The 230,686-nt window shown below is 61.8% G+C and carries 165 protein-coding genes, 2 tRNA genes and 1 pseudogene (1 of these 168 cut by a window edge); 93 read left to right on the forward strand and 75 right to left on the reverse strand.

Features of this window, described 5'->3' with window-relative positions; all coding sequences use genetic code 11:
* Positions 1-239 precede the first annotated feature (239 nt).
* Together BUS42_RS33565 and BUS42_RS33575 are read left to right on the forward strand one after the other, a co-directional pair.
* Entirely contained in the window at positions 240-815 is a 576-nt protein-coding gene (locus tag BUS42_RS33565; protein WP_074314403.1) for a hypothetical protein, read from the forward strand.
* A 767-nt stretch (positions 816-1,582) separates the two neighbouring features.
* Entirely contained in the window at positions 1,583-3,187 is a 1,605-nt protein-coding gene (locus tag BUS42_RS33575) for a glycosyltransferase family 39 protein (protein WP_074314407.1), read from the forward strand.
* A gap of 563 nt (positions 3,188-3,750) precedes the next feature.
* Here BUS42_RS33575 and BUS42_RS33580 read toward each other — a convergent pair.
* A complete protein-coding gene (locus BUS42_RS33580) occupies positions 3,751-7,026 on the reverse strand; it encodes an AsmA family protein (protein ID WP_074314409.1) in 3,276 nt (1,091 codons plus the stop codon).
* Between the two features lie 420 nt (positions 7,027-7,446).
* On the opposite strand from BUS42_RS33580, the gene msrB reads away from it, so the two are divergent.
* The gene (gene msrB / locus BUS42_RS33585) at positions 7,447-8,040 is read left to right on the forward strand and encodes a peptide-methionine (R)-S-oxide reductase MsrB (protein WP_074314411.1); all 594 of its coding nucleotides are present in this window, start codon (positions 7,447-7,449) and stop codon (positions 8,038-8,040) included.
* A gap of 150 nt (positions 8,041-8,190) precedes the next feature.
* Here the strand turns inward: msrB and BUS42_RS33590 are convergent, their stop codons facing one another.
* Entirely contained in the window at positions 8,191-9,579 is a 1,389-nt protein-coding gene (locus BUS42_RS33590) for a sigma-54-dependent transcriptional regulator (RefSeq protein WP_074314413.1), read from the reverse strand.
* Positions 9,580-9,583: 4 nt separating this feature from the next.
* Positions 9,584-11,020, reverse strand: a complete 1,437-nt coding sequence (locus tag BUS42_RS33595; RefSeq protein ID WP_074315647.1) for a sensor histidine kinase — start codon at positions 11,018-11,020, stop codon at positions 9,584-9,586.
* Positions 11,021-11,339: 319 nt separating this feature from the next.
* On the opposite strand from BUS42_RS33595, the gene BUS42_RS33600 reads away from it, so the two are divergent.
* Positions 11,340-12,224 carry a hypothetical protein gene (locus BUS42_RS33600; RefSeq protein ID WP_074314415.1) on the forward strand — a complete coding sequence of 295 codons (885 nt, stop codon included), beginning with the start codon at positions 11,340-11,342 and terminating at the stop codon, positions 12,222-12,224.
* Positions 12,225-12,364: 140 nt separating this feature from the next.
* Here BUS42_RS33600 and BUS42_RS33605 read toward each other — a convergent pair whose 3' ends face one another.
* On the reverse strand, positions 12,365-13,135 hold the full coding sequence (locus BUS42_RS33605; RefSeq protein WP_074314417.1) for an HAD-IIA family hydrolase: 771 nt from the start codon (positions 13,133-13,135) through the stop codon (positions 12,365-12,367).
* Positions 13,136-13,352: 217 nt separating this feature from the next.
* Positions 13,353-14,660 carry a coiled-coil domain-containing protein gene (locus BUS42_RS33610; RefSeq protein ID WP_143206599.1) on the reverse strand — a complete coding sequence of 436 codons (1,308 nt, stop codon included), beginning with the start codon at positions 14,658-14,660 and terminating at the stop codon, positions 13,353-13,355.
* Between the two features lie 460 nt (positions 14,661-15,120).
* Between BUS42_RS33610 and BUS42_RS33620 the strand changes: the two genes are divergently transcribed.
* The 5 genes from BUS42_RS33620 to BUS42_RS33640 all read left to right on the forward strand — a co-directional run bounded on the left by BUS42_RS33620 (position 15,121) and on the right by BUS42_RS33640 (position 22,610).
* A complete protein-coding gene (locus BUS42_RS33620) occupies positions 15,121-16,821 on the forward strand; it encodes a M2 family metallopeptidase (RefSeq protein WP_074314423.1) in 1,701 nt (566 codons plus the stop codon).
* 42 nt (positions 16,822-16,863) lie between these two features.
* A complete protein-coding gene (locus BUS42_RS33625; RefSeq protein ID WP_254054029.1) occupies positions 16,864-18,711 on the forward strand; it encodes a hypothetical protein in 1,848 nt (615 codons plus the stop codon).
* The gene (locus BUS42_RS33630; RefSeq protein WP_074314427.1) at positions 18,708-20,420 is read left to right on the forward strand and encodes a GTPase; all 1,713 of its coding nucleotides are present in this window, start codon (positions 18,708-18,710) and stop codon (positions 20,418-20,420) included. Before BUS42_RS33625 ends, BUS42_RS33630 begins: the two co-directional genes overlap by 4 nt.
* A gap of 109 nt (positions 20,421-20,529) precedes the next feature.
* Positions 20,530-21,474 carry a hypothetical protein gene (locus tag BUS42_RS33635; RefSeq protein WP_254053968.1) on the forward strand — a complete coding sequence of 315 codons (945 nt, stop codon included), beginning with the start codon at positions 20,530-20,532 and terminating at the stop codon, positions 21,472-21,474.
* 23 nt (positions 21,475-21,497) lie between these two features.
* Positions 21,498-22,610: a zinc ribbon domain-containing protein gene (locus BUS42_RS33640; RefSeq protein WP_074314429.1), complete on the forward strand. Its 1,113-nt coding sequence runs from the start codon at positions 21,498-21,500 to the stop codon at positions 22,608-22,610.
* A 105-nt stretch (positions 22,611-22,715) separates the two neighbouring features.
* Here BUS42_RS33640 and htpG read toward each other — a convergent pair whose 3' ends face one another.
* A complete protein-coding gene (gene htpG, locus BUS42_RS33645; protein ID WP_074314431.1) occupies positions 22,716-24,590 on the reverse strand; it encodes a molecular chaperone HtpG in 1,875 nt (624 codons plus the stop codon).
* Positions 24,591-24,893: 303 nt separating this feature from the next.
* On the opposite strand from htpG, the gene nth (BUS42_RS33650) reads away from it, so the two are divergent.
* Positions 24,894-25,559, forward strand: coding sequence for an endonuclease III domain-containing protein (nth, locus tag BUS42_RS33650; protein WP_074314433.1), 666 nt, complete (start codon positions 24,894-24,896; stop codon positions 25,557-25,559).
* Between the two features lie 645 nt (positions 25,560-26,204).
* Positions 26,205-26,861 carry a hypothetical protein gene (locus BUS42_RS43235; protein WP_143206600.1) on the forward strand — a complete coding sequence of 219 codons (657 nt, stop codon included), beginning with the start codon at positions 26,205-26,207 and terminating at the stop codon, positions 26,859-26,861.
* 52 nt (positions 26,862-26,913) lie between these two features.
* Here BUS42_RS43235 and BUS42_RS33660 read toward each other — a convergent pair whose 3' ends face one another.
* The 7 genes from BUS42_RS33660 to larC form a co-directional block, all read right to left on the reverse strand.
* Positions 26,914-27,780: a hypothetical protein gene (locus BUS42_RS33660; RefSeq protein WP_254053969.1), complete on the reverse strand. Its 867-nt coding sequence runs from the start codon at positions 27,778-27,780 to the stop codon at positions 26,914-26,916.
* A gap of 90 nt (positions 27,781-27,870) precedes the next feature.
* Complete coding sequence (locus BUS42_RS33665; RefSeq protein WP_074314439.1) at positions 27,871-28,098, reverse strand: hypothetical protein; 228 nt, start codon at positions 28,096-28,098, stop codon at positions 27,871-27,873.
* Positions 28,099-28,266: 168 nt separating this feature from the next.
* Positions 28,267-29,760: an aldehyde dehydrogenase family protein gene (locus tag BUS42_RS33670; RefSeq protein ID WP_074314441.1), complete on the reverse strand. Its 1,494-nt coding sequence runs from the start codon at positions 29,758-29,760 to the stop codon at positions 28,267-28,269.
* 193 nt (positions 29,761-29,953) lie between these two features.
* The gene (locus BUS42_RS33675) at positions 29,954-31,183 is read right to left on the reverse strand and encodes a glycosyltransferase family 2 protein (protein WP_074314443.1); all 1,230 of its coding nucleotides are present in this window, start codon (positions 31,181-31,183) and stop codon (positions 29,954-29,956) included.
* A complete protein-coding gene (locus BUS42_RS33680) occupies positions 31,180-31,656 on the reverse strand; it encodes a hypothetical protein (protein ID WP_074314445.1) in 477 nt (158 codons plus the stop codon). The genes BUS42_RS33675 and BUS42_RS33680 overlap by 4 nt, the downstream gene beginning before the upstream one ends.
* Positions 31,653-32,189, reverse strand: a complete 537-nt coding sequence (locus tag BUS42_RS33685) for a hypothetical protein (protein ID WP_143206601.1) — start codon at positions 32,187-32,189, stop codon at positions 31,653-31,655. Before BUS42_RS33685 ends, BUS42_RS33680 begins: the two co-directional genes overlap by 4 nt.
* Positions 32,190-32,313: 124 nt before the next feature.
* On the reverse strand, positions 32,314-33,510 hold the full coding sequence (gene larC, locus BUS42_RS33690) for a nickel pincer cofactor biosynthesis protein LarC (protein ID WP_074315652.1): 1,197 nt from the start codon (positions 33,508-33,510) through the stop codon (positions 32,314-32,316).
* 238 nt (positions 33,511-33,748) lie between these two features.
* On the opposite strand from larC, the gene BUS42_RS33695 reads away from it, so the two are divergent.
* The 7 genes from BUS42_RS33695 (at position 33,749) to BUS42_RS33725 (ending at position 43,029) form a co-directional block, all read left to right on the forward strand.
* The gene (locus BUS42_RS33695) at positions 33,749-34,642 is read left to right on the forward strand and encodes a M48 family metalloprotease (RefSeq protein WP_074314449.1); all 894 of its coding nucleotides are present in this window, start codon (positions 33,749-33,751) and stop codon (positions 34,640-34,642) included.
* Positions 34,643-34,794: 152 nt separating this feature from the next.
* Complete coding sequence (hemH, locus tag BUS42_RS33700; RefSeq protein WP_074314451.1) at positions 34,795-35,733, forward strand: ferrochelatase; 939 nt, start codon at positions 34,795-34,797, stop codon at positions 35,731-35,733.
* A gap of 74 nt (positions 35,734-35,807) precedes the next feature.
* Complete coding sequence (hemG, locus tag BUS42_RS33705) at positions 35,808-37,277, forward strand: protoporphyrinogen oxidase (protein ID WP_074314453.1); 1,470 nt, start codon at positions 35,808-35,810, stop codon at positions 37,275-37,277.
* Positions 37,278-37,296: 19 nt separating this feature from the next.
* Positions 37,297-38,007 (forward strand): 5,6-dimethylbenzimidazole synthase, encoded by a 711-nt coding sequence (gene bluB, locus BUS42_RS33710; RefSeq protein WP_074314455.1) that lies wholly within the window; start codon positions 37,297-37,299, stop codon positions 38,005-38,007.
* Positions 38,008-38,296: 289 nt separating this feature from the next.
* The gene (acs, locus tag BUS42_RS33715; protein WP_074314457.1) at positions 38,297-40,258 is read left to right on the forward strand and encodes an acetate--CoA ligase; all 1,962 of its coding nucleotides are present in this window, start codon (positions 38,297-38,299) and stop codon (positions 40,256-40,258) included.
* Positions 40,259-40,626: 368 nt separating this feature from the next.
* Positions 40,627-41,559 carry an LssY C-terminal domain-containing protein gene (locus BUS42_RS33720; RefSeq protein ID WP_074314459.1) on the forward strand — a complete coding sequence of 311 codons (933 nt, stop codon included), beginning with the start codon at positions 40,627-40,629 and terminating at the stop codon, positions 41,557-41,559.
* Positions 41,560-41,613: 54 nt separating this feature from the next.
* The gene (locus BUS42_RS33725; RefSeq protein WP_074315654.1) at positions 41,614-43,029 is read left to right on the forward strand and encodes a 3-keto-disaccharide hydrolase; all 1,416 of its coding nucleotides are present in this window, start codon (positions 41,614-41,616) and stop codon (positions 43,027-43,029) included.
* Between the two features lie 150 nt (positions 43,030-43,179).
* On the opposite strand, the gene BUS42_RS33730 is transcribed toward BUS42_RS33725, so the two are convergent.
* From BUS42_RS33730 to rpmF, 3 genes are all read right to left on the reverse strand, one after another.
* Positions 43,180-43,446 carry a hypothetical protein gene (locus BUS42_RS33730; protein WP_074314461.1) on the reverse strand — a complete coding sequence of 89 codons (267 nt, stop codon included), beginning with the start codon at positions 43,444-43,446 and terminating at the stop codon, positions 43,180-43,182.
* 248 nt (positions 43,447-43,694) lie between these two features.
* Positions 43,695-44,015 carry a 50S ribosomal protein L28 gene (rpmB, locus tag BUS42_RS33735; protein ID WP_074314463.1) on the reverse strand — a complete coding sequence of 107 codons (321 nt, stop codon included), beginning with the start codon at positions 44,013-44,015 and terminating at the stop codon, positions 43,695-43,697.
* 38 nt (positions 44,016-44,053) lie between these two features.
* Positions 44,054-44,254, reverse strand: a complete 201-nt coding sequence (rpmF, locus tag BUS42_RS45655; RefSeq protein WP_044147536.1) for a 50S ribosomal protein L32 — start codon at positions 44,252-44,254, stop codon at positions 44,054-44,056.
* 269 nt (positions 44,255-44,523) lie between these two features.
* Here rpmF and proC point away from each other — a divergent pair, with 269 nt between their 5' ends.
* The 6 genes from proC (at position 44,524) to BUS42_RS33770 (ending at position 51,837) form a co-directional block, all read left to right on the forward strand.
* On the forward strand, positions 44,524-45,372 hold the full coding sequence (gene proC / locus BUS42_RS33745) for a pyrroline-5-carboxylate reductase (protein ID WP_074314467.1): 849 nt from the start codon (positions 44,524-44,526) through the stop codon (positions 45,370-45,372).
* A 10-nt stretch (positions 45,373-45,382) separates the two neighbouring features.
* Complete coding sequence (locus BUS42_RS33750) at positions 45,383-46,039, forward strand: metallophosphoesterase family protein (RefSeq protein ID WP_074314469.1); 657 nt, start codon at positions 45,383-45,385, stop codon at positions 46,037-46,039.
* Between the two features lie 151 nt (positions 46,040-46,190).
* The gene (gene guaA, locus BUS42_RS33755) at positions 46,191-47,753 is read left to right on the forward strand and encodes a glutamine-hydrolyzing GMP synthase (protein ID WP_074315656.1); all 1,563 of its coding nucleotides are present in this window, start codon (positions 46,191-46,193) and stop codon (positions 47,751-47,753) included.
* A gap of 110 nt (positions 47,754-47,863) precedes the next feature.
* A complete protein-coding gene (locus BUS42_RS33760; protein WP_074315658.1) occupies positions 47,864-49,102 on the forward strand; it encodes a C45 family autoproteolytic acyltransferase/hydolase in 1,239 nt (412 codons plus the stop codon).
* A gap of 429 nt (positions 49,103-49,531) precedes the next feature.
* Complete coding sequence (locus BUS42_RS33765; RefSeq protein ID WP_074314471.1) at positions 49,532-49,990, forward strand: BlaI/MecI/CopY family transcriptional regulator; 459 nt, start codon at positions 49,532-49,534, stop codon at positions 49,988-49,990.
* Entirely contained in the window at positions 49,954-51,837 is a 1,884-nt protein-coding gene (locus BUS42_RS33770; RefSeq protein WP_074314474.1) for a M56 family metallopeptidase, read from the forward strand. The genes BUS42_RS33765 and BUS42_RS33770 overlap by 37 nt, the downstream gene beginning before the upstream one ends.
* A 44-nt stretch (positions 51,838-51,881) precedes the next feature.
* On the opposite strand, the gene BUS42_RS33775 is transcribed toward BUS42_RS33770, so the two are convergent.
* A complete protein-coding gene (locus tag BUS42_RS33775) occupies positions 51,882-53,525 on the reverse strand; it encodes an ABC1 kinase family protein (RefSeq protein ID WP_074315660.1) in 1,644 nt (547 codons plus the stop codon).
* On the opposite strand from BUS42_RS33775, the gene BUS42_RS45660 reads away from it, so the two are divergent.
* The gene (locus BUS42_RS45660; RefSeq protein WP_254053970.1) at positions 53,502-54,059 is read left to right on the forward strand and encodes a hypothetical protein; all 558 of its coding nucleotides are present in this window, start codon (positions 53,502-53,504) and stop codon (positions 54,057-54,059) included. The two genes, BUS42_RS33775 and BUS42_RS45660, sit on opposite strands and share 24 nt — an antisense overlap.
* A gap of 69 nt (positions 54,060-54,128) precedes the next feature.
* Here the strand turns inward: BUS42_RS45660 and BUS42_RS33785 are convergent, their stop codons facing one another.
* The 4 genes from BUS42_RS33785 to BUS42_RS33805 form a co-directional block, all read right to left on the reverse strand.
* Positions 54,129-57,755: an Ig-like domain-containing protein gene (locus BUS42_RS33785; RefSeq protein ID WP_143206602.1), complete on the reverse strand. Its 3,627-nt coding sequence runs from the start codon at positions 57,753-57,755 to the stop codon at positions 54,129-54,131.
* Positions 57,756-58,605: 850 nt separating this feature from the next.
* A complete protein-coding gene (locus tag BUS42_RS33795; protein ID WP_074314482.1) occupies positions 58,606-59,322 on the reverse strand; it encodes a DUF433 domain-containing protein in 717 nt (238 codons plus the stop codon).
* A 32-nt stretch (positions 59,323-59,354) separates the two neighbouring features.
* Entirely contained in the window at positions 59,355-61,319 is a 1,965-nt protein-coding gene (locus BUS42_RS33800) for a site-2 protease family protein (protein WP_074314484.1), read from the reverse strand.
* Positions 61,307-62,476 carry a 1-deoxy-D-xylulose-5-phosphate reductoisomerase gene (locus BUS42_RS33805; RefSeq protein ID WP_074314486.1) on the reverse strand — a complete coding sequence of 390 codons (1,170 nt, stop codon included), beginning with the start codon at positions 62,474-62,476 and terminating at the stop codon, positions 61,307-61,309. The genes BUS42_RS33800 and BUS42_RS33805 overlap by 13 nt, the downstream gene beginning before the upstream one ends.
* Before the next feature lie 388 nt (positions 62,477-62,864).
* On the opposite strand from BUS42_RS33805, the gene BUS42_RS33810 reads away from it, so the two are divergent.
* The 4 genes from BUS42_RS33810 (at position 62,865) to BUS42_RS33825 (ending at position 66,863) form a co-directional block, all read left to right on the forward strand.
* On the forward strand, positions 62,865-63,983 hold the full coding sequence (locus BUS42_RS33810) for a TlpA disulfide reductase family protein (protein ID WP_074315662.1): 1,119 nt from the start codon (positions 62,865-62,867) through the stop codon (positions 63,981-63,983).
* 205 nt (positions 63,984-64,188) lie between these two features.
* Entirely contained in the window at positions 64,189-64,728 is a 540-nt protein-coding gene (locus BUS42_RS33815) for a hypothetical protein (RefSeq protein WP_074314488.1), read from the forward strand.
* The gene (locus BUS42_RS33820) at positions 64,725-65,768 is read left to right on the forward strand and encodes an HTTM domain-containing protein (RefSeq protein WP_074314490.1); all 1,044 of its coding nucleotides are present in this window, start codon (positions 64,725-64,727) and stop codon (positions 65,766-65,768) included. The genes BUS42_RS33815 and BUS42_RS33820 overlap by 4 nt, the downstream gene beginning before the upstream one ends.
* A gap of 819 nt (positions 65,769-66,587) precedes the next feature.
* Positions 66,588-66,863: a hypothetical protein gene (locus BUS42_RS33825; RefSeq protein ID WP_074315664.1), complete on the forward strand. Its 276-nt coding sequence runs from the start codon at positions 66,588-66,590 to the stop codon at positions 66,861-66,863.
* A gap of 631 nt (positions 66,864-67,494) precedes the next feature.
* On the opposite strand, the gene BUS42_RS43240 is transcribed toward BUS42_RS33825, so the two are convergent.
* The 3 genes from BUS42_RS43240 to BUS42_RS33840 form a co-directional block, all read right to left on the reverse strand.
* Entirely contained in the window at positions 67,495-68,013 is a 519-nt protein-coding gene (locus BUS42_RS43240; RefSeq protein ID WP_143206603.1) for a hypothetical protein, read from the reverse strand.
* Between the two features lie 427 nt (positions 68,014-68,440).
* Positions 68,441-68,770, reverse strand: a complete 330-nt coding sequence (locus tag BUS42_RS33835) for a hypothetical protein (protein WP_143206604.1) — start codon at positions 68,768-68,770, stop codon at positions 68,441-68,443.
* Positions 68,771-68,865: 95 nt separating this feature from the next.
* On the reverse strand, positions 68,866-69,345 hold the full coding sequence (locus BUS42_RS33840; protein ID WP_254054030.1) for a CAP domain-containing protein: 480 nt from the start codon (positions 69,343-69,345) through the stop codon (positions 68,866-68,868).
* Between the two features lie 210 nt (positions 69,346-69,555).
* On the opposite strand from BUS42_RS33840, the gene BUS42_RS33845 reads away from it, so the two are divergent.
* Both BUS42_RS33845 and BUS42_RS33850 read left to right on the forward strand, forming a co-directional pair.
* Positions 69,556-70,404 (forward strand): exonuclease domain-containing protein, encoded by an 849-nt coding sequence (locus BUS42_RS33845; RefSeq protein WP_074314498.1) that lies wholly within the window; start codon positions 69,556-69,558, stop codon positions 70,402-70,404.
* A gap of 2 nt (positions 70,405-70,406) precedes the next feature.
* Positions 70,407-71,093 carry a (5-formylfuran-3-yl)methyl phosphate synthase gene (locus BUS42_RS33850; RefSeq protein ID WP_074314500.1) on the forward strand — a complete coding sequence of 229 codons (687 nt, stop codon included), beginning with the start codon at positions 70,407-70,409 and terminating at the stop codon, positions 71,091-71,093.
* Positions 71,094-71,095: 2 nt separating this feature from the next.
* Here the strand turns inward: BUS42_RS33850 and BUS42_RS33855 are convergent, their stop codons facing one another.
* The 3 genes from BUS42_RS33855 to BUS42_RS33865 all read right to left on the reverse strand — a co-directional run bounded on the left by BUS42_RS33855 (position 71,096) and on the right by BUS42_RS33865 (position 76,066).
* Positions 71,096-72,628: an L-piperidine-6-carboxylate dehydrogenase gene (locus BUS42_RS33855; protein WP_074315666.1), complete on the reverse strand. Its 1,533-nt coding sequence runs from the start codon at positions 72,626-72,628 to the stop codon at positions 71,096-71,098.
* Positions 72,629-73,017: 389 nt separating this feature from the next.
* Positions 73,018-74,013: a class I SAM-dependent methyltransferase gene (locus BUS42_RS33860; protein WP_074314502.1), complete on the reverse strand. Its 996-nt coding sequence runs from the start codon at positions 74,011-74,013 to the stop codon at positions 73,018-73,020.
* A 211-nt stretch (positions 74,014-74,224) separates the two neighbouring features.
* Positions 74,225-76,066 carry a gluzincin family metallopeptidase gene (locus BUS42_RS33865; protein ID WP_254053971.1) on the reverse strand — a complete coding sequence of 614 codons (1,842 nt, stop codon included), beginning with the start codon at positions 76,064-76,066 and terminating at the stop codon, positions 74,225-74,227.
* 588 nt (positions 76,067-76,654) lie between these two features.
* On the opposite strand from BUS42_RS33865, the gene BUS42_RS33870 reads away from it, so the two are divergent.
* The 5 genes from BUS42_RS33870 (at position 76,655) to BUS42_RS33900 (ending at position 95,507) form a co-directional block, all read left to right on the forward strand.
* Complete coding sequence (locus BUS42_RS33870) at positions 76,655-77,782, forward strand: c-type cytochrome (protein WP_254053972.1); 1,128 nt, start codon at positions 76,655-76,657, stop codon at positions 77,780-77,782.
* Positions 77,783-78,721: 939 nt separating this feature from the next.
* Positions 78,722-79,384 (forward strand): HAD family hydrolase, encoded by a 663-nt coding sequence (locus tag BUS42_RS33875; protein ID WP_074314504.1) that lies wholly within the window; start codon positions 78,722-78,724, stop codon positions 79,382-79,384.
* A gap of 835 nt (positions 79,385-80,219) precedes the next feature.
* A complete protein-coding gene (locus BUS42_RS33890) occupies positions 80,220-91,340 on the forward strand; it encodes a S8 family serine peptidase (protein ID WP_074315672.1) in 11,121 nt (3,706 codons plus the stop codon).
* 188 nt (positions 91,341-91,528) lie between these two features.
* Positions 91,529-94,024, forward strand: a complete 2,496-nt coding sequence (locus BUS42_RS33895) for a DUF1549 and DUF1553 domain-containing protein (protein WP_074314508.1) — start codon at positions 91,529-91,531, stop codon at positions 94,022-94,024.
* 94 nt (positions 94,025-94,118) lie between these two features.
* Positions 94,119-95,507 (forward strand): DUF1501 domain-containing protein, encoded by a 1,389-nt coding sequence (locus tag BUS42_RS33900; protein WP_074314510.1) that lies wholly within the window; start codon positions 94,119-94,121, stop codon positions 95,505-95,507.
* Here the strand turns inward: BUS42_RS33900 and BUS42_RS33905 are convergent.
* Positions 95,492-95,755 (reverse strand): hypothetical protein, encoded by a 264-nt coding sequence (locus BUS42_RS33905; protein WP_254053973.1) that lies wholly within the window; start codon positions 95,753-95,755, stop codon positions 95,492-95,494. The genes BUS42_RS33900 and BUS42_RS33905 overlap by 16 nt on opposite strands.
* Positions 95,756-95,844: 89 nt before the next feature.
* Between BUS42_RS33905 and BUS42_RS33910 the strand changes: the two genes are divergently transcribed.
* The 7 genes from BUS42_RS33910 (at position 95,845) to tnpC (ending at position 104,266) form a co-directional block, all read left to right on the forward strand.
* Positions 95,845-96,153, forward strand: a complete 309-nt coding sequence (locus BUS42_RS33910; RefSeq protein ID WP_074314512.1) for a DUF971 domain-containing protein — start codon at positions 95,845-95,847, stop codon at positions 96,151-96,153.
* 55 nt (positions 96,154-96,208) lie between these two features.
* Positions 96,209-97,237: a glycosyltransferase family 2 protein gene (locus BUS42_RS33915; protein WP_074315674.1), complete on the forward strand. Its 1,029-nt coding sequence runs from the start codon at positions 96,209-96,211 to the stop codon at positions 97,235-97,237.
* Between the two features lie 216 nt (positions 97,238-97,453).
* Positions 97,454-99,388 carry a YgiQ family radical SAM protein gene (locus BUS42_RS33920; RefSeq protein ID WP_254053974.1) on the forward strand — a complete coding sequence of 645 codons (1,935 nt, stop codon included), beginning with the start codon at positions 97,454-97,456 and terminating at the stop codon, positions 99,386-99,388.
* A 198-nt stretch (positions 99,389-99,586) separates the two neighbouring features.
* Entirely contained in the window at positions 99,587-101,383 is a 1,797-nt protein-coding gene (locus tag BUS42_RS33925; RefSeq protein ID WP_159452328.1) for a hypothetical protein, read from the forward strand.
* Positions 101,384-101,834: 451 nt separating this feature from the next.
* Positions 101,835-102,173, forward strand: a complete 339-nt coding sequence (tnpA, locus tag BUS42_RS33930) for an IS66 family insertion sequence element accessory protein TnpA (protein WP_074306291.1) — start codon at positions 101,835-101,837, stop codon at positions 102,171-102,173.
* Complete coding sequence (gene tnpB, locus BUS42_RS33935; RefSeq protein WP_074306290.1) at positions 102,167-102,535, forward strand: IS66 family insertion sequence element accessory protein TnpB; 369 nt, start codon at positions 102,167-102,169, stop codon at positions 102,533-102,535. Before tnpA ends, tnpB begins: the two co-directional genes overlap by 7 nt.
* 72 nt (positions 102,536-102,607) lie before the next feature.
* Positions 102,608-104,266, forward strand: coding sequence for an IS66 family transposase (gene tnpC, locus BUS42_RS33940; RefSeq protein WP_074306289.1), 1,659 nt, complete (start codon positions 102,608-102,610; stop codon positions 104,264-104,266).
* A gap of 179 nt (positions 104,267-104,445) precedes the next feature.
* Here tnpC and BUS42_RS46770 read toward each other — a convergent pair.
* The 5 genes and pseudogenes from BUS42_RS46770 to nth (BUS42_RS46775) form a co-directional block, all read right to left on the reverse strand.
* Positions 104,446-104,910, reverse strand: a pseudogene (locus BUS42_RS46770) (hypothetical protein); the annotation flags it as partial.
* A 233-nt stretch (positions 104,911-105,143) separates the two neighbouring features.
* A complete protein-coding gene (locus tag BUS42_RS33950) occupies positions 105,144-106,229 on the reverse strand; it encodes an O-methyltransferase (protein ID WP_143206606.1) in 1,086 nt (361 codons plus the stop codon).
* Positions 106,226-107,716, reverse strand: a complete 1,491-nt coding sequence (locus tag BUS42_RS33955) for an ATP-binding protein (protein ID WP_083670960.1) — start codon at positions 107,714-107,716, stop codon at positions 106,226-106,228. Before BUS42_RS33955 ends, BUS42_RS33950 begins: the two co-directional genes overlap by 4 nt.
* 35 nt (positions 107,717-107,751) lie before the next feature.
* On the reverse strand, positions 107,752-108,882 hold the full coding sequence (locus BUS42_RS33960; protein ID WP_074314522.1) for a DNA cytosine methyltransferase: 1,131 nt from the start codon (positions 108,880-108,882) through the stop codon (positions 107,752-107,754).
* On the reverse strand, positions 108,879-109,589 hold the full coding sequence (gene nth, locus BUS42_RS46775; protein WP_074314534.1) for an endonuclease III domain-containing protein: 711 nt from the start codon (positions 109,587-109,589) through the stop codon (positions 108,879-108,881). Before nth (BUS42_RS46775) ends, BUS42_RS33960 begins: the two co-directional genes overlap by 4 nt.
* Positions 109,590-110,220: 631 nt before the next feature.
* On the opposite strand from nth (BUS42_RS46775), the gene BUS42_RS43940 reads away from it, so the two are divergent.
* Positions 110,221-110,484, forward strand: a complete 264-nt coding sequence (locus BUS42_RS43940) for an HNH endonuclease (protein WP_254054031.1) — start codon at positions 110,221-110,223, stop codon at positions 110,482-110,484.
* Positions 110,485-111,041: 557 nt separating this feature from the next.
* On the opposite strand, the gene BUS42_RS33980 is transcribed toward BUS42_RS43940, so the two are convergent.
* From BUS42_RS33980 to BUS42_RS34055, 16 genes are all read right to left on the reverse strand, one after another.
* Complete coding sequence (locus tag BUS42_RS33980; RefSeq protein ID WP_074315679.1) at positions 111,042-111,839, reverse strand: ankyrin repeat domain-containing protein; 798 nt, start codon at positions 111,837-111,839, stop codon at positions 111,042-111,044.
* A gap of 339 nt (positions 111,840-112,178) precedes the next feature.
* On the reverse strand, positions 112,179-113,747 hold the full coding sequence (locus tag BUS42_RS33985) for an NADH-quinone oxidoreductase subunit N (RefSeq protein WP_074314540.1): 1,569 nt from the start codon (positions 113,745-113,747) through the stop codon (positions 112,179-112,181).
* Complete coding sequence (locus BUS42_RS33990; RefSeq protein ID WP_074314542.1) at positions 113,747-115,420, reverse strand: complex I subunit 4 family protein; 1,674 nt, start codon at positions 115,418-115,420, stop codon at positions 113,747-113,749. The genes BUS42_RS33985 and BUS42_RS33990 overlap by 1 nt, the downstream gene beginning before the upstream one ends.
* Positions 115,421-115,461: 41 nt before the next feature.
* Entirely contained in the window at positions 115,462-117,504 is a 2,043-nt protein-coding gene (gene nuoL / locus BUS42_RS33995) for an NADH-quinone oxidoreductase subunit L (RefSeq protein ID WP_074314544.1), read from the reverse strand.
* A gap of 70 nt (positions 117,505-117,574) precedes the next feature.
* On the reverse strand, positions 117,575-118,048 hold the full coding sequence (gene nuoK, locus BUS42_RS34000) for an NADH-quinone oxidoreductase subunit NuoK (RefSeq protein ID WP_074314546.1): 474 nt from the start codon (positions 118,046-118,048) through the stop codon (positions 117,575-117,577).
* Between the two features lie 61 nt (positions 118,049-118,109).
* Positions 118,110-118,958 (reverse strand): NADH-quinone oxidoreductase subunit J family protein, encoded by an 849-nt coding sequence (locus BUS42_RS34005; protein ID WP_074314548.1) that lies wholly within the window; start codon positions 118,956-118,958, stop codon positions 118,110-118,112.
* A 33-nt stretch (positions 118,959-118,991) separates the two neighbouring features.
* The gene (locus tag BUS42_RS34010; protein ID WP_074314550.1) at positions 118,992-119,579 is read right to left on the reverse strand and encodes a NuoI/complex I 23 kDa subunit family protein; all 588 of its coding nucleotides are present in this window, start codon (positions 119,577-119,579) and stop codon (positions 118,992-118,994) included.
* A gap of 85 nt (positions 119,580-119,664) precedes the next feature.
* Positions 119,665-120,711, reverse strand: a complete 1,047-nt coding sequence (nuoH, locus tag BUS42_RS34015) for an NADH-quinone oxidoreductase subunit NuoH (protein ID WP_074314552.1) — start codon at positions 120,709-120,711, stop codon at positions 119,665-119,667.
* Between the two features lie 180 nt (positions 120,712-120,891).
* Complete coding sequence (locus BUS42_RS34020; RefSeq protein ID WP_074314554.1) at positions 120,892-122,664, reverse strand: NADH-quinone oxidoreductase subunit G; 1,773 nt, start codon at positions 122,662-122,664, stop codon at positions 120,892-120,894.
* Between the two features lie 109 nt (positions 122,665-122,773).
* Entirely contained in the window at positions 122,774-124,162 is a 1,389-nt protein-coding gene (gene nuoF / locus BUS42_RS34025; protein ID WP_074314556.1) for an NADH-quinone oxidoreductase subunit NuoF, read from the reverse strand.
* A gap of 61 nt (positions 124,163-124,223) precedes the next feature.
* Positions 124,224-124,742 (reverse strand): NADH-quinone oxidoreductase subunit NuoE family protein, encoded by a 519-nt coding sequence (locus BUS42_RS34030; RefSeq protein ID WP_074314558.1) that lies wholly within the window; start codon positions 124,740-124,742, stop codon positions 124,224-124,226.
* A gap of 64 nt (positions 124,743-124,806) precedes the next feature.
* Positions 124,807-126,027, reverse strand: coding sequence for an NADH dehydrogenase (quinone) subunit D (gene nuoD, locus BUS42_RS34035; RefSeq protein ID WP_074314560.1), 1,221 nt, complete (start codon positions 126,025-126,027; stop codon positions 124,807-124,809).
* Positions 126,028-126,110: 83 nt separating this feature from the next.
* Entirely contained in the window at positions 126,111-126,644 is a 534-nt protein-coding gene (locus BUS42_RS34040) for an NADH-quinone oxidoreductase subunit C (protein ID WP_074314562.1), read from the reverse strand.
* Between the two features lie 33 nt (positions 126,645-126,677).
* A complete protein-coding gene (locus BUS42_RS34045) occupies positions 126,678-127,316 on the reverse strand; it encodes an NADH-quinone oxidoreductase subunit B (RefSeq protein ID WP_410001730.1) in 639 nt (212 codons plus the stop codon).
* 62 nt (positions 127,317-127,378) lie between these two features.
* On the reverse strand, positions 127,379-127,768 hold the full coding sequence (locus tag BUS42_RS34050) for an NADH-quinone oxidoreductase subunit A (RefSeq protein ID WP_315850748.1): 390 nt from the start codon (positions 127,766-127,768) through the stop codon (positions 127,379-127,381).
* A gap of 322 nt (positions 127,769-128,090) precedes the next feature.
* Positions 128,091-128,888: a hypothetical protein gene (locus BUS42_RS34055; protein WP_074314567.1), complete on the reverse strand. Its 798-nt coding sequence runs from the start codon at positions 128,886-128,888 to the stop codon at positions 128,091-128,093.
* 562 nt (positions 128,889-129,450) lie between these two features.
* Here BUS42_RS34055 and BUS42_RS34060 point away from each other — a divergent pair.
* Positions 129,451-130,815, forward strand: a complete 1,365-nt coding sequence (locus BUS42_RS34060) for a hypothetical protein (protein ID WP_254053975.1) — start codon at positions 129,451-129,453, stop codon at positions 130,813-130,815.
* Between the two features lie 36 nt (positions 130,816-130,851).
* Here the strand turns inward: BUS42_RS34060 and proB are convergent, their stop codons facing one another.
* A complete protein-coding gene (proB, locus tag BUS42_RS34065) occupies positions 130,852-132,000 on the reverse strand; it encodes a glutamate 5-kinase (RefSeq protein WP_074314570.1) in 1,149 nt (382 codons plus the stop codon).
* A gap of 324 nt (positions 132,001-132,324) precedes the next feature.
* Between proB and BUS42_RS34070 the strand changes: the two genes are divergently transcribed.
* Entirely contained in the window at positions 132,325-133,932 is a 1,608-nt protein-coding gene (locus tag BUS42_RS34070; RefSeq protein ID WP_074314571.1) for an amidophosphoribosyltransferase, read from the forward strand.
* 77 nt (positions 133,933-134,009) lie between these two features.
* Here the strand turns inward: BUS42_RS34070 and trmB are convergent, their stop codons facing one another.
* The 3 genes from trmB to BUS42_RS34085 form a co-directional block, all read right to left on the reverse strand.
* The gene (trmB, locus tag BUS42_RS34075; RefSeq protein WP_074314573.1) at positions 134,010-134,621 is read right to left on the reverse strand and encodes a tRNA (guanosine(46)-N7)-methyltransferase TrmB; all 612 of its coding nucleotides are present in this window, start codon (positions 134,619-134,621) and stop codon (positions 134,010-134,012) included.
* Between the two features lie 142 nt (positions 134,622-134,763).
* Positions 134,764-135,474, reverse strand: a complete 711-nt coding sequence (locus BUS42_RS34080; RefSeq protein ID WP_216821110.1) for a tetratricopeptide repeat protein — start codon at positions 135,472-135,474, stop codon at positions 134,764-134,766.
* 170 nt (positions 135,475-135,644) lie between these two features.
* Entirely contained in the window at positions 135,645-136,166 is a 522-nt protein-coding gene (locus BUS42_RS34085; protein ID WP_074314575.1) for a 3-hydroxyacyl-ACP dehydratase FabZ family protein, read from the reverse strand.
* Positions 136,167-136,382: 216 nt separating this feature from the next.
* Here BUS42_RS34085 and BUS42_RS34090 point away from each other — a divergent pair, with 216 nt between their 5' ends.
* The 13 genes from BUS42_RS34090 (at position 136,383) to BUS42_RS34150 (ending at position 153,538) form a co-directional block, all read left to right on the forward strand.
* Positions 136,383-137,234, forward strand: a complete 852-nt coding sequence (locus BUS42_RS34090; protein ID WP_074314577.1) for a sugar phosphate isomerase/epimerase family protein — start codon at positions 136,383-136,385, stop codon at positions 137,232-137,234.
* Between the two features lie 242 nt (positions 137,235-137,476).
* Positions 137,477-139,342 carry a thiamine pyrophosphate-binding protein gene (locus BUS42_RS34095; protein WP_074314579.1) on the forward strand — a complete coding sequence of 622 codons (1,866 nt, stop codon included), beginning with the start codon at positions 137,477-137,479 and terminating at the stop codon, positions 139,340-139,342.
* A 389-nt stretch (positions 139,343-139,731) separates the two neighbouring features.
* Entirely contained in the window at positions 139,732-140,499 is a 768-nt protein-coding gene (locus BUS42_RS34100) for an ABC transporter permease (RefSeq protein ID WP_254053976.1), read from the forward strand.
* Positions 140,453-141,289, forward strand: a complete 837-nt coding sequence (locus tag BUS42_RS34105; protein WP_083671133.1) for an ABC transporter ATP-binding protein — start codon at positions 140,453-140,455, stop codon at positions 141,287-141,289. The genes BUS42_RS34100 and BUS42_RS34105 overlap by 47 nt, the downstream gene beginning before the upstream one ends.
* Positions 141,290-141,379: 90 nt before the next feature.
* On the forward strand, positions 141,380-143,299 hold the full coding sequence (locus tag BUS42_RS34110; RefSeq protein WP_074314586.1) for an esterase/lipase family protein: 1,920 nt from the start codon (positions 141,380-141,382) through the stop codon (positions 143,297-143,299).
* A 28-nt stretch (positions 143,300-143,327) separates the two neighbouring features.
* Positions 143,328-144,497: an FkbM family methyltransferase gene (locus BUS42_RS34115; protein WP_074314588.1), complete on the forward strand. Its 1,170-nt coding sequence runs from the start codon at positions 143,328-143,330 to the stop codon at positions 144,495-144,497.
* A 234-nt stretch (positions 144,498-144,731) separates the two neighbouring features.
* Complete coding sequence (locus BUS42_RS34120) at positions 144,732-145,601, forward strand: sulfotransferase domain-containing protein (protein ID WP_074314590.1); 870 nt, start codon at positions 144,732-144,734, stop codon at positions 145,599-145,601.
* Positions 145,602-145,715: 114 nt separating this feature from the next.
* Entirely contained in the window at positions 145,716-147,080 is a 1,365-nt protein-coding gene (locus BUS42_RS34125) for an MmgE/PrpD family protein (RefSeq protein ID WP_074314592.1), read from the forward strand.
* A gap of 280 nt (positions 147,081-147,360) precedes the next feature.
* The gene (locus BUS42_RS34130) at positions 147,361-148,512 is read left to right on the forward strand and encodes an FkbM family methyltransferase (RefSeq protein ID WP_074314594.1); all 1,152 of its coding nucleotides are present in this window, start codon (positions 147,361-147,363) and stop codon (positions 148,510-148,512) included.
* A gap of 154 nt (positions 148,513-148,666) precedes the next feature.
* Positions 148,667-150,082, forward strand: a complete 1,416-nt coding sequence (locus tag BUS42_RS34135; RefSeq protein WP_074314596.1) for an MBOAT family O-acyltransferase — start codon at positions 148,667-148,669, stop codon at positions 150,080-150,082.
* Positions 150,083-150,102: 20 nt separating this feature from the next.
* On the forward strand, positions 150,103-151,242 hold the full coding sequence (locus BUS42_RS34140) for a hypothetical protein (protein ID WP_074314598.1): 1,140 nt from the start codon (positions 150,103-150,105) through the stop codon (positions 151,240-151,242).
* Positions 151,239-152,387: an SGNH/GDSL hydrolase family protein gene (locus BUS42_RS34145; RefSeq protein ID WP_074314600.1), complete on the forward strand. Its 1,149-nt coding sequence runs from the start codon at positions 151,239-151,241 to the stop codon at positions 152,385-152,387. Before BUS42_RS34140 ends, BUS42_RS34145 begins: the two co-directional genes overlap by 4 nt.
* On the forward strand, positions 152,384-153,538 hold the full coding sequence (locus BUS42_RS34150; RefSeq protein WP_074314602.1) for a hypothetical protein: 1,155 nt from the start codon (positions 152,384-152,386) through the stop codon (positions 153,536-153,538). Before BUS42_RS34145 ends, BUS42_RS34150 begins: the two co-directional genes overlap by 4 nt.
* 633 nt (positions 153,539-154,171) lie before the next feature.
* Here BUS42_RS34150 and BUS42_RS34155 read toward each other — a convergent pair.
* Together BUS42_RS34155 and BUS42_RS34160 are read right to left on the reverse strand one after the other, a co-directional pair.
* Complete coding sequence (locus BUS42_RS34155) at positions 154,172-154,462, reverse strand: hypothetical protein (protein ID WP_074315681.1); 291 nt, start codon at positions 154,460-154,462, stop codon at positions 154,172-154,174.
* A gap of 62 nt (positions 154,463-154,524) precedes the next feature.
* The gene (locus BUS42_RS34160; RefSeq protein WP_074314604.1) at positions 154,525-157,035 is read right to left on the reverse strand and encodes a glycosyltransferase; all 2,511 of its coding nucleotides are present in this window, start codon (positions 157,033-157,035) and stop codon (positions 154,525-154,527) included.
* A gap of 230 nt (positions 157,036-157,265) precedes the next feature.
* On the opposite strand from BUS42_RS34160, the gene prpB reads away from it, so the two are divergent.
* The 3 genes from prpB to BUS42_RS34175 all read left to right on the forward strand — a co-directional run bounded on the left by prpB (position 157,266) and on the right by BUS42_RS34175 (position 161,371).
* A complete protein-coding gene (gene prpB, locus BUS42_RS34165; protein ID WP_074315682.1) occupies positions 157,266-158,147 on the forward strand; it encodes a methylisocitrate lyase in 882 nt (293 codons plus the stop codon).
* Between the two features lie 743 nt (positions 158,148-158,890).
* Positions 158,891-160,444 (forward strand): ribonuclease Y, encoded by a 1,554-nt coding sequence (gene rny, locus BUS42_RS34170; protein WP_074314606.1) that lies wholly within the window; start codon positions 158,891-158,893, stop codon positions 160,442-160,444.
* A gap of 108 nt (positions 160,445-160,552) precedes the next feature.
* Positions 160,553-161,371, forward strand: coding sequence for a TIGR00282 family metallophosphoesterase (locus tag BUS42_RS34175; RefSeq protein WP_074314608.1), 819 nt, complete (start codon positions 160,553-160,555; stop codon positions 161,369-161,371).
* A 22-nt stretch (positions 161,372-161,393) separates the two neighbouring features.
* Here the strand turns inward: BUS42_RS34175 and BUS42_RS34180 are convergent, their stop codons facing one another.
* The 3 genes from BUS42_RS34180 to BUS42_RS34190 form a co-directional block, all read right to left on the reverse strand.
* Complete coding sequence (locus BUS42_RS34180) at positions 161,394-162,392, reverse strand: phosphotransferase enzyme family protein (RefSeq protein WP_074314610.1); 999 nt, start codon at positions 162,390-162,392, stop codon at positions 161,394-161,396.
* 3 nt (positions 162,393-162,395) lie between these two features.
* On the reverse strand, positions 162,396-163,136 hold the full coding sequence (locus BUS42_RS34185; RefSeq protein WP_074315684.1) for a lysophospholipid acyltransferase family protein: 741 nt from the start codon (positions 163,134-163,136) through the stop codon (positions 162,396-162,398).
* A gap of 193 nt (positions 163,137-163,329) precedes the next feature.
* Positions 163,330-164,334 (reverse strand): PEP-CTERM sorting domain-containing protein, encoded by a 1,005-nt coding sequence (locus BUS42_RS34190; RefSeq protein ID WP_074314611.1) that lies wholly within the window; start codon positions 164,332-164,334, stop codon positions 163,330-163,332.
* A 685-nt stretch (positions 164,335-165,019) separates the two neighbouring features.
* On the opposite strand from BUS42_RS34190, the gene BUS42_RS34195 reads away from it, so the two are divergent.
* A complete protein-coding gene (locus BUS42_RS34195; RefSeq protein WP_074314613.1) occupies positions 165,020-165,373 on the forward strand; it encodes a hypothetical protein in 354 nt (117 codons plus the stop codon).
* Between the two features lie 118 nt (positions 165,374-165,491).
* Here the strand turns inward: BUS42_RS34195 and BUS42_RS34200 are convergent, their stop codons facing one another.
* Positions 165,492-166,358, reverse strand: coding sequence for a fumarylacetoacetate hydrolase family protein (locus tag BUS42_RS34200; protein WP_074314615.1), 867 nt, complete (start codon positions 166,356-166,358; stop codon positions 165,492-165,494).
* Between the two features lie 206 nt (positions 166,359-166,564).
* Here BUS42_RS34200 and BUS42_RS34205 point away from each other — a divergent pair, with 206 nt between their 5' ends.
* The 10 genes from BUS42_RS34205 (at position 166,565) to BUS42_RS34250 (ending at position 179,408) form a co-directional block, all read left to right on the forward strand.
* Positions 166,565-167,818: a beta-ketoacyl-[acyl-carrier-protein] synthase family protein gene (locus BUS42_RS34205; protein ID WP_074314617.1), complete on the forward strand. Its 1,254-nt coding sequence runs from the start codon at positions 166,565-166,567 to the stop codon at positions 167,816-167,818.
* Complete coding sequence (locus tag BUS42_RS34210; RefSeq protein WP_074315685.1) at positions 167,815-168,072, forward strand: acyl carrier protein; 258 nt, start codon at positions 167,815-167,817, stop codon at positions 168,070-168,072. The genes BUS42_RS34205 and BUS42_RS34210 overlap by 4 nt, the downstream gene beginning before the upstream one ends.
* Before the next feature lie 49 nt (positions 168,073-168,121).
* Entirely contained in the window at positions 168,122-169,051 is a 930-nt protein-coding gene (locus BUS42_RS34215) for a lysophospholipid acyltransferase family protein (protein WP_074314619.1), read from the forward strand.
* Positions 169,052-169,141: 90 nt separating this feature from the next.
* Positions 169,142-170,623 (forward strand): protein-tyrosine phosphatase family protein, encoded by a 1,482-nt coding sequence (locus BUS42_RS34220; protein WP_074314621.1) that lies wholly within the window; start codon positions 169,142-169,144, stop codon positions 170,621-170,623.
* Positions 170,620-171,906, forward strand: coding sequence for an aminotransferase-like domain-containing protein (locus tag BUS42_RS34225; protein ID WP_074314623.1), 1,287 nt, complete (start codon positions 170,620-170,622; stop codon positions 171,904-171,906). The genes BUS42_RS34220 and BUS42_RS34225 overlap by 4 nt, the downstream gene beginning before the upstream one ends.
* Positions 171,907-171,983: 77 nt before the next feature.
* On the forward strand, positions 171,984-173,195 hold the full coding sequence (locus BUS42_RS34230; protein ID WP_254053977.1) for an LptF/LptG family permease: 1,212 nt from the start codon (positions 171,984-171,986) through the stop codon (positions 173,193-173,195).
* A 50-nt stretch (positions 173,196-173,245) separates the two neighbouring features.
* The gene (locus BUS42_RS34235) at positions 173,246-174,412 is read left to right on the forward strand and encodes an LptF/LptG family permease (protein WP_074314627.1); all 1,167 of its coding nucleotides are present in this window, start codon (positions 173,246-173,248) and stop codon (positions 174,410-174,412) included.
* 203 nt (positions 174,413-174,615) lie between these two features.
* Positions 174,616-175,611: a DUF3500 domain-containing protein gene (locus tag BUS42_RS34240; RefSeq protein WP_074314629.1), complete on the forward strand. Its 996-nt coding sequence runs from the start codon at positions 174,616-174,618 to the stop codon at positions 175,609-175,611.
* Between the two features lie 361 nt (positions 175,612-175,972).
* Positions 175,973-177,889 carry a 30S ribosomal protein S1 gene (locus BUS42_RS34245; RefSeq protein WP_074314631.1) on the forward strand — a complete coding sequence of 639 codons (1,917 nt, stop codon included), beginning with the start codon at positions 175,973-175,975 and terminating at the stop codon, positions 177,887-177,889.
* Positions 177,890-178,571: 682 nt separating this feature from the next.
* Positions 178,572-179,408 (forward strand): sigma-70 family RNA polymerase sigma factor, encoded by an 837-nt coding sequence (locus tag BUS42_RS34250; RefSeq protein ID WP_074314633.1) that lies wholly within the window; start codon positions 178,572-178,574, stop codon positions 179,406-179,408.
* A gap of 28 nt (positions 179,409-179,436) precedes the next feature.
* Here the strand turns inward: BUS42_RS34250 and BUS42_RS34255 are convergent, their stop codons facing one another.
* Positions 179,437-180,186, reverse strand: a complete 750-nt coding sequence (locus BUS42_RS34255; RefSeq protein ID WP_074314635.1) for a PEP-CTERM sorting domain-containing protein — start codon at positions 180,184-180,186, stop codon at positions 179,437-179,439.
* A gap of 874 nt (positions 180,187-181,060) precedes the next feature.
* On the opposite strand from BUS42_RS34255, the gene BUS42_RS34265 reads away from it, so the two are divergent.
* From BUS42_RS34265 to BUS42_RS34295, 7 genes are all read left to right on the forward strand, one after another.
* Positions 181,061-181,912: an alpha/beta fold hydrolase gene (locus BUS42_RS34265; RefSeq protein ID WP_074314639.1), complete on the forward strand. Its 852-nt coding sequence runs from the start codon at positions 181,061-181,063 to the stop codon at positions 181,910-181,912.
* Positions 181,913-181,933: 21 nt separating this feature from the next.
* A complete protein-coding gene (polX, locus tag BUS42_RS34270; protein ID WP_074314641.1) occupies positions 181,934-183,664 on the forward strand; it encodes a DNA polymerase/3'-5' exonuclease PolX in 1,731 nt (576 codons plus the stop codon).
* Between the two features lie 268 nt (positions 183,665-183,932).
* Positions 183,933-184,403 (forward strand): DUF2203 domain-containing protein, encoded by a 471-nt coding sequence (locus BUS42_RS34275; RefSeq protein WP_074314643.1) that lies wholly within the window; start codon positions 183,933-183,935, stop codon positions 184,401-184,403.
* A gap of 204 nt (positions 184,404-184,607) precedes the next feature.
* The gene (gene cmk / locus BUS42_RS34280; protein ID WP_074314645.1) at positions 184,608-185,297 is read left to right on the forward strand and encodes a (d)CMP kinase; all 690 of its coding nucleotides are present in this window, start codon (positions 184,608-184,610) and stop codon (positions 185,295-185,297) included.
* The gene (locus tag BUS42_RS34285) at positions 185,294-186,031 is read left to right on the forward strand and encodes a lysophospholipid acyltransferase family protein (RefSeq protein ID WP_074314647.1); all 738 of its coding nucleotides are present in this window, start codon (positions 185,294-185,296) and stop codon (positions 186,029-186,031) included. Before cmk ends, BUS42_RS34285 begins: the two co-directional genes overlap by 4 nt.
* Before the next feature lie 159 nt (positions 186,032-186,190).
* Entirely contained in the window at positions 186,191-186,583 is a 393-nt protein-coding gene (locus tag BUS42_RS34290; RefSeq protein WP_074314649.1) for a hypothetical protein, read from the forward strand.
* 33 nt (positions 186,584-186,616) lie between these two features.
* Complete coding sequence (locus BUS42_RS34295; protein WP_074314651.1) at positions 186,617-187,567, forward strand: SDR family NAD(P)-dependent oxidoreductase; 951 nt, start codon at positions 186,617-186,619, stop codon at positions 187,565-187,567.
* Between the two features lie 47 nt (positions 187,568-187,614).
* Here the strand turns inward: BUS42_RS34295 and BUS42_RS34300 are convergent, their stop codons facing one another.
* Both BUS42_RS34300 and BUS42_RS34305 read right to left on the reverse strand, forming a co-directional pair.
* Positions 187,615-188,433, reverse strand: coding sequence for a zinc metalloprotease (locus BUS42_RS34300; protein WP_074314653.1), 819 nt, complete (start codon positions 188,431-188,433; stop codon positions 187,615-187,617).
* A 387-nt stretch (positions 188,434-188,820) separates the two neighbouring features.
* A complete protein-coding gene (locus tag BUS42_RS34305; RefSeq protein WP_074315687.1) occupies positions 188,821-190,539 on the reverse strand; it encodes a tetratricopeptide repeat protein in 1,719 nt (572 codons plus the stop codon).
* Between the two features lie 379 nt (positions 190,540-190,918).
* On the opposite strand from BUS42_RS34305, the gene BUS42_RS34310 reads away from it, so the two are divergent.
* The 3 genes from BUS42_RS34310 (at position 190,919) to BUS42_RS34320 (ending at position 199,164) form a co-directional block, all read left to right on the forward strand.
* A complete protein-coding gene (locus BUS42_RS34310) occupies positions 190,919-194,329 on the forward strand; it encodes a hypothetical protein (protein ID WP_254053979.1) in 3,411 nt (1,136 codons plus the stop codon).
* A gap of 301 nt (positions 194,330-194,630) precedes the next feature.
* A complete protein-coding gene (locus BUS42_RS34315; RefSeq protein WP_074314655.1) occupies positions 194,631-197,732 on the forward strand; it encodes a PSD1 and planctomycete cytochrome C domain-containing protein in 3,102 nt (1,033 codons plus the stop codon).
* A 4-nt stretch (positions 197,733-197,736) separates the two neighbouring features.
* Positions 197,737-199,164: a DUF1501 domain-containing protein gene (locus tag BUS42_RS34320; protein WP_074315690.1), complete on the forward strand. Its 1,428-nt coding sequence runs from the start codon at positions 197,737-197,739 to the stop codon at positions 199,162-199,164.
* 76 nt (positions 199,165-199,240) lie between these two features.
* Here the strand turns inward: BUS42_RS34320 and BUS42_RS34325 are convergent, their stop codons facing one another.
* Positions 199,241-200,344 carry an alpha/beta hydrolase family protein gene (locus BUS42_RS34325; RefSeq protein ID WP_074314657.1) on the reverse strand — a complete coding sequence of 368 codons (1,104 nt, stop codon included), beginning with the start codon at positions 200,342-200,344 and terminating at the stop codon, positions 199,241-199,243.
* 107 nt (positions 200,345-200,451) lie between these two features.
* Positions 200,452-202,350: a CocE/NonD family hydrolase gene (locus BUS42_RS34330; protein WP_074314659.1), complete on the reverse strand. Its 1,899-nt coding sequence runs from the start codon at positions 202,348-202,350 to the stop codon at positions 200,452-200,454.
* Positions 202,351-202,659: 309 nt separating this feature from the next.
* On the opposite strand from BUS42_RS34330, the gene BUS42_RS34335 reads away from it, so the two are divergent.
* A complete protein-coding gene (locus tag BUS42_RS34335; RefSeq protein WP_074314661.1) occupies positions 202,660-203,103 on the forward strand; it encodes an acyl-CoA thioesterase in 444 nt (147 codons plus the stop codon).
* Positions 203,104-203,247: 144 nt separating this feature from the next.
* Here BUS42_RS34335 and BUS42_RS34340 read toward each other — a convergent pair whose 3' ends face one another.
* The 3 genes from BUS42_RS34340 to BUS42_RS34350 form a co-directional block, all read right to left on the reverse strand.
* On the reverse strand, positions 203,248-204,492 hold the full coding sequence (locus BUS42_RS34340; protein WP_083670968.1) for an anion transporter: 1,245 nt from the start codon (positions 204,490-204,492) through the stop codon (positions 203,248-203,250).
* Positions 204,493-204,926: 434 nt separating this feature from the next.
* Positions 204,927-206,576: an FAD-dependent oxidoreductase gene (locus tag BUS42_RS34345; protein ID WP_074314667.1), complete on the reverse strand. Its 1,650-nt coding sequence runs from the start codon at positions 206,574-206,576 to the stop codon at positions 204,927-204,929.
* Between the two features lie 234 nt (positions 206,577-206,810).
* Positions 206,811-208,214: a sigma-54-dependent transcriptional regulator gene (locus BUS42_RS34350; protein WP_074314670.1), complete on the reverse strand. Its 1,404-nt coding sequence runs from the start codon at positions 208,212-208,214 to the stop codon at positions 206,811-206,813.
* A gap of 834 nt (positions 208,215-209,048) precedes the next feature.
* Here BUS42_RS34350 and BUS42_RS34355 point away from each other — a divergent pair.
* From BUS42_RS34355 to BUS42_RS34375, 5 genes are all read left to right on the forward strand, one after another.
* The gene (locus tag BUS42_RS34355) at positions 209,049-212,366 is read left to right on the forward strand and encodes a hybrid sensor histidine kinase/response regulator (RefSeq protein WP_143206607.1); all 3,318 of its coding nucleotides are present in this window, start codon (positions 209,049-209,051) and stop codon (positions 212,364-212,366) included.
* Positions 212,367-212,474: 108 nt separating this feature from the next.
* A tRNA-Leu gene (locus tag BUS42_RS34360) sits at positions 212,475-212,561 on the forward strand.
* Between the two features lie 175 nt (positions 212,562-212,736).
* Positions 212,737-212,823 (forward strand) — tRNA-Leu (locus tag BUS42_RS34365).
* Positions 212,824-213,089: 266 nt separating this feature from the next.
* Entirely contained in the window at positions 213,090-213,374 is a 285-nt protein-coding gene (locus tag BUS42_RS45665) for a transposase (RefSeq protein ID WP_074314676.1), read from the forward strand.
* 163 nt (positions 213,375-213,537) lie between these two features.
* Positions 213,538-214,251, forward strand: a complete 714-nt coding sequence (locus tag BUS42_RS34375; protein WP_074314679.1) for a DUF1349 domain-containing protein — start codon at positions 213,538-213,540, stop codon at positions 214,249-214,251.
* Between the two features lie 317 nt (positions 214,252-214,568).
* On the opposite strand, the gene BUS42_RS34380 is transcribed toward BUS42_RS34375, so the two are convergent.
* The 5 genes from BUS42_RS34380 to BUS42_RS34400 form a co-directional block, all read right to left on the reverse strand.
* On the reverse strand, positions 214,569-215,933 hold the full coding sequence (locus BUS42_RS34380) for a DUF1501 domain-containing protein (RefSeq protein ID WP_074315692.1): 1,365 nt from the start codon (positions 215,931-215,933) through the stop codon (positions 214,569-214,571).
* Between the two features lie 22 nt (positions 215,934-215,955).
* The gene (locus BUS42_RS34385) at positions 215,956-218,442 is read right to left on the reverse strand and encodes a PSD1 and planctomycete cytochrome C domain-containing protein (RefSeq protein ID WP_074314681.1); all 2,487 of its coding nucleotides are present in this window, start codon (positions 218,440-218,442) and stop codon (positions 215,956-215,958) included.
* 407 nt (positions 218,443-218,849) lie between these two features.
* Complete coding sequence (locus BUS42_RS34390; RefSeq protein WP_074314683.1) at positions 218,850-219,383, reverse strand: methylated-DNA--[protein]-cysteine S-methyltransferase; 534 nt, start codon at positions 219,381-219,383, stop codon at positions 218,850-218,852.
* A 191-nt stretch (positions 219,384-219,574) separates the two neighbouring features.
* Positions 219,575-220,396 carry a fatty acid desaturase gene (locus tag BUS42_RS34395; protein ID WP_216821111.1) on the reverse strand — a complete coding sequence of 274 codons (822 nt, stop codon included), beginning with the start codon at positions 220,394-220,396 and terminating at the stop codon, positions 219,575-219,577.
* Positions 220,374-221,921 carry a phytoene desaturase family protein gene (locus tag BUS42_RS34400; protein ID WP_083670971.1) on the reverse strand — a complete coding sequence of 516 codons (1,548 nt, stop codon included), beginning with the start codon at positions 221,919-221,921 and terminating at the stop codon, positions 220,374-220,376. The genes BUS42_RS34395 and BUS42_RS34400 overlap by 23 nt, the downstream gene beginning before the upstream one ends.
* Positions 221,922-222,412: 491 nt before the next feature.
* On the opposite strand from BUS42_RS34400, the gene BUS42_RS34405 reads away from it, so the two are divergent.
* Complete coding sequence (locus tag BUS42_RS34405) at positions 222,413-224,041, forward strand: right-handed parallel beta-helix repeat-containing protein (protein ID WP_254053981.1); 1,629 nt, start codon at positions 222,413-222,415, stop codon at positions 224,039-224,041.
* Positions 224,042-224,296: 255 nt separating this feature from the next.
* Positions 224,297-225,964: an N-acyl-D-amino-acid deacylase family protein gene (locus BUS42_RS34410; RefSeq protein ID WP_083670975.1), complete on the forward strand. Its 1,668-nt coding sequence runs from the start codon at positions 224,297-224,299 to the stop codon at positions 225,962-225,964.
* Positions 225,965-226,115: 151 nt separating this feature from the next.
* Here the strand turns inward: BUS42_RS34410 and BUS42_RS34415 are convergent, their stop codons facing one another.
* On the reverse strand, positions 226,116-226,760 hold the full coding sequence (locus BUS42_RS34415) for a hypothetical protein (RefSeq protein ID WP_143206608.1): 645 nt from the start codon (positions 226,758-226,760) through the stop codon (positions 226,116-226,118).
* Positions 226,761-227,105: 345 nt separating this feature from the next.
* Between BUS42_RS34415 and BUS42_RS34420 the strand changes: the two genes are divergently transcribed.
* Entirely contained in the window at positions 227,106-227,459 is a 354-nt protein-coding gene (locus tag BUS42_RS34420; RefSeq protein ID WP_074314689.1) for a hypothetical protein, read from the forward strand.
* Positions 227,460-227,728: 269 nt separating this feature from the next.
* Entirely contained in the window at positions 227,729-228,433 is a 705-nt protein-coding gene (locus tag BUS42_RS34425) for an RNA polymerase sigma factor (protein ID WP_074314691.1), read from the forward strand.
* A 362-nt stretch (positions 228,434-228,795) separates the two neighbouring features.
* Here the strand turns inward: BUS42_RS34425 and BUS42_RS34430 are convergent, their stop codons facing one another.
* Both BUS42_RS34430 and BUS42_RS34435 read right to left on the reverse strand, forming a co-directional pair.
* The gene (locus tag BUS42_RS34430) at positions 228,796-229,683 is read right to left on the reverse strand and encodes a hypothetical protein (RefSeq protein ID WP_074314693.1); all 888 of its coding nucleotides are present in this window, start codon (positions 229,681-229,683) and stop codon (positions 228,796-228,798) included.
* A 22-nt stretch (positions 229,684-229,705) separates the two neighbouring features.
* Positions 229,706-230,686, reverse strand: partial view of a PEP-CTERM sorting domain-containing protein gene (locus BUS42_RS34435; protein WP_143206609.1) — the 3' portion only. 132 nt of this gene lie beyond the right edge of the window; 981 of the gene's 1,113 nt are visible here — the last part of the coding sequence; its start codon lies off the right edge, out of view; its stop codon occupies positions 229,706-229,708.

A 230,686-nucleotide genomic window follows, 5' to 3' on the forward strand; every position in this document is an offset into this window, starting at 1 on the left:
TTTGACTCCGAGTGAAAACGCGCTGGCAATCGGCGAGAACTCTCCATTTCTCGCGCGAGTTTCGACTGCGTCCTTGCGTTACCCCAGGTGGGACCGCGACGCACGCAACGAACCGGTCCGGCCCTAAAACCGGCTTCCCGTCACGGATCCGTCGGTTCCAGTCCGCGGTTCAAATTCGTTTTGCAGACGCGAATCCCGCAAGCAAATCCTGAATACCACATTCCAGGAGACGACAACACATGAACATGCGAAATCAATTTCGTCCCGCTATGGACTCGTTGGAGGACCGGCTTGCGTTGAGTACCGCAATGGCAAGTGTCGCGCAGCCGAGCGGGCACAGTCCAACCGTCTTGCAGGGGGTCGAGCTCACGGCGAGTGCATCGCGGAGTTTGACGGCCAAGCTCACGCTTTCGGGAACCGCACGCGGTGAGTACACCTCTCACCAAAGTCAGCCCGATACGGGAACGACCTTCCAGGGGACCGCGAAGGGAAAGATCGCTCCGCTGGGGCATACCTCGATCATTGGCTCGTTCCTGGTTCCCGGCTTGATCCAGAATGGGAAGGTCGAGGGGACAGTCACCTTGAAGAGCCTGAGAGGTTCGGTGACGTTGAACATCACCGCTCCGGGCTCGACAATGATATCAAGCCTGTCTCATCATTTCACCTACCAGATCGTCAGTGGCACAGGGCAGTATCATAACGCTCAAGGGAGCGGGATCGTGGATGTTACACTGACACCGTCGACCTCACATTCGAGCTCTCCACATCACCAATTCGACACTGGCAAATTAAGTTTGATGTTCGCAAGTCATTAGGCGTTGACGCGACGCCATTGTCTCGGTTCACGGTCCCGACTTGTGCGTCATCGAGCCTTCCGTTCCCCCAACGCGAGTCGGAGGATCCGTCGTTCCCGCCGTCGGTCTCAGTTGCGACCGACGGCGGACGATTTCCTGACGAATCCACCCGCATGAGTTCCCCTCACCAGCCGATCGAGAGCACCTGCCCGCACCCGCGCGACTCCGACAGGCACGCCAGAGAAGGCGTCAGGCGTGCTCATTGGGAATTTTGCCCAACCCGCCGACCCGGTCTGGTGCGCGCGCGGGTTGTCGATTTTTTGAATCCTCCCGGCACCTGAGCTCGACCGAAGGGACGACTCGGGTCCTCGCCAGTGGGAACGATCGAACGCGACAGACCAGTTCGGTTCAATCCGGTGGCCGATTGGCAAATTTTGTGCGCGACCACTGACCGTCGACTCACGTTCACTCTTACGGAAGGCTGCGCAACGAGCTTTTTCCGCAATCGGGCACGCGTCCCCTTGGCGTACTCCGACATTTCCCGATTGCAGGTTTGCACAATGGAGACCTCTACCCATGACTGGTCAGGGAAGACCCGTTTCATCTCTCAGAGCCCCGGCGACTCTCCCCACGCCAAGTCAGCGCGCGCCTTCTGAGTGGGAATCGCTCACGTCTTCGACTGCGACGAGGTCCCCGCTTGATACGCTCAGGCGGACGCTCGGTGAGCTTCGGAATCGTTGGTGCGACCTTTGCGTCGAGGCCGGCTTGGCTCGACTGGAGGAGCCGAAATGACGAACCGAAGGGCACTCTGGACCATCATCGGCGTCTCGTCGGTCCTGCGGTTGGTCTGGGCCGCGAACCTGGGCAGTTATACGAACGAGGCGTATTACTACCTGTATGCGCAGAACCTGGCTTGGGGCTACTTCGACCACCCGCCGATGGTCGGTTTCGTCGCGGCGCTGGGGCTTGGGGTGACTCATGGACTGTCACCGGCCTTTGGCCTTCGGGTCGGATTCATCGCAATGTTTGCCGGCTCCACCTGGCTCATGGCGCGGCTCACGACGCGCTCGTTTGGCGAGCGGGCCGGGGTCATGGCCGCCTTGATTCTCAACGTGACGGTCTTCTACGGCATGGTCGTGGGGACCCTGGCGGGACCGGACGGCCCTCTGCTGTTTTTCTGGCTGCTCACGCTCGAGCGGTTGGGGGCCGCCCTGGAGGCTCCCGAGCAGGCCTCGCTCTGGGTGGGAGCGGGCTTTGCCTGGGGTGCCGCCATGTTGAGTAAATACTACGCGGCGCTGCTACCCGTCGGCTTCTTGCTTTACCTCGTGCTGAAGCCCTCGGCCCGACGCTGCCTGCGGATGCCGGGGCCCTACCTGGCCATTGTGGAGGGACTCGCCCTGTTCTCGCCCGTCATTGGGTGGAATGCCGAGCACGGGTGGGCATCGTTCGCGTTCCAGGGCAATCGCGCGGGTGGATTCCAAGGTTTCCAGCCGGAACTATTCCTTGAGGCGATCCTCGGACAGTGTCTCTACCTCACCCCCTGGATCTGGATCGGATTGGTGGCGATCCTCGCCCGGCTCATCATTCGCCGACCACGAGACTGGAGTGAGTCCGAGGCGTTTCTGATCTCCCAGGCTGTGCCGGCCCTGGCCATATTTATGGGAGTGGCGACCTTTCGGCGGATCATGCCGCACTGGCCGCTCATCGGCTTCGTGTCGCTGATGCCCTTGATGGGCAAAGGTTGGGCAGAACAACTGGCGGCGTCCCCGAGGCGCACTCGATGGAGACTCCGGTTCTGCGCCGCGGTCCCGTTGTTGGTCGGTACCCTGTTCGTGATCCATGCTCGATCAGGTCTCTTTCAAAACGAACGAGGCCAGCTTCTGGGATCGGTTTGGCCGGTGGCTGATCCCACGGTGGACACCATTCGTTGGGGGCAGATCGCCCGTGAGCTGAAGATCAGGGGACTCCTTGATGATCCCGTCACTTTTCTGTTCACGGATAGCTGGCGATTCAGCGCGGAATTGGCGATCGTCTCGGGCCGTGAGGTTGACGTGGCCTGCTACCATCGCGATGCCCGCAGCTTTCGTTTCTGGAGTCGGCCAAGAGACTGGGTGGGCCGCGACGGTATTTTCATCCAAGTCGAAGACAGCCAGGTGCAGGCGGAAACGTACGTCCCGTGGTTCACACGCGTGGAGCCGATCGCGACATTCCCGATCGTCCGCGCGGGTATTCCGGTGGAAACGGTGCGGCTCTACCGTTGCGTCCGTCAAACAGCACCCTTCCAATTCGGTTATACCGGCCCGGGACCGATGCCTCGACCAGGACGGATGCCCGCCCCGGAAGGCGAACCAACGCGGATGAGCCGCCACCTGCCCACCCCGAAACTTCGTTGAATTGCGTGGGGAGATTTGAACGACGCAAGGAACGTTTGACTTCGATTCCGACGAAACCGGCTCGACACCTTGCCTACAACGGCCCGACCCCAAGTTCTCAGCCTGTCGATTCCGCGAGTTCTCCACTTCTTCCACCTACCACGAGCGGGAACCCTCTCGCTTCCAGTCCTCTGAAAATGGTTGAGGTCTGACTTCGGACCCCAACCCTCCCAACGGAAAAGCCCCGTGTCCCGCTCGAAGAGAGAGGGCCACGGGGCATTTCATTGCGCGAGCCGAAGGGGCCAGATCAGAACCTCACTCCATCAGACGCTGTGTCGAACCACGGGACATAACGGAAAAGCCCCGTGACCCGCTCGAAAAGAGAGGGCCACGGGGCTTTTCACTGCGCGAGCCGAAGAGGCCAGATCAGAACCTCACTCCATTAGTTGCCGTGTCGAACCAGGGGACATAAAGCTTTGCTGCCGTGATGAGGCGTCGTTTTCAAGGCCGGTGGGAAGGAGGTTGCTGCGGCGGCCTCATGTTTTCTGTCAAGTCGCATGACTCAATACGTTAATGCCGTGCGATTAGCGAAGACGCGGGTTGCGCGGGGCGTTCGACCGGCCCGGCTTGACCAGATTGTTGAGCAGGTCGTTCGCTCCTCGTTTGAGGACCGATTTGCCCGCGTCTCTCAAACCGACTTGCATGCCCCTGCGGTCGATCGTCGGATGCGACAGCGTGCCACCGATGGGTAGGCCGACTTTCAAGCCCTCCAGCAATTCCTTCGCCTCGGCACTATTGCCAAGCATCCCTTGGGTAATGGGAACCTTCGCCCGCATCGCAATCGTCTGGTCGAAGCCAACCGAGCCTTCGAACTCGAGCTTGGCGTCACGGCCGACCGGGATGGAGAGCCCGCGTTGGTTGACGCGACCGTCCGCAATCGCCAGTTCGATCGGCTGGTCGAGACGGAGTCCCGTCGCCCCTTTTTGGCCGGTGAGCGTGATCAGCTCACCCGCGAACGGCCCCGGTGCGAAGTTCACATCCTGAAATTCGACGCGTCCGATCAGGGTCGAGTGGGTCGACTCGTCTCCATTGATCGGATAATCCGCCTTCGACACGCTGACTGACGCCTTGCCGTTCACCCTGGTCGCATCGTGGAGCATGGGCGCGACGTAGGCAAGCAAGCTGCGTGAAACCTCGTCGTTGATCTCCGCCCCTTTAATCTCCGAGCCCTGCGCGAGCCGGAACGTGACGGTCCCCGCCTTGTCGACGTCGAGCCTCGGTTTGAGGACGGTCGGCCCATTGTTGATCGTGGTCTCGATCGGGTCGATTGTCCCCACCCCCCCGCTCCAATGCAGCACGACCGGAGTGGGCGCGACTTTGAGACCGAACGCAATCGCCTCGAAGCGGTCGAAGCCAAGCTCCGCTTCCAATTCCTCGAGGATACTTCCCGACCCCTCGGCCGTGAGTGGTCCCCGAAGCTTGAACGGACGCACGACGCCGCGCACCTTGGCTTTCGGCTCGATCGCCTCCGCCACCAGGGGATCGAGGACCACCCAGTTCGGGTCGAGGGTGCCGGCGAAGTCGGCAAACCGCCGATCGCCCTTCGTGTTGAGACTACCCTTGGCGTGAATGCTCGCGTGGCGGATCGCCATCGCCATGTTCACGACTTCGATCTGGTCGAAGCTGGGGGAACTCTGCGTATGCATCGCGAGCACCGCCGGCGCCAGGATGCGGCGAGGGCTTCCCGCGGCACCGGCCATGGAGAGGTCAGGCGATTGGAACGTCGTCGAGGCCGTGATCGCTCCTTCGGGCGTGATATTGATCCCAGACTTCAGCGACAGGGCGCCGGCCAGGTCCATCGCCGTCCCCCCCGACCACCAGGCATAACCCCGGTCGATCCGAGCGAGATCCCCGGTCAGGCTTCCCTCCACGTGGAGCGCTCCCCCCCGGTTGAGCCCGATGATTTTCAGGCCCTCCGCGGCGATCGCGATCGGTTCCGGTTTCAGCCCGTCGGGGAGTGACTGCAGTTCGAGCGTCCCGGTCGTCGGGTCGAAGCGGCCCTTTACGGCGAGTCGGACCGGGTCGAGGGCGGCGGTGGGAGCCTGGTTCTGGGGGAGCGGCACCAAAGCGAACTTGAGTTCGTCGATCTGGAACGCCCCGTCGGTCGTTGCGGTCGAAAGCCTGGTCGACGCGGTCAGATCGTCCGTTTTGAGTGCGAACTGGGCCACGTTCCACGCCTGAGGAATGACGGATTCGGTCAGGGGGCCAGTGGCGCCGAGGTCGATCCGGAACGCATTCCGCGCGATCGGCTCGGCCGTCAAGCCCACCACCCGAAGGGCGAGGAATTCAGCGGCCAACCGACTCGTATAGCGCTGTTTCTCCGGGCGTCGGAAGTCGAACGCGATCCGTCCCTTGCCGGCGAGATCGAGCTTTCCGAAATCGATCAGGTCACGAAGCTGGTTCTTGAGCCCTTCGAGATCGACGGTGGCCGAGACCTTAACGCCGCTTTCGAGGTCGCCGGATCCGGCTGCATCAAGAAATGCCGTTTTGACGGTGAATTGTTCCACCTTGAGGTTGTCAGGGCGTTGGAGGATGTGCGCCGAGAGGCTTGCCGGATCGCGGATGGCGATCAGGCGGCCTTTGTCGTGCGCCTCCAAGTCGGAGACTCGGGCTTCGGCGACCAGTTTGCGACCTGGCCCTTGGCCCGCCTCGGCGATCTCCAGGTCGAGCCGTGCGGAGCCCCTTTCGACAGTCAGGCCGTCGCGGACGTGCAAGACATGCGGAAGTTGCCGCGCCAGGGCGGCAAGATCGAGATGGCCGTTGATCTTTGTAGAAACCGATTGCGATGCGTTCGCCAGCTTGGCGGTCGCTTTGATCGAACCGAGAGGACAGACCAGGTCGAGCTTGCGGACGTCCCAAGCTCCATCGGCCTCGGCGATTTCGTAGTTTCCGCGGAGCTGATCGAGTTGCAGGCGGTCGCCCAAAAGTGCCGCGCCCGTGGCCTCAAGAGCCAGCACCTCGCCACGGCCCGAGAAACTCCACTGATCGGCCTGCCGAACCGTTGAGTACGTCCCATCGAGCCGGCCCTTCATGGCCACGCCGCCCGAGTCGACATTCCAGGGCCAGCGCCGGGCGACGATCTTGGCCGTGAGCGCGGGAATGCCCGAGTTCGGAACGCGAGGATCGACCTCCCCGGTGATCTCAATCGTCGAATCGTCCTTCTCAGTGGGGTTCGCCAGCGCGATCCGCCAGGTCACGGGTCCCTTTACGGCGGGCATTTGGGCCGAAAAGTCGAATTGACGCGCGGTGATCGGCTCCGGAAGCTCGGGAGCCCGCACGCTGAGTGAGCCATTGACAAGCTTCACCGAAACCGAGTCCCAGGCTTGGCCTGGTTTCGCGGACTTCGGGGCCGGTTCCTTCGGGGCCGGTTTCGCGGGATCCCCCTTGAGGAGCGAGTCCAAGGCGTCGACCAGGTCGATTGAGCCGTCCGCCCGACGCTCAATGTCGATGGCGGCCCCGTCGAGGACGAGCTGTCCCCCCACGAGGTTGCCCGTGGCCAGACTGGGCAAGGTTCGGCTGAGGCTCAGGTGCGGGATCTTGACCAGCGCCTTCCCCCGTTTGTCGCGGAGCACGACGCCGTACATCTCCTGGTTTCCAAACCAGGAGAACCGCAGGGAACCGATTTCGAGCCGGCTCGGCGCGAGTGTTTGGTTCGCTGTCTTGACCACCATGACTCGGACGGGCGCGCTTGACGCCAGCCAAGTCAGACTGAGCAACGTCAGGGCTGGGATCAAAATCGCGGCAAGGAGAAACCTGCGGAGCCATTTTCGAGGCTTGCGAGGTGAATTGGTGAGCGACATCAGTCCTTGACTCCCCCGGAACCCTCCGTAGTCCGGAATTGAACACGCATCTTTATGAAACTCCGGATCGCCAAAAAGCTCAAGATCAACCCCGACTTGTCCACCGGCTCGACGCTTTCTTCCCAAAATTGAGGTAGGCTTGAACCAACGGAAATTCGGGCCGCAACCCCAGATCCTCGGGGGGACATGCGGTAATTTCGGTGGTTTGCGAAAACCAGGGAGAGCAGGACCTTTAGAAGCGTACTTGTCTCAACGAGTAGAATGAATGAAAATCAGGCGATCGGGTTTGATGGGCGAAGTTGCCGAGCGTTCGTGATCGAGAACCAGGTCGGGAAAGGATCGTGTCTGCGAGGCGCGATTGCGAGGGCGACCTTCGATCAGCTCTGAATCGTCACACCGGATTTCGGAGAGACACGGACCATGAGTCGACGCATTATTTCCACGCTTGCCTTATTATCGTGCGCGGTGCTGACCGCAATGCCGAGCACAGCGCAGGAACCGGCCCACAAGCCAAAGAAGAAGGTCGTCAAGTCGGACGAAGAATGGGCCAAGATCCTGACGCGCAGTCAGTTTCTGGTTTGCCGGCTGAAAGTGACCGAGCAGCCGTTCTCGGGTCGGTTGCTCAACAACCATGCCAAGGGAACGTATGATTGCGTGGCCTGTGGTGCCGAGCTGTTCAGCTCACGAACCAAATTCAATTCGGGGACGGGTTGGCCAAGCTTTTGGCGGCCGAATGAAGTGGACAGCGTTGTCACCGAGATTGACACCAGTGAGGGAACCCCTCGAATCGAGGTCCTCTGCGAGAGCTGTGGTTCGCACCTCGGTCATGTCTTCAATGACGGCCCCGCACCGACCGGCCTGCGCTACTGCATCAACTCCGTTGCCTTGAAATTTGTTCCGGATCGCAAGCCGGCGAAGAACGCGAAGTCGAAGTCCGAAGCAGAAACCGAATCGGAACCCGAGTCCGAGGCGGCGAAGCCGCAAGCCGATTCAGGCTCATCGGCATCGAAGTAAGTCTGACAGCCAGGCGACTCGTCTCGTCGGGCGACGCCGACCGTCCGATTTCCCCCCCGCCCCCCACTCCCTCCCCCTCGTGCTCTCGCGCTTCCACACGCGGCCTTCAACCCCTTCTGTGAGGGAGAGGCTGATTCGGGTCTCGTCCCTTTAGGGATGGAGGTCGTACTCACGAATTTTGTCGAACAGTTGGCGACGTGAGATTCCGAGACGCCCGGCCGCCTTGGTGCGATTGCCTTCGCAGGCGAGCAGGGCGCGTTGAATCGCGCGACGCTCGACTTCGGCGAGCAGGGCCCGCAACGGTAAGGACTCTTCCGTCTCGGAAGTCTCGACTGCCAAGCTCGTTCCAGGCTCGTCAACTTCGAGGTGCTCCGGGAGAATCGGGCGACCCCGCGCGGCGATCGCCGCTCGGGCCAGGTAGTTCTCCAGTTGCCGGACGTTGCCGGGCCAAGGGTTCGCGCGGATCTTCTCCGAGGCTTTGGGAGTCAAGCTGAGGCTGACCCAACCATACTTTCGTTCGAGCTGCCGCAAGATATGCTCAGCCAGCGGGGTGATGTCCTCAGGGCGCTCCCGCAAGGGGGGGATGGCGATCCGGATCACGTTCAAACGATAGAATAAGTCTTCACGAAATCGTCCTGCCGCCACGTCTTTGGGAAGGTCGCGGTGAGTTGCCGAGACGACTCGGGCGTCCGTCTTGAGGGTCTCCGTGCCTCCCACGCGTTCGAATTCGCGACGCTGGAGCACTCGAAGCAATTTGGCCTGAGCGGCCTGGGGAAGCTCGCCCACTTCGTCGAGGAAGATCGTTCCTCCCGCCGCACGCTCGAATCGGCCGGGACGCTGGCGATCGGCCCCGGTGAAGGCGCCTCGTTCATGGCCGAAGAGCTCGCTTTCGATGAGGCCGTCGGGCAAGGCCCCGCAATTGACCCGGACGAACGGACCCTCGCCACGACGCGAGTGGGTATGCAGGGCCGAGGCGACCAGCTCCTTGCCGGTGCCGCTCTCACCCACGATCAGCACCGGTTCATCGGTCGCCGCGGCGCGTCCGATCGCCTTGTAGACGTCGCGCATCGGTGGACTCTGTCCGACCATTTGCGGTTCGTCGTCGGGGCCTTCGCCGGTTTCGTCGACGTCGACTTCCGCGCGCAGGGAACGAACCTCGGCGGCCAGTGACCGCTGATGGAGCGCTCGCTTCAAGATCAGAAGGACCTCGTCGAGGTCGAACGGTTTGGAGAGATAGTCGTAGGCACCCTGGCGCATTGCCTCGATCGCCGCGGCCGATCCGCCAAAGGCGGTAACGACGATCACAGGGAGGTCGGAGAGGGCGGGACCGAGTTCGCGGAGCACGTCGAGGCCATCCCGGCCGGGCATTTTGAGGTCAAGGAGCACGGCGGTTGGGGGCTCGTTTCGAATCGAGGCGAGCGCCTCGAGACCGTCGGCCGCCTCGGACGTGCGGTAGCCCTCGGACTGAAGGAGCCGGACGAGGTTGCGACGGATGGTTCGATCATCATCGGCCACCAAGATCAGCGCCGGTTCGCTCATCGGATCAGTCTCCATGGCCGTTCTCTCTGAGAATTGGCAGCGTCAAACAGAAAAGAGCGCCCCGTTCCGGGTGGCCGACTTCGAATCGAAGGTCGCCGCGGTGCGCCAGGACGATCTCGCGTGCGATCGCGAGCCCCAGGCCGGTTCCGCCCGCCTTGGTGGTATAAAAAGGCTCGAACAAGTGAGCGAACACTTCGGGGGAAAGACCTGGGCCCGTATCGCCGACTCGCGCTTCGACGATCCCCGCGATGACGTCGGACCGGGTCGAGAGCCGAAGCGTCCCGCCGGTGGGCATGGCCTGAAGCGCGTTGGTCGAGAGGTTGCGGAAAACCTGCATGATCGCTGGGGGAGCCATCAGGATCGGTGGGAGCCCGGGGTCGAGGTCGAGCTCGACCGTCACCCCTTGCGCCTCGGCGCTGGCGGCGGACAACCGGGCCACCTCCGTGACGACTTCGTTGAGGTCGCTGGGCATCAAGTCCTGGGCATCGGCCCTGGAGAATTGAAGCAAGCGAGCCACAATCCCTTCGAGGCGATCCACCTCATCAACGAGCCCCTCGAATGACTCGGCGTCAGGCCCGATTCCGCGCTGCCAGAGCTGGACGGTCGAGCGGATCCCCGCCAGCGGATTGCGGACCTCATGCGCGACCCCTGCGAGCAGCTTGCCGAGCGCGGCCAGACGTTCCGAACGCCGGAGCTCCGTCTGCAGTTGCTCGCGTTCGGCCGCTTGGCGCCGAACGGTCCTCGCGAGTCCCGCCATCAGGACCAGTGACAGCGTGATCCCGCCAAGCGCCAGACCGGCCGCAAGCTGATAACCCCGGAGTGACCGGTTCAGAAACAAGGGATCTTCGAGCCGGATCATCGTCCAGGTTGCGGCGACGACCTGACCGCGCACGTCGACGGGGGCGGTTCGGATCGCGACCAGGCTCGGCTGGCTGACTTCGACCACGAACAGGCTCTGTTTCTTCCGGATGGCGGCGTCGATCTGGATCTCGATGAGCTCGGCCTCGGATCGCGGCGGTCCGGGACGTCGGCCGTGCGGCACCACCTCGTACTGTGGGGGCGGGGGCGGGGGCGGGGGTGGAGCGCTCGGAAACGCCGCGCCGAGGAATCGGTTGAAGTCGCGGACGTAGTAACCGCCTTCGACGCCGTCGAACGGGGCCAACGCCTCGGCGGCCTGAACCGAGAGATCGCGATCGAGCTCGTCCCAATCGGCTGGGTCGAGGTAGTCGGGCCAGCGTGGCGCTCGCACGAGGACTGAGGTGCCGCGTTTCGCCAGCTCCTCTCCGGCACGGTCGAGCACCCCTTTGGCGGAGCCGCGGCGCCGCTCGCGATCGATGACCGACGTGGACGTCACCCAGAGCGAGGTCAAGGCGGCCACAAAGAACGCGACGACCACGCCGATCTGCCACTTGAGCGGGATCCGTAATCTCTGATGCGTCATGATCCTCGCCTGGTTCCAAGTGATCGAGTCGCCCCATTCCCAAACCACGAAGCAATCGTCGGGCCAAACGTCGACTTTGAAGGAATGCCGGTGATTCATGAGAATCAGCGTCGATCTTATCGTTTGAGCACCCGTTCTTGGGCGGATTTCCCCCTCCGGAGCGGGGGGTTCCTGCCCATGACCGGCATCTTGCCCACCAAAAACCAAGGAAATCCCGGCTTTTTGGCTTTGGCATCAGTCGTGCTTTGAGGCTCCACAGACGCAGCGATTGTTGCTGTCGTGGAGAACGGATCAGGCTGGAGCCAAGGAGAAACAAGCCGTGATCAAGATCCTGACGATGGGTGCCAGCAGTTTGATTGGTATGGCGCTGCTTGCCGCGCAGCCTCCTCCGGACGAGGAGCGAGGCGGTCCCCCTCCTCCTCCCCCTCCCCCGCCTCCTCAAAAGAAAGCGGATGAGCCACCGGGTGGCGAGCTCAGACGGGCTTACGAGCTGCTCCGGCGGCTTCGGGCTGACGGCCGATCCTCGGGTCGACCCGAGGAACGTCTCAAGGACTGGACCGAGCGAGCCTCGAAGCTCTATCGCGATGGAGTCAAGGCCCAGAAGGAGGGTGACGAGCGGCGTGCCCATGAATACGGCGTTGCGGCTCATGATCTGGCCCGCGCTGTGGAGCACTCGAAGAACGCCTCGGTGTACGAAGAACGCGACAACGACCTACCACCCCCCCCCGAAGGGGGCCCCGGAGGCGACAACGATCGGGTGCGGGTTGACCTCTGGCATGCTCACGACCGGGTACGCGGCGGCCTCGACGCCCCCAAGGAAGAGACCGACAAGTTCTACATCGACGCGGCGCGTGACCTCTACAATGCCGCCCGCCGCGATGCCGAGGCCGGCCGTCTGGAACGAGCCGGCGAACTCGCCAAAGCGGCCACCGCGATCACCCACGTTTCCGAGCATCTCGCCCATGCGCTTCACGACGGCCCGCCCCCTCCCCGCGATGGCGATCGTCCGAAAGCGAAGGGCGAAGACTTTGAGCCGAAGCGGCGACCCCGCGATGGCGATCGCCCCAAGGCAAAACGCAAAGGCGCTGAGCCGAAACGCAAAGAGTACGAGGCCAAAACCAAAGAGTTCGGACCGAATGGCTCGCCCCGCGATGGCGATCGCCCGCGCGACGAGCGTCGTGAAGGACTGCCGCCTCCGCTGTAGTCGGTAGTCTGGCGTCAGAATGAATCTGCCTCAGGGGCGGGGCACCTCGGTGTCCCACCCCACCCCCCTTGCGTTCCCAGGCAAAAGCTCGGGAATTCTTAGTCCGGTCGACGAGCCTGTACCAACGGAACCAGGTGGGTTCAGATTAGCGATTCGACTGGGATTTCTCCAACGTTCTCAAAGATGTGGGTCGGTCGGAAGGGATACTGTTCCACCGTTTCCCGGGTGCTGACTCCCGAGAGGACGAGGATCGTCCTCATCCCGGCCTCGGTTCCGGCGAGAATGTCGGTATCCATGCGATCGCCCACCATGAACGAGTCCGCCGAGTGGGCGTCGAGCTTGCGGAGGGCGGTCCGCATCATCAACGGATTGGGCTTGCCGACGAAGTACGGCTTTCGACCCGTCACCAGTTCGATCGGTGCCACCAGGGCGCCGCAGGCTGGCTGAATGCCTTGTTCCGACGGACCGGTGAGGTCGAGGTTCGTCGCGACGAACCGAGCCCCCCCCGAAATCAGTCGACTCGCCCGCTCGATTTTCTCGAAGTCGTAGCTGCGGGTATCTCCGACCACAACATAGTCCGGATTGTGTTCGGTCAAGGTGTAGCCGACGCTGTAGAGGGCATGAGTCAAGCCCGCGCCTCCGATGACGTAGGCGGTCCCACCGGGTTTTTGGCGATGCAGGAAGTCCGCAGTCGCGAGCGCGGACGTATGAAAACTTGACTCATCGACGTCGATACCGATCTGGCCCAGTCGATGGCTGAGGTCGCGCGGAGTCCACTGACTGTTGTTGGTCAGGAAGAGGAATTTGTGACCTCCCCGCCTCAGCTTTTCGAGAAAGTCGAGGACCCCGGGGATCAGGCGGTGGCCGTGGTAGATGACCCCGTCCATGTCCACGATGTAGCTGGTCGGCATTTCCCGAGAGCACTCCGAAACGACCGAGGAGTCGCCAGGTTCCGTGGCCTCATTCTATCACGGACTCACCCCGAGGGCGATCGGGATGGGGGCGGCTCCCCGTATTCCACCTGCGTCGAGCTTCTGAGCCGCAGTTCACTCAGGCGAGCTCGCAGGCTCGCGTCCCGCCTTGAGGCTGCGTTTCACGGGTTCAATAAATTCAACTGACAAAATGTATCTATTGTTCAGGTGGTCGTCGGGCCGACTGGAGGCGATCGATGATCGATCGCAGTTCGCGTTCCCGGTTCCCCTGCGCCTCGTTTTCGTCGAACCGGCGATTCTTGAACGTCTCGAACTCACGACGCGTCTGCTGTAGGGTCTGAAAGAGATCATCCCGTTCGCGGCGGATCGAGGCGAGTTGCTCCGCGACTCTTTCCAGTCTGGCAAGTCCTTCTTCCCGATCACGATCCCGTCGGGACTTGAAGGCGGAGTGCTCGAAATCGAGGCGTTGGCGTTTTTCAGCCACCTCAACGAGTTGATCTTCCAGGGAGCGTTCCCGCTCGCCGACTAACGTTTGCAGCTCATTTCTCAGCCTTGAAACATTCTCATGTTCGGCTTCGATCCGCACCTCATCCCGGGCGTTCTCGGCGACGGCTTTGCCAAGCCCCTCGATTTCTGCGCGGGCCCGTGTGAGACCCGCTCCGAGAGTTTGGAGTTCCCCCTGGAGTCGATCGCGTTCGTCCTTCATCGTCGCGAGTTGGTGCCTCGCGAGCTCGAGTTCGCCGACCGACTGCTGACGGTCCCTCACCGCCAGGTCGCGTTCCTGAGTGGCACGGGCCAACTCCGCTTCATTCTCGAGACTCTGAGCCTGAAGCGATGTGTGGGCCGCGATCAACTCGCCGTTGAGTCGGGCGATGTCTTGAAGGCGAGATTGCTCGGTTGCCGCGGCGCGCATCTCGGCTTCCTCCTGAATTCGAGCGTGGAGTGCGACCGACGCTTCGTACTCGGCCTGTCGTTCCCGGGCCCGCTGCTGGAGCGCGTGGAGCTCATTCTCGAGTTGGAGGGTGTGCATGGCCGCTTCTCGGAGCGCGAACGCCTCGACGCGAAGTCGGCTGAGTTCCGATCGGTCCGCCTCGGAGGCGGCGAGTTCGTCCTGGATCAGCCGAAGATGCTCGAGCGCCCGTTGCAGTTGCGACTCGAGATCCTCCGCCCGCATCTGAAGCGACACCCGTTGATAGTTCGCCGTGACAAATCTTGAGGCGAGGCGCTCGTTCTCCGTTTTCAGGCGGAGTACCTCCTCACGAAGCTCGTTCTGCTCCCGCTCTTGATCCTGACTCGCCGTGGTGGGTGGCGCATTGGCAGGGCGGTGATTCTTGGACGGGGTCGAGTTCAACGAACTCACGAAAGCCGTTGACAACTCCGCGCGCGCCTCGGCGACGAAAAAGTAGCCGCAGTGGTTACAGACCACCTTCTGACCAAGGTACTCGACCCTGACTCGAAGCTCCCGCTGACAGTGGCTGCATGAAATAATCACATGTTCGGACATGGGGATTAAGAGTCCACTGCGAAGGGGAGCGTCGATCAGACTGAAGAAATCGATTCGCGGTGGCGAGGGACCTGTCTGCGAACCGATGGGGCGATCGACGTCATCACCGACCCGATCTCGATCTCGTGGGGAATCGATTGGCCGATCGAGATGCGCTCTGCGTTCTCACACCGCCGCGCACTCTGGCTGACGGTAACCGCCATGTCCGACGGGCGATTCGGTCACGAAGCCGGCCCCTTCGGTCGATCCGTCCCACAGAACTCGTATTTTCCGCCGGAACCGGAACACGGTCAATCCGAATTCGTTGAGGTTACGGGGAAAAAAGCGGCTGCAAGTCGTGATCCTGAGAATCAGACGAGCGATCGCTTCGGGCGACGAAGCGCCGATTGCATCTTGAAGGCGCCCGTGAGAAGATGTGCCCTCGAGAATTCCTCTCGAGGGCACGAGGAAGCCAAGCGACATGTTTCATCGATCCCGGTTCCTGACACTGACGGTACTCCTGATGGGACTCTCCAACATCCAGGCCGCCTCGGCTGCTCCCGAATCGGGTGGCGACGACGACGAGGCCCAGCGATTCGTCAGCGATCATGTGACCCGGATCCGACCCCTGGAGCAGGCTGCCGCCCTCGCCTGGTGGAACGCCAACGTTACAGGTAAGGATGAAGACTTCGCGGCCAAGGAAGCGGCTCAGAACCAGTTGGACGCCGCCCTTGCCGATCGGCCGCGGTTCAGCGCACTCAAGACGCTCAAAGAAGGGCGAATCGCCGACTCCGCCCTCAAACGCCAGATCGAGGTCCTCTATCTGAGCTACCTCGAGAAGCAGGTCGATCCCGCGTTGCTCCGGAAGATGACCGCGAAGGCGAACGCGATTGAGAAAGCGTTTAACGCCTATCGCGCCACGGTCGACCGCCGCGAGATGACCGATAGCGCGGTGCGCAAGGTCTTGAAGGAATCGGACGACCAGGCCCGACGCAAGGCCGTCTGGGAGGCGAGCAAAGCGGTAGGCGCAACCGTCGAGGCCGATTTGAAGGCACTCGTCGCGCTGCGTAACGAGGCGGCCCACTCGCTCGGCTTCAAAAACTACCATGCGATGCAATTGCATCTGAACGAGCAATCGCAGGAGCACGTTCTCACCTTGTTCGACGAGTTGGATGCACTCACCCGTGCGCCCTTCCACGCAGCGAAGGCGGAGATCGACACCAAGCTCGCCGCGAATTTCGGGTTGAACGTCGCCGACCTCCGTCCCTGGCACTATCACGATCCGTTCTTCCAGGAAACGCCCGCCGTCTTCAAGACCGACCTCGACGAGGCCTACGCCAAGGCCGACATTCTCGAACTCTGCCGGACGTTCTACGCCGGGATCGGATTGCCCATTGAGGACGTGATCAGTCGGAGCGACCTCTACGAGAAGCCGGGGAAAAGTCCTCACGCCTTCTGTATTGATATCGACCGCGAGGGGGATGTCCGGGTTCTCGCCAACATTGTGCCCAATGAATATTGGATGGGCACGATGCTTCATGAACTCGGTCATTCGGTCTACAGCAGTAAGAACATTCCTCGCGAGCTCCCCTACGTGCTGAGGACCGAGGCGCACATCTTGACCACCGAGGGGGTGGCCATGATGTTCGAGAAGTTTTCAAAAGATGCCGATTGGCTCCAGCAGATGGGAGTCAAGCTCGCCGACCCCCGCGGTTTCGACGAGGCGGGGGCCAGGATGCGCCAAAACAAGTTGCTCATCTTTTCACGTTGGTGCCAGGTGATGCTCAGGTTCGAGAAGGGACTCTACGAGAACCCCGACCAGGACTTGAACAGACTCTGGTGGGACCTGGTGGAGAAATATCAGGAAATACGCCGACCGGACGGTCGCAACGCGCCCGACTACGCGAGCAAGATCCACATCGTCAGCGCTCCAGCCTACTATCATAACTACATGATGGGTGAGTTGTTCGCGGCCCAGGTCCATCATACGATCGCCCGCGAGGTCTTGCAGGGTGTCGATCCGTCGAAGGCGAGCTATGTGGGCAACCCGGCGGTCGGCCGATTTCTCAAGGAACGCCTGTTCGGTCCGGGCCGCTCGTTGACCTGGGATGACCTGACGCGCCATGTGACTGGTCAAAGCCTGAATCCGAAGGCATTCGCCCTCGATTTCCAGAGCCATTGAACGGGTGGAGTCAGGGAGCGACACGTTCGAATGGGCGACGAGATGAGGGTGACCGATCCCATTGCCGCGTGTGACCGGCTGATCGCGGTATTCGAACGCGCCATTCCTTTGAGCTCAAAGGGCCGGTGGGCATCGGACGACGCGATCCGGGTGCCGATCCTCCCGTTCGCAATCGCGCAACTGCGGATGCGCGTTCGTCCCGCGTTTCAGCCGGATTGGATCGTCACCGACCCGGTCCACATCACGCTCTTTGGCGGGACCAACACCGGGAAATCCACCGTTGTCAACCTGATTGTCGGGCGCCCCGCCGCGGGCATGGGGGTTCGAGCACGCTGTAGCCAGCACCCCGAGGCCTATCGCCCCGCCGCGGTCGGTGATCGCTGGCTCGATGGCAACCCCACGCGTTTCCAGGGGTATCGGCGCTATCGGGACGAACACCCTCCCCGCCAGTCTGACGAGGAGTTGCATCGCGATGGGTATCGGCGGGCCCTCGCCCTCCTCGAGATCGACCGCCTCCCTGGTCTTCCCCTCGCTCCAATCGCCGCGCCGACCGCGATCGTTTGGGACGCGCCCGACTTTTCCACCGAACAGTCCAGCTCCTACCTCGGCACGATCCTTGACCTGCTGGCCCTTGCCGACCTCGTCGTCATGACCGTGACCGATGAGTGCTATGCCGACGATCGAGGTACGTCCCTCCTCAAAATGGTGGGCGACGCGGGCGTCAATACTCTGATCGTGGCCAATAAACTTCCCGAGAATCGAACACTCCTCGATGACGTGGGCCGGACGCTCGGAACCGCCGGAGGAAGCCAGGCTCCCGTCTTGCGACTGCCCGAAATCTCGGGCACTTCCACTCTCGACCGCCTGGAGCAACTGCTTCGTTGTGACGAGGCGGATCTGCTTCGTGATTCGGTTCAGCGAGAGGCCGCATTGGGCTCCGCTCTCAAGCAACGCTCGTTGTTGGGTTCGATTGCGTTTCTCGAACGGCACCTTGATGAATTCTTGGGACCGCTCACCCACGAAGTGAGTGCGTCGGCTAGTTGGCAAGCCACCGTCGCGCGGTTGTCCCGCGAGGCGATTCTCGAACCCTACCGGCGCGACTATCTCGATGGGATTCGCTACGGCGAGTTGAACCGCACGCTGCTCCATCTCATGGAACGGCTGCAAGTCCCCTTGATTGGCCCGATCCTGGATCTGACCGGCCGGGTGGTCCGCATTCCCTTGCGGCTTGCCGGTCGAGGGATCCGAAGCTTGCTCGGGCACGGGTCGGAGGAATCGAAGTCTCCCCCCGAGCAGGAAATTCTCCAGGACGCGATCCCGCATTGGCTCGCCGCGATCAAGGCTGAAGCTCAGGTACTCGCGCGATCGGACGGCCGTGAAGAGTGGACCGCGATCGTCCAGGAGTTGGAGAGCGTGCGTTTTCGGACCGCGCTGGTGGGCCCGTTCGAACGGGCGTTCGACGTTTACCGCGAACGCATGGAACGCCTGGTACGGCGACGCGCGGAGGACCTCTACGAGAGGCTCAGCGAGAACCCCAAGAAGTTGGCCACGATGCGAGGGGCCAACCTGATGGTGAGTGCAACCTCGGTCGCCCTGGTGATCAAGACCGCGGGCCTGGACTGGTCCGACGCCGTTCTGGGGCCGGTGGTTGCCGGAGTCTGGCAAAATCTGCTCGAGTGGGGGTTGGGGCGCTACCTGGAGACGCTGCGGACCGAATTGAAGGAGGCCCAGTTGCAGGCCATGCGCCAGCTCGTTGAAGTTCATCTCGAGCAGCCCGTTCGCAACCTCTTCCCCGGAGCGGTCAGCGCGGGCGAGCTCGACGCGGCGCGCGCTGACTTCGCATCGATCAAGGCCGAGGCGACTCGGATTGCGGAAGGGACCCGGTCGTGAACGATGACCTGACCAAACGGTCGATCACCCGCGCACTCGAGCGACTCTCGGAGCGGATCCAAACGCCCCGAGCGCTTGCCATCCGCCCGTACGAGAAGGCGCTCATCGAGTCGTTCATCGAGCGGGCGCGAGGCCAATGGCTCGGGCCTTCCGAGCCCGTTCTGACGGTGGCGCTCGCGGGGGGGACGGGGGCCGGCAAGAGCACGCTCATCAACGCCTTCGCCGGCACCGTGATCGCCGAGGCGAGCGCGATCCGCCCCACCACCCGGCAGCTTCAGGCGTACCACCATCAGGATGATTCGCTGGGCGCCCTGACCGAAGAACTGGCCAGCAAAGCGACGTTCGTCGCCCACGACCGTCCCGAGCTGCGTCACAAAATGCTGGTCGACACCCCCGACCTCGACAGCTTCATGGTCCAGCACCGCGCCACGACCAAGTCACTTCTCAAACGTTCCGGACTCGTCCTCTACGTTTTCAGTCCGGAACGCTACCTTGAGGAGCGGACCTGGTCGATCCTCCGAACCGAAACCGAATTCAGCGCCTCCGCGGCAATCCTCAACAAGGTCGATCGGATCGGGTCGCCCGAAGAGCTCGAGCAGATCACCGAAGACCTCCGGGCCCATTTCGCTGCGCTGGGACATGGGGATATCCGGATCTTTCGACTTTGTGCTCGGGCCCACGTGCCTGATCCCTCGGGCGTCCTCCCCAACCTCGCATCCGACGTCGATGATATGGTTGCGCTTCGCGCTTATCTTGAACGCGAACTTCACGGCAGCGAGATCGCTCGGCTCTTGCGGCGGCAACGCGAAGCCGTGATCTCCCACCTCCGCGCCGAGATCGACCGGATTGCTCCCCCCACCTTATCCTCAAAGCTAGAAGAAGTCGCCCGACTGGCGACGGCTCGCGCCAGTGAGGCAGGGACACGGCTCGCCGGCACGATTGCCGAACCGTTGGCGGCCGTCGAGGCGGAACTCGTCCCCCTCTTGATCATGCATCGGCACGAGCGGTTCTGGGGCCCGTTTCGTTTCTGGCTCGCCTTCTGCGACTTCATCAGTTTTGGTCTGACAAACCTGGTACGTCGTTCGATCGGCCGGCGCCAGACCGATCGACCGAGCCTGATCGAGTCCACGCTCGACCGGGCCGCTCGAGGCGCGGTGGAGGTCGTGCTTCGTTCTCAAGTTCGCGAAATCCAAGATTTACTTTATGCCAATAGTCTTCCCATTGAACGCTGGCGTGAACTGACAGCGAACGTCGATGGCACCGGACTCATCACGGAAATCTCCCAGGAGATCGAAGCCGGATTCGAGCTTGCCGCAGTCCGGCTCTCGGAACAAGGGCGCTCGATCATCGGGTTCGCGAGCAGCCTGGGTGGCCTCGTTCCCTCGGCCTTCGTCGTGATCGGACTCTTCGTCATGACCCGAGACCTCTTCTCGGGAACCTATGCCGGCCTGACGCTTCTCTGGCACTTGCTGGCGATGATGATCCTCTTCTTTCTTGCGCTCCAAGGTTTGGTCGCCGTTCTCCTGCCTGGTGGCACGCGCTGGTTTGGCCCGTCGCTTGGTCCACAGTCGGTCTCCCGGGTCATCTCACGCACCGTCGACCTCTGGGTTGATGCGTACCGGACCGACCTGTTGGCGGACATCGCCGACCTTCGCGAACCTCTGAACGTCCTTCAAACGGCCGTGAACGCTGAGGAGCAGTCGCTCTGAGATGTGTTGGTCCTAAACACGGCCACTCGCTGGCGGCGAGTTTCGGCATACGCCATAATGACATTCGTTCGAACGGTCAGACTTTCCAATCTCGTTCCGCGGCACCGCCATGATCGATCCGGCTCGGCGGACTTCTCGCTACCAGTCGCTTCGCACCTCCCGCCAGGTGCTGGGACGAATGGCCCCTCTGGTTCGTTACGGTCTCTGGGGGACCGGCGTCTCGGTTTTTCTCGACCAGGTCGGGCCGTTACTCTCCGATGGCCAGTTCACCTGGGGTGAGCGCCGGATCATGGGGCTGGTTGCCCTGCTCACGATCGGCGGATTCGGGTTGGGGGGCTGGGTCGCGGGCCGGCTCATGAAAGCCTCCGCGGAGTTGATCGACCTCCTGATCGATGCAGCGGACTCCGCCTGGCGGACGGCGGACCTGATCGAGCTCCGGATGATTCCGACGCTTGGCCGGATCGCCAACGCGCTCGAGAAGTCCGAACCTGCCCCCCAAGTCCATCCGAGCGAGTCAAGGCTAACGGCCATTCGCGGGGCGATCGCCGACTGCCGCTGGGAAGAGGCCGAGGGTTTGATCGAAGCGCTCGCCCGCGATCGTCAGGCTGCGTCCGAAGCGTCGGCCCTTGGCGACGAGCTGGGCCGAGCCCGCGATCGCGTGATCGAGACCCATCGCCAGGAGCTGGAGGCCGCACGCGTCGCCAATGACCCCGATCGTGTGATCGACGCGCGCGACGCCCTCACGTTGCACTTGCGAGGCGAGCGACTTGTGGAACTCGATCGTCAGTTGGTGCGTTGGCTGGTGACTCTGCTTCAGGGTTGGGTGCGGTCGGGACGTCGAGCGCAAGACGTCGCCCTGCTCGCCTCTCGGTTGGTCGACACCTTTGGCGACACGGCCGAAGCGGCCAGTCTCCGCGCATCCTTGGCAAATTTGCGGCGAAAAGCCGGCCTCTGTCCCCGTTGCGCTCGCCCATTCCAGGGGAGCGCGGAGTCTTGTCCGCGTTGCGTGGTGCAGCGGCCGACGGATGCACCGCTCTTTCCCGCCGGCGCTTGAAGCTCAGCTCCAAAGGATCCGACATGAGCATCCGCTTGATTTGCTCTGCCTGCCGCGCCACGTTTCTGACCGCCGACGATCGAGTCGGCCAGCGCGTCGCCTGCCCCAAGTGTGGGGCCAAGCAAATGGCGCCGACGACGGTCGTGGTGGAGCGAGCCGAGGCACCGGAGGCGTCGGTCTTCGTTCCCGCCGCCGACGCGCCGAGCCGTCGGCGGTTCCGTCCCGTCTGGTTGGTCTTGTTCCTCTTGCTCTCCACGCTCTCGATGGCCGTGGTCGTTGCCTGGCCGACGATTCAGGCCTGGTGGCACCCGGTTCCGCCTGACCCGATCGAGGTCGTGGCCTCGACCTTTCTTGGCTCGCTGACGGCCGAGCACCCGGAAGTGACTCAGCAAGTTTCGATTGTTGACGAGCCTCCCGCCATCCGGTCGTTCCGCGACGTGAGTCATGATCCCAGCCGCGATCGTCCCTTGAAGGGGTCGTTCCGACCGATCGCCCAGTTGCACGACCGACTCAACAAGACGTTTGAGTACAACGCGGAAATCGGCCGGTACCAGCCGCGCGACTTGCTCGGTCCAGCCGCCGAAACGCTCGACGCGCTTCATGCCGCCAAGGCCGAACAGGTCGAGACCGCCAAGAAGATCGCGAGCGGAAGCCCGGACGACCTCTTCGACGCCGCCGAGGCGATGGCCTCGACCTTTGACAAGTTGGCCGAGGGAGCGCTGGCCCCGAAAAAGTTGATTCCCACATATCAGCAACTCGTTGAGGACGCGAAGCCCCCCCTGCCCTTGAATGAGAAGGAGCTCGCCCTCGATTTCGGCGCAAACCGCGAGACCTGGGATCGTCTCTTGAAACGCCCTTTTCCGACCTTGAAAGCCGATGGGCCGTACATCCTCGACCGCGCTGAAGTCACGGCCATGGTCGCCGACCGGCTCGCCTCCTCCGGCGATCCTCCCACTCGGCTCTACCTCAAGCTGATGCGTTTCCGGTTGGAAGGGATCGACACCGGCTGGAAGGTGATCTCCGCCCGGCGCGAGGGTGATCCTGAGCCGGCGGAACCGGCCGCTCCCACGGAGCCGATTCATCGATCACCAGGTGAGTCGGTGAATGAGATCTCGAAAAGCAACCAAGGAAAGTAACAAAAAGCCGGTGGGCCGTGCCCACCCTACGAATCGGAAAATTCTCATCCGATGTCTTGTAGGGTGGGCACGGCCCACCACGGAACCGGCTCGGACCCGACCCGATCAGACGATGATCGACGACCGTTTCTGAGCGGCTTCCTCCATGAACGACTGTCCTCGGGCGACCATGCTCTCGGGTTCGGGAATGGTCCCCTCGAGGAGCATTGCGTTGGCCCAGAGTTGCAGGGCGCAGAGCTTGATGAAGTCGTCGTGCTCTCGGTTGGAGCTGAGGCTACCGAGCCGGCGGATCAAGGGGGCGGAGGGATTGATTTCAAGAATTCGGTTGGCAGGCATGAAATCTTGATTCGCCATTTTCATGAGCCGTTGCATCTGGCTGCTCATGCCGCCATCCGAATTGACCAGGCAGCAGGGGCTGTCGGTCAAGCGCTTCGATTCGCGGACTTCCTTGACCCGATCCCCGAGCGCGGCCTTGAAGAGCTCGAGTACCCGCGTCGTGCCGACCGGCGGTTCCTCGTCGACTTTCTTCTCGGCCTCGATCTCGGGCAATGCGACGTTTTCGGAATCGATCGATGTGAGTGACCGGCCGTCAAACGTCTGCATCGTCGACATGACGAATTCGTCGATCGGATCGCTCAGGTAGAGGACCTCGATTCCGCGCCTCCGGAAGATCTCGAGGTTGGGGCTGGTCTTGATCGACGCCAGGCTGGGGCCACCCAGGTAATAGATCGGCTTCTGGTCCGCTCCTGCCCGCTTGATGTAGTCGTCGAGCGAGGTCAGTTGGGCGCCGTCGGTATGCGACGACGGGAATCGGAGCAGCTTGGCGATTCGTTCGCGATTGGCAGGGTCGCTGGGGATCCCTTCGCGGAGGATCCCGCCGAACTGGCGGTGGAATTCCTCGAAGCCCCCGGCCGATTGGTCGGCCATCTGATTCAGCTTGTCGAGCACCCCTTTGACCAGCGTATTGCGGATCCGGCGAATCACCGTGTTGTCTTGCAGCGTCTCGCGCGAGACGTTCAGCGGCAGATCCTCGGAGTCGACGATCCCGTGGAGGAATCGCAAGTAGTCGGGAAGGAGTTCGCGACAATCGGACTGCACGAGGATTCGCTTGGCGCAGAGACTGACCCCGTGCTCCAGACGACCGAAGCCGAGCAGTTCGATGTTGCTCGGGGGGCAGTAAAGAATCGAACGGAACTGAAACGGCGAATCGGCCGCCAGGTGCAGGTGCCAGAGCGGCGACTCATTCGAGTGGTGCGTCAGGTGCTGGTAGAACTGAAGATACTGCTCCTCGCTGACCTGGCTCTTGGGCTCGACCCAGATCGGCTTCTGGTCGTTGATCACCTGGTCGCCAAGTCGGATCGGATGCGGCACGAAACTCGAGTACCGGCGCACGATCGAGCGGATTCTCGACTCCTCGACGAAGTCGCTGACATCGTCCTTGAGGTGGAGAATCACCTCGGTCCCGCGCTCGAGCGGCCCCGCGGCCGTGATCCGGAACGTCCCGGTCCCGTCCGACTCCCACTCCCAGCCTTCGCTCTCCTTGAAACTCCGAGTGCGGACCCGAACCCGGTCAGCGAGCATGAAGGCGGAATAGAAGCCGACCCCGAACTGCCCGATCAGCGAGAGGTCTCCCTTGTTCTGGCTGAGCGCATTTTTCAGGAATTCGAGCGAACCGCTATGGGCGATCGTGCCCAGGTTTGTAACCAACTCCTCCCGAGTCATTCCAATCCCGTTGTCCCGGATCACGAGTTGACGCGGATCCTTCTGCCCTTCGATGACGATCTGGAGCGGCGCTTCGCCACGGTGAGCCTCCTCGGTCAGAGCGATGTACCGCATCTTGTCGAGGGCATCCGACGCATTGGAGATCAACTCGCGTACGGCGATCTCCTTGCTCTGATAGAGCGAATGCGCCAGCAAGTGGAGCAACTGACTGATCTCAGCTTGAAAAGAAAATTCTTGCGGTTCCGAAACGGCTGCCATCGAAGGTCCCCATCGAATGAGATCGCGAGACGAGGCTCGTGAGATCCGAGAGGCGCATTTCTTCCTCTCGATTCTGGTGAATCCACCGTAACAGGCAAGGTACGTACCAAGCAATCCATAAATTCGTAACTTTAAGTTCAGTAAGGATTTGGGAAATTCAAGTCGGCGCCGGTCGATTCATCTGACTGCCAATCGCGACGCCTTTCTGAGCGGATCCTGACAAATTGGCATCGAAACTGTTATCTCGATTTCCTTGGACGGACGCCGGTGATTTTCCCATCCCGTTGAAGACGGTCGGTCCCAATGAGCAAGGAACCATTCCCGATCGACGAAGCCTTCCGCCGGCTTCGGTTCGCCACGCAGGGACTTGCGAAGGCCGCGATGTTCGACCTTCGCGACCGCGGTTTCGACACCCCTTACGAGCAACTGGTGGGGAGCCTGATTTCCGCCCGGACTCGCGACGAAACCACGCTCGCGGTTTGCCTTCGACTCTTTGCCGTCGCACGGACCCCCGCCGAGATGGTGAACCTTGACGAGCGGAGGATGACGGAATTAATCCGCGAGGCGAGCTTCGCCGACGTCAAGGCACGCGACCTTCTCGAACTGTCGCGACGGATCGTGGAAGAGCATCAAGGGGTAGTCCCCAACACGCTCGAGGGCTTGACGGCGTTCCGGGGAGTTGGCCCCAAGATTGCCGCGTTGACGTTGGCGGTCGGGTTTGGACTGCCTGCAATCGCCGTGGATGTCCACGTCCACCGCATCGTCAACCGTTGGGGCTACGTCGCGAGCCGTAGTCCGGAGAAGACTGCGGAGCTCCTGGCGGAAACGTTGCCTCGGCGTTACTGGATCGAGATCAACGAGCGGCTCGTTCCGTTCGGCAGATTCGTCTGCACGGGAACTCGGCCGAAATGTTCCTCCTGCACTCTGAACTCAATGTGTGCTCAAATCGGTGTCATTTCTCCTCGATAAGAATGACTGTAACCAAACGCGTCAGTTTTCGTTGACAGTGACCTCCGACCGAATTATGCTTTCGATTCCCTGTCGAAAGTTGGATGGTTCACGCCGAAACATCACGGCGAAGTGGTTAAGGATACACTCCCGTTAGATCATGGGAGCGGCTCGACTGTCTCGAGGCGGTCGGTGGATGCGCGCCGATTCTCGTTCCACGATCGAGGTCGATCGATGACCGTTTCCTTCGAGTGTGCGAATTGCGGTAAGTCCTTCGAAGTGGACGTGAGCCTCGCCGGCAAACGGGGACGTTGCAAGCAATGCGGGCACATGAATCGGATCCCGTCGCCGTCCCCATCGCAACCCGCCGGTGGAGCGCCGCCGCCAGCGACCGACCCTTACGGCTTGGACGATCAACCACCGCAGCGACGTCAACCGAGCGCGACGACTCGAGGCCGCCCCACACCACCTCGGCCCGACCTGTTTGATGACGAACCACCACTGACTTCGTTCCCCCCCTTAGCCAGGCGTCCGGTGGAAGAGTCCGAGCTCCCCACTCCGGTCCGCCCGAAAAAGAAGAAGGCGAATCGAGGTTTCTTTGCGAACGGGTCGAAATCGGGGCGTTCGAGGAGCACGGGCCAGAAAGGGGCTGCAGGTGGTTCGATCGTGGCGATCGTCGCAGTCGCCGTTTTCGTCGTCCGCCTGGCGATTTCGCATGGATACATCGGTGGCTTCGGTCTGTCGAACCGCTCCGAGGTCGAGCACTTTTTCAAATCGATGGTGAGTGAAACCGAGGTGTGTGTTTCCACACTCCGGACGATCCACGACGAAGCCTCTGCGCGAGTGGCCGCCCCGCAAATCGTGGTCAGTCTCCAGCGGGTGGTCGTTCTCCTGCGTACTCACAAGGACAAAGAGGCCACGATGGCGGCGATTGACGCCGCTAAGGCAAAGTACAAGACGAGGCTCGACTCCGCCTCACTGATGATGGGGAACGAATTCATTCGCGTGGGGCAAATCCCAGGCGCGGGCCAAGCGCTCGAAGGGATCGTTGCTCCTGCGAATGAGATCCAACAAATCATGGGCGAGCGCGAATTGGGAATGGCAGGCAACCATTTCCCCCACCCGCCCCCCAGGTTTGTACGGGCGACTCGGTTCCCCGCTCCCGAGGCGGCGGTGGGCGGAAACCTACCGACTCCGACACCGCTTCCGCAAGCAGGTGCAATTCCCGGCGGCCCACCCCCAACAAACCACTTTGGAGGAAGAGCAGCACCGAGGCCGTTCGGCCCCCGTTTTGGACCCCGGGGTTCAAGACCAGGCACTTGAACGCGACCGGAGTCACGCACCACCGGGCACCGGGGTCGAGCGACCGCTCGATTTAATCGCCGCGCCGCCACCGTCGCGGAGGGGTCGACTCGAACTTGCCGGCCGGGGGGCTGAACTTGATGCCAACCTGCCAGAGGAGGTCGGGCTGGTGTTTGGCGAGGAGGTACTTCATGACCACCTCGTCGGAAGGGGGCATCCCGGGATCCTGGAAGACGACGCAGAGCCGCGCCTCGGGACGTTGGGTCCGGGCATCCCAGACTTCGATCAGGCCGTGCGGACGCCTTGGGATCCGGAAGTACTTGCCGCCGTTGAGCACGGTGACGCAATCGAACCGACAGAATTCATCGAATTCCTTCGCGTCGACCACGTCGCGAACCAACTCCGCCGCGACGAGCTCGGGAACCCCCGACTGATAGGCCCCCGCGTCGAGTCGCATCGGCTCATCTTCGCGGGTCGGCTGCGGAGTACTCCGGCCTTCGATGACGCGGAAGATTTCCCACTCCACGAGTCGAGCATAGCCCGCGCGGAGTGCCGGGCTCGAGATGACCATCTGGGGAAACCCGGCCGCAGCGCGCACGACGTCGTGAGCGAAGGCGTTCGCCTCGCGCTGGATCTTGATCATCCAAAACCGGGGAGTTTCCAGGCGAACGCTTTCCGAGTAGCGGAACGGCCTGGGGCCTACGTCGGGGATGACCACATCGGTCTCTTCACCGTCGCGGCGCATGGCGCGGAGCACGGTGTCGTAAGTCGCTTCGCCTTGAGTAAACTGCTCGGCGGCATCGACATGTCCGGTGCTTTTGACGCGAACCACGCGAAAGCTGGGTCGCGCTCGAAAGGTGACCTCACGGGCCCGAGGATCGATCGGGGATCGCTCGTCGACGACGTCGATTTCCCAGCGGAGATAGCCAGTGCGAATCATGGCGTTCCGAACGAGCGGACTGAGGCCCATCCAGGAAGGATGAGCGGGTACGCCCTCCCTCGCTCACCAGGTCGAGCCCAGCACGTCCCTTCAGCCTCCCTGGATAGCGGGGACGAGTAAGATTTCCGGCGCGGTGGCGTCGAACTCGCGGATTGGCCGCGTCTGCCCCGGGCCGTCGAGCCGGAAGGCGAGCCGGCCGGGAGTAAAGTGTTCGGCGAATGCGGTGGCGGCGTCGGTAATGGTTTCCGGCCGGTCCTTGTCCCACTCCGCCAAACAGAGGTCGCCGTGACCCGTCTTGAGCAGGCGTAACTTCGCCATGGTGGGAAGACTCCGTTGATTTTCGTCCCTTGGTCCAGGCCGCCGAGGCGGCCCTCCTGCGTGGTGCTGTATTGTACCGATTCTCGGGCCCGCAGGCCAGCGCCGATGCATTTGTGAGTCGCCCGTTCCAGCCTGTCGATGCGGAAAAAGGGCCGCTGTACCGCAGGGTTACGATCCCCGATGGAAAATCCGGAGGTACGCTTTCAATAAGCTGGGGATGCGTTTCGAATAGGGAAACAACTGCGGTCTCAAGCCGCTGGCGTGGCGGGTCTGTTCGACCTGAGTCTGCACGAACTCGCGGAGCCCGTGGACGCCATGGATCCGTCCGAATCCACTGGACTTGGCGCCGCCAAACGGGGCCGACGCGTGGCCGATGGGGGTGACCGCGTCGTTAATCGTCACCGTGCCCGCGTCGAGTCGACCGGCCACGGCGCGCGCCGCGTCGAGGTCGCGGCCCCAGACGCTGGCGGCAAGACCGAACCGACTCGCATTCGCGGCGGTTACCGCTTCTTCCACATTGCTCACCTGCCGAACGAGCACCACCGGACCGAAGACACCGGCAAGGGCCGACTCCGGCTCGGCCGATCGGGCGACGAGGACCGTCGGCGCTGCGAACCAACCGGGGCCGGGCCGAAGTTCAGCACCTGTCACCACCTCGGCGCCTCGCTCCACCGTCGCGCGGACGTACCGGTCGAATCGTTCTCGAGCCGCTTCCGAGATCAAGGGGCCCATATCGGTCTCCGCCGATGCCGGGTCGCCCACGCGCACGGCACGGGCCGCTTCGGCGAGCTCCTTGATCCATGGACGTACATCGCCAATGATATAGATCCGCTTGACCGCTACACAAGTCTGGCCGCACCCGACGAACGCCCCCCACGTCAATGAGCGAACCGTCGAGGCGCGAGGTGCATCGGGCAGGACGATCGCGGGGTCGAAACCGGAAAGCTCAGCCAGCGCGGAGACACCATTCGCGGCGAGTGTCGACAGCACACGCCGGCCGTTCTCGATACCACCGGTGAACATCCCTTTGTCGATACGGGCTTCAACCAGCGCTCGACCCACTTCGCCACGCCCTTGCACGATGGCAATCAACCCCGAGGGAAACCCGGCCTCGTCCAGGCTCTCCTGAAGCTTACGGCCCACCAGCGGTGCCATCTCGGACGGCTTCCAGACGACCCCGTTGCCCGCCGCGACCGCCTGTGCGATCGCGGGCGCATTGAGGAAGAGCGGGTAGTTCCAGGTGCCGATCATCCCGACCACACCCAGAGGCCGATAGCGGACCCGAGCCCCCGGGATCAAGAGGATGGACTGCCAACCGGCCCCGAGCGTTTCGTCCGCGAGTGCCCGGCCGCCTTGGCGGATCGTCCAGCGAATCGCATCCAGGCTCATGACCACTTCGCCCAACGCCTCTCCCCTCGGCTTTCCGATCTCCTGGCCGATGGCAATGGCCCAGGCATCGGCGTCACGAGCGAGTGCGCGTGCCCACCGCTTGAGAATCTTGCGACGTTCCGACCAGGCTGTGCCGCTCCACAACCGCTGGGCTTCGCGAGCGCGTGCGACGAGCGGGCCGACCAACTCACAAGGGGTTGAGTCCACCCGTCCCAGCTCCTCGCCGGTGGACGGGTTCTGAGCGATCAGGACGTCCGCGGAAGCGATGGCCATGCGTTACCTCACCCTGGATCGGAATCAATGGAGATCACCTGCCTCCCCAGGCGAGCGAACCGCATTGTGGGACGTGCCCACCCTCCGGGAAAAATCTCATCCTGACCGCTGATCGATTGCAAATGGTTCATGACTTCATCACGGGTTCAGCGGAACATGACCCCCCACCCACCTTGGAAGTGCCGAGATCGGTTCATGAGCGAGGAGTCACCGACTTGGTCACGGGCCGAGCGGCCGTTGAATTGACCGAAGGCCCGTAGACCGTGCCTCGCCAGGTGACGCGTCCGGTCAAGCACATTTTGATGGCGCGAATCAGGATCACGTCGATCACCAGGTTCGCCACCGGGAACCAGGCCGTGTAACGCGAGCGAGGAACCGACATGTGATAGACGCGAGTGAGCACCGTGTACGTGAAAATATGGTGGACGACACTCAGACCGAGCAGCCCAAATGCAAACGGGCCGGTATTCCCTCGAGCAAGCAGAATGAGTGCCACCACGAGTGCGACGTGTCCCGTTTGGCTGAAAATCAAGGGGTCCAGCAGCCGGCCGATGAGGCGCCAAGGGTTTCGTCCCAAGGCGTCGTAGAGGATCCGACTCCAGCCGCGAACGAGCTGATCCAGGGACGCGTACATCCGGGTGGATCCGATCCCCCGGGCGATCGCCACCCGAATTGGCAAGCCGATCGACTTGACCCGTTCCGCCAGCCGAATGTCCTCGACGAACCGATCGCGGACCGCATGATGGCCCCCCGCGGCTTCATATGCGGCCCGCTTGATGAGGATGTACTGCCCGTTGGCGAACGCCAACGAAGAGCGATCGTTGTTCACCCGATAGAGCGGGTAGGACTGCATCAACACAATGCCTGCTAGCGGCTGCACGACGTTTTCCCAGAACGTCTCACAACGCATCTCGGGCAACAGGCTGGCCAGCGCCGCGCCACGGTCACGGGCGTACTCCATCACGATCTCGAGATTCTCAGGCGCGTGCCGGGTGTCGGCGTCCAGGAACCAGAACCAATCCCCCCGCGCCCGATCCGCCGCCAGTTGAGCGGCGTGCGTCTTGCCGGTCCACCCTGGCGGCAGATGTTCAATCGTGAGAACCTCGATCCGTGGGTCCGACGCGGCAAACTCACGAGCGATCGCGCCGGTGCGATCGGTGCTCCGATCGTCGACAACGAGGATCTCGAGGTTGGGATAGGACTGGGCACAGACTGAGGCCAGACATTCCGAAAGTGTCCGCTCTTCATCCTTGGCCGGGATGATCGCCGTCACCAAGGGCGGATTGTCCATCTTCAGCCGTGGCGAGTCGGGCGTGAGGATGTCGAGCTTGCGGAAAATGAACCAGAGGGCCAGGTGCCGGATGGGCCACATGGCGATGATCGCGGCGTAGACCCAGAGGAGGGTGCGTTGGGAGGGGGTCATCGCGTCGGCTCGTTCGGTTCAGGGATCGGAGCTTCGAAGTCTCGAAGTTCGTCAGCGCGAGGAAGGGCCAGAAAGCCGAGAGCCAGCGCAGCCACCCAAAACGGGCTGACCGCGTCGAGCCGGGGCCGAATCCACCAACCGTAGCAGACGCCGAGCAAAATCGCGAGCGATCCAATGACCGCCGAGGTCAAGTGCGCTTGGTAAAATCGTGAGGCGCGGCGCTCGGGATCGTGGAGTCGAGCCCGACTTGCTCCGACTCGCCTCACGGCATAGCTCGAGAAAAGGATGAGGAACAGGCCCGCGAGCAACCCTTGCCGGAGCTCGTCGGTGGCACGCCAAATCGCGCCTCGGTCGCGCCAGCGCAGTAAAAGGCCACTGACCGCGATTCCTGCCGCAATTCCCATCAAGACATTAATCACGGATGAACGCGTGCGCGCGAGGCAGTCTTCAGCGGCGGGTTCCAGCGCGTTCATGTAAGACGAGGCTCCCCGACGTTGACATTGGCGTTGAGCTGTCTCCGGAGCGCGAGAATCAGCTCAACCTGACCGATCGGCTGGCCGGTGCTGCGAGCGATCGCGTCGGGGGTCGCCCCCGTGTCGGCCAGGTCCCAGATCGGGCTAAATCGACGGCCCAGATCATGGGTGACGGCGGCCGACGACGGCAACGACGCCGAGGCCAAGCTGGGGATCGTAATCAAGGTCGGACCGGAAACCGCGGTGGGCTCGGCCGTGTCGACGCGACGACTCCGCGTCCCCGGACGTCGCACCGGAGGCCCTGGGTGCTGGACTTTGAGGGTCGGTTCGACCAGCCGAGTTGCGTCCTCTCGCTCCATCAGCGTTTCGACGTCGTCCTGACGGGTTCGAAGGTCATCGACGACCTTCGCCAACGTCGTGATCGAGGTGCGGCGCAACTGCACAACGACCCAGGCCAGGACGATGACCGTGAGCCCCAACACCGCGCTCAAGATCACGATCAGGGTCATCAGCAATCTCGGTGACGGAGACATGTCGCGATCCCTTCCCTGGAAAGGCGGTGAAATTCGACCGAGTCGTGTCGACGTCAGAGGCGGGCCCAGGCCTCCGTGCCGGGGCCTCGCTTCGTGGACACTTCAAGCTCGGTTCGATGATGGATCAGCCCGCGGGCTGGCCGACACGATCCGCGGCTTGCCGCGAGTGATAGGCGACATGCGCGGCGTCGTAGACTTCGCGGAGCGCCACGCCATGCTCAGAGGCGACCCGGGCGCAGTCATCGTGCTCGGGACTGAATACGGGCGGCCGGTCGTCACGCCAGCCCAGCTTGCCTCGGATCGGGCCGAACGAGGTTTCCACCTCGGTCGCCTGCCGTTTCAGCTTGTGCCGGCTGACCGGGTAACGGCGAATCCCCAAGGTCGTCGTCTCTCGGAACAGAATTTCCTCGAGCGCATTGATCCGGTCCTCGTCGCAGAGCACCGTTACCATTACGCCCGGCCGATTCTTCTTCATCTGGATCGGGGTGAGGAATGTGTCGAGCGCCCCGGCCTTCATGAGCTGTTCCGTGGTGTAGCCCACGATCTCGCCCGGAAGGTCGTCGAGGTTCGTTTCGAGCACCCAGACCCGGTCACTCGAGGCCGGCATGCTGATCTGACCGACCAGGAGGCGAAGGATGTTCGCTTGACCAGGAAGCTCGCGCGTCCCTGCTCCCAGACCGATCGACTCGATCGTCATCGCCGGCACCGGACCGAAGCGGTCGGCGACCGACGTCAAGATGGCCGCTCCGGTCGGGGTCGTCAGCTCCATTTCGACCGTCGACTCGGCCAGGGGCACGCCCTTGAGGAGCTCCGCAGTCCCGGGCGCGGGGAGCGGCATCCGTCCGTGGGCGGCCATCACTGACCCAAGTCCGGGAGGAACGGGGCTCGCCTCGATTCGCTCGGCTCCGAGCAGGTCGAGCCCGACCGCCGCGCCGACGATGTCGACGATGGAGTCGACGGCGCCGACCTCGTGAAAGTGGATCTTTTGAAGGTCGATGCCATGCACCGTCGCTTCCGCCTCGCCGAGGCGTCGAAAAATCCGCTTGGCCAGCTCGTTTTGACGAGGGGTCAAAACGCTCTTGTCGATGATCGCCTCAATATGATGGAGGTGGCGATGCGCGTGTTCGTGGGGCGTGACAACGCGCGCATAATTGGCGCGAAATCCGCCGCGACGCACGGTCTCAAAGGTCAGCTCGCACGGCAAGCCCAGGCTGGCCACGGCCGCCTGAATCGCCTTGGAATCCACCCCTGCATCGACGAGCGCTCCGAGCGTCATATCGCCGGAGATCCCGCTGAAACAGTCGAAATAGGCGATGCGCACGCCCAACCCCTTTCGCTGCGACGGCCGAAGGACGGGAGAAACGACCACATTTTAGCCATCCCCCCCCTCGCCGCAAGTGAGGAAAAAAATGTCCCGAGGTATGCCAGCGTATGCGTCTCGGGAAGGATGTGGCAAGCGTTCTCCGCCTCGAGCGAACCGATTGCGGCACGTCGGCCCTCGTTTTGCTAAAACATAATTTCGAAGCGGTTCGCAACAAGTCCGGCGCGGGAGAATCGTTATGTCGTACGGTGGCTACTATGGACCCTCCAACGAAAACCGAGGGCCGAACCTCCGAGTGATCGGTGCGATCATCATCGCGGTCATCAGCATCGCGATCTACTCGTTTCAAACCCAAGTCAACCCCGTCACGGGGAAGACCCAGCATATCGCGATGAGCCCGTCTGAAGAAAAAACCCTGGGACTGCAAGCCGCCCCGGAAATGGCCGCGAAAATGGGGGGCAAAATCGACCCGTCCCGCGACGCACGGGCGCGCCTCGTTCAGGCCGTCGGCCGGCGACTCGTCGAGCGCAGCGATGCCAGCCGGAGCGAGTACGTCGACAACTACAACTTCTACTTGCTGAACGACCCCGAGACGATCAACGCGTTCGCACTTCCCGGGGGCCAGGTTTTCATCACCCTCGGCCTGATGGAGAAGATGACGAACGAGGCCCAGCTCGCCGGGGTGCTCGGGCACGAAATCGGCCACGTGGTCGGTCGCCACTCCGCCGCGCAAATGGCCAAGGGACGGTTAGGCCAGTTGCTGACCCTGGCCGTCGGGGTTGGGGCGAGCGGCGAAGACGACAATGGACGCAAGGCGCAGATGGTCGCCGCCATGGTGAATCAGGTCTCCCAGCTTCGGTTCAGCCGAGACGATGAATCCGAAGCCGACGGCTTTGGTCTCCGTTATATGGCTCAGGCGGGTTATGACCCTTCCGCCATGCTCGACGTCATGGAGATTTTGAAACAGGCCAGCCAGGGGAGTCGGCAGCCCGAGTTCCTCGCGACGCACCCGCTCCCCGAGACCCGCCTCCAAGAAATCCGGTCGATCTTGACGGAGGAGTATCCCAACGGGATCCCCAGGAACCTCGTCAAGGGCGTCCGGCTGGAAGACGGGCAACCGGTCGGTCGCTGATCACTGGACTTGGTTGGCGATGGTCGCGGCGGTGCCGACCATCGCCAAGTCCTTGGTGATCGGATAAACTTCACTGAACGAGCGACCTCGGCGCAATGGTCCGAGCCGAGTCCTCGGCGTTCCATCGATCACAACGGTGTTGACCTTTACACATGGAAATCACTTACGACAGTGTCTTGCTGATGGCCTACGGAGCGCCTGAGAACATGGAGGAGGTCCGGCCGTTCCTGGACAACATCCTCCGCGGCCTCCCGGTTCCCAAAGAGCGCTACGAGGCGGTTGTCCACCACTACGAGCTGATCGGTGGCAAGAGCCCTCTGAACGAGTTGACGGCTCGTCAGGCTCGGGGGTTGAAGTCCTGGATCGATGAGCAAGGTCTCGAACTCCCCGTTTACGTGGGGATGAGGTTCGCCAAGCCGTACATGTTCACGGCGATCAACGCGATGGTTCGGGACGGTCGGAAGCGCGCCGTCGGGATCATCCTCGCGCCTTATCGGAGCGACCCCAGTTTCGAGAAGTACCAGGAGACCGTGCAAGAGGTGCTTGACTCGACGGGGGCGGGCGAAACGCTGCAAATCGATTTCGTGCAACCCTGGTTCGACCACCCGCTGTTTGCCGAAGCCCAGGCTGACGAGGTCCGGCGGGCCCTGGAGCAGATTCCGGAATCAAGGCGAGATCAGGCCAAGGTCCTCTTTACCGCGCACAGTATTCCGGTGGCCACGGCCGAGCGTTGCCCGTACGTCGCCCAGATTGAAACGGCCTGTCGCAACGTCTCGACCTGCCTGGACGAACTCCCCTGGAACCTGGTCTGGCAGAGCCGGAGCGGGAATCCGCGGACTCCTTGGCTCGAGCCGGATGTCAACACGAAGATCCGGGAGCTCCACGTTGATGGAGTCACCGACGTGGTCCTTTGTCCGATCGGATTTATTTCCGATCACGTGGAAGTCATGTATGATCTGGACCTCGAGGCCGCGCAGACCTGCCGCGATCTTGGAATGAGGATGGTCCGAGCGGGGACGGTCAACGACCATCCCACCTTTATCAAGGCACTTGGAGACCTCGTCGTCACCAAGATCGGAGCCGATCGCTAGCCAGATGGGACCGATGTGGTGTCCCTTTTTGATTGCGCCAGCCGGCGGTTGATTCGGACTGAGGGGATGTTGCCTTGCCGGAAACTTCGTCGCGACAAGACCGGGTGGTTGTGATCGGCGGCGGCCTTTCGGGGCTGGTCGCGGCGCACCGGATCGTGGACCGCGCGAAGCAAGCTCGTAAGGCGGTCGAAGTGGTCCTGCTCGAGGCCAAGGACCGAATCGGCGGGGCGATCTGGACGAACCGAGGCGACGGATTCACCCTCGAAGGGGGGGCGGACTCGTTTATCACGAACAAGCCATGGGGCGTGGACCTCTGCCGTGAGCTCGGTCTTGAAGATCAGCTCATCAGCCCGGACACCCAGCACCGTCGGTCGTTCGTGGTCCGCCAAGGGCGACTCGTACCGGTCCCCGAAGGCTTCGTTCTAATGGCTCCGAATCGGCTCGGCCCAATCCTCACGACCCCGATCCTCTCGGTGCGCGGCAAGCTGCGGATGCTGATGGACTTGATCCTGCCGCGCCGGGACCGCGACGAGCAAGGGGATGAAAGTCTGGGCTCGTTCGTGAAGCGACGGCTCGGTCGTGAGGCGCTCGAACGGCTGGTTCAACCGCTTGTCGGGGGGATCTACACGGCCGATCCCAACGAACTGAGCCTGCGAGCGACCCTGCCGCAATTCCTCGCGATGGAGAACGAACACCGGAGCCTGATTCTCGGGGCGCTCCGCCAGGCGAAGGCGGCACGCTCCGCCGAGCGATTTGCCTCGGGGGCCCGTTACGGTCTCTTCGTCACTCCACGTGACGGCATGGACACGCTTCCGAGGACCCTGGCCGCGGCGCTCCCGGACGGCACGATTCGCACGTCGACTCCGGTGCGCCGGATTCACCGTCCCGATGCGATCTCGCCATGGCGGGTCGAATTGTTGAGCGGTCTGCCGATCGAGGCGAGCGCCGTGGTGTTGGCCACCGAGGCCCACGCGTCGGCTCGACTGGTCGACGGCTTTGATTCGGACCTGGCGCTCCAGCTGCGATCGATTCCGTACGCATCCTCGGTGATCGTGAACGTGGCGTACCGCCGCGATCAGGTTGCGCACCCGCTCGACGGGTTCGGGGCCGTCGTCCCGGCGATCGAAGGCCGATCGATTCTCGCGGTCTCGTTCTTGAGCGTGAAGTTCCCCGGCCGCGCCCCCCTCGGCAAGGTGCTCCTGCGCGTGTTCGTCGGCGGCGCGACCCAGCCCGATCTCTATGAGTGCGACGACACCCGGATCGGACAGATCGTACGCCAAGAACTGGGCGACTTGCTTGGCACGTTCGGCGATCCCCTGTTCATGCAGGTGGGTCGCCATCCTCGGGCGATGCCTCAGTACACGCTTGGCCATATCGACCGCGTCGCGGCGATTCGCGAGCAGCTTGCCCGGCATCCCCGGCTGATCATGACGGGAAATGCCTTCGACGGAGTCGGCATTCCCGACTGCATCCGGGGGGCGCGGGCCGCCGCCGATTCGGTCCTAAACGCCTTGGCCGACCCTGCCGCCACGGCCGCGGCCTGAGAGTGAGAGGCTTCCGTTCATGTCCGCCTTTTCCCAGACCGAGCGTGAGGCCGTCTATCGGGCCATCTTCGAACGCAGAGATTGCCGACGCTTCCTGCCCGATCCATTGCCCGCGGATTTAATCGCCCGGCTCCTCAGCGCGGCGCACCACGCTCCCTCAGTCGGATTCATGCAACCCTGGAACTTCCTCCTGATCCGCTCGACCGAAGTCCGCGCCCAGGTCAAAGCCGCCTTCGAGCGCGCCAACGCGGCGGCCAACGCGCAGTTCCAGGGTGAGCGCGGCGAACTCTATCGTTCGCTCAAGCTGGAAGGGATCATGGAGTCGCCGCTCAACGTCTGCGTGACCTGCGACCGATCGCGGCACGGTCCGGTCGTGCTCGGCAAGACGGCACAACCCGAGATGGATCTGTACAGCACCGTCTGCGCCATTCAGAATCTCTGGCTGGCCGCCCGCGCGGAGGGCGTGGGCGTCGGCTGGGTGAGCATCGTCAAAATCGAAGATCTCCGCCAGATTCTCGCGCTTCCGGCCGAGGTCATCCCGGTGGCTTACCTCTGCCTGGGCCGGGTCGCGGAATTTCCGGCTTCGCCCGAGCTTGAGAGGCTCGGCTGGCTCAATCGGGTCGAGCTCGAGCCCCTCGTGTTCGACGATCGATGGGACCGGCCCACTTCGCTTTTTTCCGAGCATTCGATCGACGCCGATGACCCCTCACAGCCGATCCCTGACCGGTAAACCGGAACCGAGGTCGAGTGCGGACTCACTCGCTTTGCCGACTCCCAGGAATCGGTCCGAGCCGCGGGTGTGGCCATTTTGCGTGATTGAGTTTGAGTTGTTACACCGTTTGATATAAAGCATTTTCTATGCCATATGGGCATTGGCCGCTTGCGTCACGCGGTGCCGCCCCTTAAAATCCAAGGTTTGCCTCCCTTGAGGATCGGACGCGTGGGGTCGTTGCGTCTTCCGATCCGGGACGGGGGTAAGCTTCCCGCGAACGACCACGCGATTCCGGAGCCTCTCTACGATGTCGGCTGAAAACGGCGGATCGATCGTTAGTATCCTCACCGAGAATCGGGTCTTCCCGCCTCCTTCGGAGTTTGCGGCGAAGGCTCATATCTCGAGCCTCGAACAATATGAGTCGCTCTGGAATCGTGCCAAAGATGATCCGGCGGGCTTTTGGGGCGAGATGGCCCAAACTCTCGAGTGGTCGAAGCCCTGGGATCAGGTTCTCGACTGGAATCCGCCCTTCGCCAAGTGGTTCGTCGGCGGCGAGCTCAACGCGTCGGTGAACTGCGTCGACCGCCACTGCGCAGGGCCGAACAAGGACAAGGCAGCGATCATCTGGGAAGGGGAACCCGGCGAAAAGCGGGTGTTGACCTACCAGGACCTGCTGCGCGAGGTCTCCCAGTTCGCGAACGTCCTCAAAGGGCTGGGCGTGCGCAAAGGCGACGTCGTCGCCATCTACATGCCCATGATCCCCGAACTCGTCATCGCGCTTTTGGCTTGCGCCCGGATCGGGGCGCCGCACACCGTCGTGTTCGGCGGTTTCAGCGCCGAGGCGCTTGCGGGACGGGTTCAGGATTGCCAGGCCAAGGTCCTCGTGACCGCGGACGGAGGCTTTCGACGCGGCAAAGTCGTTCCTCTCAAGGATAACGCCGATGGCGCGGCGGCCGTTTGCCCCTCCTTGGAAGCGGTGGTCGTTTGCAAGCGGACGGGTCACGAAATCGCGATGACGGCAGGTCGCGACCACTGGTGGCATGAGCTCGCGGCCAAGGCCTCGACCGAATGTCCCCCCGAATCGCTCGATAGCGAGCACCCGCTCTACATCCTCTACACGTCGGGCTCCACCGGCAAGCCGAAGGGGATTCTCCATACGACGGGCGGTTATCTCCTCGGGGCCGCACTGACCACCAAGTGGGTGTTCGACCTGAAGGATGATGACGTCTATTTCTGTACGGCCGACGTTGGCTGGGTGACCGGGCACACTTACCTGGTCTACGGGCCGCTCGCCAATGGTGCGAGCTGCGTGATGTACGAAGGGGCGCCGAACTGGCCCGACGAAGGCCGGTTCTGGAAGATCATCCAAGAGAACAAGGTCTCGATCCTCTACACCGCGCCGACGGCCATTCGCGCCTTCATGAAGTGGGGTGAGCAATTCCCCAAGAGCTACGACCTGTCCAGTCTCCGCCTCCTCGGCAGTGTTGGCGAGCCGATCAATCCGGAAGCCTGGATGTGGTATCACCGGGTCATTGGCGGCGAACGATGCCCGATTGTCGATACGTGGTGGCAGACCGAGACGGGATCGATCATGATCGCGCCGCTGCCGGGGGCAACCCCGACGGTCCCAGGCTCGGCCACGCGTCCCTTGCCCGGCATCGTCCCCGAGGTCGTCACCCGGGATGGCAATCCGGTGGGTGCGAATGAGGGGGGCTTCCTCGTCATCAAGCAACCGTGGCCCGCGATGCTCCGAACGCTGTACGGCGACGACGAGCGGTACCAGAGCACGTACTGGAGCGAGGTCCCCGGTTGTTACTTCACCGGCGACGGTGCGCGACGCGATGCTCAAGGCAACTTCTGGATCATGGGCCGGGTCGACGACGTTCTCAACGTCGCGGGGCACCGGCTGTCGACCATGGAAGTCGAGAGCGCACTCGTCAGCCATCCCAAGGTGGCCGAAGCCGCGGTGGTCGGCAAGCCCGACGAGCTTCGGGGACAGGCCATCTCGGCCTTCGTGACCTTGGAGACCGGCCAGGAAGCGACCGAAGCCCTGCGGCAGGAGCTGCGCGCTCACGTCGTCAAGGAGATCGGCGCCCTGGCCCGTCCTGATGACATCCGCTTCACCGAGTCTCTGCCCAAGACGCGAAGCGGCAAAATTATGCGTCGACTCTTGCGCGACGTCGCCGCCGGTCGCGAGAGCACCGGCGACACGAGCACACTGGAAGACCTGAGCGTGCTTGCCAAGCTCAAGGAAGAAGACGAAGTCTAAGCTTTCAGCGAGAACTCCGAATGGCCTCACCACGTCTTCTCGGCGAATCGAGGAGATGTGGGAGGCCGAGGATAGGGAGGGGGGCGAGGTCCCTGCGATTCGAGCCTCGGGACCTCGGACCCCACCTCTCATCCCCACCCCCCTGTTCCGGCCGCTCATACCCGAAGTCCCTCGCACGTCACTCTGAGCTCGGATCGGCGACCCGGCTTCAAGGACGGGCGTCGCCTGACTGACCGCGAACTCCGGATCTCCCCCGGCGCCGTCCGTTTCGGAACCCTATTCAGGCTGGTGCTAGACCTCTCCCAACATGAGATGATCGACTGGCAAGTCGTCGACGATCGTGCTCCCGAGCCACGAGCGAGGTTCTCATGTCAAACGATCAGATCAGCGATGCGGACCACTCCACGGTTCCACCCACGGATTCGCAGCCCACTCCAGGCCTGGTGGGCACCGATCCGAAACCAGGTGAGCTTCCGGCGGCCAAAGCCCCGTGGTGGCGGCGATATTTGATCAGGGGACTCAAAATCCTGGCCTGTGTGGTGGTTGTCTGGCTCGCCTTGGCCTATGTGATCCTCCCTGCCGCCTGGAAGCATTATGAATACCAACCCGGCCTGGAAGATGCTCCCAAGACGACCTTGACCCCCCAGGGCATCCCCGGCGACCCGCTCAACGTCGGCTTGATCGGGGCCGAGAAGGTGCTGGTCCACGCCATGCTCAGTTCGGGCTGGGACCCTGCGGATCCTGTGACCTTGCGGACCAGTCTGCGAATCGCCGGGAGTGTCCTGCGGGACCGGCCCTACCCCGATGCGCCGGTCAGCAGCCTCTTTCTTTTCGGGCGGAAACAAGACCTCGCCTTCGAGAAGCCGGTCGGCAAGAGTGCCTCGCATCGGCACCATGTCCGGTTCTGGAGATCAAAGGAAATCGGGCGAAACGGTGCGCCCCTCTGGCTCGGGTCCGCGACGTACGACCGGAGCGTCGGGCTGAGCCACCTGACCGGTCAGATCACGCACCACATCGGACCCGACATCGACGCCGAGCGAGGCAGCTTGATGACCGATCTCCGCAAGGCGGGCTGGCTGACCGAACTGTTTCAAGTCACAGGAGTTGGGTCAACCCTTTTGGGCCGAAACGGGGGCGGAGACCGGTATTACACCGATGGGGAGCTCACCGTGGGCGCCTTGGCGCCGGCAGGCGACAAGGATATGAAGTTCGCTCGGCTTGAAAACCCGGTCGCGATTCAGTTCAAGCAGCAATTCTGGTCGGCGATCCGCCCGTTATTGCAATCGCTCCCCGCCCAGTAAACTCGGCTCCCCAACGAAGTGTCCTCGGCCTCGAGCCAGATCGGAGACAAGTCGATGGATCCCAGATCGAGAACCATCCTGACCGCGGCCCTCGTGATACTGTCCGCGCTCAATTCCACCAGCTTCGCCGCCGACGAGGGCTGGGTGCCCCTGTTCGACGGTAAGACTCTCGAGGGTTGGACGGTCCGTGGTGGGTTCGCCACCTACAAGGTCGAGGACGGTACCATCGTCGGCTCGACGGCGGAGGGAAGCTCGAACACCTTCCTCTGCAAAGGGGACTACAAGGACTTCGAGTTGGAGCTGGAGGTCAAGTGCGACCCCGCCCTGAACTCGGGCGTCCAGGTCCGGAGCCATGTCTATGGCAAGGATGACCCCGACCCGAAGAATCGCCAGCGGGCGGGAGTCGTGTACGGCCCTCAATTCGAGATCGCTCGGAAAGCGACTGGCACGGCGGCTCAGGTTTACGACGAAGGTCGCCGCGGCAAGTGGCTCAACGAGATCCAGCCGGAGGCCAAGGGCGCGTTCAAGGACGACGACTGGAACCATTACCGGATCGTCGTTCAGGGCGATCGTTACCGCTCCTGGATCAACGGCATCGCCGCGTCAGATTTTACGGATCCCATGGACGATCATGGTTTCATCGGATTGCAAGTCCACGGGATCGCCAAGGGCCAAGGCCCCTATCAAGTCCGTTGGCGAAACGTCCGGATCCGGGAATTGAGCTCGGGCGAAGCAGCGGCGGCCCCAACGCCACCCGAAGGATTCCGGGCGATTTTCAACGGCCGCGACCTGACAGGCTGGGAGGGGAGCCCGCTCTACTGGTCGGCCGAGGACGGTTGCCTCACCGGCAAAGCCGACGGCACGCTCAAGTTCAACCGGTTCATCACCTGGCGCGGGGGGATCGTCAAGAACTTCGAGCTCCGGCTGAAGGTCAAGGTCTCGCCAACCGGCAACAGCGGGCTGCAATACCGAGGAACCGAACGCCCTGACCTGGGTGAGTCGGTCGTCACCGGCTACCAGTGCGACGTGGTGGCGAACCGACCCGATTACAATGGAATGCTCTACGAAGAGCGTGGCCGGCGGATTCTGGCCCACACCGGGGAACAGGTCGTCATCGACACCCAAGGTCAACCTTGGGTGGTCGGAAACCTACCACTCAAGGCGTTTCTCCCGGGTGAATGGCACGACTACCGCGTTCTCGTCGAAGGGAACCGCCATCGTCACTGGATCGACGGCCATCCCACGGTCGACCTGATCGACCTCGACGAGCAGGGCCGGAAACTGGAGGGGGTGCTGGCGGTTCAAGTCCATGTCGGCCCACCCATGAAGATCCAGTATCGTGACGTCTTCTTGAAATCGTTGCCGGATGACCTGGCACTGACTCCGGCCGACAAGGCGCCCATCCCGCCTGATGCCCCGAAAGTCGCCCCACAAGGTCAGGACAAGCCCAGGGCGGTCGACGCGAAGTGATATCGGGAATTCATGAAGCCTGAGTTCTCAAGTTTTTTCAGGCGAGCGGGGAGCGGGAGCTCCCTGTCGTCTGGCCCACGTCCCCATGAAGAAACCTCAGACAGGGAGCTTACACTCCCCGCTCGCCTTTGGGGCGAGCGAATCTTGTCGTCAGTCGCAGACTTGGGGAAGCGGCGACGGGCGGTTGGCTCGCCAGAGCAGATGCGTGAGGTTGGTCAGGAGGGCCGCGATCGCGAAGAGAAGGCCGACCGCCACTCCCTGGAGCGTTCCAAATAACGTGTCGAGCTTGGTATTGGCAAGCGCGGGGACACGCACCAAGACAACGTAGAGGGACGCGGTTGCACCGATGCCGCAGAGGACAGAGCAGAGGATGACGAGAGACCGAATGACCGCGTCACGCCGGGATCGTAACATCATGGTTTCACCCCGAGGTTTGGATTCGCCAATGCGATGACAAGTGTAACAGGGCGATCTTCCGCCTGCAAAACCTCGGGCTACGAGACGGCCGTATGACGGGAAAATGAGTTGGCCAATTCTTGCCAGGTGGTCGGCTTGGCTTGGCTTGTTGTCGCCGATTTTCAAGGCGCATGAGAATGCCCCACGTCATCGGCCGCGAGGGCGTCGCCGATGGTGGGGCTCATTCCGCGAAGAAAGCTCGTCCCATGTCAGATCGGGTAGAGATTCTTGAGTTCGGCTCTGGCTTTGGCACTTCCTTTGGAGGCCTTGATCAAGGGGAACGTCTTCAGTTTCCCATCGACTTCAAGGGTCAGGATCCCGGAACGGATGACCGAGGTGGCGACCCGGACGTAACGGGTCGTTCCGTTGGGCAGCCAAACGTGGATGCGCTGGAGGTTCGGACGGAAGCAACGGCGGCTCACGCCGGTCGTTTTGATACCTACGCCGCCAAGATACTTGGCTTTACCGCGCGTGGTGATATGGTTTCCAAACGCGGTCTTCTTACCACTAACTTCGCACTGGCGTCCCATGGGACAGGCTCCTTGTCAATCTCGCGCCCTGGCGGTGTTCAGACTTTTTCTTTGGCCAACGGGTTGTGCGGCTTGCTGCGCTGGACGTTGCCGCATTCCTCGACCAGGTCGCAAACCTTGTGCGGGGGCACTGCGAGCTTGCACTGCGGGCAAACATTCAGGGCGGGAGCGACCAGGAAGTCGTGGCTCCGACGCTTTCCCTTGGCTGATTTGGATGTTCGTCTCTTTGGTACGGCCACGACAGACTCTCCCGAAAACCACGCGATCAAGTGTGTTCTGGAAAAGAAAGCTATTATCCGGATTAGACTTCGGAATTCAAGGGCGACTTTCGCGGGTTCCCCCTCTTTTTCGGATCTGGCAAGCTCGGATTGCGACGGCTCGACGAGGGGCCTTATCCTTGGGGGACGACCGGCTCGGCCGATCGTGGTCGACCGGCCCTAAGTGCGTTCCCGTTCAAGGAACTCGGGCAAGTTGGTCATGATGCGGCTCTCTTTGTGAACGAGGTCTGATGAACACGACGAACACGACGCCGCTGCGCTGGGGATTCATTGGCGCGGGGAAAATGGCCACCGCCTTGATTCGCGGAATGCTTCGCGCGGGGATCGCCACCCCGGAAACCATCTTCGCCAGTGATCCGATCGAATCAGCCCGCGCCTGGATCGCCCAGGAAACCGGCATTACGGTCTGCGCCACCAATGAACAAGTCGCTCGCCAGAGCGACGTCCTGATCCTGGCGGTCAAGCCGCAAAGCATGTCGGAGGTCCTCCAAACGCTTCGAGCGACGGTGACGCCGGACCATCTGCTGATCTCGATCGCGGCGGGGGTTTCGCTCGGCACCTTGGCCGCCGGGCTTGGTGCGGATCGCAGGTTGGCGCGGGTGATGCCGAATACACCGGCGCTGGTCGGCGCGGGGGCCGCGGGATATTGCCTCGGTCCTGGTGCGCGGGAATCGGACGATCAGGTCGTTCGGTCTTGCCTCGAGTCGGTCGGCCTTGCCTATCGTGTTCCCGAGACGCTCTTGGATGCGGTAACGGGACTCTCAGGAAGTGGTCCGGCGTTCGTCTACGTGATCATCGAGGCGCTTTCCGACGGTGGGGTCCGGGTCGGCTTACCGCGTGACGTGGCAACGGCCCTGGCCGCTCAGACGGTCCTGGGGGCCGCCCAGATGGTGCTTGAGACCGGCCTGCACACGGGGACGCTCAAGGATCAGGTCACGAGCCCTGGGGGCACCACGATCGCGGGACTGCACGCCCTGGAGCGCGGGTCGATCCGGGCCGCTCTGATCGACGCGGTCGAGGCGGCCACCAAGCGCTCGGCCGAGCTCGCTGCTCAGGCCGCCCAGTCGGCCCCGAAGTGAAAGGGACCTTGTGAAACTCGGCCTGATCTCCGACATCCACGGCGATCCGATCGCTCTGGAACTCGCCTGGTCGCATTTGACGATCATGGGAGCCGATCGAATCGTCTGCGCAGGCGACCTCGTCGGTTATGGCCCCTACCCCGATCGCGTGGTTACCTTTCTCGAGCAACGTCAAATCGCCTCGGTGCGAGGGAACCACGACCGTTGGGCCCTCGAGCGCGGGCTCGGTGTCCCCGATGAGTTCGGCGGCGGGACGCCGAGCGCGGGCACGCTCCAGGCGCTTGCCGCCCTTCCCTTCGACCTGGTCGTCGCCGACCTCCGTCAAATTGGCGTCATCGTCCACGGCTCGCCGCGCAGTGACATGGAGTTCATCCAACGGCGAACTCACCCGCCGTCGTGGCTTCGCGCAACGCTCGCGGATCTCGGCGCCAACCTCCTCGTGGTCGGTCATACCCATGAGCCAATGTGGTTTCGTTGCGATCGAGGGCTTGTGGTCAACCCAGGCTCGGTCGTGTCGATGCCCGTGGTCAAGAACAGTTCACGGACGTTCGCCCTCGTCGACCTGACGGCACTCACCGTCAGCTTTCATGACGTCGAGAGTGGTGAGGTGATCCCCCTCGACCCTTGGCCAGAACAGGATCCTCCGCCAAAAGTGAAACCAAGCTGAACGCAATCCGGGCCACACGAATCAGACTCGCCACGACCACGTAATTCTCGGACGCTTCGATTCTTTTGATGTGCGCCGGGCCGTGAGAGTGGTAGACTGACGTTTTGGTCTCGAACGAGACTTTCTCGTCCAGAGGGAGATGACGACGCTCATGGAGCGCCCGGACCCCGCCGATCGTCCAGTCCTGGTCGTTGATTTCGGATCGCAGTACGTCCAGCTCATTGCTCGGCGAGTTCGGGAACGCCATGCGTTCGCCCGGATCGTGCGTCATGACCTGACGGTCGAGCGAGCCCGCGAACTGAACCCCATGGCGATTATCCTCTCCGGAGGGCCGTCGAGCGTCTACGAACAGGGAGCGCCTCGATGCGATCCCGGGCTGTTCGAGCTGGGGGTGCCGATCCTCGGGATCTGCTATGGCATGCAGTTGGCCTGCGAAGCCATGGGCGGGACCGTGCGCCCCTGCCCTGCCGGCGAGTATGGCCGGGCTGAGCTGAAAGTGCTCAACCACGCGGAAGATCTCTTTCATGCGGTCCCCGAGTCGACGACCGTCTGGATGAGTCACGGCGATCAGGTCCACGACGTTGGCGACGACTTCGTGGCCTTGGCCACAACGTCGACTTGCCCCGTGGCCGCCGTTCGTCATAAGACACGACCGGTGTATGGGCTCCAATTCCATCCCGAGGTCGCTCACACGCCGTATGGCGCCTTGATCCTCGGCAATTTTCTCGATAGGATCTGCAAGAGCCGCGGGACCTGGACGATGGAAGCGTTCATCGAACGCTCGATCGTTGAGATTCGGGAGCGGGTCGGGCCCAACGATCGAGTCGTCTGCGGCCTCTCCGGGGGAGTCGACTCAGCGGTCGCGGCCGCCCTGTTGGCGAAAGCGCTCGGGCCGCGGGTGGTCTGCGTCTTCGTGGATAACGGACTGCTCCGCGCCGGCGAGCGTACCGCGGTTGCCGAAGCGTTCGGAGCCCACTCGAACGCGGAGCTCCGCGTGGTCGACGCGACCGCGCAGTTTCTCCATGCTCTCGACGGGGTCAGCGACCCTCAAGAGAAGCGGATCCGGATCGGCCACACCTTCGTTGACGTTTTCCGCGAGGAAGCGAAGTCGATTCCGGCGGCTCGGTACCTCGCTCAAGGCACTCTCTACCCCGATGTGATCGAGAGCGGCGGCGACCGCGATGGTCCGGCCGCGACGATCAAGCATCACCACAACGTCGGCGGCCTGCCCGCGGAGCTCGGATTCGAGTTGATCGAGCCGCTTCGGGACCTCTTCAAGGATGAGGTCCGCCGGCTTGGCATCGAGCTCGGACTCCCCGATAGTCTCGTCTGGAGACATCCGTTCCCCGGTCCCGGACTGGCGGTCCGTTGCCTCGGGACCATCAACGCCGAACGTCTCGAAGTGCTCCGCCAGGCGGATTCGATCTTTCTCGACGAGCTCCGCAAGGCGGGTCTCGAACGTCAGGTCGCGCAAGCGTTCGCCGTGCTCCTCCCCGTCCAATCCGTGGGCGTCATGGGGGACGGCCGGACCTACGAGAACGCCATCGCGCTGCGTTCGGTCGACACCGACGACTTCATGACGGCCGACTGGTCGCGTCTGCCGCACGACCTGCTCGCGCGTGCTTCCACGCGGATCATCAACTCTGTCAAGGGGATCAATCGGGTCGTCTATGACGTCACGAGCAAGCCCCCTGGCACGATTGAGTGGGAATGATCCGGATCGGTCTCCCTTTCGATCGCCCGCGCGTGAATAATGGCGCGGGCGATCGCGCTGCGGCGCGGGGCGAGCAACGGCTTTTCCTGGAGCGTTTAGGAGACCGGACAATGCTTCGAGCGTCGATTCGCACGATCGGGATGACTCTGCTATTGGTCGTCTGGGCGGTCGCGCCCCTCCATGCCGAGACCAAGACGATCGGCCGCTGCGGGGCCGGATTCCTCGAGGAAGTCAACGGCTACCGGGTGCTCCACCTCAAGGGGACTCCGTTTGAGATGGGCTATCAGCACGGAGCCCTGCTCAAGGACGATATCCGGGAAAACGTACGCTTTCTCTTCGAAGAGAAGGCGAACGAGCTGAAGCTCGAGGTGGCCGGTGTCAAACTCCTGAACCCCAAGCGAGCGATCGGCGGGATCGCGGCCACCCAGAAGAAGTTCATCCCTGAGCGGTTCTACGAGGAACTCCGTGGAATGGCCGCCGGGGCGGACCTCGACGTCCAGGAAGTCACCGTCGCCAACTTCATCCCCGAGCTCTTTCACTGCTCCGGGTTCGCGCTCAGCGGCTCGGCGACGAAGGACGGGACCCTCTATCACGGCCGGATCCTCGACTACGGCTGCGACTGGCGGCTTCAGGATCATGCCGTACTGGTGATTGCCGAACCGGAGGGAAAGATCCCGTTCGTGAACGTCACCTATGCGGGGTTCATCGGATCGGTGACCGGTATGAACGCTCGGCAAGTTTCGATCGGCGAGATGGGAGGCCGCGGTCTCGGCCACTGGGACGGGATTCCAATGGCCTTCCTGGTCCGGATGGTGCTTGAACAGGCCGACGACCTCGACCAGGCGATCGCCGTCTTTCGCGATAACCCTCGGACCTGTGAATATTACTACGTGATTGCCGACGGCAAGACCGGCAAGGGCGTGGGCATGGAAGCCTCCTGGAACACCTTCGGCGTCGTTCCGATGGGAGGAACTCATCCCCGACTTCCGCACGCCATCAAGGACGCCGTGCTGCTCTCGGCCGGTGACCGCTACGAAGAACTCGCACGCCGGGTCCAATCGGGTTTCGGGACGTTCGACGCCGACTCCGCGCGGGCGTTGATGGATCGACCTGTGGCTATGAAGTCGAATCTTCATAGCGTACTCTTCGAAACCAAGTCGAGCCGTTTCTGGGTCGCCAACGCCGCCAAGGACGGCGCACCGGCCGCCTCCCAGCCCTACCACGCCTTCCAGCTCACCGATCTGCTCACGCACGAGCCGTCCTCGCAAGCGCCGACGCTCCCGCCGCCCCCTTCAAGTGCGACCCCCGCACCCAAGACCGTGATCCAGGGCGCCTCGGCGACCCCCTGACTTGGCTGGGGCAGAATCATTTTTCACGCCTTCCCTAGCCCCAACGAGGCGATCGTCAATGCTCTTCGGTGGGCTCTGACGGTCGCCCGGCCTGGGCGGCCATCTCTCAAAAAAAAGAACAAGCAAAACCGTGATCGCGTACTCCGCATGGATACGTACGCGAGGGCACTGCTTTGGACTGATCATCCCACTCGCCGCACTTGCGGAACTCTCCGCTCCCGACGTCGGTCCGCCGGAAAGCGACCGACACAACCATCGCCGCCACCTCATGGCTCACCCACTCGTTCCACACTTCCAATGATCCCATGCGAGTGCTCCGCGCGGACTGGCTCCGCGACTACGGGTTTTGCCGTTGATTACTACGGCTAAACCCGTAGACTGCTTCGTGTCACCTGAGAACATGTTCCGAAGCCGGGAGTCATCGCCCTTATGGCACGTCCACGCGCCGAACAGCCGACCCCCGCCGAGCTGGAGATCCTCAAGACGCTTTGGGAACGCAACGCTCCAGCGACGGTGCGGGACATCCTGGAGGTTGTGAACCAGCAGTCCGAGTCGCCCCGGGCCTATACCTCGGTCATGAGCCTCATGAATGTCATGACGGAGAAGGGCCTACTACGACGTTCGCCTCAGGGGCGTGCGTTTCTTTACGAACCGGTGTTGCCGCGTGAGCAGACGCTCCGGTCTCTGCTGAGTGAAACGCTCGAGCGGGCCTACAGTGGTTCGGCCAGTCTGCTCGTCGCCCACCTGCTCGACCAGTCCACGCCGTCGGCCGATGAGCTCGACCAGATTCGGTCGCTCCTCGACGGGTACGAGGACCGCCGCGCCAGTGAAACCAAGGAAGGAGGTGATCCATGCAAACGCTCGCGACCGAAGCGCTCCAGGGGTTGATCGGGGGCTTGGTCTGGCTCGGGCTGCTTCACAGCATCTGGCTCGGACTTGTTATGGCCGCTCTCGTTTCATGGGGCTTCCAGACTCAGTGGGTGAGATCGCACCGATCGCGTCACGCGGCTCTGCTCTTGGCCCTCGGCGTGGTCGCGTTCAGCCCCCTTGTTCTCACGGCCGTCCAATACCTCACGGCCGTGCGTCACTCCACAGGCGACTCCGTGAGTGCGGCGACGACTGCCGTGATCGTGCCAGGAGATTCGACGGGCCGACTGCGGGGTGCTCCCCCGCTTGGCAAGGCTCCGAACTCCGGAGGAATTTCGCATGCGATCCGGTTGCTTCAGGTCCTGGACCTGACACGTGATCGCGTGGTCGTCGTTGCACGCGTGATTCGGCCCTATGCCCTTATGGCTTGGGCATTGGTCGTGCTTGGGCTGTCGACGGTGCTGGCTCTCGGCATAAAAGGATTGCATCAACTCTGTCGGGATGCAGCGCCTGCGCCTCGGTCGGTGGACGAGCGGGTCCAACGGCTTGGTCGACTCTTGCGACTCAGGATCATCCCGGCGATCCGAGTCCACCTGACCCTGGACGAACCCTGCCTCTGCGGTTTGTTCCGCCCCGTCATCTTGCTGCCGGAACGCTGGCTCGCCACTGCCGGAACCGATTCGCTCGAGGCCGTTCTCGCTCATGAATTGGCCCACGCACGGCGGTCCGACCACCTCGTAAACTTGGCGCAACGGATCCTGGAATCCCTGCTCTTTTTTCACCCCGGGGTCCATTGGCTGTCGCGGTCCCTCCGCTACCAGCGTGAACTCTGCGCCGACGCTCTCGCGGTGCGTCTCACTGGCGATCCGATGGCGCTGGCCAGGGCCCTGGAGTCCGTGGCACGCCTCCGTGTCGGTCCCCCGCTGCCACGCCGAATCGGTGCGGCGTTCGGGGGTGAGAGTTCGTCACTTCTTCCCCGCATTCAGGAGCTCATTGGCATGACGCCCATTCGTTCCCGCCCTCAGGCTTGGCCCATCGTCGCCTTGGTTTCGGCCGTCGCCGTGGCCCTCGTGGCCGCCTCCATCGGATTCGCCGAGGAGCAGCCTTCGCCGTCCCGCCCACCCTCAGGGCCTTCCTTGGAGGTGAAGCAGGACACCCGTTTGCGTGAGGACACGACTCTGGTGCCACTCCCGGTCCCTGCCTCTCCGCCGATGAATGAGGCCGTTCGCGAGATCTCCTACGAGGTGCGGTTTGTCGAGCGTGAACCCGACGCTTGGCGTCTGCAACTCCAGGGACAGCTCACGGCGCTCGACCCGCAGACGGGCATGAACGGTTGGCTCATTGACCAGTCGGCCCTCCTCGTTTTCATCGAACAGATGCGCGATGAGGCCAACTCGAACCTTGTCCAGGCACCAAAGGTCACGGCTTTCGAAAACGCTCATGCATTCGTTATCAACAGACCCGGAAATCTCCAAAACGCCTCCGGCCAGATGAAGCGGATCGCGAAAGTACGTGAAGGCGAACGGAAAAAGGATGCTGGGGTCCAGGTCAATGTCAGTGGGATGCACTTACTCAAGGCGACGCGTCTCACGGTCCTGGTCAGTGAGCCGACACTCATCACAGGCCAGACTGGACCTTCGAGCGACCCGGGAGCGGTCTTTTACTCGTACTCGACGGGGAAGTGTGACGTTCCTGAGGGATCCAGCCTGGTCCTCAGCCTGGGGAGTCATGTGCGTGGGGTCGGCCCTCAATCCGCGTTGAGCGAACGGTTGATTCTCATCACACCCAGGCAAATTGTGCGGAACAACACGGATGATTCACGATCGACTCGCCCGCCGCTGCCACTTGGTCGGCCTCCAGGCCGGTGAGGCATGGATTGGCGGTCGCCATCTCCACATGCCGATGTTGCCTGTTACGATCGCGACATCGACCAAAGGAGCCAGAGGCCCAGCACGAGTCCGATGGAGAGACCGCCGTAGGCGAGCGATGCTGACCCGACGTGGAGGATCATCGCTGAGCCAACCAACAGACCCGCGAGCACGATGCCCACGGTGAGGAAATGGCTCGCCCGGGTCAGTTGCCTCACCAGGTTCTCAAAGTGCTGGAGATCGAAGTGGACTGTCAGCTTCCCTCGTTTGATCGACTCGAGGGATTGGCCAAGGACGTCCGGCAGGAGCGTGGCGATCCGCTGGACGTCCTCAGCCGTCCGAATGCTGGTCCCGAGCATTCGCCACGGCCCGAATCGCTTCAACGAAAGATCCCGGATGAACGGATAGAGCTCGCCGGCGATGTCGAAGTGCGGGTCGAGGGCACGTCCGACTCCTTCAATCGTAACCAAGGAGCGAATCAGGAGCACCAATTCGGGAGGGATGTGCAGGTCGTGCGTCCTGATGAACACAATGAGCTCGCGGAGCAATACCCCCAGGTCAATCGTGTCGAGCGACATGTCGGAGTAGGAGGCAACGAGCTCGGCGACGTCACGCCTCAACGCACGCGAATCGACTTGCTCTCCACGGATCTCCAGCGCATTCAAGGCCCGAATCACACGGTCGGTGTCCTGGGAAAGTAACCCGCTGAGCAGGTCGGCGATGCGTTCCCGGGTGCGCGAATCAAGCTGTCCGAACATGCCGTAATCGAGGGGCGCAATCACGCCACCGGGCAAGACACGGAGATTGCCAGGGTGGGGATCGGCATGAAAAAATCCATACTCAAAGATCTGGGTGAGCAGGATCCGGGCTCCACGGACGGCCGCCACCGCGGGGTCGACACCGATTCGCCGCAACCCCTCCCGGTCGTTGACGCCGACGCCGCCGATGAACTCCATGGCCAGGACCCGGGGCGTTGAGAATTCGGCGACGATGTAGGGGATATGGGCGGTCTTGTTCTTGGCAAATTGGCGTCGGCACCGTTCCATGGTGCGCCGTTCGATGGTGAAATCCATTTCGCGTTTCAAGGTCCGTTCGAACTCCCGGACCAAGGCGACCGGAGCATACGGCGTCAGAAAAGCGAGTCGGCCCTCCGCCAGTTGAGCCAGGTTCTTGAGGATGTCGAGATCGGCATGGACCACCTTCTCGATCCCTGGCCTACGGATCTTGAGCGCGACGAGGCGGCCGTCGTGCAGGGTCGCGCGATGGACCTGGGAGATTGACGCGGAGGCAATCGGCACCGGATCGATCCGGGCGAAAACTTCGGCGGGAGGCCGGCCAAATTCCTCCTTGAGGATCGCCTCGGCCTCATCGGAGGGAAAGGGGCGAACCTCATCGCGAAGTGCAGCGAGCTCGGTCGTATAAGCTTCGGGGAGGAGGTCGTGCCGTGTACTGAGGACTTGGCCGAGTTTCACGAAGGTCGGACCAAGGTCCTCGCAGACCATCCGCAAGCGCCGAGCGCGGTCCTGGGGAGGAACATCATCGCCCAGTGCCACCCGCTCGATTGGGCGAACGATTCCTTCAAGATGGAGAGCCGCGACCACGTCTTGATAGCCGTAGCGCATCAGGGACGCCAAGATCTGGCGGTAGCGAGGCAGGTCGCGAAGATGACTGACGGTTTCGCGGATCAAGTTCAACGGGTTCCTGAAGTCGGGACGCTGCAAGACACCAACATTAATGTTCCCTTTGGCGGCTCCAGCTTACCCCGTCTTTCACCCTCGCTACAACCGCGCCGACAGGAAGGAGTCGACGTGTCGGCCTTGCCATGCGAAGTGATTTTCGATACATTTGAGCCCGTAATACGCGGTGCAGCAAGGTGTTGGGAACGGGAACCCACTATGCCCATTCAGGATCAGGCGGGGGTCCGCCCCCTCGATTCGTCGGACGAGCTCGATGAGGCTCGCCTTGAAGCGATCGGCTTCATTTTCCATGGCTCCATTCCATTGGAGGATGCGAAGAAGAAGGCGATCAAGGCAGGTACGAATCTCCTGCACTTCGCCCGTTGTGCCAAGCTCGACAAAGTTGGCGACGAAGAAGTCGCGATTTGGTATCGGTCGATCAGCATCGCCAAGGTCCACCTCGACGAGACGATCGGTCAGAATCGCTGGAAGTGGTGCAAAATCTGCGAGCGAGAGATCACGCAAAAGATTCTCAACGAGCGTTGAGCTCGGTTCGGCCAGGCTGAGCGATGGGGCGACGGTCTCTGGAGAACAGCACGTCGCCACCCGTCCCCTTCAGCGATGGTTCTTCTGACTCTGCTTCCACTGGAGCAGTGAGCGCAACCGCTGCCTCAATCCGGCGGGACCGTGGTTTGCCTCGGCCGACGGAGGGGCGAGTTGCGAGCGAGTGCCGGCCCCCTTCGGAGCCGCCGGTGAAATCCGTCGGTGCTGGGCCCTGAACTGGGCGAGGCGGATCCAACGGTGTCCGTGCATTCTCTGGAGCGCGGCCGGAGTCCCAGCCGGCGGCACGTTCGGGGTTGTCGCAACGACGACGTTGGATTGATCAGGTTTCGCTTGCGACGGGACCGAAGGCTGTGTCGCGACGGGCGCCGGGATTTCGTTGGCCGTTGGTTCACGGTCGACGGAAACCCAACGCGGCACGATCGTGGTGATTGAGTCGGGGCCCACGTTCCCGGCCAGGTCGATCGCATGCACCTGGACGGTCCGAGGTCCCTTGAGCAAGTCCGCGGTCGAGAATTGCGTGGCGCTACCCAGGAAGAGATAGGTTCCTGAGCCACCCAGTCGATACTCGTGCAGGTCATCCGGCCCGGACGCATCGAATTGCACGCGGCCATCCTGGAACGCGATCAGGTTGGTCACGGCCCCGGGCGCGATCGAGTCGTAAATCATGACGACAAAGGCTGTCGGCCCGCGGTTGCCGCTGGAGTCGAACGCGCGGACGTAAACCGTATTCGATCCCTGGCCGATCCCGTTGGGAACGAACGACGCAGGCGACGGTACGGCTTGGAACGAATCCGGGGTACCGCTCAAAGAATATTCATAGCCGACTGCGCCTGCCACGGTGTCGAACCGGAGGTGACTGTCATTGGTGATGCCATCCGTTGCACTCACACCGGTATCGTGGACGAGCCCGAGGCCGGTCGGAGCAGTGAGCGTAATCGTTGGGAGCAGAGCCACCGATTGATTGGTGACGCGCTGGCCGTTGAGTGTGGCCGCGTAAGCCATCCAGGTGACGGTCGAACGCAGGCTTGCCGGCCCCTTGAAGGTATTCCCGCTGGCCGTGACCACGAGCCCGGATGGGTCGGTCGATTGCGAGTTTCCGCCCTCGAAGGTCGTGGGCAGACCGAGGTTCGCCTGGGCCCGGGCCGCCAAGAACGCATCGCTCCACACAATCGCATTGTCAATAAACGCGAGTGACATGTACGTTCGATCCGCGGTTCGCTTCGTATAAGGACCCTCCTCGACTTCAAAGACGGCGGCGCTCCGATTGTCCTCGAAAGTGTTCCCCTGGACGGTTGCGCCGAGGAACGGCGCGCGACTCCATCCCCACCGCACCGGCGATTCGGACGCGGTGGCCGCGATCCGCAACCCGTGGTTGCCGCCAAGAAAGTGGTTGTCGAGGACCTTGGTCCCGAAGTGATTGCCCGCCAAGATCATATCCTCGGCGATCGAGCTGCCGCGCGCGTCGACCGTATTGGCTTGGTAAGTCTCCAGAATGAATCCCGTCGAGATCGAGATCAGGCTGTTCCCCGGCGACATCGGAGCGTTGAGCAAATAGCTCGTGGGGCTGAGGGCCTGGGCGATCAACCGCCACTGACCGGCTTCAGGGCCCGAGAGAATCGAGATGACATCCCCGGTCGTCGCCCCTGATCCTTGGAGATAGGGGATTTGCACGACCCGACCATCGGTTGAGACGGACGAGACAACCCCTTCGTAATGGAGTTTGTAGGACTCGGTCAGGATGATCTCGGGCGCGTTCGGGTGGGCGACGGTGTCATTGTCCATCGGACCGATGCCGACGACGTTGTTGTTACGAACCAGGTCGCGATACCCGGATCCGGTCATCACCAGAAATCGCCAGGTTTTCCCCGACGCACCGACGGGCTGGGCCGTGTTGTTCGCGATGAGCACGTCGTGACTATAATGGAGGACAAACACCCCATCCGCGGACGTGTTGGGAACGGTGCCCTGATAGTTGTTCCCCGTCACGAGCCAGGGCCCACCGGTGAGCTCCGTCAATCCTCCCTTAAGGACATTGTCGGCGATCACACCACTCTGGGCCCGAGTCATCCAGACCAGGTTGATCGCACCTTCCCAGGGGGTCGCGGCCGGAGGCGACATCAAGTCGAGGTGAGTCAAACGGAGATTGACCAGTGGGGTCCTCGGATTGGGCGTGCCGATGACGGATGCCAGCGTGTCGGTTCCGGTAAGCCAACGGATCGGTCCCGCGAACCGGACCGAGAAACCATCCAAGGTCGTATTTCCGCACCCGATGTTGATCGCGGTCGTCCAGACCGGGTCGCTCGCCGCTTGCGCAAACAGGATCGTCGCGCCCGGCGCGGCCGTAATGATGATCGGGCGGTTGAGCACCAACGGTTGGTTGACCTGATAGATGCCGGCACTGAGATAGATGGATCCGTATTGATTGACCAGGCTGACAAGGTCGTCGCCCGGCCTGGCCACAATCGAGGTCGGCGCGGCCACGGGGGCCAGCTTTCCGAGATCGACGGCCCCCCCGGCGAACTGGACGGCGTAGATGCTGCCGTCATCGAGCACCACGCGTAGAGTCATCAAGCCACCGGTTTCGTCGCGGTTCGGCGTGAATCCGAGTTCGGCACGCGAGGCGTCGGTCGTCGACCGTTGAAACGTGAGGCGACCGGCGAACGGATCCACCCAACCGCTCGAGCCGTTGTTGGCCTGATAGGCCCAATTACTCCGTGCTTCATTGCTGAGCGTTGCGGAAACCACCGACCTCCCCGTCGGCAACCCCGTCACGGTCACATGAACATCCCCGGGGCTGATCGGGTTCAGACCATCCTGTCCGACCCAGCTCGCGCCGATCGTCCCCCAGGTGACGACGATAGGCGCCACGGTTGGCATGCGTAACCCTGGGTCTGAAGCACCCGCAACAACCGTAAGGACTTCGGACTTGCCATCGGCATAGACGATATTGAGCGTCAGCACCTGACCGGTCATTCCCGGGATCGGGTTGAAATAAAGGTCAGCCTTGGTCAGATCACTGCCCCGCGTCTGAAGCTCTGCGTTCGCGAGTCCTCCCGGGTTGTTCCCGAAGCTCCATCCTCCCCCTGCCGGGGCGCTCACGGTCAATGCCGTCACCGCAAACTGCGACGACAGGTTGGCGAGCGCGAGATGAATATCCTGGATCCCGTCCGGACCAACTCCGGCACCCGGCCCGGTCTGGTCCTGCCCATCCTGGCCAAGCCATTGCACGTTGGCCGTGGCGCTCGGCATCCGGAGGTTGGGATCGGCCGTCCCCCCTGGAACATAGGCAACGGTGCTCGTTCCGTCATCGTAGTAGATGTTAACGAAGAACATGCGCCCCTTCTCGACCATATAGGGATCGAGATAGAGGTCGGCCGTCGTCGCTCCGGGTTGCTGGACCCAGCCTCGGTCGGGTCCTCCCCACGGGCCGTTGTCGATCCACTGTCCGCCACCATCGCCGAGCGTGACCACCTTGGTGACCGTGCGATCCGCGGGGAGATTATCGATCCGGATATGCATGTCCTGGACGCCGTTCGGAGCAGCCGTCTGCGTCCACCCAACCAGGTCGTGGCCATCCTGGCCAAGCCAAACGCCGGTGACCGGCTGTGCGGCCATCAAGACCCGGCCTTCAAGTGCTCCGACTGTAACGAACGTGGCCCGTCGGCGTTGCGGTCTCATGGTGTTGATCTTGCCAATGGTGCATCGCGATCGCCCTCCCTGAGCGGTAGCTACGGGATCCATCCCCTCGACATCGAGATCACGAGAAACAGCCGAACTGAGCAGGATCCAAATACGAACGGCGAAACAGGAAAGTGAACGGTGATCGTGCGGACTTGAGACCCGTGTCGACCAAACTCTGCTTGTTGCTTGCAACCGCTTAAAAAAGAAGAGGCCGCTCCAGGAACCTCGTTGAGAAAGGATCACCTCTTCAAAACAACCCTAGAACATGGAATCCGTCATGTCTTTAAAACTGCGTATTTTTGCCATACTTGTCTTGGTGCCGTTCCATTCGACTGAACATGACAGCAGTCACCGGGTGGTCGGTGATCGCCCCGAGAGGCGAGCATCCCGAACGTGACGAGGCAAACTTTTCGTCCTCGAAGCCGATCGGGATCGCCCCGTGCAGAATGGGCTCGTTCGCGTCAGCGATCCGACTCGCCACTTACGAGTATAAGTAGTACGACTTTTCCGGTTGTTGTTGAAAATCCGGTCGGATCTCGAGAAACGGTCACGGATTCGGCGAAACCAAGGTCGGCCGGCTGGGGCGAGTAACGATTCAATCAATATTGAGGATTGGATCGATCTGCGAGACTGGGCGTATTGTGCAGTGATCTACGAGGTGCGAGGGCGCTCGCTGGGCGCGAGCCTTGGCTTGGCATTAGCGGCGGGGAGGTGGGTTGGCTCGTCACTCCCTGGGACGGCTGCGACGCCTTGCAGCCGGCCCAAAAAATCGACAGGCGTGCATAAAAATTCGACTCCGCGAACCAACGCGGGCGGTGGATCGGGACGACGAAGGATCGCGTGATCGTCAGAGGGAGAGGAGAGCGGAGGCCGACTCGTTGAGCAGGGCAATCATCTCACGACGTTGGAGTCTTCTCGAGAGGGGGGCGAGGGCGGGGGGAGGCGTTCCATCATGGCAAAACGCGATAAAGCCGAACGGGTTCCATCGATTGCCGTCCAGCAAGGGAGCTCCGGCGGAGCGATCGGGTAGCGCGGTCAGCAGTGGCCGGACCGAGTCGGCGAGAGGCACGAAGATCGGGTGTTGACCGACCCGACGGAACCAGTAGGACGCGTTGCCCGAGTCCGGTTCGCGGCGATGGGCGATCCCGTGCCAGTAGGCGGAGACGGCACGTTCACCTAGGTCGTCAGCCTGTTGCGCCGCTTCGTGACTGGCCTCCCAGAAGTCGTGGACCTGAAACAGGCCCGCGACCAAAGCCAGTCGGGCCGGTTTCGGCGCGGACGGGAGAAGCGTCCGCCAGGTCGAGTCGGAGAGGACCGGTTCGAGCCAGGGACGCGAAGGGGGGGACTGAACCAGACCAATCCCCTCCTCCGCCTGGTCGTCTCCGAGCGCGGCGTGCCCAAGTAAGGCGATCAAGTCGGCCGTTGTCAGGTGAAACGACTCGAGCAATCGTTGCGGTGATTCACCCGCCTCGAGTCGTTCCAAGGCCTGATCGACCGTCAGTCCGGTGCGTAAGCAGGGCGGACTCCCCGGTTGGCAGGCGACGAGTCCCCAGACACCGCTCATTCCCGAATCCTCAAGGGGCCGACCGACGGAGCTCAACTGAAGACGAACCTGACAATATCCTGATACATCACGTAGACCATCAGGCAGAGCAGCATGAAGATCCCGATCCAGCTCCCGACGATCATCGCCGAGTCAGGGAGGGGACGGCCCCGGACCTTCTCGCCGATCAGAAAGACCATCTGGCCACCGTCCAGCGGGGGAATCGGCAAGAAGTTCAGGACGGCGAGATTGATGCTCAGGATCCCGAGGAAGTGAACCAACTCGGTCAGGCCCGTATCCGCCTGGTTGTAGGCCACGCTCGCGATCATGATCGGCCCTCCCAGAAGTTTGGGACTAACCCGTTTCTGAGCGAGGCTGCGGAGCATGGCGTAGATCCGCAGGATATTGTCAACCGTGTCGTCGAACCCTCGGTGAAGTGACGCCTGGATGCCTTGGGGCGGAAGCGTACGGATCGTCGTTCTGAATTGAAGCCCGCGCCAGGGGTTGTACCAGTCGGGATGAAGCCGGGGCTGGAGCCGAACCGGCTTCGAGGAACCATTGATGGTGAGTTCCACGTCGCGGACCGGCACGTTTTGGAGCAAGCTCATCGCGAACGGCCATTCGAGGCTCTTCTCGCGGAACGTGATCGGTTCCAGCTTGGCATCCTTCGACTGATCAACCGGGTTGAGCGCGATCTTTCCAAGGACATCGCCGACATGCAGCCCTGCCTTGTCGGCCGGAGACCCCTCGTCGATTGCGGAGATCTTGGGACGGATCGGGTAGGCAAGCCCAAGCCCGGGGATGTCCAGTGGCGCCGACGGGAAATACTCGAGTCCATAGGGCGATCGGTCTGGGGTAACCTCGATGCTCACTTCCTTTTTCGAGCCGTCGGTCCCCGATCGCTCGACGACGAAGGTCATCGGTTGATTGGCATGATCGAAGCAGAGTTCCGGCAATCGCATCGGGTCGAAGTCGGCGTTGCCGTCGACTTTGACGATCAGATCGCCCACCTGGAAACCGGCGTTCGACGCAAGCGAGTTGGCCTGAATGCTCGAAATCGGTTCGCTTGTTAGACGGAACCCAAAGTCCAGCACGTGGTTCGGCGGCGTGACAACCTTGATCTCGTCCCGCTTGGCTTTCTTCTCCGCGGTCGCCTTCAATTGACGATCGAAGACATGGATTAGCGGGACGCTTCGGTGGGTCGCCAGCGTTGCCTTCAGCGCCTCGGCGTTGCTGACCTGCTCCGGTTCGGTCCCCTCAAGCCCGACTGCGACGAGCGTATCCCCCGACATGAGGCCGAAATCGGCCGGCTTCGGTGGCGGAGCGATCCCCGTCGGTTTCCCGACGGGAGGTTTGGCGAGCGTCAGGCTGGTCTCTTGAGCCACACCGATCCGGGGGACGTCCTCCGATTCGTGCCGCTTGGGCTCGATCGTGATCGGGATCGTATCCTTCTGACCGGGCCGGGCGATCTCGAAATTCACCTTCTGGCCCGCACCGCTCAGAGAAACTTTGAGCATCATGGAGCCGAAGCTGACGTCGCGTCGGCCATCAATGGCGACGATCTCGTCGCCCGGCCGGAGCCCAGCCTCGTAGGCGGGTGAGTCTGGCTTGACCACGCCGATCATCGCGGGCACCTCATCCATACCTTGTCCGTAGGCATAGACGAAGCAGGCCAGACCGAGCAGGACGTTCATGATCACGCCGGCGGAGATGATCGCCATCCTCGCTCCCACCGACTTGTTCGGGTAGGCGCGGGGATCGGTCGATTTGTTCGACTCTTCGTCGGGTGATTCACCGAGCATCTTGACGAACCCACCCAGGGGGATCGCCGCCAAGACATACTCGGTTTCTCCCCGGCGGAAGCCGACGAGCGTCGGACCAAACCCAATGGAGAACTTCTCGACCTTGACCCCATTCCATTTGGCCAGGAGGAAGTGACCGAGTTCGTGGAGAAAAATGACGAACCCCAAGCCGAGCGCAACCTTCAAAATATTCCAAACCGGTATCAAGATCTCCAACGTCTTACCTCCTGCCGAGCCCAGGCGTCGACCACCCAGAGTTCGTCGAGTGTGGGCCTGGGGTTGAATGTGTGGTTATCAAGCGCTGCGCGGCACGCGCGGGCAAGGTCGAGGAAACCGATTTCGCCCGCAAGGAATCGAGCGACCGCCGCCTCGTTCGCGGCGTTCAATGCCGCCCCCGCGGTCCCACCCCGGCGCATGACCTCGAATCCCAACTCCAGACAGGGGAAAGTCTCGCGGTCCGGAGGCTCGAAGGTCAACGAGAACGCCTTGGTCAGATCGAGTAACGGACAGCCTCCCGCCACCCGATCGGGATAGGTCAAGGCATACTGGATTGGCAACCGCATGTCGGGCGGTGAAAGCTGCGCAATCACACTTCCATCCACGAACTCAACCATTGAATGGACGATTGATTCGGGATGCACGACGACTTCGATCTGTTCGGGCTTGAGGTCGAACAACCACCTTGCTTCGATGACTTCGAGCGCCTTGTTCATTAATGTGGCGGAATCGACCGAAATTTTCGGGCCCATTCGCCAGGTGGGATGGCGCATCGCTTCTTCGGCGGTCACGTCGGCCAGTTCCCGGCGCGATCGGCCCCGGAACGGTCCGCCGGAGGAGGTCAAAATGACGCGGCGCACTTCGCGATCCTGGCCCGCGCGAAGTGCCTGGAAAATCGCCGAATGTTCACTGTCGACGGGCAGGATCGATCCGCCTCGTTGCCGAGCGAGATCCATGACCAACGGGCCGGCCACAACCAGGGTCTCTTTATTGGCGAGCGCGACGATCTTTCCCGCTTCCAGCGCTGCCCAGGTACTCTGCAAGCCGGCGGCACCCACGATGGCGCTGAGGACGCGATCGGTCTGGGCGTCCTGGACCATCTTGATCAGACCGTCCGGTCCGGAGAGGACTTCCACGCCGGTCCCGCGCAATTGGCCGTTGACGCAAGCGGCGGCCTGAGGATCCGTGAGCGTGATATAGCGGGGGCGATAGGCGCGCGCCTGGTCGACCAGCGCCTCCCAGCTTGTATGAGCGCCGAGGCCGTGAACCCCCAGGCGCGATCCTCCATCGTGCTCGATCACGCTCAGGGCACTTCGCCCCACGGAGCCCGTCGAACCGAGGACCACCACATTCGTCAAATTGACGCCCGAATCCATCGGCGATCTCGGCTCCTGCCCGGACATCCGTTGCATCTCTTAAGTAGGCCAGACGGAGCCGACTCACAGGTCAGGCCGAGCAGACCCTTGTCCACCGATTCCCCTGCGGACCGTCAGGTCGTTTGCCTATGGCTCACTATAAGAATTTCCAAAGAAACCGACAAGCCAGGCCACGACCAGGTCGCTGATCGAGGCCTCCCGCTTGAGCCACAAGTCGCGTCGGGTCGGAATGGTCGGACCGTGGTCGAGGTCGAGAAATCGCCGGTGTCGGCCGGGCCTAGTTTCTCGGCAAGGCTTGAAATCCCTGGCCACACCGGATGAAGTAGATGAAGTCACAAGATGCCTGGTGCGGGGGGATTCGACTCCTCGAATGAATTCGGAGCGATTGATGACAGTTCTTGGACGAATCGTGCCCGCCGCCCTGCTTCTGCTCGTGGCGGGCTGTGACTCCCCGCCTAATATCGAGATCACGACCGGGGCTCCCGGTTCCGCGTCCAAGCCGCTCGGTAGTGAGCCGGCGCGGAATTCACCGGCAAAGCCCGAGCAGATTTTCGAGGAGGCGAGGCGGGCCGCGGACATGGGCAATCTCGGCGGTGCCTCGGCCTTGCTGGAAGAGGTCATCAAGAGCGAGCCCGGCAACCGCGAGGCTCTCTACATGCTCGCGGCCGTGGAACAAGACCGCGCGAGCGGCCTGGATCCCGCCAAGAGCGCGCCGACCTTTCTGAGGTCAGCGACCGTGATCCGCCAACTTCGCACCCAATTCAAGGAACTGAACGAGACGGAGCTCAACCTGTTCCGCGTCGCGCTCTACAACGAGGCCCGAGTCCTGGCGTCCGAGGGGAAGCCGGACAAAGCCCTCGCGTCACTCAAGGAAACCATCGGAACCGGCTTCTCGAGTGTCGAGGTCCTGCGGAATGATGAGGCGTTCTCGTCGCTCCGGAACCGGCCCGAATTCCAAGAACTGGTCAAGAAGGTTGAGGAGTCCGCGCGACTCCAAGCGAAAAAGAGGGTCAAGGCATTATTCGCGGAAACCAAACCCTTCAGTTTGGACTTCAGCCTTCCCAACCTCGAGGGCAAGACGGTCTCCTCTGCCGACTTTCGCGGTAAGGTGCTGATCGTCGACCTTTGGGGAACCTGGTGCCCACCCTGCCGGAAGGAGATTCCCCACCTCATCGAGCTTCAGAAGACGCACCAGGCCGCGGGCGCCCAGGTCATCGGGATCAACTACGAACAAGTGCCACCTGAGAAGGTGAACGAGACGATTGCGGCATTCGTCAAGGAAACCAAGATCCCCTACCCCTGTCTGATCGGCGATGAGAAAACCCAGGAAGCGGTCGGAGGCATCGAAGGGTTCCCGACCACGCTCTTCATCGATCGCGCAGGCAAGGTGCGAGCCAAGCTGGTTGGGCTCTTCGCCATGGATGACAGCATTTCCCGGATCGGACTGGAAGAGCTCGTCAAGACACTCCTCGCGGAAGAAGTCCCCCCCGCCACCGAAAAACCGTGAGCGAGATCAGTCGGTCGCGACTTTAGGATTCAACAGATGGTTCGGGCCACAATGGGGGCGGGGGCCGATTCCCGCCTTCCTCAAGCTTCTCGTCAGGAGGGCCAAGAGCACGCTTTAACGCCCGTCTGGAAGACGAATTGACGGTTTCAGCAAGTTCCTCTAAAGTCCGGCCCTCCACTCGGGCCGTCACAAAAGAGGAGGGGCCATGGACTGGCGATTGACCGTTCGTCGTCTACTGATCTCAGTGTTCCTGATCGTCCATCTCAGCGCGACGATTCTCTGGGTGATCCCCCCCTGCCCGCTCCGGGAACGGACGAACACCCTCGTTTCCTACTACATCCTGCCACTCGGCTTCTGGCAATACTGGACGATGTTCTCGCCCGACCCGGCTCAGAACACGCTCACACTCGAGGCCGAGGTCGTCGACGCGAAGGGTCTTCGAACCGTCTTCCCCTTCCCCAAGCTGGCAGATTACACGGCCTTCCAGGCGATTCCTCGGTTTCGGCACCCGAAGTATGCGGCCAACCTGAGCGTCGGTTCCTTCGAGAAGCAACGCGAATTCGCCGCGCGCCACGTGGTGCGTCAGCTCCATCCACCTACCGACGCTTATCCTTTGGAAGTGGAACTGGTCTATCAGGTTCGCCCCACCCCACCGCCCGGGAATCCGGTCGACCTGATGACTCCGTTGCAACGATCACCGTTCGCGACCTATCACTTCGCGAGCGAGAAAGAGGTGCGGCCATGAATCCCTTCCGCCCATGGAACCGATTCTGGTTCGCGCCGATCTCGGCGCGCCCCTTGGGCGCCTTTCGGATCCTCTTCGGGCTCCTGGTCTTGGCCAACCTCGCCATCGTGTCCTTCGATCTCGACTACTGGCTGACGGACACCGGTTTGTTGCAAGGAACGGAGGCCCGGGAAATTGCCGGCCCGCTCCGCTACTCCCCGCTCCAGTGGGTTGACGACCCGGTGAGCATCCGCCTCTTTTTCGGGGCGTCCGCCGTGGTGGCGGTCCTGTTCACCGTCGGCTGGCACACGAGGATCATGGGGGTTGTGCTCTACCTCGCGATGCTCTCGATTCACCATCGAAATATCGTGACAAACTGCGGTCCCGATACGCTGATCCTGATCATGATGTTCTACGCGATGCTGAGCCCTTGTGGCGCCGCATTCTCGCTCGATGCCCGGCGTACGGCCCGCAAACGAGGGACGCTCGCCGATCCGTTGATCGTGCCGTGGGCGCAACGCCTGATCCAGTTGCAGCTGTCGCTGATCTATTTCAACACGGCCGTTCTCAAATGCAACGGGGGCACCTGGCTCGGTGGAACGGCCCTCCACTTCGTTTTGAACAATACCGAAGTGGGTCGCTCGCAACTGATGTGGCTGGTTGAATATCCGATCGTGATCAATCTCTTGACCTACGTTGCACTTGCTTCGGAATTCGCTCTCGCGGCTTTGCTCTGGTTTCGACCGACGCGGGCTTGGGCGGCGATCGTGGGCCTCGGACTTCACGCCGGAGTTCTCTTCACCGTTAATGTGCCGATCTTCGGCGAGGTCATGACCGCCTGCTATCTCGTCTTCCTCGCACCTGACGAGCTCGATTCGTTCCTGCGGTTCATGAACCCCCGCTCCTGGTTGCGACACAAGGGCCATTCCCCATTGCCACTCGCGACCGTCCCCGGCCGTGTCGATCTTGCCTCCGGCCTGGCGGGGCGACACCAACTCGACCCCACGCTCAACCGGACCCGAGCGACGATCGAGTCGAGCGACCATGACCGGGATGGTTGAGGTTGGGGTGACCTGTAAAACCGCGGCTGATCGTAACCGCGCCCCCTGCCGCAAGCGTCACGCAAATCCGCCAAAAGATTTTCGAGACACAATCTTGACATACCACATGGGGCGCTACCATCATTAATCCTGATGGTTATCGGCTGGGCCAAACTGCGGAACGGAGAAGCCCAAAAAGATCGCCCATCGAAACGCATGATCGTAGGCCAGGCGCTGGGAACGGCACCTCGGGCCGAATCCTTTGCAGGCTCCTGTAGCGTCTCAAATTCACTCGCTATCGTAGTCAGCGGCTGCGCGGTTGCTCAACTTCTCGCCTCAACCATCGCGTCATGGAGGGAAGATGCATGCGCTCATTCGCCTGAGACGACCGGACTGGTGGGATCGCCCCCGCGTTGCGGAGCCTAAGGATGGCCATGCGCGGAGCGTGGAGCTGGCCATGGGGTGATCACGGAACGCAGCTGAAGTGCGACCGACCAAGAATCACACAGATCTGATTTTTTTGTTGACTTCTCGTGACACGAACTTGACACTCCGTACTGACGAGTCTGGGGATCGATTGTGACGCGGGGATTTGGATCAACGATTCTGACTGTTTTTTTCCTTGCGTTTCAAAGTCGTGTGAAATTTATCGAAACATCAACCGACAGAAGGGGGAACATCGATAAGCGTGGGGCGGCTCGACGAACGGCCCCCCGATCGCCAATGACACGATGGATCGTCTTTGACCAGGCCGGATCGGAAACGCTGGAGGTCGAATCATGCCGAGTCGTACATTGATCGTCGTGCCTCGGCATGGTTCTGGGCGAAGGAGCCTCGACGATGATCGGTCATTTCAACGAACTGCTTCGGGCGACCGCTGATGATGGAGCGTCTGCCACAACCTGTCTCTCAGCAAATCACTCAGCCGAGGAAATCGATCAGTTGCTGGAGGCTTGGTTTCGAGAGCGACAGGAACGTATCGAGACGGGCCTACTCCTGGATGAGGCCCAGCACCTCCTGAAACGGATCATTCGAGAGGGCCAAGTCACACCCGTGAGCCGACGGAAAACCACGAATCTGTTGCTCGCGATCAAGGCTGCCAATCAGGCTTCGTAGTCTCGAACTCGTCCTCGGTTGACGAGCCCGTTGGGTTGGATCCACGCTCGCAAACTTGGCCGCGACCTGACTTGATGCGCAGGCAGAGCCGTGGCTCATGCCTCGGTGTTGTGTTTCTCCTCGCGCGGTCAGCGACCGGGCTGGGCGCGGAAATTAGGCGACGGGCTCAACATTCGGCTCTCCCTCTCGACGCGGTGATCGAGAGCCCTCGGATGGATCGCTGCCAGTGGTTTTTGCTTGCGCCGATCGGCCCCTTTTTTTTCTCTCGCCAGTCTGCCAGGTGAAGCTCGACGACGAGCCTTAAAGATCGCTCCCGACAATCGTTGCCGTTGGCTCGGGCGTGGCCTTGGCGAATCAACTCGGGGACTCGTGCGAGCGGAACACCGAACGATTCCACGAGAATCCGGGTGGTCGACGCCTTCTCCCGGGGGACCGGTGTCGTTTCGCCATCGTGGGGCCTCGCCTCTCGCTCAAAATCGATTGGATTTCTTTGAAGATTTCTGCCGACCACTTAAGAAGCGGACCGGTGGAAAATCGCGTGAATTGGCCACGTCGGGGATGGGTTGATGCGGAGAATCGACACGATTCTTTCCTTGAGTCTCGGGCTCGGGATCACCGGAGGGGCCATCGCTCAGGACGATGCTCTCCCGTTGCTCCCGCCGTCCCCCGCGCCGTCGCAAGCGACCGCGACCGCGAGCAGCGAGTTGTCGCCCGTGGTCGAGTCGATGCCCGCCTCCGGATCTGCCGGTCGTTCCGTACTTGCAATTCCGGGATTGAACAAACCGACCGCTCCACGGCGATCGAGTACGCCCACGCCGGCATCGGCGGGCCCGGCGACCGCGAGTGACTTCCCCCCCTTGGTCGGTCCTTCGGAGATGCCGGAGATCCGTCGCAGTGCGAGTCCGGTTGCGCGTCCCACCCCCGACGACCGCGGTCGTTCGTTGGTGCTCGAATCGGTTCCCGAAGGGGAAGCGGCGGATCTTCCGTCGCGATCCACGACCCCATTGCCGCGCCGCGCGGCGTCGAAACCGGTTGCGCCGACCTCGACGCCCGCCCCAAGGCGTGCTCCCGGCTTGTTTGGGCGGATGTTTCCGACTCCGTTCGCGCCTCCTGCCGGTGCTTCACGAGCCGGCGCCAGTGATTCGATCAAGGTCGAACCCAGAACGGACCCCGCGTCGGACGCCGCGTTAAAGCGGAGGATCGAGCACCAGATCCGTCAGACCTTTGGAGATCGACTACGAGACGTGGAAGTTCGTGTTGTCGGCCGCGAGGTGACCGTCCGAGGACGAGCCACTCGTTTCTGGCAGCGCCGCGGTTTGCAACGCTCGGTCGAATCGATCCCTTCGTTGTCCGGTCTGCGTTCGACGGTCGAAGTCGACTGAGGAACGAGGGGCTGGTTCAGGCTCCGCTCAGCGGATCGAGCGCGACCAACTCCTTCGATCGTGCGAAGAGTTGAATCCGAGGGTAATCAAGGCATGCGGGCAATTTGCAATCTCTCGTGAGGTTGCAATTTGCCCGCCTTGCGTTAGCCGATCCTGGAGCGGCTACGAACGAAAGGACTCTCCCCGACTCCGCGGTTAGTAACGCAACTCGGGGGGTGTGCCGACGACGATCTGTTTGATTTCACCGATGATGCCTGCGGGGACCCCGATGACGGTCGCCGCGGCGGCTTTGACGACTCGGTTGCTTCCCGAGTTGTCGTAATATTCACGCGGCTTGATAAACAAGGGGTGCCGGTCGACCCAAGTCATCTCGCGCGCCGGCTGCGTCTGAACCACGCTCGTGCCGGCCTCGGACGGCGGCAAGAGTGTTGGCTCCGCCGACGCCAGGCGCCGGCCAGAGGTCCCCGACTGGCAGCCTGTCCCCAGCACAATCAGTGACACTGCGAACCAACGATGACCACGCATGAGATCCCAAACCTTTCGGGCCGTTGTCCCGCTTCAAGGGGTTGCTCGCCCTGGTCAACGCAATGAGATTCCGATGAACCGCCCACGAGGCGGCCTCAGGGGCGGATTGGATCTCCGAAGGTGACGCACCAATACGCGGTGTCACCTTCTCCGTTTGCAAAGGAAGCGCCGACCTGGGTATAAGGGCCGAGAATATTCCTTCGATGTCCGGGACTGTTCATCCAACCTGTCATTAAGGTTTCAAGGCTGAACGCTCCGGCGGCAATATTCTCGGCGGCGCGGCGATACGAATAACCTTCGTCCTTCATTCGTTGAAACGGCGAAGTGCGATCGCTCCCCGTGTGGCTCATCTTTCGCCGGGCGGCCATGTCGGCGGCGTGCCGGCGCGCGGCGGCTTCGAGTCGAGGATCAGGCGTGAGCGCCGGAAGTCCCCGCTGGGCGCGCTCGCGGTTATGAGCATCGATCAGGCCGGCGAGGGTGTCGCCAGAGCTTGCCGGATTGACACGATCGCGCGGGACCGCAGCCCGAGGGGTACGGGTTGTCCCCACAAGACAGCCAGGAAGCATCGCCATCATCGCGGCCAACACGCTGAACTTCCTCCGGAGGGTCACGGTAACGGGGCACAGCATGAACGAATCTTCGACCTCTTCGTCCCCGTGGAACGAGCGATTCCAGGCGGCTTCGGACAAACCCGTATCGATTCAACTGGTCGTGCCGCCCGCGATGCCCGATAATGCTGGTTTCCCTTGGGATGTCAGCGCGATCAACGGGAGTTAGCCCGAGGAATGAACTCCGAGTACCCGACGCGTCATTACGTCGCGTTCGACCTGGAAACCACGGGGCTGGTGGCGGAAACCGACCGGGTGGTCGAAATTGGCGCGGTCCGGTTCGATGCTTCCGGTCGCGAGCTCGGGCGTTTCGAACGCCTCGTCCACCCCGAGCGTCCGATGTCGCCCGCCGCGCAGGCGATCCACGGCATCTCCGACGCTGACCTGGCGGACGCCCAGCCCGCTCGGGACGTCCTGCCCCAGTTTCTCCAATACCTGGGCGACCCTCGGGCCACCACCCTCCTGGCGCACAACGCCGCGTTCGACGCCGGTTTTCTCGGTCGCGAACTTGCCCTGATCGGTCGAGACGCGACCGGGTATGCCGTTGTCGACACACTCGCGTTGGCGAGGAGAAAGTTCCCCGAGGCACGCGACCATCGCCTCGACACCCTGGCACGGTTGTACGGCCTCGACCCCGACGGACCGCACCGCGCCTTGGCCGATAGCCTGCGGGTCAAGGGACTCTGGCTTGCCTTGGATGGCGCGTCCATGCCCGACGACTTACTCGTCTCCTATCCAATTATCGACGCCCGAGGCGGGATGCCCGCCCCGAATGGTTGGGACTTACTCAACGAGGCGATCGCTCAAGGTTTGCCCATTCGGATGGAATACGCGGGAGGCTCGCGCGGACCTGCCCCGCGCGAGGTCACGCCGCGTGGATTCGCTCATCGGGGCGGCGTTGCCTACCTGGTCGCATTCTGCCATATCGATACGTACGAGAAGTCGTTTCGGCTCGATCGGGTGACGCGCTATCAGGTCGTAGCACCGGGCGAGACGACAACAGCCTCCACGCCTTCGGAGTCGTAAGCGTGCCGCGGCTGCTAGTCAGCGTACGATCGGTCGAAGAGGCGATGGCTGCGCTTGCCGGGGGAGCGTCGATCATCGACATCAAGGAACCGGATCGAGGTCCGTTGGGACGGGCCGACACCGCGGTCTGGCAGGCCATCCGTGAGGCGCTGCCGGTCGGCGTTTGCCTCAGCGTAGCGCTCGGGGAACTCCCGGAGTGGACCCACCAGCCGGACCCTGCGCCAACCGGTTTTGCAGGCATTTCCTATCGGAAGCTCGGTTTGGCGGAAGTCGGGGCCGACTGGAAAACCGATTGGGCGAACCTGCGCAAGCGTTGGCGTGAGGGGCCGGCCTGGGTCGCCGTGGTCTATTCCGACTGGCGACTGGCCAAGGCGCCGCGGCCTGACGACGTGCTCGAAGCAGCGATCGCCGTTGCGGATTGCACGGGAGTGTTGATCGACACCTGGGACAAATCAAGTCGGAGCACGGTCGACCATTCCTGGCTCCCCTGGTTCGCCCGGGCGCATCAAGCGGGATTGACGATCGCGCTGGCCGGCGGCCTGAACGAATCGCGGATCGAACGGCTCGCGTCCTTGGCTCCGGATTGGATCGCCGTCCGGGGGGCCGCCTGTTGCGACGGAGACCGACGGAGTGCCATCGATCCCGCCCGCGTTGCCCGCCTGGCCCACCTGCTTGAGAATTTGAGATAAATTCAAGTCATCGAATGTTCCGTGTCAAACTTGACGCCCTGAGCGAGCGGCAGATCGGAACCGCGGTTGACAGTGCAGGTCTGTCTTCTCATGTAGGTCTTCCAGGCGTCGGACCCTGCCTCGCGGCCACCACCGGTCGCCTTCTCGCCTCCGAATGCCCCACCGATCTCGGCGCCTGAGGTGCCGATGTTGACGTTGGCGATGCCGCAGTCGGATCCTTCGACCGAGAGAAATTGTTCCGACTCGCGCAGGTCATTGGTGAAAATGGCCGAAGTCAATCCCTGCGCCACGCTGTTCTGAATACTGATCGCTTCGTCGAGCGTCGAATAGCTCAACACATAAAGAATCGGCGCAAACGTTTCTTCGCCGACGATCGGCATTCCCGGCTCGGCACGAACCAAGGCTGGCTCCACGAAGAATCCTGGCCGTGGCAGTCGCTTGCCACCGTACAGGACCGTTCCACCCTGCGCCACGGCCGACTCGAGGGCTTGCCGCATCGTTTCGACCGCCCGCTCGTTGATCAGCGGACCCATCAAGACGCCATCATCCCAGGGATTGCCGATCCGAAGGCTGGCGAAGGAACGTTTGAGTCGTTCGATCACCGTCTCGATCAAGGACTCGTGGACGATCAGCCTGCGGACGGTCGTGCAACGTTGTCCGGCCGTTCCGACCGCGGCGAAGAGGGTGCCCCGCAGCGCGAGCTCCAGGTCGGCACTGGGAGTCACGATGATGGCGTTGTTGCCTCCCAACTCGAGGAGCGATCGCCCCATCCGTCGCGCGACAACCTCCGCAACGCGTGCCCCCATGCGACAACTTCCCGTCGCGGAAATCAAGGGAAGCCTCGGGTCCTGGATCAAGCTTTCCCCGACGTCGTTCGCTCCGCCGACGGCCAGGCTAAATACCCCTGCGCAGTCGTTCGCATCCGCCACCTCGTTGACGATCTTCTGCACGGCGATGGCCGTTAAGGGCGTCTCGGGCGACGGCTTCCAGATCATCGAATCACCGCAGACCGCCGCCAAGGCCGCGTTCCACGCCCAGACCGCCACCGGGAAGTTGAACGCGGTGATGATCCCGACCGGGCCGAGTGGATGCCACTGCTCCATCATTCGATGCAAGGGACGCTCGCTGGCGATCGTCAATCCGTGAAGCTGTCGTGACAGCCCCACGGCGAAATCGCACATATCGATCATCTCTTGAACTTCGCCTTCGCCTTCCGACCGAATCTTTCCCGTCTCGAGGGTGACCAGCAGCCCAAGGTCCCGCTTTCGCTCGCGCAGAGCCACGCCGAGCTGACGGACCACCTCACCTCGCTTCGGCGCGGGGACTTGCCGCCACTTCACGAACGCTTCGCACGACCGTTCCACGATCCGCTGGTAGTCGTCGACCGAGGCCATGACCACCTCCGCCAGCGATTCACCCGTGGCCGGATTGACCGAACGGATGACTTCGCCCCCCGGTCGCTCGATCCAACCTGCGTCGCAAGCACCACTGTTGACCGACGCGAGCCCCAGTCTTTCCAGCAGGTCGTCAAACATCGTGACTTCTTCTCCGACAGCGAATCCGACGGTCTTCGTTCCCGCTCGTGGCCCGAACAATTATTAGGATCATAGTGTCGAGGGGAAGGGGCGAACGGAGCGAACCGCTTCCGGATGGGCGCATAACTCGCTGGACAAGCCGGGCGCGTACGGTCGGTCATACGGCGGCAGTGATCGACCCACGTCCCGAAGGCCGAGAGCCCGATTCGGTTGAGCGCTCGGTAACACCTCGCCGAACTCATTAATGAAGTCGTAATGTCCGCGATTGCGGACCATCCGTCATGGCTCATGAAAAGGGTCCGAAAGAGCGGACCCTACGCGAATCGTGGGACCCGTGATTCAGCCCACCTCGACGGAGTGGGCGGAATTTCCTGGATTCTTGTGCTTGCTCAGCGGTGTGGGGCGTTGGAGCCTTGGAACCAGTCTTCTGAAGGGAGTTCCGAAGGGGCGTCCCACTTGATTGCTTCGAAGACCGTACTGTTATTGCCGAAGATTCCATTCCAAGGGCGTTTCACGCGGTACATATTCGTTCGAAACCCAATCCGACGCAACCGGCTCAGCATTTCGATCGAGAAAAACGAGTAAACGAGGCATCCTTCGTCGAGCCGAAGGGGATCGTGATGATAGACCGGAGGCTTGAGCATCTGGATCGAGCCCTTGTCGTCGACCACTGCACGCACTTCGTCGAGATACTGGGCCTGATCGAAGGGGACGGTGAAGATATGGCGGCCCCCTGGCTTGAGAATCCGGAAAATCTCGCGATGAGCCCGATAGGGGTCGGGGAGGTGCTCGAACACATCGGCCGTAAGGACCAGGTCGATACTCTTGTCAGGAAGAGAAAGATTCATCAGGTCTTGATGCTGGACATTGTTGAAACATTGCCCGCTCGTGTACTCGTCTCCGAAATATTCGCTGCAAATGTAGTTTTTCATCGGTGCAAGCGTTCGATGGACCGCCGAATGGGCGTCGGTGTTGTACACCTTGAGATTTGTCAGCTTGGCCACATCCGCGAGTGAGCGAAGTCTGATTCCCAATGCGTCGCTTAACGACTTGCAGACCACATAGGCCTGGGCGCGGTATCGGTTCATGGCCGTGCACTTGCGGCAGTAACCGGACTCCCTGAGATTCTCCGAATGAATCTTCCAGTGGGTGAACGCGCCACAAACAAGGCAGGTGCCAAACCCACCGAACCCCGTCTTCACCATCAGTTTCTCAAGGCGAGTCAGCGGATCATAGTAGAGCGGGTAGACACGGCACCCATGGAGTTGGTCCGAGAATCTGGAACGAGGCTGGATTCCGGGCATCACGTAAGGATCGAGCACGCTCCGAGAGGGTTGGGGCTCAAGCCGTCGAATCGATTTGTTCAGTTCGCCAAGGCGTGACATTTCCCCTCCCTGTTTTGCGTAATTTCACTCAAGCTCGGATTAACGACCGAGCGTCGTGAACCAAGGCGCGGAGTATGGTTTGAGAATGAAAACCCGTCAAGACGATCCCGTCGGGTCCGAACATGGCGTCCTGCCTGGCTTTCGGCTACGACTCAACCTCGCAAGTTCAGCCCCCGGCCGAGGAATCCCAAGGCGGGGTTTCGCCACAACTTCACTCGCCCCCGAGCGCGACTTCTGCCCAGGCGGCGACTCGCCTGCCATTGCGATCGATCCCGGTGGCTTTGACGATCAGCGGTCCACTGCTCTTGGAGACCCCCTCCAGGCGAATCGGCCGTGACTGGAGTGTCCCTCGACCTGGTAGGACCGATGTGCCGAATGCGGTGACGAGCGCATTGGTTTCGATCTTGCCACGCCGAAACGCCGGACCGTGGGGGCTGGCTGCCGGAACGAGCGGCTCCCACGCCAGGGCTGAGAGTGTGGCCGTTGTACCGTCGCGCTCGCGGATCTCGGCCCTTAGATAGAGCTCGCCCCCCGACCTGGATTCAACGCCCGCGCGCAACTCGAGGTTTGCGAGATCCGCGGGCAGAGGGACGGCTGTGACTTGCAAATCGGCCTCCGCGGGGCCGGAAATCTCGACATCAATCGCGCCGAGTGGTGAAGCGTCAACGACCACGAAGTGGCTGCTCGTGCCGGCGGCGGACCAGTTCTCGGTCCCTCCATCGGGGATGACCCGGGTCGTTCGGGGACCCGCCAGTTCCCAGCCGTCGACCGAGGCGCGAACGTCGAGAGTTCGGAACCCGTTGGCCGGCGCAGCTTTGTCCATTCCACTGAAGTAAAGCGCGAGCGACCACTGACGGTAGAGGTCCGCGAACCGGGCTCCGGTCACGGCTTCGAGGTTCTCGGTCCCGTGCCGCGGCGATCGGATCAGCGCGGGGAGGAGCGTCGGTCCATAGCGGTCTGCGCACCAACGGAGGAACAAGTAGGTGCTCCCCCGATTTCCATGACTTCGGAAGAGGTCGGCCGTGTAGTAGTCCTCGACCACGAGCCGATACCGTTCCGGATTCGAGAGGAAAGCGCTGATGCGATAGTCGAGGTTCGACTTGGAGAACCCGTGCAAATCTTCACAGAGGTGAGCCAGGGCCTCGTCGAGCCAGCCGTCCTCGTCGGTCCCCAGTCGCTCGCCTAACGGTCCCGTGAACGTCTTTGCGCTATAGGTGACCGCATGGGTGTATTCATGTGCCACGATGGTTCGTAGGTACGGGCCGGCCTGGAGCGTCGCGTTCAAATACATCATGTCGCAGTGATTACTGAACGGAGCGGCAAACCCCGGGTCGAGATCGGCGCCTCGTACGAAGCCATCGACGGTATGCCGCCCCCCCGCCAGCCGTGCTAACCAACTCGACATCAGGACGGTGAATCGGCCATCGCCGTCGGCATCGCGTGCCAGACCGATCGTTCGCGCAGCGGTCGGAAAGACTTGTTGGTCGAATGTCGCCACCAGTTCGCGGAGGACTGGCTCGCTCACCCTCGCTCCATCCAACGAATCGACATAGACCTGGATCCGTTCTCCAACCGCCCGCAATTGACCTTTGATCTCGAGATAATTGCTGGCGCTGGCGACATCGCCGTCGCGGGCAAGGACGTAAAACTTCCGCTCGTGGGGAGGCATGGTGTCGACCGGCGCCGCGACGGCGGGGAGGATCGGCGCCACCAAGTTCGGCTTGCCGCGCTTGTCGGCGGGGGCCAAGAGCGGAGGACGAGAATCGGCGCTCCCTCGCGCTGTCAGGCGAATCGGATAGGGACCCGCTGAACCTGATAACGCCGAGACGACGACGAGCGTCCTTGATCCCGGCTGCGGAGCCTTGACCTGGAATTGCGCCCGTCCCTCATGGACCTTGATCGCGAGGGGTCGTCCCACTCCCCAGGTTGAGGAAGGCACGGTCGCCCGCGCCGGTTTCAAGTCCTGAGACCCCGCTTGGAGGGTCGCCACCGCGATGAATCCCAGGGCCAGCCAGGGGCACAGCCATTGATGGCGGGCAGAGGCTCCCTTCATTCCGGCGCACCCGTTCTGAGGCCTGGCCACGAGTGAAATCCCACCACGAGATCGCACCGAAGACTCGCGACAGACTTTCGATCGGCCCATCTCGTGGGTCCGCTTGAGCCGATTGAATGGGTTACGCGGATTGCTTGGCTCTTGACTCTTTCTTCGAGAAATTACGACGGATTTCGCTTGAAATTTGGTCGGACCGACGAGTTCGATCTCCTTGCCGTCGGCTTTGCCATGCCAGTACAATGAGCATGGAACCCTGGAGGATCGGCCTCCGATCCTATGACCTCCACGTCCCCTTCTCAGTTTAAACCTAATTGCATGTTACGACGAATTCGATTGTTCCGCCCCGGGATTCTGAGTGGCCTGCTGATTGGGCTTCTGGGTGCGAGTCGAGTGGATGCCGACTCGAACGAGGCTGCCAAGGTTGTGGTCGCCTGGCCCTCGGGGCCGATGGAAGCCCGCATTTCGTTTGACCGTCCGATCGACTTGTCACTCGGAACGAGTCTCATCGGAAAAGCGATCCATTTTGATCTCCGGCAACGCCATGTTGAAGTGTGGCGTGGACAGGGTTCGCCCTCGTTTTCGCCTCCGTTGGGAACGTTGACAATCGCCGCCGCGACGCTCGACCCGGAGCGGAGAACGCTGATTCTCACGACCGATCCTCATCCTCGAGAGGCGGTTTACCTGCTCGACGCCAGGGCGTCGCGCGCGCCGGGAGCGCGTTCGACCCCGACGGGGGTTCATCCGGCTCTGATCGGTTCGATCGCCTACGACTTAAATGGCGTGGCTGTCTCATGGGCGGCCGGAGCGGGTGAAGGCGAGCCGGCCTGGGAAGGGTGGTGGCCGGACCTCGATCCTGAGACAAGTCAGCAAATGACTTGCAGTTCACGTGAACATGATCGTGGATTTGCGTTGCTCAGTCAGGCAGGGCGAACCACTCTCGAGAGCCTGGTCGTGCTGCCCAAGGGACGGGTCGTACTCAGACTCGTGTGTAGCGCACCGATCGAAGAGGTTTCGCTCAACGGCGAGAACCCGAGCACGCGGGACAAGACTCAAGCCGAGTTCGTCGTGGAGTCAACCGGAGACGCCAATGCCCTCTTCGTGACGGTCCGAGCCGACCGCGCGGCACGGCCCTTTTCGTTGCGTGCGACCTATCGGAGTCCCACGGATGAAAGCGAACGGGCGTTGTCGCGAGATCGACTGAGCCTGCCTTGGAGTCCGCCCACCCCACTGCCGATCCAGCCTGACCTGACACCGCCCCCATTTCGGTTGTCGGGGGGAGATCGAGATCGAGGGGAAGTCCTCTTTCATGGAGATCGGGCGAAATGTTCGGGGTGCCACACGGTGAGCGCGAAGGGCGGAAGTGTCGGGCCTGATCTCAGCAACCTCGCTGATCGCGGCATCGAAGCGATTTACCGTGACATCGCCGAGCCGAGCTCATCCATTCATCCCGACTTCAACGCCTATACAGTCGCCCTCAAGGATGGCCGGGTCCTGGCCGGTATCGTCCGCGCCGCGGGGGCCGAGAAGATTCGAGTCACCGATACGGACGCAAAAATCACGGAGATCCCTCGTTCGGAGATCGAAGAACTTCGACCAAGCGCGACCTCCATCATGCCGGTAGGGCTGATTGGGGCGATCGGCGAGGAGGAAACTCGCGATATCCTCGCGTTCTTGCTTTCGTCGACTCCCAGGCGCGGACCCGCACCGAAGCCCTGAAATCCGCGGTGAAGCTCGAACCCCACCGTAGACCCAGGACCCATTCGAACCCAGCCCATGATTTCAGGGGCCGAGTTCGATCGAGGCGGATCCAGGTTGTCCAGCTTCGGGGTCGCCTGCGAGACCATAAGCGAGGTCATTGACCCGGCCTGATTAGGCGGGGCCACTCGGATCGGGGGGCGGCACCGGATCGATGGGTGGCGGGTCGCCTGGGTCTCCCGTATTCGCGGGGCCACTCGGATCGGGGGGCGGCACCGGATCGATGGGCGGTGGGTCGCCTGGGTCTCCCGTATTCGCGGGGCCACTTGGATCGGGGGGCGGCACCGGATCGATGGGTGGCGGGTCGCCTGGGTCTCCCGTATTCGCGGGGACGCTCGGGGCGATGGGCGGCGGGTTGCCTGGAACTCCCGTATTCGCGGGGCCATTCGGAGCGGGGGGCGGCACCGGGGCGATGGGCGGCGGGTCGCCCGGAACGCTCGTGCTCGTGGCACTCGGATTACTACTGCTGGGGACCGACGAGAGGGTACCTTGAGCTGATTGTGCAGTTCCGACTTCAGCCGGTATGGGATTGCCAAGCAGTCCTGACGGGCTCAGTCTCTGTTCCAGAAACTCGAGGGCGTATCGGGGATTCCGACTGCGGCGCATGGCAAAGCCTCAATAAACACAGTGGTGTGCATGACAATGATCCTTTGCATCCGAACATCACGGCTCCTGCTGAACCTTAGTTCGAGGTAAGAACGAACATTGCAATGTTTATAAAAAGCCACGCAAGCCGATTCCCGCTCGCGCGAGTTGAGGGGGGAGGAAGTCACTCCTCAGAGACATCGACTCGTTTTCGACTGAGCGGGTTCGAGTGGAACGATCTGCGGTCTCGACGGCGTTGAGCCGCGACTCGTCACCGGTTGGGAAGTCACGAATCCTGGCACAAAGGCATTAACAATGACCTTGTTCAAGAAACCCCATCCCGTTCTTATCTTTGACTTTGGCAACGTGGTTGCATACTTCGACTATCAGAAGGCCTGCGACGTGCTCGGGCGTCCGTTCGGCCTCTCGGGAGCAGACCTTCTCGAACGGGCACGAACCCGGAACTACGTGGCGATCCTTCAGCAGTACGAGCGCGGCGCCCTCACGGCGGAGGAGTTCTCAGAGCGTTTCTGCACGCTCGTCGGACTCGATCTCTCACACCAGGAATTCGCAGCGGCTTGGTCCGACATCTTCTGGCTCAATGAGCCGATCGCTCGACTCGTGGAGTACCTCAAGCAACAGGGCTACCGCCTGGTGCTGGGATCGAACACGAATGCCCTCCATGCCGCGCAGTTCCAGAACCAATTTGCCGAAACCCTGGCCCATTTCGACCACCTGGTGCTCTCGCATGAAATTGGCCACCTCAAACCGTCGGCGGAGTTCTACCTCGCCTGCGCGTCGGTCGCGGGCGAGGCGCCGGCCACTTGCTTGTTTATTGACGACCTCGCCGAGAACGTCGACGGCGCGAAAGCAGCCGGACTCTCCGCCCTTCATTTCACGGAATTCCCCACACTCCTGAACGATCTCAGGGCCGCTGGCATCGACGTGCCCTCGATTCCCGCAAGCAAGCCCGCCTGAAGACCACAGATTGCGCGGTTCTGACCGCAATGACGGTTGCGCCCTCCGGAACCAGTTGCACCGTTTCGACCGACATCGGCCCCCTCGGTTCCGCCTGGCCAAAATTGGCCAGGTCGAGCTCGAGGGGGCCGACCCGCTTTGCTGCGACCACCCCGCGAATTCGCCGACCGAGTTCGCTCGCTTGCCTTGAAATCCGCAGATTTGACGACTCAAAACCGAGTCCCCTACGCAGATCGCAAGCCCAACACTTGAGAATTCCGCAGCCATTCACCCCGCCGGTTTGACTTACCCCATTCAGCAGGCCACACTCCAACTGATCCGCCAACCACGTAGCAGGTGGATGGCAAGATTCGCTTGTCCGACCCCTCCGAATCCACACCTCCCACGAATTCTCCAAAATCGCCCTTGACGAATGGTTTCGTCACTGGGAACAATGACTGTGTGCATGTAATCAATCACGCAGTCGGGTCCGGATTGCTCTGTACGTTTTCCATTCGTGCCGAGGCGGCAAGAGAAAAAATCAACGCGTCCCCCCGTGGAGTCTGAATTCGCCGAGCCACCTCATCAGATCCACTTGTGTAATTGGATCTTCCGATCCGAACACAAGCGATGGGTCGGAGGGAGTCGGTCGGAAGAGGTTTTGCGGGACAGACGAACGCGGTGGGGTCAAAGCGAGCTGCTGAGTCAGGGTCAACCTGCGAGGCGGTTCCGAAATAGCGACAAGCTGGATCACCTTGAACCATTGGAGTGTCCCGAGTCGAACCTTGGCGTCCCGAATTCGTAGGGAGTCACATGGTCATGACGAGGAACTCCGAAGTTACCGGGGAGTATGTCGATGGGGAGCTTCAAGGCTAACAAGCGAAATCAGGGGCCCGATCGGCGTCGTGGTTCCGTTGGACAACGGTTCCAGGACCTCCTCCGGTTCGAGCACCTTGAAGAGCGGACGATGCTCGACGCCTCGACACCGGTCGGGCCGATCGCCTGGCATTCGTCGTCGAGCAACGTATCCGACGTCAAAAACGGGCCGATGGCGAATGCCGGGGCCGACTTGATCAAGGTGTTTCAGAGCTTCCAGAGCGCGGGTGGAAACGGCGGCCAGGTGGCCGCGGCCTTCCCTGGGATCCTGATCTCCGGCAATTCGGTCGGGGTCGACATCAAAGGCACCGGCAGCTTCAGCAACTTCGTCACGACGTTGCAGAACGTCGGGATGCAGGTCACGGCCACCGATGCGACGCGGTCGATCGTCGAAGGCTTGCTGCCGATCTCGGCGCTGCTCACGGTCTCAACATCGACTCAGACGGTTGGCCTCGGTCCCATCTACCGGCCGCATATGAGCACCCAGGGGGTGGCCAACAACGAAGCGGATGCCACCCTGAAGGCCAACACCGCACGTCAGCAATACGGCGTGAACGGCACGGGCGTTACCGTGGGAGTTCTCTCCGACAGTGTCAGCAAGCTTGGCAACGGCCTGGCGGGCTCGGTCGCGACCGGTGACTTACCCAACAACGTCAATGTGATTCAAGATGGGAATGCCGGAGCGACTGATGAAGGTCGCGCGATGCTCGAGAACATCTACGACATCGCCCCGGGGGCGTCGCTGGCCTTCGCGACCGCGGACAACGGTCAACTCGGTTTTGCAGGCAACATCCGCAAGCTCGCGAATCAGGCAAACGCCAAAGTCATCGTGGATGACGTCGGCTATTTGAATGAGCCGATGTTCCAGGACGGCGTCATTTCGCAGGCCGTGATTGACGTGACCCAGAACAACGGGGTCTCGTACTTCAGTGCCGCGGGTAACAGCGCGTCGAAGGGCTACCTCTCGCAATTCCGAGGGGTGACTGCGACTCCCGGGGCCCTGCCCACGGGTCGCTACATGAACTTCAACCCGAACGGGGGAACGGCCGTTCTGCTGCCGGTCACCACGAGTAGCTCGATCGCCGCCGGGTCCGGGATCGGATTCCAGTTCGATCAGCCCTGGTACACGACCAACGGTGTCACGTCGGACGTTGATATCTTCCTGCTCGATTCGACGGGCGCCGTCATCTCGTCCGGCAATACAAACAACATCGCGACCCAGACTCCCGACGAGTTCCTTTCGCTGGCGGCCGCCCAGCCGAATACGACCTACTACGTTGCCATCCGTGTGAATACCGGGGCCGATCCGGGATTCGTCCAGTTCATCGACTGGGGCGACGCGCTGAGTTCGGTTTCCCAGCAGTTCGGCAGTGGCGGCAGCACGTACTATCCCACAACCTTTGGCCATCCCACCTCGGCAAGTGCCATTGGAGTCGGGGCGATTCCCTGGTGGGGGACGAATCCCACGAACTCCCCTGCGCCCAATCCCGTGCGCTCGGAGCCGTTCAGCTCGTACGGTCCCGCCCTGATCAAGTTCAATTCCCTGGGTAACCCACTCGTTTCGCCCCAACTCCGTCAGAAGCCCGACATCTCGGCACCCGACGGCGGCAACACCTCGTTCTTCGGCGGTGTGATCAACACGAGCAATCCCCCCTTCCCGGGTCAGCCTTCCACTCCGACCAACCTTTCGCAGAACCTTCCGAGCTTCTTCGGCACCTCTTCCGCGGCTCCGAACGCGGCCGCGGTCGCCGCGCTCATGAAGCAGAAGGTACCGACCGCGACCCCGACCGATATTCGCAACGCGCTGGTCGCTTCGGCCTCGCCCCTCAACGGACAGACCGCCGGCACCTGGAACGTCCAAGGTGGATTCGGCCTGGTCGATGCCGTGAAAGCGGTGAGCCTCGTCGGCGGATTGCAGGTTCTCTCGTCGACTCCCGGCAACTCGCAAACCGTCAACGTGGCGCCGACTCAGATTATCGTCACGTTCAATAGCGCGGTTCAGTTCAGCAGCGTGAGCGCGTCGAACCTCGTCTTCACCAGTCTCCCTCCCGGTGTGTCGGCCGCGGCGATCGGCACTCCGATCCCGCTCGACAACGCGACGAATCCGACGATGGTGGCGTTCCCGATCACCATCAATTCTCCGATCGGGGTGGTCGCCAACGGCAATTACTCCTACAAGGTGCAAGGTGGGATCGTTTCCACCACGGGTCAGGCCCTCGTTGCGTCCAATCCGATCTCGTTCACGCTGAATGATACGGTCGCTCCGGTCGTCGCCAACACGTTCGTCAATGGTCGGGTCATCACGATCCAGTTCAGTGAGGCAGTCCGCCCGTCCACGATCAACCCGACGAACATCCAGTTGATTCGCGCGGGGTCGGATGGAAGCTTCGGCAAGCCGAGCAACGTCAACCTGAGCAACGATCCCCGGCTCAAGATCACTTACAATCCGGCGAACTTCACCGCGACGCTCGACTACAGTGCGCTCGATCAGTCGCAGTTCCCCTCGGACCAGTACGCCCTCGTGATCCTCGCCGGCGACGGTGGCGGCCCGGGCGTCACCGACGTGGCCGGCAACTTCCTCGACGGCGAGTTCAACGGCGTTTTCCCGTCGGGCAACGGCGTCGTGACCGGGAACGACCGGTTCACCCAGTTCTTCGGGTTCCGCGGCCTGACCGCCCCGCTCGTCACCTCATTCCAGTTGATGGACGCGTCCGACACGGGAATCAAGGGCGACGGGATCACGAATGCGAATCAGCCGGTCTTCATCGGCCAGGTGGGAGCCAGCTTCCCCGGCACGGTCGCCGGGTTGCAAGTCCTGGTCCAGTTCAACGGCCTGCACAACGGTCAGTTTGATTTAGCACCCGGTGGCGGTGGCCGCGGCTTCGTGGGCACGTTCGACGTCTTGGCGACGACCGACGCCAACGGCACGTTCATCATCAATGCTCCGTTCTTGCCCGAAGGCTACAACTCGGTCCGGGTCCTCGTCATCGGCCAGCCTGATTCACCGCCGCTCCCCGGCCTTTCCTCCTCGTTCTCTTCCGCATTCCGGATCGATCGAACCGGCCCCACGGTAATCGCGGCGAGCCTGACGCCGACCAGCAATCCGATCCCGCTGGCGGGATCCAACCTGGCGAATCTCTCGACGCTTTCACTTCACGTCCTCGACAATCCGATCCCGACCAGCGGCCCGCTGGCCACTCCGCAGCAGATCCTTGTCTCCGCGCTCGACCCGGCGACCGCCGGCAACATCAGCAACTACTCGCTGATCAACCTCGACACCGGATTCGATGCAAGCTCGTTTATCGCCAGCGCTGTGTTCGTGGCGACCGGGCTCGACTTCATCTCGGCCCCGTCGCGCACCTCATCGGCCGATCCGTTCGCGGGTCGAATCGACATGACCTTCAACGCCGGCCTCCCCGCCGGTCGCTACGCCTTCGTCGCCCACACGGCCGGGACCTCCGGCGGCAAGAACTACAGCGGCCTGAAGGACGCTGCGGGCAACGCACTCAACAATACCAACGCGACCGGTTCGATCGACTTCCAGCTTCAGTTCACGGTGCAGAATCAGGCGACCTTCCTGACGAACTTCCAGGCGATCGATGCCAACTCCAACGTGGTTGGCGGCCCTCGCTCGTACTATGAGCTGCCCGCGCTGAACCAGACCCCCCGGGCCAATGCACCGCCCTCGGGCTTCATCCTCGATTTCGCCAACCCGCTCAAGATCGATCCCAACAAGAACTACAACAACGCATTCCAACTGATCGCCTCCGCCAACACCTTCGGCGGAGTCTCCGACGGTGACTTCGGAACATTCGGGGTTGGCGGGCTCGGCAGCACCGGAACCGGCTTCTCGGTCGTGCCGGGAACCACGGTCAGCTTCTTCGACAAGGTCACCGGCGCGGCGTATCAGCCGGGCGTGAATAACGCGGACCGAGCGGTCGTCAAGATCGCGGCGGGGACCACCCTCCCGGCCGACCATTACCGGCTCTACGTCCCGAACTCGGGAGCGACGACCGGCCTGTTCGACATCTACGGCAACCAGTTCGACGGCGAGTTCCTCGGCACACCCACCTCGACGGGTGGCTATGAAGACCTGCTGCCGAACGGACAGTATCGTACTGGTCTCACGGGTGACGGGGTCGGTGGTGGTGCCTTCGTGACCGGCTTCGTGGTGGTTCCCAACGGGAACATCATCTATGCCCGGCCCGACGCGACCGAGAATCCGCTCGACCCCACCACGGCTCCGGATGGAAGTCTCGCCAAGCCCTACGCCGCGCTGGCCCCCGAGGTCGATCCCGGGGCGATCCCCGCGAATCCGACCCACGACCCGAACAAGGGTGCCAACGACCCGTCGAACTTCTTCAACTTCAACTCGAACTTCGACCGCAACGGCGACGGCCACTTCACACGGTCGGCCCTCTACGCGGCCGAGCAGCTCTCTTATCGCGGTCCGGTCGTCGTGGTCGCCTTGCCCGCGACTCCCACGCTCGACCCGGTCACGGGTCAGATCATCCAGCAGACGTTCGTGCTCCAGGCTCCTGCCGGTCCAAGCACCACGATCAACGATGGCAGTGCCTCGGTGCCGTTCAATACGAGCCTGGTTTTCAACGCGGGCTCCGCGCTCAAGCTGCAAAACGCCTCGTTGTATGTTCAGAACCAGGGAAGCTCGCTCCAGTTGCTCGGGGGTGCCAACCCCAACGACCGGGTGAACATCACCTCGTGGGCCGACGCGACCGTGGGTGGCAAGACCAACGGTGCGTTCGGCAAGTCGACCCCTGCCGCGGGCGACTGGGGTGGGATTATCTTCCGGAGTATCGACACCGCCAGCAATAACCGAAACCTCCAGTTCCCGATCGACATCTCGCTGAAAGGTGTGAACGGAGGCAAGGCGATCTCGGGTGCCGATGACACTCTGTCGTTTATCAACTTCGCCAACGTCCGGTATGCGGGCGGTGCGGTCCCGCAAACCCAGGGGCAGCCGACGTCCGCCATCTCGCTCTACAACAGCCGGCCAACCCTCGCCAACTCGACCGTGGCCTTCACCGGCGTGTCGGGCACGATCGGCAGTGGCGGCTCGAACCTGGTCGCCTCGATCTCGGCCGATTTCGATTCGTTCCGCGAGGACGACATTGCCCGCGGTCCGCTGATCCGCCGCACCATCACCTCGCAGAACAGCCTCAACGGGATCCTCGTCCGAGCCGATTCCTCGGGCGTGGCCCAGCAGACCGACGCCATTCTCTATCCCGACAATCCCGCGTCGCTGGGCGGCACGCGCAACTACGTGTTCGACGACCCGTTGCCGATCATCTTGGTCTCGCAACTCCTGGTCGGACAGCAACTGCTTCAGGATACGGGTGGTCAGACCTCGTTCGTGGGCTCGCGGCTCTACATCCAACCGGGAATGTTGGTCAAGTCGCAGCGTGGTGCGGGCATCGCCGTCGTGAATTACGAGGCGAGCATGAATATCGGCAGCCGAACTTATATCAACCAGTACGACGCCGATCACAACGTCAGCCCGAACAGTCCTGGTTTCAAAGCCAACTCGGCCGATGATGCCAAGGTCCTGTTCACCTCGCTCTACGACAACGTCGCCTCAACCTCCTATTTCGACCCCTCCACTCAACAGACCACGATCATCGTCCCGGCGATTGACTCGGGGAACTCCAACGGGGCCAATCAGCCCTCACCGAACAACGTGCCGACCCTGGCCCGGTGGGGAAGCGTCTCGTACCAGTCGGGTGCGGTTGGCGTCGTCAATCGGGCCGAGTTCCGTTACGGCGGCGGTCTGGTCAACGGTCCGGGAGTCAGTGTCCCGAATCAGTCGGTGTTGGCCTTCATCACCAGCGACACGCCCCTGAATATTCGGGGTGGTCTCACGGCAGGTGGGAAGTTGGTCAGCGAACTCGGCACCCACGTGATGGTGACCAACAACGACTTCTTCGACAACCTCGATACGGCGATGCAGATCGAGCCCAACGGGCTGATGGCGGGCGACGCGATCAGACCGCTGCTCTCCGGCCATCCGTACTTTCGCGGCAACGTCATGCAGCGGAATGATATCGATGGTCTGGCCGTGGTCACCAGTAACGTTTTCCAGGTTGTGACCGATCCCAACCAACCGATTCGTCGGATCGAAAGGACGTTTGGGTCGGGCGGCACCAACCTCACGGTCAATTCGGTCTGGGATAGCACCGACCTGACCTACGTCCTGAGAGGCTCCGTCGTTCTCGCCGGAGACTATGATCGCTTCAGTTTAAACAACACCGCACCTCTGCCTGATCCGACCAAGTTTGTGGAAGAGCGAAAGCCCCACATTACCCTCACGGTGCAGAGTGCCCTGCCCGACACGCTCTTGGCCGACGGGACCAAGATTGGCCGACCCGGTGAGACCGCCTTGGTCAAGCTGATGAGCGACTACCAACCCTGGAGCGCCGGCCTGAGCCAATACGGTTCCGTTGGCGTGGCCGCTGGAAATAGCTCGGCGTCGAACGTTGGCGCCGGTTTCATGGTCGGCGTCGATGACGGCGTTGATCCGCCAACTGCTTTTGCTGGTGGCGTGGTCGATCCCGGTGCCGGGAGCCAGATCCGTTTTGTTGGGATCCCGGGCAATGAATCGACGGGGCAGCAACGCGTCCCCGTGGTCCTGACTTCACTCCGTGACGGCACCGTCGGTACGACGGTCCGTGGAGTGAACATGTTCAATATCTACAATCGGGATGTGCTCAACCCGACCCGCGACCTGAAAGCACCCGCAAAGGGGGATGGCGGAAACATCTACTTCGGCGGCAACTCGCTGACCGACTACAACCTGTACGATCCCCGCGACGGGAACCTGATCGACAATGCCGATATCCGCTATCTGACCCGGATCGAAATCCAGGGCGGCGGGATCATCGACGTTGCCAACGCGACAGAGGGGAACTTTGCCACGCAAAAACTTGGGCTCAGTCCGCTGACCCAGTTCAATTCGTCGCAGGCGATGACGATCTCCAACTCGAACCTCGCCTACTTCTCTGAAGCGGCCGTCTTCGCTCATGCCAACAGTGCGAATGCGATCATCCGAGACGTTTCGAGCCTGGCCGGGCCGAACCCAAGCCCCTTCATTTTCCCGATTCGCGACACCGTGACCACGCAGCGCAGCCAGGGTGTCACCCTGTTCATGTACGGCAATACAATCTCCAACTCCGCTGTGGGCGTGGAGGCCCACTCCGACGCCCTCGCGCCTCAACGATCCAATAATCCAACCACGGTCGTCCTGCTCAACAACACGTTCTATAACAATCCGATCGGGTTGCACACCATCGGATACGGTCCCGGCGATACCGGCCCGAACAATCATGTCTACTGGTTGGCGATGAACAACATCTTCTCCAACTCGACGACCAGTGCCATCCTCTCCGAAGGTTACGCGTACGGCAGTCAGGCCCAATACAACCTGTTCTGGCAAAACACCAGCAACCTCTCTAACTCGGCCGTCGGGTTCATCGGCAATACCGGGGCCATCATCGGCGATCCTGCGTTCCGTGATCCGGCTAACCTCAACTTCCAGCTTGGTCCCAACTCCGCGGCCATTGATGCGTCGCGCAGCGAAATCGGCCCGCTCTCCGCGGGTGACGCAATCTTCCCGACCGTCACGCAGGTCACGGTTCAAGGACCGAACGGCATCGCACCGACCTCCGTCAGCATCCGAACGGACCCGAACTCCCTGACGTTCCCAGCCACGCCAGGCCGGAGCAATCCCTCCGGTGGCAACGCATTCATTCAGGATCCCCGGAAGCTCGTGCTCCTGCCGGGCCGGTCGTTCCAGAGCCGCAAGTTCTTCGACCAGTGGGTCCCCGTCCTTACGACCGATGCGAACGGTGTTTCCGGTCCCGCCTCGAACGGGAGCACCTACAACTACGCACCGGCGGGCGGTGTGCTCGACGCGCTCGGCTTCCAACGGCTCGACGATCCGAACGTTCCGGACACCGGCTTCGGCTCCAACACGTCGCTGGACATCGGGGCGTTCGAGTATCGCGTCTTCAATCCCCCGAAGGTCGTCGCGGTGACGGCCACGACCAACAGCCCCAGCGGGGTCGTGAGCTCCAACTTCTACAAGGTCGGAGGCGCGGCCGGCAGCAACTCGGCACCACTGACGATCAACATCCAGCTCAACCACAACCTCGACCCCAGCACGGTGACCAACAAGTCGGTGCTGCTCCAGGCCTCGGGTGGTGACGGGATCTTCGGCAACGGCAACAGCGTTGACGACACGTTCATCGACCTCTCGGGCAAGCTATCGTTTAACCCGACCACGAGCGTCCTGACCATTCACCTGGCGGATGCGGGTGTGGTGCTGAAGGACGACGCCTACCGGGTCTTCCTCCTCGGGAGTGGGGCCAACGTCCTTCGTGACCCCCAAGGGGCTGCGCTCGACGGCGAAAACACGGCCAAGGACGATCCGAACGGGGCACAACTCCCGCTCCCCTCGGGCGACGGGTTCCCGAGCGGCAACTTCTTCTTGAACTTCACGGTGAACACGGAGTCGGCCCAGGTCCTTCCGGGCAGCTTCGTCCTTGCGACCCCCAGCGACACCAACGTTCGCGACTACATCACCTACAACAACCTGCCCAGCTTCACGGGAGCGATCACCGTTGCGAAGCCGGCCATCAACCCGATCCAGGGCCAGACGGTCGTCCTCGACATTTCCACCAAGGGCGATGGCGTCTTCGATCGGATGAATGCCGGCACGGCACTCACCGACGCGCTTGGCACCTTCGTCGTCACCGTCGGTGTCGATGCGGCCGGCACCGGTCTGGTCACCAACACCAAGGCCCTCGCCGATTCGAGCTATACGGTGGGTCCCGACGGGATCCTCCGGTCGTCCGCCAACCTGTTCCTGAACGCCAACCTGAGCCAGGACGACACGAGCTATTCGATCGCCCGAATCCGGGTGGTCAACAGCGGCAATACGTCGGACCCGTCGTACACCGGGTTTGTCGTCGACACGACCGGCCCGAAGGTCACCTCGTTCAGCCCGAACGTGGGGTCGCTGCTTCAGCCCGATCCCTCGACCGGGAAGGTGACGTTCTCGTTCACGACCGACAAGAACATCAACCCGGCGAGCCTCAACGTCAACACCCTCCTGGTGACCGCGGCGGGCCCCGACCAGGTCTTCGGCACCCCGGACGATATCTCCGTTCCGATCGATTACTCGACCATCGGAATCACTCCGCTCAAGACCGGGGGCAAAGGAGCCGAGCGGATCACGTTCACGCTCAGCGGGGCGCTGGCGAATGACCTTTATCGGGTGACTCTGAAGGGGACTGGGTCGGGACCGATCACCGACATCGCCGGCAATCCGCTCGGCGGATCCACTGGCATCGGCGGGGCGGACCTCACGTACAACTACGTGGTGTTCAACCCCACCGCCTCGCACTCGATCTTCGTCGGGGCCGGCAACTACGTCACCAATCCCGGGGCCACGCCCGGATCGCGTGAGAATCCGTTTGCGACCATCACGCTCGGGATGGCCGCCGCCGTCCAGGGCGACGTGGTGGCCGTGCTGCCGGGCATCTACACCGAGAACGTCACGCTCAAGTCGCTGGTCCGGCTGGTCTCGGCCAACACGACGAGCACGAACACCGCGCTCTTCGACGGCAACCCGCTCACCACGATTATCCGGGCTCCAGCCGCCGGTCGAGTCACGGGAGCGACCAACACCACGGTGACGGCCGTCGGCCTGTTCAGCGTTCCGGGTCTCAATACCGAGATCTCGGGCTTCACAATCGCCAGCCCGCTCCTGGGCGACCCCGCACTGGGCGCACTCGACATCTCGTCGGTCGGCCTGCGGATTCAAAACTCGAACATGGTGGTGACGAGGAATTACTTCGTCGACTCCGGCTTCGGGATCGCGGTGGAAACCTCGGGAGCGTTTGCCGTCACGCCGTACATCCTGAGGAACGGGTTCATCGGCAACGCGACGGGCCTCTTGTTGAACGACATTGGCGGGACCAGCGCCCTGCCGGCGGGCGGTCAGGCCACCCTCCTCAACAACACGTTCGCGTTCAACACGTTCGGCGTCCTGGCGAACGTCACCGCAAGCTCGCCGATCATGGCTCAGCTCTACAACAACATCTTCTGGCAGAACCATGACCAGACGCTGGGACGGAACGGGGCGGGGATCTATGCCACTGTCTCGAACAAGCTGATCGCCAGGAACAACTTGTTCTCGGGCAACGGAGCGGACTCGGCCACTCAAGCACGGTTCTCCGGATTCAACGTGGGGAACGGCTTCAACAAGGACGCGATCGGCCTGGCGCCGACGACTGACAGCCTGGGCAACTATGCGGGCGATCCCGCATTCGTCTCGCCGCGCGATCCTCGGCCGGGCGCTGACGGACCGGCAGCGTTCTTCATCGACGCCAACTTCAACCTGACCTTCTCCTCGGCGGCGATCGACGGTGGCAACGACGCCGTGGCCCCACTAAAAGACTTCCTGGGCCGAAGCTTGGTCAAGATCCCCGGCAAGGGGTTCCCGAACGCCGGACCGAAATCCGACATCGGAGCCTTCGAGTTCCAGGGGACCGGTGGCATTCCGGTGGGCGGGGCGTTCCGGATCGTCACCACCTCGGTGGCTCCCGGTGGTGCGGTTCAAGCGAACGGCATGACCGTGTCCCAGGGACCGGGCACGATCACCGTCGCCTTCTCCGGGCCCGTCGATCGCAGCTCGGTGACTCCCAACGACCTCGTGATCTCGGGCAGTGGCCTCAACAACATCTACCCGGCGAAGGCCGCCAGCCTGACCTGGATCGATGAGCAAACGGTCCGGTTCAACCTCACAGGGGGCTATAAGTTCAGCGGCGACGTCAACCTCTCCATCCCGCAAGGGGCGGTCAAGAGCCTGAACGGGGCCCCGAGCCTTGGGTTCGCCGACAGCTTCAAGGTGAACACTCCGCAACTCCAGGCGTCGTCGGTGACGACCCCGGTGCAAACCCAGACGACGAACCAGGTGGTGACCCCGGCCCCGGCCCCGGCCCCCACTCCGGCCCCGGCGCCGGCCCCCACCAAGGCCCAGAAACGGCTCGCCGCTCGCTTGTTCGCCCGACGTTTCCATCGTTGATCCTGATTTGAGGTTCAAGACGACAACGACGAACGGGCGGCCCCACTCGGGCCGCCCGTTCCTTGCGCTTGACGACCCGCTCAAGGTCGGATTAGTGTATGAAGTGAAACCCACCCGAGCTCCGTCGGCTCAGCACCAACCGCCACGCGGAGACTCTGCTTCCACCACTCCCAGCGAGGGTCGTTCCCTTGACCATCTCGATCCGACGAAGACCGGATCTCGCAGGCCAAGCCGGATCGGCCGTTGTACTGATCCTCGTTGGACTTGTCGCCTCAACCGCCCTGGCCGAATCACCCCCTTCGCGAATCCGCGTCGAACCGTCTCAGATCGAACTGAGCGGCAGTCAAGCGCGGCAGCAGGTCGCCGTGACCGGCGAGTTCGCCGACGGGACGATCCGCGACCTCACCCACTCGGCAGATTACCAAGTCGAACCACCCAGTCTTGCGCAGGTCACCCCTTCGGGCGTGATTCGACCCGGTGCGGAAGGTACGGGGCGAATCCGAGTCATCGTTGACGGCCGACAGATCGACGTCTCGTTGTCGGTCGTACACCGGGATGTCGTTCGGCCGGTCAGCTATCGGCTCGACGTCGTTGCACTGCTTGCCAAGGCGGGCTGCAACATGGGCGCCTGCCATGGCAACCTGAACGGCAAAGGCGGGTTCCGACTCAGCCTGCGGGGCGACGATCCCCGAGCCGACTGGCTCGCGCTCACCCGCGATGCCCTGGGACGCCGGACCGACTTGGTCGATCCCCCGAAGAGCCTGATCGTTCAAAAGCCCACCGGGCGCTTGTCCCACGAAGGCGGCCAGCGGTTTCCAAGTGGGTCAACAGAAGAGCAAGTGTTGCTGGGATGGATTGCCGGTGGGGCCCGCGATGATCTCAACTCGGCTCCGCGGTTGACCCGGCTCGACGTCTACCCGACCGAGCGGATCGCCGCCCCCAAGGCGTTGCGGCAACAACTCGTTGTGACGGCCGAATTCTCCGATGGAACGAGGCGCGACGTTACTCGTCTCGCCTCCTACGACATCAGCGATCCAACCTGCGTGGCGGTCTCGGTCGATGGCACGGTCGAGGCGGCTCGGCCCGTCGAAACCACCATCGCCGTTCGTTATCTGGGAGGGCGGGGAATCAGTCGGCTCGCCTTCCTGGCCGATCGCCCTGACTTCACCTGGCGCGAGGTGGCCCCCGAGAACGTCGTCGACACCCATGCGTTCCAGAAGCTGAAGGCCCTTCGGATCAATCCGTCCGACCCGGCGGGCGACCCTGTCTTCTTGCGCCGGGCCTATCTCGACGCCGTCGGCCGGCTGCCGACCCCGGGCGAAGCGCGGGCGTTCGCGGCCGATCGCGGGACCGACCAACGAGGCCGACTGGTCGACCGTCTGCTCGCCTTGCCTGAGTTCGCGGACTTCTGGGCCTTGAAATGGGCCGACCTGCTCCGCAACGAAGAAAAGACGATGGGGGAGAAAGGTGTCTGGGTGTTTCAGCGCTGGCTTCGCGACCAGTTTGCCGCCGACCTGCCGCTCGACGAATTCGCGCGGCGGATCCTGACCGCCAAAGGATCGACCTATGCGAATCCTCCCGCCAGTTTCTACCGGACCAATCGCGACCCGATGACGGCCGCCGAAACGGTGGGCCAGGTCTTCCTGGGCGTCCGGCTCCAATGCGCCCGCTGTCACAACCATCCCTTCGACGTCTGGACCCAGGACGATTACTTCGGTCTGGCCGCCTATTTCGGCAACGTCCAGCGCAAGGAACTGCACAACGAGCGCAGGGACATGCTGGATAAGCATGAAATCAACGGTGACGAAGTCATCTATCTCGCGGGCCAGCCCGAAACGGTCCAGCCGCGAACCGGTATGACGATGGAGCCGAAGGCGTTGGGTGGCCCGAAGCCTGACTTGGGCAAGGACCCGGATGCGCTCGATGATCTGGCCGCATGGCTGACCCGCGACAACCCGCAATTCGCGCGGAATCTGACGAATCGGATTTGGTTTCACCTGATGGGCCGAGGCATCGTCGAACCCGTGGACGACTTTCGCGACTCGAATCCGCCCTCGAATCCGAAGCTCCTCGACGCCTTGACCGCGGAGTTCGTCGCGAACGGGACCCGGCTTCGCCCCCTGGTTGCCCTGATCATGAAGTCGAAGACGTATCAGCTCAGCGCCACGCCCAACCCCACCAATCTGGACGACGAGGCCAACTTCGCCCGCGCCCAGGTACGCCTGCTCCCGGCCGAGGTCCTCCTGGATGCGATCGGCCAGGCCCTCGGGACACCCGAGCGATTCGAGCGCACTCCCGTGGGTATGACCGCGGTTCAGTTGCCAGGCGCCCGCATGGGCGGCCAATTCCTCAAGGCGTTCGGCAAGCCCGACCGTCTGCTCACCTGTGAGTGCGAGCGTTCTGAAGCCACCACATTGGCCCAGGCCTTCCAGCTGATCAATGGAGACGCGGTTCGGCGCGCTCTGGAGGCGCAGGACAACCGAATCGGCGAGCTCATGCAGTCGGGCGCCTCGGAAGCCACGATCGTCACGGAAATCTACCTCGCCGCGCTCAGTCGTGAGCCGACCGCCATCGAACGAGACGCCATGCTCGCTCATGTCCATGCGTCCAAGAATCCGCGCAAGGCCTGGGAAGACGCGTGCTGGGCGGTCTTGAATAGCAAAGAGTTTCTCTTGAGACATTGAACGGACACCAACCGGGCTCTCCCGATCGTGCGGATGACTGAGAAGGCCCAATGTTCGCGTGGCCTCGGCGCGAGAGAGATAAAGGAAGCGGCTCATGAACGACGGCTGTCCTGAATACCGCGTGGTGAATCGCCTTTCACGCCGAAGCCTCCTGAAAGTCGGCACGGCCGGCTTCGCCGGCCTGAGTCTCCCGACCCTCCTACGGGCGGCCGAGTCGCGGGGCCTGCCCTCGAAAGCGAAGCACGTCATCTTCCTCCACCAGTTTGGTGGTCCGTCGCACCTCGACACCTTCGACATGAAGCCGGACGCCCCCGACGGCATCCGAGGCGAGTTCAAGCCGATCGCGTCGCGGCAACCTGGGATCATGCTGTCCGAGCACCTCCCTCGGTTCTCGAAGACCATCGGCAAGTTTGCCCAGGTTCGCTCGGTGCATCACCGCATGAAGAATCATAATTCCGCCACATATTACAGTTTGACGGGGCATGCCCCCCCACTCGATGACATCCGGCTGCGCGACACCCAGGAACTCTACCCCGCCTACGGCAGCACGGTCGCCAAGCTGATGCCGGTGGATGACCCCGCGATCCCGACCTTCATGTCGTTCCCGCACATCCTTCGCGATGGCAGCGTCACCCCCGGGCAAACGGCCAGCTTCCTCGGCAAGCCGTTCGACCCCTTCTTCGTCGGCCAGGATCCGGCCGCGGCCGACTTCCGGCTGCCGGAGCTGAGCCTCCCGTCGACCTTGCCATTGGAACGACTCGACGACCGGAGAAACCTGCTCCGGATGATCGACGCCCAGGGCGACCTCCTCGAATGGTCGGGCACCGCACGCGGAATCGACGCCTTTTATGATCGCGCGTTGACCATGCTCGCTTCACCCAAGGTCAAGCAAGCGTTCGACCTGTCCCACGAGCCGGCCAAACTCCGTGACGCGTACGGTCGAACCACCTACGGCCAGAGTTGCCTGCTCGCTCGCCGCCTGATCGAGACCGGCGTGCGGTTTGTCACGGTTTACTACTCCAACACGATCGGCGGCCGGGGAAATGGGGGTTGGGATACGCATGGAGACAACTTCAACCAACTCAAGAACGGCCTGCTGCCGATCACCGACCTGACCGTACCGACCTTGATCGACGACCTGCAATCGCGCGGGCTGCTTGACGAGACCCTGATCGTCTGGATGGGCGAGTTCGGCCGTTCCCCCAAGATCTCCAACACGGCCAAGTTCGGCGCCAACGGCCGCGACCACTGGCCCCAGTGCTACACCGTCCTCTTCGCGGGCGGTGGCATCACCCCTGGAGCGATCTACGGCTCAAGCGACCGAATCGGCGCCTACCCGGCCTCCGACCCTGTCTCCCCCGACGACATCGCCGCCACCATGTTCTGGGCTCTCGGCATCGACCCGGCCACCGAAGTCTACGACACCCTTCGCCGCCCCTTGCCGATCGCCGCGGGCAAGCCGATCACTCAGATATTTTCATGATATTCGGAGTTATCATCCGATTCCGGTTCCTGATCGGGCTCGGCCGGCTTGACTACGGAGAGCCCCGCCTTTGCTAGTCGGCTCACGACGACCGGCCAGTGGCGGGACAGACTATGCGCGGCCATCGTATGCGAGCATTCGATCGTCTCACGGTCGAAGCGTCCGACGACCCGAACGCCCCCCGGGGCGCGCCCCAGCGCCTTGCGGACGGCATTGACGCTTTTCGCTCTGACCAAGAATCGTCCCATCGTGGCTTCCCTCATTTCGCAACCCGCCTTTCTTATGGTAGTCTCGAACTTCGTGAGCGCCACCCCTTCGCCTGAATTCGAGTCCCCTGATGAGCGACGCACCTGCCAACATCCGCGCCCTTCAGAGCGAGCAAATCCTGGAACTGACCTGGGAAAATCAACCCGCCGTTCGCCTTCCCTACAAGCATCTTCGCGGCGAATGCCCCTGCGCCTCCTGCCGCAACGAATGGACTGGGGAACGGATCCTCGACCCGAGTACGATCAGGGCCGACCTGAAGCTCGACGGCATGGAACCGATCGGTAACTACGCGATCCGGCTCGGCTGGAACGACGGGCACTCGTCGGGGCTCTACACCTGGGAAACCCTCGAGCGACTGGCTCTCCCGTTCCGCGTCTGAGCACTCAAGAATCTGGGTTCGATCGCCCGGCTTGCGGGTGGATGAGGTTTTGACCGTGGACGAGAGCCCGAAAATCACGGTTGCGATCCCCACCTATCAAGGATCGCGGCATCTTGCCGAGGCACTTCGGGGGATCCTGCTTCAGGACGGCGTCACCTTCGACCTCCTCCTCTCGGACGACCAGTCGAACGACGACACACTCCAGATCGCTCGATCCCTGGCCGGGGACCGGATTCGGATTCAGACCAACAGCGAACGCCTTGGCTTGGCCGGCAACTGGAACCGTTGCGTCGCCCTCAGCCGAACTCCGCTTGTGGCGATCTTCCACCAAGATGATCGAATGGAACCGGGCCACCTCGCCGCGCACGTCCGGGCCTTCGACGCGAATCCCGGTGCGGGTCTCGTCAGTAACGAAGCCCTGGTCATCGACGACCAGGGGCAAGCCGTCCCCGAAACCATCGTCGAGCGCAGTCGGATCGCTCCGCTCGACCGCGCATTCGAGCCCGGCACGTTTCTCTCGAATTTGACGGTCCGCAACCCCCTGCGCTGCTCGGCCGTGACCCTCCGAAAAAAGGCCCATGAGGAACTTGGTGGCTTCGACCCCTCGTTTCACTATGTCGTCGACTGGGACTTCTGGCTCCGGGTCGCGAACGATTGGGCTGTGATCTGGCTCGCCCGCCCTACCGTGGCGATGCGCTGGCACTCCGCCAGCGAAACCCATCGGTTCAAGGTGGGGACCGAGGATCTGGAAGAGATCGAACGGCTCCAGGCTCGCCTGTTTGAGCGAATCGAGCCTTGGGCGAATCGAGTTCCCCTCAAACAGGCGGCCGATCGTCGGCTGGCGCGAGCCTATCTGAACCGCGCCCATGACAGCTTGGGCCAGGGCGATCCGACGGCGGCTCGCGTCTGTTTGAGTCGGGCCGTCGCGCTCGATCGAGGGATTTTGCGAACGATCGCGTTCGACCCAAGACTGGCTCTCTCCCTCGCCGCCCTGGTTACCGCCCCCGAACTGACGCGACGTTGGTACCTTCGCCACCGCTCGACTACCACCAAAAAGGACCGGTCGATCCCGCAACCCCACTGAATCACCCTTGTCCCCAATGGTCGACAAACGCGATAATCAAAGGTTCGGACTCATTGTTTCTTTTTCCGAGGCATTCAACTTAGTATGACGACCGGGACCGTCGCACCACCCCCTTGTTCTTCGCGCAATGCGAACGCCAATGTCGCACCGACGCAACTGCCGGTGTTGCCTTTGGTTCCGCTCGCGCTCCCACACCTTCCCGCCTCTCGGGCAGAGATGGAGCGCCGGGGTTGGAATGAAGTTGACGTCGTTTTCGTCACCGGTGATGCGTACGTCGACCACCCGGCGTTTGCGATGGGAATCCTCGGGCGGATCCTGGAGGCGGCCGGATTTCGGGTCGCGATTCTGAGCCAACCGGACTGGCGCAGCGCGGATCCTTGGCGGGAGTTTGGTCGTCCTCGCCTGTTCTTCGGCATCAGTGCCGGGAACATGGACAGCATGATCAACCACTACACGGCCAACAAGAAGGTCCGCAACGACGACGCCTACAGCCCCGGTGGTCGAATCGGCCTGCGGCCCGACCGTGCGACCTTGCCCTACTGTCAGCGCGCCCGTGAGGCCTTCCCAGGGGTCCCGGTGATCGCCGGCGGGGTCGAGGCGTCGCTCCGGCGGCTGGCGCACTACGACTACTGGAGCGATACCGTCAAGCGGTCGATCCTGCTCGACGCCAAGGCCGACCTCCTCGTCTTCGGCATGGGCGAGCAACCGATCGTCGAGATCGCTCGTCGGCTCGCCGCCGGAGAAGCGGTGCGCGAGCTCCGCGACATGCGTGGGGTCGCCTACGCGCTCGGGGCGAAAGAGGCACCGCCCGACGATGCGTTCGTGCTTCCGACATTTGAGGAAGTGAAGACGGATCGCCACAAGTTCGCCCAGGCCACCCGGATCATTCACCAGGAGACCAACCCGCTCAACGCCAAGCGGTTGGTCCAGTTCCACGATCGCCAGGCGGTTGTGGCCAACCCCCCCGCTCTGCCGATCAGCCAGGACGATATGGATCGGATCTACGGCCTGCCTTATACGAGGCGCCCGCATCCGATGTACAAGAACGAGAAGATCCCCGCGTTCGAGACCGTGAAAGATTCGGTCACGATCATGCGTGGCTGTTTCGGCGGCTGCACCTTTTGCTCGATCACCGCGCATCAAGGGCGGATCATCCAGTCTCGTTCTCAAGAGTCGGTCCTGACCGAAATTCGGAAAATGGGCGAGGAACCGAGCTTCTCGGGGATCGTCTCGGACATCGGCGGCCCCACCGCCAACATGTACCAGATGCGCTGCACTCGCCCCGAAGTGGAAGCCAAGTGCAAGCGCCAGTCGTGCGTGCATCCCAAGATCTGCAAGCTCCTGGGAACCGACCACGGCCCACTCGTTCAACTGATGCGCGAGAGCCGCGAGATTCCCGGGGTTCGCAAGGTGATGGTCGCCTCGGGGGTCCGCATGGACCTGGCGCAGCGGTCCCCGGAGTACATGGTCGAGCTCGCGGGGCATCACGTCGGCGGCCACCTCAAGGTCGCGCCTGAGCATACCGACCCCGAAGTCCTCAAGCGCATGAAGAAGCCCGAAGTCAATGACTACGAGGGTTTCGCCGACGCGTTCAAGGAGGCGAGCGCGACCGCGGGGAAGCCAAAGCAGTTCCTCGTGCCCTACTTCATCGCGTCGCACCCTGGGAGCGACCTGGACGCGATGATTGACCTGGCGCTGTTCCTGAAGCGGAACGGCTACCGCCCCGATCAGGTTCAGGACTTCATCCCGGCGCCTTTCGATGTCGCCACGTGCATGTATTACACGGGCCTCGATCCGTTCACGGGTGAAGAAGTTTACACGGCCCGTAATCTTCGCGACCGCAAGCTTCAGCGTGCCTTACTCCAGTTCTTCAAACCGGAGAACTATTTCGAGGTGCGCGAGGCGCTTCAAAAGGCCGGTCGGCAGGAGCTGATTGGGTCGGGGTGCGACGCCTTGATCCCGGCGAACCCGCCCAAGGCCGCGTTGCAAGCGCGAATGGCCAAGGCCAATCGCGCGTTGGGTGAAGGCCGATACGTCCACACGATTCCCAAGCCAACCGGCGAGACGGAACCGCCGCAACAGGCCCAGTCGCCCTCGGCCGGCGGCTATCGACCGGATCGCAAATCGGCCAAGCGCCGGCCGCGCCGCTGATCGCATCTTGAAAATAAATCTTTCCAAAATTCTGACCTTGATCATCCGAACGTTATGAACCGACGACCGAACCGTCCGACTTCACGCCCACGACCCAAAGCGGCGCGGGCCATGCCCAAGACCGGCTCCAAGAAATTTGACGGCAAACGCATTTCAGGACCCGGCCCCAGTGGTCCGCCGGAAGTTGAAGGGACATATTTGGATCAGGCCGGACCGGCGAAGGGCCGGGGCAATCGTCCGAACGAGGGCGGTCCGGCCCAAGGCCGAGGCACTCCTTCCCACGCGGGCGGTCCTCCCAAAGGTCGGAAGTTCCAATCCAATGGCGGCGGTCCGGGCCAAGGGCAAGGGCAAGGGCGTGGCCCCTCTCACTCCAACAATGCCGGCCCCGCGCGTGGTCGAAACGTCCCGTCCAATGGCGGCGGTCCGGGCAAAGGCAAGGGCCGGGGCAATTTCCCCGCCAACGATGTCGGTCCGGCCCGAAGCCCGAACTTTTTCACGAACAACGCCGGCCCGCCCCAAGGTCGGGGTGGTTACGCCCAAGCACCGGGCCCGGCCCGAGGCAAAGGTCGGAGCAATCGCTCCAATGATCGAGGTCCGGCGCCCGGTCCGAGCCGGCCGCCGCACGAAGCCGGCCCCCTGAGAGGTCGGACCGATCGTCCGCACCAGATCGGAGCCGCGCTCCACGACGTTCCCCACATCGCCTCGATCGACACCCTGGCTCAGGCGGCGATCCTGATCGCCACCCGGGTCGAGCGGGAGGTGTGGAGGGATCGCAAGCGGGCCGACCGACTGCTCGGGGCCTTGCTTCGACCTCGACGCGATCTAGCGCCGCCCGACCATCGCTTTATCAGTCAGTGTGCGTTCGCCCTGTTGCGTTGGGGAGGCTGGCTGGAACCGCTCGGGCTGGTCCAGCCGGAGGAGCGGCTGCTCTACGCCTGGCTACTCGATTCGCCCACCGTGCACCCCGCCTGCCGCGTCTGGGCTCGAAACTTGCGCCGCGACCCGGCCCGGCTGGTGGCACTGGGCGACGCTCCAAATTGGACGACACGTTCCGAGGGGTTCAAGCGATTACTCGACGGTCGGGCCGTCACGGCCGACCCCTGGCGTCTCTTCCCCCCTTGGCTTCGCGAAAACCTGCCACTCCCTCCGGGTGGAGGGTCGCCGAAGACTCGATTCGTTGAGTTTCTGCTCGCCTTGCAGAAACGGCCCTCGCTCTGGGTGCGGGTCCAAGGGGCCGACGAATCGGCGATCTGGTCCGAATTGACGGCCAGCGGCATCAAGCCCTGGATTCATCGCCGGCTCACGGTCTCGGCCAAGCTCGATGCCGACTCGGACGTCCACCACCTGCCCGCGTTCACTCGCGGCCAACTCGAAATCCAGGACCTCGCCTCGCAGGCCGTGGGTCTGGTCTGTGACCCCGACCCGGGCGAGCGTTGGTGGGACGCCTGCGCAGGGGCCGGTGGCAAATCGCTCCACCTCGCCTCACTGATGAAGGGGAAAGGGCTCGTCGTCGCCACAGACGTCAACGCGGCTCGGCTCAAGGAAGCGATTCGTCGCGCCCGCCGTAGCCCGTTCCGCAACTTGACGACCAAAGCGTGGGACGGGCGGTACGTGCCCGGCAAAGCCAAGAGCTTTGACGGCGTGCTCGTCGACGCTCCTTGCTCGGCAATTGGCACCTGGCGGCGGAACCCCGATGCGCGCTGGTCGATCGACCGGCAAGCGATCACGCGACTCGCCGAAACCCAGGCCCACCTGCTCCACATCGCGTCCGGCGGAGTCCGTCCGGGGGGCACGCTCGTCTACTCGGTCTGCACGGTGACGCCCGCCGAAACGACCGAGGTGGTGCGGAACTTCCTCCAGTCCCACCCCCAGTTCAAGCTCGATCCGTTCCCCCATCCCTTGATGGAAACCACCACCAACGGAATGACCTTGATCTGGCCGCAGGACGCCGACACCGACGCCATGTTCATCGCGCGGATGATCCTCACCACGTGAGAGGCGAGGCCCAGGGTGATCGCTATCGCGGTGTCCAGCCGATTGGCTCTGGGCCTCGCGATGCGACCACCCGCCGTGGGCCCGCCTCGCTTCGGCGACCTTTCTCACCAGGGGCGCAAGCCCCGGATATTTCACGGATCTGACAGGTTTTGATTTTTTTATCCAATCCCCCACCCTATGCAAATACGGCTGGGGGATTGCTTCGGATCGCAGCCCGGGTCGAACTGAGTGTCCGTCCGGTGAACCATCGCGATAAGCGGTGCGGAGCGGCCGCGATGATGAAACGATCCCTTGTTTCCATCGCGGGGGCTCGACCATGGGGTAGGTCCGGCGGTAGGTGTCCGATGGACGCACACGAAGTTCAGCCGCCACCAACAAAACGGTGTGCGTCCGGTGAACCCCTTCTTGTGGCCCATGCTACGATCGGAGCATGGCCGAAAGGGGGTGAACGATGGGCCGAGTGGCAGGATCGAGAAACGGGCGGGAGCCGTACTGGCGGCTGGTTCTGGCCCGGTGGAAGCGGAGTGGACTGTCGGTCCGGGCGTTCTGCCTGGCCGAGGGCGTGAGTGCGCCGTCGTTTTATTGGTGGCGGAGGGAACTTCAGCGGCGCGACCAGCCCAAGCCCGCGTTTCTTCCTGTGCATGTGCTCGCCGACAAGGCTGAGTCGCCCGCCGGGAGCATCGAGGTCGTACTGGCCAACGGACGCTGCTTGCGGGTCGGGGCCGGGTTCGACCCCCAGACCCTCGTGCAAGTCGTTGAACTGCTCGAAGCCGGAGGACGGTCATGGTGAGCTTGGCTCCGACCGTCCGGATCTGGCTCGCGGCGCAGCCGGTCGATCTGCGAAAATCGTTCGACAGTTTGGCGGCCCTGGTCCGCGAAGGGCTCCAGGGCGATCCGCTCTCGGGAGACGTCTTCGTCTTCCGCAACAAGGCCGCCGATCGCATCAAGCTCTTGATCTGGGAAGAGGACGGATACGCGATCTGGTACAAGCGATTGGAAGCCGGCACCTTCCGCTTTCCGCCGACTCTGGAGGCTCAGCCACGCCTCGAGGTCCGCGCCGCGGACCTCGTCATGCTCCTCGAAGGGATCGACCTCTCGAGCGTGAAACGCGGCAAACGCTATCACCGACCCGTCCCCAGAGCCACGGTGTGAGTCCCCGGCCGGCCGCGGTGTTTTTCCGAAGAATCATCGAATAATATAAGGACCTCATACGTCTAAGAGGGCATGAGCGCAGACGCCCGCCCCATCACCCCTGAGACCCCTGCCGATCCCACGGCGACGTTGCCCAGTGACCCCGCCTTCCTCCAGCAGATGATCATCGAACTGCTCGCCGCCCTCCGCGACACACGGCGTCAGAACGAGGAATTGCAGCATCGCCTTGACCTCCTCTTGCGGCGGATCTACGGCCCACGCACCGAACGCTTCGACCCCAATCAGCCGCTGCTCATCCCCGACGCCTTCGAGCCGCTCGCCCCGGAACCGGAACCCGCGGCCACCGGCGACGCGGTCCCACCCGAGTCCGAACCGGGAGCGACCCCCGCGAAGAAGGCACGCCCCCACGGCCGCAGGCCCTTGCCCAAGGACCTCCGCCGCGAGCCTCGGGTCTATGAGTTGACCGAAGCCGAACGCCGCTGTCCGCAATGCGGCGAGACCCGGGCCCAGATCAGCGCCGAACGCAGCGAGCAGCTCGACTACGTGCCGGCGACCCTGTTCGTGGTCGAGCACGTGCGCTGCATTTACGCCTGCCCGCACTGCGAAGGTCAAGTCGTCACCGCCGGCAAGCCAGCCCAGCCGATCTCCAAGGGCTTGCCTGGACCGGGATTGCTCGCTCATGTGATCACGGAAAAGTATGCCGATCATATTCCGCTCCATCGCCAGGAACGCCGCCTGGCCCGGCAAGGGGTGGAGCTGTCACGCTCAACCCTCTGCGACTGGATGGCCGGCGCCGCCCAAACTCTCAAGCCGCTCTACGACCTGATGAAGACATTGATCCTGTTGTGCGGCACGATTCACACCGACGACACCTCGGTGAAGCTGCGGGACTCGGAGCGAAAGATTAAGGCCTTGGCCCGGCTCTGGATCTACTTCGGCGATTATCTTTATCCTTACAATGTTTTTGATTTCACGAGGAGCCGCAAGCGAGACGGTCCGAGTCTGTTTCTCAAGGGTTTTCGCGGTTATTTGCAGGCTGATGCCTTCAGCGGCTACGACGGCATCTACGCGGGCGGCAACGTCGTGGAGGTGGGTTGCAACGCCCACGCCCGCCGCAAGTTCGTCGAGGCGCAGAAGACGGACCTGGCGCGAGCGAGTACGGCCCTGGCCTACTACCGCCAGCTCTACGCGATCGAGAAGGAGATCAAAGCGGAGCTCGCCAAGCTGCCCGAGGACGCCGACGAGCCGACGCGGGCCGCGATTCGGCTGCGGGTCCGCCAGGAGCGGGCGGTGTCAGTTTGGGAGCGCCTCGAGAAGTGGCTGAAGGAGGAGCGACCGCAGGTGCTCCCCAAGAGTCCGATGGGAGGCGCAATCGGTTACATGGAGAACCACTGGGAGGCGTTGAAACGGTACACCAGCTCGGGCTACCTTTCGATCGACAACAACGTAGCCGAGCAACACATGAAAACGATTGCGACTGGACGAAAGAATTGGCTTTTCACCGGCAGTGAGACCGGCGGGAAGACGATGGCTGTGTTATTCAGCGTGGTGTCGAGTTGCCAGCGTCACGGTCATGACCCGTTCGTCTACTTGCGTGACGTGCTGTCCCGGTTGCCGACCCTTCCCAAAGAGAATCTGGCCGACCTTCTCCCCGATCGTTGGTCGCCTCCCCAAGTCGCCGATCCTCCGGCGACCCCAGAGGGTCCCATCGCCGACGGTTCCCCGAGCTGACAACGGCTCCCGCCGGCACTCGAAACGCGGCACGCTCCCACCGCGGAGTTCGGGCCAGGCTCGACACGGGTTGAAGAGCGCGTCGCGTCTGCTGACGCCGGATCATGACACCGCGTGGGGTTCCAACCGACGGTCACCAAATTGGCCAAGGCCCCTCGGCCAATTGCCAAGGGGGACGTGGTCCGCCGGACGCACACATAAAACGACGGCACGCTCACGCCCTCAGCCAGACAGAACGCCCGGACCGACAGTCCACCCGGCTTCCACCGGGCCAGTACCAGTCGCCAGTACGGCACCCGCGGCCCTTGCCCGATCCTGCCACTCGGCCCATAGTTCACCCCCTTTCGGCCATGCACCGATCGTAGCATGGGCCGCAAGAAGGGGTTCACCGGACTCACACAAACGCGGCGCGCTCCCACCGTGGTGTTCGGGCCAGGCTCGACACGGGTTCGAGAGCGCGTCGCGTCTGCTGACGCCGGATCATGACACCGCGCAGGGTTCCGACCGACGGTCACCAAACTGGCCGAGGCCCCTCGGCCAGTTGCCAAGGGGGACGTGGTCCGCCGGACGCACACGCATCGGTCGCTGTCGTATCCGGATCGTCCGTGGTATCCGGGGAAGGAGGAGCCGTCGTACGCGGACATCTTGGGGGCGTTGCGGCGGGAGAGCTGGCGCGCTCAATTCGCGGGTGTGGATTGGGAGGGGGAGGGTGAGGAAACCCCGCTTGCGCAGCTTATCGAGTTCGTCAGCCGCGCGGCCTGATCCACGTCCTGGGGCGGCGATCGCCGCCTACGGAAGCGTCGATGTGCCTCGAAATCGTCCCATCGAATGCGGGCGACGTGTTCATCGTCCGCATGCCAGATCTGCGAAACCCGAACTAAATGGCCACGTGGAAAAAGTTTGGATAATATCTATAAAACTTCCAGTACATTTTTAAGGTCTCCTCTGTCAGGTCTTCCTCGTCGTCACCAACGCGAAATGGCAGCGACTTCAGGACTTTAGCAAAATCACCCTTGTATCGCTTCAGGTCATCATGGATTTGATGCCGTTCCTTAATCGACAGATCGGGGATATATATTTGGCGCACATCCTGCCAGTCATTCGCTCGAAACGCCCACCGATTGAGGCCCGATTGCCTGTTGAACACATCAAGGACAGCTCGAGCAGGGTCTTCACCCTGTTGTGCACCGTGTGAGGTTGACTCCAGGGATTCGTACGGTAGAACGATACAGGAAACTGTCAGCATATCATGATAGCCATCGTTATAAACAAAAGCGGCAAGCGGCTCGATGAAGGTCGAGCGATCACTCTCATTGCCATTCAAGGCAGCTCTACCTACTGCGTCTGAAAGGATGTTTGGAAAGACAAGGGAGTTGAGGTCATCTGGGGTCAGTTTTTCGTCCAAAAAATCCCCAATTTGCCCTTTCAGTTTGGAAAACTGTTTTTCCATAAAAGACATATTTTTTGTTTGCTGGTTCAATCTGTCTGTGGTGTTTTCCTGGCCTAAAGTCCTAAGGCTTGCGTTTAATGTAATCTTGGCAATATCGTATGCCCTTAACTTCGAAATCAAGGTAGAGAATTCCGATAGTTGCCGTCCACGTTCGCTGGCTTTAGCATAGTCCAACCACACGATGACGCTTGCGTCTTTGTACTCCTCAATGTAATCGTCGAAGGTTTCAACTAGATCACCGCTCGTCATCAATCTGCAATCGATCAGATCCAAGGGGCAATTGAAATCTTGACGCCCGAGAGTGACTGCATCGATCTCAATGGACATCATTTTGTGAAGATTTAGTCTGCTGTGAACAAGTTTGAAGTCTTCAAGTAGACGTCCGCCCATTGAAATATAAACAGAATTTTGGAGATCAGTGATTTTTCCAGTATGGGTGAGCAATTCTATGAATAATTGTCTTTCGACATATTTATTGGGTCTGACCTGATATGGTACTTTCGCTCCGCTCATCGCTTAAGTCCTTTCAGAACGTGATCGAAGCAGTGGCTTCCGATGTCGGCAGGATCGACTTCGACATTATCGAAAATCGCCGTGGCGATCTTTCTGACTTCTGCTCTGGGTTTTACGAAGCTAATGCGAACGTCGACTCTATCTTGCTTAGGAAGTGGCAGAGAAGGGGTGAAGACTTTGCCTTCATGGGGTTTGCGTACGGTCGTCATTTTAGACTCAGGCAACCCCAATGCGATATCTAGGGCCTTTGATGGCGCGGTTTGGCTGAAGAATTCATTGCTCTCCCTTTCCCGGCCTTTCCATTTGTTCGTGAATTGAGTGAAGAACTTCAATCCATCCATCATTCGCTCGCGCACCTGTAGGTACACGTTCGAGGAAGCATCGATTCCACGTTTGGTTGTTGTTAGAGGTAGTTTCTCTGAATTCTTGCTGCGAAACGATACTACGCCAGCGATCGCGATAAACTGTCCGTGGTATTGGGGCAACCCGTTGAGTCCCCATCCTGTAACGGACGACTTATCTGCATGCAGAACGATCCTATCATTGCAGATTATCGTCCATCCTGCATGGTCCTTAGACCTCTGGCGTCCTCCCCCCTCGTTTAGTTCCTCGTCTAGTTCTTTTTCGGATTTTAATTGGCGATAGAACCCAACGCTCAAATGAACAACCACACCATCAATAACTCCCTTGAAAACGTACGGATGGATTCCTTCGACTTTGGGCGATTTCACTTTTGGGTCTTCATTTATTCCCAGATTCGTAGCCAAGAGCCTTAGATCCACTGGCTTGATAATTTTTCCATTGAGCTCGACTTCGAAACCCTTTTCGATAATGAGAGCAAAGAAATAAGCGATTCTCCCGGTGAGTCTTTCGAGAAACGGATCTCGTTTCTCGTCGAACTTCTGACTGATGGACTCGTACAAGTCTTGCACACGGATCAGTGTCCCTGGGCCGTCATTCAGGCCGTCTTTCACATCAACAAGATCGAGAGCCCACGAGTTATCATCTTTCATCCAATCAGAAGTTATTTCTACCTTGAAGGAGCCTTCATTTTTTGTGTGAGAGAGCACAGTTGAAGATTGCCCCATCTTGAAAATGGCCCTTTTCATGCCAATTCCATACATGCCAATGCTTTCGATGTCGTTGTCTCTCTCGTCTCGACGACCCAGCATGAACGCGCTTTTTTTGGCGATATCACGATCGATCCCTCCACAATTGTCCTTGATCTCGAACCGGTCGGGTCTCGCTGTGATAGTCGCCTTGAATCCTTTGTAGGGTCGATCTTTCGGCCGTTCTTCCTTTTTAGAGCTTTCTTTTTGGGAACGAAGTATGCCGTCAATACAATTGTCCAATAGATCGAGGATCGCATCTTCAAGCTCTATGTCTCGTGTGAGCATTCTAACGAAAAACTGCTTGGTCGGCCCAGCTTGAATTTCACCAACCCCTTTGATTGATTTGGCTACGGCCTGTTTGTCTTTCGCCATCATTGATCCTCACCACCTAGAAAACCGAGAAGTTCAGGTCAAAGCAGCTTTGCAATCTCTTTGGCGACGCTTCTCGCAAGAAGCGGAGGCACAGCATTACCGATCTGTCTGAAGCCGTGCCATTTCGTGACGTGGAATTGATACCAATCTGGGAAAGAATGGAGCCTGGCTCCTTCCCGCACGGTGATGCAACGAGGGGATGTCGGATGGATTGGTCTTGCAGCAGTAAATGCGCCTTGCGGCCTGAGCGTCCCTGCGCGGAGAGCTCGGGATACCCCATCTTTTTTCAAACGATAGAGTCGGCTAACACTCTCGCATGTTCCTGGTTCGGTCGCCGAGAACCGCTTAACAATCTCTGGACCGTGCAACACTCTTGAGCATCCGGTTAAGAACCCTAAGGGATACCTGTCCGTTAGAGATTTGTCCTCGTGATCCCGTTCCTCGGACCTAAGTATCCGCGCATAGTTACTAGGCGTTTTAAGCTTTCCATGAAAGGTATCCGTGTTTATTGGTTCCTCGGAGCGCTCGACGTGCGGAAGGTCACCAATCGCTTCCCAGACCGTCGTTTTTGGGACTTTCCCCACAGAAGAGTTCCCATGCCTGGGATCGGGATAGTCGGGCAACGGCAAGCCCTTGAGGCCACCCATTATGAATACTCGCCTTCGCTGTTGTGGTACGCCGTAGTCGCTCGCATCGATTACCCTAATCGGCGTTACGATCGAGTATCCTGCCCCCTCTAAGCTCTTCAGGCAATCGTTCAGAATATGGCTCGTCCTGCCGAAAAGTAAGCCCCTAACGTTTTCCAGGACGAAATAGTCCGGTCGCAACTCGTCGACGAGCCTAGCGAAGTGAACGAGGAGAAGGTTCCTCGGATCCTCAGCGCGGCTCCTGCCGATCTCCGAGAATCCCTGGCAAGGGGGGCCTCCGAACAGCACATCGATTTTTACGCCCTCCAGCCCTGCGAGCAATCTAAGTCCCTTGCCAGTCGCCGTACCTAGGTCTGCTCTATGAACGCTACTTGAAGGATGATTGATTTTATAAGTCTCTACATTGATAGGATCGTTATCGAACGAGGCAACGACGTCGAATCCCGCCTGCTCGAATCCTACCGACATTCCACCTGCACCACAGAACAAGTCGACTGCGATGGGACGCTGTTTTTTCTTCATTTCGTGGTCTTACGGAAAGCACAATGTCTATTCACGGGGCACAGATCGCACGCAGGATTCAAGGGGCGGCAGAGCGACCGTCCGTGCTCGATGCAGTCAACATGGAAGGCGAATCGCCTTTCCGGAGGGACCAACGCCTCCAGCTCTTCGTGGCACTGGTCCGCTCGCTTCCTCGACGTCCAGCCGATTCGTTTTGAGACCCTGTGGACGTGGGCATCCACAGGAAGCACGGCCGCGTCCATCGTAAATAACATAGCACACTTCGCCACTTTAGTCGAAACTCCCGGTAGAGACTTCAGATACGCCTCGATCTCCGAAGGCATTCTGACCTTCAAAGCCGCCAAATCGCACGCACCAAAATCTCGGGATATCGCCGCAAGCAACGCGCGGATTTGAAGGGACTTGATCTCGCTCAGCCCTCCAGGTCTCAAGATTTCTCGCAACTGACCGACGCTCGAGCGGAGTAGCTCGTCCCAACTCTCGAACCCCTGCTTCAATTGCACGTACAATCGCTTCGATACGATCGAGGAGGTCTTGTTCGAGAGAATAATGTAAATCAGGTCGTCGAGGGGATCCTCGGGGTTACCCAACCGCGGCCGCCCATAAGCGATCTCTAATGCATCGCAAACTGCTTCGACCGTAGCCTCGCGTTCGATGGTCGGCAACGTCCAGATCGTTCCCGTCCTGTGAATGCTCGATTTCGTCACTTTCAACGCATCCCTCAGCTATGAGGTTTTTGATGCAGGATCGAACTCAATTGGCCAAAATCGCCACGGTCCAAGACCTCCTGCGGGTCGGCCCGCTCGCCGTCGGCGCCGTCTATCGAAAGGCGGACCTGTACAAACGCTTCGGAGGCAATCGTTACACGGGGATCGCGCCAGCGTCCGCGAGCCGGTCGTCTTGCTTTTCCACACGAAAGAGCCGAGACGTTAATATTATAGGGACGAGCTCGACGAGCAAGGCGTCTACTGATACAGCGGTGAGGGAACTGCCGGGGTTATGAGGTGGAACTCGACGAATCGGGCGATCCGCGATCATCTTCCACGAGGTACGGATCTCCTCCTCTTCGTCCGTACACGGCAGGAAGGCAGATTGTGGCGATTTTCCGGGGCGATGGTCTGCATCGGCTTTAAGTCCGAGCGCCGTCCCGACATCGCGGGCAAATTGCGGGACGCCATCGTCTTTGGCTTGTTGCCGCTCGAAACATTTCCGAGGTGCGTCGCATCTGCGGTGGACCCCACAGCTTACGGACCCACGTCGGAACCGCGAACGGACGCACCGCTCGATGGCCCGGAGGCTTCTTCTGTACAGGCGACTAGGAGAGTCTTCGTGCGTGAGATGATCGTCCGGGATCAGGCTCTACGCCACTCGCACGGTACATGCGAATCGTGCGGCAACTCCGCCCCTTTTACGAGACCATCGGGAGAGCCTTATCTCGAAGTGCACCACATCGACCGCCTGGCCGACGGCGGGCCGGATCGAATCGACCGCGTCGCGGCGATCTGTCCCAATTGCCATGCCCGCTGCTACTATAACGCCGATTCGGCATCTTTTAACAACGCACTGCGGCAGAATATTCAGTCGAAGGCACAAGTCGGGTGAGAGAAGACGACATTCGGCACTCGCCTCCAATCCATCCTCAAGACTTACGTTGATGTCCACCCGATGAGTTCAGGACTAAGGAACGAGACGCAAACAACTTCCCGATTGACGTTTCGAGACGCCGAGTGCACCCAGATCGCTTACTCCGCTTCGCTACGTGCGCGGCTCGGATTAACAAGTGGCGGTTGACTTCGGCGATGCGCCGCGTTTGAACCGAGCCGCGCACGTAGCGCAGCGGAGTAAGCAGTTCCCGATTGACGTTTCGAGACCCCAAGCGAAACCAGATCGGTTAGGCGGCGCCCGGTATTAACGACGTGGCGAGGCACGTCCGCGAATCGTTCTGAAATCAGGAAGATATTTACGTCCTGTTCCTTAGACAAGCCAAGATCGGCCATGTCCCGACAGTCCACTCTGAGTCCACCGGGCCAGAACCTGCCGCCAGTACGGCTCCCGGCTCTTGCCCAATCCTACCATTCGGTCCAGAGTCCTCCCCCTGTCGGCCATGCACCGATCGTAGCATGAGCCGCAAGAAGGGGTTCACCGGACGTACACCGAACTTACGGGTCTTCGAGTTGCGAAAGAATCCGAATCACTTCCTGATGGTCGCCCTCAAGTGCGACTCGATCGGCACTCGCGCGATACTGCTCGGCGATGTCGAGCTTCACGGACTCGGATTTCAGCATCTCAATTTGATCGGCCGGTAGATCGAGATCCGCGAACAGTTCGTTGGGATCGATGCGGAAGTCTTCTGACTTTAAGTATTCAAGGACTTGAGGATTTGCACCTCGCGCGGCGTCCTGGGCCTTCTCGAGCGGGGTGTAATTATGCACGGAGTCCCGCAACCTGGGATCGGCTCCGTATTCAAGAAGGAGTCCCACGACTGCGGGATGACCCATGGCGGCGGCCTCCATCAGTGGGGTTTCACACCCATCGATTTCGATCCGCTGGTTGACTCGCGCTCCCGCCTCGAGGAGCAAGCGTGCTTTATCGACGTGTCCTCGCACGGCCGCCAGATGCAAGGGAGTCCATCCATTGGTCCCCGTGCGGTGGATGTCGGCGCCGCCGTCAACGAGCGTCTTGACCATCTGTAACGAGGTGTCGGCGTTGGACTCGATAGCCGTCAGGAGACAGGTGTAACCATCATCGACTTCCACATTCGGATCCGCTCCTTGCTGGAGCATCCATTCCACGAGACCGACTTGAAGAAACTCGATCGCGGTTTGAAGTGGGGTGTTTCGAAAGTGGTCGCGTGATTTGAGGTAGCCGGGATCCGTCATGACGCGTTGCATGACGACCGCGACGTCCTCGCGGCGTAAGGCATCAGAAGTCCAGGTATCATCGGGCTTGTGGTTCACGCTCATCCTTCCCAACGGTGATCCAGCGCACTCAAGTTGACAGAACCCTTGGAGCCTCCAGCTCACTTCACGGGGCAACGAGGGAAGTCTGTGCGACTTAGGTTCGCGATTCGGCAGCCGGCAACCGTCGAATCCCGTAGCCGTCCGGCATGACGATGCCATGGGCCCCACAACCGCTATTCCCCCGGATGATCCGCCGGCTCCCGTAAAAAGCAAGAGACCTGGGAATGACAAGTTCCGAATTGGAACCTGTAAATCCCAGGTCTCGTGATTCTCTGTGTGTCCAGTCAACCGGTTACCATCGGGGACGGATGGCTGGCCACTCACACTCCGAATCCGTCACTTCACCAAAGCGATCGGTGCCGTGCCCGGCTCAGGGAGTTCCCCCGCGGCGACGGTTGCCTCGCGAGTGGCTCGGACGAGCGGAGCCGGCAGCAAGCCGAGGAGCAGCGAGAGAACCGCACAGGCTCCTACCGCCACCAGAGTCGGCCATGCGATCCGATGGTTGATCGGTGTGGAGGGTGCCGGCCGAAGGTACATCAAGACGACGATTCGCAGGTAGTAGTAAGCACCCACGGCGGCGTTCAACATCCCGATGACGGCAAGCCACCAGAGCATGGAGGAAGTCGAGCCGGACGCGGCATCGAGCACCGACATGAAGATGGCGAACTTGCCGTAGAAACCCGCCAGAGGCGGAATGCCGGCGAGGCTGAACAGACAGACGGCCATCGCAAGCGCGATCACCGGATGGGTTTGTGCGAGTCCCGACAGGTCGTTCACATTTTCAATCGGCCGTTCGGGCGTGCTGAGCGCAATGATCACGCCGAATGCCCCCAGCGTCATCAAGGCGTAGGCAACCAGGTAGATAAGCACGCCCTGGAGACCGAAAAAGGCCGGGGTCGACCCCGCGGTATATGTGAAGGCAACGGTCGTTCCCACGAGCAAGTAGCCGGCGTGAGCGATCGAGGAATACGCGAGCAGTCGTTTCAGGTTGTCCTGCAAGAGGGCGACCGTGTTCCCCAGCGTCATCGTCGCGACCGCCATGATCCAGCCCAGGGCGACGGCTCGGTCGATCGTAATGAAACCGGGGCCGCCCGCCGAGACAACCGAGGTGAGCACCCGCGCCATCGCCAGGAACCCGATCGCTTTGGGAACCCAGGCGAGCAGCGCCGTGATCACCGTCGGTGAGCCCTGATAGACGTCGGGAGCATAGAAGTGGAACGGCACGGCGGCCACCCGGAAGCCGAGACCGGCCATGATGAACACCAGGGCGATCAGCATCAGGTTCGGGTTCACCACCGCACTCATGTGCTGCGTGATGTAAGCCAGGGCCTTGAGGTTGCTCACACCGGTCAGGCCGTAGAGGAAGGCAAGGCCGTAGAGCAGCAGGGCCGACGAGAAGAGGCTCAGGAAGAAGTACTTGGTGGCCGCTTCCTGGGTACCCGCGTTGCGTCGGGAGAGATAGAGGAGCAGATACGTCGGCATGCTCACCAGTTCGAGTCCAACGAACAGGAAGATCAGCTCGTTGGACGCGGCGACGAGCATTGAGCCGGCGTTAATCATCAAGAAGGCGCCGAAGAACTCGGGAGCTCGGGCATCATCGACCTGGTCATGAGCCAGGGCCAACACGATGAAACCGGCGAGGATCAACACGAGCCGTGCGTTGTACGAGAACGCATCGTTCAGCGCGATCGCCGAGTAAACGTCGATCGTCTGGTGCCGAAGCCCAAACAAGATCAGCAGGGCGGCCAGCATGGTTCCGGTGGCGATCCCACACCAGAGGCGTCTGGGAAAGCGAACAAACGCCCCGGCCGTCATCATCACCGTCGCCACGAGCAGGATGAGGAGTTCCGGCACGAGGATCAACAGCGTCTGCCGGGCGATCTCTAAGGAGCTGGGAGGAAGCATCAACGGCTGCCCCTGGTGGGAGTGTAGGAAATCGAGTGAGGAACCGGCTTCGTCACAAGGCGACTCGGTTCGGACTTGGTGGCGAGTGCGGGCTTCGCCGCCCCCTCGCTCAAGCTCGGGAACCGAGCGGCGATCGGCGCAACCGCGGGATTGATTCGTTCCAGGAACGGACGAGGGTAAAGGCCGATCCAGACGACCAGGACCATCAGGGGGGTCAGTCCGGCGATCTCATGCCAGGCGACAGGCCGAATCACGTGCGGTTGATGCGCATCATCACCGTGCGGCTCATGGAGCGGCCCGAAGATGACCCGCTGAAGCATCAGGAGCAGGTAGTAGGCCCCGAGGATCATCCCGGTCGCCGCGAATACCGTCGTTCGAGGACTCTTGGCGAACATGCCCACCAAGATCGGAAACTCGCCGACGAATCCGTTCAAACCGGGGACCGCGGCCGAGCCGAGCGAGGAAAGGATCAAGAAGAAGGCGAGCAGCGGCAACCGCTCCCAGAGGCCACCAAGCTCCGACATCTCACGCGTGTGATAGCGCTCATAGATCATGCCGACGCATGCAAACAAGGCCCCCGTCGTGATCCCGTGATTGACCATCTGGATCACCGCCCCTTCGATCCCGGTCGCATTGAGCGAGAACAGGCCGAGGGCGATGAATCCCATGTGGCTCACTGAGCTATACGCCACCAGTCGTTTGATGTCGGTTTGTGCCAGGGCAACCAGGGCTCCGTAGATGATGCCGACCACCGCCAAAAAGGCGAGCAGAGGAAAGAGAACCTGGGCGCCAATCGGCGTCATGCTCAGGTTGAACCGGAGCAAGCCGTAGGTACCGACCTTGAGCAACACACCTGCCAGCAAGATCGAACCTGCCGCCGGAGCCTCGACGTGGGCCAAGGGGAGCCAGGTGTGGAACGGGAACAGCGGAACCTTGATCGCGAATCCGGCGAACAAGAGCAGGAAGATCAAGACCTGCGGGCTGGCCGACCAGGGTGCGGTGACTTGCCAACCGGCCCAGTCCAACGCCGCCAGGCCTCGGGTCAACTCGGGGATCGAGAAGGTCAAGGTGTGCGAGGGCGAATGCTGGTAGTGGATCACCACCAGGGCGATCACGCCCAGCAGCGTCAGCAAGCTTCCCGCGAGCGTGTAGAGAAAGAACGTGACCGCAGCTTGCCGCCGCTCCGAGCCACCCCAGATCCCGATCAGAAAGAAGAGCGGGATCAGGGAGAACTCGAAGAAGATGTAGAACAAGATCACGTCGAGACTGGCGAACAGGCCGAGCAGCCCCGCCTCAAGCGCGAGTAGAAACGCGTAGTGGGTCGGTGCCCGATCCGTCACCGACTCCCAGGAGGCGAAGACGGCGGGCAGCATCAGCACCGTCGTCAAGACGAACAGGAGCAGGCTCAGGCCGTCGAGGCCGAAGGAGAACCGGATGTCCGGCGACCCCAACCAGCTCAGTCCGTAAGGACCTCCGGGAGCGCCGTACGCGAATTGCGGCTCGATCACTCCCGGCTTGAAGGCGAAGAGCAAGATCAGGGCCGGCAGGATCGTCAACACCACGGTCGCCAGCGCGACCAATCTCGCGGTCTTGACGTCCATTCGCGGCGACAGAAAGAGGACCGCACTCCCCAGTAAGGGGAGGAAGGCCGTGATCACCAGCAGGGTCGCCATCACATCAGTCCTCGTCGCCCATCAAAATTGAGCAAAAATCTTTACTTGAGCAACAACAAGACCCAGAGCAGGCCCGCAACACCCAGCGCGGTCACCGCTGCATAGTACTGGATCAAGCCGTTCTGCAAGGGAGCCAGCACCTCTCGGCCGAGCAGCCGAGGCATCCAGGCGGTGCCACGAACCAGCGCTCCGTGAAGGAACCATTCGTCGAGGAACGCACTGATCGACGCGATCATCCGCAACGGACGAATGAACAGCATGTCATAGAGTTCATCAACATAGAATTTGTTGCAAGACGCCTTGTAGAGCGGCTTCAGGCTCTGAGCGATCCGAGCCGGATACGGACTCGGCTTCGCATAGAGCAAGTAGCTCACAACCAAGCCGATAATCCCGACCAGGGTTCCCACGAGCGGAGTTGAGACATCAAATTTGTGAGGATGCTCGGGATGCCCGAGGCTCTCGAATGCGAAGGTTCGCATAATATGATGTTCAAACAATCCCGTCGGACCGAACAGCAGGCCGACCACCAAGGCGCACCCGGCGAGGCCGATCAAGGGATAGGTCATGACCGGAGGCGACTCATGTCCGAAATGCGAGTCGTGCCCGTCACCGTGGCCGTGTCCATGCCCCGCGTCGTGGCCGTGAGCGTCAAGGCCCGAGCCATGAGCGGCATCAGCGACTTCGGCTTCAGGATCATCGGGGCTGGGAAGCTTCTCCGGACCAAAGAAGGTCATGAAGAAGGCCCGACCTGTGTAAAACGCGGTCATCATGGCCGTGAAAACGGCCATCCAGTAAATCAACCCGTAGATATTTGCCGATCCGCCATGCCCAACGTGCGACGCCTCTTTCAAGGCGGCAAGGATTTCATCCTTGCTGAAGAAGCCGGCGAACGGAGGAATCCCGGACAGGGCCAGGCCGCCGATCGCGAACGTCCAGCAGGTGATCGGCATCCGGTGACGAAGGCCGCGGAATCGTCTCATGTCGATGACCCCGCCCATCGAGTGCATGACGCTACCCGAGGCGAGGAACAAAAGGGCCTTGAAGAAGGCGTGAGTGAACAGGTGGAACATCGCGGCGAAGACGGCGAGCTCCGCGACCGTGCCAACGCCTGCTCCCAAGCCCATGAACATGTAGCCGAGCTGGCTCACGGTCGAGTAGGCCATCACGCGTTTGAGATCGGTCTGAGTCACCGCGATCGAGGCCGACAGGAGCGCGGTGAGACAGCCGATCGAGCAGATCAACAACTGAACGTTGGGTGCCAGGGCGATCAAAGGGGTTGAACGTGCGATCAAGTAGACGCCCGCCGTCACCATTGTCGCGGCATGGATGAGGGCCGAGACCGGGGTCGGGCCTTCCATCGCGTCGGGAAGCCAGACGTAGAGCGGCACCTGGGCACTCTTGGCGGTCGCTGCCCAGAAGAGCAACAAAGCGATCCCTTCGATCGTTCCTTGCGGCAGTCCGGCCAGAGTGGACGCACTCAAGACATTGCCGTAGCTCAGGTCATGGTTGGGAACCACGGTCCAGAGCCAGAACAAGGCGATGGCGAACCCAAAGTCACCGACCCGATTGACGAGGAACGCCTTCTTCGCCGCCGCGGCCGCCTCCGGCTTGGCGTACCAGAATCCAACCAACAGATAACTACAAGTTCCCACGCCTTCCCAGAAGACATAAGTCAAGACGTAGTTATTCGAGAGCACGAGGCCGGTCATCGAGAAGACGAACAGTCCCACACAGGCGAAGAACCGAGGGTACCCCGGATCTCCGGCCATGTAGCCCGACGCATAGACGGCCACCAAGGTCGACACGAAGGTGACCATGGAGAGCATCATCGTCGTCAGGCCGTCGACCCGGAACTCGATCGGCACGTTCAGGTTGCTGAACTCGAGCCACCGGTAGACGGTAATGACTTTATCGGGCCCGGCGGAAAACAAGAGGCCGAGCGAAACGAAGAAGGCGAGAAAAATGCCGGCAACCACCGGCAAATGCGCCTTCTCTCGCAGTTCTCGCCCAAAGGCAGCCGCGATCAACGCCCCGAGAAGGGGGAAGAACGGCACAAGCCAGGCGTTGTTCACCAGCAGATTCACAGCGGCGCTCCCATCATCAGTCTCACTCGTCGGGCGTGGCAATCACGTCGATCGAACGGCTCTGTGCTTCTCAGTTTCGTCGTTCCATCCAGGGCGAGCGCGGGTGCGCCGGCTCGACTCCGGACGGGATCAGGTGCGGATACGATTCAGGACCAGGGATCGCCTCCGCCGGCTCCGCGGTCAATTCTTCGGACGAGACCAAGGCAAGTGGCTGACCCGGTTCGCGAATGTCTTGCCAGAGGGTCACGTCGAGCGAAGATCGGCGGTTGTACAAGACCAGGATCAAGGCCAACGCGATCGACGCTTCGCAGGCAGCGACCGTCAGGATCACGATCGTGAAGACCTGCCCTGTCCAGTTGCCGTGATAGCGACCGAAGCCGACCAAAGTCAGCGCCGTACCTTGGAGCATCATCTCAGCCGAGAGAAACATCAGGATCAGGTTGCGCCGGGAGAGGAAGCCGAGCATCCCCAAAGCCATCAGCGCGGACCCAACCAGCAGAAAATTCCGCAAGATCTCATAACTGAAATCATCGGGAGGCGGCATGTCGAAGCTCACTTCCTCTCGTGTCTGACCAAGTTGAACCGAAGCGATCCCAGAGGTCCGCTTAGAGGTTTGCCGTGGTGGCGACCTGACGGTCTCCGGGGCGGATCGGCGGCTTCGGCGGCGCGATCGACAAGGCGGCGATCAGGGCGACAAATAAGAGGGCACCGGCCAATTCGACGGTGACCAGATTGTCGGTGTAGAGCGTTTCTCCCAGCCCGGCCACGTGCGGCTTGACCAGCCCGTCCTTATCGCGCAGTTGCGAGGTGCTTCGCGACGCCCGATCGAGGACCGCCCCGACCTTCGGATTCGCGAGCGCGAGGTCGCCGGTGCGAACGAGTCGAGGCTCTGCGCCGTTCTTGATCCCCTCCGGGGAGACCGAGGGAGGTCGAACGGTGAACAGCGAGTAGAGCAACGCCCAGAAGAGCAAGAAGCAGGTCAGCGTGGCGCGGAACGGCGATCGAGCGGACCGGTCGTACAGCGCCCGCCCTTCCATCTGCGCCAACATGATGACAAAGAGGAAGGTGACGATGATCGCCCCGGCATACACGATCACGGTTCCGGCGGCGAGGAACTGCGCCCCCTCGAGCAAAAAGAGCCCCGAGGTCGAGAGCACGACAGCCGCAAACCAGAGGGCGCTGTAGATCGGATTTCGCGATGTGATCGTCAACAGGGCTCCCGCCAGCGCGGTGAAGCTGAACAGGTAGAAGAAGACCCCGGACAGGAACGGCCCTGGCGGCGTCCAGAAGAGGGCGAACAGGAGGAGGGCCAACGCGGTCAGCCCTCCTCCCACCGCTTGCATCCGTCTGGGCTTCGTCGTCCCGAACTTGTGGGGTAGCAACAAGTAAGTGCCGACGGCCCCGAGAACCACCACCACGGCCGCCAGCGTCAGATCGTTTGCCTGTGTGTTCACAGCAGCAAGTTCCCTTGTCGGTACGGTACAGGCTTAGGAAAGAGGCTGGGTCGGCTGCGCGGGTGCCCCCGGCGGCACGGAAGTTGGCCCCTTGCCGAACCGCATCGGTTCGGCATCCTTGGTCATGTCGAAGACCGAGAGGAGTTTGGCCTTGTCGAAAATCATTTGTTCACGCGAAAGGCCGGTCAGGTCATAGAGGCCGGTCAATTCGATCGCCTCGACCGGGCACGCCTCTTCGCACATGCCGCAGTAGATACAGCGGAGCTCGTCGATCACGAAGCTTTCGCAGTACTTCTCACGGTCAGGCCAGGTTTCGGGAGCCGTGGCGCCGATGATGTCGATGCAATGTGCGGGGCAGGCCGTCGCACAGAGCATACAGGCCACGCACTTGACTCGCCCCTGCTCGTCCTTGTTGAGACGGTGGACGCCTCGATAGTTCGGGCTCGGGACGTGCTGCTCTTCCGGATACTGAACCGTGATCGCCTTGTTGAAGAAGGCAACGCCCGCCATGTGCCGAGCGGTGACGGCCAATCCGGCGACGATCTGGGGGAGGTAAGTCCTCTCCATCAGGTTCAGCTTCGGAGGCGTCAGTCGCTTCAAACTCGGGTCATCGGCACGCACGCGTAACACTCCTCAACGAAACAAGTCGATCGAAAAATAAAACGGCCCACAAGTCGTCGGACGAGCCCGACCCCAACGGCTCCGATCAATAGCGTGACATCACAAGCTGAACGATGGCAGCCGTGGCCACGAGGTTAATCAGGGACAGGGGGATCAACGACTTCCAGGCCAGATCCATCAGCGTGTCGTAGCGAAACCGGGGCAGGGTCCAACGCACCCACATCATGAAGAAGATCATCAAGCCGACCTTGCCGATCATGATGAAGCACTTCACCAAGGACCAGAAGAAGCCGACCTGTTCCTGACTCGTCACGAAGGGCAAGTCCCAGCCGCCGAAGAAGAGGATGATCGTCAGGTAGCTCACGGTGATCACGTTGAGGTATTCACCGAGGAAGAACATCCCGAACTTCATTGCGGAATACTCAGTGTGGAACCCGCCGACCAACTCCTGTTCGCTCTCGGGCAAGTCAAACGGCAATCGGTTCGTTTCGGCGAAGGCACTGATCAGGAAGAGGAGGCAGCCGAGCGGCTGAACCACCACGCCCCAAACATGCTTGTCCTGCCAGTTGATGATCGTGTTGAGGTCGAGCGAGCCGGCGATCAGGACGATTCCAAGGATCGACAACCCGAGCGGAATCTCATAACTGATCAACTGAGCACTCGATCGCAGGCCACCGAGGAACGAGTACTTGTTGTTCGATGACCAGCCCGCCAAGATCACCCCGTACACGCCAAGACTGCCGACAGCGAAGATGTAGAGGATGCCGATGTCGATGCCAGGCGCAAGTTGGAACTGGATCGGATTTCCCGGTCCGACTCCGCCGAACGGAACGACCGCGAACGAGATGGTCGCCGCGAAGATCGCGATCATCGGCGCGAGGATGAAGACCGGTTTGTTGACGTAAGAGGGGACCATGTCCTCTTTGAGAAGCATCTTGGCACCGTCGACCAAGGGCTGCAGCAGCGCAAACGGGATCCCGAATTCACGGCCCGCGCGATTCGGGCCGATCCGGTCCTGCGCATAGGCCGCGATCTTCCGCTCGGCGAGGATGAGGTAAGCGACCGCCCCTTGGGAGATCCCCACCACCATGCCGATCTTGATCAACGTCCCCACGACCAGCCAAAACGTCATTGATCCATTTCCTCGATCAGGAGCATGCCGGAATCATCGACCACCAGTATCTTAACGGCTTAACAGGTCGCGGAGGTCTCTCAGTGTCTCCGCCTTCGTGAACCGTGCACTTCCGCTCGACGCCCGACGTGAGGAGAATCCTCGAGACCAAGCGGCCTCGAGGTCCTCGACGCCGAAGTTTTAGGCGTCCTTCCCCCCGTTGAGGCTCGGCTCGTTCGGGCGGTCCCCATTGAGACCCCGTCGCTGCATCCAGGGATCACGAAACGGGACGCCAGCGCCAACCGGGGCGGTTGACTCGAGAACCACCCCAAAGGGAGCGACTCGCCCTCCCTCGGCGACCGCAAAGGCCGGCACAATTCCGGCCAGCTCGGCAAGGATTCCTCGGGAGTCGACCGGCCCCGTGGAGCGGCCAATCAAAATCGCCAGGACGTCAAGGTCGGGCAACGACCCATCACGGGGCGGCAGAGAGGCTTCCGCATATTGCAGCCGGCCGTCGGCGTTGACGTAGCTCCCTGCCTTCTCGGCAAAGGTGGCACCCGCCAGCACAACGTCGGCCGCTTGCGCCAGCTCCGTCACGTGCGTGTCCTGCACGACCAGGAACTCAACCTTCGGCCTCAGCTTCCTGACGTCGTCCTCGGTGAACGCCGGGTCGATCGCGTCGGAGACGACGAAGAGGCCGCGGAATTCTCCATTGGCCGCACGTCCCGAAATCGAGGCGAAGTCGATGACCTCACCCTGGAAGTGCTCGAGGATCGCTTCCACGCCACGACGGTTCGGGCACTTTTCCGAGTGGATCGTAAACGGTCGGGGGATCACGAAACTGGTGTCGCCCGTTCGACCCTTTTGCTGGTCAGGCTCAAACGTGCGATCCACGCCGGAGCGGGGCACCGGTCCCAGTGCCAGAACGTTGGCGGAGTTCAGGCCCTTGAGGTACGTGGCCAGCAAGTAGGCTTCTTCCACCGTCAGGAACGGCGAGAGGATCCCCGCCACCAAGCCGCCCGATTCGGTGATCCGCACCAGGCCCTGGCCAGCGTTCTTGAGCGCTTGATCGATCGTGGCCGGTTTAAGATCCCCTTGCTGGCGGACGTACATCGCACTCAGCAGCGCGGGATCGTTTGCTTCTTTGTAGCTATACCGACCTTCGTCGCAGATCCAGTAGTCGTTGACGTCGGGATTGAATCGGGGTTTGTATCGCCAGAGTTGCCCGCGATTCTCCTCGGCACTGACGTTGCAGCCGGTGGAGCAACGCGTGCAGATCGAGTCATGCTTCGCGAGGAACCAGACGCGTTGTTTGTGGAGGAAATCCTTGTCGAGCAACGCGCCGACCGGGCAGATATCGACAACATTTCCCGCCAACGGATTGTCGAGCGGATATTCGGGGAAGACGCCGATCTCGGCATGGTTCCCCCGCCTCATCACCTGCAGTTCGCCGGTCTGGGTGATCTCCCGAGTGAACCGGACGCACCGCGTGCACATGATGCACCGGTCCTGATTCAGTTGAATCAGGTCGGAGACTTCCTTGCGCGGGTTGACCGTGCGCTCTTCGACGAAGCGATGGTTGGACTGACCATACTCATAGCTATAGTCTTGGAGCCCGCACTCTCCCGCCTGGTCGCAGACCGGGCAGTCGAGCGGGTGGTTGATCAGGAGGTATTCCATGATCATCCGCTGATGCTCTTTGACCTTGGGGCTATCGGTCACGAGCACGGTCGTGTCTTTGGCCGGGGTCTGGCAGGCCGGGACGAGCTTCGGGATCATCTTGATCTCGCCCGTCTTCGGATCCTTGTTCCCAACTTCGATTTCGCACATCCGACAGTTGGCCACGACGGAGAGCGCGGGGTGCCAACAGTAATAGGGGATGTCGACTCCGACGCGGGAAGCCATCTGAATCGCGTTGAGCTTCTCCCCTTCGGGGATTTCGTGCTCTTGGCCGTTGATGAAGATCGTCGCCATCGGGATCCTTGAGTCTAGTTGAGGGCGTGATGAACACGCCAATCGGCGAAGACTTTCGGCGTGTGAACCACGCCCAACAGTGACGTTCTCCGTCCCACTGCGATCTGAGTTAGACCGAGGGGAGCGACCGCATCGAACCGTTCGTCGATCCGTTCAAAATCGGCAGTAGGGGTTCGACCGACAATCCGTGAGCGATCCGCTCTTGAAGCGGTGTGGCCGCGTATTTCGGATTTTGATGGGTCTTGATGTAATCCTCGAACTCACCTCGGAACTTCGCCAGCACGTTCTTGACCGGCCAGGCCGCGCCATCGGCCAGGCCGCAGATCGTGGTGCCTGGGATAATCCCCAGGTTATTGGCCATATTGACCAAGATGTCGAGGTCTTCGGAGCGTCCTCCGCCCGCCTTGATCCGCTTCAACGTCTTGTACATCCAGGCGGTGCCCTCGCGGCACGGCGTGCACTGACCGCAGCTCTCATGAGCGAAGAACCGGGCACAGTTGTAGAGATAGTCGACCATGCTCGTATGGTCGTCCATCACCGTCACCGCGGCCGTTCCAAGCCCGAGGCAGCCCGGCTTGCGGAGCCCCTCGAAGTCGAGCGGCGTGTCGAGCTCTTCCGCCGAGAGCAGACCCATGCTGATCCCACCCGGAACGGCGGCCTTGGCTTTCCGGCCCTTCCAGACGCCTCCCGCGTGCTTGTCGATCAGCTCGCGGCAGGTGACGCCGAGAGGAAGTTCAACGCAGACCTGCTTGTTCACATGGCCCGAGACGCAATACAGTTTCGGGCCGTAGCTCTTGGGCGTGCCGATCGACTTGAACCAGTCGGCCCCCCGCTCAATGATGTGCGGGACGCAGCAGAGAGTCTCGATGTTGTTCACGACCGTCGGCTTGCGGAAGGCCCCTTCGATCGCCGGGAACGGCGGCTTGATTCGCGGCCAGCCCCGCTTGCCTTCGAGACTTTCGATCAGACCGGTCTCTTCGCCGCAGATATAAGCACCTGCGCCCCGATGGACCCAGATATCCAGGTCGAAACCCGAGCCGTAAATGTTCTTGCCGAGGTGACCCGCCGCTCGTGCTTCGGCGATCGCCTGCTCCATGATCCGGTAACCGTTGATGTATTCGAACCGGAGGTAGAGGTAAGCGGTCGTCGCCTTGGTGGCGAAGCAGGCGATCGAGATCCCTTCGATGAACTGGTGCGGGTCGTGCTCGATGAGGAGCCGGTTGTTGAATGTCGAGGGCTCGCTCTCATCGCCATTGATGCACATCAGAGTTTCTTTCCGATCTTTCGGAAGGAAACTCCACTTCAGGCCGCAGGGGAAACCGGCGCCTCCTCGGCCTCGCAGCTCCGAATCCTTGACGAGCGAGACGACCTGGTCAGGGTCCATCGTCGTCAGGGCCTTCCGCGCCGCCTGGTACCCCCCGCGCGACTCGTAAACTTTCAGCGTGCGACTATCGGGCACGTTCCAGTTGCGACTCAGGACGGGTTCAAACTCGGCCACGGCCTTAAACTCCTGCGAGCAATTCGAGACGAAGAACGTGCGTGCCGCACTCCGATGGGATTCAAGCGACGGGTTTCGGACCCGCCTTCAGATCGTCGAGCATCGTGTCCACTTTCTCGGTCGTCAACGGGCCGAAGATTCGCCCGTCATCGGCCAACGCGGCGGGTGCGAAGTCGCAAATTCCCAGACATTCGGCGAATTCCACCGTGAGCTTGCCGTCGGGCGTGGTCTGTCCCGGCTCAATGCCCAACTTATGGCAGGCGTGCTCGAGCATCTCCTCGCCGCCGGTCAGCATGCACGAGATCGAGCGGCAGACCCAGACCCGCACGTCGCCGATCGGCGCCTGGGGAAAGAATCCATAAAAGCTCATCGTGTCATGGACTTCGGCCGGTGTGATCTCGAGGATCTCGGCGATTTCGGCCATCGCCTGGAACGGGACACACCGAAAGTGCTCATGAACGATGTGGAGCGCGGGCAAGGTCACCGCGCGCTTGCTCGGATACCGCGGGATGAACGCCCGGATCTTCTCGCGGATTGGCTCCGAGAGCATCGTGATTTTGGCAATAGACTCGGCGGCCATCGATCCCATTCCTCAAACCCGGGGAGTCAGTCGGACGAGTGTGAAACCCGCACCCATTTGACGATCAGCGGTCCAGCTCGGCAGCGATGATATTGAGACTTCCCAAGATCGCCACCACATCCGCAAGCAAGTGATCTTTGATGATGTGGGGGAAGATCTGGAAATGGATGAACGAGGGGGGGCGCGTCCTTGTCCGCCAGGCCGTCTGGCTGCCGTCGGTGATCAGGTAGTAGCCGAGTTCGCCGTTAGGCGCTTCGACCGCGGCGTAGATTTCGTTCTTGGGCGACTCGAGGCCGCGATTGGGCATGATCAGCTCGAAGTGCTGGATCAGGCCTTCCATGCTGTTGTAGACCGAGCCCTTGTCGGGGAGCGGGAACTTCTCGGCGATCGGCACGTTGACCGGCCCGGTCGGCAGGCTTCCCAAGGCTTGGGTGATGATCCGGTGGCTCTGCCGCATTTCTTCCATGCGAACGAAGAACCGGGCGTAACAATCTCCCTCGGTCATGTACGGGACATCGAAATCGAAGTCGCGATAGGCCAGGTACGGCTGATCCTTGCGGAGGTCGAACGTCACCCCACTGGCGCGGGCGAGTGGCCCGGCGACCGAGAGGCTGATGGCGTCTTCCTTGGTCAGGACGCCGACGCCGCGCGTTCGTTCCAGGAAGATCTTGTTCCTGAAGAGGAGCTTTTCCATGTCCGCATAGACTTTGGGAAAGCTCTGGAGGACCGCTTGAACCTTGCGAATCACCCGATCATTGAAGTCGTGGAGTACCCCGCCAACCCGGGTGTAGCCCGGGTGGAACCGATAGCCCGACATCTCTTCATAGACGTCGTAGATCTGCTCGCGGAGATTGAACGCGAAGAGGAAGGCCGTGAATGCCCCAAGGTCGAGAGCGGCGGCTCCGGTGCAGAGCAAGTGATCGCTCAACCGGGCAAGCTCGCTGATGATGACCCGGATGTACTGGCAACGCTTCGTCAGTTCGATATCGAGCAGGGTCTCGACAGCATGGTGCCACGCCACTTCATTCATGGGCGGGCTGATGTAATTCTTGCGGTCGACAATCGTCACATACTGGTTGAAGTTCAGGTGTTCGCCGAGCTTCTCGAACCCTGAATGCAGGTAACCGATGTCGGGCGTCGCCTTCACGATCCGCTCACCATCCAATTCGAGGATGAGCCGAAGGGTCGTGTGCGTCGCGGGGTGCTGAGGCCCGAAGTTGAGGGTCCAAGTGAATTGCTTGGATTCCGCGGCAAGTTCGGGATCGTCGAGCAAGTTGGCCGGCATTGATCTGGCACCTGCGAAAGAACGGCGTTCGTTTCAACGTGACTCAATACAGTACGACGGGGACCGCGGCCGGAACCGGGTCCTCAAGACTCTCCGCGCGTCAGGCGCGGGAAGTTGTGACGTTCGCCGCGTCCACGCAACGGATAATCTTTCCGCAGCGGGAACGCCGTGAACTCGTCGGGCATCAAGATGCGACGCAGGTCGGGGTGTCCCGCGAACTTGATCCCGTACATGTCGAACACTTCACGTTCCATCCAGTCCGCGCCCAACCACAGGGGCACCACCGAAGGAAGCGTGGGTTCGGGGTCGTCGAGAGCGACCTTCACGACCAGAAACTCGGCCGTTTCGAGGTTTCTCACCACGTAATGAACCTCGAAACGCGGTCCGGTCCGCCCGGGATAGCCGAGATAATCCGCCCCACCCAGCTCCGAAAGCATGGCGAACCCGCAGCGATCCTTGAGGGCACGAAGCAGGTCGACCAGCCGATCCGCGGGAACGTAGAGACGGAAGTTGTCTCGGAACCGCGTGAGGCTGAAAACCCCTTCGCCAAATAGGCCCGTGAGGGTGGCCAAGGTGGCTGCGTGAGGATCAACGGGCGTCGTTGTCTCGGTGCTCATGGTCGTCGGCTCACTCCCACTCAAATTCGCGAATCACTTGGTATCGTCAGAGCCGAGCAGACCAGGTCCGCCGGGAAGCCGGTAGCCAAATCGATCTTCGTCACCACGTTCCCCGGTCACCGAGTAACCCGCAGGAACGTCGCGGCGTTCTTCGATCATCTTTTCGCGCTCGAGCAGCTCTGGCAGACCCAAGCCCGCGAGCGAACCCCCACGCTGAATTTTTTCTTGGAGGTCGATCACCGCCCGAAGAATTTGTTCGGGACGGGGCGGACACCCGGGGATGTAGATATCAACCGGGATAAACCGATCGATCCCCTGAACGACCGCATAGGTGTCGAAGATGCCCCCCGTCGAGGCACAGGCGCCCATGCTGATGCACCACTTCGGTTCCGGCATCTGGAGCCAGATCCGTTGCAGGACCGGCATCATCTTCATCGCCACGCGGCCCGCGACGATCATCAGATCGCACTGCCTCGGGGTAAACCGCATGACCTCAGCCCCAAACCGGGCGAGGTCGAACCGGCTCGCGCCCACGGCCATCAGTTCGATGCCGCAGCAGGCGGTCGCAAACGGCATCGGCCAGAGGCTGTACTTCCGGCAGTAGTTCACCACCGAATCGAGCGTGGTCACGATCGTGTTCTCGGGAACTTCGACTTTGCCGGCCGGCTGAATCGAGACCGCCGAACCGGTGGCACCCGAAAGGGTGATCGGCACGCTCGTCTCGTCGTTTGAGCTTATCGCCACTCGAACACCCCCTTCCGCCAAGCGTAAGCGAACCCCGCGGCCAGGATCGCGACAAAGACGAGGATCTCGCCGAAAACGAGGTTGCGGAAGACAGGAGGGATCCCCGCCACGGCGGTGACCAGGAGGGCCGGAGCACCCGCCGCTGCGTCAGGCACCGCGGCGGCTGCCGCCACCGTCGGGCCCGCACTCCACTGAGCGACTGCCCACGGATAGAGGAAGAGCAGTTCCACGTCAAACAAGAGGAACACAATGGCCACGAGGTAGTAACGGACGTCGAACCGTTGCCGGGCATCCCCGATCGGATCCATGCCCGACTCGTAGGGCATCTGCTTGACGGCCGTCTTCCTCTTCGGGCCAAGGATCGCGCTGGCGGTGGTCATGCCGACCGCTACGGAAATCCCGACCAAAATCAACAGAAATATCGGCGTGAATTCTATACCCATCTGTCGCGAGACCGCCCGGCCCGCCTCACATGCGTTTCGTGCTTTGTGAAACTGTTCACAAAGTCGAACTAAAAAAATCCCAGCTCGAAAGCTGGGACCAACAGGGGAGACGTCAACGATCATACGCAAGATGATCGAGATAACAAGGGGGGACTGGATTCAGTCCTCGTCTCCCCCGATTTATCGCTCCGTTTTTTCGGTGTTTTGCGTGCGAACGAACAACCAATCCATCCAGATAGATCTGGAAAAGTGTGCGTGATTACTTGGGCTTGGAAACGCCCGATCGGGGTGCCAGTCCGGGAGCCGTCAGTCGATTGGAGGAGTCGAGCTCCTGGCTCTCACGGAGGATTTCCGTGGGGGACTTGGGTCGTTTCGGCGTCTCCCTGGTTCCGCCGAAGAGCGGTGACCGACCCGACGCCGCGCCGGAGGGTGGGGTCGCACTTCTTCGTCGCGCACTGGTGGCCGACGACGCTCTGGCCTCGATCTTCGTCGCCTCCGAGGCCTCGGGGTTTGGTTCTCGTCCGGTCCTAACACGAGAAGTGGCGAGGTCGCGGGAAACTTTGTTGGCGTCCTTGGTGTAGGCTCGATAGAGCTCGGCGCGCTTGCGCGGGTCCTTCTCCTTCAAATAGGCCATATACTTCTCGTGTCGCGACCGCTGGTCTTCGTGGAAGGTGCGATCACTTTCCTGATTGGGCTGGTAAATCCGCCCGTAATCTTTGTCATATTGGCGGTAGGCTGAATAATAAGGGACGCCCGGCCCGGTCCGCCTTCGCCCCGTGCCGAAATCGTCGCCGATCGTCGAGTCGGATTCCAGGAACCGCTGAAACTGGTTAGGCCCAGCGTATCCGCCCCGTTCCAGCAGGTTCTGGTTGGGGGTGAGTCCATAGCCCGACGGATAACTTGGGTAGACGAACTGTTCGTATTGCTGATTGTACGGTTTGTAGGGATCGGCGGTGTGATCCTGGGCGTTCGCGAGTCCAGTCCAGCCCATGGAGGTCAGGACGAACAGGCCAGCACTCGCGAGACGCCGGAAATCTAGAGCTCGTTGCACCAACATCGGCCACTCCTTTGATTCAAAGAGGCCCCCGACTTCCCATGTCATCGGAAGGATCGATGGGCAACAGGCGCGCCGACCCATCTTTCATTCTAACACACCGAAGCTCGCCGAACATGGCCCTCACCGTCCGATTGGGAGATGGTGAACCCATTCGTTCTGGAAGAAAAGCGACTGCATCGGCTGGCCAAGCGCCCAGCTGAGACGAACGGGGCCCATGGTGGTTAACTCGACCGCCTGTCTCAACTTTGGATCGCTGCGTCCCTCTTGCACTTGATCGGAAGCCGGCTCCGTTGCGCTGAAGTCCGGTTGGTGATTTCCGCTTCACGATCCGCACTCTTTGCGGGTCGAATCCGTTTCGCGGGCCGTGCGACGGAATTCCGGTGGATTGGGAACCGGGGAAGAGCCCATTTGGTTGGTTGCCACAAACCCAGGGCAAGACGGTGGAAACAGGGCGGGAATGGGATATGATGGTGAGATCGCGGCAAGGGTCGATCGCGTTCTTCTGCCTGGTTTCGCCGCCGGGCTCGCCTCACCATGGATGGGCCAATCTGGGGAGTCTCTGATGATTGGTGCGTATCTCGCGTTCGCCGTCTTGGTCGGCCAAGTCCCCGCGTCCGATCCGATGGTCCTCGTCACCCAATTGGGTTCCGCACGTTACGCACAGCGGGAAGCGGCCGCCGCGGCACTGGAGCGGCTCGGGCGTACCGCACTCCCGGCGCTTCAAACCGCCAGGGACGTGAAGGACCCGGAGATCCGAGCTCGAGCCTCAAGCCTGATCACCAAAATTGAAGGGGCCTTGCTGACGAAGCCGACCATGGTGGCACTCGATTTCCACGATCAGCCCATCGCCGAGGTCGTCCGTTCCTTCAGCGATCAGGCTGGCATCAAAATGGCGATTTACCCGGAACAGCCCCCTGCTCTACAACAGAAACGGATCACGCTCCAGGAGTCTGCGCCTCTGCCGTTCTGGAAGGCGTTGGATCGGCTCTGCGACGCGGGTCAGTTGCAATACAACTTCGGCATGCACGGCATGCCGAATGCCCGCGAACCGGTTTTTCCGCTCTTCTCGGGAGCGGGCCGCCCCGCCGGACCGATGTCGGATCACGGCCCGTTCCGTGTGAACCTCGTCGGACTCCACTATCAGCGCCACGTCCAGTTCTTCCCGACGGGTCAGCCACTGCCATCGAACCGGGTTGGCTTACCCCCCAACCCGGTGGATCCGAAGCGACCCGGCTACACCGTGAACGAAGAGTTCTACGCCCAGATCCAGGTGGCCGCCGAGCCCAGGCTCTCGGTCAGCCAGAACGGACCGCTCAAGCTCGTCGAGGCGATCGACGAGCGCGGCCAATCGCTCCTGATCCCCGAAAATAACGCACAGACCCTTCAACGCCAATCGGCCTACTTCGGTCTGACCGCCGGACCCAATTTACATCTACAGGCCCCGCTACGGCGTCCCGAGCAACCCGGCCAAGAGATCAAGCGGCTCCGGGGCGTCTTGCCTGTCGTCGTCGCGACCCGAAAGGGAAATCCGCTGGTCGTTCCCTTGAGCGGATCGAGCGGCAAGTCATTCCGTAATGACGAGGCGACGGTCGAAGTCCAGGAGATTCGAGTCAATCCGAATACGAATCAAACGAATATCCAGATCGCCGTCCGAACGAACCGAACTTCCGGGGGGGAGGCGGACCTGCTGGCGGCGCTACCGACCGCGATGGGCCGGCGGAGCGAGACGAGCCAGCAGCAGCTCGAGGTCGTCGATGGCCAAGGGAAACTGATTCCTTGGTATTTGACCAACGACGCGGAAGGGTCGCGGATGACCTTGACCCTCACGCCCCAAGAGCAGGGTGCAGCCACCGAAATTCGCTACTATGCGATGGTCCGGGCCGTCACGGACGTGAACTTCGAGTTCACCGACGTTCCCCTCCCCTGAGCCAGGCTCGCGAGCGGAGCGCGGATGGTCTTGGGATTAAAGGATCAGGACGAGGTTGTCCTTATGGATGACCTCGTCATAGAGTGCTTCCTCGAGCGTTTGTCGTGCTTGTTCCGTACGCAAGCCCCGGATCAAGCGAGCCTCGGTGGTCGCGTAGTTCGTGAGTCCGCGAGCGAACTCCTGGCCTTGATCATCGCGGATCCCCACCACGTCGCCTTTGTCGAATTCGCCGACCACTTCGACGACTCCGATGGCCAGCAAGCTCCGCGAACCTGACTCGAGCGCATGTCGGGCTCCGGTGTCCACGACGTAATGGCCTTTAGGTCGGGCGGTCAAGCCGATCCAACGCTTGCGAGCGGCCTGCGTCGAACCGCGGGCGAGAAAGAGCGACCCCACGGCTTCTCCCGCCATGATCCGGGTCAGAGGATCCGCTTTCTGGCCGGAGGCGATGATGACCGAGCCTCCGGCGTGGGTGACCAGGCGCGCGGCCTCGAGCTTGCTGCGCATCCCTCCGGTGCCGAGCGTACTCCGGCTCGTCCCCGCCCGTCCAAACGTCTCTTCGTCGAGATTCACCACGAGCGGAATCGGTTCTCCGCCAATTTCGCCGGTGCCGGGATCGGTGGGATAAAGCCCGTCGACCACGCTCAAGATCACGAGCAGCGGGGCCTGGAGCAAGTTGGTGACCATGGCCGCGAGTCGGTCGTTGTCGCCGAACTTGATCTCGGCGACGCTGATCGTGTCGTTCTCGTTGATGATCGGGACGGCGTTCCAGTCGAACAAGGCCGTGAGCGTATTCCTCATGTTCAGGTAGCGGGCGCGACTGTCGAAATCCTCGTGGGTCAACAAGAGCTGCGCGGCGTGCCGTCCGTGACGGCGAAGCCCTTCATCATACGCCCGAATGAGGTAAGATTGCCCCACGGCCGCCGCGGCCTGGAGTTGCGGCAGATTCTCGGGACGACGCGTCAGATTGAGCTGCCCCAGCCCGGCTCCGACGGCCCCTGAACTCACCAGCGCCACTTTGCGGCCGGTGGCCATGACCGCGCAAAGCTGCTCGGCCAGGTGGCCGATCCGCGCCGGGTCGAGCCTGCCGCTCGGGTCTGTCAAAACGCTGGTGCCGACCTTGACGACCCAGGTTTGTGCCGAGAGAACCACATCATCGCGAACCAGGTCACGTACCATCGCCATGAATCGAGTCTCTAACGCAAGTGAAGTTGGGGTCTATTGTAACTAGAGCGATGACGCCGTCTTCCATCCATAAACGTCCGTGCTTATGGCAAAGCTTGGCCTCGATTTACGTCGGTTTCCGCACGGTTTGAACGGGAGATGAACGACCCAAGTCGATTGAGTGAAGGTTGTCTTCAGAGGCGAGTGCCATTATAATAAAGTCTCATTACCGGCCCTAGATCAACTGCGTGAACGAGCCAACGGGGCCCCGCGTCTCATTCCCTTTTGTTGCGCCCCCCACTTACGACAAGGGCGGGGGCTGGTCAACGGGAACCATCCAAGCTCATGGGCGAACTGAATCACGAGTGCGGCGTGGCAGCCGTCTACCACGCTGCCGGTCCGACCGTCTCCACGCTCGCACCGATCTCGGGAGATCCCAACAGCGTGACGCGGATGATTCCGCGGATGCTCTTGGATATGCAGAACCGGGGTCAGCTCGCAGCGGGAATGAGCAGTTTTCACCCCGGGCGCACCGCCCTGCTCAAAACGCACAAGGAAGTCGGAACGGTGGCCGAGGCGTTTCGCCTGAATCACAAGGCGAAATTTGAGGCGATCATGCGCGGCCAAGATGGTCTCGCCGCGATCGGCCACGTGCGCTACGCCACCTGTGGTGGCGCGGATCGGAGCTATGCTCAACCGTTCGAACGCGAACATGGCCGAATGGCCAAGTGGTTCGCGTTCGCGTTCAACGGGCAACTCGCCAACTACCAAGAGCTCAAGCAGGAACTCCTCGATCAAGGCGACTATCACCTCAAGCGAGATACCGATACCGAGATCCTGATGCACCTGCTCAGTCATGAGCTCCAAGGTGAGGGTCTCGAGACCGATTGGCAAGGGGTTTTCAGTCGGCTGGCCGATCGGCTCGACGGCGCCTACAACATCGTGCTGCTCTCGGCCAAGGGCGACCTGATCGTCGCCCGCGATCCCCTCGGCTTCCGTCCGCTCTGCATCGCCGAGAACGGCCCGCTGTTCGCAGCGGCCAGTGAAAGCTCGCCGCTGGCGAACCTCGGATTCCAGAACATTCGCTCCCTTGAACCAGGGACGATGGTGATCGCCAACCGGAGTGGGGTTCGGATCGAGCGGTTTGCCGCCTCGCCGCGTCGCGCTCACTGCTTCTTCGAATGGATCTACTTTGCCAACGTCGCGAGCACCTTGGACGACCGCTCGGTCTACCTGAGCCGGGCGACCCTGGGTGAGGAACTCGCTCGACTTGAAGATGTCCCGCTCGACCCCGAGACGATCGTCGTGCCAGTTCCCGACACCGCCAAAGCCGCGGCTGACGCCATGGCGTTTGCGCTCGGCGTGCGGTCGGTCGAGGGTCTGATGCGTAATCGCTACGTGGGCCGAACCTTTATTGAAGGCACGGCGGACCGGGCAGCCAAGGCGCGGTTGAAGTACACGCCGCTTCCGGAAGTGCTCGCCGGCAAACGTGTCCTCCTCGTCGAGGATAGCATCGTCCGCTCGACCACGATGCGGGCCTTGGTCCACGAAATCCGCGACCGAGGCGGTGCACGTGAGATCCATCTCCGCGTGGCCTGTCCGCCGATCATCGCTCCCTGCTTCTACGGGATCGATATGTCGCGACGCGATGAGCTCTTCGCCACCAAGTTCCTTAATTCGCCGGATGGCCGAATCTCACTTGAAGACCAGGACCGGATGGCCAAGGAGCTTGGCGCCGATAGCCTGCGTTATCTTCCGGTCGAGGCGATTGCACGCGCGGTTTCGATGTCCTCCGACCAGCTCTGTCGCGCCTGCATCACGGGCCAATACCCGAGTGCCGCGGGTCAGAAACTCTATCAGATCGACATCGCGGGCGGCTCGCAACCCAAGGGAGCTGGCGGTAAGCGTGCTTACGAGATGGCCGCGGCGAGCACGCCGCGCTCGAGGACCTGAGCACCGACCGCGGTTCCGATCGACACCGCCACGACTCACTCGGTTCTCTGGTTGGAGAGCCGAGTGAGTCGTTTCGCTTAGCGAAGGCGATAGAGCTTGCGATAGATCGGCCGACCTTCGATTCGGTACTTCCGCTCGAAATTCGTCAGGTAATCCAGGTCGTGCTCGGGCGTCTTCGGCTCCTGGATCGGGATATCCTCGAAGAGCGAGTGCGACGCCATCAACTCGCAGATCACGCCGAAGTATTCCTCGACGTCGGTGACCACCGACAGCTCCCCGTTGGGGACGAGGCCTCGTTCGATGCTGACCACGAGGCCCTCATTGAAGACGCGACGCTTCCTGTGCCGCTTCTTCCACCAAGGGTCGGGGAAATAGACGTGAACGACTCGGAGGCTCTGGGGCGGCACGTAGCGGGCCAGGAACAGGAGGGCATCGCCCGGGAGGACTTTGACGTTCGTCAAATGTTGCTTGGCAACCCGCTCCGCAGCTTGCGCCGCGTATTTTCGAGCGACTTCGATCCCGAGAAAATTGCAGTTCGGATCACGCGCCGCGGCATTGGCGAGGAAGAGCCCTTTCCCTGAACCGACCTCGAGCTCGACCGGATGATCGTTGCCAAAGAGTGAACACCAATCGACGGGCGTCGCGCAGGTGGTCAAGTCGAGCGTGTACGGAATCGCGTCGGCCGCCATCCGGTATCTCGGACGCTCCTTCTTCGGCACAGGTCCGGGAACAGATTCTTGTGCACCCAATTCTTCAGACGTTTCCGACACCTTGGCAACCTCGTGGGAACGAAGGGTTCAATCCTAAGTTGGGAATGAGTGGAGTCGAGCTTTAGCCGAGGCGACCGGGATCATTCGGCGGTTCGAGCGGCACGGACAGGCGGTTCCGGCAGACCTCGAGCGACGCTTCGAGAGCGCGGCGTCGGGCCGTCCCCGGTGGGATCCAGGCTTCGATGAGCCGTTCCGCCCGTTCGAGCTGATCGCGCGCCTCCTCGCCGCGTCCCAGGTCGGCCAAGACCAAGCAGGCGGTCCAGGCGTGCGAAGGATTGCGCGGGTCAACCAGGGCCGCCCGTTCCAGGAGTTCGATGGCCTCCGGGCCGCGTCCGAGCTTCCAGAGGGCAAACGCTTGCTTCGCGAGGTAGCGGCCACCGCGACCATCCAGTTGTTCGGCCTCGAGAAACTGGATGTAAGCCTCACGCCAGTCTTGCCGCAATAAGTAGCAATCCCCAACCGCTCCGGAGCGTCGTGGAGACCGACCCTGCGTTTCGATCTGTCGTTGAAGATCAGAGATCGCCGCGTCGACCTGTCCCGATCGCGCCAGCCGCATCGCTCGATCGATCCGTTGATACCGCGACCGAACCATTACGAGCAAGAAAAGCACGATCAGAAGGCCGACGACACTCATCAAGAACGCGAAGAAGGTCCAGAATGCATAGTCCGTAGCCACTCCCGCTCGCGCCAGCGCAGGCTTGCCTAGATAGACGACCGCACCCAGCAGTAGCCCGGTCACCCCCCAGACGATTCTCGGAATGGGTCGAGGCACAATGCTCCGAGAGCCCCGAATGGCTCCCCCTCGCTGGGCGACGACGAATAGAGATTGCGGACCGACCCAAGCCGAAAATCAAACCCGGGCACGCGGCGAGGAACGACCGTCGGGATCGTGGCACGCGCGATCGGGGTGAGGCCAAGCCTGGTCCCACCCGGGAACGACGATCATTCCTTGGCCGGTTTCACTTCGGCAGATTTGACTTCGCGGCCAGCCAGTGGGACCCCGATGATCCGTCCGTGGTAGACCATGTTCGCGCCGACGAAGCCCTGGGTCTCGAAGATCGTCTGACGTCGATTGACTTTCTTGGATTGCGAGACCAATACCAGGCGGTCACCCGGTCGAACCTGCCCCCGGAAGCGGACATCTTCCATGCCGCCGAACCCGAGGAAGCCACCTTCCATGAGGTTGATGAAGTGGCAGTAGAAGCTCGACAGCTGGGCCGCCGCCTCGCAGATCAAAACGCCAGGCATCAATGCGTAGTCGGGCATGTGGCCCCGAATCCAGAACTCGTCGAACCCCACGTCCTTGTAGCCGATGATCAGGTGTCGTTCCGGGTCGCACGAGATGATCGCAGTTAACTGCTCCATCTCGAACCGTTGCGGGTTGCCCAGACGAATTCCTTCCCGATCGATGAGCACACGGGAGGTATCAATCGTCGTGGGATCAACCAGGGCAACGGGCGGCATTCCAGAACGTCCTTTCCCAAGGCAGGCGATAATAGGCGCGGGCTGGTCGCCGCAACCGGAGGGACCGACCAGTAACCATCTCAGATCCTCTCAGCGGTGCTCGTCTTGCCCCACAAGCTGGATCCGGTCCGGCGCGAAGATTCCCGCTATCATGACCGGAGGCTGGGCCGAGGACAAGAGGATTCATTCTCAAGTTGACGCAAAGGTCGCATTGTCATGACGATAGAATCATTGTACCGGCGTCCGCTCGGGACCATGGTGGCCTACGGATTCGACCTGATCGCCTTTGCCAGCGAACTGGAACTGGCCCACCGCCTCGGCGCCGAGGTCCTCGAAATCTTTCCCGAGTGGCGAAATGAGCCCGACCCGACCCCCCTCCGCGTCCAGGTGGCCGACGCCGGTCTGGTGATCCACAGCGCCCACGGCTGCTGGGGCGGCCAGTCGATCCGGGCCGCTCGCGTTGACCTCGGGAATCCCGATCCGGACCGGCAGCGAGAGTCGGTTGAGGATCTGCAGCGGTGCCTCGATTGGCTTCAGGACGCGGGAGGAACCTGTCTGATCGTCCACCCCGGCGGTCTCTCCAACCCCGAAGAAGTTGCCAGGCGACGGGCCGCGCTTGCGGACGGACTCATGCAACTGGCCGAACATGCGCGCGGCACCCGCCTCTTGATCTGTGTGGAGAATATGCCTCCCGGGGTTCATCCCGGGAGCCGGATGGCCGATCTGACCGACTTGGTGGCTGAGCTCAACCAGCCGGAACTCGCGGTCGCGCTCGACACCGGGCATGCCCACATCTCGGCCACGCTGGAGTCGGAGACCAAGGCCGCCGGTCGTTGGCTCCGGACAACCCACGTCCATGATAACAACGGACGACAAGACACCCACGAGCCCCCGGGGCTTGGCACGATCGATTGGCACGATTGGGGCCGCGCTCTCGACGCGATCGAATACCGAGGCCCGATTATGCTCGAGTGCGTTCGCGAACTGAGAAAGAATCCGGCGACCATTACCCCCCTGTTCCTGGAACGACTTCAGTGGCTCACCCGCGGCAGACAAATCACGGAGTAGCGAAGCGACGTCGTCACCCCCGTACCGATGAACCTGAAGTTTGGTAGCGATTGGGGGGGGATTGGCGGCAATGCCGCATGCTCCGTCGAAGCCAGTTGAACTGCGCGAAGGCGGTGATCCCTTGGCAAAGCCGGTCGCGCCGGGCTGCCGATAGGAACTCGAGGGCCGACTGCTCGGGAGCGAGCGGTCCGGACCCATTCACGGATGCGGTCGAGTTCTGACGGGCAAGGAGGAGCAACGTCGTGGCACTCAACCTGAGCCGACGCGAAGCCCTGGGCGTCCTCGGCGCAATCGGGGCCGCGACGGCGTCGTCTGCGGCGACCTCGGTGGCTGCCGGTCACGTCGAAGTGGGCCGTTACGTCAAACGCCAAGGCGTCCACGGTCGGATGACCGGAGCCCAAGCCGCCGCGGCCGCCCTCGCCTGCGAGGGGGTCGCCTGCGTCTTCGGAATCCCAGGCGCTCAGAGCAACGAGTTCTGGGATGCTCTGAAAGCGCGCCGGGTTCCCTACCTTCTGGTCACCAACGAGTCGTCGGCCAGCGTCATGGCGGACGCGGCCGCTCGAGTCACGGGTCAGCCAGGGGTCTTCAACGTTGTTCCCGGCCCCGGTCTGACCAACGCGATGACCGGAATCGGCGAGGCGCTGCTCGACAGCGTGCCGATCGTGGGCATCATCACTGACGTGATCCAAGGACCGGACGCTCCGCTCGGCCAGGTCCACTCGCTCCCCAATACCGCCCTGCTCCGCCCGCTCGTCAAAGCCTTGATCGAGGTTCATCACCAGGCGGAAATCCCGGGGGCGATCTACCAGGCGTTCGAAATCGCACGGTCGGGTGAACCCGGTCCCGTGGGGATCATGATTTCATTCCCTCATTTCACGGCCGTCTGGGACTACGACCAGGCCCCGCCTCCCCCGCGTCCGCTTCCGTTCGACGAAAACGCGTATCGTCAAGTCCTCGGGCACCTCTCGAACCGATCCCGCCGGGTGGGAATTTACGCGGGGCTCGGCTGCATGGACGCCGGCCCGGCGCTGGCCGCCGTGGCGGAGATGCTTCAAGCCCCGGTAGCGACCTCGGTCAGTGGCAAGGGTTGTATCCCCGATGGCCATCCGCTGGCCGTTGGCTGGGGATACGGCAAGCAAGGGACGCGAGCCGCCGAGAAAACGTTCAAGGACGTCGACCTCGTGCTGGCCGTGGGCGTGCGCTATAGCGAAGTCTCGACCGCCAATTACGCGATCCCGCCCCACAACGTGATCCACGTTGACGCCAACCCGAACAACCTCGGGCGCAACGTCCCCACCTGTGTGAAACTCTGCGCGGACTCGCAAGTATTCTTTGACCGCTTGCTTGCCGATGCTCCGGCGCTCCAGCGCCCCGCCTGCCCTCCACTCTGGAAGAAGATCCAGGACATCCGGCAGGTCGACCACCGCGAGAACTCGGTCCCCAAGATCACCCGCGGCGTCGATCCGATGTATTTCTTGACCCAGCTCCGCTGCGCACTCGGTCCTGACGAGCTGATCTTCGTGGACGTCACCGCGTCCACCCACTGGGCCTCCGAGGCGATCACTGTCCAGGGCCCGCGCCGCTACTTCACGCCCACGAACAACCAGAGCATGGGCTGGGCCCTGCCCGCGGCGATCGGAGCGCAACGCGTCCGGCCCGACCGCCAGGTCGTTTCGATCACCGGGGACGGCTGCTTCCTGATGTCGGCCATGGAGCTCTCGACGGCCGCCCGCGCCTGCTTGCCGGTCAAGTTCTTCGTCCTCGACGACGGCGCTTACCACTACATGCAGATGCTCCAGGAGCCGGTTTACCGCCGTACCACCGCCACCGAGATCGCGCGGATCAACTATGCGGCATTCGCCCAAGGCGTGGGCCTCGGGTACAACGAAATTGGCCAGAACCCCGACGTCGGGCCCGGCATCGCCCGGGCCTTGGCCACCCCCGGTCCCCTGCTCACGCGCGTGGTCATCAGCTACGAAGGTCGCGAGGTCCGCTGGCTCAACGCCCTCAAATCCACCTACGTCAGTCGGCTCCCAACCGATGCCAAGGTGCGAATGGCGTCACGGATTGGGGTCCGCTCGCTCAGTCGTCGCCCCGATGATGATTGAACCCATTCTTCCGGTAATTTCGGTTGAAAGGGCGAAGTCCATCCGGTCACTGACCGATAATGAAGAAGTCTCCCTGTCAAAGAACAGGTGTCCACCTGGCAAGAGTGGGTCATTTGGCCAAGGTAACGCGCTCTGGGGGGACCAGGCAGTCTAGGCTGCTCGTTTTCCTTGGCTCGGTCGGTTGGACTTCCTCGAAAATGGTGGGGACCGTAAGATGCCCCGCCGATGCAGGCTCGACCGAGTGTGGCTGGAAGCTGCCCGGTCGAAGTCAGCGGCGTCCATCGGATGAAGTGATAAACATGGATGTTAGCACAAGTCCCTCGGTCCCTCATGTGGAGTTCTTTCCTCCTCCACACAAGCCACGAGGACCGAGTCGTTGGATCGGCTGGGTGACTGATGATCACCAACAGCTCGTCCGGTTCTGGCCGGTCGTCCAGAACATGGTTGTTCAAGATTTGCGCGTCCGCTACCAGCGTTCGATGCTGGGATTCTTCTGGACGCTGATCCATCCGATCTTGATGATGACCACGCTGACGATCGTCTTCTCGCAACTGTTCGCCATCAAGCGCGAGGACTACGCGATCTATCTGTTCGCGGGGATGGTTCCTTGGAACTTTCTCAGTGGAACCGTCAACGACTCAGCGTTCTCAATTATTCATAATGAAGCGCTGATTCGTAAGATCTTCCTGCCCAAGTTGATCTTCCCACTGACGCGACTCTTGATCAATCTGACGACGTTCGTGCTTTCGATGGTGGCCCTGTTCATCCTGATGAAGCCGCTGGGCGTTCGGCTCACCCCGCAGCTCCTGCTGCTTCCGGTTGCGATTCTGCTTCTGTCCGGCTTCACGTTTGGCTTGGGGTTGATCGTCGCCACGACCAATACCTTCTTCCGCGATTGCGGACACCTGGTGTCCGTCGTCATGCAAGCCTGGTATTTCGTAACGCCGATCATCTACGAATCGAAAGATTTGCCTCCTTGGCGCCTTTGGGCCAACCCGGCGTACCCGTTCATCAAGCTATTTCAGGTCATTCTCCGCGATGGGGTATGGCCCGACCCGAGTTTATTCATGGCGGCTACCGGCATTGCGACGGTCAGCCTGGGGATCGGTTATGTCGCATTCAAGTGTCATGAAGACAAGTTCGTCTTCCGACTCTAGTCGCGTTTTGCGGTGGGATCGCCATCTCCCCGTGACCGAGGCCCTGGTCGATCTCGAGGATGTCTCGCTCAACTTTGTCAGTTATTTTGACAAAACCTACTCGTTGAAGCGGGCGGTTCTCGACTTGCTCCTCCGCCGTGAGGCGCCGATGCCGACGTCCGAATTCTGGGCGTTGCGCGGGGTGAACCTTCGGATCGGCAAGGGCGAGCGGATCGGGATTGTCGGGTCGAACGGCGCCGGTAAGAGCACGCTCCTCCGCCTGATGGCACGGATCTATCCGCCCACCTCCGGAAATCTCCGGATTCGCGGAACGGTCGCGCCTCTCATTGAAATGGGGGCAGGATTCAACCCCGAACTCTCGGGGATGGACAACATTCTGCTCAACGGCGCGATGCTCGGCATCAAGCGTCGGGAAATGCTCGAGAAGGTCGACGGGATCTTCGAGTTCACCGGCTTGCGCGAATTCGCCGACTTACCGCTCAAGTATTATTCGAGCGGCATGTTCATGCGCCTCGCGTTTGCGATCGCGACCGAAATTGACCCCGACATCCTGCTCATCGACGAATCGTTGGGGGCGGGTGATGCAGCGTTCGTCGAAAAGGCGAAGGCGCGGATCATGGGTCTCCTCGACCGATCCAATGTCGTCGTGATCGTGTCGCACGACATGAATGCACTTCGCGAGATGTGCACACGAGGAATTTGGATGCGGCGTGGTCAGGTTGCCGGAGACGGACCGATCGATCAGGTGATCGAGCAATACCTGAATGACGAGGGTCCGAGCCCGGCTTGACCGATTCATCAGCCGTCGTATCATGCGGGCGCCTGCCCATGGGGTCGGCGTCCTTGATAGATTCTCTGGGGTCGATGGAGTGACCCGCCCATGTCTCTTGCCTGCTTAGCGATCGTCGCATCCACCCTGGTGGGATGGCCGGACATCACCGTGCAGCCAAGTCGCGGCGACCGCGCGCACTCGGCCTCGTTTCGTAACCTGGCCAATCTCGACCGACCGTCCGATCGGACACTCGATACGATCAAACGCTACGATCTGTCGCGTCAGTATCGCTTCGGCACCGATCGGGCCCTGTCCAGTCTCGTCAAGCTCGCCCGCGAGCGCCCCGAGCCGGAACTGGTCTACGCGCTCGCCGAGCTCTGCTGGGTCGAGGGCCGTCGTCTTGAAAAATGGCGAAAAGCGACCGCCATCGACTACTATGTCGATTCGGTCGCGTATGCCCATGACTTTCTGACTGACCCCGAGCTCGTCCGCCCCGACGGCCAGCGCGGGTCCGATCCCCGGTTCCGAACGGCGATGGATCTGTACAACGCAGGACTTGAACAGATCCTCCGCGCCGCTCAAACCGTGGGACCGATCACCCCCGAAGGCTCGATCAAGCTCAAAATCCGCGGACATGATCAGGTGTTCCGGGTCTCGCTGGCGAATTCCGCCTGGGCCGTCGACGACGTCGACAAGATCATCCTCGCCTCGGACTACGAGGTGAACGGCCTGATCTCGAAAACGTACCAGTACGGCCTTGGCGTTCCCTTGATCGGCGTCCGTCTGGCCGACGGCCCCGCGCAAGAGGAAACCCGGTTTTATCCCCCGGAAATGACCTTCCCCTTGACGGCTTACCTCAAGCCGACATCGCGGCTCCGCGATACGGCGAGCGATGCCAACGCGGTCCGTGAGTGCACGCTTGAACTGGTGGATCCGGTGCGGACAAGGACGGTCTGCCCGCCGATGTTGATCCCGGTCGAGTCCGACTACAGTACCCCCTTGGCCTATATGTGGTCGCGGACCGACCTGAATCGCTATCGCTGGACCGGACTGCTTCGCCCGGACAAGGCCCTCGATCGCGCCAACCTGATGTTGCTCCGCCCCTACGAACCCGGCAAAATCCCGGTCGTGATGGTCCATGGCCTGATCTCCAGTCCGCTGGCCTGGATCCCAATGATCAACGAGTTGCTCAACGACCCGCACGTTCAGCAGCGCTATCAGTTCATGCTCTACATGTACCCGACGGGCGTTCCCGTGCCGATCGCGTCGGCCATGCTCCGCGAGTCGCTTCGGGAAGCGGAACGGAAGTATAACCCCAACGGTACGGATCCTGCCTTCGACCAAATGGTTCTACTCGGTCACAGCATGGGCGGACTGCTCAGCCATGTGATGACGCTCGACAGCGAAGACAAGCTCTGGCAACTGAACACCGACCGCCCGTTCAAGGAAATCGATGGCCCCAAAGAGGTCCTCGACGAGCTCCAAGGGTACTTCTTCTTCAAGCCGCTCCCGTTCGTGAAACGCGTCGTCTTCCTGGCGACACCGCACCGTGGCTCGGATCTGAGTCGAAGTCTGGTCGGTCGCGTCAGCTCGGGATTGATCTCCTACTCCGATCATATCAATGAACTCTTGGCGAAACTGGTCAAGGAGAATCCTGACGCGTTCGACAAACGCAAGTTCCGCCGGCTGCCCACGAGCATCGAGACCTTGGAATCGATCTCGCCGAACATTCCGTCGATCCTCAACGCCATTCTGATGATGAAGCCGCATTCCGATGTCGTTTATCACTCGATCATTGGATCCTTGAAACCCGGTGGGGTCGTTCGGACGACCGACAGCGTAGTGAACTACGGCAGCGCTCACCTCGATGGCGTTGAGTCAGAGCTCATCGTCCGATCCGACCACGGAGTTCAGAAAGATCCCGAAGCGATTCAAGAAGTGCGTCGCATCCTGCTGAAGCACGCAGCCGCATCAGGCGGCGCCACGCCTTCGCGAACCGCGTCGGCGGCCCCGACCGGCTCGCGGTAGGTCGGTCTGTCCCCATTGGAGAGGTCTCATGCTCGGCCTGAACTCTTTGGCATCGGCGATCCGAGGAAGTTTATGGCTCGTCCGTCGTGGGGGACTGCGGCAACGGCTCGACGAACTCGATCAGCGAACGACCGCGCGGCAACCGAACGCGGACCATCGCTGGGTTGAGCTGGACCACCGCCTCGACCTGATCCTTCGTGAGCTCAGTTCCATTGCCGGACGAGTCGATCAGATCGAGCAACGAACGGCCACCGATCATGATCTCAACGGCAGGCGGTGGGATGAGCTCGGGCATCGGCTCGAGGCGTCCGCACGGGACGCGGCGGGCACAGCCTTCCGCACGGAGCAACGGCTTTCGAACATCGGCGATACGGCCCAAGGCGCCCACGATCGCGCCTACGACGCCCTTCGCAAGGTCGATCAAATCGACGACCTGCTGCGGTCGCGCAGTCGCGTGTTCGGCCACGAGATGTTCCTCGATCCGACTGACTCGATCGTTTCTCCGATGCTGCTTCGCGACGGCTACTTTGAACCCTATGAGACCACGCTCATCGAGTCCGCGGTCAAACCCGGAGACGTCGTCCTCGACATCGGCGCGAATATCGGCTACTACACCTTGATCTTTGCTCGACTGGTGGGTGAGCAGGGACGTGTATATGCGTTTGAACCCGACCCGACGAACTTCCGGCTCTTGAGGAAGAACGTCCGCGCGAATGGCTACCAAAACGTCATTTTCGTGAACAAGGCGGTGGCCGAGGTCTCCGGTCCCCTGTCGCTCTACCTCTGCCCCGATAACAAGGGCGACCACCGGATTTTTGAGTCCGTCGACGACGAGCGGGCCGCCATTCCGATTCAGGCCACGACTCTCGATGAACATTTTGCCGAGTACCAAGGTAAAATTGACTTCATCAAGATGGACATTCAGGGATCCGAAGGCCGAGCCGTCCGCGGCATGCAACAACTGCTCCGTAAGCATCACGATGTCAAGATCATCACCGAGTTCTGGCCGGCCGGTCTCCGCCGCAGCGGCATCGAGGCGGAAGCCTATCTTCACGATCTTGAGCGTCAAGGTTTCGGTCTCTTCCGGATCGATGAAGAAGGGGAAACGACCGAGTTGACCACGAGCGAGGAGCTGCTCTCGCTCTATCCGGACACTCGCGAAGACTTCGGCAATCTTTATTGTGCCCGAAGCGCCTGAGTCATCGCCATTCGTATCGGTAAGTTTTCATGAAATGGGACAAGCGGCTTTTCCCATAATGATGAGCCGGGAGCCAACGCCGATCGGCGGGAGGGCCGGAATCACCGGTTCCCCCTCGTCGGGATCACGATCGAGGTCTGATCGAAAGACGGCATGTTTTTTGCGAGTTGCCCCGCGGAGAGACGTCCCGACCAGGCGTCGAGGACTCGCCGCGTTGAGGGGAACGGTCCCGCCATGTTCTTTCAACCGATCATTCAGCGGTTTTCCGGCGCACGTCACGCGAACCCGCCAGGCGAGGCGCGGATTGCGATCGTGAGCACGCCACGGTCGGGCAATACCTGGCTCTGCAACATGTTGGATCATGCCTATGAGTGCGCAACTCGTGAGCACGGTGAGCTCGCACTCTACAACCCCCTCGATGCTCCCTGGAGTAACCTTCCCGATCGCTGTATCGTCATGACCCACTGGCATCGGGTCGAACCGTTACCGACGCTCTGGAACGAGCACCGCTTCTTCACGATCACGCTCGCTCGGCATCCGCTGGACGTGCTGCTCTCGATCTTGCGGTACGCTCCCTGTGAAGGATCGCTCGGCTGGCTTGCCGGGCAAGCGGGGGATGAACGGCCCATCTTCGGGGTCGCGCCCGAGAGCGAGGCGTTCATTCGGTACGCGACCAGTCAACGTGCCAAGGCCCTCCTCGCCGTGAGTACCCAGTGGTGGACCGCTCAGGGTGTCCACCGGATCCGCTATGAGGATCTGGTGCGCTACCCCAAGCGGCAACTTTTGCAAATCGCAAAATCACTGGGAACGTCCCCTTCGATCGGTTTTGACGAAGCGGTCACGGCGTGTGCGATGCAGCGAATCCGCAACCCGATCACCGCGCGCCAGATCTGGCCAGGGAAGCCCGGACTCTGGCGGACACTCCTCACCGCGCACGTCGCTCGGCGGATCGCCGCGGCTCATCAAGATGTCTTCTCGGCACTCGGCTACGATTGCAATCCCGACCGATCGCTCGACTCGCGCAAGGCGTCGCACAACTGGTCGCGAATCGTCTCGGCCCAGGCCGGGGGGCTCAGTTACGGATCGTCGCAATCGGTCGCTTGACCATGTCCAGAACCAGGGCTCGGAAACCAAGGTCGCTCGACCCGACTGCTTGAAAAAGCTACACTGCGATTTATCGTCGTAACACTGGTTTCCCCTCTCCTGGATGGCATCGTAATGAGCGAGACCTTGGCCGACCGGCTCGTGAAATTCGCCCTTGAGACCCGATATGACGACCTCCCCGTGGTGGTCATCGTTGAAGCAAAACGCCGGCTGCTGGACGCGTTCGGCTGCGCGGCCGGGGCGCTCGACGAAGAGGCTCCGTTGGTGGCGCGCCGGGTGGCCGCGAAGGTCGGTGGCGATCGTGGGTCGGCGCTCATCGGCGGCGGTCGGGCCTCGGCCGACTGGGCGGCGTTTTCGAACGGCGTCCACATCCGTTATCTCGACTGCAACGATACCTATCTCTCGCTCGAACCGGCGCATCCGAGCGACAACTGGGCGGCGGTCATGGCGGCCGGCGAGGACGTCGGTGCCGATGGCCGCGCCTGGATTACCGCCGCGGCCGTTGCGTACGAGGTCCAGTGCCGCCTCTGCGATGCCGCCAGCATCCGGGCTCGGGGATGGGATCACACGACTTACGGCTCGCTCTCCACTGCGTTGGCTGCGTCGAAGCTGTTCGGACTCTCGCACGCTCAGACCGTGCATGCCTTGGGGATTGCAGGGACAACCGGGACCGCGCTCCGCTTGACCCGCGCCGGCGAGTTGTCGATGTGGAAGGGATGCGCCTTCGCCCACGCCGCACGCAACGGCGTGTTCGCCGCGATGCTGGCTCGAGAAGGGATGACCGGGCCTGCTCCCTTGTTCGAGGGCGACATGGGCTTCTGCCAGCAGGTTTCCGGCCCGCTCGCGCTTCCCAAGCTGGGTGGTCCTGCCGGGGGTGACTGGATGCTTCCCAAGACCTCGATCAAGTTCGTGCCCGCGGAATATCATAGCCAGTCCGCCATCGCGGCCGCGTTCGAGCTCCGCCCCCAGATCGGCGACCTGACCAAGATTCGCTCGATTGAAATCGCGACGTTCCGCACCGCAGTCGAAATTATTGGGCAGGATCCCGAGAAGTGGCGTCCGAAAACCAGGGAGACCGCGGATCACAGCCTCCCCTACTGCACGGCGGTCGCACTCGTGGATGGCGAAGTCTCCGCGCGGCAATTCCTCCCGGAGCGTCTTGCCGACCCCGCCCTGCTCGACCTCGTCTCGCGGACTACAGTCATCGAAGATCCCAAGTTGACGGCCGGCTATCCCGCAGGAATTCCGAACCGGGTGCGCGTGAGCCTTGAGGATGGCTCGGTCCTCGAATCCGAAGTGGCGTTCCCGCCGGGTCACGACAAGAATCCCCTCACCGATGCGCAACTCGCGGTGAAGTTTCATGGCCTCGTCGACCCGGCGCTCGGTTCCTCGCGTGCTCAACAGATCTGGGATCAGCTCTCGAAGCTCGAGTCTGACCCCAAACCCCACGAGTCGATTTCTCTTTTGAATCCCGCTTAAACACGAATGAATTTTCATCATCCGTTTGGAGTTGAGTAAGCCCAAACGGTTGGAGGATCCGCGGGCGGCGGGGGTGTCAATTCCCTGCCTCCCGTATCGCTTCGCCAATTCAAAGACAGGGTGCTCCCTTCCTCTGCCTGAGGGGGGCGAACTCCCTGGTCCGTGCTGAATCGGAATTGTACAAAATGGCTCGATGAGGTAAGACTCCGAGGCAACCCCCCGAGAATTGTAAGAACGACGCAATCGATCGGACGACTCTCCCGGCGCAGCGAGCTCATTCATGGATGAAAGTTCTAAACCAACGGACGAGTCTCGATCCTCCGAAGCCAGCCGGTTTCGAGTCATTGACCGGGTTGGGGTCCAACCCGGGCTCACCTTCGCCGCGGTGATCGATCCCTGCGCATCCGACTCGATCAGTCTCGACCTTGCGGCGGGCCGTTTTCCATCGTCGACCCGCCCTGCGATCGAGTACTTGCAGGCATCAACGTCTCGCGGTGGCCGAGTTCTCGACCTGGGAACTCATGTCGGTACCTTCACGCTCGCCGCCGCAGCGCTCGGCTATGAGGTGATCGGTGTAGAAGCGTCGCCGCGTAACGTCGCGCTGTTGCGTGCCAGCCTGCAACAAAATGGGTTCGATCGAGTCCACCTCGTCAACGCGGCGGTCAGCGATCGGTCGGGAACTGTCGAGTTTTCCCAGGCGGGACCGTACGGCCATGTCGGCGCCCCCGAGGCCGGTCAAACCTCGGTCTCCGTCCCCGCGGTGAAAATCGATGACCTTCTGGCGGAATGGGGCTGGGATCGGGTTGACTTCCTCAAAATCGACATTGAAGGCTCTGAAGTTGTCGGCCTGAAAGGCATGCCTCGGCTGCTGTCAGCCTCCGATGCGCCGACGGTTTTCATCGAGTCAAACGGGCACACGCTCAGCTATTTCGACGAAACCCCGGCGCGTCTCAAAACGGTGCTCGCGGACTATGGCTACCGAAGCTACCTCATCGAGCTCGGTCGACTCTGTCCGGTTCAACCGGCCGACTTTCAACCGGTCACTTGTGTCGATTACCTGGCACTGAAACGAGCGACTCCCGTCCTGGATGTTTGCCGGGTGGATCGGCCTCTCACGTTCAAGGAGCTCGAGGTCCGAATCGTCCACTCGGCCCATTCGAGTCACGACTCCGAGCGGCTCTACATTGCCAAGACGCTCACCAGTGCGTCCGCGGAGCTTCTTAGGTCACGACGTGTTCACGAGGTGGTGGAGTTGCTCAGGCAAGACCGGTGCGGCGAGGTCCGAGCGGCGGCCTCGGCGATTTCCCTTCAACCCGCGCGCTCGGCTTGGTGGCCCGGCTGGCACCGTGGGATCGCGGCCATCCGAACCCCGTTCTATTCAAGGATCAGCCGGGCACTCCAGCGATCGAATTCGCCCGCGGATCGCGGTTGAGTCTGGCCCTTTTTTTGTGAAGTTCAGTGAAGGGTCAGGGTCGGTCTTGCCGAGTGTATCGGTTAGGATGCGCGAAGCGCGAGCGGTTTCGATCGCTCGGGCAGGCGACCGAGATCACGACGAGACCGGTGCTCCTCAAGGACGAGGATGAAGCATGCTCTTTAACACGTTCCATTTCGCGTACTTCTTCGCGATCCTCCTGCCGCTCTACTGGATTCTGCCCCATAAGCCGCAGAACTACCTGCTCCTGGCTGCGAGTTACTACTTCTACTCGTGCTGGGATCCGCGGTTTCTCTCGCTGCTCCTCCTCTCCACGGCGATGGATTACGCCTGTGGATTGGCGGTTGATCGCATTGAAACGCCGCGAAAACGTAAACTGTTCGTGGCGATAAGCATGGTGCTCAACCTCGGCATGCTTGGCTATTTCAAGTATTACAATTTCTTTGCGGAAAGCCTTCAGGCCGCACTGGCGCGAGGAGGAATCTCGGTTCCCTTGGCGCAGTTGAACGTGGTCTTGCCGATCGGCATTTCGTTCTACACGTTCCAGTCGATGAGCTACGTCATTGACGTCTATCGCCGCGACATCAAGCCGACGAGAAACTTCATCGAGTTCGCCGCCTTCGTCTCGTTCTTCCCCCACCTCGTCGCCGGGCCGATCATGCGTCCGACGACGTTGTTGCCCCAGATCGAGAAGCCGCGACGCTTCAACCTCCAGCAGTTCTATCAGGGCATTTACCTGATATTTTGGGGTCTGACCAAGAAAGTCGTGGTCGCCGACAACCTGGCCACCATCGTGAACGACCTGTTCAACCGGTGGGAAACCATTGATGGTGGTCTGGCGATGATCGCGATCTACGCGTTCGCGTTCCAGATCTACTGCGACTTCTCGGGGTATACCGATGCAGCGCGAGGCATCGCGAAGTGCCTCGGAATCGAGCTCGCCCTGAACTTCAACCTCCCCTACTTCGCCACCAGCCCGCAAGACTTCTGGAGCCGCTGGCATATTAGCCTCTCCACCTGGTTGCGTGACTACCTCTACATTCCTTTGGGGGGAAGTCGGGGCAGTCAGTTCAAGCTCTACCGCAACCTGATGTTGACCATGATCATCGGCGGGCTCTGGCATGGGGCGGCCTGGACCTTCGTGCTCTGGGGCTTCTACCAAGGGGTCTTGCTGGTTGGTCACCGGCTGGCGCGACCGCTCTTGGATCGTGTTCGCCCGACCGAGCTGATCGACCGCGCTTGCTGGAAGGCGTTGCGGATCTTCGTCACCTTCCACCTCGTCTGCCTCGGCTGGTTGATCTTCCGCGCCAGTTCGATCGCCCAGGTCAAAGGCATGCTCGGGGCCATCGTCTACAAGGCGTCGATCCCCGCGTCGGCCTACATTCTCCCGGTCGCGGTTTGCATTCTCCCGCTCCTGCTCGTCCAGATCGTTCAGTTCTTGTCGAAGGACCTGGACGTCGTGTTCCGAACTCCGTGGTACGTCCGGAGTGTCTTCTACACGGCGTGCTTCTACGCCTTCGTTCTGGCGGGCAATTTCGGTGGGAGCCAGTTCATTTACTTCCAGTTCTAACCGAGTGGTGAGGACCGCAAATGCCCACGCTGCAACTCCGCCAGCGCGGGTCGGCCCTCCCGGGCGGCCTGCTGGGAATGCTCATCTTGATGGCGGTGGTCGAGACCTACGTCGCAAGACATGATCTGGACTACACCCGACCCGACTTCTGGGATTGGAAGTTGACCGGCAGGAACGCGCAAACGAAGACGCGTGACTGCCAGGTCCTCTGCTTCGGGACCAGCCGAATCCAGCAGTCGATCGTGCCCAAGGTGATCGAGCACGAGAGTGGCTTGAAGACCTGGAATCTTGGAATCTGCTGGGGACAGGCGCCGGCCTCCTATTATTTGCTCAAGCGAGCACTCGAGTCGGGCGCCAAGCCAACCTCGATCCTCGTGGAGTACCACCCGACCGTCCTCACCGGTGATCCCTGGGGCGCCAAGGGGTTCTGGCCTGACTTGTTGAATTTCAAGGAAACGTTGGATCTCGCCTGGGCCGCTCGTGACGCAACGTTCTTTGGAGCCACGGCCCTCGCGCACAACGTCCCCACCGTGAAGGATCGTTCACAGATTCAGGCAATGGTCTTGGCGGCCTTGTCCGGCAAGTATGCCTCGAATTGGGGACCCACGCTCACGGCGATGCGCAATCGGAACTTCAACCGGGGCGCGTTCGTCATGCCGGACAACGGCGGCTTCCACGGGGAAATTGGCTCGATCTATCAGGATGCTTTCTTCGGCAAGCCCTGGTCTTGCACCACGTTGAACGCCTCCTACATCCGGAAATTCCTCGATTTGGCGAGTTCACGGAATATCCAGGTCTACTGGGTGCTGCCGCCGTTCGCGGCGGAACTCCAGGCGAAGCGTGAGCAGGCGAACAACGTGGCGCGGTATACGAATTTCGTACGCGGTTGGATGGCCGAGTATCCCAGTCTGACCGTACTCGACGCCGAATACTCCCACTTTGACTTGAATGTCTTCTTCGACGCCGCCCACCTCAACCGACAAGGCGCATTGGCCCTCAGCGCATTGGTCGGCAAGCAACTCCGCACTCAGCAAGCCCAGCCGCCCAAAGATCGATGGGTCAGACTCCCTGAATATCAAGAGTGCCGGCCCACGTTCCGGGTCGAGGACATGCGGATGTCCCAGGTGTACCTCCAGCAAACCGGGAAGCTCCGGAAATGATCGCACCCACCCTCGGCCGAACCGCGGGAAGCGTGCCGCGAGGGCTGATCGGAATGATTGGAATGATCATTCTGGTCGAGTCGATCATTAGCTATCATCATCTGGATTTCACCCGATTTTATATTCATGACTGGCGAGCGATTGGCGATACGATTCGGACACAATCGCCCGACTGCTCCGTCCTCTGCTTCGGCGATAGCCTCGTGAAATTCGGGGTGCTACCACGCGTCATCCAGGACCGGACCGACGCACGGGTGTACAACCTGTCGCTCTGCGGTGGGCAGGCGGCCTCGAGCTATTTCCTGCTTCGCCGCGCGATCGACGCGAAGTCGAGACCGACCACGGTCCTCGTCGACTATGCGCCTCATCTCCTGATGGCCGAACCGCGACATAACATGCGCCAGTGGCCCGAGCTTTTGAGTTTATCCGAAAGTATCGAACTGGGATTGGCCGCGAAGCATGCGGGGTTTTGTGCGGAGCTGGCCTTGCGTTGGATTTTTCCCTCGATGAAAGATCGCGACGAGGTGCGCGGCGGTATTCTCGCGGCGCTCCGAGGTCGGCCCGCGTCGCGCCGTGACGATGTCCTGGCCCACCGTCAGGTCTGGGAGCAGAATCTCGGGTCCGATATCCACCCTGCCCGGTCGTCGTTCGATGTCAATGACGAACTCGACCTGTCCAATCCTGGCTATTTCCCTCGCACCTGGTCGTGTCATAAGGTCAACGCGTACTATATTCATGCTTTTCTCAAGCTGGCCGCCTCGAACCATGTCCAAGTGGTCTGGCTACTACCCCCCGTCGGCCCCAGATTTCAGGCCCGGCGCGACGAGTTGGGTCTTGAGTCAAAATATACAGCATTTCTAAAACCGATGATCGCAAAATATCCTAACCTTACGGTCCTTGACGCTCGCCATTCAGGCTACGATTCGTCCCTTTTCGTCGACTCGCTCCATTTGAGTCGACCCGGCGCCGATGCCTTCAGTCGAGAGATCGCCACCGCCTTGGTTTCTATCGAGGCGGATGCGTCCTCCACCGGTCGTTGGGTTCGAGTGCCCGGTGTTCGCCTCCGAACCGCCTCGAGCATCCCGGCCGATTGTGTCGATTTGAGCATCGCTCTTCGCTTGCCAATCAAAGGACATCGACGATGAACGATGTGCCCCGGGTTCACCGGCGTGGCTCAGTCCCTGTTGGCCTCCTGGGAATGATCGTCCTGGTCGCGACGATCGAACTCGGGTTCATGCGCGGCAACTTGGACTTCATGGACAATGTTGCCGTCAGTTGGAAATACACGGGGAAGATCGTCAAGCGCAAGGCCAAGGGGAACGCGATCCTCTGCTTTGGCGATAGCATGCTCAAGTTTGGGCTCTTACCTCGTGTGCTCACCGAGGGCACGGGCCAGAAGGCGTATGGTCTCGCCGTCTTGAGTGGGTCGGCCCCGTCGAGCTACTTCCTCCTGCGGCGTGCCTTGGAGACAGGCGCTCGTCCCACCGCGGTCATCGTTGACTTCGCGCGCGGAATCTTGGGGGATGGCCCCGCGTCCGAGACTCGACCCTATCCTTGGGTCGAGCTCCTCAAGCCTCGCGAGGCCGCCGAACTCTGCTGGACGGCCAAGGATCCGAACCTGGTCGCTTCGCTCGGCCTGCGGTCCGTGTTGCACTCGGTCCGGCAACGGCACGAGATCAGGGCCCATGTGTTGGCCAAGTTGCGTGGAAAGCCGACTGACCAACGTGACGTATCCCCCGCGCTCTGGCGGAACTGGAATACCAACGACGGCGGCCAGGCTAACCCCAAGGTCGAGCCGTTTGCCGACGTCGTCATTCCGGAAAACCACCCGATCAAGCCCGGTACGTGGCGCTGCGATCCGGTGAACGAGATCTACGTCCACCGGTTCATCGAGCTTGCCCAGAGCCACGGCATCAAAGTCTACTGGATGCTCACCCCGGTCACTCCGGGGACGTTCTCGAGTTGGGTGCACAGTGGTGACGAGCAACTGTTCATTAACTATGTTCGTGCGCAGCAGGCTCGGTTCTCAAACCTGGTCGTTCTCGACGCACGCGATTCCGGCTATGAACGGTCGGTCTTCGTCGACGGGGTCCATCTCGATCGCGACGGTGCCTCCGCCTTGAGCGTCGGGGTTGCTGAGGCTCTGAGCCGATCGACCACCGAACTGGAATCGGAGCGAACCCAGTGGGTCAAAATCCCCGCATTTGATGATCGTACGCCCCGCGTCGCAATCGAGGATGTAACGGAATCACGTCTGGCTCTGAAGGCCGTCTGGGAACAGCGGAAACGACGGTAAACGCACAGCAAGCGGCGAAGATCGAATTCTTGTAGGGTGGGCACGGCCCACAATCCCGATCTCACTGCCAGCAAGGTTGATGAAATCGCATACAGCGGTCTACCGTCGAATGACACACGAATCATGGTTATTCACAGCGAAATCATGAGTATTTTGTGATTCATTCGTTCGTGTTCAGCCCCAACGGGGCGGCGCATGGATGCCTAGCACAATGCCCCAGATATTGATGATGTTTATTATTGTTGAGTCCCGGTAATCGTTCGCGCCCCGGCGTAGAAGTTGGCCTACCCCTGGTTTCCACGCTCCGCGTGAGAACGAGGGTGAAGGCAGGAGTTGTGTGGTACAACAAGGGCGTTGCCCCGGGCTTTCTTGGGCCGCCCGGTTGGGGCTGAAACTCGCGAGAGCGTACGCCACTCGACGGTAATCGGCAGTAAGGCAGGGTGGGAGCGTACGCTCTCTGTCGTCTCAGAGAGACAAGATAGAAATCATAAGCCGGGATACTTTGATCGGAATGTGATCGAACGGTGGGAACAGGCCTTGAGTATCGCGGGGTGGGAGCCGGGATGAAAAGGCAGGGAGCTCGCGCTCCCCGCTCGCCTTTTGCGTCTGTGCCCGCTGGCGGGGAAAGTCGCCTTAGCCTGCTCGCAATTTATCATCGGGGGCGATCTCACCGGCGATCGCCAGCTTGCCTGACTCCGGTGTGAGGTCCTCGACCGTCTGCTGGAGATAGTCGACCTGACGTTGGAGGCGGACGAGTTCGCGCACGACATGCTCCATGAGCGTGTTCGCCTCGTCGGTGAGTTGCTGCTCGGTGGGACGAAGACAGCGGGAGAGATAGCTCTCGAACTTGTGCAGAAAGGGCCGACGAAGCGGCAACGTTCCGCGCCAGATTGCCTTTGCGACTTTCTTCACGAGTCGTTTCATGAATTCACCTGGATCAACGATTCCCAAGGGGAAGAGCGGGTTCACCCGCGCCGTCCGAGTTTTCAGGCGGTGATCGCCTTGCCGGAACGCCTGAGTCGCGACTCACGGAAAGTCTTTCCGGCCAAGGCGAGTTGCCTGTGGGAGCGTTCGATAGCCTCGACATACTGCGCGGCCACACGGGGCCACTCATGATGGTCGAGACAGTGCTTCCAAGCCGCTTCGCCCAAGCGTTTTCGCTCTGCGTCCTGGCTTGCCAGGTCAAAGAGCGCCCGACGCAGGCCGTCGATCCCGTCGCTCTCCCAACGCACCTTGCGAACCACCTCGGCGGGGTAATCCGAGAAGGTCGCCACGTCGGTGACGATCGTCGGCACTCCAGCGGCCAGCATATTGAGCAGCGCCCCTGAAGTCTCACCGTTGGTGGGCGGAAGTCTCAGGTTGACTCCCAGGTCGGTCACCGCAATCAAGTCGGTGAAATTATTCCAGGCTTGGCGGCCGAGGAATCGGACGCGATCGTGCAGACCGAGGGCCGCCGCCTGGCGACGCGCGATCCCGCCATCGGCATCCTCGCCGACGAACAAGAACATCGCCTTCGGATTGGCTCGCGCGACCGCCTGGAACGCGTCGAGCGCTTCAGGGTTCATCTTGTCGGGATGAATGAATCCGAAGCTGGCCACGATCAGCGCGTCTTGCGGAAGATCAAACCGGGTGCGGATCGCCGTCTTTTCCGCGTCGGTCGGTCGTCTCGGCCAGATCCCGTGCGGGATGACCATCGTTCGTTCGGCGTGCTCGGGGCGCGTGGCCGCCACCTGGGCGAGACACCAGGGCGAATGGACGACAACGAGGTTGGGCGTGTCGAACATCCGGCGGTTAAGATACCACCCGCGTTTGGCGCATTCTCGCGCCACGACTTCCCAATCCCAATCAACGCTCTTGAGCATTGACCGGATCTCGTCCGCGTGTTCGGGATACCACTGGAGCAGCTCATTACGAATGTATTCGCGTTCCATCCCCCGAGTGTGCCCGTAGTGGAGATGAAAACCGGCCAGGCAGAAGTCGTGGAGCGTGGCGACTCCAGGATGGCGAAGCATCGTTTCATAGAGATAGCTATGATAACGAGAGTTTCCCATCTGGTAGACGATCCCGTGATAGTCTTTCGTCCCCGCGTAGAGGCCGAAGACGCGGGCGTCGATGCACTCGAACTCGTCGGACGCCAGCGCCAGATCGGGGCGGTATCCGATGTCGTGGAACAGGTCGATCTTGTACGTCTTCGTCAACTCGTTCAGCAAGAAGACGGAATAGTCGGAGATCCCCGACTTGCGCGGGGGGAGCGGCGAGAAGAAGGCGATTCGGGGCCGATTGCTGTGAGCCCGATCGATCCGGAGTCGAGGCAAGGCTCGTCGCCGTCCCAAGCCTTCCACGGCCTTCGCTGTGCGTTCAGCCGTCAGATCCCAACTGAACTGGCGCGACTGAACCGAGGCCCGATCCCGGAGCGTCTGGGCCAACTCGGGATTCTCCAGGATTCGTTCCAGTTTCTCGGCGATGTCACTGGCGTCGCTGACGTTGGCCAGAAGGCCGGCGTCGCCCACGACCTCGATCTGCGACGAGTTATTGCCCGCGATGACCGGCGCACCGCACTGCATCGCTTCCAGCAGGGGCAGACCAAAGCCTTCGTAAAACGAGGGGAGCACAAACGCGGAGCAGCGCTGGTAGAGAATCCGCAGCGTCTCGTCGCTCACCTCGTTGGTCCAGATGAACGGTTCTTTGACGCCACGCTCTTTGGCGTATTCGCGAACCTCGGCGATTTCCCACTCACCCGACGAGAACGTAAGCACAAGTTGATAGTTTTGCTGAAGTGTTTCGTCCAGCCGGCCGTAGGCGTCGATCAAGCCTCGGGTGTTCTTTCGGTCGACCAGTCCGCCCACATTCAGGACGTATGGTTTGGTGATCCCGAGCTCCCGGAGCACGGCTGCCGAGGTGTCGGTCAGGGTCGGTGACGGGTCGGGCACGAAGAATTTCCGGTCGCAGCCCGCGCCGATCGATACGACCCTCTGCTCCGGGATGTTCAGAGTGGAAAGGATATCTTGGCGTGTTGCGTCGGAGATCGCGAGCAGGAGGTCGTACCCTCGCAGGACTTCGAGGCTGCGATAGTAGCGCATCAGGATCGGATCGTAGGCGTTCTCGACCGGAAAGAGGAAGGGGATCAAGTCGTAAACGACCGCCGCCATCTTCAGGCCGTTGAGCGGTGGAGCCGGTGGGCAATAGTTGTCCCAGGGTTCGAACGGGCTGAGAACCAGGAGGAGATCGAGGCCGTCCGGGTTAGTCCGTACGAGCCGGTCCATCCGCTGGGTGACCGTTCCGCCTTCCGATTCCGAGGCCTGGCCGATGATGCGGACCGTCGCCCCTTTGGCCTCCGGGATTCGCTCGGCCGAGAGCGCTTCATAGACATAGAAAACGAACTCGTGTCCGTCGTCCCTGGCCAAGAGCGACGACACCAGGTTGATGCCGTAGCGACCGATTCCGCGGTGGCCGTGATGGGGGGACTGTACCCCGAGCATGTCGACGCCAATTCTCACGGGAACGACCTCCTTGTCGTTTCATGCCTCATCATGAGGCACCGGCCGCGAAACTTATCCCCATGGCAGTTTCACGTCAACACCAAGACGCAATCCTTGGCGATTCGAACGCCCCGCCTTGGGATTCCGCCGGAATTGACCATGCCCCTTGCGTCGATACGATGGTTCTTGGAGTCACGGATCTCGTGGCTCGTTGGAATTCGATCCCTTCGAAATCTCGAGGAACCCTCATGCCCTCTCCCGGTGCTCGATTGCGTGCGGCGTGGGTGGAACAGCCGATTTCCATTCCCGGCGCCTTTAATGCGCTGACGGCGAAGCTCGCGGAACGACTTGGCTTCTCCGCGGTCTACTTGTCGGGCGGAGCGCTTTCGGCGGGCTGGGCCGGCTTGCCCGATATCGGTCTCCTGTCACTCACCGAGTTTGTGGAGCAGGCCGCCGTCATCGCCCGAGCGACTTCCCTTCCCTTGCTCTGCGACGCCGACACCGGGTTCGGCGAGGCGATCAACGTGGTCCGAAGCATCCAGCTCTTCGAGCAGGCTGGGGTCGCAGGAGTTCACCTCGAGGACCAGGTGCTCCCCAAGCGTTGTGGGCACCTCACGGGGAAATCGCTGATCGAGACCTCGGCGATGACGGCGAAGCTCCGCGCGGCCGTCGAGGCGCGTCGCGATCCCGATTTCGTGATCATCGCGCGGACCGACGCGCGATCGGTGGAAGGCTTCGACGCCGCGGTCGAGCGTGCTCGCGCCTATCGGGCGGCCGGCGCTGACATGATCTTTCCGGAGGCTTTGGAATCGGCCGAGGAGTTTGAGCGGTTCGCGGCGAACGTCGAGGGGCCTAAAATCGCCAACATGACCGAATTCGGGCGTAGCCCGTTGCTCACGCTCGACGAGTTGGCTCGGTTGGGATACCAGGCCGCACTCTTCCCGCTCACAGCGTTCCGAGCGGCGATGCGCGCCGTCGAGCTGACGCTCGTCGAACTTCGGAATTCGGGCACCCAGCGCGGGATCGTCGACCAGATGCAGACCCGCGCCGAGCTCTACGAGCTGCTCGGTTATACGGATTGGGAGAAACGCGATCGGGCTTACTTCAGCGACGGAACGACCAAATCGTAGCAAATCTCTGGCCGCGGAACGATTGACCCCTTCAACCGTTCTGATACATTGGATAAGAGTCCTCGGAACGTTCACGTTGCGAGGTTTGGAATCGGTCCAGCTCATCCTGAAGGCTTTGCTTATTAGGCCGTTCAGGGAAGTTGTCGCCGAACTTGTTGTTAGAATTGACTTTCGGTCGCGTGGTCAAACCTATTGCCTGTCCGGCGGAAGCGGGATTCGGCGTGGCTGGCCGGCGCTGAAAACGACACTCCACCCCCATTTCTCAACGCGAGGGCCGGCGATGCTGACGAGTTTCGCGCTTTGGCTGGTCTCGACGCTCATTGGGACGGCGGTCAGTTGGACCGTCGGGCGCCAGGTTTGCGGCATCAGATTCGCTCGCGTCGCGGGACAAGTGCGAAACGGTGTCGAGACTTGGCAACGGGGATTAGGACAGTACGGGAACAGCAGTTTTCCGACCAGGTGCTCTCCCCTGGTTGCGACGACGAGGGTCACGGCGTTTTCGCCGTGGCACTGTACGGCCGTGCTCTGGAACGCTCTCGGTCGCCGAGAGGGGTCTGGTGGCGGTTCTTTAGCTAGTCTCGACGACCCTCTGGGTTGGGCAGTCCTCGCTGGAGCCGGTTTGAGTCGTTGACGGTGTCGATGCCAGTCGCTTCGGAAGTGCTTTCGCTCTGGATCCCGCCCGATACGGCGGGGCTAGGGCCGCGCGTCGAAAGACTTCCTTAGCGGAAAGGCGAGGCGCCGACGTGTACGAGGCGACCATAGGCCTGATCGGTATCATTCTCGGGGTCGCCGCCGGGCTTTCGGGGGCTCTCGTCGTCGCTCAACAACGCGCCAAAACGGCTCGCGGAGGCGCTGAAGTCATCCTCGCCAATGCGAGGCGCGAGGCTGAGACCATTCGCAAAGAGGCGGATCTCCAGTCGAAGGAAGAAGGCTTGCGCCGCCGCGAAGCCATCGACTCAGAAACGGAAGTGGTCCGCCGAGGGTTTCGCGAGCAAGACAAACGGCTCGAGAAACGTTCCGACCTGCTCGACCAGAAGCTCGATCTGATCAATAAAAAAGAGCGCGACTTCGAGAACGTCCAGCGTTATCTCGCCGAGCAGCAGGAAGAGCTGACCCGCCGCAATCTCGAGGTCAAGCAAACCTTGACCGAGCAGCGCGACGTGCTGCATCGCGTCTCCCAGCTTGGTCCCGACGAGGCACGGGCGCTCCTGCTCAAGCGCCTGGACACCGAGATGCGGCATGAAGTTGGCGGCGTGATCCTCAAGCACGAGCAGACGCTGCGGGAGACCTGCCAGCAGAAGGCGCGTGAGGTGCTCGCCACGGCGATCCAGCGGTACGCGGCCTCGCATACCGCCGAGACCACTGTCAGCACGGTCGATATTCCGAGCGATGATATGAAGGGGCGGATCATCGGCCGTGAGGGTCGCAACATCCGCGCCTTTGAGAAAGCGACGGGGGTCGACGTCATCGTCGATGATACCCCGGGCATCGTCATTGTGACCGGCTTCGACAACATCAGGCGCGAGATCGCCAAGCTGTCGCTCGAGAAGCTGATCATGGACGGCCGGATCCACCCGACCCGAATCGAGGAGATCGTCAAAGAGACCCAGGAGGAGATGGAGCAACACATTCGCCAACTCGGTCAGGCCGCCGCTCAAGAGGCGAACGTACCGGCCCTGCACGAACGGTTGCTCGACTTGCTCGGTCGCCTGAAGTTCCGCACCAGCTATTCCCAGAACGTCTTGCAGCACTCCATCGAGGTGGCCTACCTGACGGGCTTGATGGCGGAAGAGATCGGACTCGATGGCGCTCTCGGACGACGGTGTGGCTTGTTGCATGACATCGGCAAGGCGGCCGACCATGAGATGGAAGGGGGACACCCCGCCATCGGTGCAGAGCTGACGAAACGGTATGGCGAACGGCCCGAGGTCGTGCACGCCGCTCTCGGTCATCATGACGACCTGCGGCCGGAGACCCCGTACACCGTTCTGGTCGCCGCGGCCGATGCGGTGAGCGCGAGTCGACCCGGAGCGCGGCGTGAGACCCTGGATAAGTATGTCCGTCGCCTCGAAGATCTCGAGGCCCTCGCCTGCGGCTTCCCGGGCGTGGAGCAGGCCTATGCGATTCAGGCGGGACGGGAGATCCGGGTGATCGCCGATAGCCATCAACTCGGTGATGAAGCGGCTGCCAAGCTCTGCCGCGACATCGCGAAAGCCGTTCAACAGCAACTGACCTACCCCGGCGAAGTCAAGGTCACGGTCTTACGCGAGACGCGTAACGTCGAATTCGCGCGCTAAGGGCCGTTCGCTCGTTTCACCTGAACAAGGGCGAGCGTGAAATTCATTGCATTCGAACCCGAATCCCTCACGGGCAAGAGTTCGACGATATCAAGAGGTCGAAATCCCATGCCCCTGAAAATTCTGTTCATCGGTGACGTCGTCGGATCGCCGGGCCGAAAGATCGTCAGCCAACTCCTCCCGCGGCTGATTCACCGGTGGGAGCTCGGACTCGTGATCTGCAACGCCGAGAATGCGGCGGGCGGTTCAGGCCTGACCATCAAGTGCCACGAGGAACTCGTCGAGGCGGGAGTCGACGTCTTCACCCTGGGCGACCATGTCTATCGCAAGGACGAGGTGTTTACCCTGTTCGAGCGCAGCGACCGGCTCCTCCGGCCGGCGAACTTTCCGCTCGATTCCCCCGGGGAGGAGGCGGTCGTCGTCCCGGCCAAGGACGGGACCATGGTGGGCGTCTTCACGCTCCTGGGGCGAACCTTCATGCGCCCGGTCGACTGTACGCTCCGCGCGGCCGATCGTGTGCTCGACCGACTGCTCCCGCTGGCGAAGGTCGTGGTGGTGGACATTCATGCCGAAGCGACCAGCGACAAGCAGCTTCTGGGGCGCTACCTGGATGGACGAGTCTCAGCGGTCCTGGGCACTCACACCCACGTCGTCACGGCCGATGAGCGGATCCTCCCTCGCGGCACGGCGTACCAGACGGACGTCGGCATGACCGGTCCCCACGACTCGATCCTCGGTCGGCGCTACGATCGGGTCCTGGCGGCGAACTTGAGCTTCGTGCCCCACTACTTCGAGGTCGCCACGGGAGACCCGCGTCTCAACGGCGCGCTCCTCGAGGTCGATCCCGCAACGGGTGAAGCACTCTCGATCAAACGCATCGCCATCGATCAGGACGAAGCTTTAAAACTTATGACCAACTCGGCATGAGCTTCTGTCGGGCCGTCGGTGCTCAGCGGAACTCGCCGGCAACGTGGCCCAGCAATCGCTCGAGTCCGCGTTCGATCCCCCGGCTGACCGCGCGGGGGTCTTCGAACACGCGCTTCTCAAGAAAGTGCCAGCGGACCCAATGGCCGGCCCCGAGTAAGGCGGCCGATGCATCGAACGCATCGATCAGGCCCCCTTCGGAATCGTCGAGCGGCCGAACCGCGGAATAGGCGTTGAGCGCCTCGGCTCGCGCCCAGCGGTCTCCTTCCACCCATTCGGCCAGGAGCCGGGCCAGATCTCCCGAGACGACGTCGAATCGCATCGCTCCAAAATCGATCAGGCCGGTCAGGCAATCGCCCTCAAACAGCAGGTGGTCGGACCGCACATCACGCAAACAGGGCTGGAGCCGGCACGCCGCGGCGGCCGCCTGCTTGATCTGGTGAAGGTAGCGTGGAGTGACTCGACGCGCGAGTTCCAGCCAGCGCAGCGCATGGCCGGTTGCCGCGTCACTCGAGGCCGCCTGGACGGCCGCTTGAAGGGTATCGAAGCCGCCCAGCATCAAGGCCCGGATTTCACTGAGCCGATTCCCCAGCCCCGGGCTCGGACCAACTCTCGAGTGCGACCCCAGGGCCTGGTGAAACGAGGCCAGGGCCGCGAAGCCGGCGACGATTCGGGCACGTTCGGGAGGACGTTCGGTCGTGGCCGATCCGGGCATCCAGGGGGAAAGGTCCCAGAGCCGGCCACCCTGCTCCTGAAACGTTCTCCCCAGGCGATCTCGAATCGGCAAGGGAACAAAACCGAGTGACTCTGCCATGAGCACCCATTCATGGATCTGACTCAGGTGGGCCACATCCGTCCCATCCGCGGGCCAGGCGCGAGCGACGAGCGGACCTTGACCCGAGTGGTATCGCCAGAGGCTGACACCACTATTTCCACCGGCATTGCCCAAGGCTTCGGGTTCGGCCAGTGGTCGGGTGATCGCCGGGTAATGGGCCAGAACGGCGTGCAAGTCTTCGAGAGTCATCACTTAACCCAATGGCCGATCGACCTCGTCAAGCAGTTGCCTTTGGAGACAACCGATCGCGTCCATCATCCGCTCGGTCACGGTCGAGAGGATCGCTCGATCGAAAGGGGGTGTGCTGGGCAGATCCGACAGGTCAATGGGCGGGCCGAAGAGGATTCGCGAGTGCGATGGCGTGGACAATGATTTCCAGACCTCGTTCGTCGCCGGTGTGCCGCAAATGAACGCGGGAATCACCGGCACCCGCGCGCGAAGTGCCAGGAACGCCACGCCCGGCTTTCCAGGACCGAGCGTTCGACCCGAGGTTGGCAAGATCCGTCCCTCGGGGAACACGGGGACGACTTTCCCTTTCTCGAGCGATCGAAGCGCCGAGCGCGTTGCGGCGAGGTCCTGACCGTCTCGTCGAACCGGAATGCAGCCCAGCCGCTCGCAAATCGGGCGGAGTGCCCGGTGGTCAAAATATTCCCGGGCGATCATGAACCCCAGCACTCTGCGGGAGCCAGCCTGGAGTAACATGTGATCGATCGAGCAGGTGTGGTTGGCGATCAGAATCGCCGGCCCTTGCTCCGGCAATGGACAGCGATTCTCGAGCCGGAGCCGATGCCAGAACCGGCAATAGAGTCGGTTGAGCCAATCGAGTGGGCGAAGGACGCCCGAGATCTCCGGTCGGATCGAGGACGTCGGCATGAGGACCCAGGGCCCCGCCAGGACGATCGCCGACAAGGAGAGTAAGAGACCAGAATTCATCCAGACGACCCACCCGGGTTCGGTACGATTACGGTGTTGCAGTTCGGGTCGGTTGGCAACATGAGGGTGGCCCACCGTCACCGATCGCCATCTTGAATCCCTAACTCATGGATACCGCAAGAACCGACCGAGGGTCAAGGGGAACGGCGGGAGGCGGATGAGGGGGGATGATGCCAGGACGCTGTCACGATTTTCAGTTCGTTTTCCGGCGGAGTTGACGGCGACGCTGAACGACCGCGGCCGAGAGGGCCAGGCCCCAGAGTGCCCAGGTGGTGGGTTCCGGAACGGGCGAGGCGAGAATCTCAAGATCACCGTCGAGTTGAAGTCCACCAGCCGTGAACCCGCTGGAGCTGGGGGCGAACGCTCGCGCTTTGATATCGGCGATGGCCGCGTCGCTGAATCGCGTCGTGGGGCTGGTCAGCAGTTCCCACTTGGCGGATGCGGCGTCCAGGTAATTGCCCGATTGATCGTCATGGCCACTGACCCCAAACGCGTGCATTAATTCATGCGATACGTTGTGCGCCACAGCCCATTCGAGTTCGTTGATCGAGCTGCCGTACGAGAGCTTGTCGATAAAGCTGAAGCCACTATTTCCGACGTCGGTGATCCCGATTGCGTTCGGATTCGCGCCGTAGGACGTATTGGAAACGACGCTCAGCGTGTGATTGGCGGGAATGGAGGGGTCGAGGGTGATCTTGGGAGCCAGTCCGCCGCTCAACTGGAAGGTTTGGTTGACGTGGTCGAGCACGGCGTTGGTGAAGTCGGCTTGTTGTTGAGTATTGGGGGCTTGCCCACCGTAGAGCTTCTCGACCACCGGGCTCGTGAACCAGGGCTGCGCTCCTCCGGTGGTCATCAAGCTGGCTTCCGGATACGGCCCGGTGCTGAAGTTCAGGTAGGCATCAGCCGTTCCCCCGGGGGGAATCGGGTTTGAGAATCGGGGAGCCGGCGGAGGCACCGGAGCCGCGGTGGGCACGGTGTAGGTCGCCGCGGCAACCGCGACGGGTGGTGGGGTGGGAGTAGGGACCGGGGGAGCCGGAGTCGCAACGGCTAACGCCGTGGTGGGAGTCACCGGGGCACCGCCAGACGACCAGAACGACCAAGAGCCGACGCCATTGGAAATCATGGGCTCCGCGTGGGCCAACGAGCCCGAAACACCCATGATCAAGACGCTCAATATCAACGTCTTCACTGCGGACATGGCGAACCTCCTGTTCGTCGGCCCCAGAAGACGCCATCATGGCGTCATCCCAACTCGGCCGGATTCCAACCCCCCCGTCGGATGTACTGTTAGCGAGTCTGAGGTGTGCGAAGCGTCGCGATCCGGGGAGTGAGGGGCGACCGTGGAAGAGCAAGAGGTATGCCAAAGCTCGCAATAACGAAAAAATCCGTGGTTTTTGCGATCAAAATCGCCCTGTCTGATGACGAAAAACCCCGCAAGTTCAAGACATACGACAAGCGATCGTTTTTGGAGCGACCAGAGGCCAGGGCGGGTGACTGGGTGTGTAAAAGGGCTCAATCGGAGAAACTTTTACAACACGTCCGTAAAAATGAACAGAAACGGTAGAAGTTGCCAAACCCGACCAGGCGGTCTCACTGGCATGGCTTCGAATCCTAACGACTCATACCAAGGACATGTTCAGTATTCAGGCCTCATTCATTTCACCCATCCGAATTGGATGGGCACGGAACCTTGGAGAATCCTTTTTTCATTGCGGCATGGGTTTTTCCTAGCTATACTCCTCGTGGAGCTCTAGTTAGGTGGGCCGACGCGTCGACTGTGCGGCTTTCGTACACGCACAGTCCCGGAATTGAACTCAATACATCCGGATATGCACACAATTGCACGACGAACGGTCCCCGGATGCCAATGAAGGAGTGATTCAGTGAAGCCTTCTTGCAAGATTTGGACCGCATTCTCTGGCTTGACTCTCTCGCTGGCTCTGCTTAGCGGTTGCAATCAGGAAGAAGCCGCCCCCGAGACCCCGACCACCGCTCCCGCCGAGGGTGCTCCGGCGATCACCGAGAAGCCGGCCACCGAGAAGCCGGCCACCGAGGCTCCGGCTGCCACCGCGCCCGCGGTCACACCCGAACCCAGTCCGGCTCTTGAAGCGCCTGCCGCAAGCAAGCCCGAAGAGCTGAAGCCGGCTCCTGCCGACGCACCCGCCGAGAAGCCCGCCGAGAAGCCCGCTGACGCTCCCACCGAGAAGCCTGCCGACGCACCCGCCGAGAAGAAGTAACCCTTTCCTCCGCGGTATTCCTTTCGATTTTGAGTGTGGCCGTTTTCTTTCCATTGAGAAAGGACGGCCACACTCATTTTCCCAGGGCTTCGTTTTAAGGCGCCAACCCCATTTCGTTTCAGACGTACGCTTTCGACTGAGTCGCAGGATTGACGAGCGAACCGATTCCATCGATGTCGATCCGCACCAGGTCCCCTTCGCGAAGGCTGAACTCGTCGGGAGGAACGATTCCGGTTCCGGTGAGGAGGATCACACCCGAAGGGAACTGATTGTCCCGTCCGAGCCAACCAATGAGGTCTTCGAATCGGCGGGCCATACGCTCCAGCGAGGTGCGTCCCTCAAAGATGGTCGACTGGTGTCGCTCGATCGTGAGCCGGATCTCAACCTGTTTGATGGGGGGCATCGCCGAGGCCAGTGTAATCCAAGGGCCGAGGGCACATGACGCGTCGTAAACTTTCGCTTGGGGAAGATAGAGCGGGTTCTCTCCCTCAATGTCGCGAGCGCTGACATCGTTGCCGACGGTGTAGCCAACCAGGCGGAGGTCGGGGGTCAGGACCAGGGCCAGTTCCGGTTCGGGAACGCACCAACGTGTATCGGCCCGAACGCGGATGGGAACTCCCGGTCCGACGACCCGGCTGGGCGTGGCCTTGAAGAAGAGCTCCGGTCGTTCGGCGCGATACACCAGGTCGTAAAACGATCCCCCCTGCTCCGACTCCTCTTGTCGAGCCACCTTACTCCGTTCGTAAGTGACCCCCGCCCCCCACACCTCGTGGGCATCCAACGGGGCGAGTAGGCGAACGCGTTCGAGGGGAATCTCGGCTCCCGATCGCTCGGAGAGCTCCCGAATTCGAACTTCCAGATCGGGCGATTGGAGTAGATCGCTCAAGAACGTTGCGCCGGAACCGAGCGGGACGATGCGCCCGTCGTTCACCAGCCCCACGGTTGGGGTCGAATCGGTTTCCACGAGATACTTGGCAATGCGCATGAGCCTGGGTCCCGAGTGACTTCAACCACGATGACGACGATGCTGTCCCTCTCCATAATCGAGTCGGTAACGCCGGTCAACGACGAGTCCGGAGAAAAAAGATTGAAGTCTTCGGCGGATTGGTCCGATCAATCGGTTTATACGGAGTTGTTTCGCCGCTCGATCACTTGACGGATTGAGGGTGAAACATCGCGCAGGAGGCGCGGATGTCGGAACGGATAGTCGTTGTCGGACACTCGGCGATCACCTGTCTCGGTCGTGATCTCGCCACCACCTGGGACGGCCTGGTGAGCGGCCGGTCCGGACTCGCGCGGCACACGGTATTGAACCCTGAGTCGTTCCTCCAGGATGTGGGTGGCCTGGTCGAAGACTTCGGTCCCGGATCCTCGACGGAGGATCCCGCGGTCGCCAAGTTGGGAGCGCGGTTCCTCCACCTCTCGCTGGCCGCGGCCCGCGCGGCCTGGACGGACGCTGGACTCGATGGCGACCGGGTCGACCCGGAACGCGTCGCGGTGGTCGTCGGTTCGGCATTGGGCGGCCAGGACTTGCTCGATACCGAGCAGGCCAGGATGGCAAAACGGCGAAGCCTTGCGATTAGCCCATTTGTGATCCCAGGGCTGATCATCAACCAGGCGGCGGGCCAGGTCGCGCAACATCTCGGTCTCTACGGACCGAGCGTGGCCCCCGCGAACGCGTGCGCATCGGGGGGGCATGCGATCGCGCTCGGGGCGATGTTCCTGCGGGCGGGCGAGGCGGACTTTGCGCTTTGTGGAGCGGGCGAAAGCACGTTTACCCCGCCGATCGTCAATGGTTTCGCGACGATGAAAGCCCTCCTTCCGCGGCGAGCCGACGATCGCTCAGCGACCGACCCCGGCCAATCCAGCCGACCGTTCAGCGCGGACCGCGCGGGCTTCGTCCTCGCCGAAGGCGCGGGGATGGTCGCCTTGGCCACCGAGTCCGCCGCCAATCGGCTCGGACTCACGATCCAGGCGGAGTACGTGGGACACGCCCTGAACACCGACGGGTTTCACGTCTCGCTCCCCTCGAAGGAAAAGATCATCCACTGTTTGACGACCGCGCTCAGGCGAGCTGACGTCCGTCCGGACGAGATCGACTACTACAACGCGCATGGCACCAGCACGATCATGAATGACCGGATCGAGACCGAGGTGGTCAAGGCGGTCTTCGGAGACGGATCCCGCAAACTCCCGGTCAGCTCGATCAAAGGGGCGATCGGTCATAGCCTGGGCGCAGCTTCGGCCATCGAGGCGGCCATCTGCGTCCGCGCGCTCCTCGAACAACTGATTCCGCCCACGATCAACCATATTCCCGACCCTGAACTCGACCTCGACTACGTGCCCGGCGAAGCGCGTGCCGCTCGCCTCGAAACCGTAATGACCGCATCGTTCGGATTCGGCGGCACGAACAACGCGTTGATCTTTCGGAGATGGAACCGATGAACGATCCGACCCTCTTGGCCGAAATCAGCTCAATCGTACGCCAGGCCGGCAGGATTCCCAACCAGGTGATCATCACCGCCGAGTCGCGGATGGTCGAAGACCTGAACATCGACTCCCTCGACCTCGTTAACGTGGTCCTCAAGATCCAGGACCATTTTGACGTTGCCATTGATGACGAAGATATGCCAAACTTGCGCCGTGTGTCCGACCTGGTGGCGTACGTTGCCGCGCGTCGTGGGTCGGCCGCCGCGTGACGGCGCGCATTCGCCGCGCACGGAAATCGCCCGGGGAAGGGAGTCCCTCATGGAGCGACGGATGCTCAACGTTCGCAAGCAACTGCTGCGAACGATCTTGCCCGTCTTCAGGTATCTGCCGTTGCCGCTCGCGTCAAGGATGATCGCGGGGATTGGCCGAACCGAATATCACCTGATGTCGAAACTCCGTGTCGCCTACCGAGAAGCGGTCGGTCGCGCCCGGGAGAGTCTCGGTTGCGACTGGGACATCGACTCGGTCAGCCTCGACCTCGCGGGCAATCAAGTCTGGTGGCGGACGCGCGACATGCTGCTGGACGGGGTTCCCGACAGCCGCGCGGAGCCGATGTTTCTGGTCAGTGGGCGCGAACGCCTCGACTCGGCCCTCGAGCAGGGGAAAGGCGTGATCCTCCTGACCAGCCACTACGGCGGGCACCTGCTGCCGGCCCACTGGCTGGCGCGTCGGGGTTATACGCTCCGGTTCTTCATGGAGCGGCCACGGCACGTCTCGAAGTTCCTCGAGCGCCAGTTCGAGAGCGAAGGTCCGCTGGCTCAGGACAAGCTGTTCATCTCACGCAAAGGGAACGCGAACGGCTCGGCCGGCTCGATCCTGCGGGCTTCGCGCGCCCTCGGGGCTGGGATGGTCCTTTATCTGGCGGGCGACGTGCGCTGGAGTGGCGCCCATACCCAGCAGGCTACCTTCCTCGGTCAGAAGCATCAGTTTTCGGCGACCTGGGTGAACCTCGCCGCCATGACCGGTGCCCCCGTGGTGCCAATTTTCTGCCACATGCAGCCTCAAGGGCGGTATCACGTAGAGTTTCACCCGTCGTTCCAGATCCCGAACGACGCCTTGCATGACGGTCAGAGCCAGGTCTGGGTCCAGAAATTCTTGGGGCTGCTCGAGCAGGAGGTGCGTCTCCACCCGTCCAACAGCAATGAATACTTCTTCTGGCCGACGGAAGATGCGGAAGTCGCCGCCTGACCGACGTTGCTCGCGAGGTGCAAGCCAAGCCCCTCGCTCCCGGAGCGTCGTTCAGGATCATCGTACTTCAAACACCCGAGAGGACTCCGGATGTCGGAATCGACGACTCCCGCGAAGCGAACGATTCGAGCAAGAATCGGGCCTTGGCTGATCCTTGCCTTCGTCGCCGTCATGGCAGTCTGGCATGCCGTGGATTTTCCGGACGACCTCGACTCGGAATTCCCTCGGGTCCAACGACCGACATTCAGCCGCCGCCCCCCGCCCGCGTATCGGCTTGCGGAACCGGGTGATACGCTCGACCGGGCCGCGATCTATCTCTCCGCCGCCGCGGTCGTCCTTTCCTTCGCCGGGGCCTGGTTCGCTCGGGAACGAGCCGGACTCTGGATCGCATCCCTGGCGCTCTCGGGAGTGGCCCTCTGGCACGCGTCGACTCCGGGGCCGACGTTCGATGGCTGGCATGGGATGGGCTGGAGGGAAATCTTTGATCCCTTGGCGCCTCCCTCCCTACGAATCGCGCTGGCGACAACGGCGATCGCCCTCGGTCTCGTGGTCGTGATCTCCCTGCTCCGTCAGCGCTCCGAGTGGGCCGCGCTCGTCACGCGAGGGCGAGCCGCCGGAGTCCTCGGCCTGCTCGCCACCGCCTTGGTTCTGGTCCTCTTGCGTCAAGTCGAGATCCCCGGGGTCGAGCCGGTGGGCTACTGGCCCCGTTGGTCGTTTCTCCTCGGGTTGGTCGCATTCAACCTGGCGCTTCTGAAAGCGTTGCCGACGGCCCCTGCCCCGTCTCGCATCCGCGTTGCCACCACCTTGGGCGTGAGTTCGCTGGCTTGGTTCGCACTGGTCGTGGGCGGGGTCGGCTTGACCTGGTATCATCGCCCGCTTTCCCGATTGCGAACCGTCGTGCCAGGGAAGATCTACATCTCGGCGATGCCGACCAAGCGTGGCTTGGAGGTTGCGCAACAGCGGCACCACTTCAAGACGATCATCAACCTCTTTCCCGAGGACACCGCGCTCCGAAGTCCGATCCTCCCCGACGAGTTGCAATTCGCCAAAGACCATGGCATTCAGTACGTCGGCAGCCCCTCGGATGAAATGAGCTCGAACCGGTTCCTTGACGAGACCCTGGCGCTCGCCCAAGACCCGAACGCCTGGCCGATCCTGGTTCATTGCCATGGTTGCATGGATCGAACTCCCGCCTGGATGGGGATCTATCGGTTCATCGTGCAGGGGAAGCCGCTGAACGAGATTCTCACCGAGATCGAAGGGCATCGTGGTTACCGACCGAAGGCTTCGGTGACCTTGCTCTATAACCGGGTTCTCCCCCCCCGTGCGCCTGAGCGGTACGCCGCCGACCCCACGGCCAAGATCCTGAAAGAAGCGGCGAAGGGAACGGTTGATCCCGCGTTGCAAGGTCCGGGTCCACGACGACGCGCGAACCCGGAGGCCGAGCCTCGTGTCTCGCGTCGCATGGGCCCGCAGGCCCATCAACCGAACTTGACACCCTCACGCCGATCGCTAGAGTACCAGAAGACCCTCGGCGATCCGCACCTTCACAAACCGGCCTCCTTATCATGACCTCCCCGACGCAGTTGAGCGTGGTCTCGCAGCGGACCAGTGTGCCCGCAATCAGCACCCTGATGCACTTGGCCTTGGCGACCCCCGGCCTGATCTCCCTGGCCGCCGGCTTTGTCGATCAGCAAAGCCTGCCCGTGGAGTTGGCCGCCGAGGAAATCACTGCGATTCTGGCGGATGCGCGGGAAGGGCGACGGGCGTTACAGTACGGTACGACGATTGGCGACCATCGGCTGCGCGAGCGGCTCATCGACCTGCTCGAACAGGATGAACGGGTCGCGAGCGGCACGTACCAAGCGTGCGTGGCCCGGACGATCGTGACGACCGGTTCCCAGCAATTGCTCTATTTGATCTCCGAGGCGCTGCTGGATCCGGGTGACATCGTCCTGGTCGAGTCCCCGACCTACTTCGTCTATCTCGGGGTCCTGGAAACCCGGGGCGTTCGCGTCGTCGGGGTCGACATCGACGAAGGCGGACTTCGGCTCGATGCACTCGAGGCGACGTTGGCGGACCTCGAATCGCAAGGTCTGCTCAACCGCGTCAAGCTGATCTACACCATTTCCGAGCACTCGAACCCCTCGGGAATCAGTCTGGCCGCGGACCGACGTCAGCCGCTCGTCGCGCTCGCCCAGAAATGGTCCAAACATCAAACGGTTTTCATTCTTGAAGACTCCGCATATCGTGGCTTGACCTTCGACGGCGTCGAACCGCCCAGCGTCTGGAGTTACGATCCGGCCGGCGAGACGGTGATCCTGGCGCGGACGTTTAGCAAGACGTTCAGCCCGGGCTTCAAGACGGGTTACGGAATCCTGCCGGCGGTGCTTCTCGAACCGGTCCACCGGTTGAAGGGTAACCACGATTTCGGCTCGGGCAACTTCGCGCAGGTCGTGCTCGAGCGGGCGATCGGGAGCGGCGGATATCAACGCCACGTTGCGAAGTTGGTCGCGCTCTATCGCCGGAAACGAGACGTGATGCTTGCGTCGTTGCAAGAGTCATTCGGCGACGGGGAAGGCGCGGTGCAATGGACCCATCCTCGGGGTGGGCTTTACGTCTGGCTGTCGGTCCCTAAGGATGTCGACACGGGTCCGGCGGGCCTATTCTTCTCGAGGTGTCTGGAACGCGGGGTTCTCTACGTGCCCGGGACGTACGCCTATGCGGACGAGACCGGCTCGGCGCCGAGGAATCACGCTCGACTCTGTTTCGGAGTGCCGAGCGAGCCCGAGCTCGTTGAGGGAGCCAGACGCCTTGCGCTGGCGCTGACGGATTGTCTTAACCCGGTCGCCTGAGCGGACGAGCGGCCGAACGATTCGGCCGCGAGGCGATGTGTGGGGTTCGACTGCGGCAAGGATGCTGGGGGAACGCCGTGTTTGGAATCCTACAGCGCTATGTAATGGGGGAGGTGCTCCGCGCCTTCGCCCTCGCTCTGCTGACCGTCACCTCCATCATCGTCCTCTTCATGGTGATGATCGAGGCCTCCAATATGGGCCTCTCGCCCACCGAGATCGTTCACCTGGTCCCGTACATGGTGCCGGGTAGCCTGCTCTATACGATCCCGGTTTCGCTCCTGTTTTCGGTGACCGTCGTCTACGGCCGGCTTGCCTCCGACAACGAAATCGTCGCCATCAAGACCGCCGGGCTGAGCACGCTCTTCGTGCTTCGCCCCGCGATTTATCTTGGGTTCGGCCTGAGTATTATTCTCCTCTACCTGTCCTACGGGCCGATCCCGATGGCCAACCATAAGGCGAAGCAGATCATCCTTGCCGATATGGAAGAGGCGTTCTACAAGGTATTGAAAAAGGAGCGGCAGTTCGACAAGGCGGAATGGCCATTCATGATCATCGTACGCGATGTCGAGGGGAAAACGATGCTCGATGCGACCTTCAAGCATCGCACGGGCGTGGTGGGTCAAGGAACCCCCAGAAGTTTCGATACGATCGTCCAGGCCAAAAAGGCTCGGATTCACTTCGACATGACGAAGCATCAAGCCCAGGTCTATCTCGACGAAGCCGAAATCAACAATCCGAGTAAAGACGTCTCGCTGATTAATAACCAGATCCTGCCGTTCGACCTTCCCGCCGAGCGCCGCGCACTCAATCAGAAACGAATCCAGGAACAGACCACGCCCGAGATGATCAAGGACCAGGTGAATTTCCTGGAACTGATGCAGAAGGAACGGAAGCGTTGGGCGATGTCCGCCTCGCTCGGCATCGGCATGGGGTTGCTGGATCGCGTCCAGTGGAAGAGTGTCGAGGTCTCGTTCCGGGATTATGGAAACTGGGAGATGCAGTGGCGAGCCTTGGAGACGGAGAAGCACCAACGGATCGCGATGTCTTGCGGCAGTCTCTTCTTCGTCCTGCTGGGCGCTCCGGTGGGGATTATCTTCGCAAGGCGCGACTTTCTGAGTGCGTTCATCTCCTGCTTTGTACCGATCATCATTCTCTACTACCCCTTGATTCTGCTCGGGACCAACATGGGCAAGGATGACATTCTCCCACCGGTTGTTGCGCTCTGGCTCGGCAATACCGTCCTGGGCGTTCTGTCCGGCTTCGTGCTGCCCTCGGTCATGAAACATTGATAACCCGCCAGGACTGAGCGGGTGAACTTCGCCCAGAAGGAATGCCGACGATGCGGATCCTCGATCGCGAGCGTTACTGGGCTTTTCTCAAAGCCTATGTGATTTGTTTCGTTGCGCTGGTCGGACTTTACATCGTCATCGACGCATTTTCCAACCTCGACGAGTTCGCCAAACGCGCCGATGGGGTGACCGAGTTCTTCAAGGTTATGGGCTGGTACTATCTCATTCACATGAGCCAGTTCTACGACCGACTCTGCGGCGTCATCGGCATGATGGCCGCAATTTTCACGGTCACCTGGATGCAGAAGAACAATGAGTTACTCGCGATGCTCGCCGCCGGCATCAGCACTCAGCGCGTCATTCGTCCCGTCTGGGTCTCGACCATTGCGGTGAGCTTGCTCGCTGTCTTCAATCAAGAAGTCATCATGCCTCGGTATGCGGCCGAGATCCAGCGGTCGCACGACGATGACGGCACGCTCAAGGTTCTGGTCCCCAGTCGTTATGACGGTAACAAAGTGGTGATTCACGGTCGCGAGGCCGATCGCAGGTCGAAGACCCTTCTGCCCTGCAACATCACGGTTCCGGCCAACATCCTCGGTGCGATCATTGAGATCGAGGCGAAGCAAGCGCGCTATGTTCCCCTGGAGCACCCCACGGCCCCACTGACCGGCGGTTGGTTGCTTCGTGGCTCGCGACTGATCACGCCGGTCGACGAGAAGGTCTTCGCCGACAAAGAGGCGCTGCTGGTTAAAGTTGAGGATCTCAAGGGGTTCCCGCCCCTCTACGGCGACAAAACCAGCTTGTCGGGCGACTCGTATTTCTTGCGGAGCACCCTCGACTTCGACTCGGTCGCGCGGAGCCGTGATTGGTACCACTATGCGACGACGCCCGATCTGATCCAGAGCCTCTCCGACCACTCGAACGACAAGGCCGAGAAAGTCACGATCGCGGTCTTTCTCCACTCCCGCCTCCTTCGGCCACTCCAAAGTCTCAACCTGATGATGCTCAGCCTGCCGCTGGTCCTTGGCGGGTTCGGCCGCAACATGTTCGTGAACCTCGGGCTTTCGCTCGGGACATCGGCCATGTTCTATGGCGTCTGCTTCCTGTCGACTTATCTCGGCGATCACTCGGTCATCGATCCTGAGCTCGCCGCCTGGGCCCCGTTGATCGGCTTTGGGAGCATCGCCGTGGCCCGCTGGGGCTCGATCCGCACCTGACCGGCGGGGCCCGCCGCGGACTCGATGCCAAAGAATATTTAACAACGCACAGAGCAGAGCGTTGCCAACCTCTGAGTGCACGGGTTAGGATCAGGCCAATTCAACCGTCGCTTCGTGGCGCGAGCGATCCGCTCCCCCGGACGGACCCGGTGGGCGTGGTCACTGAGCGTCACCTTTTTTTCTTTCCAAAAAGGGGCCTCTCCATGTCCGTGCAACCCAAGTTGGATTGTCCCGACTGCGAGGACGGCGTCTCTCGCCGCGATTTCGTTCGGAAAATGACCGGGCTCGCCGTGGCGGGAAGTCTGCTTCCGCTCGCCACGGGGAGTCGGCGGGCCTTCGCCGCCCCCACCGCGAAGAGCACCGCCGAGACCGCGGTCAAGCGGTTCTACGACTCACTCTCCGACACTCAGCGCAACGAGATCTGCTTCCCCTTCGATCACAAGCTCCGCCATAACATCAGTGCCAACTGGCCGATCACCAAGGCCAAGATTGATGACTACTCGAAGGACCAGCAGGTCATCCTGGACGAGATCTTCCGGGGCGTCACTAGCCCCGATGGCTACGACCGATTCCAGAAGCAGATGGATGACGATTCGGGCGGCTTCTCCGAGTATCACGTCGCGGTCTTCGGCACCCCTGGATCCGGTCAGTTCGAGTGGGAGATGACGGGTCGGCACCTCACGATTCGGGCGGACGGGGATAGCGTGGCCAATGCCGCCTTCGGTGGCCCCATCGTCTACGGCCATGGCGCGGGGGACGGCAAAAAAGGGCTGCCCGGCAACGTCTTCTACTATCAGACGTTGAAGGCGAACGAGGTGTTCAACGCCCTCGACGGCAAACAGCGAAAAGCGGCTTTGCTGGGCAAGGCTCCCAAGGAAACTGACGTGCTCGTGCAAGGCGGCTCCGGATCCTTCCCCGGGCTCTCGGTCGGCGACCTTTCGAGCGACCAGAAGGAGCTCGTGGAGTCGGTCCTCAAGGTGATCCTGGCTCCCTACCGCGAAGAAGACGTCAACGAAGCACTCACGCTCCAGAAGGAAGGCGGCGGACTCGACGCCCTCCACATGGCCTTCTACCAGGCCGAGGATCTGGGCAACGACCAGGTCTGGGATATCTGGCGAATCGAGAGCCCGACGGTCGTCTGTCACTTCCGAGGCGCCCCTCACGTGCATGCTTACATCAACATCGCCAAGAAGGCCTGAGCCTTTCCGCGATCCGCCGGTTGCACTGAGCCCCTTCTCCCTCCACTCTCGAGGGGGAAGGGGTTCGTGTTTTACCAGCCCGTTGCGACCGATCTCGGTCGATCGTAAATGGCGTCAGGATTGTTGTTTTTGCCAGGGGTCCTACTATAATGACTCTTTGCGTCACCTCACTCCTTGCGTTGAGGGGTGGGTCTATTTCCCGTTACCTCCACACCTAACAACGGGACAGGCTATCGGCTTGATCGTCAGACGATCCGGGCCGGTCGAGGTCGACAGACCTCGACGGGATCGTTATCAACCCGACGGCTTGTTTCAAACCCCGTTGCATCCTGCAATGGGGATGGGATCGAAACGAACGAACATGGTAGATCGCAACCTGCTCCGCGAATTTGAAGTCAGCGATGATGAACTCGCCGCCATTGTGGCTGGCGGCGATGGCACAGTCGATCTCGACCAATTCCTCAGCAATGGGCAGAGCTTCGAGGTCGGTGGAATTGTTTCGGGCAAGGTGATCGAGATCGTCGGCGACCAGGTGGTGGTCGACGTCGGTTACAAGTCGGAAGGCCTTGTTCCGCTGAACGAGTGGGAAGACGAGCCGCCGCCCCAGCCGGGCGAGAGCGTCGAGGTCTTGCTCGAGGGGATGGAGGACGAGACCGGCGAGATCGTCCTCTCCCGCAAGAAAGCGCACCGGATGCGTGCCTGGGAGATGGTCATCTCCAAGTACCACGAAGGCGACGTGGTCAAAGGCAAGGTGACCCGCAAGATCAAGGGCGGTCTGCTCGTCGACATCGGCGTCAACGTCTTTCTGCCGGCCAGTCAGGTCGACATTCGGCGCCCGTCCGATATTGCGGATTACATCGATTCCGACATCGAGTGCATGATCCTCAAGATCGACGAGGGGCGACGTAATATCGTTGTCAGCCGTCGCAAGCTCATCGAGATCACCCGTGAGCAGCAGAAGAAGCAGCTCCTGGCGGAGATCGAGCCGGGGCAGGTTCGCCTGGGAACGGTCAAGAATATCGCCGACTTCGGCGCGTTCGTCGACCTTGGCGGAATCGACGGCTTGCTGCATATCACCGACATGAGTTGGGGCCGCATCAACCACCCCAGCGATATGGTCAAGATCGACGATCAGATCGAAGTGATGGTTCTGCACGTCGACAAGGATCGCGAGAAGATCGCGCTGGGGTTGAAGCAGAAGTCGGCCAGCCCTTGGGAGAACGTCGCCGACAAGTACCCGGTTGGCACTCGCGTGATGGGCGATGTCGTCAACGTGATGAGCTACGGGGCGTTCGTGAAGCTCGAAGAGGGCATCGAAGGCCTGGTGCACATCTCGGAGATGAGCTGGACCAAGCGGATCAACCACCCGAGCGAGCTCGTCCAGATCGGCGACAAGATCGAGGTTGTCGTGCTGGGCATCAACAAGGAGAAACAGGAAATCTCCTTGGGGATGAAGCAGACGCAGACCAACCCCTGGGATCAGGTGGCCGGCAAGTACCCGCCCGGCACGATGATCGAAGGGACCGTCCGCAACCTCACCAACTACGGGGCGTTCATCGAGATCGAGGAAGGCATCGACGGCCTCCTGCATATCTCCGACATGAGCTGGACCCGCAAGATCGGTCACCCCAACGAACTGCTCGAGAAGGGCCAGCGGATTTCCTGCCAGGTCCTCAACGTCGACCAGGAACGCAAGCGGATCGCCCTCGGGCTCAAGCAGCTTCGCGATGATCCCTGGGAAACCGACATCCCCAATCGGTACGAGCCGAACGACGTGGTCACAGGCAAGGTCACGAAACTCACCAACTTCGGTGTCTTCGTCGAGCTCGAGCCTGGACTCGAAGGTCTCTTGCACATCTCCGAACTGGCTGACCACAAGGTCGACAGCCCCGAAGAAGTCGTCAAGGTCGGCGACGACATCGAGGTCAAGATCCTCCGCGTCGATCGCGGCGAACGGAAGATCGGCCTGTCCCGGAAGAAGGCGCACTGGACCAAGGGAGACGAAGAGGGCGAGGAAGCCGAAGCGGCCGCCGCCACGACGGCCGGAATCGCCAAGCCCGAATCCAAGGACCAGAAAGAACTCAAGGGCGGCCTAGGCGGCGGCGGCCCGCTCTTCTCGATGGGGGGAGCCACGACTGAGGAAGGGGAAACTCCCAACGTCGCGGAAGAATCGGCTTCAGCGGGCGCGGAAACCGCGCTCACCCCACTGGTGGAACCCGCGACCAACAAGGAAGCGACCGCCCCAGGAGAGCCGAGCGAAAACGAACAGGCGTCCTGATTTCCAAGACCCGCGCCCCTCGAGCGAACTCGACGGGCGCGGGTTTTTTCGTTGAGATTGAATCCGCACGTCCCAGAACGATCGCCCTTACCAGCCCTTCTCCCCCTTGGTTCGTGCATTCGGCACTCGCCAACTCCGCACCATTCCACACACCGATTTCCTTGTTCCCAGGATCCATCGTGCTTCGCCTTGAAGCTCGACCCGTCCCACGCCCCCTCGTCGGCCCACCCCACCTTATCTCTTGCCCAGGCCCATCTCTCTCACTATTCGCCAGAACACTCACGATACGCAATTCCCCAAAATGCCCTAAACTTCCAAAACCTATCAAGTTCTCCGAAAGTCAATCCGATAACCTCAGTAAGACCGTGAGTCAGGGCGGGAATGGCGCACTAGGGAGACTGCCGAGTTTGGCAGACTCAGTGAACCTGGGCTGACCATTTCCGGATCAAACGCTCATGGGCAAGCGAAGGGTAAGGCGGCCGTTAAGGTTCGGCGGGAGGCCGATGGCCTGTTCGGTGGACGCCTGGACCCGTTTTGGTGTGCGGTCCGAGGAAGTCAGCGTGGTGGCGCAGGCGAAGAGGCGAGCGCAACCACGCGATGCCGTTACTCCTCGGTTCGGACCTTGGACCGTTCTCCCCGACCAACTGCGGACCCAGTCACGACCGACCCAACGAGGATCTTCATGGCCCGTATTCGCCGTCTCCGCCGCGACACGGTTCAGAGCCCCCTGGAGACGTATCTCCGGGAGATTAACGAAATGGCGCTCTTGAACGCAGATGAAGAGAAGATGCTCGCGCATCGGATTGCAGAGGGCGATAATAGCGCCAGAGACCGGATGGTCCGTGCCAATTTACGGCTGGTCGTGAATATCGCCCGGGGCTATGTGGGCAAAGGACTCGCGCTTCAGGACCTGATTGAGGAAGGCAACATCGGCCTCCTCCGCGCCGTGGAGGGTTTCGACCCGGGCGTGGGAACTCGTTTCAGCACCTATGCGAGTTACTGGATCAAGCAATCGATCAAGCGTGCCCTGGTCAACACGGCCAAACCGATCCGCATCCCCGCCTACATGGTGGAGTTGCTGTTCAAATGGCGTCGGATGGCGGCCGACTTGCAGGACTCGCTCAAACGAGCGCCCACGGTTGAGGAAATCGCCAAGGCCCTCGACCTTCCCAAGAAGAAGCTGGCGATCGTCAAGAAGGCGATCAAGGTTTACAACCTGGTGCCCCAGACCGATCAGCCCGAGAACGGCTGGAGCCTGGGCGAGATGCTGATGGACGAGCGCACCCGGCCTCCTGACGTGGAGATGGTCGAAGCCGACAACCTCAGGCTCGTCATGCATCGGCTCGGAGAGATGGACAAGCGCGAGGCCACCGTGCTCCGGATGCGCTTCGGGCTCAACGACGCACCGCCCAAGACTCTGAAGGAGATCGGTGAGTCGCTCGGCTTGACGCGTGAGCGGGTCCGGCAGATCGAAAACGAAGCGCTCGGCAAGCTCTCGGCCACATTCGCGGCCGATTGAACATCAAACCGCGGCGGATCGATCGCGATCAATGCACGGAGTGTTCGTCCGCCGCGGGACGATAGTCAGGGATGAACGTGGCATGTCGACGTCGATGACGATAGACGATCAGCCCGAAGCCACCGGCCAAGAACACCACAAATGTGGTCGGCTCGGGCACGGTGGTCGGCACTGGCGATTGATAACCCAGGGTATTGCTGGAATCGATCTTGGTCGTGAAGCTCCGGGAGAAGCTGCCGTCGAATGTGCCCTCGCCCCCGGAATGGAATTCCATATAGACCGAGGGGCCGAACGTCCGAGCGAGTTCTCCCCCCGTCACCTTGAGATCGAGGTTGAACGAGGCCGGCGCCCCGGTCTTGGCGCCGAAGGCGGTGGGAGTCGCTTGGAGCAAAAGGCCCTGAAACGTCTTACCGTCGACGACTACGGTTCCATAGAGCGAGTACGAATTGCCGGGGTCGCTGACCAATCGACCATTGGGATCGAGCTTCAGGTTGATCACCTGACTTCTCATCCCGTCCGCGTTCGGTTGGACCACCACTTCATTCGCGGTCGAAGGGCCGGTCGACAGCAGGAACGGTGTGTTGGTGACTTGCAGCGTCCCCGTCTGGGTCGACGGGTGATACGTATACTGCTGCGTGCCCGTTATCGCGCCGGCGAGGTCGGGGTAGGCTCGCCCCCCGGGCGATTGAATCAGCTCGGCGGAGACTTCGGCACCCAGGCCGACCACGAGGACGAGGGGCAGGCCGGCCCTGGCAAAGAGGCTGCGCATCCGTTGCATGGGACCTCCCTCACTGACAGACGCCGCGTGTGCATGTCCCGATCAACACGACTCAATCGCGATCGGTGACGGCACCCCTCCAAAAAAGGGGCGCACGATCCACTACGGCTAGAGCATCTCACCTCAAGAACCGGGCTTTGTGCGCGGGGAGCGAGTCGAAGGGAGGGCCACGGCGTGAGGCGCGATGCCGTTCGGAATCCTTCCGATGTCGAACCCAACTCCTTTTGGCAACGGTCTCGGCTCTTGCTCCGGAAAAAGAGCCACTGATGTTCGCTTTGCCGATCGTATCAACCTTGAACGACCGACGGGGAGCTAAATCAACCTACCGCAGCGTGAACAACCCTGTCAATCCGCAAGCCATGATTTTCCGCACCCTCCCCTCCGCGGCCTCCGTCCCCCGATCCAAAGCGCTACGGCTTCCATTGACTCGACCGGTTCAGAGGCCCAAGACGCGGGTCGATCCGAATCTCCGTTTCGAAATCGCACGCCACAACGCCGGCAAGATGAGTGCCCCGCGAACTTCGGGATCCCTCGTTCTTCCGCGCGAGGAACTAATGCAAATCCGAGACCGGGCGATTATCCTTTAAGATCGGCTTTCGACACGCTCGAAGCGTCGATCGAATCGGCGCTGACTGGCGAGGTGCTCGATGAACCCGTATCAGCCATCACCTTGCTTATAAAAAGTTGTCATGACATGATGGCATTTCAAGGAAAACGATGATTAGCTGACGGGTAAACATGAAACGAGGGAGTCCGCGGTTTTTGTTCGGGCGGAAATCCCGGTCGAATCGACAACATCCGCTTGGGCCGAGTCCGTGGCTTCTCGCGCGGGATCGGCGATCACCACAGTCGGGAAACCTATAGGTCGGTACTGATGCCCTATTTCGAGCACGACGGATTACAGTTTCATTATCGCTCCGAAGGCGAAGGGGTTCCCGTCGTCTGGCAGCACGGCCTCGGTAGCGACGTCGATCAGACCTTCGCGATCTTGGAACCCGGTTTAGAACACGAGCTTGCCGGATTTCAGTTCGTCGGCTTCGACGCCCGCGGACACGGCAAGACCCGACCGCTCGGGGACCCGAAAAAGATCGGCATTGCCGCGACCGCCGACGATCTCCGCGACTTTCTGGACGACCGAAAGATCGATCGCGCCGTGATCGGAGGCATCTCCATGGGGGCAGCGATCTCGCTCAATTTCGCCCTGCGTTACCCTGAGCGTGTGCTGGGACTCATCTTCTCGCGACCGGCCTGGCTCGACCGGCCGCTGCCTGAGAATCTCCGAATCTTCACGCATATCGCTCAATACATTCTAAAATATGGCTCGGCGAAGGGGCTTGAGGAATTCCGAAGGACGCCCGAATTCGAGAGCCTGGCTCGAGAATCACCCGACTGCGCCCAGGTCGTTGTCAACCACTTCGAATTTCCACGCGCTGAGGAGTGCGTGGTCCGACTCGAACGGATTCCTCACGACGCACCGTCGCACGATCGTAGCGAGTGGAAAGCCCTGAGTGTGCCAACCTTGGTGCTTGCGAACCGGCAAGACCCGATCCACCCCTGGGACTTTGCCGAGACTCTCGCCGAGGTCATCACCGGGGCGGAACTTCGTGAAGTGACCCCCAAGTCGGTCGACGTCGATCGTCACGCCGAAGACGTGCGCCGGCATGTCGGGACGTTCCTCTCGAACAACTTTGCCCTCAAGGTGAGGGATCGCCAAGCCTCGGCCTGACACCCTCGAGGTTATCAACCTATGGAAACTGCAAGAATTGCTCAGATTTTGAGTGAAATGGGAACCCTGCTCGAGGTCCGTGGCGAGAACCCGTTCCGCTGCCGGGCCTATCATAACGTCGCGCAAACGCTCAAGGGGCTCCCGTCCGACCTCTCGGATATGATCGCCGACGGCCGCCTGGCCGAAACGCCCGGCATCGGCGACACCATGTTCTCGAAGATCGTCCAGCTTGCCACGACGGGGCATCTTCCCGCCTACGAGGACCTCAGACGCGCCACGCCGCCGGGTCTCGTGGCCCTGCTCCGGGTGCCCGGCCTCGGCCCCAAGAAGATCAAGGTGCTCCACGACGAGCTCAAGATCGAGAGCCTGGCCGACCTCCGTGCGGCTGGTGAGGCGAAGCGGATCGCCCCGCTCAAAGGTTTCGGCGCCAAGACCGAGCAAAAAATCCTCGACGGGATCTCGTTCGTCGAATCGGTCGGTGATCGAATCCTCCAGAGCAAGGCGCGACGATTGGTCGCACCGATCCTCGATGTGGTCCGCCAGCATCCCCTCGTTCTGAGAGCCGAGATCTGCGGAAGCCTGCGGAGGCGCGCCGAGACGATCGGCGACCTCGATATCCTCTTCAGCGCCGAGGATCCGGTCCCGGTGCTCGATCATTTCGTCAAGCTTCCCGAAGTGGCCACCGTGCTCGCCCACGGACCGACCAAGGCGAGCGTTCGACTCGCTGACGGGGTCCAGTGCGATCTTCGCGGGGTGGCGGATCACCAATACCCGTTCGCACTTCATTATTTTACCGGTTCGAAGGAGCACAACATCGCCATCAGGCGGCGTGCTTTGGCCCACGGATACTCATTGAACGAGTACAGCCTGAGCGGCGAAAAGGGGTCGGTCGCCTGTCAGACCGAGGCCGATCTGTTCGCCGCTCTCGGCCTGGCTTACATCCCCCCGGAGTTGCGGGAGGATGTGGGCGAGATCGAGGCTGCGGAAAAGGGGCCACTCCCGCCGCTCGTGGAGCTAACCGACCTGGCCGGAACCTTCCACTGCCACACCGACTGGAGCGACGGGCAAGCCACGCTCGAGGAGATGGCCCAGGCGGCCCGATCGCTTGGGCTGACCTACCTTGGGATTGCCGACCACTCGCGCTCGGCCGGCTATGCGGGCGGCCTGAGCATTGAACGCGTCCGCCAGCAGTGGGCGGCGATCGACGCGCTGAATGAGACCTTTGGCGACTCGTTCCGCATCTTCAAAGGAACCGAGTGCGACATCCTCGCCGATGGATCGCTCGACTACCCCGATGAGATTCTCGATGGGTTCGACTACGTCGTGGCCAGCGTCCACTCGTTGTTCGGCATGCCGCGCGACGAGATGACCGCCCGAATTGTTCGAGCCACCTCGAATCCGAGAGTGACGATGCTCGGGCATCCGACCGGCCGCTTGCTGCTGGCACGCGACGCCTATGCCGTCGATATCGACGCGGTCATCGATGCCGCCGCCCAGGCAGGCACGATGATCGAAATCAACGCAAACCCGCACCGACTCGATCTCGACGCCATTCACTGCCGCCGCGCTAGAGCCAAAGGCGTGATGATCGTGGTGAACCCTGACGCCCATGCCACAGGTGGTTTGGCGGACCTCGATTTCGGGGTGGGGATTGCTCGGCGCGCGGGACTGGGTGCCGCGGACCTGTTCAATTCGCGCCCGTTGGCCGAGGTCGCCCAGGCCCTCGCCAAGCGTCGCAGTGCTCGGGTCTGATCGAGAATCACGACAACTGACGCCTTGGGACCCTTGCGGGGGGTCTTACCTGTCCTATAATTTTGAAGGATGAAGGATTCGAGAGGAAGCGATTGGTGTGGCGACGGATCCATGGTCGTCCACCCCCTATCGATACCGGGAAACTCAGTCACTCCGACCGAGTCCTGATTCACCTTGGGCCGGATGGCGAACGAACTGTTTGCCTTGCCGTGGCTGACTGACTTGCGTCTCTGAATCTCATCGCCTTCTTATTCTTTAGGATCTCGTCATGGCCCCTCCCAAGCCAGCAGAGACGAAACGCCGCTATTTCAGTGTTGAAGAGGCGAACAAGACCCTTCCGCTCGTCCGGGCGATTGTCACCGACATCGTTCGACAGTGGCACGCCGTCAATGATTTGAAACAGCGGTTGTCAGCGGTCAAAAGCGAACGGAAACGCGCGTCGAGCGACCCCTACTCCGAGGAATTGGCGCAGAGCCAGGCGGAAATGGAAACCGAGGAGGAGCGGCTGGCCTCGTACATCGACGAGCTCACCAAGCTGGGCGTCGAGTTGAAGGGGCTGGACGGGCTCTGCGACTTCTACAGCATTATGGACGGCCGCGAAGTCTTTCTCTGCTGGCGCCTCGGCGAGCCTGAGGTGCTCCACTGGCACGAACTCAACGCCGGTGTCGCAGGCCGCAAGACTCTGGCCTCGCTGGCCGGAACCGGCTCCGGCTCGGGAGTGGGCAAACGACCCCACTGATCCGGTTCCCGGTTCGGTCCTTGCGATCGGCAGGATCCCCGTCCCAGGCTCGCGACTCTTCGTATCGCGAGCCTGGGTCTTTTTATGCGCCGACCGCAATCGTGTTTCGTTGGACCCAATCCGCTTCAGCGGATAGACTGCCAGGAGGTACGGTGATAGCCGGCCTTGGGCTGAGTTCCTTTGGCGAGTGAGGTTCGTTCCACGATGCGGCGGGTGATCACGATCGACGGGCCCGCGGGGGCAGGCAAGAGTACGGTCGCACGCCAGATCGCCGAGCGGTTAGCATGGCGCTTGCTCGATACGGGTGCCATGTATCGCGCGGCGACCGTCGCCGCACTGCGCGCGGGCACTCCTCTGGAAGACGATCAAGCGCTGGGAACGCTCGCGGCAAGCCTCTCCATTCGGCTCCCACCCGGGTCGGTCTTGCTCAACGGCGAGGACGTCAGCACCTTGGTGCGGACTATCGAGATTACCCGGGCCTCGCGGTTCCTGGCCGACAGCCCGAGTGTCCGACGCCAACTCGTCGCCTGGCAACGCGAATTTGCGACCGAGAACAACGTCGTCGCCGAAGGTCGCGACCAGGGGACAGTGGTCTTCCCCAACGCCTTTCGCAAGTTCTTCCTCACGGCCAGCCTCGAAGAACGAGCACGCCGCCGACATGCCGAATTCGAGGCCAAAGGGTCCGAGATCGCCTTGGAGGCTGTCGCTCGCGACCTCGAAGAACGAGACGCGCGCGATGCCGCTCGAGCCATTGCCCCGATGAAACCGGCCGTCGATGCCTGCGTGGTCGACACCACCGGGATGCGGCTCGACCACGTGATCGCGCAGATCGAGCAAGACGTTCGTTCCCGCCTGAGTCCTCAACCTCTCGTCGGAGAGGAGACCGCGCGATGACGAACGACACCGAGACGACCAAGGAAAAGGAAGCGCCTCCGACCGCCGATCGGTCGCGGCTGGCAATGGGCTGGTATCGCCTGGTTCAAGTCACGGTCGCCACCCTGCTCTCCTCGGTCAGCGGAATTCGGGTGAGTGGGCGAAACAACCTGCCCGAGCATGGCGGCGCGTTGCTCGTCTCGAACCACGTCAGCCATCTCGACGTCTTCATCCTGGGAATCCCCCTGCACCGTCCCCTCAACTATGTGGCGCGATCGACCCTGTTCCTCCCCCTGCTCGGGAGCTTCATTCGCTCGGTGGGCGGCTTTCCGATTCAGCGCGAGGGGATGGGCGTCCAAGGCCTGAAAGAGACTCTGCGGAGGATCAAAAAAGGGGGGATCGTCGTGCTCTTCCCCGAGGGGACGCGAAGTCGTGACGGCGAGCTTGGCGAGTTGAAGTCGGGGATCTCCGTTCTGGCTTCTCGCGCCCGCGTGGCGGTCGTCCCGGCCGGCATTGCCGGGACGTTCGAAGCCTGGCCCCGGTCGCGAGCGTTCCCTCTGCCCCACCCCGTCCGAATCCACTATGGTCCGCCGATCCTTCCCGAAGAACTCGAAGGACTTGATACCGAGGCTGTCACCGCGCTGATCCGAGGCCGTATCCTCGAGTGTCTCGACGTGGCCCGCGCCGGCCTGCAACGTGACTTGCAGAACGACCCGGAGAAAACTGCGGTTGGACGAATTGGCAAGTTGGGTTAAAGTCCCGACAGCTTGAGGGCCCGTCAATACGGATCCAACCACTTCTTGCGCCTGCAACCCGGTCGAATCACTCAAACGTCCGTCAGGTATTGGAGCCAATTTCCGATGCGCCGGAGGCGCATGGTTCCGAGGCTTTGATCGCGGCAAAGGAGTATCGCCATGCGACATGCCCGACTCTTCCAAGGAGGCCTCGGGGTCTTCTTACTCGGCTGGGTCCTGAGCCTGGTCGGTTGCACTCATAACCACTATTACGGACCAGGGGTCCCGGTTTGCGGGCCGACGCCGGTGGCGGTCCCGGCAACCATCTCGAATGGCGCGGTCTGCGAAGTCCCGACCCAGGTGCAGGTGGACGGTGGCAGCGTCGTCGCCCAGGGATCGGGGCGGTCGACGATCGTCAGCGGCGTCCCGGTCTACTCCGGAGCCACAGCCCCTCGCGTCGTCGTCAGTGAGCCGAGTTCCAGTCCGCGGTTCGGCCGTTGGCAACGCGCCAATCCGGAAATGGCCACGACTCGCGTGGAAGGGGCCTACAACGACAGCACGACCAATCGTTAAGGCCGTCCCCCCCCTTTAGGAATTGCGAACCGCATGGCACGTCGCCGCAATTGGAATGACGCTCGTTGTCTTGTCACCGGCGCCTCCTCGGGGCTCGGCTGCGCCATGGCCCAGCATCTGGTCCGCGCAGGGGCCCGAGTCGTTCTCACCGGTCGCTCGAGCACCAAGCTCGACGCCATCAAGAACGCTCTGGTGGAGTCAGGCGCCGATCCGCGATCGGTCCTCACTCAGGCCGCCGACCTGACCAAGGCTAGCGATCGCGCGCGCCTCGTGGAATTTACCACGGAACGACTGGGAGCACTGGACCTCGCCATCAACAGCGCGGGAGTGGGTGCGACGGGGCACTTTGAAACGCACGACCCCTCCGTCTTGCGTCAACTCTTCGAGATCAACGTCTTCGCACTCGCGGAATTGAGCCGATTGCTGCTTCCGGTTCTGGCCCAAGGGAATCGACCGTCTCTCATCAACGTCGGTTCAATCGTCGCCCGCCGAGGTTTGCCGGGCCGGGCCGAATACACGGCGAGCAAGTTCGCAGTGGCCGGATTCACGGAATCGATCCGTGCGGAATGGTCGAAATACGGGATCCACATCCTGCTGCTGAACCCAGGGTTCACGGCGACCGAATTCGAGCGCAACCTCATCATCGACACCGCCCGCTTCTCCGTCACCAAACAGCGGCGGATGACAGCCGATACCGTCGCGGACGCCGCCCTTCGCGCTGCCCTCGGTGGTCGCAACGAGCTGACGCTGACCACGGGAGGAAGGTTCCTGCTGCTCGCCAACCGCGTCATCCCTCGAATTATCGACTGGGGTTTCAAGTGCTGGACGCTCCACCTCTTTCCCGATGCTCCGATCCTCCAACGCCCCCCAACCCAATCCTCCCCTTCGCCCCGCGCCGAGGGAACTCCGTTTCCCAGTCGGCCCCATTCACGCCGGCCTGAACGCCAGGGCGAGTCGAAGCATCAACGTGCCTCAAGTGATTGAGCGCAGTTGAATTCCAAGATCCTATGAACCATTCTGGGGTCAGCCATTTAGTCCTGGGCCGCCCCCACCTCGTCACGCCGCCTGAGCGCGTCCTTACTCGCGTCGCCGGGAATTTCGGACAGCCAGGTCCAGAGCCGCCGGGCTTCGACTTTGTGGTCCTGCGATGTCGCTTCCTCCGCGTGCTCTCGCAGCGCATCAACCGTCAAGATCCCTTGAATCTTCAAGGCATGCCGCCGGGCGGTGGCCACTTCCTTGGCATTTAGCGAGGTGCCGGTGGTGCCCGAAGCGAGCAAATTCGTTCGATTCTGGCGGTGAGCGAGTCCCAAGGCATGCCCCAACTCGTGAGCCGTCACCCGGGGAATCGGCTCGTCGATCCCCCCCTCGACCGGGCGCAGCCCGGCCGTCTCCTGGACCATTGCGAAATCATCGTCCAGCCAGACGCCGTTTACTGAGAATTTGTGAATATAATAAACATCAAGTCCCGACAACAGCCGGGTTAGCTCGGGCACGAGCATCGAATAGTAATCGAGTGGAACCGATCCGTTGAGGTCGCGGACTAGCCGGAATTTCTTGGAGTTCGCCGCCGGCTCGCGAACGATGGATTCGAGGCCCCAGTGAATGCCGGCTTTGTTCCAAATCCCGTTCACTTTGCGGAGGATCCGCGCGAGATCCGCGTCGGTCAAGCGGCAGTCGATCTCAGGCAAGTCGGAGGCCGTCAGAACATGAAGGCGAAGCGGAATCACAAGGAAAGTATCGGATGCCGGCGGTTCCGTCACGTCGGGAGAGGGCCCCTGCTCACCGTAGCAAATCGAACTGGCGAGCAGACCACTGAGTGACAGAAAGGTTCGACGGCACACGTGGCTCATCTCGACGGCTCTCCTTTGGGAAATCTGAGCCGTCGATCATGACGGGGAACCGCTGACGACTCAAGCCCCTTCACGAACGGGACCATGGAGTGAGCCGGTCCAGTCTTCAATTGCCTGGGACGTAGTATTCGAGTCTGTCGCAAGGAAACTGGGCCGTCTGTCGGCCCCAGAGGCCGATATTCGCGGGAGAAACGCGTTCGCATGCTCGGCGTGCGGATGCCGTTCTGGCCACTCTACGGCCCCATCCGCCGGGAACGACGACGCGGAGCGTCGCGGACGGCATTCCCACGCAGCGCGTGGGAATGAGATCCCGAGTTCTTAGCTACAAGCTCTTGGGTTATCAACAAAATCGAACCAATAAATTTACGCGTAAAGCTTTATTGCTATTTATTCGCCTTGATTTCCCGCTCCAAACGGGCTTGTGATGATCAGGCCGTTCCGTTTTCCCGGGTCGAGAGTCGGACCGAATGAGTTGAGCAGGGGAAGTGGTCCGGCGATTAGCGATGGTACGGCACGGCGACCCGCGGCACGACGCCGTTCGGTGCCATCGGGATTGACCGGACCACCTGGGTTCAATCGCCCGGCCGACGCACTCCCTGCCGAGAGAGATCGTTCGACCACGTTCGGGGCCCGGCCGACCCTGAGCAATCGATGCGCCTCGGGTTCAGAAGGAGTCGCGGTTGGCAGGTTGATCACGGTCCCCATCGACGGGACGAGACTTGCCATGGCGACGTCGCAGAGTACGGTGCTTGAAGAGTTGGTTCGGGGAGTGGGCGTGGGCGTCGAGCTTGCTGGAACCGGGTATGGCGTCGGTTCAGGAGTGATCGGTAGCGCGCGTGCCATGGGTTGAGGCACAACCGTTCGCGGCCGATCAGCATACGCTGCGCGGCGCTGCGGCAGATCAGCCATGACGAGCCGAGCCCGGGCCGCCGCCAGAGCGAGTGGTTGGCCCAGCGACTCACCGAGGAACTCGTAGAGTTCGGCCCAATCATGGTCGCTCAGCGAGTCGCCTGCTTCAATGAAAATCAGGAGGTTGGCGAGCGCGTGCGTCCCGTCCACGAGGCTCTCGGTCTGAGCCGGAAGTTCGAGCCAGTGTCCCGATTCGATCGTGTCGCGGAGCTGCCTCGCTTGTTCTTGACACTCGCGAAGCGGAGGAAATACTTCGTGGCGCACGAAGGTCAGCGCGAAGACCCGGTCGAGGACCGTCAGGGCTTCCCTCCTGAGCTGCTCGCGCTCGACCTGGTGGCGCTCCGCGTCGGCCAGGTCGTCGAGGATCGACGCCAGGTCCTGGAGGGTGCCGAGCGTGATCGCGGGCGGGTTGGGAACGCGTAACGACTCGATACGCTCCACCGCCTCGCCCTGGAGCGTGTCGAACCGTTTGCGACAATCCCACAAATCCAGGACGCATCCCCGAGGTGGTGGCGCTCCAACGGAGCTCATCAATCGCGCGGCCGACGCGAGCGTTTCGCCGAGCCTCTGGAATTGGCTCGAGAGCACCACGAGGTCGTCCGAAAGATCGCGACCGATGGGCTGACCGTTCGATGGGGCGGCCCGGGCGAGGAATGGCCGGATCAGCGCTTGGGCTCCAGCCCAGTCTCCTCGATGGCGCAGAATGCGAACCAACTCTTTCCGACCCTGGACCGACTCGGGATGATCCGGTCCGAGCGCGTCGTAGCGGATCGCAAGCGCTTCACGGAGGCAGCGTTCGGCATCATCAAGTGCATCACGCCGCCAGAGCATGCCGGCAAGACAGGTCAAGCTGACCGCGTAATCGGGGTGGGACCGTCCCAGGACCGCCCCCCGAATCCCCAGCGACCTTCGGAACAGGCCTTCGGCTGCAACCCGGTCGCCCTGGAGGAATCGAAGCTCGGCGAGCATGCTCAAGCCGAGGGCGAAGTCGGCATGTTGCTGGCCGACGACCTGGTTCTGCAAGTCCAGGAGCTGACGAACCTTCTGCTCCGCGCCGCCGTATTGTCCCAGGGTGAAGAGTCGCTCGGCCTCGTTCTGAAGCCACTGGGCAAACTCTTCGTACGAATCCTCATGCGGGGCGGCCGGATCGCGGGGTGGTCCAGCCGCCAACTCAGCGTCCTGGCCGACGGGAGCCACGGGGAGTTCCCCATCGGTTGAATCACCGCGGCGTGCCGTTCCATTGGATTCGGTCGAAAACGCGATCATAGCCGACAATGACCCTGGTCCGCTTCGTGTCGAAACCTACCCTACGTCTTATCGGCGTTGCGGCGGTCGCGAACCCGGAAATTCCAAAGAAGATGAATTTCCGGCACCACTCTATTTTGGGGCGCATTTGGCGACCCACAAGGAATTTAGCGAATCAGACCACTGGCCAACCTGCGAGACCACGAGGGATGATCGTGTTCGTCAACTCGCTCAAGGGTCGTCCACGAAGCATTTCGGAGCTGACGCCTCGCCAGCGAACGGGACGGGGCAGGTTTGGCCATGCGGGTTCAAGCAACTCGAACAGACGTTCTTGGCTGATGAGACCGGGGCGGATACGATGCGTCTGTTCCGCAGTCGCGAGGAGATCCGCAAGCCGATGATGGACGCCGGTGGTGATTGCTCGATCGATGTCACTGAACTCGAACGGATTCTCCGTGCCACCGATCCCGGGGCCTTCCTCGTCCCCCCACGGATCCTCCGCCGAGTCATCAAGAGCGACCTCGGACTGGCGCGAGTCGGGGTTCATGTCCCTCCTCGACGCCTCTACGTGTCCACTGGCAACTCACTCCGAGGGGTCGTTTCCGGGGAGGAGCTCGGGATCGATAAGTCGGGGGTCGGATGGCCGTCCGTTGCTATCCTGCTCGAGCGACCGACGACGGAAGACCTGGCGCTCTCGAGTCGCGCGGCGATTCTGGAGGACTACTGGCGTCTGCTGTTTCATGCCCGCGTTCAGGTCGGCATGGAGTGCTCGCTCGCTCGCGAGCGCACGTTCGACAACGCCATTCGAAAACGCATCGAACGGATTGGAACGATCGAATTCGAGGAGGTTCGCTCGATCCTCCGTCAGGAGGGTCTCCTCCTGGCTCTGTCCGACGATCGGTCGGTCCTGATCGCGTTCGGCGCTTACTTCCTGGAGCTGCAACGCTTCGCCCCCGGCCTCTTGGCACACACATTTCCCGCGATCGAAGATCCGACATCGGTCGAGACTCTGCTCGCCGAGCTTGTCGATGTCGAGGCGGTCTATCAAGCCACGCGGCTGGAAGGCGCCGTCGATCCGGTGATCGAGACGATCCCGGGTTCGAGCGATGAGGAGGGCGATGACAACGGTGAGTTCGAGCCCGAGCCACGCGACGATTGGCCGATTGAAACCGCCACGGGAGTCTCTCGGCGCCTGATCGATCGGGCCGATGCGATTGCCGCGCAGGGAAACCTCGTTCGCGCGGCGATCCTCCGCACCGAAGCGGCGCGACGCACCACCCCGGAACTCGCCGAGTCGATCCGATCGGGGGCTCGAAGTGAGCTCGACCACCTGATTCGCCGGCTCCAGCGCGCCCTGGCCTTCGACGAGTCCGAGGCCGAGCGCTGGCGACGCGCCTTGCCCTCACTCCTCGATCGGTCAGCCCGAGGGTTCTGGACCCCCGAGGCGCGCCTGCTTTACGACCTTCAAAAAGTCTGCGTCGACCACGAACGCGAGGTCTACGCCACCGACCTTGTGGGGTGGATCGCCTCGTGGGGTCGCCGTCCGATTCGCCGCGTTCAGCCCTACCTCCGCGAAGTCATGATCGCCAACCACCTGAGGAGTGCCTCGAAACGGCTCGCCTCAACCCGGCTGCGTGGCGAGGATCGGACCCGGATGGCGGCGCTGCTGCACGCGTCCGTCAATCGTTCCGAAGTGGTCCTGCGAGATCGGCTCCGCGGTCCGATCGACGCCACGCTGACCCGGACGGGGTTCAAGCCGAGGAACCTGCCCGAACGCGTCGCCTACCGCAAGTTGGTCGAGGAGTTGCTCGACCGGATCGCCAGCCGAGGTTTCCTCTCGCTCGGTGACCTCCGCGATGCCTGCTCGCGCGGCAACCTCAAAATGCCCGACCTCTCCGGCCCTCGCGAATTCCTTGAGGGCGACCGCTTGCTCAGGGCCGACGAGGCGCTCTCGAAATCGCTCGACGGCGTGTACCGCCAGGGAGAAGTCTATCTTCGATGGCTCCAACGATTCAGCTCGTTGGCATTCGCGACCTCCATCGGCCGATTTCTCACTTCGTACGTCGCGATGCCGTACGGAGGAGCGTTTCTCATTCTCGAAGGGCTCCAGCATATCATCGGCCCCCTCGTTCATTTATTGGGGGGCGGACATATTCACATTATGAATATTCCGTCACTGCTGATTCTGGGAACCGTGGCGCTTGGCGTGCTCGATTTTCCCAATTTCCGCCAGGGATTCTTGTTGGCCATTCGGGTCGTTGGCCGTGGTCTTCGAATGGTCTTCTTTGATTCGCTCGCCTGGGTCCTCCGACAGCCGCTGCTCCGCTTCCTCTTCGTCGGCCGGTTCGCTTCTCTAGTTTGGCGATTTCTGCTCAAACCAGCGATAGTCACGGCACCTGTCTGGGTCCTGGCGAAGCCGATGGGCCTGGGGCAGCAAGCGGTCGCCCTACTTTCCGCGACCGTCTTCGTCACCTCAATTCTCGTGATCAATTCACGGCTTGGCCGAGACTTCGAGGAGATTGTCGCGGACGAAGTGGTCCGGACTTGGAAGCAACTCTATCGCGACATCGTTCCGGGAATTTACCGGATCATCGTCCGCACCTTCGACACGGTTCTCGAGACGGTTGACCGCTTTCTTTACGCCGTCGACGAATGGCTCCGGTTCCGATCCGGCCAGACCAAGTTCATGCTCGCCTCGAAAGCGCTGCTGGGGGCCGGCTGGTTTTTTGTCGCCTACTTGGTCCGAATCTATGTCAATTTGCTTATCGAGCCTCAAGTCAATCCGATCAAGCATTTCCCGGTCGTCACCGTCTCACACAAGATTATTTTGCCGCTCTCACTGACGTTGACAAGAATTCTTGCCGCGCCCCTCATGCCCCTAGGCAAGGTGGTGGCAAACTTCATCGCCGGGACGACCGTGGTCTTGTTGCCGGGGGTATTCGGATTCCTGGTCTGGGAGCTCAAGGAGAATTGGCGACTCTATCGCGCCAATCGCCGCGAGACGCTCGGGCCGATAGCGGTCGGCAGTCATGGCGAGACCATCGGCCGACTGCTCCGCCCTGGCTTCCACTCGGGAACGATCCCGAAGTTGTTCACGAAGCTCCGCAAGGGGGAGAGGCGCTGGCTTCGCGAGGGCCGGGAGAAGGGAGTCATCAAACAGATCGAGGCGCTCCACCACGTCGAGGAAGCCCTCCGCCAGTTCATCGAACGTGAGTTCCTGGCCTTGCTTCGCGAGAGTCGGACGCTTGGCTCGATGGAGATCGAGGTTTCCGCACTGAGGCTGGCGACCAATCGCATCTCGTTTGAGCTCTCGTCACGCGAGGAGAGTACCGACGTGATCCGGATTGAATTCGTTGAACAGGCGGGTAACCTGATCGCGGAAGTCGCCGAGCCGGGCTGGCTCTCTGACCTTTCCGACGTGCGCCGACAAACGCTGACGACCGCGATCGTCGGCTTGTATAAACTGAGTGGAATTGATCGGATCCGCGTACAATCCAGCGACCAAACCGCCCGGAACGCGCCCCCGAACGAACGAGCCGGCGCTCAGTCCGTCCTTATCCCCTTCCAGCGAATCACCGTCTCCTGGAAAACCTGGGTCGAAGCCTGGGAAAAGAAACTGTCGTCAACCTCCCTCGACCCGAACTTCACCGAAGGCCTTGGCATTCTGCCGCCGACAACCCAAGCTGGGAAGCGTCCCTCCCGCTCCCCCTCCCGACGAACCGAGAACGAACACCACGGCTAACTCCCGAATCACAATGCCGGCGTTGGGATGCCGGCCTTCGTAGGGTGGGCACGACCCACCAATAAATTAACGATTATTAATATAATAGTTTGACGAAATCGTCCCGCCCTCTTTGGGGAAACAAGTGGTCCCTTGAATCATTTGCAACCCCCAAGGCATCCACCCTGCCAAAGCTCGTGATCCTGGTTTGGGCGACTTGTGGGGTGATCGTATCTGACAAGGTTGTGCCAATGGACCGCGATCCTTGATAGAATGTGGGACATAACGGCGAACGGCTCACAGTCGCGAGGAATCAGGCACAATGACTGGCCACCGGTTGCGCGGGACGTGGTTGATTTTGCTCGGGTTGCTGAGTTCAAGTCGGGTGATCCTGGCTGATCCAGCCAAACCTCCCGAGACCGGCGCAAAGGCCCCGGTCGATTTCGACCGTCAAATCCGCCCGATCCTTTCGGATACCTGCTTCAAATGCCACGGGCCCGACGCGGCCGAGCGCCAGGCCGACCTGAGGCTTGACCTCCGCGATGCCGCTTTACTGCCGGCCGAATCGGGTAAGCCCGCGATCGTCCCCGGCCAGCCTGAAGAAAGCAGCCTGGTCAAGCGGGTCTTTTCGACGCGTAAGAGTTTCATGATGCCACCGCCCGAGAGCAACCGAACGCTCACGGCCGAACAGCGGTCCCTCTTGCGTGATTGGATCGCCGAAGGGGCGAAATACCAGACCCACTGGTCGTTGACCGCGCCCGTTCGTTCTCCCCTACCGGTCGTGAACGATCGCGCTTGGCCGCGAAACGCGATCGATCACTTTATCCTCGCGAAACTGGAGTCGGAAAAACTTCGCCCCTCGTCTCAAGCCGACCGGACGACCTTGATCCGCCGGCTGACTCTCGACTTGACCGGCCTCCCCCCGACCCCGCGCGAGGTCGACGCCTTCCTGGCCGACCGCCACGCAGATGCCTACGAGCGACTCGTGGATCGGTTGCTGAACTCGGGCCGCTACGGCGAGCGCATGGCGCTTGATTGGCTCGATGCATCACGCTATGCCGATACGCACGGCTATCATATCGACAGTGGTCGAGACATGACGCTCTGGCGAGACTGGATCATCGACGCCTACAACCGCAACCTCCCCTTCGACCGCTTCACGGTGGAACAGCTTGCCGGTGACTTACTCCCGAATCCGTCGCTCTCCCAGCAAGTGGCCAGCGGATTTAATCGCAATCACATGATCAATTTCGAGGGGGGAGCGATCCCCGAGGAGTATCAAACCGCCTACGTCATCGACCGGGTGAACACGACGGGGACGGTCTGGCTCGGCCTCACCATCGGCTGCGCTCAGTGCCACGACCACAAGTTTGATCCGTTGACGCAGAAAGAATACTACCAGCTCTACGCCTTCTTCAATAACCTGCCTGAAAACGGGCTCGACGGCCGCAAAGGGAACGCGGAGCCGATGATTCCCGTCCCAAGTCGCGCCCAAACCGCCGCACTTGCCGACCAGGTTTCGGCCATTGGGAACCTCGAGCGGCGAATCAACGAGCCGATGGCGACTGTCGACGATCAACAGGCGCAGTGGGAACGTTCGCTAAGGCAACCGCTCGCGCCCGAATGGGTGGTCCTCAACCCCGACGCGATGACCACGAGAGCGGGCACCACGCTTGAGGCCCTCGAGGATCGGTCGATCGTGGCTCGAGGCGCCAACCCGGACAGCGACGCCTACACGCTCTCCGGCCCCGCTCCTCGGCAGCCGATCACGGCGATCCGGCTTGAAACGCTTCCCGACGCTTCCCTGGCAGGCAATGGTCCGGGACGCTCGATCAATGGGAATGTTGTGCTCACGGAGGTGCGCTTCGACGCGGGAGCGCCGCTGAAAATCAAGTCGGTGTATGCCGACTACAGTCAGGAAGAACATCCGGCGCGTCTCGCGATCGATGGCCGCAAGTCGACCGGCTGGTCCCTCTTCCCCGAGGTGGGCAAACCGCACTTCCTGATCTTCGTGCTCGATCAGCCACTCGTCGCCAAGGAAGGGACGAGGTTGTCGACCACACTCGAGTTCGACTCCCCCTGGGAGCGCCACCAACTCGGCAAATTTCGGCTCTCCGTCACCTCGGCGGAATGGGCCCCCGAGTGGCAAAAGCTCCCTGAGAAGCTCGCCCGGATCATTGCAATCCCCGACGAACAGCGCACTCCGGCGGATGCGAGTGCGCTCCGAACCTATTATCGGTCCAATGTTTCGGACGTATGCAGGCCCTTGAATCAGCAACTCACGGCACTCAAGAAGGCACACGCCGACCTCGAGAAGTCGATTCCGACGACGATGGTCATGCGTGAGATGAGCAAGCCAAGGGATACCTACTTGCTCGAGCGTGGCCAGTACGACAAGCACGGGGAGAAGGTCGTGGCTGGGACTCCGGCCAGCTTGCCGCCACTTCCGAACGATGGTCCGGCCACGCGACTCGACCTCGCCCGCTGGCTCGTCGATCCGTCGCACCCGCTGACCGCGCGGGTGACGGTCAACCGACTCTGGCAGACGATCTTCGGGACCGGCCTGGTGGAAACCTCTGACGACTTCGGCTCGCAAGGGGCACTTCCGAGTCACCCTGAGTTGCTCGATTGGCTGGCCGTCGAATTCCGCGAAGGGTGGGACGTGAAGGCGATGATCCGCTTGTTCGTCACCTCGGCGACCTATCAGCAGTCGTCTTTCAGTTCCCCTGAGGTCATTGCGCGTGACCCTGGCAATCGCCTGCTGGCTCGGGGAGTCCGGCACCGACTCCAGGCCGAGTTCATCCGGGACCAGGCGTTGGCGGTGAGCGGCTTACTCGACCACCGAGTCGGCGGAAAAAGCGTTTCCCCCTATCAGCCCGCGGGGCTCTGGGAAGAGCTGGCCTCCCGCCTCGACGGCGAGAACTGGACCGCGCAGACTTACGAGCAGAGCCGCGGCCGCGACCTCTATCGCCGAACGATGTATACCTTCTGGAAGCGGACCTCGCCACCGCCGACCCTCGTCACCTTCGATGCCCCCGATCGCGAGACCTGCACGGTCCGGCGCTCCCGTACCAACACGCCGCTCCAGGCTCTCGTCCTGATGAACGACCCCACTTATGTCGAGGCCTCGCGAAAGCTCGCCGAACGAATGATCCTCGAAGGCGGCTCGACCCCCGAATCGCGAATCAATTTCGCGTTTCGCCTGGCCACCGCCCGACGCCCGACCGCCGCCGAGCTTGAGGTGCTCAGCGAACTGTTCGAGGCCCAACGATCCGCGTTTCGTCACGACGTCGAGGCCGCCTTGAAACTGCTCGGCGTCGGCGAGTCGCGCCGAAATGGCGACCTTGATGTCCCGGAACTGGCCGCCTGGTCGATGGTCGCCAGCGCAATCTTGAATCTCGATGAGACCGTCACGAAGGGCTAACATGATGGACCCGCACGTCGAGCAACAGATGCTGCAGACTCGTCGCCAGTTCTTTGGCCGGACCGCGTCGGGACTGGGCGCGACGGCCTTGGCTTCGCTCTTGAACCCGGGGCTGTTGTCGGCATCGACCCACTTCGCGCCCAAAGCGAAGCATGTCATCTATCTCTTTATGTCAGGTGGCCCTTCGCATATCGATTTGTTCGACCACAAGCCGAAGCTCGAAGCGCAACACGGCAAGGAGCTGCCCGGGTCGATCCGGATGGGTCAGCGGATCACGGGAATGACGTCCGGCCAGAAGTCGTTCCCTTGCGTGGCCCCGATGTTCAAGTTCGCCCAGCATGGTCAGGCGGGCACCTGGGTCAGCGAACTCCTGCCGCACACCGCGACCGTCGTCGATGATATCGCGGTCATCAAGACGCTGAACACCGAGGCGATCAACCACGACCCCGCGACCACTTACATCCAGACCGGGCACCAGCAGCCGGGCCGGCCGAGCCTGGGGGCCTGGCTCGACTACGGTCTGGGCGGCGAGAATGACAACCTTCCCACATTCATTGTCTTGATCTCGCAAGGGAGCGGCAACAAAACGGATCAGCCGATCTTCTCGCGACTCTGGGGAAGCGGTTTCCTGCCCACCCAACATCAAGGGGTCCGGTTCCGCTCGGGGGACGACCCGGTCCTCTACCTCTCGAATCCGCCCGGTGTCGACCCGCAAACCCGTCGGAGAATGCTCGACGGCGTCGGCCGGCTCAACCGGATGGCGGCCGACTCGTTCGGTGACCCGGAGATCAATACCCGGATCGCCCAGTACGAGATGGCATACCGGATGCAGACCTCGGTACCCGACTTGACCGACCTGTCGGGCGAACCCAAGTCGACCATCGCCATGTACGGCATCGACGACAAGGGGGTGGACGGAGGTTTCGCGCGGAACTGCCTGCTTGCCCGGCGGATGGTCGAACGTGGCGTCCGCTTCGTGCAACTCATGCACCGCGGCTGGGACCAGCATAACAACTTACCGAACCAGATCCGCGGTCAGTGCAAGGACGTCGACCAGCCCGCGGCAGCCTTGATCAAAGATCTCAAGATGCGCGGCCTACTCGACGAAACCCTGGTCATCTGGGGAGGTGAGTTCGGCCGGACCGTGTACAGCCAAGGGGCTCTGACCAAGGATAATTACGGCCGCGACCACCACGGACGCTGCTTCACCATGTGGATGGCCGGCGGCGGGATCAAGCCTGGGATCTCTTACGGCGAGACCGACGACTTTTGCTACAACATCGTCCAGGACCCCGTCCACATCCACGACTTCAATGCCACAATCCTCCACTGCCTGGGGATCGATCACACCAAGCTGACCTTTAAATTCCAGGGGCGAGACTTCCGACTCACCGACGTGCACGGCAACGTCGTGAAAGGCCTTCTCGCCTGAGGACTGCCGTCGCAAAGGACGACCGTTCATAGACAGGGAGGAAGGTCGCTCGTACATGCCGTAATCCATGCCAACATCACGGCTGTTTATCCTTGGGCTTCGTGGACGCGAGCCAACGGGTGAACCAGTCGAGCGCTGCCTGGTGTTGGTCGGGAGTGACCGCGTGGGCCACCCCTTCGGCCACAAGGATTCGCAGGTGGTCGGAGGCTCCCTCGGCTTGATACGCCGCCTCGGCCGCGGAGAAGGCGAGCCTGGCGCCACCGATTGGACAGTTCGGATCGCGGTCCCCGTTCAGAATCAACAAGGGCCGTCCCGCGAAGAGTCGGAGCATGCTCGGGCAGTCGAAGTCGGAGAGGATGCCGGGGATGACCTTGTTCCAGAGGGCGCGACAGACCCGTGCGTTGACGTCGGCTTCCCCCAGGTCCTTCGCCGCGGCCTGATGGGCGGCGCCGATCGACCGCGCTCGTCCTTGCCACTGCTCGTTTTGAAGGCTCCACCGAAAGCTCTGCACGGCGATCGCCGGTACCGCCACGGCCACTCGCTCGTCGACCGCTGCGGCGAGCCAGGTCTCGATCCCTCCCATGCTGATCCCGATCATGCCAAATCGCTTCGCGTCCACGTCCGCTCGGGTTTCGAGGTAGTCGAGGGTCCGCCAAACGTCCCAGCAAGTGTCATAGTAAAACGGATGCTCCTGCGGCGCGCCGGGCTTCGACCTCCAAGCCCGGGTAATCGCCTTGTTGTAGGCGTCGGCCCCCACCGACCCCCCTGCCCGCTCACCGTGGTAACGTGCATCAATCGCGACGCCGATGATCCCACGTTCCGCGAGCTCGACCAGCCACGACTTCATCTTCTCCTTGTCGCCGCCGGTCCCGTGCAGCACGATCACGGCCGGTAACGGCTCCTTGGACGCCGGGGGGCGAACGACCAAGACGGGCACGCGCTCCACCTGGCCATCGGCCCGATTCTCGGAGGCGAAACTGAGCCGTTCCGTCGTGAATCCGTCCGGACTGGTTTCCGACCGCTCAACCTTGAGGTCGAGCGGAACCTTCGGCCGGTCGAGCATCGTTAAAAACGCTTTCCTGACCTCTGACGGAGACCTCAACGGCTTCGACTTGGTCTCGGCCGGCGCGACCTGGGCCAAGATCACCAGGGCGAGTGCATAACTGGAGTGAGTGAGCATGGAGGCCTCAAAATCATAGGGCTGGGGTCAGGTCCGCGGAACGCGGGATCTGACCCCGAACCAAGTTCAACGCATCAAGTTTTCCGTGGCTCATTGCCCAATCATCGTTAGGGAAGAACGAGCACCTCGAGTTGCGAAGGGTGGTTCTTCGACCGATAGACCTTCTGTGTGGCCTTCTGGAAGTCCGACTCCTTGGCAGCGTAGATATCCATGAATTTCTGGGGGTTCCGGTCCACGAGCGGGAACCAGGAGCTCTGGATCTGAACCATGACCCGATGGCCGGGCCGGAAGGTGTGGCCGGTGTCGGGGAGAGCAAAATTCACCGAGGCGGGCTGGTCGGGCGTGAACGCCTCGGGGCAATCGAGGCCGTTGCGGAACTTGCCGCGCATGACGTCACCGCGAACCAGTTGCTGGTATCCTCCCATGCGTTCCCCGGTTGGATTCTTCTCGGGGTCGGGGAAATCGTCGGGGTAAACATCGATCAGCTTGACGACCCAGTCGGAGTCGGTGCCCGAAGTTGAAACATTCAGCTTCACGTTGATGGGGCCGACAATGGTGAGGTCTTCCTCGAGGACGTCGGTCGCGTAGGTGAGCACGTCGGGCCGCCGCGCGGCAAACCGCTGGTCGGCAATCATGTACTCCTTCTTCATCTCGGGCGCGATGTCGGCGATGTAGGGAACCGGCCGGTCAGGATCGCTCACGTATTCGTCGAACGCGGTCGAATCCTGCTCGAGCCCTTCGTTGGTGGAACCGACGATCGCCAGGCGTCCCTTGGGCAGGAGGACGAGCGATCGTGGTTTCGCATCCCGGGGCGGCCACGCCGCGAATCGGTTCCATTCATTCTTGCCGGTGATGAAGACCCAGGCCTCGGGAGGGATCGCGTTCCCTTTATCCTTCAGGTAATGCTCAAAGAATGGGAACTCGATCTTTTCCTGATAGTAGGTGGAGGTTTTCGCATTGAACTGGACCGACCCGAGCGACTCGCCCGTGCCTCGGGCCCAGCCACCGTGAATCCAGGGGCCCATGACGAGCGTGTTCGCGGCGTTGGGCGACTGGGATTCGATGCTTCGATAGGTTTCCAGTGCGCCGAAGAGATTCTCGGCGTCGAACCATCCTCCCACGGTCAGGACCGCGGGTCGAATCTCCTTGAGGTGCTGTCGGAGGTTGCGGGCCTTCCAGAACGCGTCGTAGGTCCCATGTTCCATCAACTCTTTCCAGAACGAGACCTCCCCTTTGAAATGAGTTTTCTCGGCGTTGGAAAGCGGCCCGAGCCGGAGGAAGAACTCATAAGCGTCAGGCGTTCCGTGGTCGAACACGAAGTCGAACTTCTTGGTGGGCTCCGGTCGGGGCCGACCGAACCGTGCCATAAAGTTAAACGCATGCGTCAGGAAGAAGGCACCATTGTGGTGCCAGTCGTCGCCCACGAACCAGTCGGTGACCGGGGCTTGGGGGGACGCCGCCTTGAGCGCGGGGTGCGCGTTGATGAGCGAGGCCGAGGTGTAATACCCGGGATAAGAGATTCCCCAGACCCCGACCCGGCCGTTATGGTTCTCGAGCTTCTTGGTCAGCCAGTCGATCGTGTCCCACGCATCGGTGCTGTCGTCAACGGCCGTGTCGCCGGCTCCCCGCGCGATGTTGGGTCGCACATGGACAAAGTCGCCCTCGGACATCCAGCGCCCCCGGACGTCCTGGTAGACGAAGATGTACCCCTCTTTGGCGAAACTCTCGGAGGGGCCCAGGTCGGGGCGATAGCGATCGACGCCGTAGGGTCGCGCGCTATAAGGGGTCCGATTGATCAGGATTGGATACTTTTGGTCGTGATCCTTGGGAGCATAGACGGACGTGAAAAGAGTCACACCGTCTCTCATCGGAACTTGATAGTCAAACTTGGTGTAATGAGCCTTCACGTACTCCAAACCCTGAGCGGCGACCGGTTGGGCCAGCAGGCCGGTGACAAGCGTGGACAGCAGAAAAGACCAGACCGCGAGTTTACCAGGCGTTCGCATTCGTCATTCCTCGATCGCCAACTTGGTGAGGGCCGTCAACTTCCGTTAGGCCAATGAGTAATGACTAGAAAGTTAGTCCGGCTCACGTTGCGACGCAAGGCATGGCCTCTCGGAAATCGGCGGGGCCGCTCGCTCTCGACCGTACTTTTTTTGGCGACTCCGCGCAGGTTAACGCCTCGGTCGATTCCGCGGACCACGACGGCGCGTCTCGCCGTTGCGTGTCGGAGAGGCACTGGCTAAGGTGGCGGGAAGTGAACTGAACTGAGGATTGGTTTCGTCGCACGTCGCGTCTTGGGGTAGACCTCGATCATGGACTCGAACCCAGCGTTCCCCTCGAAATTCCCGGTCTTCATCACGCTTCCCGTGCAGTGGGGCGATCAGGACGCCTTCGGGCACGTGAACAACACGGTCTACTTTCGCTGGTTCGAGAGTTCCCGGATCGCCTATTTCGAGAGGATCGGTCTCTCCGCGATGATGACCACCGCGAAGGTGGGCCCAATCCTCGCCTCGATCACCTGCGACTATCGTCGGCAGATCCTCTACCCTGAGAGCGTGATCATCGGTGCCAAAGTCACCCGGATCGGACGAACCAGCATCAAAATGGAGCACGAGCTCTTCACTCAGTCGAACCAGGCGCTCGCCGCCGAGGGAAAGTCGACGATCGTCGTCTTCGACTACTCCACCAATCGACCGCACCCCATTCCCGACCCGATCCGTCGCGCGATCGAAGCCCTGGAGGGGGAACGGCTCTGACCCAGATCGACAGAGACAGTGACTGTCGCCACGTTACCGGGTTTTCCGCCCGGCCCCGGGTGGCACAAAAAGGTGATCACTAGAAAATGCTGCTGAGCGTCGTAAGCATGCCCACCATCGCTTCACCGTAAACCGCTGGAGATGTCACGATGAATCGTGAGTGAAAATAAGCCAGGCAACGCCCACGAGGGTCGTCACGATCGTCAAGGGCACGCCGACCTTGAGGTACTCGAGGAATCCCAATTCGGTGCCCGCGCGGCGGGCGTTCTCGACGACGATCAGGTTTGCGACCGAGCCCAGCAGAGTCAGGTTCCCCGCCAGCGTGCTTGACATCGCCAACGCCAGCCAGGCCAACTCCTTCTGCGACATTACTTCCATCAACGGCTTGAACAACAAGACCGCGGGGACGTTGGAGACCAGGTTCGAGAGGATGAGCGACAACCCGCTCACAAGCACCACCGGCGATTGTCGCAGGTCATGCCAGCCTTCGATTCCCCAGGTCTGCACCACGACCACCTCGAAGGCGTGAACGACGACGAACAGGCCGGTGAACATGACCAACAGTGGCCAATCGATGGCGCGGTAGAGCTTTTCCGGGCGTACGCGATCGAGCATCAAGACCGCAGCCGCGATCAGCGCCACCAACGGGATCGGCTTCCCGGCGAAGAAAAAGGCCACGGTCATGATGGTCACCACAATGCCCTTGATCAAAAGGCGGCGATGCGTCCGGGGCCGAGGAGCCTCGTCGATCTCGACCGTCCGATCTCTCGATCCGCGAAGCGCTTTGCGGTAGACGAACGCGACCACGGCGAAGTTCAGGATCAATCCGATCGCGGCGACCGGAGCGAGTCGAGCAGCGAACCGGAGGTAGGAGATCTGCGAGAGTGACCCGATCATGATGTTCTGCGGGTTCCCCGTGATCGTGGCGACCGACCCGACATTGGAGGCCGTCGCCAGGCCGATAAGGTAGGGGATCGGCGGTCGCTTCAGCCGCTGGCAGAGTTGAAGGACAAGCGGGGTGAGCGCGACACAAACGACGTCATTCACCAGAAACGCCGAGAGAACGCCCGAGAGCGCGATGGTCACCGCGAGCAAGGCAAACGGGCCGGAGAACCGGGCGACGATTTGCTCCGTCGCCAAGGCAAAGAATCCAGCCAACCGGAGGAAGGCAACCATCACCATCATGCCGAACAGGAGGACGATCGTTTCGTAGTCGACTGCCCTGGCGGCATCCGGCATCGTGATTGCGCCGCAGGCGAGCATGGAGGCCGCGCCGACCAGAGCGATCCCGGCCCTGTCGATCCGTAACCCGGGGATCTTGCCGAGTGCGAGGGCGAAATAAGTCAGGCCGAAGATGGTCGAGACCACGGGAATCGAGGCCGATTGCATCGTCACGTGTGAACTTTCCTTCAGCAGGTTGTCAACCCTCTCATCATGTGGCAAGCAACGTTGAAATCATGAGTCCTGTCAGGGTGATGTTGCAAGGTCAGTCGTCGCGGCCATCGGGTTGAGCTCCTCCCGGTGGTGGCCTCGCTCGAAACGAAAACCGAGACGAGTCGCCGACACCGCTCGCCTGGGATGCAATGCACGACCGATGCCAGGCCCATAGCGTGCGATTCGCCTGAAATTGAGCAGGTAAGAGCCATAAGAATGGGCGGAACACCCCCACGCATGTGGGGAAGTTCCGCCCATCAGGAAGCGTGCATCGTCTTGGTGCTTGATCGTGTCCGTCGGCAAAGCGCCAGGTGAAATCCGGGAACGCAAGCCGGGCCTCCGCAAAAATCAAGCGTGGCCGGAGGCGGCCGGATCGGTGTGGGATATGCTTATTTCTCGCTCAGATATGCATGGACGAACTGGACGGCCATCGCCCCTTCGCCGACGGCCGAGGCCACCCGCTTGACCGACGAGGAACGCACGTCCCCCGCGGCGAAGACGCCGGGGCGGCTGGTCTCGAGGAAAAAGGGGGCTCGCTTCCCGGCCCTGGCGGTGGACGACTCGAGGTTCGGTCCGGTCCGAATGAACCCTTTGGGATCGCGCTCGACGCTCGAGGAGACCCAGTCGCACCGTGGTACCGCTCCGATGAAACTGAAGACGGCGGGCGTCTCGATCGTGCGCTCCTCCCCGGTCTGGTTATTGACCACATCGACCGCGTCGAGATAGCCATTACCCCGCATCCGCTTGATCTCCGTGTTCCGAAGGACCTCGATTGTGGCCGTTTGCTCGATCCGTCGAACCAGGTACATCGACATCGACTTGGCCAGGTCATCGCCGCGAATCAAGAGGTTGACCTTACGAGCCTGACTGGCGAGAAACACGGCCGCCTGCCCCGCCGAGTTCCCACCCCCGACCACCAGAACCTCGGCGCCGTGGCACATCTGGACTTCGTTGGGAGTCGCCGCGTAGTAGACCCCACAGCCTTCGTATTTGTCACACCCTTCAACGCCCAGTTTGCGATAGTCGGCCCCAGTCGCGATCAGGAGACTTTTGGCGATGACGGTGCCGCCCCCCTCCAAGCTGAGTACGGCATAGGAATTCTCAAATGTTAAACCAATAACCGGCGTCGGGACGGACAACATGGCACCGAATTTGTTGGCCTGCACGACAGCCCGCTCGGTGAGTTCCGCCCCGGTCACTCCGGTGGGGAAACCGAGATAATTCTCGATCCGCATGCTCCGGCTCGCCTGCCCACCCGCCGCGGTCCGCTCCAGAATGACCGTGCTCAACCCTTCGGACGCGCCGTAGACGGCGGCGGCAAGCCCCGCGGGCCCCGCCCCAACCACCGCGAGGTCATAGACGGTCTGATCCGGCGTGCGGCGCAGGCCGATCGTCTCCGCCAACTCGAGGTTCGACGGGTTGCGATGTAGCATGAATTGGCCGCAGATCACTACCGGCGTTTCGGCTTCCGTGACGCCGAATTGCTTGAGCATCGCGACGACCTGCTGATCGGCCTCAAGGTCGAGCCAGGTGAAGAGCACCCGGTTCCGGGCCAGGAAGTCGCGGATCCGGAACGTATCTTGCGAATAACGCGAGCCGAGCACGCGGAGTCCCGTAAATTCTCCCGACTCGCGGAGGAGTTGTCGGCGGGCGATGAACGCCTGGAGAATCAAGTCCCCCAGGTCGGGACAACGGTTGAGGACTTGACGAAGCGACGATGTCGAAATCCCGAAGACTTCCGTCTCACCTCGCGCATAACCGCTCACCAACGAGCCCGCGCCCGATAGCAGCGATTCGTCACCGCTAAACTCGCCTCGGGAATGAACGGTCAGGATCCTCGGCATATCGCCTGACTCGTCGCGAACCTCGATCTGGCCGGACTTGACGACGAAGAATTGGGAGTTGCGGGCACCCACCTTGAAGAGGGCTTGGCCATCCTGAAAACGCGTGAGTTTCGCCTCGGTGCATTCCGCGAGCGAACTGATCTGGGACTCACTCAGTGCGGGAAATGCGGCGGCGTGTAGATCATGACTGGCCATTGGGGAGCGTCTCCAACCTGAGCCAGGTGGCTTCACCGTCTCAAAAAGAATCCTTGGGCCTGTGTCGGCAAATCCAGTTCCACCGGATCGACAAACCACCCACGCTATCCTACGCAAGGTATCAAGGTCGCCAGGAGGGGGTGGCCCAGAGGTGAGAGGATGGCGACCTTGTCCGTGTCAGTGTAGCTACGGCCCACGGATCTGGATACGTTTGAGCAGGAACATCAGCAACGATCAGGCAGACAAATCGTCGTCGAGCGGGCTCGGACGGAGTGGGTCATCCATTCCGTAGGTGCGGATCTTCCGCAGCAAGGTCCGCGTGCTGATTCCCAACAGGTCCGCCGTCCGCTGGCGGTTGCCCCCGGTTCGGATCAGGCAATCCTGGATCGCTTCGCGCTCTAACTCCGACAGGGTCACCCCAGGGCGATGTCGATTCACTCCGGGGGGTGGGCTGATGACGCGCACGTTGGGAATCAGATCGGTCGGCAGGAACGCCGAGAGCAAGACGGTCCCGCTGGCGCGGAGCAATGCCTGCTTGAGCACGCTCTGCAATTCCCTCACGTTGCCCGGCCATGAATAGTCACACAACCGTTCCATCGCTTCGGGGTCGACTTCCCGGACCTCGCGGCCAAGCTCGCGACTGAACCGGCGGACGTAAAGCATCACCAGCATCGGCAAGTCGTCGCCCCGCTCACGCAGGGCCGGCAAATGAATCGTGAAAACACCCAACCGGTAATACAGGTCGGGCCTGAATTTCGCCTCTTCACAGTACGCTTTCAGGTCGCGGTGCGTGGCCGCGATCAGGCGAACGTCGGTCCGAACCGTCTCGCTACCACCGACCCGCTCAAACGACTGGTCCTGCATCAGGCGGAGCACCTTGGCCTGGAGCGCCAATGGCATGTCCCCCACCTCGTCGAGAAAGATCGTTCCGCCGGAGCACTGCTCGAACTTGCCGATCCGCCGGCGGTCCGCCCCGGTGAACGCCCCTTTCTCATGACCAAATAACTCACTCTCCAGCAAATTCTCCGGGATCGCAGCGCAGTTGAGCGCCAGAAAGGGCGCCTTGGCCCGAGGCCCGTGCTGATAGATCGCCAGTGCGACCAATTCTTTACCAGTCCCGCTCTCGCCCGTGATTAAGACGGGCACGTCCTGGGCTGCCACTCGTCCGATCGCCTTGTACACCTCGCGCATCGCCGGACAACCGCCGATGATGGCGTCGTTCACGTCGGGGTCGGAATCGGCCTCGGTGACCAGGGCCGGCTCGCGCATCCGTCGCGAAACCTCGAGCGCCTCGCCGACCACCCGCTGCAATTGGCGCAAGTCAAGTGGTTTGAAAAGATAATCATACGCGCCCTGCTGCATAGCTTCAATGGCCGCGTCCGCCGTTCGGGCGGCGGTGATAAAGATGACCGGGATCCGCGCATCGATCCGCCGGATCTCCTGGAAGACCTCGAGCCCGGACTGGTCGGGCAACCGCAGATCAAGGAGCACGACGTCAGGCGGCCTCACACGGATGCGTGTGAGCCCATCCGCCCCAGTGCGCGCCACTTCCACGTGGTGTTCGGGGGCCGGGAACGCCTGGCGCACTTGCGTCGGTACCAGGGCCGGCTCATCATCGACAAGCAATAGTCGGGCCATGACACCACTCTCAGCAATTCGAGTGCATCGTCCCCATGCGCGTTATTCTCAAGGCTACGGCGCGTTGCGCCAAGAGAGAGCAGCTCCAAAGTCGGAAATGAAGCGACGGAGCGAGTGGCCCAATCCTCCGCGCGATCCGACCGGCCCCATCCCCTCGGGCGAGACAAAAAGGTCTCGTCGACTCCATCAAGGCGACAAAGTGTCGCAATATGTTTGCAATCGAACCTCGAACCCAAGCTGAGCACTTCGCTTGCCACAAGTTATTGGGGCACTTAATCTTACTGTAGGTGGTCAAAGACCTTGTGGGCCGACGGTTCGGTCTGGCACGCGGTTTGTCTTTGCAATGGTTAATCGACTCCAATCCGCCGACTGCACGAGCCCCGTTGGCAACCGAACCCGAAACCATGATCCGGGCCGATCCCAAGGGTCGGCCCGGCACAATTGACGCAAAAATGGCACGGAGCACCGCTGTCAACGCGATGACTTCCACCCCAATTTGATAGGATCCTATGGCCGCGGGACTTCGGCCACGGAAGTCTCCCCGCAAGAAATCGCGCCGGCTTGCTCTGATTTCCGTGATTCTCGGTCTGGGTTCCCTCAATGTCATGAAGGACAAGACTTGGGGGAATCCGAACTCTCGGTAAGCGGATCGCGACGCGATCCGCCTTACGGCCTACGTCACGCGGTTCAGCCTTCGGATGATCGTGAACATTGATAGAATGCCCCAGCGGTCATCGTGAGTGGTTTTTTCCAGGGTGACCTGTTCGGGATTTCCCCCAACGAACCCCGTTTCGAGTTGCGGGAACGAGCTCCGTCCGACAACGAGCGATTGGGTTGAGAAGGCTTCGAGCCATGGAGTCGTACACCGAGGACATCCGATCGATTCGTCGCACCCTCGAGGATCTGGACGCGCTCTCGACGCTCTCCGCGTCCTGGGTCGGATCGCCTCCGGTTCAGGTTGCCCAAAACCTGGCGGACCTCCTGTTCGACCGGATGCGCCCCGACTTCCTCTATCTGCGCCTCCTTGAGCGGTCGGACGGGTCGGAGCGCGAGGTCGTCCGAATCGTCGATCGAAGTGCCTCGGAAGCCTCGCCCCGTCAGATTGGCCAGGTCCTCGCCCCCTGGTTAAATCTCGGGTCCACCGACCTGATCCGGTCGATTCCCAATCCCTTGGGAACCGGTGACACGCGCATCGTGGTCATTCCGCTCGGCACTGACGGTGAGCTAGGGGTCTTGGTCGCCGGTTCGAGAGCGGCGGGGTTCCCCGGCCAGGAGCATCATCTCCTCCTCAGCGTCATGGCCCATCAGACCGCGCTGCTGCTCCAACGGCATCAGACGAGAGAAGTGCTGCGATCGAGCCAGTATCGGTTTCCGAGCACACTCAATGGCATGTTTCTATTTGCCGGATTACTTGACCTCGATGGGACAGTCATTGAGGCGAATCACACCGCGCTGGAATTCGGCGGCCTGAAGCGAGAGGACGTGATCGGCCACCCGTTCTGGGAAGCCCGGTGGTGGTCCGGCTCAGTCGCGGTTCAAGCACGACTTCGTGCCGCGATTGCCGAAGCAGCGCGTGGTGAGTTGGTGCGTGACGAGGTCGAAGTCCGAGGCTCTGACGAGCGGATCGTGGTCGTCGACCTTTCCATCAAGCCCTTGCGGGACGAACGGGGTCGCATCGTCCAGCTCATTCCCGAGGGAAGAGAGATCAACGACCGGAGCCAGACCGGGTTGGCACACCGTGAGGACCAGGACCGATTTCACGGCACGTTCGAGAACGCGGCCGTCGGGATCGCTCACGTCGACGGCGAAGGCCGCTTCCTCCGCGTGAATGAGGTTTTTTGTGTGATCGTTGGTTACACACGTGATGAATTACTCAAAAAATCGTTCCAGGATCTCACTCTCCCCGATGATCAGCCGGCAAGCCTCGCATTATTCGCACCGCTCATGCGCGGCGAATCGATCAGCGTCTCGCTCGAGCAGCGTTCGGTCCGCAAGGACGGTTCGCTGATCTGGAGTGAGGTGTCTGTCGTCGCTCAGCCCGACCTGGCGGGTAAACCGGCGTACGCCATCGTGGTCCTGCAAGACGTCACGGCGCGGAAACAACTTGAAGGGGAGTTGCGACGGGCCAAGGAGGCAGCGGAGTCAGCCAATCGGGCCAAGGACGAGTTTCTGGCCAACGTCAGCCATGAGATCCGCACCCCGTTGAACGCCATCATTGGCATGACCGAACTGGCCCTCGACACCCCGCTCACGGGAGATCAGCGAGACTGCCTCCAGACAGCGTTATCCGCAGCCGCCAACCTGCTTGGCGTCATCGATGACCTGCTCGACTTTTCCAAGATCGAAGCGGGTAAGCTCGAGCTCGCCGCGACCGAATTCTCGCTCCGCTCCGCGCTGAGCGACACCATGCGGCTCCTGGCCGTTCGCGCCCACCGGAAGGGCTTGGAGTTGGTCTGCCAGGTGGGCCTCGACGTGCCCGATACGCTCATCGGCGATGCGGGCCGGTTCAAGCAGGTGTTGCTCAACCTCGTGGGCAACGCGATCAAGTTCACCGAAGTCGGCGAAGTCGCCGTGGAAGTGGCCGTGGCCGAGCTTGCCGGTTCGAAGGATCAAATTGCCCTGCGGATCTCAGTCCGTGACACCGGCATTGGCATTCCGCCCGGACTGCGCGAGCGAATCTTCCAGGCCTTCGAACAACAGGATACGTCGACCACCCGGAAATACGGTGGGACCGGCCTGGGACTGACAATCGCCGCCAGGTTGGTGGCGCTCATGAATGGAACGATCCAGGTCGAGAGCGAGCCGGGCCAGGGAAGCACCTTCGCCTTCGAAGTGCGGTTCCGGCGACCGCCCCACCCAACCGAAGGCAAGGCCTCCCCGCCACCGGCCTGGCTGCATAACCTGCTTGTGCTCATCGTCGACGACAACGCCACCAGTCGACGGACCCTGGAGCAATGGCTCCTCGGTTGGAGGATGAAGCCCGCCACGATGAGCGACGGACTGGCGGCGATGGAGACTCTTCGACACGCAGCGGCTTCCGGGGTTCCTTACGCCCTGGTCCTGCTCGACGCCCGAATGCCAGAGACCGACGGCCCGACAATTGCTGCGTTGATCCGGCAACGCGCGGAGCTCTCCACCACCCGAATCATCATGCTCCACTCGGGGAAACTTCCCGGCGATCCTCGTCGGTTTCGCGAATTGCGAGTCGCCGCCCAACTCCTCAAGCCGGTCCAACAACACGAGTTGCTCGAAGCAATCAAGCGTGTCATGAATGATGACATGGATGAGTCAATTGAAACCGAAGTGTCGCTTCCCGGTCTGGAGCCGTTGAGGATCCTTGTCGCCGAGGACAATGAGTTCAACGCCCGACTGCTCGAGCGAATGCTGACTCGACGTGGCCATGGAGTGCGGATCGCGGAGGATGGCCTGAAGGCCCTGGCATTGATTGGCCTGGGGGGTCGAGAGTCGGAGACGTCCAAGCCCGCCCACTCTCCCCTGGCGGAGGAGTTCGACCTGTTGCTGTTGGACCTTCACATGCCGAGGCTTGACGGCTATGAAGTGGTCATGGCGATCCGCCAACGCGAAGCCATTGGGGGCGGTCACCTCCCCGTCATTGCCCTCACCGCGCGGTCGCAGCCGGAAGACCGCGCCCGCTGCCTTGCGGCCGGCATCGACGACTACCTCGCGAAACCGATCCGGGCCGCCGAGCTCTTTGCGGTGATCGACGGCTTGGTCCCCGCCCGCTCGACCCCGACACCGACCCCGATCGCGAATCCAAGGTCGAATCCGGATGATCCCAACGCCCTCCTGACGTCGGCCACCCTCTTGGCGGTCTGCGGCGGCGATGACACGGTCCTCCGCGAAATCTGCCAAGACTTTCAAACCTACGGGCCGACTCAACTGGCCGCCGTCCGCGACGCCCTCCGTGCCCACGACCCCGCACGGCTCAGCAAGGCCGCCCACAACCTTGCCGGTTTGCTGTCCGCCTTCTCGACGCCTGCCGGGAACCTGGCCTCCGACCTCGAAGAACGCGCCGACCTCCACCAACTCAAGGAAGCCCCCGTCCTGGTCCACCAACTCGAATCAATGGCCCAAGAACTCCTGCGCCTGCTCCCGGATCTCTCGATTGAAAAACTCCGGTCCGCCCTTTGATCTCATAGATTTCCAGCAATCGCAGAGGAACTAGCCACCAGCCTATTGACTGGGGGCGATTCCCGGTTAGGATATAACTCTCGCTGGTGACAAACACTAACGAGACTCGCCGGAGTGGCGGAATTGGCAGACGCGCTAGCTTGAGGGGCTAGTGAGCTAACCATGCTCGTGCAGGTTCAAGTCCTGTCTCCGGCACTAGAAATTAAGGGGCTTGCGGCAATTGCTGCAAGCCCCTTATTCGTTAGATTCCTCAACGGTGCCTCATAAGTGCCTCGGTCGGCAATCATGTGGGACCATGTTGTATTTCTTTTGACTGGATGCGATTCCCGGTTAAGATATCACTCTCGCTGGTGACATCCCAACGAGACATGCCGGAGTGGCGGAATTGGCAGACGCGCTAGCTTGAGGGGCTAGTGAGCTAACCATGCTCGTGCAGGTTCAAGTCCTGTCTCCGGCACTGACAGAATAAGGGGCTGCGTCGAAAGACGCAGCTCCTTTTTCTTGCGCCCTGACCGCGGTTCGCAACAACGCTGCGGTGGCATTGGGGTCGTCCAATGGCCAACCTGCAGGAACGCAACGGCAGTTACCGGGTCATCTTCCCGCATCACGGTAAGCAGCACTTCGTCACGATCGGCAAGGTATCGAAGCAGGAGTGTTTTGCTTCAGACGGAAATGGAGAGACGCCCCACCCGAGTTATGCTAAAACTCGGCAGGAGTCTCACCATGCGAAAGCCCCGAAAGAACGATACGCCTGTCGAGAAGGTCGCCATTCTCAGGCGTCACCTGCTCGACCACGTCCCCATCTCCGATCTCTGCGATGTGCTCCAACTCTCGCCCACGCAGTTCTACCTCTGGCAGAAGCAGTTTTTCGAGAACGGCCCCGCCGCGTTCGAACGCAAGAACGCCGCGCCCGAGACCCATCAAATCCGCACCATCGCCGCACTCCGCGACAAGCTCCAACGCAAGAACGAAGGGCCGGAGCATCGGGCGCATGAGCGAGAAGAATAGGGGGCTCGTTCGTCTCGGCTGACGAGGCTGAGTATTCGGAAGGCGGGAGTGTGTCGGTAGATCGTGGCTATGATTACTGGTCTCTTTCATTATCATCCGACAAACGTCATACTCGGCGATCGTTCGATTGTCCCCCGTTCTCTTCGATGGAGGGTGAAGGACCATGGCTTCGATCAACCCGAAAGCCGCCGCGATAGTCTTGGGGAGTTGTGCCGTCGCATTTCTCATGGCCTTACCGATCAGGGCCGACGACAAGGACAAAACTTCCCCGATCCTGAAGGGGTGGGGCCAGGTCACCGACACGGACCGGGACTGCGACATCACCTCCAACGAGAACGCAGTTGAGTTCAAGATTCCCGGCAAGTCTCACGACTTCGCCTCCGAGCTCATGCTTCAGAATGCACCCCGCGTCCTTCAAGATTTGAAGGGTGATTTCATCGCCCAAGTCAAGGTCACGGGCGAGTTCAAGCCGGGCGCCACGAGTACTATCCCTGGCCGCCTCTCCTATCACGGGGCCGGACTCCTCGTCGTTAGCGACAAGGATAATTATATCAGTCTTCACCGGGGATGTGTTTACATCAATGACCGGATGCGGCACTATGCAAACTTCGAGTTGCGCAAGGACGGCGCCATGTCCATCTCACGCTATGAGATCGAGATCCCGGACCAGGACACCTACCTGCGGCTGGAGCGGCGAGGCGACAAGGTGTTCAATGCCACGAGCCCGGACGGTATCCATTGGACGTCTTATGATCCAATTGAAGTGGGGCTTCCCCAAACAATCCAACTCGGGATCGTCGGCGTCAGTTCATCCGACGTTCCGCTTGCAGTGAAGTTCCAGGACCTGACCATCTTTCGTAAGACCGAGGCCGAATAACTGATAGCGGCCTGCCAAAGTCTCCGCAACGTTCGGGATGGCCAGCCGAGTCGTTTTCAGGGTCCGGACTGGCCATCCTCTCCTTTCATCGCCCTGCAATCGCGATGCATTCACTGGTTGCAATTCTCACGAAGTGCGATTGACTGCTCGCAGAAACTGCAACCGAGCGTATCTGCTGGGCGATTGCACCGTAGCCTCTGCACTGAATAACAGCCAGAGCTGTGCGGAACGTCAGTGACTCCGGTCTTGGTCGCCTCGGTCCCGCCAGGCTTCAATCCGAGCACATCCCACGGCGAATTGCTTGGCAAGGCACTTCGTCAAACAAGGATTTCGCGGACGACCTCGCCGGCGACATCGGTGAGTCGGAAGTCGCGTCCCGAGTAGCGATAGGTCAGTTTCTCGTGGTCGAGGCCCAGCAGGTGGAGAATGGTCGCGTGCAGGTCATGCACGCCGATGCGACCATCGACGGCACGGAAACCGAACTCGTCGGTTGCGCCGTGGACGTGGCCCGGCTTCACACCGCCTCCGGCCATCCACATCGTGAAACCGAATGGGTTGTGGTCTCGGCCGTCCCCGTTCTCGGAAACCGGCGTGCGGCCGAACTCGCCGCCCCATATTACCAGCGTGTCGTCGAGGAGACCGCGCTGCTTCAGGTCGGTCAGGAGTCCGGCGATCGGCTGGTCGATCTCGCGGGACTTTTTGCGGATCTCGTTGCTGATGTTTGCATGATGATCCCAGCCGCCGTTGACGACCTGCACCATCCTCACGCCGTTCTCGACCAGTCGTCGCGCCAGGAGACAGGTATCGGCGAACTTGCCCTCGCCGTAGAGCTTGCGAGTGGCCTCGCTCTCCTTGCGAATGTCGAAGACTTCGGGGGCGGCGGCCTGCATTCGGAAGGCCGTCTCCATCGATCGGATCCGGGCTTCCAGGAGGGGGTCAACTCCCCGATCGGCCAGGTGGCTCGCGTTCGCCTGGCGAACGAATTCGAGTTGACGCTCCTGCTTCACCCGATCGAGCTTCGGGTTGCGGAGATGCCGGATCATCCGGTCGGGGCTTGGCCGGTCCAGCTCGATCGGCGTCCCCTGGTGCTCGCCGGGGAGATAGCCGTTCCGGGCTGAGGACGTGAAGGTATTCCCCAGCGAAACGAACCCAGGAAGGCTCTGGTTTTCGGTCCCCAGGCCGTACGAAATCCAGGCGCCCAGGCTTGGGTGGACCTGATCGATGCGGCCCGAGATCAGGAAATTGGTCGCCGGGCCGTGGTTCGGATTTGAGCCGTGCACGGCCCGGAGGACGCAGAGGTCGTCCACGCACCCGCGGAGGTGCGGGAGCAGCTCGCTGACCTCGATCCCGCTCTCCCCGCACTTTTGAAACTCGAACGGCGATGGGAGGAGTCCGCCGGTGACGCGCTCAGTCCGCAGGTCGACGCCACCGGGCCGCTTGCCCGCGTGCTGCTTGATCGCCGGCTTCGGGTCCAGCATATCGAGGTGCGACGGGCCGCCAGCCATCAGGAGGAAGATCACCCGCTTCGCCCTGGCCGGGAAATGGGGCAAGCCGAGATCGGCACCCATCACCGCTTCCGAGCAGAGGAAACTCGCCAGACTTAGCCCGCCGACGCCGGAGGCCAGCGACCGGATGAAGCGACGCCTCGACGCGAACTCAGGGGCGGACTCGTGAGTGATCATGGGGCAACCTTGCATCGACGTGTCAGTCGACGAATAGGAACTCGTTGCTGATGAGGAGGGCCTGGGCGAGCACGGCCCAGGCATCGCGTGAGTCAGTCCCGCCTTCGCCTTCGACCAGGCGGATCGACCGCTCGACCTCATCCGCGCTCGGCTCGCGGAGCAGGATCTTACGATAGAGGCCCGCGACATAGACCTTGGGGTCGAGTTGGAGCTCCACAACTTGTCGCGTTGGGGGCGTTTCGAGGTCTTCTGGGGACGAACGTCGGCGGCCCGCCGCTCGCACCCTCGAGCGCGGAGCCTCGGACTCTTCGGCCGGGAGTTGGATCCCAAGGTTTCGAGCCGCGAGCTTGTCGGACTCAGCGAGCAGGAACGGGCTGTTGAGGAAATAGAGCTGTTGGAGGGGAGTCGTCGTCGCGTCGCGGCCTTCACCGTGCCGGTTGGCGTCCGGGAAGTCGAACACCCGCAGGACGTCGGCGACTCGCTGACGACTGACCCGGCCATAAACCGTCCGGCGACGGAAGTTGCTGTCTTCGAGGTTCCCGGACGGCCCGCCCATCGTCGGGTCCATCGATCCGGACACCTGGAGGATGGCGTCACGCCAGGCCTCGATATCCAGCCGCCGGCGATGGGACCGCCCAAGCCACTTGTTTTCCGGGTCGGTCGAGACGGCCGAGGCGACGCCTCGACTCGACTGCCGGTAGGTGGCCGAGAGCACGATCTCGCGATGCAGCGCCTTCAGCGACCAGCCACCGGCGATGAAGCGGGCGGTCAGGTCGTCCAATAAGTCCGGGTGGGACGGCGGATCGCCGAGCTTGCCGAAATTGCTCGGGGTTGTCACCAGCGGGTGGCCGAAGTGCCAGCCCCAGACCCGATTGACGATCACCCGGCCGGCGAGCGACGCCGCCTCCCCGACGATGCCGTCGGCGAGTTCCTTCCGACCGCTCCCCTCGCCGAACCCTCGTGGCTCGCTTGGCGACAGGACGGCCGGAAGCCGCCGGACGACGATCGAGCCATGGTTCGAGGCGTTGCCCCTGAGAAAGATGGGGAGGTCGCGAGACTCACCCGGCCTGTAGTCCAGCCTCGTCCAGGAGGAGTCCGTGCCGTCGACCCAGAGGCCAGCGTCACGGACCGCAGGCGCCGTGGGACCGTCGAAGAGAGGCGCCGCCTTCAGGGTCTTGAGCCGGGCTTCGAGTTCGGCGATCCTGCCGTCATATTTCGATTCGTCTTCCTTCTGTTTGCGGGCTGTCGACTTCATCTCATTGGCGTAGCCGAGCCGGAGTTCGAGATCGACGAGCTCGACGCGGCGGTCGGCCAATGAGGCTTCGACTTCGGGCGAGGTTGGCACCAGGGGGCGTTCAACCAACTGGGTGCTGGCCATCACCCCCGCCAGGGCGTAGTAGTCGGCCGTCCCGATCGGGTCGAACTTGTGGTCGTGGCACCGCGCACAGGCCACGGTCAGGCCCAGAAACCCTCGGGTGGTGGTATCGACTCGCTCGTCCCACTCGTCGGCCACGATCGTCGAGATCACCTCGGCCGAGAGTTTCGGCTCCTTGTGGTAGACCGGCGCCAGGCCGATGAATCCGAGCGCGGCAAGTTCAGATCGGGGGAGGTCCGGCATGAGATCCGCCGCCAGTTGGCGGCGAACGAACTCATCGTACGGCAGGTCGGCGTTGAAAGCACGGATCACCCAATCGCGGTAAGCGTGCGGGTTCCGAGGCGCCTTGTTGGTGGCCTCTCCGGTCGGATTGTCCTCGGCGTATCGCGCGACATCGAGCCAGAATCGGCCCCAACGTTCGCCATGACGCGGGGAGGCGAGCAAGCCGTCCACGACCCGTTCAAACGCCTCCGGTGCCTCATCGACCAGGAACGAATCGACCTCCTCGGGGGACGGCGGCAGGCCGGTCAGATCGAACGTGACTCTGCGGATCAGGGTCCGCCGATCCGCCTCGGGCGATGGCCGCATCCCGTGGTCGTCGAGCGTCGCCATGACAAACGAATCGATGCGATTCCTCGTCCAGCGCGGTTCGGAGATCTTCGGAAGCGACTTCCGTGAGACCGGAAGGAACGACCAGAATTGGCGGCCGACGTCCAGGTCGATCGTCGACCGGAGCTTGGTCGAGTCAGCCCCCTCGCCTTCGGGGAGCGGGGCGCCCATCTCAACCCAGCGGCGGAAGTCCGCGATCACGTGATCCGGCAGCTTGGCGTCGGGTGGCATCTCGGCGACCCCGCCTTCGTGGGCGATCGCATCGACCAGCAAGCTCTCGTCCACCTTGCCCGGGACGATGACAACCCCCGAGTCCCCCCCCTTGCGGAGCCCGGCGGGGCTATCGAGCCGGAGCCCTCCCTTCGGCTCCTTCTTCCCGGCCGAATGGCAACGGTTGCAGCGCTCGACCAGGACCGGGCGAATCTTGGCCTCAAAGAACTCCAGGCCGCGATCGTCGGCGATTGATGGCCGGGTCCAGCAGAGCACTCCCACCAACAGGGGAAGGATGGAGTAGGTTCGGAACATCGGACACCGTTCGGAGTCGCAGGTCGGGCGGAGTTCAGGACTCGCGCAGCGGCGAGTGGGCGGATGGAACCAAAGTCTACCTGATTCTCCCGGTGATCGTCTAACTCTACCCACCCCGAATTCGGTAATTCAGCGCGATTTGTCCACATGACAGAGTGTCATCTGTCCACCAATTGCCTGTCTCGTCCAACTCATTCTCCATCCGTCTGAGTCGTTTTCGATAATATTCAATTGCTCAATTGTTGTTTCAGCGGAGGCTTCGGCTGCCGGCTAATGGCCAAGCGCAGAATCGACAATGCGATAAAAAGATTCTCGTTTCGCCCCATCCGCGGCGCGAATTGCCAAGCCATCGCCGACCGAAGCGAAGTAGGCGACCAATCCACAAACTTAAGTTTGATTGCTGACATCTAAAACAGCCTGGTCGCATCGGCGATCTCCTTGGTGACGGCCGACTTACCGAACTGTGCGCCTTCCAGCCTGAGCAGCAGCGCCTTGGCTTCAAGTCCACCTGCAAAGCCGGTGAGCTTCCCAGAAGCGCCAATCACGCGATGGCAAGGTCCGATGATCGAGAGCGGATTCTTTCCATTGGCGGCACCGACGGCCCGCACGGCGTTGGGGTCTCCGATCTGCTTCGCGAGTTCTCCGTAGGTCCGCGTCTCGCCGAATGGGATGCTGAGCATCGCCTGCCAGACTTTTTTCTGGAAGGGAGTGCCGACGAAATCGAGTTTGACGGAAAACACCTTGCGCTTTCCCGCGAAATACTCGTTTAATTGCCGTTCCGCCTCGACGAGCACGGGGTGGTGCTCACTGTGCAATCCGACATCCAGCCGTACCCGACGAGGATCGTCATTTTCCCAGAGCACCGCCGCCAGGCCCGCCTCGCTCCCGACCAGCTTGAGCATGCCCACGGGAGAGTTCATCGTCTTGTGCACGTAACTCATCTCCGGTTCTCCCTCTTCGCCAACGGCTTCGATCCATGCGTCGAGAGCGTGACGGACACTTATCCCACCATCCGGCGTCAAAATCGAGCTCGGTGCGCGACTTGGTTGTCCATAAAAACAGGACTTGGCGAGCGAAAATCTGCATCGATCAATATAGGTTTTAAGACCCAGAAGGCAAGGCCCCGCCCTCCTCAAGGCACGCGCCGAGGCCGGACCCCGGCGCTTCGCAGCAGTGGATCGAGTCGTCGGGACAGCTCGGAGAGGTTGTGGCTGGGCACCTCGGGGTAGAGATGGTGTTCGAGGTGATAGGTTAACTCCAGAAATAATGCGGGGAGGATCCGCCCTCGCAGGGTGTGCGTCTGCGAGAGCGGCGTATCGCCGTAGCCCCGATGCGGCAGATGGACGGTCAGCAGGGGATAGACCCAACTGCCGACGATTGCGAGCGTGGAGTAGACCAGCACGGCGGGCGTCTTGGGCAAGAGCCAGAGACCGGCGGTCGGAGCGGCAAAGGCCCAGGCCGCCTCGGCGACCAGCCAACGTCTCAGGGCGCCGCCCGGCTTGCCACGGCCATAGGACCAGTACCAGAGCCGAGGCAGAAACAAAGGGCCCCACAAGACGACCTTCACCAGGCTCCATCGCGCCGGGTCACCCTCCGGATCGTCGGGCCCCGGGAAAACGCGGTGGTGTCGGAGATGCGTCGCGCGGTAGGCGTGGCCACTTTCCAGGAGGACGGCCCCCATGGCGAACAGGGCCCACTCAGTTTGATTTCGGGAGAGACCCAGCGACCCGTGAACGACGTCGTGCGTCACTGTGACCACAGCAACGAAGACCAGGAAGAGAATGAAGGGGGTCAGCCACCACAGACCGGCATATGCCGCCATTATATATGCGATGACACCAAGAAACGGCCGGGCCAGGGCAAGTCGACGCTGGTAGGGCGAGGTCGCCAGAAGGTCGACGCCAAGCTTCTCGAGTGTGGGCATCACCGTGTCAGTGCGCGTTGCGGATGGCATGCGCGGCTCCTCGGGCTCGGGCGGTGGGGAAACGATTGGGACGAACACGTCGGCTCCCTTCAGCCAGCACGCCCGCGGCGACCAGGCGACTCCCGAGGCAACAAGCAACGGTTCCCAGGCCCGGCCACGTGCTGTCGCCGACCAACCAATAACCGGGGAGGCCGAGATCGTGCGGAATGGCATGCTGGTTCGTATTGGCGAGGGTCTGTCGGACGCCGCCCACGGCGCCTCGCGGTCGTCGGGTGAATCGTTCGTAGGTTGCGGGCGTGGCGACCTCGCGCACCACGGCGCCCCGGCCCAACTCGGGATAGACTCGCCTGGCCATCGTGATGAGCCGCTCGCCGACTTCGTGTTTGCGTGCGCGGTAGGCTTCGGGCGTAAGTCCCTCCCACGGGTCCAACTTGCAGTGCGTCGAGATCATCAAGGCACGGAAGCCGGCCGGGGCGCTGGCGGTATCGCCAGGTGTGGAGACAGAGACGAACATGTTATTCCCGTTCCCGAGCGGCTGGTCGTAGTCATGCAGCAGTTGATGGTGGGTGAAAGCTTGACCGGCAACCTCGTCGTCGGGGACGCCGAGGAAAACGACGACGGCCCCACCCACTGCGTTGGCATCGCGGCGGAGGAACGGCGCCAACGCCTCGGCAATCGGTTCGGGGCCAAGTCGTGCCGCCAGGCGGGCGGGGACGGCGGCGACGACCTGAATGGCCGAGATCACACCACGACGTGTCGTGACATGATAGCTCCTCCCCTGCCCCTCGACCCGCTCCACCGAGCAGCCGACGCGCAACTCGCCGCCGAGTTCACGATAACGGGCGATCAAACTGTGCCAGAAGCCGCGCATCCCACCTCGCGCCCGGGTCAGTCCGGCGCCCCGGATCGTGATCCCTAATGCGGCGTTGATCAGAGGTGCCTCGGCCACGGAGCTATGCACCGTGTCTTCGACCAGCATCGAGAGCAGGCCGACCAACGCGCGATCGTCCCCCAGGCCACGCGCCCGCAATGCGTCGGCCAAGGTCCAACTCAGGTAGCGGACCAGGGGCAACCCATCGAGACCGACCGCTCGCGCAGCGCGGAGTGCGTCATCCAAACCGCGAATCGGCAGCCTGACTCCGACACGGCTCGCCCGCCAAAAGACGCCCGCCAGCCGATCGAGCAGGAGCCAAAGCGAACGGTGCGCCTGGGTGTCTCCCAACGCCTTGAGCCGCTCACGGGACCACAATGCCGGGTCGCGATGTAACGTCACCGTTCGGTCGGGCAGCCAGGCGACGTAGCCGGGCAACGCGTCGCCCTCGATCGGCAACATTCCAATGCTTTCAAGCAACTCGCCGCCGACGCCACCCGGTCCAAAGTCAACAAGGGTGGTGGCGCCCACATCGAACGAGAAACCGTTGCGGCGAAAGTAACCGGCGCAGCCACCGGGCTGACCATGTGCCTCCAGGACGATCGTCGAGAGGCCGCGTGCCTGGAGCCGCGCCGCCGTTCCCATCCCGGCGATCCCTCCCCCAATGATTGCCACATCGTACATCCGCACCCCCCTCGAATGACCGCCTATGTTGGATCATCCGCCCAGAGTTACGTCTCGACCGGAGCCGTCACGTACCAACTCCCACATCCTCCTTTCCCTAGGACCGGAGACCTCACCTATCTCTTAACCACAAGCTTTGTCGCCTGGTCGACGATGCCCAACCTCCTCGACTCCGTGGTTCCCGCGCTCGTGGTAAGTGACGAGCCAATTCGCGCGATGGCAAACAATTCACTTAAGCGAATCCATAAACCAGAAAGTCTTTACGAATCGTGCACGATTCTTTCCTTGGGTCGACTGAAGCGTTCGGGGTTGCCTTGATTAGCTCGGAACTCGCCGATCCTGAGCCGGTGCAGCACCGGTGCGGGGGCAGCCACGGGACGAACGGGAAAGAAATCGGCGCCGAATTCATTAGAAGCTTACAACCAGTCATCATGTATATTGGAATGGGCGAACCGTCGAGTGGACCCAGACGAGTAACCAGGAGCATGCTCATGCCACCGACCAATCTGACTCCGACCATGCGACGGAACCGTGCCAAGATCCGTACTCTGGCTTGGTCTAGGCCCTTGGAGCGGTTGGAGGGGCGCGTGGTTCCCGCGACGATCCTGGTCACAAGTCTGGCCGACGCCGGCCCGGGTACCCTGCGTGCCGCGATCACTCAGGCCAACATCGACTCGGCCGCCGATACGGTCACGTTCGACTCGACCGTCCGTGGGACGATTACCCTGGCCAGATTGCTGCCGACCTTATCCAGCGACATCGAGATCGAGGGGCCGGGGCCTTCGGCGTTGACGATCGCTGGGCAATCCACTCCTGGTTTCCAGATCTTTAACGTAGAACCAGGTGTCGTGGCCACGATCTCCGGGCTCACGATCACGAGGGGGAGCGCTCCCTACGGCGGTGGGATCTTCAACGGCGGTACGCTGTCGGTTGTCAACGCAACCATCAACGGAAATCAGGGTGCGGAAGGGGGCGGCGGCATCGCCAATAGCGGTACGATGACGATCGTCAACTCAACGATCAGCGGCAACGAGACGAATCTTTTCGATGGCGGCGGCGGGATTTTCAACGGCGGCACGATGACGATTGTCGGCTCTACCGTCAGCGGAAACGTCGCATCCACCCTCGGCGTGGACCGCGGGGGCGGCATCAGTAATCTCGGCACGATGTCGGTCATCAACTCCACTGTCAGCGGCAACCATGTCGTCGGCAGCGGCGGCGGTTTTTTCAATGCCGGCAACCTGTCGGTCGTCAGCTCCACGATTAGCGGGAACCGTGCGGATGCCTTCCGTGGATCCCAGGGCGTTGGCGGCGGGATTGCCAACTCCGGGACGTTGACGATGGTCGGCTCGATCATCAGTGGAAATACGACCAGTTCAGGCTCGCAGGACATCAGCGGTGGGGGCTCGTCGCTGGGCCAAAATCTCTTTTTCGACGCCCCCGCGATCAGCCTCGACCCCACGGACCTGCCCCACACCGATGCGCTGCTTGGCCCGCTCGCCGACAATGGCGGCCCCACGCAGACTCAGGCCCTGCTTCCCGGGAGCCCCGCGATCGACGCCAGCGTCACGATCACCGGCGTGGCCAGTGACCAGCGGGGCGTGGCGCGGCCCCAGGGCAGCGCCCCTGACATCGGCGCGTTTGAGGCGATCGGCGTTGTCGGCGCGCGGCCAACGGTAACAAGCCTGGTTCGGACCGGCGTCCATACCCAACCGACCACCCTGGTGCTCACCTTCAGCGCCGCGATGTCGCCGATAAACGTTCAGGATTTACGCAACTACACCATCGTCCCGTCCGGCCCCGCCGGCCGCCCCGGGTTGCACGCCCGGCCGATCCCGATCGCCTCGGCCGTCTACGACCCAGTGGCGCGATCCGTTACCCTGACCTCAAGCCGCCCCTTAAGTGTCCGTGCTTACTTCCGGATGACGGCCTCCGGCACGCCCCCTAACGGCCTGAAAAGCACCGGCGGTGTGTTCCTCGACGGGTCGGGGAGCGGTCAACCGGGGACCGACCTCGTGACGGTGATCCACGGGTTCCGCTCGGCGGTTCCGACCGCGAATGTTGCGATCAAGGCAGTGCCAAAGGTAGCCGCGTTGCTGGGGAGTCGCTGGTTGCGATGAGTTGTCTAAAAAGAGCATGATCATGTCGCAATGTGATTTCGTCGGCAAAAATGGCGGAGACTCAGCTCCATTCCCAACGAGCTCACCGAGGATATCCAGGGGTGACCTTCGGACCGTGTGTACCGCCCGGCCAAACTTAAGTGAGGCCGGGCGGTTGCCGATGGGGCGAGGCGGGATTATCCTCGGAGCTTGTTAGGCCGGGACCCGGGTCGCGTCGGCGCGGGGAAGGCTTCGCCGACGAACCGAGATGTCTCCATGTTTCGACTCCCTTTCCAATCCGTCCTGGTTGCTTGCCTGGTCATGACGATGGCCACCCTTGCCCGGGGCGCCGAGGATCCGCCCTACGACCTGATCCTGACCGGCGGCCGGGTGGTGGACGGGACCGGTAACGCCTGGTTCCTGGGCGATCTGGCAATTCGAGGCGACACGATCGCGCGAATCACCCCCGCCGGCCAACTCGGTGACGCTCCGACCAAGAAACGGGTCGACGCCTCAGGGCTGATCGTCGCCCCCGGTTTCATCGACATCCAGGGCCACTCACGCGACGAATTGCTCTCCGGCGACGGTCGCCTGATCGGCAAGGTGACGCAGGGCGTGACCACCGAGATTCTGGGCGAAGGAGACTCGAACGCGCCGTCGCGGAAGGTCTCCCGCTTCGATGGTCCCCGTGGCTTCGACGCCTGGCTCCGGGCCATGGAGGCCCATGGCGGGTCGGTCAACTTCGGATCGTTCGTCGGTTCGGCGACGATCCGGGGCTACGCCAAGGGGATGACGCCGGGTGCCCCCACCGCCGACGAGCTGGAACTCATGAAGCGGCTGGTCCGCGATGCCATGAAAGACGGCGCCTTCGGCCTGGCCTCGGCCCTGATCTACCCGCCCGATAGCTTCGTCTCGACCGAGGATCTGATTGCGCTCTCCCGCGCCATGGCTCCCTATGGTGGCATCTACATCACCCATATGCGATCCGAGGCCGACCGCCTCCTGGAAGGGATCGACGAGGCGATCCGGATCGGTCGCGAGGGGGGCGTGCCGGTCGAGATCTACCACCTCAAGGCCGCGGGCAAGCGGAACTGGGACAAGGCCGCCGCCGCCATCGCCCGGATCGCCGACGCCCGTGCTCGGGGCCAGGACGTGGGCGCCGACATGTACCCGTACGACGCCGCCGGCACCGGCCTGACCGCCTGCCTGCCCCCCTGGGCCTCGGCCGATGGCAAGTTGTTCGCAAACCTGGCCGATCCCGAGATCCGGACCAAGATCCGCGAGGAGATCCTCCACCCCACCTCGGATTGGGAGAATCTGGCCGAACTCTCGACGCCGGAAGGGGTGATGGTCCTCGGTCTCAACAAGCCTGAGCATAAGAAGTACATCGGCATGCGTCTCTCCGAGATCGCCAAGGATCGGGGAAAGGACTGGATCGACACCGCCCTCGATTTGATCGAAGCCGAACACCAGCGGGTCAGCACGATCTATTTCATGATGTCCGAAGCGAATGTGAAGCGGCAACTCCAGCAACCCTGGATCAAATTCGGCACGGACGCATCGGGCCACGACCCTGCGACGGCGAAAGGCCTGACTCATCCCCGCTCTTACGGCACATTTCCCCGGATCTTGGGCAAGTACGTCCGCGACGAGTCGGTGATCCCCTTGGAAGACGCAATCCGCAAGATGACCTCTGCCGTCGCCGCCCGCCTCTCGATCCGCGATCGTGGATTGCTCCGCGAAGGCTTCCGCGCCGACATCGTTGTGTTCGACCCCGCCACCATCGCTGACCGTGCCACCTTCGAGCAGCCGCACCAGAACTCCATCGGCATCCGCTCCGTAATCGTCAACGGTGTGCTCGTGGTCGACGACGGCAAACACACCGGCGCCAAGCCCGGCCGCGCTGTCCGCGGCCCCGGCTACACCGCAACAACCTCCAATTGATCCATCCGCCCGCCTGGCCCAGAGGGTTCGGCGGATTCGACTAACCCTCGGTGGATAAACTCACCGAGGCAGTCGTGAACGGCCGACCGTTTTGCCTGACCGTCGCAGCCGTGAGGAGGGGAATCACGAAGGCGTCAAGGATCGTCGGGCGTTAATGCACACGTTCCCAGAGTTCGTCGAACACCGCACCGTTGGGGACCTTCCCGAAGTGATACCACTTCTTACCCTCGAGCTTGAAGGTGCCCTTATATTCCTGACCGGCAAGTACGAGGAGGTCTTCACTGTTCGAATACTCGATCTGCGCCTTATACTTGCCGTCTCTGATGGAATACTCCCCGCCGCCCGAGCGGAGGACTTTGCCGGTCTCCGGGGAGAATGACAGCCAGAGATAATGGCCGGCGGACATGATCTTGTATTCATCGTAGGGCGGCTTCTGATAATTGCCGCCCTCGTGGCCGTTGACCCCAACAATCCGCCACACGCCTTCCACCAGATCGGTCTGATCGGCACCGGCATCGGCGACCGGATTGAGTTCCTCCTTCGGTGACGGCTCCGCGCTCCTTTCCAGTCGTGCCAACCGCTGCTTGGCCTTCTTGAGGTTCATTGCCGTCGTTCGGAGTTGCGTCTCCAACTCCGTGACCAGGACACGTGCCTCGGCAACCACTGTCTCTGCGCCTGGCTTTTCGGTCGCCAGTGCCTTCCCGCGGCCAGCGGTCAACAGTACGGGCACGAGCGCAAATACGACCACCAGTCCCACCACCAAGGCCAGCCGCTTCCCCGTGTGACAATCCCCCATGCGTCTTCTCCCGTTGCGTCGTTTGACTTGATTCCGATCACCGACGACAAGTGTCAGCGAACCGGGTCGTCGCGTCAAGGTGATCGGCCGGCGAGCTCCCGAACTCATCAGAGTGCCGCTCGAAGCACGAAAGTTCCCAAGGTTTATCATGATTTTATTGGCGATCCGGAAGGTGGCGGAATCGCTGACTTTGTCGGTTGACAACTCTCCAAATGCTGTTGAGAATCAAGCCGTCGATCGCCCGACTTCGTACGGGTCTTGCCGACGGACTGACCTTCCTCGTCGCCCGGCTCGCAGGCTCTCGCGATCGGAGCACCTTCGATCTCTTGCGCAGGAATAAGAACCTTGTCCCGACCTGTCCGGCTCTTCCTGGTCTCATGGCTACTGGCCCTTTATGGGTTGGTTTCGCTGTGCGGCACGGGGCTGCACTCGTTCGTGGACGCGACCTCCGCGCATCATGACCACGCCGGCGGTCATTGCGACGAGGGATCAAACAAGTCGATCTCTGCGGCAAACGACCATTGCCCACTCTGCGATTTCCAGTCGCAAGGGCAGTTGTCGATCCGAACGACGACGCTCAGCTCCCGGCCTCTGAACCCAGTTCACGTCACGATCCTCTCGATCGCGATCGCGGCAACCGATCCGCATTCCTCCGGCAGCCCGCGCGCCCCACCTGCCCACATGGCGAGCCTTATCTAAGCTAAGGCAATCATGCTGCTTGCTCGCATCGCGGACAGTCGCCCGTTGCGCGACGAAACGGCCCTGGTCTCCCCCTCTTCGATCGTCGAGCGGTGAGTTCGCTCAGGGTCGATTCGAGCGCGGCCACGCACCGACCGACGATCGCCCGCCAACCTGCGCTGAAGTGGCCGATCGCAACCAATCCAGGAGCGGTTACGAAGGTCGTCCGAGGTCAATAACCGGCCTCTCGGGCTCACGCTCGTGGCACGCCAATTGAACAGGAGCCGACGATGTCGGTGAGGACCGCGCATGCGCCGAGGGAAGAGCTCGGCCCATTGAAAAAACCGGATCACCATGCCGAAATTGGAACCGAGTCTCCGTCCTGCATTCCCAACGAAGTGCCGGCCCACTCCGCGGAAGGGCCGAGCCAGCGTCCGTGGCATCTCGAATTCGCGGAAATCGTGGCACCGCTGCTCGATCAACTCCACCGCTTGGCGAGGCGGATCCTGCGGAGCGACGACATGGCGGAGGACGCCGTGCAGGAGGCTCTGACCAGTCTCTGGCGCGCAGGCCGACTCCCTCCGAACCCGACTGGGTGGCTCTCTCGGGCGGTCGTCCATCGCAGTCTCCATTTGAATCGTTGTCGGAAACGACGTCGATGTCATGAAGAGAGGGCATGTTCACACCGCTCGGAAAATCAGAAAGAAGGGGAAGCGTCGCGAACGCTCGAGGCCAGAGAACTGGGTGTCCGGATCGATGCGGCCATTGCGCAACTGCCTGAGCGGTTCCGTGAAGTCTTCTTGCTCAGGGAAGTGGAGCAAATGGACTACGGGGCGATCGCCGATCTCCTCCGTGTTCCCGTCGGGACGGTGCGATCGCGTCTTTTTCGCTCGCGAGAGGCGCTTCAGAAAGCGCTGAGTGAGGGGGGATGGCCAGAGAACGAAGCGACGGAACCACCAACCAAGACGGCTTCGACCCTCGACTCCCCCTCATGAGGCGGTTTTGGTCGAGGCCATTCTCGAGGCTTATGCCGCGCCCACAACGACGGGTTGAGTCTAAGCCTCTGGTCTCGGTTTCTCTTGATTTTCTGACGGGCGACCGCGGGGATTTAATGGCCGCTGGGTGCCTCGAGTTGGACTCAAGCCGTGAGCGATCGCCCAGATTTTTGGCTCACGGGTTGAGTCCAAGCCGTGGGGCCCAGGGCTTGCACATTGTTCAATATCAAGGAAGACCAGGTCCACCTGCTGAGAGCGATTTTCGGTCGGGTGGATCACAGGCGGAGCGATTTGAGGGGCGGGACGAGGTCGGCGTGAGCCTGGCACCGCGCCCAAGGTGAATCGAACGCATTGAAGCAGGATTACTTGATTGAGAGAATGAATCCCTGAACCTTGTAGAGTCGCCCCACGAAACCGAGTTCGGAAGACGGCGGCATCACCCAGACCCATTTACCGAACTCTTCGACATGAAAACGTGCGTCGAGGTAGTCCGACAGTTCGAGGGTGTGCGTCATCCGGTACATCCCGTCGGTCATCCAGTGACCTTCAGGGTTCAGATGGATAAAGCATCCTTGAATCGTTTCCGAGAGATAGATCCGACCCTTCGAAGCGACGAGTCCGTGAACGGTCTCGATGAAGGCCCGTTCCATTCGACGCGCCAAGCCGTACATCGCCTGAACCCACCGTGTCGAAGCACGGAACTGTTGCACTTGCTGGGGAAACGTGGCACCGAACAGCGCCAGCGCCTGATTGCAGGCTTCCAGATGAAGCTGGCACAGAACACACGACGCGACGACAAGGTCGTACGATTGCCCCGTGCTGAAAACTTGGGGGGTTACCGCGTCGGCGAGCGCTGAGATCTTCTCGATCGCCTGTTCAGGATCGTCCGTCGTCGCGAGCGATTCGGTCACTTGCTCCAGAAACTGAGTGGTGACCCCGGTGAGGTCGGCGACGAGTCGGAGAACCTTCGACGACCGTTCGGGGCTGACGGCCACTTGCTCCAGCGACGATTCATTCCAATCGTTGAGCGTGACCGACGCAAACCGCTCGGTCAGCGCCGGCAAGGGAATCTCCTGGCAGGGGCCGGCCCCGAGGATGATCGCAGCTCCCGGCTCCACCTGCTCGGAGGCCAGTTGGATCATTCCCTGGCTCGCCGCGTGATGTCCATCAGCCACCGGAGGAACCCGGACCCACCGCCGCGGTTCGTTCGAGCCAAAGGCCGTCAGTGGTGGTTCCGGTAGAATCGGCATATCAGATCATCCGAGACGGGGCTCAGCGTGCGAGTTCAGCCGCGAAGCCACGAGTGTTGTTTGACTCTTTTTCTCGACGCTTCCGCACGAACAAGATTGTGGCCACGGCACCCGCGGTCCACAAGGCCATGGTCGTCGGTTCCGGCACGGGGGCGGCATTCACCTCCAGCGCCGGTGTTCCCGTTGGAGCATACCCTTGCTGACAAAACGGGCAATGGAAACCCGACTTCTCGGAGAGTGAGGAAAGCCCGAGCATCTCAGCTCCCACCGTCACGGCGGAGCTTCCATGGTTCTGGCTCAGATGAGCCAGAATGTCCGTGGTCGCCTCCGGGCTGAATTTTGTGCTCGGTGAAGTGAGCATATCCCAGGTTGCGGTCGCCGCGTCGAGATACGTCCCGGTCTGGTCGTGGTGAGTGGCCACTCCGAAGGCGTGCATCAACTCGTGAGCAATGTTATGTGCGTCCGCCCACTCGAGTTGATCCAACGATTTGGCGAAACCCAACTTGTCGATGAAACTGAAACCGTTCCCGCCGACCTCGGTAATTCCGATCGCGTTGGGATTCGGAGCGTACGATGCACCCGAGACCACGCTCAAGGTATGCGACGACTGAGCGCTGGGGTCGAGTGAGAGATTCACGTTGATCCCACTGTTCAGGAAAGTCTGCTCGACGTTCTTCATGACGGTGTTCGCAAAGTCCGACCGCTGCTGGGGCGTCGGTACACCTCCATAGACGCTGGTGACGGTCGGGCTCTCGTACCAAGGTTGAATCGCTCCGCTGGTCATCAGCGACGCACCGGCGTAGCTCCCGGTCCCGAAGTTCAGATAAGCATCGACGGGTGCCGACGAACTGGACTGGACAGGTGGGGGAGTTGGGGACGTATACGAAGGCGTGAGCGGAGGAGCCGGAGTTGCAACCACGGGCTGCGGAGCCGGAGCCGGAGCCGGCACGGGAACCGGAGCAACAGGCACGTCGGTCTTCGCGTAGGTGGGCGTTCCAACCAC

It is taken from the genome of Singulisphaera sp. GP187, from assembly GCF_900129635.1.
GTDB lineage: Bacteria > Planctomycetota > Planctomycetia > Isosphaerales > Isosphaeraceae > Singulisphaera.

Bases quoted from the DNA above. Each gene is read 5' to 3' on its own strand.
- BUS42_RS33565 (WP_074314403.1), top strand. From the start codon at position 240: ATGAACATGCGAAATCAATTTCGTCCCGCTATGGACTCGTTGGAGGAC.
- BUS42_RS33575 (WP_074314407.1), top strand. From the start codon at position 1,583: ATGACGAACCGAAGGGCACTCTGGACCATCATCGGCGTCTCGTCGGTC.
- BUS42_RS33580 (WP_074314409.1), bottom strand. From the start codon at position 7,026: ATGTCGCTCACCAATTCACCTCGCAAGCCTCGAAAATGGCTCCGCAGG.
- msrB (WP_074314411.1), top strand. From the start codon at position 7,447: ATGAGTCGACGCATTATTTCCACGCTTGCCTTATTATCGTGCGCGGTG.
- BUS42_RS33590 (WP_074314413.1), bottom strand. From the start codon at position 9,579: ATGAGCGAACCGGCGCTGATCTTGGTGGCCGATGATGATCGAACCATC.
- BUS42_RS33595 (WP_074315647.1), bottom strand. From the start codon at position 11,020: ATGACGCATCAGAGATTACGGATCCCGCTCAAGTGGCAGATCGGCGTG.
- BUS42_RS33605 (WP_074314417.1), bottom strand. From the start codon at position 13,135: ATGCCGACCAGCTACATCGTGGACATGGACGGGGTCATCTACCACGGC.
- BUS42_RS33610 (WP_143206599.1), bottom strand. From the start codon at position 14,660: ATGTCCGAACATGTGATTATTTCATGCAGCCACTGTCAGCGGGAGCTT.
- BUS42_RS33620 (WP_074314423.1), top strand. From the start codon at position 15,121: ATGTTTCATCGATCCCGGTTCCTGACACTGACGGTACTCCTGATGGGA.
- BUS42_RS33625 (WP_254054029.1), top strand. From the start codon at position 16,864: ATGAGGGTGACCGATCCCATTGCCGCGTGTGACCGGCTGATCGCGGTA.
- BUS42_RS33635 (WP_254053968.1), top strand. From the start codon at position 20,530: ATGATCGATCCGGCTCGGCGGACTTCTCGCTACCAGTCGCTTCGCACC.
- BUS42_RS33640 (WP_074314429.1), top strand. From the start codon at position 21,498: ATGAGCATCCGCTTGATTTGCTCTGCCTGCCGCGCCACGTTTCTGACC.
- htpG (WP_074314431.1), bottom strand. From the start codon at position 24,590: ATGGCAGCCGTTTCGGAACCGCAAGAATTTTCTTTTCAAGCTGAGATC.
- nth (WP_074314433.1), top strand. From the start codon at position 24,894: ATGAGCAAGGAACCATTCCCGATCGACGAAGCCTTCCGCCGGCTTCGG.
- BUS42_RS33660 (WP_254053969.1), bottom strand. From the start codon at position 27,780: ATGATTCGCACTGGCTATCTCCGCTGGGAAATCGACGTCGTCGACGAG.
- BUS42_RS33665 (WP_074314439.1), bottom strand. From the start codon at position 28,098: ATGGCGAAGTTACGCCTGCTCAAGACGGGTCACGGCGACCTCTGTTTG.
- BUS42_RS33670 (WP_074314441.1), bottom strand. From the start codon at position 29,760: ATGGCCATCGCTTCCGCGGACGTCCTGATCGCTCAGAACCCGTCCACC.
- BUS42_RS33675 (WP_074314443.1), bottom strand. From the start codon at position 31,183: ATGACCCCCTCCCAACGCACCCTCCTCTGGGTCTACGCCGCGATCATC.
- BUS42_RS33680 (WP_074314445.1), bottom strand. From the start codon at position 31,656: ATGAACGCGCTGGAACCCGCCGCTGAAGACTGCCTCGCGCGCACGCGT.
- BUS42_RS33685 (WP_143206601.1), bottom strand. From the start codon at position 32,189: ATGTCTCCGTCACCGAGATTGCTGATGACCCTGATCGTGATCTTGAGC.
- BUS42_RS33695 (WP_074314449.1), top strand. From the start codon at position 33,749: ATGTCGTACGGTGGCTACTATGGACCCTCCAACGAAAACCGAGGGCCG.
- hemH (WP_074314451.1), top strand. From the start codon at position 34,795: ATGGAAATCACTTACGACAGTGTCTTGCTGATGGCCTACGGAGCGCCT.
- bluB (WP_074314455.1), top strand. From the start codon at position 37,297: ATGTCCGCCTTTTCCCAGACCGAGCGTGAGGCCGTCTATCGGGCCATC.
- acs (WP_074314457.1), top strand. From the start codon at position 38,297: ATGTCGGCTGAAAACGGCGGATCGATCGTTAGTATCCTCACCGAGAAT.
- BUS42_RS33720 (WP_074314459.1), top strand. From the start codon at position 40,627: ATGTCAAACGATCAGATCAGCGATGCGGACCACTCCACGGTTCCACCC.
- BUS42_RS33725 (WP_074315654.1), top strand. From the start codon at position 41,614: ATGGATCCCAGATCGAGAACCATCCTGACCGCGGCCCTCGTGATACTG.
- BUS42_RS33730 (WP_074314461.1), bottom strand. From the start codon at position 43,446: ATGATGTTACGATCCCGGCGTGACGCGGTCATTCGGTCTCTCGTCATC.
- rpmB (WP_074314463.1), bottom strand. From the start codon at position 44,015: ATGGGACGCCAGTGCGAAGTTAGTGGTAAGAAGACCGCGTTTGGAAAC.
- proC (WP_074314467.1), top strand. From the start codon at position 44,524: ATGAACACGACGAACACGACGCCGCTGCGCTGGGGATTCATTGGCGCG.
- guaA (WP_074315656.1), top strand. From the start codon at position 46,191: ATGGAGCGCCCGGACCCCGCCGATCGTCCAGTCCTGGTCGTTGATTTC.
- BUS42_RS33760 (WP_074315658.1), top strand. From the start codon at position 47,864: ATGCTTCGAGCGTCGATTCGCACGATCGGGATGACTCTGCTATTGGTC.
- BUS42_RS33765 (WP_074314471.1), top strand. From the start codon at position 49,532: ATGGCACGTCCACGCGCCGAACAGCCGACCCCCGCCGAGCTGGAGATC.
- BUS42_RS33770 (WP_074314474.1), top strand. From the start codon at position 49,954: ATGCAAACGCTCGCGACCGAAGCGCTCCAGGGGTTGATCGGGGGCTTG.
- BUS42_RS45660 (WP_254053970.1), top strand. From the start codon at position 53,502: ATGACTGACGGTTTCGCGGATCAAGTTCAACGGGTTCCTGAAGTCGGG.
- BUS42_RS33785 (WP_143206602.1), bottom strand. From the start codon at position 57,755: ATGAGACCGCAACGCCGACGGGCCACGTTCGTTACAGTCGGAGCACTT.
- BUS42_RS33795 (WP_074314482.1), bottom strand. From the start codon at position 59,322: ATGAGCGGTGTCTGGGGACTCGTCGCCTGCCAACCGGGGAGTCCGCCC.
- BUS42_RS33805 (WP_074314486.1), bottom strand. From the start codon at position 62,476: ATGGATTCGGGCGTCAATTTGACGAATGTGGTGGTCCTCGGTTCGACG.
- BUS42_RS33810 (WP_074315662.1), top strand. From the start codon at position 62,865: ATGACAGTTCTTGGACGAATCGTGCCCGCCGCCCTGCTTCTGCTCGTG.
- BUS42_RS33815 (WP_074314488.1), top strand. From the start codon at position 64,189: ATGGACTGGCGATTGACCGTTCGTCGTCTACTGATCTCAGTGTTCCTG.
- BUS42_RS33820 (WP_074314490.1), top strand. From the start codon at position 64,725: ATGAATCCCTTCCGCCCATGGAACCGATTCTGGTTCGCGCCGATCTCG.
- BUS42_RS33825 (WP_074315664.1), top strand. From the start codon at position 66,588: ATGATCGGTCATTTCAACGAACTGCTTCGGGCGACCGCTGATGATGGA.
- BUS42_RS33835 (WP_143206604.1), bottom strand. From the start codon at position 68,770: ATGCGTGGTCATCGTTGGTTCGCAGTGTCACTGATTGTGCTGGGGACA.
- BUS42_RS33840 (WP_254054030.1), bottom strand. From the start codon at position 69,345: ATGATGGCGATGCTTCCTGGCTGTCTTGTGGGGACAACCCGTACCCCT.
- BUS42_RS33845 (WP_074314498.1), top strand. From the start codon at position 69,556: ATGAACTCCGAGTACCCGACGCGTCATTACGTCGCGTTCGACCTGGAA.
- BUS42_RS33855 (WP_074315666.1), bottom strand. From the start codon at position 72,628: ATGTTTGACGACCTGCTGGAAAGACTGGGGCTCGCGTCGGTCAACAGT.
- BUS42_RS33860 (WP_074314502.1), bottom strand. From the start codon at position 74,013: ATGTCACGCCTTGGCGAACTGAACAAATCGATTCGACGGCTTGAGCCC.
- BUS42_RS33865 (WP_254053971.1), bottom strand. From the start codon at position 76,066: ATGAAGGGAGCCTCTGCCCGCCATCAATGGCTGTGCCCCTGGCTGGCC.
- BUS42_RS33875 (WP_074314504.1), top strand. From the start codon at position 78,722: ATGACCTTGTTCAAGAAACCCCATCCCGTTCTTATCTTTGACTTTGGC.
- BUS42_RS33890 (WP_074315672.1), top strand. From the start codon at position 80,220: ATGGGGAGCTTCAAGGCTAACAAGCGAAATCAGGGGCCCGATCGGCGT.
- BUS42_RS33900 (WP_074314510.1), top strand. From the start codon at position 94,119: ATGAACGACGGCTGTCCTGAATACCGCGTGGTGAATCGCCTTTCACGC.
- BUS42_RS33905 (WP_254053973.1), bottom strand. From the start codon at position 95,755: ATGGGACGATTCTTGGTCAGAGCGAAAAGCGTCAATGCCGTCCGCAAG.
- BUS42_RS33910 (WP_074314512.1), top strand. From the start codon at position 95,845: ATGAGCGACGCACCTGCCAACATCCGCGCCCTTCAGAGCGAGCAAATC.
- BUS42_RS33920 (WP_254053974.1), top strand. From the start codon at position 97,454: ATGGAGCGCCGGGGTTGGAATGAAGTTGACGTCGTTTTCGTCACCGGT.
- tnpA (WP_074306291.1), top strand. From the start codon at position 101,835: ATGGGCCGAGTGGCAGGATCGAGAAACGGGCGGGAGCCGTACTGGCGG.
- tnpB (WP_074306290.1), top strand. From the start codon at position 102,167: ATGGTGAGCTTGGCTCCGACCGTCCGGATCTGGCTCGCGGCGCAGCCG.
- tnpC (WP_074306289.1), top strand. From the start codon at position 102,608: ATGAGCGCAGACGCCCGCCCCATCACCCCTGAGACCCCTGCCGATCCC.
- BUS42_RS33950 (WP_143206606.1), bottom strand. From the start codon at position 106,229: ATGAGCGGAGCGAAAGTACCATATCAGGTCAGACCCAATAAATATGTC.
- BUS42_RS33955 (WP_083670960.1), bottom strand. From the start codon at position 107,716: ATGATGGCGAAAGACAAACAGGCCGTAGCCAAATCAATCAAAGGGGTT.
- BUS42_RS33960 (WP_074314522.1), bottom strand. From the start codon at position 108,882: ATGAAGAAAAAACAGCGTCCCATCGCAGTCGACTTGTTCTGTGGTGCA.
- BUS42_RS43940 (WP_254054031.1), top strand. From the start codon at position 110,221: ATGATCGTCCGGGATCAGGCTCTACGCCACTCGCACGGTACATGCGAA.
- BUS42_RS33985 (WP_074314540.1), bottom strand. From the start codon at position 113,747: ATGCTTCCTCCCAGCTCCTTAGAGATCGCCCGGCAGACGCTGTTGATC.
- BUS42_RS33990 (WP_074314542.1), bottom strand. From the start codon at position 115,420: ATGGCGACCCTGCTGGTGATCACGGCCTTCCTCCCCTTACTGGGGAGT.
- nuoK (WP_074314546.1), bottom strand. From the start codon at position 118,048: ATGCCGCCTCCCGATGATTTCAGTTATGAGATCTTGCGGAATTTTCTG.
- nuoH (WP_074314552.1), bottom strand. From the start codon at position 120,711: ATGACGTTTTGGCTGGTCGTGGGGACGTTGATCAAGATCGGCATGGTG.
- BUS42_RS34020 (WP_074314554.1), bottom strand. From the start codon at position 122,664: ATGGCGACGATCTTCATCAACGGCCAAGAGCACGAAATCCCCGAAGGG.
- BUS42_RS34030 (WP_074314558.1), bottom strand. From the start codon at position 124,742: ATGGCCGCCGAGTCTATTGCCAAAATCACGATGCTCTCGGAGCCAATC.
- nuoD (WP_074314560.1), bottom strand. From the start codon at position 126,027: ATGCCGGCCAACTTGCTCGACGATCCCGAACTTGCCGCGGAATCCAAG.
- BUS42_RS34040 (WP_074314562.1), bottom strand. From the start codon at position 126,644: ATGAGCACCGAGACAACGACGCCCGTTGATCCTCACGCAGCCACCTTG.
- BUS42_RS34050 (WP_315850748.1), bottom strand. From the start codon at position 127,768: ATGACCACCGCCAGCGCGATCCTTGGCCCGAAGAGGAAGACGGCCGTC.
- BUS42_RS34055 (WP_074314567.1), bottom strand. From the start codon at position 128,888: ATGTTGGTGCAACGAGCTCTAGATTTCCGGCGTCTCGCGAGTGCTGGC.
- BUS42_RS34060 (WP_254053975.1), top strand. From the start codon at position 129,451: ATGATTGGTGCGTATCTCGCGTTCGCCGTCTTGGTCGGCCAAGTCCCC.
- proB (WP_074314570.1), bottom strand. From the start codon at position 132,000: ATGGCGATGGTACGTGACCTGGTTCGCGATGATGTGGTTCTCTCGGCA.
- BUS42_RS34070 (WP_074314571.1), top strand. From the start codon at position 132,325: ATGGGCGAACTGAATCACGAGTGCGGCGTGGCAGCCGTCTACCACGCT.
- trmB (WP_074314573.1), bottom strand. From the start codon at position 134,621: ATGGCGGCCGACGCGATTCCGTACACGCTCGACTTGACCACCTGCGCG.
- BUS42_RS34085 (WP_074314575.1), bottom strand. From the start codon at position 136,166: ATGCCGCCCGTTGCCCTGGTTGATCCCACGACGATTGATACCTCCCGT.
- BUS42_RS34090 (WP_074314577.1), top strand. From the start codon at position 136,383: ATGACGATAGAATCATTGTACCGGCGTCCGCTCGGGACCATGGTGGCC.
- BUS42_RS34105 (WP_083671133.1), top strand. From the start codon at position 140,453: ATGTCGCATTCAAGTGTCATGAAGACAAGTTCGTCTTCCGACTCTAGT.
- BUS42_RS34110 (WP_074314586.1), top strand. From the start codon at position 141,380: ATGTCTCTTGCCTGCTTAGCGATCGTCGCATCCACCCTGGTGGGATGG.
- BUS42_RS34115 (WP_074314588.1), top strand. From the start codon at position 143,328: ATGCTCGGCCTGAACTCTTTGGCATCGGCGATCCGAGGAAGTTTATGG.
- BUS42_RS34120 (WP_074314590.1), top strand. From the start codon at position 144,732: ATGTTCTTTCAACCGATCATTCAGCGGTTTTCCGGCGCACGTCACGCG.
- BUS42_RS34125 (WP_074314592.1), top strand. From the start codon at position 145,716: ATGAGCGAGACCTTGGCCGACCGGCTCGTGAAATTCGCCCTTGAGACC.
- BUS42_RS34130 (WP_074314594.1), top strand. From the start codon at position 147,361: ATGGATGAAAGTTCTAAACCAACGGACGAGTCTCGATCCTCCGAAGCC.
- BUS42_RS34135 (WP_074314596.1), top strand. From the start codon at position 148,667: ATGCTCTTTAACACGTTCCATTTCGCGTACTTCTTCGCGATCCTCCTG.
- BUS42_RS34140 (WP_074314598.1), top strand. From the start codon at position 150,103: ATGCCCACGCTGCAACTCCGCCAGCGCGGGTCGGCCCTCCCGGGCGGC.
- BUS42_RS34145 (WP_074314600.1), top strand. From the start codon at position 151,239: ATGATCGCACCCACCCTCGGCCGAACCGCGGGAAGCGTGCCGCGAGGG.
- BUS42_RS34150 (WP_074314602.1), top strand. From the start codon at position 152,384: ATGAACGATGTGCCCCGGGTTCACCGGCGTGGCTCAGTCCCTGTTGGC.
- BUS42_RS34155 (WP_074315681.1), bottom strand. From the start codon at position 154,462: ATGAAACGACTCGTGAAGAAAGTCGCAAAGGCAATCTGGCGCGGAACG.
- prpB (WP_074315682.1), top strand. From the start codon at position 157,266: ATGCCCTCTCCCGGTGCTCGATTGCGTGCGGCGTGGGTGGAACAGCCG.
- BUS42_RS34175 (WP_074314608.1), top strand. From the start codon at position 160,553: ATGCCCCTGAAAATTCTGTTCATCGGTGACGTCGTCGGATCGCCGGGC.
- BUS42_RS34180 (WP_074314610.1), bottom strand. From the start codon at position 162,392: ATGACTCTCGAAGACTTGCACGCCGTTCTGGCCCATTACCCGGCGATC.
- BUS42_RS34185 (WP_074315684.1), bottom strand. From the start codon at position 163,136: ATGAATTCTGGTCTCTTACTCTCCTTGTCGGCGATCGTCCTGGCGGGG.
- BUS42_RS34190 (WP_074314611.1), bottom strand. From the start codon at position 164,334: ATGTCCGCAGTGAAGACGTTGATATTGAGCGTCTTGATCATGGGTGTT.
- BUS42_RS34200 (WP_074314615.1), bottom strand. From the start codon at position 166,358: ATGCGCATTGCCAAGTATCTCGTGGAAACCGATTCGACCCCAACCGTG.
- BUS42_RS34205 (WP_074314617.1), top strand. From the start codon at position 166,565: ATGTCGGAACGGATAGTCGTTGTCGGACACTCGGCGATCACCTGTCTC.
- BUS42_RS34210 (WP_074315685.1), top strand. From the start codon at position 167,815: ATGAACGATCCGACCCTCTTGGCCGAAATCAGCTCAATCGTACGCCAG.
- BUS42_RS34215 (WP_074314619.1), top strand. From the start codon at position 168,122: ATGGAGCGACGGATGCTCAACGTTCGCAAGCAACTGCTGCGAACGATC.
- BUS42_RS34220 (WP_074314621.1), top strand. From the start codon at position 169,142: ATGTCGGAATCGACGACTCCCGCGAAGCGAACGATTCGAGCAAGAATC.
- BUS42_RS34225 (WP_074314623.1), top strand. From the start codon at position 170,620: ATGACCTCCCCGACGCAGTTGAGCGTGGTCTCGCAGCGGACCAGTGTG.
- BUS42_RS34235 (WP_074314627.1), top strand. From the start codon at position 173,246: ATGCGGATCCTCGATCGCGAGCGTTACTGGGCTTTTCTCAAAGCCTAT.
- BUS42_RS34240 (WP_074314629.1), top strand. From the start codon at position 174,616: ATGTCCGTGCAACCCAAGTTGGATTGTCCCGACTGCGAGGACGGCGTC.
- BUS42_RS34245 (WP_074314631.1), top strand. From the start codon at position 175,973: ATGGTAGATCGCAACCTGCTCCGCGAATTTGAAGTCAGCGATGATGAA.
- BUS42_RS34250 (WP_074314633.1), top strand. From the start codon at position 178,572: ATGGCCCGTATTCGCCGTCTCCGCCGCGACACGGTTCAGAGCCCCCTG.
- BUS42_RS34255 (WP_074314635.1), bottom strand. From the start codon at position 180,186: ATGCAACGGATGCGCAGCCTCTTTGCCAGGGCCGGCCTGCCCCTCGTC.
- BUS42_RS34265 (WP_074314639.1), top strand. From the start codon at position 181,061: ATGCCCTATTTCGAGCACGACGGATTACAGTTTCATTATCGCTCCGAA.
- polX (WP_074314641.1), top strand. From the start codon at position 181,934: ATGGAAACTGCAAGAATTGCTCAGATTTTGAGTGAAATGGGAACCCTG.
- BUS42_RS34275 (WP_074314643.1), top strand. From the start codon at position 183,933: ATGGCCCCTCCCAAGCCAGCAGAGACGAAACGCCGCTATTTCAGTGTT.
- cmk (WP_074314645.1), top strand. From the start codon at position 184,608: ATGCGGCGGGTGATCACGATCGACGGGCCCGCGGGGGCAGGCAAGAGT.
- BUS42_RS34285 (WP_074314647.1), top strand. From the start codon at position 185,294: ATGACGAACGACACCGAGACGACCAAGGAAAAGGAAGCGCCTCCGACC.
- BUS42_RS34290 (WP_074314649.1), top strand. From the start codon at position 186,191: ATGCGACATGCCCGACTCTTCCAAGGAGGCCTCGGGGTCTTCTTACTC.
- BUS42_RS34295 (WP_074314651.1), top strand. From the start codon at position 186,617: ATGGCACGTCGCCGCAATTGGAATGACGCTCGTTGTCTTGTCACCGGC.
- BUS42_RS34300 (WP_074314653.1), bottom strand. From the start codon at position 188,433: ATGAGCCACGTGTGCCGTCGAACCTTTCTGTCACTCAGTGGTCTGCTC.
- BUS42_RS34315 (WP_074314655.1), top strand. From the start codon at position 194,631: ATGACTGGCCACCGGTTGCGCGGGACGTGGTTGATTTTGCTCGGGTTG.
- BUS42_RS34320 (WP_074315690.1), top strand. From the start codon at position 197,737: ATGGACCCGCACGTCGAGCAACAGATGCTGCAGACTCGTCGCCAGTTC.
- BUS42_RS34325 (WP_074314657.1), bottom strand. From the start codon at position 200,344: ATGCTCACTCACTCCAGTTATGCACTCGCCCTGGTGATCTTGGCCCAG.
- BUS42_RS34330 (WP_074314659.1), bottom strand. From the start codon at position 202,350: ATGCGAACGCCTGGTAAACTCGCGGTCTGGTCTTTTCTGCTGTCCACG.
- BUS42_RS34335 (WP_074314661.1), top strand. From the start codon at position 202,660: ATGGACTCGAACCCAGCGTTCCCCTCGAAATTCCCGGTCTTCATCACG.
- BUS42_RS34340 (WP_083670968.1), bottom strand. From the start codon at position 204,492: ATGCAATCGGCCTCGATTCCCGTGGTCTCGACCATCTTCGGCCTGACT.
- BUS42_RS34345 (WP_074314667.1), bottom strand. From the start codon at position 206,576: ATGGCCAGTCATGATCTACACGCCGCCGCATTTCCCGCACTGAGTGAG.
- BUS42_RS34350 (WP_074314670.1), bottom strand. From the start codon at position 208,214: ATGGCCCGACTATTGCTTGTCGATGATGAGCCGGCCCTGGTACCGACG.
- BUS42_RS45665 (WP_074314676.1), top strand. From the start codon at position 213,090: ATGCGAAAGCCCCGAAAGAACGATACGCCTGTCGAGAAGGTCGCCATT.
- BUS42_RS34375 (WP_074314679.1), top strand. From the start codon at position 213,538: ATGGCTTCGATCAACCCGAAAGCCGCCGCGATAGTCTTGGGGAGTTGT.
- BUS42_RS34380 (WP_074315692.1), bottom strand. From the start codon at position 215,933: ATGATCACTCACGAGTCCGCCCCTGAGTTCGCGTCGAGGCGTCGCTTC.
- BUS42_RS34385 (WP_074314681.1), bottom strand. From the start codon at position 218,442: ATGTTCCGAACCTACTCCATCCTTCCCCTGTTGGTGGGAGTGCTCTGC.
- BUS42_RS34390 (WP_074314683.1), bottom strand. From the start codon at position 219,383: ATGAGTTACGTGCACAAGACGATGAACTCTCCCGTGGGCATGCTCAAG.
- BUS42_RS34395 (WP_216821111.1), bottom strand. From the start codon at position 220,396: ATGCCATCCGCAACGCGCACTGACACGGTGATGCCCACACTCGAGAAG.
- BUS42_RS34400 (WP_083670971.1), bottom strand. From the start codon at position 221,921: ATGTACGATGTGGCAATCATTGGGGGAGGGATCGCCGGGATGGGAACG.
- BUS42_RS34405 (WP_254053981.1), top strand. From the start codon at position 222,413: ATGCCACCGACCAATCTGACTCCGACCATGCGACGGAACCGTGCCAAG.
- BUS42_RS34410 (WP_083670975.1), top strand. From the start codon at position 224,297: ATGTTTCGACTCCCTTTCCAATCCGTCCTGGTTGCTTGCCTGGTCATG.
- BUS42_RS34415 (WP_143206608.1), bottom strand. From the start codon at position 226,760: ATGGGGGATTGTCACACGGGGAAGCGGCTGGCCTTGGTGGTGGGACTG.
- BUS42_RS34425 (WP_074314691.1), top strand. From the start codon at position 227,729: ATGTCGGTGAGGACCGCGCATGCGCCGAGGGAAGAGCTCGGCCCATTG.
- BUS42_RS34430 (WP_074314693.1), bottom strand. From the start codon at position 229,683: ATGCCGATTCTACCGGAACCACCACTGACGGCCTTTGGCTCGAACGAA.